The sequence below is a fragment of the Stenotrophomonas sp. 71799_Sma genome, assembly GCF_056482505.1.
In genome coordinates this window covers 385001-609630 of the sequence record NZ_CM151202.1, presented here as the reverse complement: position 1 = coordinate 609630, position 224630 = coordinate 385001, and the positions used below count along the sequence as shown (strand labels likewise).

At 65.8% G+C, this 224630-nt stretch carries 204 protein-coding genes, 3 rRNA genes, 2 pseudogenes and 1 riboswitch (2 of these 210 running past the window's edge); of the genes and pseudogenes, 87 read left to right on the top strand and 122 right to left on the bottom strand.

Annotated features, from left to right (window positions below):
* Both rfbA and rfbB read right to left on the bottom strand, forming a co-directional pair.
* Positions 1-368 carry the 5' portion of a glucose-1-phosphate thymidylyltransferase RfbA gene (rfbA, locus tag ACZK4Z_RS02765; protein WP_125892528.1) on the bottom strand. It extends 520 nt beyond the left edge of the window, so 368 of the gene's 888 nt are visible here — the first part of the coding sequence; the start codon lies at positions 366-368; the stop codon falls past the left edge of the window.
* 14 nt (positions 369-382) lie between these two features.
* The gene (gene rfbB, locus ACZK4Z_RS02760; RefSeq protein WP_125892527.1) at positions 383-1438 is read right to left on the bottom strand and encodes a dTDP-glucose 4,6-dehydratase; all 1056 of its coding nucleotides are present in this window, start codon (positions 1436-1438) and stop codon (positions 383-385) included.
* A 285-nt stretch (positions 1439-1723) separates the two neighbouring features.
* Between rfbB and ACZK4Z_RS02755 the strand changes: the two genes are divergently transcribed.
* Together ACZK4Z_RS02755 and ACZK4Z_RS02750 are read left to right on the top strand one after the other, a co-directional pair.
* The gene (locus ACZK4Z_RS02755) at positions 1724-2470 is read left to right on the top strand and encodes an electron transfer flavoprotein subunit beta/FixA family protein (protein ID WP_125892525.1); all 747 of its coding nucleotides are present in this window, start codon (positions 1724-1726) and stop codon (positions 2468-2470) included.
* Positions 2470-3408 carry an electron transfer flavoprotein subunit alpha/FixB family protein gene (locus tag ACZK4Z_RS02750; RefSeq protein ID WP_125892523.1) on the top strand — a complete coding sequence of 313 codons (939 nt, stop codon included), beginning with the start codon at positions 2470-2472 and terminating at the stop codon, positions 3406-3408. The genes ACZK4Z_RS02755 and ACZK4Z_RS02750 overlap by 1 nt, the downstream gene beginning before the upstream one ends.
* Positions 3409-3776: 368 nt before the next feature.
* Here the strand turns inward: ACZK4Z_RS02750 and ACZK4Z_RS02745 are convergent, their stop codons facing one another.
* Positions 3777-5300, bottom strand: coding sequence for a glucosyltransferase domain-containing protein (locus ACZK4Z_RS02745; protein ID WP_125892521.1), 1524 nt, complete (start codon positions 5298-5300; stop codon positions 3777-3779).
* 33 nt (positions 5301-5333) lie between these two features.
* Complete coding sequence (locus ACZK4Z_RS02740; RefSeq protein WP_478451173.1) at positions 5334-6749, bottom strand: hypothetical protein; 1416 nt, start codon at positions 6747-6749, stop codon at positions 5334-5336.
* Positions 6750-6877: 128 nt separating this feature from the next.
* On the opposite strand from ACZK4Z_RS02740, the gene ACZK4Z_RS02735 reads away from it, so the two are divergent.
* Together ACZK4Z_RS02735 and ACZK4Z_RS02730 are read left to right on the top strand one after the other, a co-directional pair.
* Positions 6878-7852 (top strand): glycosyltransferase family 2 protein, encoded by a 975-nt coding sequence (locus ACZK4Z_RS02735; RefSeq protein ID WP_260467261.1) that lies wholly within the window; start codon positions 6878-6880, stop codon positions 7850-7852.
* On the top strand, positions 7849-8253 hold the full coding sequence (locus tag ACZK4Z_RS02730; protein ID WP_107432738.1) for a GtrA family protein: 405 nt from the start codon (positions 7849-7851) through the stop codon (positions 8251-8253). The genes ACZK4Z_RS02735 and ACZK4Z_RS02730 overlap by 4 nt, the downstream gene beginning before the upstream one ends.
* A gap of 36 nt (positions 8254-8289) precedes the next feature.
* Here ACZK4Z_RS02730 and galE read toward each other — a convergent pair whose 3' ends face one another.
* The 15 genes from galE to ACZK4Z_RS02655 all read right to left on the bottom strand — a co-directional run bounded on the left by galE (position 8290) and on the right by ACZK4Z_RS02655 (position 25559).
* A complete protein-coding gene (gene galE / locus ACZK4Z_RS02725) occupies positions 8290-9312 on the bottom strand; it encodes a UDP-glucose 4-epimerase GalE (RefSeq protein WP_125892517.1) in 1023 nt (340 codons plus the stop codon).
* Entirely contained in the window at positions 9309-10745 is a 1437-nt protein-coding gene (locus ACZK4Z_RS02720; RefSeq protein WP_185749936.1) for a glycosyltransferase, read from the bottom strand. The genes galE and ACZK4Z_RS02720 overlap by 4 nt, the downstream gene beginning before the upstream one ends.
* A 4-nt stretch (positions 10746-10749) precedes the next feature.
* The gene (locus ACZK4Z_RS02715) at positions 10750-11505 is read right to left on the bottom strand and encodes a glycosyltransferase family A protein (RefSeq protein WP_125892513.1); all 756 of its coding nucleotides are present in this window, start codon (positions 11503-11505) and stop codon (positions 10750-10752) included.
* Between the two features lie 154 nt (positions 11506-11659).
* On the bottom strand, positions 11660-12361 hold the full coding sequence (locus tag ACZK4Z_RS02710; RefSeq protein ID WP_125892511.1) for an NAD-dependent epimerase/dehydratase family protein: 702 nt from the start codon (positions 12359-12361) through the stop codon (positions 11660-11662).
* Positions 12358-13797 carry a glycosyltransferase family 4 protein gene (locus ACZK4Z_RS02705; RefSeq protein WP_125892509.1) on the bottom strand — a complete coding sequence of 480 codons (1440 nt, stop codon included), beginning with the start codon at positions 13795-13797 and terminating at the stop codon, positions 12358-12360. Before ACZK4Z_RS02705 ends, ACZK4Z_RS02710 begins: the two co-directional genes overlap by 4 nt.
* The gene (locus ACZK4Z_RS02700; RefSeq protein WP_125892507.1) at positions 13794-14525 is read right to left on the bottom strand and encodes a glycosyltransferase; all 732 of its coding nucleotides are present in this window, start codon (positions 14523-14525) and stop codon (positions 13794-13796) included. Before ACZK4Z_RS02700 ends, ACZK4Z_RS02705 begins: the two co-directional genes overlap by 4 nt.
* Before the next feature lie 4 nt (positions 14526-14529).
* Complete coding sequence (locus tag ACZK4Z_RS02695) at positions 14530-16761, bottom strand: hypothetical protein (protein WP_125892505.1); 2232 nt, start codon at positions 16759-16761, stop codon at positions 14530-14532.
* A gap of 8 nt (positions 16762-16769) precedes the next feature.
* Positions 16770-18569 (bottom strand): class I SAM-dependent methyltransferase, encoded by a 1800-nt coding sequence (locus ACZK4Z_RS02690; protein ID WP_125892503.1) that lies wholly within the window; start codon positions 18567-18569, stop codon positions 16770-16772.
* 17 nt (positions 18570-18586) lie between these two features.
* Positions 18587-20005, bottom strand: a complete 1419-nt coding sequence (locus tag ACZK4Z_RS02685; RefSeq protein WP_125892501.1) for an ABC transporter ATP-binding protein — start codon at positions 20003-20005, stop codon at positions 18587-18589.
* Positions 19995-20777, bottom strand: coding sequence for an ABC transporter permease (locus tag ACZK4Z_RS02680; protein WP_125892499.1), 783 nt, complete (start codon positions 20775-20777; stop codon positions 19995-19997). Before ACZK4Z_RS02680 ends, ACZK4Z_RS02685 begins: the two co-directional genes overlap by 11 nt.
* Positions 20774-21958: a cystathionine gamma-synthase gene (locus ACZK4Z_RS02675; RefSeq protein WP_125892497.1), complete on the bottom strand. Its 1185-nt coding sequence runs from the start codon at positions 21956-21958 to the stop codon at positions 20774-20776. The genes ACZK4Z_RS02680 and ACZK4Z_RS02675 overlap by 4 nt, the downstream gene beginning before the upstream one ends.
* A 123-nt stretch (positions 21959-22081) precedes the next feature.
* The gene (locus ACZK4Z_RS02670; RefSeq protein WP_032127973.1) at positions 22082-23452 is read right to left on the bottom strand and encodes a pyridoxal-phosphate dependent enzyme; all 1371 of its coding nucleotides are present in this window, start codon (positions 23450-23452) and stop codon (positions 22082-22084) included.
* Between the two features lie 299 nt (positions 23453-23751).
* Positions 23752-23988 carry an HP1242/YdcH family protein gene (locus ACZK4Z_RS02665; protein WP_004154075.1) on the bottom strand — a complete coding sequence of 79 codons (237 nt, stop codon included), beginning with the start codon at positions 23986-23988 and terminating at the stop codon, positions 23752-23754.
* A gap of 324 nt (positions 23989-24312) precedes the next feature.
* Positions 24313-25197, bottom strand: a complete 885-nt coding sequence (locus ACZK4Z_RS02660) for an OmpA family protein (protein WP_125892495.1) — start codon at positions 25195-25197, stop codon at positions 24313-24315.
* Positions 25194-25559, bottom strand: coding sequence for a DUF4398 domain-containing protein (locus ACZK4Z_RS02655; RefSeq protein ID WP_125892558.1), 366 nt, complete (start codon positions 25557-25559; stop codon positions 25194-25196). Before ACZK4Z_RS02655 ends, ACZK4Z_RS02660 begins: the two co-directional genes overlap by 4 nt.
* Before the next feature lie 121 nt (positions 25560-25680).
* Here ACZK4Z_RS02655 and ACZK4Z_RS02650 point away from each other — a divergent pair, with 121 nt between their 5' ends.
* From ACZK4Z_RS02650 to ACZK4Z_RS02640, 3 genes are all read left to right on the top strand, one after another.
* Entirely contained in the window at positions 25681-26808 is a 1128-nt protein-coding gene (locus ACZK4Z_RS02650; RefSeq protein WP_032127971.1) for a PilT/PilU family type 4a pilus ATPase, read from the top strand.
* 130 nt (positions 26809-26938) lie between these two features.
* On the top strand, positions 26939-28216 hold the full coding sequence (locus ACZK4Z_RS02645) for a putative DNA modification/repair radical SAM protein (protein WP_125892493.1): 1278 nt from the start codon (positions 26939-26941) through the stop codon (positions 28214-28216).
* Positions 28197-29657: a UdgX family uracil-DNA binding protein gene (locus tag ACZK4Z_RS02640; RefSeq protein ID WP_125892491.1), complete on the top strand. Its 1461-nt coding sequence runs from the start codon at positions 28197-28199 to the stop codon at positions 29655-29657. The genes ACZK4Z_RS02645 and ACZK4Z_RS02640 overlap by 20 nt, the downstream gene beginning before the upstream one ends.
* Before the next feature lie 45 nt (positions 29658-29702).
* On the opposite strand, the gene maiA is transcribed toward ACZK4Z_RS02640, so the two are convergent.
* Complete coding sequence (maiA, locus tag ACZK4Z_RS02635; RefSeq protein WP_125892489.1) at positions 29703-30371, bottom strand: maleylacetoacetate isomerase; 669 nt, start codon at positions 30369-30371, stop codon at positions 29703-29705.
* 14 nt (positions 30372-30385) lie between these two features.
* Positions 30386-31375 carry a fumarylacetoacetate hydrolase family protein gene (locus ACZK4Z_RS02630; RefSeq protein WP_032127967.1) on the bottom strand — a complete coding sequence of 330 codons (990 nt, stop codon included), beginning with the start codon at positions 31373-31375 and terminating at the stop codon, positions 30386-30388.
* Between the two features lie 859 nt (positions 31376-32234).
* Here ACZK4Z_RS02630 and ACZK4Z_RS02625 point away from each other — a divergent pair.
* Positions 32235-33650, top strand: coding sequence for a DEAD/DEAH box helicase (locus ACZK4Z_RS02625; protein ID WP_049461652.1), 1416 nt, complete (start codon positions 32235-32237; stop codon positions 33648-33650).
* Positions 33651-34366: 716 nt separating this feature from the next.
* Here ACZK4Z_RS02625 and ACZK4Z_RS02620 read toward each other — a convergent pair.
* Together ACZK4Z_RS02620 and ACZK4Z_RS02615 are read right to left on the bottom strand one after the other, a co-directional pair.
* Positions 34367-36961 (bottom strand): M14 family zinc carboxypeptidase, encoded by a 2595-nt coding sequence (locus ACZK4Z_RS02620; RefSeq protein WP_478451170.1) that lies wholly within the window; start codon positions 36959-36961, stop codon positions 34367-34369.
* Positions 36962-37035: 74 nt separating this feature from the next.
* Positions 37036-39675 carry a TonB-dependent receptor plug domain-containing protein gene (locus ACZK4Z_RS02615; RefSeq protein ID WP_125892483.1) on the bottom strand — a complete coding sequence of 880 codons (2640 nt, stop codon included), beginning with the start codon at positions 39673-39675 and terminating at the stop codon, positions 37036-37038.
* Positions 39676-39867: 192 nt separating this feature from the next.
* Between ACZK4Z_RS02615 and queD the strand changes: the two genes are divergently transcribed.
* Together queD and ACZK4Z_RS02605 are read left to right on the top strand one after the other, a co-directional pair.
* Positions 39868-40230, top strand: coding sequence for a 6-carboxytetrahydropterin synthase QueD (gene queD, locus ACZK4Z_RS02610; protein WP_005407953.1), 363 nt, complete (start codon positions 39868-39870; stop codon positions 40228-40230).
* Positions 40231-40347: 117 nt separating this feature from the next.
* Positions 40348-40695 carry a phasin family protein gene (locus ACZK4Z_RS02605; protein ID WP_125892481.1) on the top strand — a complete coding sequence of 116 codons (348 nt, stop codon included), beginning with the start codon at positions 40348-40350 and terminating at the stop codon, positions 40693-40695.
* Positions 40696-41068: 373 nt separating this feature from the next.
* On the opposite strand, the gene asnB is transcribed toward ACZK4Z_RS02605, so the two are convergent.
* Positions 41069-42970 (bottom strand): asparagine synthase (glutamine-hydrolyzing), encoded by a 1902-nt coding sequence (gene asnB / locus ACZK4Z_RS02600; protein WP_121504809.1) that lies wholly within the window; start codon positions 42968-42970, stop codon positions 41069-41071.
* A 349-nt stretch (positions 42971-43319) separates the two neighbouring features.
* Between asnB and ACZK4Z_RS02595 the strand changes: the two genes are divergently transcribed.
* Positions 43320-44009 carry a winged helix-turn-helix domain-containing protein gene (locus ACZK4Z_RS02595; protein WP_010484092.1) on the top strand — a complete coding sequence of 230 codons (690 nt, stop codon included), beginning with the start codon at positions 43320-43322 and terminating at the stop codon, positions 44007-44009.
* Positions 44006-45352, top strand: coding sequence for an ATP-binding protein (locus ACZK4Z_RS02590; protein ID WP_125892479.1), 1347 nt, complete (start codon positions 44006-44008; stop codon positions 45350-45352). Before ACZK4Z_RS02595 ends, ACZK4Z_RS02590 begins: the two co-directional genes overlap by 4 nt.
* Here the strand turns inward: ACZK4Z_RS02590 and ACZK4Z_RS02585 are convergent.
* The gene (locus tag ACZK4Z_RS02585; RefSeq protein WP_125892477.1) at positions 45349-46818 is read right to left on the bottom strand and encodes a sensor histidine kinase; all 1470 of its coding nucleotides are present in this window, start codon (positions 46816-46818) and stop codon (positions 45349-45351) included. The two genes, ACZK4Z_RS02590 and ACZK4Z_RS02585, sit on opposite strands and share 4 nt — an antisense overlap.
* Positions 46815-47534, bottom strand: a complete 720-nt coding sequence (locus ACZK4Z_RS02580) for a response regulator transcription factor (RefSeq protein ID WP_014035866.1) — start codon at positions 47532-47534, stop codon at positions 46815-46817. Before ACZK4Z_RS02580 ends, ACZK4Z_RS02585 begins: the two co-directional genes overlap by 4 nt.
* A 144-nt stretch (positions 47535-47678) precedes the next feature.
* On the opposite strand from ACZK4Z_RS02580, the gene msrB (ACZK4Z_RS02575) reads away from it, so the two are divergent.
* The 4 genes from msrB (ACZK4Z_RS02575) (at position 47679) to ACZK4Z_RS02560 (ending at position 52427) form a co-directional block, all read left to right on the top strand.
* Positions 47679-48251 (top strand): peptide-methionine (R)-S-oxide reductase MsrB, encoded by a 573-nt coding sequence (gene msrB, locus ACZK4Z_RS02575; RefSeq protein WP_125892475.1) that lies wholly within the window; start codon positions 47679-47681, stop codon positions 48249-48251.
* A 2-nt stretch (positions 48252-48253) separates the two neighbouring features.
* Positions 48254-50023 carry a cytochrome c biogenesis protein DipZ gene (locus tag ACZK4Z_RS02570; RefSeq protein ID WP_125892473.1) on the top strand — a complete coding sequence of 590 codons (1770 nt, stop codon included), beginning with the start codon at positions 48254-48256 and terminating at the stop codon, positions 50021-50023.
* Between the two features lie 14 nt (positions 50024-50037).
* The gene (gene msrA, locus ACZK4Z_RS02565; protein WP_049424850.1) at positions 50038-50775 is read left to right on the top strand and encodes a peptide-methionine (S)-S-oxide reductase MsrA; all 738 of its coding nucleotides are present in this window, start codon (positions 50038-50040) and stop codon (positions 50773-50775) included.
* Between the two features lie 203 nt (positions 50776-50978).
* Complete coding sequence (locus tag ACZK4Z_RS02560; protein ID WP_125892471.1) at positions 50979-52427, top strand: aminotransferase-like domain-containing protein; 1449 nt, start codon at positions 50979-50981, stop codon at positions 52425-52427.
* Between the two features lie 527 nt (positions 52428-52954).
* Here the strand turns inward: ACZK4Z_RS02560 and bioD are convergent.
* Positions 52955-53638, bottom strand: coding sequence for a dethiobiotin synthase (bioD, locus tag ACZK4Z_RS02555; RefSeq protein ID WP_125892469.1), 684 nt, complete (start codon positions 53636-53638; stop codon positions 52955-52957).
* Positions 53639-53706: 68 nt separating this feature from the next.
* Here bioD and ACZK4Z_RS02550 point away from each other — a divergent pair, with 68 nt between their 5' ends.
* On the top strand, positions 53707-54189 hold the full coding sequence (locus ACZK4Z_RS02550; RefSeq protein WP_005407940.1) for a GAF domain-containing protein: 483 nt from the start codon (positions 53707-53709) through the stop codon (positions 54187-54189).
* Complete coding sequence (locus ACZK4Z_RS02545) at positions 54186-54548, top strand: TfoX/Sxy family protein (protein ID WP_125892467.1); 363 nt, start codon at positions 54186-54188, stop codon at positions 54546-54548. Before ACZK4Z_RS02550 ends, ACZK4Z_RS02545 begins: the two co-directional genes overlap by 4 nt.
* 84 nt (positions 54549-54632) lie before the next feature.
* Here ACZK4Z_RS02545 and ACZK4Z_RS02540 read toward each other — a convergent pair whose 3' ends face one another.
* Positions 54633-55211: a histidine phosphatase family protein gene (locus tag ACZK4Z_RS02540; RefSeq protein WP_032128728.1), complete on the bottom strand. Its 579-nt coding sequence runs from the start codon at positions 55209-55211 to the stop codon at positions 54633-54635.
* A 127-nt stretch (positions 55212-55338) separates the two neighbouring features.
* Positions 55339-56466, bottom strand: a complete 1128-nt coding sequence (locus ACZK4Z_RS02535; RefSeq protein ID WP_125892465.1) for an acyltransferase family protein — start codon at positions 56464-56466, stop codon at positions 55339-55341.
* Between the two features lie 61 nt (positions 56467-56527).
* A riboswitch (cobalamin riboswitch) is annotated at positions 56528-56750 on the top strand.
* A gap of 115 nt (positions 56751-56865) precedes the next feature.
* Between ACZK4Z_RS02535 and btuB the strand changes: the two genes are divergently transcribed.
* Positions 56866-58710 (top strand): TonB-dependent vitamin B12 receptor, encoded by a 1845-nt coding sequence (gene btuB / locus ACZK4Z_RS02530; protein ID WP_125892463.1) that lies wholly within the window; start codon positions 56866-56868, stop codon positions 58708-58710.
* Positions 58711-58894: 184 nt separating this feature from the next.
* Here btuB and gph read toward each other — a convergent pair whose 3' ends face one another.
* From gph to ACZK4Z_RS02515, 3 genes are all read right to left on the bottom strand, one after another.
* Positions 58895-59551 (bottom strand): phosphoglycolate phosphatase, encoded by a 657-nt coding sequence (gene gph, locus ACZK4Z_RS02525; protein WP_125892461.1) that lies wholly within the window; start codon positions 59549-59551, stop codon positions 58895-58897.
* Between the two features lie 64 nt (positions 59552-59615).
* Positions 59616-60407 carry a class I SAM-dependent methyltransferase gene (locus tag ACZK4Z_RS02520; RefSeq protein ID WP_032128731.1) on the bottom strand — a complete coding sequence of 264 codons (792 nt, stop codon included), beginning with the start codon at positions 60405-60407 and terminating at the stop codon, positions 59616-59618.
* The gene (locus ACZK4Z_RS02515; RefSeq protein WP_125892459.1) at positions 60404-61333 is read right to left on the bottom strand and encodes a LysR family transcriptional regulator; all 930 of its coding nucleotides are present in this window, start codon (positions 61331-61333) and stop codon (positions 60404-60406) included. Before ACZK4Z_RS02515 ends, ACZK4Z_RS02520 begins: the two co-directional genes overlap by 4 nt.
* 108 nt (positions 61334-61441) lie before the next feature.
* On the opposite strand from ACZK4Z_RS02515, the gene ACZK4Z_RS02510 reads away from it, so the two are divergent.
* Positions 61442-62080, top strand: coding sequence for an NAD(P)-dependent oxidoreductase (locus ACZK4Z_RS02510; protein WP_125892457.1), 639 nt, complete (start codon positions 61442-61444; stop codon positions 62078-62080).
* A gap of 85 nt (positions 62081-62165) precedes the next feature.
* A complete protein-coding gene (locus ACZK4Z_RS02505) occupies positions 62166-63077 on the top strand; it encodes an MBL fold metallo-hydrolase (protein WP_125892454.1) in 912 nt (303 codons plus the stop codon).
* Between the two features lie 297 nt (positions 63078-63374).
* On the opposite strand, the gene dinB is transcribed toward ACZK4Z_RS02505, so the two are convergent.
* Together dinB and ACZK4Z_RS02495 are read right to left on the bottom strand one after the other, a co-directional pair.
* Positions 63375-64469, bottom strand: a complete 1095-nt coding sequence (gene dinB, locus ACZK4Z_RS02500; RefSeq protein WP_049463455.1) for a DNA polymerase IV — start codon at positions 64467-64469, stop codon at positions 63375-63377.
* A 1-nt stretch (position 64470) separates the two neighbouring features.
* A complete protein-coding gene (locus tag ACZK4Z_RS02495) occupies positions 64471-64662 on the bottom strand; it encodes a hypothetical protein (RefSeq protein ID WP_152906650.1) in 192 nt (63 codons plus the stop codon).
* Between ACZK4Z_RS02495 and fabA the strand changes: the two genes are divergently transcribed.
* Together fabA and fabB are read left to right on the top strand one after the other, a co-directional pair.
* Positions 64661-65176: a 3-hydroxyacyl-[acyl-carrier-protein] dehydratase FabA gene (gene fabA / locus ACZK4Z_RS02490; RefSeq protein ID WP_005407930.1), complete on the top strand. Its 516-nt coding sequence runs from the start codon at positions 64661-64663 to the stop codon at positions 65174-65176. The two genes, ACZK4Z_RS02495 and fabA, sit on opposite strands and share 2 nt — an antisense overlap.
* Entirely contained in the window at positions 65176-66384 is a 1209-nt protein-coding gene (gene fabB / locus ACZK4Z_RS02485) for a beta-ketoacyl-ACP synthase I (protein ID WP_293796104.1), read from the top strand. The genes fabA and fabB overlap by 1 nt, the downstream gene beginning before the upstream one ends.
* 206 nt (positions 66385-66590) lie before the next feature.
* On the opposite strand, the gene ACZK4Z_RS02480 is transcribed toward fabB, so the two are convergent.
* The 3 genes and pseudogenes from ACZK4Z_RS02480 to ACZK4Z_RS02470 all read right to left on the bottom strand — a co-directional run bounded on the left by ACZK4Z_RS02480 (position 66591) and on the right by ACZK4Z_RS02470 (position 69032).
* Positions 66591-67274, bottom strand: a complete 684-nt coding sequence (locus ACZK4Z_RS02480; RefSeq protein WP_197616128.1) for an HAD family hydrolase — start codon at positions 67272-67274, stop codon at positions 66591-66593.
* Positions 67271-67971, bottom strand: a pseudogene (locus tag ACZK4Z_RS02475) (pseudouridine synthase). Before ACZK4Z_RS02475 ends, ACZK4Z_RS02480 begins: the two are co-directional and overlap by 4 nt.
* On the bottom strand, positions 67968-69032 hold the full coding sequence (locus ACZK4Z_RS02470) for a class I SAM-dependent methyltransferase (protein WP_293796110.1): 1065 nt from the start codon (positions 69030-69032) through the stop codon (positions 67968-67970). Before ACZK4Z_RS02470 ends, ACZK4Z_RS02475 begins: the two are co-directional and overlap by 4 nt.
* Positions 69033-69189: 157 nt before the next feature.
* Between ACZK4Z_RS02470 and ACZK4Z_RS02465 the strand changes: the two genes are divergently transcribed.
* Positions 69190-69453, top strand: coding sequence for a hypothetical protein (locus ACZK4Z_RS02465; protein WP_005407925.1), 264 nt, complete (start codon positions 69190-69192; stop codon positions 69451-69453).
* Between the two features lie 160 nt (positions 69454-69613).
* Here the strand turns inward: ACZK4Z_RS02465 and ACZK4Z_RS02460 are convergent, their stop codons facing one another.
* Both ACZK4Z_RS02460 and ACZK4Z_RS02455 read right to left on the bottom strand, forming a co-directional pair.
* On the bottom strand, positions 69614-69904 hold the full coding sequence (locus tag ACZK4Z_RS02460; protein ID WP_049463459.1) for a DUF3247 family protein: 291 nt from the start codon (positions 69902-69904) through the stop codon (positions 69614-69616).
* 43 nt (positions 69905-69947) lie between these two features.
* Positions 69948-71936, bottom strand: a complete 1989-nt coding sequence (locus tag ACZK4Z_RS02455) for a hybrid sensor histidine kinase/response regulator (RefSeq protein ID WP_049424820.1) — start codon at positions 71934-71936, stop codon at positions 69948-69950.
* Between the two features lie 244 nt (positions 71937-72180).
* Here ACZK4Z_RS02455 and ACZK4Z_RS02450 point away from each other — a divergent pair, with 244 nt between their 5' ends.
* Positions 72181-72744, top strand: coding sequence for a DUF3016 domain-containing protein (locus tag ACZK4Z_RS02450; RefSeq protein WP_032128740.1), 564 nt, complete (start codon positions 72181-72183; stop codon positions 72742-72744).
* A gap of 396 nt (positions 72745-73140) precedes the next feature.
* On the opposite strand, the gene alr is transcribed toward ACZK4Z_RS02450, so the two are convergent.
* Entirely contained in the window at positions 73141-74211 is a 1071-nt protein-coding gene (gene alr / locus ACZK4Z_RS02445) for an alanine racemase (RefSeq protein ID WP_293796121.1), read from the bottom strand.
* A complete protein-coding gene (locus tag ACZK4Z_RS02440; protein WP_032128742.1) occupies positions 74190-75494 on the bottom strand; it encodes a D-amino acid dehydrogenase in 1305 nt (434 codons plus the stop codon). Before ACZK4Z_RS02440 ends, alr begins: the two co-directional genes overlap by 22 nt.
* 149 nt (positions 75495-75643) lie before the next feature.
* On the opposite strand from ACZK4Z_RS02440, the gene ACZK4Z_RS02435 reads away from it, so the two are divergent.
* Positions 75644-76123: a winged helix-turn-helix transcriptional regulator gene (locus ACZK4Z_RS02435; RefSeq protein ID WP_005407919.1), complete on the top strand. Its 480-nt coding sequence runs from the start codon at positions 75644-75646 to the stop codon at positions 76121-76123.
* A 56-nt stretch (positions 76124-76179) separates the two neighbouring features.
* Here ACZK4Z_RS02435 and ACZK4Z_RS02430 read toward each other — a convergent pair whose 3' ends face one another.
* A complete protein-coding gene (locus ACZK4Z_RS02430; protein WP_049424811.1) occupies positions 76180-76365 on the bottom strand; it encodes a hypothetical protein in 186 nt (61 codons plus the stop codon).
* 144 nt (positions 76366-76509) lie between these two features.
* A pseudogene (locus tag ACZK4Z_RS02425) lies at positions 76510-76888 on the bottom strand (classical arabinogalactan protein 4).
* Positions 76889-77028: 140 nt separating this feature from the next.
* Between ACZK4Z_RS02425 and msrB (ACZK4Z_RS02420) the strand changes: the two are divergent.
* The 5 genes from msrB (ACZK4Z_RS02420) (at position 77029) to ACZK4Z_RS02400 (ending at position 80299) form a co-directional block, all read left to right on the top strand.
* Complete coding sequence (gene msrB, locus ACZK4Z_RS02420; protein ID WP_005415117.1) at positions 77029-77496, top strand: peptide-methionine (R)-S-oxide reductase MsrB; 468 nt, start codon at positions 77029-77031, stop codon at positions 77494-77496.
* A gap of 91 nt (positions 77497-77587) precedes the next feature.
* The gene (gene motA, locus ACZK4Z_RS02415) at positions 77588-78442 is read left to right on the top strand and encodes a flagellar motor stator protein MotA (RefSeq protein ID WP_005407915.1); all 855 of its coding nucleotides are present in this window, start codon (positions 77588-77590) and stop codon (positions 78440-78442) included.
* Between the two features lie 3 nt (positions 78443-78445).
* Positions 78446-79384, top strand: coding sequence for a flagellar motor protein MotB (gene motB / locus ACZK4Z_RS02410; RefSeq protein ID WP_049398339.1), 939 nt, complete (start codon positions 78446-78448; stop codon positions 79382-79384).
* A gap of 128 nt (positions 79385-79512) precedes the next feature.
* A complete protein-coding gene (locus ACZK4Z_RS02405; protein WP_032128748.1) occupies positions 79513-80010 on the top strand; it encodes a hypothetical protein in 498 nt (165 codons plus the stop codon).
* A 13-nt stretch (positions 80011-80023) separates the two neighbouring features.
* Positions 80024-80299, top strand: coding sequence for a DUF4031 domain-containing protein (locus ACZK4Z_RS02400; RefSeq protein WP_049398338.1), 276 nt, complete (start codon positions 80024-80026; stop codon positions 80297-80299).
* Between the two features lie 38 nt (positions 80300-80337).
* Here the strand turns inward: ACZK4Z_RS02400 and ACZK4Z_RS02395 are convergent, their stop codons facing one another.
* Positions 80338-80880 (bottom strand): DUF6630 family protein, encoded by a 543-nt coding sequence (locus ACZK4Z_RS02395; protein WP_478451166.1) that lies wholly within the window; start codon positions 80878-80880, stop codon positions 80338-80340.
* A 90-nt stretch (positions 80881-80970) separates the two neighbouring features.
* On the opposite strand from ACZK4Z_RS02395, the gene ACZK4Z_RS02390 reads away from it, so the two are divergent.
* Positions 80971-81219: a DUF3297 family protein gene (locus tag ACZK4Z_RS02390; RefSeq protein WP_012509930.1), complete on the top strand. Its 249-nt coding sequence runs from the start codon at positions 80971-80973 to the stop codon at positions 81217-81219.
* 101 nt (positions 81220-81320) lie between these two features.
* Here the strand turns inward: ACZK4Z_RS02390 and ACZK4Z_RS02385 are convergent, their stop codons facing one another.
* The 3 genes from ACZK4Z_RS02385 to ACZK4Z_RS02375 all read right to left on the bottom strand — a co-directional run bounded on the left by ACZK4Z_RS02385 (position 81321) and on the right by ACZK4Z_RS02375 (position 84318).
* Complete coding sequence (locus tag ACZK4Z_RS02385; protein ID WP_032128751.1) at positions 81321-82970, bottom strand: Na+/H+ antiporter; 1650 nt, start codon at positions 82968-82970, stop codon at positions 81321-81323.
* 117 nt (positions 82971-83087) lie between these two features.
* Entirely contained in the window at positions 83088-83876 is a 789-nt protein-coding gene (locus ACZK4Z_RS02380) for a dioxygenase family protein (RefSeq protein WP_201118080.1), read from the bottom strand.
* A gap of 31 nt (positions 83877-83907) precedes the next feature.
* The gene (locus ACZK4Z_RS02375) at positions 83908-84318 is read right to left on the bottom strand and encodes a DoxX family protein (RefSeq protein WP_293796137.1); all 411 of its coding nucleotides are present in this window, start codon (positions 84316-84318) and stop codon (positions 83908-83910) included.
* Between the two features lie 96 nt (positions 84319-84414).
* Between ACZK4Z_RS02375 and ACZK4Z_RS02370 the strand changes: the two genes are divergently transcribed.
* Positions 84415-85296, top strand: a complete 882-nt coding sequence (locus tag ACZK4Z_RS02370) for a LysR family transcriptional regulator (protein ID WP_125892436.1) — start codon at positions 84415-84417, stop codon at positions 85294-85296.
* Positions 85297-85391: 95 nt separating this feature from the next.
* On the opposite strand, the gene ACZK4Z_RS02365 is transcribed toward ACZK4Z_RS02370, so the two are convergent.
* A complete protein-coding gene (locus ACZK4Z_RS02365) occupies positions 85392-88343 on the bottom strand; it encodes a bifunctional diguanylate cyclase/phosphodiesterase (RefSeq protein ID WP_478451165.1) in 2952 nt (983 codons plus the stop codon).
* A gap of 285 nt (positions 88344-88628) precedes the next feature.
* Between ACZK4Z_RS02365 and ACZK4Z_RS02360 the strand changes: the two genes are divergently transcribed.
* Positions 88629-90740: a M13 family metallopeptidase gene (locus tag ACZK4Z_RS02360; RefSeq protein WP_125892430.1), complete on the top strand. Its 2112-nt coding sequence runs from the start codon at positions 88629-88631 to the stop codon at positions 90738-90740.
* Positions 90741-90910: 170 nt separating this feature from the next.
* Here the strand turns inward: ACZK4Z_RS02360 and ACZK4Z_RS02355 are convergent, their stop codons facing one another.
* Both ACZK4Z_RS02355 and ACZK4Z_RS02350 read right to left on the bottom strand, forming a co-directional pair.
* Entirely contained in the window at positions 90911-92083 is a 1173-nt protein-coding gene (locus tag ACZK4Z_RS02355; RefSeq protein WP_125892428.1) for an MFS transporter, read from the bottom strand.
* Positions 92080-93294 carry an MFS transporter gene (locus ACZK4Z_RS02350; RefSeq protein WP_125892426.1) on the bottom strand — a complete coding sequence of 405 codons (1215 nt, stop codon included), beginning with the start codon at positions 93292-93294 and terminating at the stop codon, positions 92080-92082. Before ACZK4Z_RS02350 ends, ACZK4Z_RS02355 begins: the two co-directional genes overlap by 4 nt.
* Positions 93295-93427: 133 nt before the next feature.
* Between ACZK4Z_RS02350 and ACZK4Z_RS02345 the strand changes: the two genes are divergently transcribed.
* Complete coding sequence (locus ACZK4Z_RS02345) at positions 93428-94015, top strand: TetR/AcrR family transcriptional regulator (protein ID WP_125892424.1); 588 nt, start codon at positions 93428-93430, stop codon at positions 94013-94015.
* A 228-nt stretch (positions 94016-94243) separates the two neighbouring features.
* Here ACZK4Z_RS02345 and ACZK4Z_RS02340 read toward each other — a convergent pair whose 3' ends face one another.
* Complete coding sequence (locus ACZK4Z_RS02340) at positions 94244-95173, bottom strand: oxygenase MpaB family protein (protein ID WP_125892421.1); 930 nt, start codon at positions 95171-95173, stop codon at positions 94244-94246.
* Positions 95174-95482: 309 nt separating this feature from the next.
* Here ACZK4Z_RS02340 and ACZK4Z_RS02335 point away from each other — a divergent pair, with 309 nt between their 5' ends.
* Positions 95483-96097 (top strand): hypothetical protein, encoded by a 615-nt coding sequence (locus tag ACZK4Z_RS02335; RefSeq protein WP_032128761.1) that lies wholly within the window; start codon positions 95483-95485, stop codon positions 96095-96097.
* Between the two features lie 39 nt (positions 96098-96136).
* Here the strand turns inward: ACZK4Z_RS02335 and ACZK4Z_RS02330 are convergent, their stop codons facing one another.
* The 13 genes from ACZK4Z_RS02330 to ACZK4Z_RS02270 form a co-directional block, all read right to left on the bottom strand.
* Entirely contained in the window at positions 96137-96481 is a 345-nt protein-coding gene (locus tag ACZK4Z_RS02330; RefSeq protein WP_032128762.1) for a hypothetical protein, read from the bottom strand.
* A gap of 18 nt (positions 96482-96499) precedes the next feature.
* Positions 96500-97270: a LytR/AlgR family response regulator transcription factor gene (locus ACZK4Z_RS02325; RefSeq protein WP_032128763.1), complete on the bottom strand. Its 771-nt coding sequence runs from the start codon at positions 97268-97270 to the stop codon at positions 96500-96502.
* Positions 97260-98519: a sensor histidine kinase gene (locus ACZK4Z_RS02320; RefSeq protein ID WP_478451162.1), complete on the bottom strand. Its 1260-nt coding sequence runs from the start codon at positions 98517-98519 to the stop codon at positions 97260-97262. The genes ACZK4Z_RS02325 and ACZK4Z_RS02320 overlap by 11 nt, the downstream gene beginning before the upstream one ends.
* 212 nt (positions 98520-98731) lie before the next feature.
* Entirely contained in the window at positions 98732-100381 is a 1650-nt protein-coding gene (locus tag ACZK4Z_RS02315) for a M28 family metallopeptidase (RefSeq protein ID WP_478451160.1), read from the bottom strand.
* A 446-nt stretch (positions 100382-100827) separates the two neighbouring features.
* Positions 100828-102474 carry a CsgG/HfaB family protein gene (locus ACZK4Z_RS02310; RefSeq protein ID WP_125892414.1) on the bottom strand — a complete coding sequence of 549 codons (1647 nt, stop codon included), beginning with the start codon at positions 102472-102474 and terminating at the stop codon, positions 100828-100830.
* Positions 102475-102490: 16 nt separating this feature from the next.
* The gene (locus tag ACZK4Z_RS02305; protein WP_154262149.1) at positions 102491-103168 is read right to left on the bottom strand and encodes a hypothetical protein; all 678 of its coding nucleotides are present in this window, start codon (positions 103166-103168) and stop codon (positions 102491-102493) included.
* A gap of 100 nt (positions 103169-103268) precedes the next feature.
* On the bottom strand, positions 103269-104369 hold the full coding sequence (locus ACZK4Z_RS02300) for a hypothetical protein (protein ID WP_478451158.1): 1101 nt from the start codon (positions 104367-104369) through the stop codon (positions 103269-103271).
* Complete coding sequence (locus tag ACZK4Z_RS02295) at positions 104360-105556, bottom strand: hypothetical protein (RefSeq protein WP_100433964.1); 1197 nt, start codon at positions 105554-105556, stop codon at positions 104360-104362. Before ACZK4Z_RS02295 ends, ACZK4Z_RS02300 begins: the two co-directional genes overlap by 10 nt.
* A gap of 107 nt (positions 105557-105663) precedes the next feature.
* Complete coding sequence (locus ACZK4Z_RS02290) at positions 105664-106926, bottom strand: RNA polymerase sigma factor (protein ID WP_012509914.1); 1263 nt, start codon at positions 106924-106926, stop codon at positions 105664-105666.
* Positions 106927-106971: 45 nt separating this feature from the next.
* A complete protein-coding gene (locus tag ACZK4Z_RS02285; RefSeq protein ID WP_293796168.1) occupies positions 106972-107328 on the bottom strand; it encodes a DUF1428 domain-containing protein in 357 nt (118 codons plus the stop codon).
* A 23-nt stretch (positions 107329-107351) separates the two neighbouring features.
* On the bottom strand, positions 107352-107762 hold the full coding sequence (locus ACZK4Z_RS02280) for a VOC family protein (RefSeq protein ID WP_032128772.1): 411 nt from the start codon (positions 107760-107762) through the stop codon (positions 107352-107354).
* 34 nt (positions 107763-107796) lie between these two features.
* Complete coding sequence (locus ACZK4Z_RS02275) at positions 107797-108219, bottom strand: VOC family protein (RefSeq protein ID WP_012509913.1); 423 nt, start codon at positions 108217-108219, stop codon at positions 107797-107799.
* Between the two features lie 68 nt (positions 108220-108287).
* A complete protein-coding gene (locus tag ACZK4Z_RS02270; protein WP_293796172.1) occupies positions 108288-108701 on the bottom strand; it encodes a YciI family protein in 414 nt (137 codons plus the stop codon).
* Between the two features lie 722 nt (positions 108702-109423).
* Between ACZK4Z_RS02270 and ACZK4Z_RS02265 the strand changes: the two genes are divergently transcribed.
* Positions 109424-109831: a YciI family protein gene (locus tag ACZK4Z_RS02265; protein ID WP_032968393.1), complete on the top strand. Its 408-nt coding sequence runs from the start codon at positions 109424-109426 to the stop codon at positions 109829-109831.
* Here ACZK4Z_RS02265 and ACZK4Z_RS02260 read toward each other — a convergent pair.
* Positions 109809-111890: a gluconolaconase gene (locus ACZK4Z_RS02260; protein ID WP_478451156.1), complete on the bottom strand. Its 2082-nt coding sequence runs from the start codon at positions 111888-111890 to the stop codon at positions 109809-109811. The genes ACZK4Z_RS02265 and ACZK4Z_RS02260 overlap by 23 nt on opposite strands.
* Before the next feature lie 165 nt (positions 111891-112055).
* Between ACZK4Z_RS02260 and ACZK4Z_RS02255 the strand changes: the two genes are divergently transcribed.
* Positions 112056-113576, top strand: a complete 1521-nt coding sequence (locus tag ACZK4Z_RS02255; RefSeq protein WP_121504780.1) for a tetratricopeptide repeat protein — start codon at positions 112056-112058, stop codon at positions 113574-113576.
* A 42-nt stretch (positions 113577-113618) separates the two neighbouring features.
* Here ACZK4Z_RS02255 and ACZK4Z_RS02250 read toward each other — a convergent pair whose 3' ends face one another.
* Together ACZK4Z_RS02250 and cycA are read right to left on the bottom strand one after the other, a co-directional pair.
* On the bottom strand, positions 113619-114395 hold the full coding sequence (locus tag ACZK4Z_RS02250; protein ID WP_125892404.1) for a lytic transglycosylase domain-containing protein: 777 nt from the start codon (positions 114393-114395) through the stop codon (positions 113619-113621).
* A gap of 219 nt (positions 114396-114614) precedes the next feature.
* Positions 114615-115988, bottom strand: coding sequence for a D-serine/D-alanine/glycine transporter (gene cycA, locus ACZK4Z_RS02245; protein WP_049399140.1), 1374 nt, complete (start codon positions 115986-115988; stop codon positions 114615-114617).
* 228 nt (positions 115989-116216) lie between these two features.
* On the opposite strand from cycA, the gene ACZK4Z_RS02240 reads away from it, so the two are divergent.
* A complete protein-coding gene (locus ACZK4Z_RS02240) occupies positions 116217-117833 on the top strand; it encodes an EAL domain-containing protein (protein WP_343237825.1) in 1617 nt (538 codons plus the stop codon).
* Positions 117834-118150: 317 nt separating this feature from the next.
* Here the strand turns inward: ACZK4Z_RS02240 and ACZK4Z_RS02235 are convergent, their stop codons facing one another.
* Together ACZK4Z_RS02235 and ACZK4Z_RS02230 are read right to left on the bottom strand one after the other, a co-directional pair.
* Positions 118151-119335, bottom strand: a complete 1185-nt coding sequence (locus ACZK4Z_RS02235; RefSeq protein WP_293799262.1) for an MFS transporter — start codon at positions 119333-119335, stop codon at positions 118151-118153.
* On the bottom strand, positions 119332-120510 hold the full coding sequence (locus ACZK4Z_RS02230) for a serine hydrolase domain-containing protein (RefSeq protein WP_293799261.1): 1179 nt from the start codon (positions 120508-120510) through the stop codon (positions 119332-119334). The genes ACZK4Z_RS02235 and ACZK4Z_RS02230 overlap by 4 nt, the downstream gene beginning before the upstream one ends.
* A gap of 228 nt (positions 120511-120738) precedes the next feature.
* Here ACZK4Z_RS02230 and ACZK4Z_RS02225 point away from each other — a divergent pair, with 228 nt between their 5' ends.
* Positions 120739-121638, top strand: coding sequence for a LysR family transcriptional regulator (locus ACZK4Z_RS02225; RefSeq protein ID WP_180838303.1), 900 nt, complete (start codon positions 120739-120741; stop codon positions 121636-121638).
* 225 nt (positions 121639-121863) lie between these two features.
* Positions 121864-123471, top strand: coding sequence for an ABC-F family ATP-binding cassette domain-containing protein (locus ACZK4Z_RS02220; RefSeq protein WP_293799258.1), 1608 nt, complete (start codon positions 121864-121866; stop codon positions 123469-123471).
* A 72-nt stretch (positions 123472-123543) separates the two neighbouring features.
* On the opposite strand, the gene ACZK4Z_RS02215 is transcribed toward ACZK4Z_RS02220, so the two are convergent.
* Positions 123544-124869 carry a GTP-binding protein gene (locus ACZK4Z_RS02215; protein WP_478451154.1) on the bottom strand — a complete coding sequence of 442 codons (1326 nt, stop codon included), beginning with the start codon at positions 124867-124869 and terminating at the stop codon, positions 123544-123546.
* A gap of 69 nt (positions 124870-124938) precedes the next feature.
* On the opposite strand from ACZK4Z_RS02215, the gene ACZK4Z_RS02210 reads away from it, so the two are divergent.
* Entirely contained in the window at positions 124939-125313 is a 375-nt protein-coding gene (locus ACZK4Z_RS02210; RefSeq protein ID WP_253145589.1) for a MerC domain-containing protein, read from the top strand.
* Between the two features lie 77 nt (positions 125314-125390).
* Here the strand turns inward: ACZK4Z_RS02210 and ACZK4Z_RS02205 are convergent, their stop codons facing one another.
* On the bottom strand, positions 125391-125675 hold the full coding sequence (locus tag ACZK4Z_RS02205) for a metal-sensing transcriptional repressor (protein ID WP_032130410.1): 285 nt from the start codon (positions 125673-125675) through the stop codon (positions 125391-125393).
* A gap of 48 nt (positions 125676-125723) precedes the next feature.
* Here ACZK4Z_RS02205 and dmeF point away from each other — a divergent pair, with 48 nt between their 5' ends.
* Positions 125724-126695 carry a CDF family Co(II)/Ni(II) efflux transporter DmeF gene (dmeF, locus tag ACZK4Z_RS02200; protein WP_253145587.1) on the top strand — a complete coding sequence of 324 codons (972 nt, stop codon included), beginning with the start codon at positions 125724-125726 and terminating at the stop codon, positions 126693-126695.
* Positions 126696-127027: 332 nt separating this feature from the next.
* Positions 127028-127990 (top strand): IS110 family transposase, encoded by a 963-nt coding sequence (locus ACZK4Z_RS02195; RefSeq protein ID WP_107314971.1) that lies wholly within the window; start codon positions 127028-127030, stop codon positions 127988-127990.
* A gap of 28 nt (positions 127991-128018) precedes the next feature.
* Here ACZK4Z_RS02195 and ACZK4Z_RS02190 read toward each other — a convergent pair whose 3' ends face one another.
* Complete coding sequence (locus ACZK4Z_RS02190; RefSeq protein WP_032130412.1) at positions 128019-128303, bottom strand: hypothetical protein; 285 nt, start codon at positions 128301-128303, stop codon at positions 128019-128021.
* A gap of 90 nt (positions 128304-128393) precedes the next feature.
* On the opposite strand from ACZK4Z_RS02190, the gene ACZK4Z_RS02185 reads away from it, so the two are divergent.
* The 4 genes from ACZK4Z_RS02185 to ACZK4Z_RS02170 all read left to right on the top strand — a co-directional run bounded on the left by ACZK4Z_RS02185 (position 128394) and on the right by ACZK4Z_RS02170 (position 131034).
* A complete protein-coding gene (locus ACZK4Z_RS02185) occupies positions 128394-128810 on the top strand; it encodes a hypothetical protein (RefSeq protein WP_253145568.1) in 417 nt (138 codons plus the stop codon).
* Positions 128811-128955: 145 nt separating this feature from the next.
* Positions 128956-129624 carry a hypothetical protein gene (locus ACZK4Z_RS02180; protein WP_125895019.1) on the top strand — a complete coding sequence of 223 codons (669 nt, stop codon included), beginning with the start codon at positions 128956-128958 and terminating at the stop codon, positions 129622-129624.
* Positions 129625-129739: 115 nt separating this feature from the next.
* On the top strand, positions 129740-130060 hold the full coding sequence (locus ACZK4Z_RS02175; protein ID WP_125895021.1) for a hypothetical protein: 321 nt from the start codon (positions 129740-129742) through the stop codon (positions 130058-130060).
* A 131-nt stretch (positions 130061-130191) separates the two neighbouring features.
* Complete coding sequence (locus tag ACZK4Z_RS02170) at positions 130192-131034, top strand: class I SAM-dependent methyltransferase (protein WP_478451153.1); 843 nt, start codon at positions 130192-130194, stop codon at positions 131032-131034.
* 3 nt (positions 131035-131037) lie between these two features.
* On the opposite strand, the gene ACZK4Z_RS02165 is transcribed toward ACZK4Z_RS02170, so the two are convergent.
* Positions 131038-132006: a polysaccharide deacetylase family protein gene (locus tag ACZK4Z_RS02165; protein WP_293799410.1), complete on the bottom strand. Its 969-nt coding sequence runs from the start codon at positions 132004-132006 to the stop codon at positions 131038-131040.
* Between the two features lie 70 nt (positions 132007-132076).
* Positions 132077-132736, bottom strand: a complete 660-nt coding sequence (locus ACZK4Z_RS02160; protein ID WP_182267155.1) for a hypothetical protein — start codon at positions 132734-132736, stop codon at positions 132077-132079.
* Between the two features lie 133 nt (positions 132737-132869).
* Between ACZK4Z_RS02160 and ACZK4Z_RS02155 the strand changes: the two genes are divergently transcribed.
* Positions 132870-133550, top strand: a complete 681-nt coding sequence (locus ACZK4Z_RS02155) for a hypothetical protein (RefSeq protein ID WP_125895027.1) — start codon at positions 132870-132872, stop codon at positions 133548-133550.
* Between the two features lie 91 nt (positions 133551-133641).
* Here the strand turns inward: ACZK4Z_RS02155 and ACZK4Z_RS02150 are convergent, their stop codons facing one another.
* Both ACZK4Z_RS02150 and ACZK4Z_RS02145 read right to left on the bottom strand, forming a co-directional pair.
* Entirely contained in the window at positions 133642-133815 is a 174-nt protein-coding gene (locus tag ACZK4Z_RS02150; RefSeq protein ID WP_097048477.1) for a hypothetical protein, read from the bottom strand.
* A gap of 9 nt (positions 133816-133824) precedes the next feature.
* A complete protein-coding gene (locus tag ACZK4Z_RS02145) occupies positions 133825-134637 on the bottom strand; it encodes an alpha/beta fold hydrolase (protein WP_293799405.1) in 813 nt (270 codons plus the stop codon).
* A gap of 222 nt (positions 134638-134859) precedes the next feature.
* Between ACZK4Z_RS02145 and ACZK4Z_RS02140 the strand changes: the two genes are divergently transcribed.
* Positions 134860-135339, top strand: coding sequence for a nuclear transport factor 2 family protein (locus ACZK4Z_RS02140; RefSeq protein WP_293799403.1), 480 nt, complete (start codon positions 134860-134862; stop codon positions 135337-135339).
* Positions 135340-135414: 75 nt separating this feature from the next.
* Positions 135415-135807, top strand: coding sequence for an XVIPCD domain-containing protein (locus tag ACZK4Z_RS02135; RefSeq protein WP_293799401.1), 393 nt, complete (start codon positions 135415-135417; stop codon positions 135805-135807).
* 28 nt (positions 135808-135835) lie between these two features.
* Here the strand turns inward: ACZK4Z_RS02135 and ACZK4Z_RS02130 are convergent, their stop codons facing one another.
* From ACZK4Z_RS02130 to ACZK4Z_RS02110, 5 genes are all read right to left on the bottom strand, one after another.
* The gene (locus tag ACZK4Z_RS02130; RefSeq protein WP_046987003.1) at positions 135836-136531 is read right to left on the bottom strand and encodes a hypothetical protein; all 696 of its coding nucleotides are present in this window, start codon (positions 136529-136531) and stop codon (positions 135836-135838) included.
* 176 nt (positions 136532-136707) lie between these two features.
* Positions 136708-137853 carry a YncE family protein gene (locus ACZK4Z_RS02125; protein ID WP_293799396.1) on the bottom strand — a complete coding sequence of 382 codons (1146 nt, stop codon included), beginning with the start codon at positions 137851-137853 and terminating at the stop codon, positions 136708-136710.
* 186 nt (positions 137854-138039) lie between these two features.
* Complete coding sequence (locus tag ACZK4Z_RS02120; protein WP_293796421.1) at positions 138040-139053, bottom strand: XVIPCD domain-containing protein; 1014 nt, start codon at positions 139051-139053, stop codon at positions 138040-138042.
* 2 nt (positions 139054-139055) lie between these two features.
* Entirely contained in the window at positions 139056-139691 is a 636-nt protein-coding gene (locus tag ACZK4Z_RS02115) for a hypothetical protein (RefSeq protein WP_293796418.1), read from the bottom strand.
* Positions 139688-140614 carry an XVIPCD domain-containing protein gene (locus ACZK4Z_RS02110; RefSeq protein WP_293796415.1) on the bottom strand — a complete coding sequence of 309 codons (927 nt, stop codon included), beginning with the start codon at positions 140612-140614 and terminating at the stop codon, positions 139688-139690. The genes ACZK4Z_RS02115 and ACZK4Z_RS02110 overlap by 4 nt, the downstream gene beginning before the upstream one ends.
* Before the next feature lie 427 nt (positions 140615-141041).
* On the opposite strand from ACZK4Z_RS02110, the gene ACZK4Z_RS02105 reads away from it, so the two are divergent.
* Both ACZK4Z_RS02105 and ACZK4Z_RS02100 read left to right on the top strand, forming a co-directional pair.
* Positions 141042-141539, top strand: coding sequence for a hypothetical protein (locus ACZK4Z_RS02105; RefSeq protein WP_293796413.1), 498 nt, complete (start codon positions 141042-141044; stop codon positions 141537-141539).
* A complete protein-coding gene (locus ACZK4Z_RS02100; protein ID WP_293796411.1) occupies positions 141536-142966 on the top strand; it encodes an XVIPCD domain-containing protein in 1431 nt (476 codons plus the stop codon). Before ACZK4Z_RS02105 ends, ACZK4Z_RS02100 begins: the two co-directional genes overlap by 4 nt.
* Positions 142967-142980: 14 nt before the next feature.
* On the opposite strand, the gene ACZK4Z_RS02095 is transcribed toward ACZK4Z_RS02100, so the two are convergent.
* Positions 142981-143643 carry a DUF6988 family protein gene (locus ACZK4Z_RS02095; RefSeq protein ID WP_293796409.1) on the bottom strand — a complete coding sequence of 221 codons (663 nt, stop codon included), beginning with the start codon at positions 143641-143643 and terminating at the stop codon, positions 142981-142983.
* 132 nt (positions 143644-143775) lie between these two features.
* Between ACZK4Z_RS02095 and ACZK4Z_RS02090 the strand changes: the two genes are divergently transcribed.
* The 5 genes from ACZK4Z_RS02090 to ACZK4Z_RS02070 all read left to right on the top strand — a co-directional run bounded on the left by ACZK4Z_RS02090 (position 143776) and on the right by ACZK4Z_RS02070 (position 148442).
* Entirely contained in the window at positions 143776-143985 is a 210-nt protein-coding gene (locus tag ACZK4Z_RS02090) for a hypothetical protein (protein ID WP_293796406.1), read from the top strand.
* Between the two features lie 91 nt (positions 143986-144076).
* Positions 144077-144502: an energy transducer TonB family protein gene (locus ACZK4Z_RS02085; RefSeq protein WP_293796404.1), complete on the top strand. Its 426-nt coding sequence runs from the start codon at positions 144077-144079 to the stop codon at positions 144500-144502.
* Between the two features lie 452 nt (positions 144503-144954).
* Positions 144955-145323 (top strand): hypothetical protein, encoded by a 369-nt coding sequence (locus ACZK4Z_RS02080; protein ID WP_293796402.1) that lies wholly within the window; start codon positions 144955-144957, stop codon positions 145321-145323.
* Between the two features lie 625 nt (positions 145324-145948).
* Positions 145949-146860 (top strand): HNH endonuclease, encoded by a 912-nt coding sequence (locus ACZK4Z_RS02075; RefSeq protein WP_293796399.1) that lies wholly within the window; start codon positions 145949-145951, stop codon positions 146858-146860.
* Positions 146861-147050: 190 nt separating this feature from the next.
* Complete coding sequence (locus ACZK4Z_RS02070; protein ID WP_293796396.1) at positions 147051-148442, top strand: KAP family P-loop NTPase fold protein; 1392 nt, start codon at positions 147051-147053, stop codon at positions 148440-148442.
* Positions 148443-148517: 75 nt separating this feature from the next.
* Here ACZK4Z_RS02070 and ACZK4Z_RS02065 read toward each other — a convergent pair whose 3' ends face one another.
* Both ACZK4Z_RS02065 and aceE read right to left on the bottom strand, forming a co-directional pair.
* Complete coding sequence (locus tag ACZK4Z_RS02065) at positions 148518-150617, bottom strand: P-loop ATPase, Sll1717 family (RefSeq protein WP_293796393.1); 2100 nt, start codon at positions 150615-150617, stop codon at positions 148518-148520.
* Positions 150618-150682: 65 nt separating this feature from the next.
* A complete protein-coding gene (gene aceE / locus ACZK4Z_RS02060) occupies positions 150683-153370 on the bottom strand; it encodes a pyruvate dehydrogenase (acetyl-transferring), homodimeric type (RefSeq protein WP_293796390.1) in 2688 nt (895 codons plus the stop codon).
* A gap of 571 nt (positions 153371-153941) precedes the next feature.
* Here aceE and ACZK4Z_RS02055 point away from each other — a divergent pair.
* Both ACZK4Z_RS02055 and ACZK4Z_RS02050 read left to right on the top strand, forming a co-directional pair.
* Entirely contained in the window at positions 153942-154502 is a 561-nt protein-coding gene (locus ACZK4Z_RS02055; RefSeq protein ID WP_032130019.1) for a PadR family transcriptional regulator, read from the top strand.
* A 59-nt stretch (positions 154503-154561) separates the two neighbouring features.
* Positions 154562-155359, top strand: a complete 798-nt coding sequence (locus tag ACZK4Z_RS02050; RefSeq protein ID WP_293796387.1) for a siderophore-interacting protein — start codon at positions 154562-154564, stop codon at positions 155357-155359.
* A 94-nt stretch (positions 155360-155453) separates the two neighbouring features.
* Here the strand turns inward: ACZK4Z_RS02050 and ACZK4Z_RS02045 are convergent, their stop codons facing one another.
* Complete coding sequence (locus tag ACZK4Z_RS02045) at positions 155454-156287, bottom strand: hypothetical protein (protein ID WP_180838268.1); 834 nt, start codon at positions 156285-156287, stop codon at positions 155454-155456.
* 210 nt (positions 156288-156497) lie between these two features.
* On the opposite strand from ACZK4Z_RS02045, the gene ACZK4Z_RS02040 reads away from it, so the two are divergent.
* Positions 156498-156899 (top strand): hypothetical protein, encoded by a 402-nt coding sequence (locus ACZK4Z_RS02040; protein WP_125895978.1) that lies wholly within the window; start codon positions 156498-156500, stop codon positions 156897-156899.
* A 220-nt stretch (positions 156900-157119) separates the two neighbouring features.
* On the opposite strand, the gene ACZK4Z_RS02035 is transcribed toward ACZK4Z_RS02040, so the two are convergent.
* Both ACZK4Z_RS02035 and ACZK4Z_RS02030 read right to left on the bottom strand, forming a co-directional pair.
* Positions 157120-157827: a YceI family protein gene (locus ACZK4Z_RS02035; RefSeq protein ID WP_080291836.1), complete on the bottom strand. Its 708-nt coding sequence runs from the start codon at positions 157825-157827 to the stop codon at positions 157120-157122.
* Positions 157828-157913: 86 nt separating this feature from the next.
* Positions 157914-158504 carry a malonic semialdehyde reductase gene (locus ACZK4Z_RS02030; protein ID WP_004139510.1) on the bottom strand — a complete coding sequence of 197 codons (591 nt, stop codon included), beginning with the start codon at positions 158502-158504 and terminating at the stop codon, positions 157914-157916.
* Positions 158505-158624: 120 nt separating this feature from the next.
* Here ACZK4Z_RS02030 and ACZK4Z_RS02025 point away from each other — a divergent pair, with 120 nt between their 5' ends.
* The 6 genes from ACZK4Z_RS02025 (at position 158625) to ACZK4Z_RS02000 (ending at position 162669) form a co-directional block, all read left to right on the top strand.
* Positions 158625-159590, top strand: a complete 966-nt coding sequence (locus tag ACZK4Z_RS02025) for a mitochondrial fission ELM1 family protein (RefSeq protein WP_125895979.1) — start codon at positions 158625-158627, stop codon at positions 159588-159590.
* A 244-nt stretch (positions 159591-159834) separates the two neighbouring features.
* Entirely contained in the window at positions 159835-160062 is a 228-nt protein-coding gene (locus ACZK4Z_RS02020; protein ID WP_125895960.1) for a hypothetical protein, read from the top strand.
* 48 nt (positions 160063-160110) lie between these two features.
* Positions 160111-160962, top strand: a complete 852-nt coding sequence (locus ACZK4Z_RS02015) for a DUF2145 domain-containing protein (RefSeq protein WP_125895959.1) — start codon at positions 160111-160113, stop codon at positions 160960-160962.
* Positions 160963-160981: 19 nt separating this feature from the next.
* Positions 160982-161485, top strand: coding sequence for a hypothetical protein (locus ACZK4Z_RS02010; RefSeq protein WP_004139502.1), 504 nt, complete (start codon positions 160982-160984; stop codon positions 161483-161485).
* A 32-nt stretch (positions 161486-161517) separates the two neighbouring features.
* Positions 161518-162033 (top strand): hypothetical protein, encoded by a 516-nt coding sequence (locus ACZK4Z_RS02005; protein ID WP_293796371.1) that lies wholly within the window; start codon positions 161518-161520, stop codon positions 162031-162033.
* A gap of 75 nt (positions 162034-162108) precedes the next feature.
* A complete protein-coding gene (locus ACZK4Z_RS02000; RefSeq protein ID WP_293796369.1) occupies positions 162109-162669 on the top strand; it encodes a queuosine precursor transporter in 561 nt (186 codons plus the stop codon).
* A 351-nt stretch (positions 162670-163020) separates the two neighbouring features.
* On the opposite strand, the gene glnE is transcribed toward ACZK4Z_RS02000, so the two are convergent.
* The gene (gene glnE / locus ACZK4Z_RS01995; RefSeq protein WP_253144917.1) at positions 163021-165816 is read right to left on the bottom strand and encodes a bifunctional [glutamate--ammonia ligase]-adenylyl-L-tyrosine phosphorylase/[glutamate--ammonia-ligase] adenylyltransferase; all 2796 of its coding nucleotides are present in this window, start codon (positions 165814-165816) and stop codon (positions 163021-163023) included.
* Positions 165817-166200: 384 nt separating this feature from the next.
* On the opposite strand from glnE, the gene ACZK4Z_RS01990 reads away from it, so the two are divergent.
* Positions 166201-167715 (top strand): acetyl-CoA hydrolase/transferase family protein, encoded by a 1515-nt coding sequence (locus ACZK4Z_RS01990; RefSeq protein WP_012509864.1) that lies wholly within the window; start codon positions 166201-166203, stop codon positions 167713-167715.
* Positions 167716-167877: 162 nt separating this feature from the next.
* On the opposite strand, the gene hglS is transcribed toward ACZK4Z_RS01990, so the two are convergent.
* The 9 genes from hglS to ACZK4Z_RS01945 all read right to left on the bottom strand — a co-directional run bounded on the left by hglS (position 167878) and on the right by ACZK4Z_RS01945 (position 178767).
* Entirely contained in the window at positions 167878-169242 is a 1365-nt protein-coding gene (gene hglS, locus ACZK4Z_RS01985) for a 2-oxoadipate dioxygenase/decarboxylase HglS (protein WP_293796367.1), read from the bottom strand.
* A 165-nt stretch (positions 169243-169407) separates the two neighbouring features.
* Complete coding sequence (locus ACZK4Z_RS01980; protein ID WP_049400073.1) at positions 169408-169896, bottom strand: hypothetical protein; 489 nt, start codon at positions 169894-169896, stop codon at positions 169408-169410.
* 31 nt (positions 169897-169927) lie between these two features.
* Positions 169928-170680 (bottom strand): HAD family hydrolase, encoded by a 753-nt coding sequence (locus tag ACZK4Z_RS01975; protein WP_478451147.1) that lies wholly within the window; start codon positions 170678-170680, stop codon positions 169928-169930.
* Positions 170681-170775: 95 nt separating this feature from the next.
* The gene (locus tag ACZK4Z_RS01970) at positions 170776-171186 is read right to left on the bottom strand and encodes an EF-hand domain-containing protein (protein WP_004139214.1); all 411 of its coding nucleotides are present in this window, start codon (positions 171184-171186) and stop codon (positions 170776-170778) included.
* A 232-nt stretch (positions 171187-171418) separates the two neighbouring features.
* Positions 171419-171790: a hypothetical protein gene (locus ACZK4Z_RS01965; protein WP_032968343.1), complete on the bottom strand. Its 372-nt coding sequence runs from the start codon at positions 171788-171790 to the stop codon at positions 171419-171421.
* A 211-nt stretch (positions 171791-172001) separates the two neighbouring features.
* Complete coding sequence (locus tag ACZK4Z_RS01960) at positions 172002-172715, bottom strand: M15 family metallopeptidase (protein ID WP_164079975.1); 714 nt, start codon at positions 172713-172715, stop codon at positions 172002-172004.
* Complete coding sequence (locus ACZK4Z_RS01955; RefSeq protein WP_478451145.1) at positions 172648-174198, bottom strand: serine hydrolase domain-containing protein; 1551 nt, start codon at positions 174196-174198, stop codon at positions 172648-172650. Before ACZK4Z_RS01955 ends, ACZK4Z_RS01960 begins: the two co-directional genes overlap by 68 nt.
* 27 nt (positions 174199-174225) lie before the next feature.
* On the bottom strand, positions 174226-177225 hold the full coding sequence (locus ACZK4Z_RS01950) for a TonB-dependent receptor (RefSeq protein WP_293796350.1): 3000 nt from the start codon (positions 177223-177225) through the stop codon (positions 174226-174228).
* Between the two features lie 51 nt (positions 177226-177276).
* The gene (locus tag ACZK4Z_RS01945) at positions 177277-178767 is read right to left on the bottom strand and encodes a transglutaminase-like domain-containing protein (RefSeq protein WP_293796348.1); all 1491 of its coding nucleotides are present in this window, start codon (positions 178765-178767) and stop codon (positions 177277-177279) included.
* 132 nt (positions 178768-178899) lie between these two features.
* Between ACZK4Z_RS01945 and ACZK4Z_RS01940 the strand changes: the two genes are divergently transcribed.
* The 6 genes from ACZK4Z_RS01940 (at position 178900) to ACZK4Z_RS01915 (ending at position 185229) form a co-directional block, all read left to right on the top strand.
* The gene (locus tag ACZK4Z_RS01940) at positions 178900-180336 is read left to right on the top strand and encodes a C40 family peptidase (RefSeq protein ID WP_293796346.1); all 1437 of its coding nucleotides are present in this window, start codon (positions 178900-178902) and stop codon (positions 180334-180336) included.
* Complete coding sequence (locus ACZK4Z_RS01935; RefSeq protein ID WP_293796344.1) at positions 180337-181431, top strand: dipeptide epimerase; 1095 nt, start codon at positions 180337-180339, stop codon at positions 181429-181431. It abuts the gene before it with no gap.
* A 409-nt stretch (positions 181432-181840) separates the two neighbouring features.
* A complete protein-coding gene (locus ACZK4Z_RS01930; protein WP_180838749.1) occupies positions 181841-182689 on the top strand; it encodes a MurR/RpiR family transcriptional regulator in 849 nt (282 codons plus the stop codon).
* Positions 182690-182704: 15 nt separating this feature from the next.
* Complete coding sequence (locus ACZK4Z_RS01925) at positions 182705-183466, top strand: L,D-transpeptidase family protein (protein ID WP_293796620.1); 762 nt, start codon at positions 182705-182707, stop codon at positions 183464-183466.
* A complete protein-coding gene (locus ACZK4Z_RS01920; RefSeq protein ID WP_293796617.1) occupies positions 183463-184758 on the top strand; it encodes an APC family permease in 1296 nt (431 codons plus the stop codon). Before ACZK4Z_RS01925 ends, ACZK4Z_RS01920 begins: the two co-directional genes overlap by 4 nt.
* 141 nt (positions 184759-184899) lie before the next feature.
* The gene (locus ACZK4Z_RS01915) at positions 184900-185229 is read left to right on the top strand and encodes a hypothetical protein (protein WP_293796614.1); all 330 of its coding nucleotides are present in this window, start codon (positions 184900-184902) and stop codon (positions 185227-185229) included.
* A 52-nt stretch (positions 185230-185281) separates the two neighbouring features.
* Here ACZK4Z_RS01915 and yiaA read toward each other — a convergent pair whose 3' ends face one another.
* A complete protein-coding gene (yiaA, locus tag ACZK4Z_RS01910) occupies positions 185282-185734 on the bottom strand; it encodes an inner membrane protein YiaA (protein WP_125895681.1) in 453 nt (150 codons plus the stop codon).
* Positions 185735-185904: 170 nt separating this feature from the next.
* On the opposite strand from yiaA, the gene ACZK4Z_RS01905 reads away from it, so the two are divergent.
* Complete coding sequence (locus tag ACZK4Z_RS01905) at positions 185905-187071, top strand: PQQ-dependent sugar dehydrogenase (protein ID WP_125895680.1); 1167 nt, start codon at positions 185905-185907, stop codon at positions 187069-187071.
* 70 nt (positions 187072-187141) lie between these two features.
* Here ACZK4Z_RS01905 and ACZK4Z_RS01900 read toward each other — a convergent pair whose 3' ends face one another.
* The 4 genes from ACZK4Z_RS01900 to folB all read right to left on the bottom strand — a co-directional run bounded on the left by ACZK4Z_RS01900 (position 187142) and on the right by folB (position 191807).
* Complete coding sequence (locus tag ACZK4Z_RS01900) at positions 187142-187687, bottom strand: hypothetical protein (protein WP_180838568.1); 546 nt, start codon at positions 187685-187687, stop codon at positions 187142-187144.
* A 129-nt stretch (positions 187688-187816) separates the two neighbouring features.
* A complete protein-coding gene (locus tag ACZK4Z_RS01895; protein ID WP_125895678.1) occupies positions 187817-189991 on the bottom strand; it encodes a glycoside hydrolase family 3 N-terminal domain-containing protein in 2175 nt (724 codons plus the stop codon).
* Between the two features lie 128 nt (positions 189992-190119).
* Positions 190120-191391: a mechanosensitive ion channel family protein gene (locus ACZK4Z_RS01890; RefSeq protein ID WP_065724843.1), complete on the bottom strand. Its 1272-nt coding sequence runs from the start codon at positions 191389-191391 to the stop codon at positions 190120-190122.
* A gap of 62 nt (positions 191392-191453) precedes the next feature.
* On the bottom strand, positions 191454-191807 hold the full coding sequence (gene folB / locus ACZK4Z_RS01885; protein ID WP_025878255.1) for a dihydroneopterin aldolase: 354 nt from the start codon (positions 191805-191807) through the stop codon (positions 191454-191456).
* A gap of 515 nt (positions 191808-192322) precedes the next feature.
* Here folB and ACZK4Z_RS01880 point away from each other — a divergent pair.
* Positions 192323-192976 carry a hypothetical protein gene (locus tag ACZK4Z_RS01880; RefSeq protein ID WP_032130383.1) on the top strand — a complete coding sequence of 218 codons (654 nt, stop codon included), beginning with the start codon at positions 192323-192325 and terminating at the stop codon, positions 192974-192976.
* Between the two features lie 41 nt (positions 192977-193017).
* Here ACZK4Z_RS01880 and tsaD read toward each other — a convergent pair whose 3' ends face one another.
* A complete protein-coding gene (gene tsaD, locus ACZK4Z_RS01875) occupies positions 193018-194043 on the bottom strand; it encodes a tRNA (adenosine(37)-N6)-threonylcarbamoyltransferase complex transferase subunit TsaD (RefSeq protein ID WP_032129730.1) in 1026 nt (341 codons plus the stop codon).
* Between the two features lie 166 nt (positions 194044-194209).
* Between tsaD and rpsU the strand changes: the two genes are divergently transcribed.
* The 6 genes from rpsU to ACZK4Z_RS01845 all read left to right on the top strand — a co-directional run bounded on the left by rpsU (position 194210) and on the right by ACZK4Z_RS01845 (position 199381).
* Complete coding sequence (rpsU, locus tag ACZK4Z_RS01870; RefSeq protein WP_002808376.1) at positions 194210-194425, top strand: 30S ribosomal protein S21; 216 nt, start codon at positions 194210-194212, stop codon at positions 194423-194425.
* A 133-nt stretch (positions 194426-194558) separates the two neighbouring features.
* On the top strand, positions 194559-195002 hold the full coding sequence (locus ACZK4Z_RS01865) for a GatB/YqeY domain-containing protein (protein WP_004153909.1): 444 nt from the start codon (positions 194559-194561) through the stop codon (positions 195000-195002).
* A 103-nt stretch (positions 195003-195105) separates the two neighbouring features.
* Positions 195106-196050, top strand: coding sequence for a YihY/virulence factor BrkB family protein (locus tag ACZK4Z_RS01860; protein ID WP_125895677.1), 945 nt, complete (start codon positions 195106-195108; stop codon positions 196048-196050).
* Positions 196051-196109: 59 nt separating this feature from the next.
* On the top strand, positions 196110-197849 hold the full coding sequence (gene dnaG / locus ACZK4Z_RS01855) for a DNA primase (RefSeq protein WP_125895676.1): 1740 nt from the start codon (positions 196110-196112) through the stop codon (positions 197847-197849).
* Between the two features lie 28 nt (positions 197850-197877).
* Entirely contained in the window at positions 197878-198378 is a 501-nt protein-coding gene (locus ACZK4Z_RS01850) for a protein tyrosine phosphatase family protein (protein ID WP_125895675.1), read from the top strand.
* Between the two features lie 31 nt (positions 198379-198409).
* Complete coding sequence (locus tag ACZK4Z_RS01845; RefSeq protein WP_125895674.1) at positions 198410-199381, top strand: bile acid:sodium symporter family protein; 972 nt, start codon at positions 198410-198412, stop codon at positions 199379-199381.
* A gap of 117 nt (positions 199382-199498) precedes the next feature.
* Here the strand turns inward: ACZK4Z_RS01845 and ACZK4Z_RS01840 are convergent, their stop codons facing one another.
* The 6 genes from ACZK4Z_RS01840 to ACZK4Z_RS01815 all read right to left on the bottom strand — a co-directional run bounded on the left by ACZK4Z_RS01840 (position 199499) and on the right by ACZK4Z_RS01815 (position 205346).
* Positions 199499-200131, bottom strand: a complete 633-nt coding sequence (locus tag ACZK4Z_RS01840) for a hypothetical protein (RefSeq protein WP_478451142.1) — start codon at positions 200129-200131, stop codon at positions 199499-199501.
* 788 nt (positions 200132-200919) lie between these two features.
* Positions 200920-201726 (bottom strand): calcium-binding protein, encoded by an 807-nt coding sequence (locus ACZK4Z_RS01835; RefSeq protein WP_125895672.1) that lies wholly within the window; start codon positions 201724-201726, stop codon positions 200920-200922.
* A gap of 152 nt (positions 201727-201878) precedes the next feature.
* Positions 201879-202772 (bottom strand): heme o synthase, encoded by an 894-nt coding sequence (gene cyoE / locus ACZK4Z_RS01830; protein WP_010484229.1) that lies wholly within the window; start codon positions 202770-202772, stop codon positions 201879-201881.
* Positions 202773-202776: 4 nt separating this feature from the next.
* The gene (locus ACZK4Z_RS01825; protein WP_049421194.1) at positions 202777-203940 is read right to left on the bottom strand and encodes a COX15/CtaA family protein; all 1164 of its coding nucleotides are present in this window, start codon (positions 203938-203940) and stop codon (positions 202777-202779) included.
* A 10-nt stretch (positions 203941-203950) separates the two neighbouring features.
* Positions 203951-204520, bottom strand: coding sequence for a hypothetical protein (locus tag ACZK4Z_RS01820; RefSeq protein ID WP_032129724.1), 570 nt, complete (start codon positions 204518-204520; stop codon positions 203951-203953).
* Between the two features lie 109 nt (positions 204521-204629).
* On the bottom strand, positions 204630-205346 hold the full coding sequence (locus ACZK4Z_RS01815) for an SURF1 family protein (protein WP_125895788.1): 717 nt from the start codon (positions 205344-205346) through the stop codon (positions 204630-204632).
* 57 nt (positions 205347-205403) lie between these two features.
* On the opposite strand from ACZK4Z_RS01815, the gene ACZK4Z_RS01810 reads away from it, so the two are divergent.
* On the top strand, positions 205404-205622 hold the full coding sequence (locus tag ACZK4Z_RS01810; protein ID WP_005412025.1) for a twin transmembrane helix small protein: 219 nt from the start codon (positions 205404-205406) through the stop codon (positions 205620-205622).
* A 20-nt stretch (positions 205623-205642) separates the two neighbouring features.
* On the opposite strand, the gene ACZK4Z_RS01805 is transcribed toward ACZK4Z_RS01810, so the two are convergent.
* From ACZK4Z_RS01805 to ACZK4Z_RS01780, 6 genes are read right to left on the bottom strand one after another with little or no spacing between them, the layout of a single operon-like run.
* Positions 205643-206518 (bottom strand): cytochrome c oxidase subunit 3, encoded by an 876-nt coding sequence (locus ACZK4Z_RS01805; RefSeq protein WP_005412024.1) that lies wholly within the window; start codon positions 206516-206518, stop codon positions 205643-205645.
* A gap of 14 nt (positions 206519-206532) precedes the next feature.
* Positions 206533-207123 (bottom strand): cytochrome c oxidase assembly protein, encoded by a 591-nt coding sequence (locus ACZK4Z_RS01800; protein ID WP_125895787.1) that lies wholly within the window; start codon positions 207121-207123, stop codon positions 206533-206535.
* Positions 207120-207374 carry a hypothetical protein gene (locus tag ACZK4Z_RS01795; RefSeq protein WP_125895786.1) on the bottom strand — a complete coding sequence of 85 codons (255 nt, stop codon included), beginning with the start codon at positions 207372-207374 and terminating at the stop codon, positions 207120-207122. The genes ACZK4Z_RS01800 and ACZK4Z_RS01795 overlap by 4 nt, the downstream gene beginning before the upstream one ends.
* 8 nt (positions 207375-207382) lie before the next feature.
* On the bottom strand, positions 207383-208990 hold the full coding sequence (gene ctaD, locus ACZK4Z_RS01790) for a cytochrome c oxidase subunit I (protein ID WP_004153896.1): 1608 nt from the start codon (positions 208988-208990) through the stop codon (positions 207383-207385).
* A gap of 59 nt (positions 208991-209049) precedes the next feature.
* Positions 209050-210012, bottom strand: a complete 963-nt coding sequence (coxB, locus tag ACZK4Z_RS01785; protein WP_125895785.1) for a cytochrome c oxidase subunit II — start codon at positions 210010-210012, stop codon at positions 209050-209052.
* Between the two features lie 11 nt (positions 210013-210023).
* Positions 210024-210500, bottom strand: coding sequence for a DUF2244 domain-containing protein (locus ACZK4Z_RS01780; RefSeq protein ID WP_004153894.1), 477 nt, complete (start codon positions 210498-210500; stop codon positions 210024-210026).
* Between the two features lie 274 nt (positions 210501-210774).
* Here ACZK4Z_RS01780 and putA point away from each other — a divergent pair, with 274 nt between their 5' ends.
* On the top strand, positions 210775-213993 hold the full coding sequence (putA, locus tag ACZK4Z_RS01775; RefSeq protein WP_125895784.1) for a bifunctional proline dehydrogenase/L-glutamate gamma-semialdehyde dehydrogenase PutA: 3219 nt from the start codon (positions 210775-210777) through the stop codon (positions 213991-213993).
* 118 nt (positions 213994-214111) lie between these two features.
* On the opposite strand, the gene pnuC is transcribed toward putA, so the two are convergent.
* Positions 214112-214684 carry a nicotinamide riboside transporter PnuC gene (gene pnuC, locus ACZK4Z_RS01770; RefSeq protein WP_032129718.1) on the bottom strand — a complete coding sequence of 191 codons (573 nt, stop codon included), beginning with the start codon at positions 214682-214684 and terminating at the stop codon, positions 214112-214114.
* A 142-nt stretch (positions 214685-214826) separates the two neighbouring features.
* Complete coding sequence (locus ACZK4Z_RS01765) at positions 214827-216176, bottom strand: outer membrane protein transport protein (RefSeq protein WP_032129717.1); 1350 nt, start codon at positions 216174-216176, stop codon at positions 214827-214829.
* Positions 216177-216402: 226 nt separating this feature from the next.
* On the opposite strand from ACZK4Z_RS01765, the gene ACZK4Z_RS01760 reads away from it, so the two are divergent.
* Positions 216403-217095, top strand: a complete 693-nt coding sequence (locus ACZK4Z_RS01760; RefSeq protein ID WP_019662230.1) for a rhomboid family intramembrane serine protease — start codon at positions 216403-216405, stop codon at positions 217093-217095.
* 83 nt (positions 217096-217178) lie between these two features.
* Here ACZK4Z_RS01760 and ACZK4Z_RS01755 read toward each other — a convergent pair whose 3' ends face one another.
* Entirely contained in the window at positions 217179-218651 is a 1473-nt protein-coding gene (locus ACZK4Z_RS01755; RefSeq protein WP_478451139.1) for a S41 family peptidase, read from the bottom strand.
* Between the two features lie 108 nt (positions 218652-218759).
* Positions 218760-220058: a murein hydrolase activator EnvC family protein gene (locus ACZK4Z_RS01750; RefSeq protein ID WP_010484243.1), complete on the bottom strand. Its 1299-nt coding sequence runs from the start codon at positions 220056-220058 to the stop codon at positions 218760-218762.
* A 95-nt stretch (positions 220059-220153) separates the two neighbouring features.
* On the opposite strand from ACZK4Z_RS01750, the gene ACZK4Z_RS01745 reads away from it, so the two are divergent.
* Together ACZK4Z_RS01745 and ACZK4Z_RS01740 are read left to right on the top strand one after the other, a co-directional pair.
* Entirely contained in the window at positions 220154-220816 is a 663-nt protein-coding gene (locus ACZK4Z_RS01745; protein ID WP_032129713.1) for a DUF4097 family beta strand repeat-containing protein, read from the top strand.
* 86 nt (positions 220817-220902) lie between these two features.
* Positions 220903-222618, top strand: a complete 1716-nt coding sequence (locus tag ACZK4Z_RS01740; protein ID WP_049421206.1) for a M28 family metallopeptidase — start codon at positions 220903-220905, stop codon at positions 222616-222618.
* A 382-nt stretch (positions 222619-223000) separates the two neighbouring features.
* On the opposite strand, the gene rrf (ACZK4Z_RS01735) is transcribed toward ACZK4Z_RS01740, so the two are convergent.
* The 3 genes from rrf (ACZK4Z_RS01735) to ACZK4Z_RS01725 all read right to left on the bottom strand — a co-directional run.
* Positions 223001-223115, bottom strand: a 5S ribosomal RNA gene (gene rrf, locus ACZK4Z_RS01735).
* Positions 223116-223249: 134 nt separating this feature from the next.
* Positions 223250-223364: ribosomal RNA gene (gene rrf, locus ACZK4Z_RS01730) — 5S ribosomal RNA — on the bottom strand.
* Between the two features lie 127 nt (positions 223365-223491).
* A 23S ribosomal RNA gene (locus ACZK4Z_RS01725) occupies positions 223492-224630 on the bottom strand; it runs 1741 nt beyond the window's last position.

Genomic DNA, 224630 nt, shown 5'->3' with positions numbered 1-224630 from the left:
AACACTTCACGCAAACCGTGGCCGTGGAAGATGTTGTCGCCCAGCACCAGGCAGCTCGGCTTGCCGGCGACGAAGTCGCGGCCGATCAGGTAGGCCTGGGCCAGCCCATCCGGGCTCGGCTGCACCGCGTACTGGATATCCATGCCCCACTGCGAACCATCGCCCAGCAACTGCTGGAACAACGCCTGCTCGTGCGGGGTGTTGATGATCAGCACTTCACGGATGCCCGCCAGCATCAGCACGCTGAGCGGGTAGTAGATCATCGGCTTGTCGTACACCGGCAGCAGCTGCTTGCTGACGCCCTTGGTGATCGGATAGAGGCGGGTGCCGGAACCACCGGCGAGGATGATGCCCTTGCGCTGGGTCATGGTGTCTCCTGGATTCAAGCCGTGGTGCCGATGCGCTGCAGACGGTAGCTGCCGTCGAGCACACCGTTGACCCAGTCCTGGTTGTCCAGGTACCAGTCGACGGTGAAGGCAATGCCCTGCTCGAAGGTATAGGCCGGTTCCCAGCCCAGATCGTTCTTCAGCTTCGACGCATCGATCGCGTAACGGCGGTCATGGCCCGGGCGGTCGGTGACGTAGGTGATCTGGCTGCTGCGCGGCTGGCCATCCGCACGCGGGCGGCGCGCATCGAGCAGCGCGCAGATGGCCTGCACCACTTCGATGTTCTGCTTTTCCGAGTTGCCGCCGACGTTGTAGGTCTCGCCGACCTGGCCCTTGGCCAGCACGGTACGGATCGCTTCGCAGTGGTCGGACACGAACAGCCAGTCACGCACCTGCTTGCCGTCGCCGTACACCGGCAGCGGCTCGCCGGCCAGCGCCTTGGCGATCACCAGCGGGATCAGCTTCTCGGGGAAGTGGTACGGGCCGTAGTTGTTGGAGCAGTTGGTGGTCAGCACTGGCAACCCGTAGGTGTGGTGGAACGCACGCACCAGATGGTCCGAAGCCGCCTTCGACGCCGAGTACGGCGAATTCGGGGCGTACGGAGTGGTTTCGCTGAATTTGCCGGTCTCACCCAGCGTGCCGTACACCTCGTCGGTGGACACGTGCAGGAAACGGAAGGCCGTGCCCTGTTCGACCGGCAGCGTCTTCCAGTAGTCGCGCACTGCTTCCAGCAGGCCCAGGGTGCCGACCACGTTGGTCTGGATGAACGCGCCCGGGCCGTCGATGGAACGGTCCACGTGGCTTTCGGCGGCGAAATTGAGCACAGCGTCCGGGCGGTGCTCGGCCAACAGACGCGCTACCAGCTCGCGGTCACCGATGTCGCCCTGCACGAACACGTGGTTGGCGTTGCCTTCGAGGCTGGACAGGGTCTTCAGGTTGCCGGCGTAGGTCAGCGCATCGAGGTTGATGACCTTGACGCCGCGGGCGACAGCTTCGAGAACAAAGTTACCGCCAATGAATCCGGCACCGCCGGTGACAAGCCATGTGGGCACTACCTGTTCTCCTGTTGATGATTCATATCGGTCGCATGCCGCAACCCGGTTCAGCGCAACAGGATACATCGGGGGCACCTTCACGACTGCCTTCGCACCGTGAACGAGGCATAGCATCCGGCATACCCTTGTCGCACCGCAACATAACCATACGCATTCGCATGCGTCCCCCCAAGCCAGCTAGAATCGGGGTCCCACCCCCGAACCGGTTGCTTTTCCAGGACCGGATGATCTCCAGCAAATGTGAGCCGGCCAGCGGCCGGCACTACAAGGACCCCGTACCAGATGAAAATCCTCGTCGCGTACAAGCGCGTGGTGGACTACAACGTCCGCATTCAGGTCAAGCCGGACGGTTCCGGCGTGGTCACCGACGGCGTCAAGCTGTCCCCCAACCCCTTCGATGAAATCGCCCTGGAAGAAGCCCTGCGCCTGCGCGACAAGGGCATCGCCAGCGAAGTCGTGGTTGCCACCATCGCCCCGGCCGACGCCCAGGCGCACCTGCGCAACGGCCTGGCCATGGGCGCCAACCGTGCCATCCACGTCGTCACCGACCAGGCGGTCCAGCCGCTGACCGCGTCGCGCACCCTGCTCAAGCTGATCGAAAAGGAACAGCCGGACCTGGTGATCCTTGGCAAGCAGGCCATTGATGACGACGCCAACCAGACCGGCCAGATGCTGGCCACGCTCTGGGGCCGCCCGCAGGCGACCTTCGCCAGCAAGCTCGAAATTGCCGACGGCAAGGCCACGGTCACCCGTGAAGTCGATGCCGGCCTGGAAACACTGGAAGTCGATCTGCCGGCCGTGGTCACCACCGACCTGCGCCTGAACGAGCCGCGCTTCATCAAACTGCCGGACATCATGAAGGCCAAGGCCAAGCCGCTGGAGACCCTGCAGCTGGCCGACCTCGGCGTTGAAGCCGCCGACACCTTCAAGACCACCCAGTACGCCGCGCCGTCCAAGCGCAGCAAGGGTGTGATGGTCAAGGACGCGGACGAACTGGTTGCCGCACTCAAGCAGAAGGGGTTGCTGTAATGAGCAGGATTCTCGTCATCGCCGAGCACCACGACGGCAAGCTCAACGCCGCCACCGCCAAGACCATCAGCGCCGCCGCCGCGATCAACGGTGCCAGCATCGATGTGCTGGTGCTGGCCGCCGATCCGGTTGCCGTGGCCGCCGAGGCCGCGAAGATCGCTGGGGTCGCCAAGGTCCTGACCGTGGCCAATGCCGCCAACGCACAGGCCATCGCCCAGGTGCTGGCGCCGCAGATCGCACAGCTGGCCAAGGGCTACACCCACGTATTCGGCCCGTCGACCACCTTCGGCAAGGACCTGATGCCGTGCGTGGCCGCCCTGCTCGGCGTCAACCAGGTCTCCGATCTGATGAGCGTTGAAGGCAGCCACAGCTTCAAGCGCCCGATCTACGCCGGCAACGCAATCATCACCGTGGAAGCGCCGGCTGACCAGATCGTGGTCGCCACCGTGCGTGCCGCCTCGTGGCCGGAAGCCGCCCAGGGTGGCAATGCCACCGTTGAAGCAGCCAGCGTCGACGCTGCCCTGCCGACCCACACCCGCTTCGTCGGCCTGGCCGCCGGTGCCAGCGACCGCCCGGACCTGCAGAGCGCCAAGCGCGTGGTCTCCGGTGGCCGTGGCGTCGGTTCGGAAGAGAACTTCAAGGTCATCTTCCAGCTGGCCGACAAGCTCGGTGCCGCCGTCGGTGCCTCGCGTGCCGCCGTTGACGCCGGTTACGTGCCCAGCGACCTGCAGGTCGGCCAGACCGGCAAGATCATCGCACCGGAACTGTATGTGGCGGTCGGCATCAGTGGTGCGATCCAGCACCTGACCGGCATCAAGGACGCTGGCACGATTGTCGCGATCAACAAGGACGGCGACGCGCCGATCTTCGAGATTGCCGATATCGGCCTGGTGGGGGATCTGTTTGCGATCCTGCCAGAACTAGAGAAGGCGCTCTGAACAGCGCAATGTGAAAAAGCCCGGCGAAGTTCGCCGGGCTTTCTTGTTTTACCTGACCCGTCCTGAATTGAGTTGGCACATTTCCCGTGGGAAAGGAATGTTCAATGAGGTCAACACCCTGACGGCGCCATCCTGATTTCACCGCGATGGCCTGTAAGACGGATCATCTCGCCCAGCGTTTACTCCCACGGGCATCATTCCGATCGCAGTATCCAAGAATTGCTCCTGGGAAGGTCCGCCGCATGGTGGCCGAGGCCGTGGAAGTAAATGACAGCGATCGGCCCCGCCTGGTCTTTGGAATGCACGCTCTTTACAGCAGGCAGGAGCGCCTTTGCCGCCTCACGGCGGTCGGCTCCTTCCACGCGCAGTCAAATACAGACCAGAATGCCGCCTTCAGGTCGCTTCAAAACAAAACCGGGATCAGGCCAAGCCGGATGCTTCGCACATTCTTCGATATCGCCCGGCTCGGCGGGCACGTGATTCAACGTGCGTCCATTGGAAAGCTCAAGCAGCCCTTTCAACGCGCGCTTGTCGGCGAACGCAGTCAGATTCAGGTCCATCCAAGCCGTTGCCAAGGGCATGGAATGTGCCCAGTTCAGGCGGCGATTGACCACGGCAACCGGCATCTGGTCCGTATAGCCAGGCGTACGGATCATTTCGTCATATATGCGCTGTGCAAGCAGGCGATCGAAGGCGTTCAACTGCAACTGATCGCTGTGCACGCGATGACCCACCGCTGTAAAGCTCAGCAGCAGTATCCCCCCGAGTACTAGAACCAGTGCCCGCCCCAACCGCCCCTGCGCGAACCATCCCACCCAGTAGATGCCCATAGCGCACGCAAGAACAACCCCTCCCAGCACGCGCGGCGCAGGCCACCAAACCTTACCGACCGCGATCACGCCCATAGCGGCTGCCGGAACAAGCCCCATTGCGATGATTGGCAAGACGGAACCCATGCGAGGGCGCACCAGAAGACGAAGCAACAACAGAAGCCAGCCCGACGCAACCATACCCCAGAAGAGCCCCTTGGCTGCAGATCCGTACGCTACCAGCAAGGTACGCTGCCACAGAAATCCGCCTAGCGAGACAATTTCCTGGGCACGCAGATAGAGCTTATCCAACGGAAGAAAGCCGGCTCGGCCGACTTCACTGATGCCAAGAGCGGTCACCAGCGACTTGTGAATACACAGGTACGCCACCAAGGCACCACCCAGTACCAGAATGGCGTAAAACAGAGGCCGGTACGCTGCACACTCACCACGCAACGAGCCCCCAGTCCGCAGATAGGTCTGGATGATACCCAGCAATATCATCAATGCTGCAATGTTGATCAGCAGCTGGTACATGGACAGCGCCGCCACCAGCATGATCCAGGCCAACCACCAGAACCGTGGCCGCGTAGCCACGATGAAGATCGCGGCAACGCCCATCGCACAGGCCAATTGCGCAGTGAATGATGCCTCGGAGAAGGTCAGGATTTCCGCCGAGTAGGGATGCAAGGTCACCATCAATGCGGCAAGACCTGTCGCACCGAGACGGCGCTGTCGCCGGTCGGCAAAAGCTGTAAACATCAAAGGAGTGCTGAAAGCGAAAACCGCCAGCCCTACGCCCTGCAACAGGGTCGCGAATGCCAAGGGATCAATCGCAAACGCGCCCAGCAGCTTGAAGACCAGGAACTGCCCGAACCGGCCTTGGCTGAAAAGCTGCTCGAGCGTCGGCCATCCCTGCAGATAGGCATAGGAATCCGTTGACAGCCCTGGGGAAAGCACAAAGGGCAGCCGGGCCAGAGTGGTCAGGCCTGCCACCACCAGGCAGGTCAGCAGCAGCTGCCCGATCGCAGACGCCGGCAGCAAGCCACGGAGCCGGGCATGCAGGGGACCATAGTCAATCATGTTCTCGGCTCCACGATCGGGCAACGCAATGCATCAATACGTACTCGTGTTCCGTGGGGACAGCACCCATACAAGATGGCGATCGACCATCAGCCACTGTGGGACTTCGGCACGCTGATCAATCTCGCCCTGAATACGGGCGCAGAGCACATCGTCGCAGGGCCGGGTGTAGATCGACATATCCTTGAACAGGTAATTGCGCAGGGCTCGATTGCTGTGCAGCCACCCCATGGTTTGATTGCCATGGACGTCACCGAACAGGATCACATCGTCGAATCGTCCCGCATTGGCCGCCTGGACCCGTGAGATCTCCATTCCGGTGCTCTGCATGGCGGGAAAAACATGCCTGGTGCCGGAATAGGCCGATTGCCAGCCGAGCAGGCCGGTAGAGGCCAGCGGCAGCGCAAGCAGCAGGCCAGGCAGCAGAGCCCTGCGCTCGTACACCAGAAAGATGATTGGCACAGCGCAAAGCAGCCAGAGCCACACTGTTGAGCGCAAGGGAATCGATAAGCCAGAGATCACCGAAAGCGAGGCATCGATGCTCAGCAGCATTGCTGCTGACAGCAGCAATGCAAGGCATTGGCGGGTACGAATGCGCTGATGGATACATAGGGCAAACGCAACAGCAGCGGCAAGAAGGGCGGGCCAAAGCGGCTTGACCGCCTGGAACCACGCCAGATAGCGCTCGATGTTTCCCTGCAGCGAACCGCCATGCATCAGAGGAGTAGCTTCACGCCACGCTGCCGGCTTGATCGAGAACGTCCCGTGAAACACGTAATTCAACGTAAAGACCAACAGCACAGCGCAGGCAAACGCCAGCACATATATCAACGCCCCGAGCACGATGCTCCGATAACTGCCGTTGCATCGCGCCGCGTACATGAGCAGGAAAAGAGGGCCGAAGGAAGGATAGAAAAGGAATCCCGCGACGACCGCAACAGCCATCACGAGGCGCCTTCGCCCATCACTTTGCGCTCGCTGCATGGCCAGGCAACCCAATACCGTCACGACGACGCCGGTGACCTGCGTCACCGGCCACTGCATGGTTTCTGCAGTCATTGGTGACAGAAATACCAGCAGTGCAGCCAACACACCTGACGACGGGGACACCACCCTTGCAATGGCAACGCACATCAGCGAAAACGCGACCAGATACAACCCAAACGCGGCCTGGATGCTGAGATAGGGGCTGAACTTGGACCACAGGAAGTTGCCCCACCGCCCTTCTGAACCGGCCTTGCTGAAAGGAGTTTCGAACCCCTGGTCGAAACCGGATAGCAGCCAGTCGAAATCATCGTGGGCGATGAACGGCGCGGTGAGCTGACCCAGGCTGTACATGCCCAGCAGTATCAGGGCGGCATACAGCAGATAGCTGCGATCCAGGCGATCAAACCCGCTCTCACAAGCGCGGGCCAGCTGATTCAAATTCATACGTGGCATGATGTCCATCAGCTGCCCCGAATCCAGCAGCCGGGACTGCTGGCACAGGGCCAGTACGGGGCAGCCCGCCGTGCACCGGGCCATGATCGGCCCTATACTAACTGACTAGGTGAATTTTCCTCCACTTCGGGGTGGGTATGGCGACCAACGCGGCTATGGGCGACCCGTCAAGCCAGATCGATCTTTCGATCGTTGTTCCGGCTTATCGCAGCGAGAAGACGCTGGCATCGCTCGTCGCGGCCATTGAAGCCGCCATCGGCGGGCGATACGCGCTGGAGTTGATCCTGGTCAACGACCGTAGCCCGGACCGTTCCTGGGCGGTCGCATCCGAGCTGGCCCGAACCCATTCATGGGTCCGGGCGGTGAATCTGCGCAAGAACGTCGGACAGCACATGGCGATCTTCGCTGGGCTCCGGGAGTGTCGTGGCCGGGTCATTGTTACCATGGACGACGACCTGCAGCATGCGCCGTCCGATATTCCGACCCTGGTGGACGCCCTGGATGCCGACCATGACGTCTGCTATGGCACGTTCACCGGGCGCAAGCATGCTGCCTGGAAAATCCTCGGCAGCCGCTTCAACGATCTTGTGGCGACATGGCTGCTGGAGAAGCCCAAAGGGCTTTATCTGTCTCCGTTCAAAGCGTTCAAGCGTGGCGTTCGCGATGAGGTAGTGCAGTTCCGCGGCCCTGCCATTTACCTGGATGGCCTGATCCTGTCGGCCACCTCACGCATCACCACGCGAAGCGTGGGCCACCATGCCCGCGAAGACGGCACTTCAGGCTACAGCCTGAAGAAGTCGATCTCGCTGTGGTTGAAGATGGCCACCAGCTTCTCGGTCGCACCGCTGCGGATGGCATCCCTGACCGGCATGGTCATTTCAGCCATTGGCTTCATCTTCGCTGCGTTCATCACCGTCCACAAGCTGCTCGATCCGAGCATTGCTGTGGGCTGGTCGTCGCTGATTGTGGCCATCCTGATCATGGGCGGCGTGCAACTGTTGGCACTGGGCGCCATCGGCGAATACGTCGGTCGAATCCTGCTCAATTTCACCACACCCACACAATACGCCATTGCCGAGCGCGTAAACCCGGCGCCGGACACGCAACAATGAAGTCGCACCAGGCCAAGCAACTGGCGGGGAAGCTTGTCCGCTTTGGCGCAGTGGGTGGTACCAGCACGTTGCTGTTCTCCGCGCTGACCTGGCTGCTGGTCAGCAAAGGCGGCATGCACCCGGTACTGGCTACCGTGGTGGCTTATCTGCTGCTGCTCCCGCCCAACTTCATCGCCCACAAGTATTTCACCTTCGCGTCCAAGGGACAGGTGTCCACGGAGTCGACACGATTCCTGCTGGTGCATGGCCTGAACATCGCGTTGTCGGCCGGGGGCATGGCAATCATCTCCCAGGCATCCCTGGACTATCGCTGGGGCATTCTGTTCTCGGCCATCGCGGTGCCGATCATCGTCTTTGTGGTGATGAACGCCTGGGTCTTCCGCGCTGCGCCCCGACACTGAAGCCGGAAGCACAGGGCTTTTTCCCACCGTGCTGCTCTAGCGGAGCGCGGGGCTTCCAGAGAGGGCCTGCTGCCAGCGCCAGGCATCAGCGCAGATGTCCTGGAGGTCCTTCTGCGCACGCCAACCCAGCACTCGATTGGCCAAAGAGGGGTCGGCCCAGCACTCGCCGATGTCACCAGCGCGACGATCCTGTAGGCGATATGGGATTGGACGGCCGACCACCGCCGAGAAGGCTTCAATCAGCTCCAGCACCGAGTAGCCACGACCGGTTCCCAGATTCAACGTCAGTTCGCGCTCACCGCCTGTAGCGAGGGCATCGAGTGCCGCAACATGCGCCTTGGCTAGATCCATCACGTGAATGTAGTCGCGCACCCCGGTTCCATCGGGCGTTGCGTAGTCGGCGCCGAACACACGGATGTAATCGCGTTGCCCCGCAGCAGTCTGGGTGATGTAGGGAGCAAGATTGTTCGGCACTCCCCGCGGCAGTTCGCCGATCAGCCCACTGGAATGCGCGCCGACAGGATTGAAGTAGCGAAGAATTGCCGCGTTCAGGGAAGCACCCGGCGCATGCACGCAATCACGTATCAGCCATTCCCCGATCAGTTTGGTGCGCCCGTAAGGGTTGCCGGGCCCAACGGGTGCTCCTTCGGCGACCGGGCATGTTTCCGGCTGACCATAGACCGTCGCCGAAGAGCTGAACACGATGTGGCGGCTCCCCACCGCCTGCATGGCCTCCAACAGGCAGGTGGTTCCCGCGACATTGACATCGTAGTACCTGGCCGGCTGTTCCGTGCTTTCCGAGACCGACTTCAAGGCAGCGAAGTGAATGACCGCGTCGGGCCGGAAACGCTGCATGCTCGCCACGAGAGCCTTGCTGTCCCTGATGTCCAGCTCATCCAATGCAAGTCGCTGCCCGGCGATACGCTCGATGCGATCAACGATCCACCGCTCGCTGTTGCAGAAATTGTCGATCACCTGCACCTGATGACCTGCAGCCAGTAGCTCCACAACTGTATGCGATCCGACAAAGCCGGCCCCGCCCGTAACCAGAACCTTCATTCTTGAGTGCCATCCATCTGTGACTTGTGCTGCGCCGCCGTATCCGGAGTCAGATATCCATCCAGTTCGCGCAATCGCTGGCGGAAATCAGACCAACCGCGATCGCGTCGCAAGGATTCAACCTGCCGCTTGACCCGCGCGTTGCGCAGTGCGGCCGATGCACGCAACCGGCCCAGCTCCTGCACGAAACCATCCACATCATCTGCAACGGCGACCATATCCTGGGTAGCCAGGAAGTCGACAATGCCGCCTACCGCAGCTGCACAGATCGGCAAGCGCGCCGCAGCCACATCGAACAGGATCGTCGGAGTGCCTTCCCATGCAGTGGTATGCAGGTAGGCAAAGTGCTCGCTGCTGGCTACAGCTTCCAGTCGATTGAACTCACCATGCAATGTGACGTTGGCCAGCGAGCGCAGCCGTTGAAGGTCCTGCCCAGCAGCACCAGACATCACTTGGGCACCGTACACGTCGAACTGTACATCGGGCATCTGTGCCGCGATGGCGGCCAGCAGGTCCGGCCGCTTCTGCCGGTCCAGGCGCCCCGCCCAAAGTACGCGCGCGGCGGAATCGGCAGACAGTGCCACGTCGACCGCTTCCGGAAGGGTACCGTCATAGGGGAAAGGGACCACCGTGAACAACGAAGCGGGGATACCCAGTTCGCGCGTCCAGATCCTTGGGTAGCAGGAATTGTCACAGATCACTGCGGACAGGTAGGGATAGCAATAGCGAAGATAATCTCGCGCATACCCGACCGGGTTCATCCGCTGGTCGTAGTCATCACAGAAGATGGACGCGTAGATCCGGCTGTGCTGGGTAAGCGCCAGCCCGTGGCGAAGGATCATTTCCCAGCCGACCCGGGAGTTCACCAGATGCACCAGCGGCGCACGCAGCTGCACAAGCACGCGCGTCATCACTGCCACTTGCTGGTTGAAGTCGAGCGACGCACACAACCCGCCAAAGTCTACGTGGGTAGCCTGAGGCGGGAGGCGTGACGCCCACGGTGACGCTGCGTTCTCCGTCGACAGCACCAGGATCCGCGCCTTGGCGTTGCTTTCCACGATGGCATTGCAGTGGTAGAGGATCCCCCGGTCCGCGCCCCCCTGCTTCAACCAGGGAATCAGCAGGACGTGACTGTAGGGCAGCGAGCCGATGGCCTGGGAGACGGCATCGAAGACGCGACCAGGAGCCACATCCATTGGCACTGCATAGAACGCGTAGCGATCCACGCCCGACCCTGGTGGTAGCAGTTCAGGCTCCAGTGCCGCGAGCGTAAGCATTTCTTCCTGCAGCCACGCAGGCATGGCCGGTGCAGACGCGCCATGGGTGCCGGCTTGTTCCAAGCCGTCCGGCCCGAACAGCAACGCGTAAAGGTGCCGCACCCAATGAGCGACACGGCGCGTGTAGCGGTTTCGCACCCAGCGGCTGTGGGTCATGCGCTCAAGCATGGTCGCGCCCTTGGCCGCGATCGCGCCCCAACGCGAACAGCGATGTCATCGGGACGACGGTCTTCATCGCATGGCTGGCTTCGTTGAGCGATCCATGCCACTTGCGCCGATAGAAGTACGCCGCGCCCCAAGCGAGCCGGTGCACGACGCCACGCGCGATGGTTTCCGAGTTCCAGTACCAGTCTTCATAGCCGAATCCGGTCTGCCGTGGATAACAGGCCACATATGGGATTTCCTCGTAAAGCGCGCGCGTGGAGAATGCCGCGCTGATCCACGGATTGACGCTGAGCAGGGCGTGCTCGTCGTAATAGGGGCCCGTCTGGTCGACCTGCCAGTTGAACGCGCTGTACATTCCAAAGCTCAGCACCATTTCCGGGTGCAGCACGAACCGTCCATCCAGCTGCGCGGCTTCCTTCAGGTGCATAAGGAAGTAACGGGTCGAAATCAGATCATCGCCGTCCAGTGTGCAGATGTAGTCAGCGCTGCTGGCAGCCACGCCCGCGTTCCGCGCCAATGCCAGATCACCAACCTGGGTTTCGACAACGGTCTCGCTGCCATCCAGGTCCGGATGATTGACCACGAACGCACGCGTCTGCGCATCTGCCCGATCCAGCACCAGCACCAGTTGCACCTCCACCCCCTGCTGGCGGGCGATATTGCGCGACAGCGCGTAGGAGCGCAACGTGGTATGCGCCAGTATCCCCTCTCCATGGAAGGTGACAATGGCACTCAGTGCCGGCACGTTCATTCGCCACTCCTGTGGCTCGGCCGCATCGCAGTGCACCGTTTACGACTGCAGTTCATTCTGCACCACCAGATTGTCATGGGTTACCACCGGGGCCGGAGCCAGCCGCTGGCGTTTCGTTGATCATACTTGCGGCCTGGAAGACTGAGTGAATACGTCAACCATTGACGGCATCGGCATAGTACTTCCCAATCAGCGCCCTCATGTATCCGGGGCCCAGGCGGACACCGCATGCCTGAGCCGCACGCTCGCAATCCGCTGTTTCAATCGGGAACGCTACGCCTTGGTCCAGAACCCGGCAATTGCCCTGCCGCCCCAGCACGTCCTCCATGCAACGCACGATCGCCAGCATGTTGGTGGAGCAGACATCGGCCAGCGACATCATCGGTGGATACTGGTCCCGATGGCGCAGCACATGGGTGCCAAGTGTCGCCACGTCCTGGATGTCGATCAGATTACGTTCCGCCCGAGCCCACACGTCGAAGGGCTCGCCCGAAAGTATCCTCGAACACAGAAAATTGGTCAGGGTGTGCGGATTGCCGCCCGCCCCCACCACCTGCGGGAGGCGGAACACCTGGCCACGCACGTCGGCGAGGATGCGAGCCTCCATTGCCGCCTTGTGCTGTAGATAGGGGGTCTGCCGTTCCGATGGGTTGCCGACCGCGCAGCTGCCGAAATAGACAATCCGCCGCAACTGCTTGCTTGCAAGCACCTCGTCGAGCATGCGCTCTTCGCGCGCAAATGCGGCGCGCTCTGTTTCGGCCGAGTTCGACACGCCGGCAGCGACGATCATCGTCGTCTCATCCTGCAGCCAGTCGTCCACGAAGGCCGTGGCAACCAGTCCACGTCCAATAATCACGATGAGCGTCCTTTTTTATGGGTCAACGTCGCCGGTGCCCCCGGAAGATAGTAGGGAATCTCACGCAGCACGCCGGCAAAGTCGCCCCAGCCACGCCCCACCGCCAATGCGGCGTACTGCTGCTCCCGGCGGTTTCGGCGAAGCGCCGGACTATCGATGAGTTGCTGCAACTGCTCCACATACGCCGCAACGTCATCCGATGTGTCCACCAGGATGGAACGATCGATCAGGTCCACGATACCGCCCACGGCAGGGGCAACAATGGGCAAACCGGCAGCACTGGCGTCCAACAGTATCGTCGGCACCCCTTCCCATGAGGAGGTGAACAGGTAGGCCGCATGGGCCTTCCCTGCAATATCTTCGAACCGCGAAAATGAACCATGCAGTTTCACATTCGGCAGCCTCTGCAGTTCACTGATCGCCGGATGCACGCGGCCCAACTCAGATACACCGTACACATCGAAAGGCACTGACGGCATCGTCCGCGCAATGGCCAGCAGGACATCCGGCCGCTTCTGTCGATCAAAACGCCCCGCCCACAGGATCCGGGGAGCGCCGTCGATCCCAAAATCATCATCCTTGCGGACAACCGTGCGGTCATAGGGAAAACGAAGGACCGTGAACAATTGACGCGGCACACCGAGTTCCTGCACCCACAGGTCCGGGAATACGTCGTTGTCGCAGAACACCCCCGCAAGGTGCGTACGGCACTCACGCAGATAGCTGCGTGCGTAGCCGACGGGCACGCCATCGTTGTTACGGTCATCGCAGAAAAGCGAGGCGAACAGCCGCGACGCTTGGCGCAATGCCAATCCATGCAGCCTGAAGGATTCCCATGCAACGCGGGAATTGATGACATGGATGACCTTCGGCTGCATCTGCACCAGCAGCCGGGTCAACAACTGCACCCTGCCCGGCATTCCCATCGGCCCCAGCATCCGCCCGAAATGCAACACCCTGATGCCGGCAGGAATGCGATCCAGCCAAGGCGAATTGATGTCTTCGGTCAGGATCACCAGAACATTGGCCGCCGGCATTGACTCGACCCACGCTTTCAGGTGATACAAAGCTCCGCGGTCAGCACCACCCCGCACAAGCCACGGCACGATCAGCACGTGCGTGGCGCGACGGGCGCCCACGGCTGCAGCCAGCTCGCGATACAACGCTCCTGCCCGGGTATCGACGGGGACGCCATAGTGCCTGTAGTGGACACCGCAACCTTTCGGTCCAAGCAGCTCTGGCTCGAAGTGCGCCAGCGCGTTGATCTCACCATCCAGCCACGCGGGCATCTCACGGCGCGCATGACTGATGCGTTTACCCGTGCTCTCCAGCCGCCTGCCCACTCCGCCCAGGATGCGTCCCAGTTCAGCGCGCGGATCACGCAGGAGCTGTCGAAGGCTCACGCGACGCAGCAAAGCCAGCAGCCGCCCGATCATGCATCCTCCCAACGACCGAAAAGGTCGCTTGGCGGCATGACGACCTGCAGCTCACTGCTGGTCGCGTTGACCGAGCCGCTCTGCTTCAACCGATAGAAGTAGGCTGTCTCCGGCACGGTCACATGCCGGAAGCCCGCGGCCACGGACTGGCAACTCCAATGCCAATCCTCATAGCCAAAACCGGTCTGTTTCGGGCGACACCCGACATAGGGAACCTCAGCAAACACATCGCGTCGTGCGAACACCGCACTGACCCATGGGTTCTCGGAGATCAGCATGTCGGCGGAAAAGTACGTGGAGTCCTGGTCCAGCTGCCAGCTGAAGAAGTTGTCCCTACCGAAGCTGACGACCACTTCCGGATGCAGGATCGTGCGCTCAGGCAGGCCGACCGCAAAGGCCATGTGACGCCGGAAGTACTCGCGGCTGATCAGGTCATCACCATCCAACGTGCAAGCATGAATACCGCGCGCGCGCGCCAGGCCGAGATTCCGGGCGAGTGCAGCATCCCCCACGGCAACCTCGATGATGAGCTCATCGCCCTCCAGATCGGGATGGTTTCGAATGATCGCCGTGGTCTCTGTATCTGCATTGTCCAGTACAAGCACGACTTCCACGTCGATCCCCGCCTGGCGGGCGTCCGCACGCGACTTCAGATAGCTGCACAGTGCCGCGTGGGCAAACAGACCCTCCTTGTGGAAGGTGACTACAACACTCAGGCCCGGTGCCATGGGCTCACCTCCGCCGGAGCAGCGAGGTCAGCGCACGCAGCATCGCTCGCACCATGCGCTTCATCGGCAAGCGTTCCAGTGCCTCGGCCAGCCGGGACATCTCCGCCGCCAGCGATTCGGCCGGTAGGCACGGCTGCGGCGCGTTCCCCATGACCACGCCGGTCGCTGCCGCCAGCGTGCGCGCGGACGCCTCCAAGCGTGCATGCACCGCCTGCTGCCGGGTGTAGAGATCCAACAGGTCCGCGTTCTCCGCCTGGGCCTGGCGAAGCTCACCCTGCAATGCCGATTGCCTGGCCTCCGCGTGCTGGTGCGCCAGGTGGAAGGCCGCACGAATACCTGCAATCTCCTTGTCCAGGAGATCCTTCTGCAACTGGGCTGCCTCGATCACCTGCCGTGATTGCTCCAGTGCTGCCGTCAACTGATGATACTGGCCATCCAGCCAATCCTTCGCATCCTGCAATTGCTCCAGCCACAGCTTGGAGTGTTGCTGCTGGCTGCGGAGTTCGTGCAACTGCGTCCGCCAGGAACGGTTGCTCCATTGCCAGGCAAGGCCGGGCCGCAGCGGGACTTCAGCTGTCAGGCGCAGTGCCGATGCGAGGCAGCCCGCCTCGTCCATAACTGCCGCAAGTTCCGGAAGCGCAAACGTTTCAGGCGCATCGGCATTGCCGACCACCTCTCTCCAAAGAGATTGAGCAGACAACCGACGCGCCTCATCCAGCCCGCGCGCCCATGCCTCGCGAGCAGCCGCCACATCGCCCTGGCCGAATCGTATCCAGCCCAGGCGCACAGCCGCAGCAGTGGTTTTGGTTCCCAGCAACGGGCTGAACTGCAGTACATCGAACGCGAGGACGCGCGTGTAGCAGTCTGCTGCCAATGACAGCTCGCCATCTGCTTGATGGAGGAGCGCAGCGGCGAAGGCCAGTGAGACCTGCCAGCGCAACACTGTCGGGTTGGCAACGGGCAGGTCCATGTAGCGCTTGGCAGCAGCAAGCAACGCATCTCGCTTGTCGCCACCCGATGCGGTGGTGTCATACAGAAGCACGCAGAGCGCAGCGCCATAGTCGGCAGACGTATCAGGGCACTCGCGGAGCACCCTGTCAGCCAACTGCCTGCGCAGGCCTGCAGATTCCAGGCGGAGCCCCATTGCGACGATCAGGCGGACCAGGCTCGCATCAAGGTAGTCACGCTGGAATGCGATGATGTTCGGCGCCTGCAAGGAGGCATCGCGAATGACGCCATGTCCATTGATCTTGACCGCCATCAACACCAGCACGTCCGCCATTGCGGTAACGGTTGGATCCAGGACCAGGTGATCGTCAGCATCGCGCGGAACTTCCACGAACTGGGATAGACCTGCCGGATGATTCAGACCTTGCCACCATGCACGATCGATGGCGAGGCCCTGTTGTTCCATCGCGTCCATCAGCGCACGAGCCTGGGCGCTACGTCCATCGTGAAGCGGGATCGCCACGACCAGGCGGCCACTACGTGCCAACACCTCCTGCACGTGCTGTAACCAAACACTCAGGTCCGAATGCTCGTGACCTACGCTTGTGATCACCACATCGACCGGCTGTGCGTTCTGTCGCCATGCCGAAGGCTCCAGCCATTCCACGCCTGGTTCCAGTTCCAGCTCCAGTGCAGGCTCCATGACCACGCCGAGCCAGCGACAGCGTGAATGCTGCTGCACGATGCGCCAGAGGCCGCGATCGCCGGCGTCCGTCGCGATCACCGCATCACCAGGCCGCACCAGTGCGGCGGCCAAGCCATGGTAGCTGGCCTTAAGGTCGACGCTCGGCTGCAAGGAATGCACGCCTTCCCGGCTGAGGGTCAGGACCGCTGCACCGGCAGGTGCACCTTCCAGTGCATAGGTGGCCGGATGCATCTGCCAACCCTGTGCGACCGCCTGCTTGACCCAGTCGGCCAGCTCCTGCGAGCACTCTGCCGGACCAATCAGCACCAGCGAATCCAGCGTGCAGTCAAGGGCGGACGAGCGTTCGACCGCATCACCTGCCCAAGCGATACCCAAGCTTCGACCAGGCAAACTAAAAACCCCTCGTGCATCTTCCACGACGTCGCAGCCCGCGGCACGCAGCGGGGCCGCCATCGCAGCCAGTTCCTGTCCTCGCAGGCAGACTCGGCTGGGGCCGACCGCTCGCAGGCAATATCCGGCCAGATCTTCTGCCAGTTGGGCATCCAACGTGGCAGCGGCAACGCATGGAGAGGAGTCACTCATCGTCGCGGTTATCCGTTGCCACCGGCGTGCGATGCGGCGTCGGTGGACAGTCGTCGAACCTCGGCCGACAACGCATGATATTGCGCATCCAGCCATTGCCGGGCGGCTTCAAGTTCCGCAGTGTACTGCTCAAGCTCGCTGATGCGTTGCATGTGCTCGTGGTACTTGCCGTCCAGCCACTGCTTGGCATCCATCAACTGGCGCACCTCACGGGACCCCAGATTGATCTGTTCGGCTCCATCGCCGGGACCCGAAGTAATCGCTCGGTCATCTTCGTCCGATGGCAGGACAGCCGATGCACCGAGCAATTCCGCCATGACCAGCGGATGCGACTCAAGCAACCTCTGCAATGCACCCGGGCTCGCCGGAGTGTCGTCGGTCATACGTTCGGAGGCGAGGTGCAATAGTCCCGCCGCTCTAGCGTCATCGGCACCAGAGGCCAGCGCTTCGCGAGCAGCTGTCCGCACGTGTTGCCAATGGACTCCAGCCTGCTCGTCATTCCCATCGACCACGTTCAGAATCGCAGACAGTGCGTGGGACGCCCCCCGCAACAACGCATCTTCGTCATCGTGCATTGCATCGAGCCGGTCCAGTGCATCGCCACGGCGACCCTCTGCAATCAGGACCTGAATTTCCTGCAAAGGACAGGAGACACCTTCGGAGAAAGCACCCGCCTTGCGCGCCAACACCAGCAACCATTCGCCATCGCACACGGGACCCTGGAGAGGGTCGATCTCCAGCATCGAGCGCGCAACAAGGTGGCGTTTCTGACCACCACCGGCATCCTGCAGCCACGCCTTCTCGATCTCGAAACCATTGCGTTCGAACTGCGCCACCAGCCGCGGCCAGTCATAAACATGGAAGTGGAACGGGTTGGGATCTTCGCCGGTCTCGTCCGACCAGTCATTGGGTACGCTCGCGTACACGCGCCCACGTGCAGACAACACTCGGTGCAGCTCGGACAACAACCGATCCGGCTCCGGCAGATGCTCCAGGGTTTCCACGGATACCGCGAAATCAGCAGACCCGTCGGCCATTCCGGTCAGATCCTGTGCATCGCCCACCACGAACGTAGTTGGCACAGGCGAAACCGGTGCGAAATTGGCGTTGGCATAGTCCACCGCATACTCGCTGGCATCAAGGCCGATGAACGAGGCGGCATGACTGTTGTGCGCCAACTGATAGGAGCCGTAGCCCAGTCCACAGGCCACGTCGACAACCCGGTCCCCGGGGCGGATGAACTGTGCTGCCTGCGCGTACCGCGTCATGTGCGCGTCGGAGCGACGGCCGGGTTCACGCGTCATGTCGGTGTGCAGATCCCGTTCTTCTTCGAGCGCCTTCAGCGGATAGACCGCCAAAGCAGCAGCAGGCACACGTTCGAAGGCGATCATCAGCAAGCCGGTGACTCGATCCAGCTCACCATAAGGCGCCACCCGCTCATTGAGTGGATGCTTCCGCCACTCCGTCTTGATGATTGCCGCTTCCCAGGCAGCACGGCTGGAAGTGGAGGCAGCATCACCCACAATCACCAGGCAAACCGGTCCTGCGATGTCCGACAGCAGTGCTGAAATTCTCTCGCTCGCGTGGCCCACATCCCCCTGCTCAAGCACGATGACGCCCGACGCGGCGCCGTGACCGCCATCCTGCAGCGTCATGCCAGTCTGGCGAAGCCCCTGCAACAACGCCGAAGGTACGTCGCCGCGTAGTGCTACCGCGCCTGCAGGCAACCAGGAACGCAGCCGCTCAACTGCGACCCGCGCCGCAGCGGGTGTCAGGGCAGTGTTCGAAAGGGATGGAGTCATATCCATTGCAGTGCCTTCTTCGTTCAAGGGGTGGTGGCGACAGTTGCGCGCATGCGGAGGTCGCAGACGCCACCAAACGTGTATTCCTTCTGCCGCATCCCGACTTGGAAGAACGCAGCCTCGTCCCGCCAGTGCAGCATGCGCTGGGCACCGCCAAAACGCTCGAGCTCCTCTGAAACCGAAACCTGCACCTCGTAGAAATTGACACCCAGAGCGCAGTCGAATTCGAATCTCACAACAAACGGCTCATCGGCGGGGAACGTGGTCCCCCATACACCCGGTTGTTCACTGCCCTGCTCGGTCCATTGGCTGACATCCTGATTCAGGGTTCCCCATGAATAGAGCTTCACGCCTTCCTTGTTGCGCAGGCGGACATTGACGTTCAGTTTATCCATGGCCCGCGTCGGTCGCGCGGTGACCTCGATGATCGCGCGTTCGCGCGGAAGGAAGTACGCACATTCGTTGCCGTCGGTGTCCAGCACCCGCACATGTTCCACCACGCAGTCGAAGTCACCGAAGGACAGCTTGTCACTGCGCACCCCTAGCACAGGCGAACCGCCGTGCTCGGCAGGCTCGGCCACCGGGTCGGCATCCGACTGTGCCTCGATGGTTTGCCTGGCGTGCTGCAGGTGCTGGGCACTGATGGATGCGTAGTAATCGCGCTCATCGTCGTGCAGCTGCTTGCGGTACTCCAACACGACCTCCGAAGACGGGCCGGCCACGCGCACGGTGCCGTCACGAAGCAGGATGGCATGGTCCGTGAGCGTACGGATCGACTCCTGATCGTGCGACACCAGCAGCAGCGTGCAGCCGTTTGCACGCAGCGCCTCCATCTGCTGGAAACAGCGCTTCTGGAACAGCGCATCACCCACCGCCAAGGCCTCATCGACAATCAGGATGTCGGGCTCCACCTGAGTCTGCACTGCAAACGCCAGTCGCAGCATCATGCCGCTGGAGTAGGTCCGCACCGGCTGGTCGATGAAGTTGCCGATGTCGGCGAAGGCGGCGATGGCATCGAAACGCTGCATCACCTCGCGCTCGGTCAGGCCCAGGATCATGCCATTGAGAACGACGTTCTCACGCCCGGTGAAGTCTGGATTGAAGCCGCTGCCCAGCTCCAGCAACGCGGCGATACGACCATTGACCTGCGCCAAGCCGGTGGTGGGGGCCAGCGTGCCGGCGATGATCTGCAGCAGGGTCGACTTGCCTGAACCATTGCGTCCGATGATGCCCACCGCGTCACCGCGCTTCACCTTCAGACTGACGTCGCGCAGCGCCCAGAATTCGCGCCCGCGCTGACGAGAGGACCATTCCCCTTTGCCAGGCAGCACACGGCCAAGCCGGGGCAGCAGCATCTGCAGCAGGCGATCCGACGGCTTGTCGAAAATATTGAAGACCTTGCTGACATTCTCGATGTCGATAACCAGATTGTCAGACGACATCGGCGAAGGCCCTCCGGGTCCGCTGGAACCACCAGTAACCAAAGACATAGATCCCTGCCGACCAGCCCACCGCCCAGGCGTAGTGCCCCAAGTCAGGCAAGGTGCCGGTTACGATCAGCGCGCGGGTCTGCTCGACATAGATGGCCAGCGGACTGAGGCGCATCCAGTTGCCGATGGCCTCGGGAAAGATGATCGACGGATACAGCACGGGAGTAAGGTACTGCAGCACCCGCGCCAGCAACCCGGCGATCTGATCCACGTCGCGGAAGAACACGCCCAGGGAGGCGAACAGGTAGGTCACGCCCATGGTCAGGGCCAGCAATGGCACGATCAGGAGCGGCAGCAGCACGACCTGCCAATGCAGCCCGAAGCTGCTGAACAGCAGGAACGCCACCAGCGCCACCGTCGCCACACCTGCGTTGTACAGGGAAGACAGCACCACCACCGGCGGCAGCACCTCCAGCGGGAACACCACCTTCTTCACCAGATTCGGATTACTGAGCACCGCAGTGGGCGCACGCGTAAGCGACTCAGCGAAGAAGTTGTAGACGATCAATCCGATGAACAGCAGGACAGCGTAGTCAACCTTCGTATGGGTTTCGATGCCTTTCCACTTCGCACTGAAGATTGTGGAGAAGATGATCGTATAGATGGCCAGCATGATCAGCGGCACAAGCACGCCCCATAGCGCACCCAGCAGCGAATCCTTGTACTTCTTCTTGATGTCACGGCCGGTCAGGCTCAGCATCAATTCGATGCGACGGCCCATCATGCGGTGGCAGCCTCCAGCGCCCTTTCCAGATCCACCTGCAGATCCCCCAGATCCTCCACACCCACGCTCAGCCTTACCAGCGCATCACTGATGCCCAGCTGCTCCCGGCGCGCAACCGGAATCGAGGCATGCGTCATTACCGCCGGATGGTTCACCAGGCTTTCCACGCCGCCCAGCGACTCGGCCAGAGTGAACAGTTCGGTCTTCTCGCAGAAGCGCTTGGCCGCCTCGAACCCGCCCTTGAGCACGATCGAAACGATGCCGCCGTAACCGGCCATCTGCTTGCCGGCCAGCTCATGCTGCGGGTGCGACGGCAGGCCCGGGTAGATCACCTTTTCCACGGCCGGGTGCTTCTCCAGCCACTGCGCCAGGGCGAGCGCATTGGCGCAGTGCGCCTTCATGCGCAGCGGCAGGGTCTTCAGGCCACGCAGGGCCAGGAAGCTGTCGAACGGGCCCTGCACGCCACCCACCGAGTTCTGCAGGAAGGCCATCTGCTCGGCCAGTTCAGCGTTGTCGCCGACCACCACCATGCCACCGACCATGTCCGAGTGGCCATTGAGGTATTTGGTGGCCGAATGCAGGACCAGGTCCGCGCCCAGTTCCAGCGGACGCTGCAGCATCGGCGAGGCGAAGGTGTTGTCGACCACCACGATCAGGCCATGGCGCTTGGCGATGGCGGTGACCGCAGCGATATCCACGATCTTCAGCATCGGGTTGGTCGGGGTCTCGATCCACACCATCTTCGTCTTCGGCGTGATGGCCGCTTCGAAGGCCGCCAGATCGGTCAGGTCGACGAAGCTGAAGTCCAGCCCGGCGGTGCGGCGACGCACGCGCTCGAACAGACGGAAGCTGCCGCCGTAGATATCGTCCATTGCCACCACATGGCTGCCAGCGTCCAGCAGCTCGATCACGGTCGAGCTGGCCGCCATGCCCGAAGCGAAGGCAAAGCCGCGGGTGCCGCCTTCCAGCGACGCCACGCAACGCTCATAGGCGAAGCGGGTCGGGTTGTGGGTACGCGAGTACTCGAAGCCCTGATGCTCGCCCGGGCTGGACTGGGCGTAGGTCGAGGTGGCGTAGATCGGCGGCATCACCGCGCCGGTGCTGGGGTCGGGCGACTGGCCACCGTGGATGGCCAGGGTAGCCAGGGCCAGGGCGCGATCCTGGGAAGTTGCGTTGGACATGTTCTTTCCTGAGGGGCGCCGACGCACGGCGCCATCGAAGGTGCGGAAGTCTACCAGCGCGGCCTTAACGACCTTTGACGCGGATAAACCAGGATTCAGCAGTGAACGTCGGCGATCAGCGGCTTACTGCACGCGACGGCGCAGATAGTTCAGCAGGTCGATACGGGTGATCAGGCCCAGGAAAGTGTCGCCGTCCATCACGATCGCCACCTGGCCGCGGTCGAACACCGGCAGCAGCGCCTCGATCGGCGACTTCACGTCCAGCCGGTCCAGCTTGCTGACCATCGCGGTGGCGACGGTGTCGCGGAAGCGTGCCTCATCGCCATACACGTGCAGCAGCACGTCGCTTTCGTCGACGATGCCGACCAGCTGCTCGCCGTCCATCACCGGCAGCTGCGACACGTCGTACAGCTTCATGCGCTGGTAGGCGGTGGTCAGCAGGTCGTTCGGACCGATCACCACGGTGTCGCGCTGGCCGTACGGGCGCAGGATCAGGTCGCGCAGGTCACCGTGCTGCGGGCGCTGCAGGAAACCGTTGTCCAGCATCCAGTAGTCGTTGTACATCTTCGACAGGTACTTGTTGCCGGTATCCGGCACCAGCACCAGCACCTTCTTCGGCGTGGTCTGCTCCTTGCAGTACTTCAGGCCGGCGGCCAGCAGGGTGCCGGTGGACGAACCACCCAGGATGCCTTCCTTGCCCAGCAGTTCGCGTGCGGTGTGGAAGCTCTCGGCATCGCTGATGGCATAAGCCTTCTTGACGCGGCTGAAATCGGAGATCGACGGCAGGAAGTCCTCGCCGATGCCTTCCACCAGCCAGCTGCCCGATTTGTCGTTCAGATTGCCGTCGTTGATGTACTCGGCCAGGATCGAACCGACCGGATCGGCCAGCACCAGTTCGGTCTTCGGCGACAGCTTGGCGAAGGCGCGCGACAGGCCGGTCATGGTGCCGGAGCTGCCGCAGCCGAACACGATGGCGTCGAGGTCGCCGCCCATCTGCTCGAGGATTTCCGGGCCGGTACCGAATTCATGCGCGGCCGGATTGTCCGGGTTGCCGAACTGGTTGATGAAGTAGGCGCCCGGGGTCTGCTCGGCGATGGTCTTGGCCAGGTCCTGGTAGTACTCCGGATGGCCCTTGGCCACGTCAGAGCGGGTCAGGCGCACTTCGGCGCCCATCGCCTTCAGATTGAAGATCTTTTCCCGGCTCATCTTGTCGGGAACGACCAGAATGAGCTTATAGCCCTTCTGCTGGGCCACCAGCGCCAGGCCCAGGCCGGTGTTGCCAGCCGTGCCCTCAACCAGGGTGGCACCGGGCTTCAGGTCGCCGCGCTTTTCCGCCGCCTCGATCATCGACAGGCCGATGCGATCCTTGATCGATCCGCCCGGGTTGGCGCTCTCCAGCTTCAGGTAGAGCTCGCAGACGCCGGTGTCCAGGCGCTGGGCCTTGACGATCGGGGTCTGGCCGATGAGTTCGAGGACGGAAGAATGGATGGGCATTCGGAGGACTTTCGGTTCGCGCCGCACAGGGCCGGACCGATGATTATCCGACGGATGGCGATGAAAGTCAGGTCGGCAGGGCCGCAGCCCGTCCACCGTAAAAAGAGATGCGGACGGCCCCGGATCGACGAGGAGACCGGTACCGCCCGCATCGGTGAGCTGTGCCTGCAGGCCAAGGCACCACGGCCTGTGGTGCCTTGGCGCGGCCGCCTCATCGGCGGTGCCGCGATGCCGGGGCAGGAGCGCCCGGCGGGGCCATCGATGGCCGGGTCACGCCGTTCCGGGCGTGACGGGGTGCGTCAAAGCGTGGGGGACGTCATTGGGAGCGGTGTTTCGTACATTCGCAGAAGTCGTTGCTTGGCCAGCAGCTTCTCGCGCTTCATGCGACCCAGGGTGACATCATCGATCGGGAGTACACCCAACTCCGCGTCCATGCACTTCTTGTTCAACTTACGGTGCTGGTCATGGAGTGCCCTGAACTCCGGATCACGCGCGCGACGGGCGTCGATCTCGCTCTGGGGCTGATCTTCAAACATGATGGACCTCCTTCGACAGATACACGAACGCCCCGGCCGCAAGGCACGGGGCGTTGTTCATGGAGGAGCGCCGGTCGATGGCCACCTGGACGCCTGCAACGACCTGCGGCACTGGCCTGCGCACGTCGATCTGCTGCGGTTCGCGCCCTGTTTGCATCGGCCCGGCCCTCCCATCGTCCGGTCCGCGGCATTGCGTCCCGGACGATTGACCCTACGCCTGCTCAAGGCGGGGTACAAGACCCCTGCGGCAAAAAGACCGAACCCCGCCGGGGCGGGGTTCAGGCTGAATGCTCATCGCAACGAAAAACAAACAATATCAAGCAATTACGGGGCGATGATGACCTCGGCCGAGCGTGCCCGGGTGGACGCGGCCTTCTTGCCACTGAGCTGGATCCGGTTGCTGGCGACACCGCCCGCGACCAGGGCGTCGCGCAGCGCTTCGGCGCGCTTCTGACCGACCCCGTTGGCGCTGTCATAGGCCTCGATGCGCAGGCGGCCCTTCTTGCCGATGTTCAGGTACTCGGCCAGCGCCTTGGCCTGGTTGCGGGCCCCACCGGACAGGCTGGAGGCGCCAGCGGCAAATGCGTCACCATTGAAGGTGAAGACTTCGCCACGGCCATCGAACTTCGAGCCCGGCAACTTCTGCCCGGATACCAGCTCGGCTTCCTCGCGGGCCAGCTTGGCGGCGTTCTGCTGGGCGGCGCTGAGGCGCTGCTGCTGCTTGCCGGCGACGCTGGTCAGGGCGTTCTCGGCGTCCTGGCGGGCCAGGGTTTCGGCCTCGGCGGCCTGGCGCAGGCGCTCCGCCTCCTCGGCCTGCATCTGCGCCTGCATTCTCAGCTGCTCGGCTTCCTGGCGGGCGCGGGCGGCATCGCGGCGGCTGGCCTCGATCAGCAGGTCGCTGCGGGTGCGCTCCAGGCGGTCGACCTCACGCGCGGCCAGTGCGGCACGCACGGCAGTCTCGGCAATCTCCACCCGGCGCTCGGCCAGGTAGGTGGCCAGCTCCTGGTCGCGGCGCTTGGCCTTGTCCAGGGTGGCGATGGCCTGCTGGGCCTGCATGCGCTCGAAGGCGCCCAGCTCAGCCGTGTCGGGATTGGCCTGGATGGCCATCAGACGCTGGCTCAGCTGCGCCACCATCGGGTTGTCGGCGGCCAGGGCCAGGGTCGGCAGCGCCAGCAGCGCAGCCAGGGTTGTGGCAGTCATCGGCTTCACCGGCGGTCCTCCCCGGTCGACAGCTGGCGCTGCAGCTGGTTGACCTCGTTGCGGCGCAACTGCAGCTGCGCGGTGACGGTGGCTTCCTCGCTGCGGGCGCGGGCCAGGTCGGCATCGGCAGCGGCGCGCAGGGCGATCGCCGGGGCGTTCTTGCGCTCGCGGCGGTCGCCGGCAGCACGCTGGGCCTGTTCCAGCCCCTGCCGGGCCAGCCCGATCAGGTCCGGGGCGTACTGGTCGGCGTCGGCCTGGGTGGCCTTGTCGACCGCCTGCCGGGCCTGGGCCAGTTCCAGTGCGCCGTCCTGCGCCCAGGCGGTGGCAGACAGTGCGAATGCAAACGCCATCACATACAGGCCATGGCGCATTCGTGCGAAGCTAAGTCGTTTCATTGGGGAGGCCGTACCGGTTGTCGGTTCACGGCCATTGTCGTCAAGCCGACACCGTGCTGGCAACGGGCGTCGGCCGTTTCGTTGGGGAAAATTCGCAATGGATATCGGCTACTTCCTGAAGCTGATGACCGAAAAGAACGCTTCGGACATGTTCCTGACCACCGGAGCACCGGTCTACATCAAGATCGAGGGGAAGCTTTATCCGCTGGGCAACACCGGCCTGCCGCCGGGCATGGTCAAGAAGATCGCCTACTCGCTGATGGACGAAGGCCAGGTGCCGCAGTTCGAGCGCGAGCTGGAGCTCAACATGGCCATCGCCCTGCCCGATGCCGGGCGCTTCCGCGTCAACGTGTTCAAGCAGCGCGGCGAAGTGGGCATGGTCATCCGCGCCATCCGCAGCCGCATCCCGAGCATCGAAGAGCTGAACCTGCCACAGGTGCTGAAGGACGTCATCATGACCCCGCGCGGGCTGGTGCTGGTGGTGGGGTCCACCGGTTCCGGCAAGTCCACCTCGCTGGCGTCGATGATCGACCACCGCAACAGCACCACCACTGGTCACATCCTCACCATCGAGGACCCGATCGAGTACCTGCACAAGCACAAGATGTCGATCGTCAACCAGCGCGAGGTCGGGCTGGACACCCATGCCTTCCACAACGCGCTGAAGAACGCGATGCGTGAAGCGCCGGACGTGATCCTGATCGGCGAGATCCTGGATGCGGAAACGATGGAGGCGGCGATCGCCTTCGCCGAAACCGGCCACCTGTGCCTGGCCACCCTGCACTCCAACAACGCCGACCAGACCATCGAGCGCATCCTCAACTTCTTCCCGGAAAGCGCGCACAAGAACGTGCTGATGAACCTGGCGCTGAACCTGCGTGCGGTGATCAGCCAGCGCCTGGTGAAGAACAAGGAGGGCCGTCGCCTGCCGGCCACCGAGGTGCTGATCAACACGCCGATGATCCGTGACCTGCTGCGTCGCGGCCAGGTGCACGAGATCAAGGCGGCGATGGAAGGCTCGCTGGAGGAAGGCATGGAGAGTTTCGACCAGTGCCTGTTCCGTCTGGCCAAGGCCGGCATCATCGAGCAGGAGGAAGCGCTGCGCGCGGCCGACTCGCGCGATGGCCTGGCCCTGAAGTTCCGCCTGTCCGAAGGCAGCAGCGGCGAGCACGACCCGTATGCGGATTTCTCGGCCGGGCAGCCAAGCATCACTCACGGGTTCTGACCGCACGAAAAGGGGGACGGAGGGGATTAAGTCGTAAGTGCATTTACGACTTAATCCCCTCCGTCCCCTTTTCCTGAAGAATTCAGGGGCGGTCTCATCCAATGAGACCCCTCATCCGTAGGTTTCCTCAATGGAAACCATCCGCAAGCTGGCCATTCTGGCCGATGCCGCCAAGTACGATGCCTCCTGCGCCTCCAGCGGCTCGGGCAAGCGCGATTCGCGCGTCAGTGGCGGTATCGGCAGCACCGAGGGCATGGGCATCTGTCACAGCTACACGCCCGATGGCCGCTGCGTTTCGTTGCTGAAGATCCTGCTGACCAACTTCTGCATCTACGACTGCGCCTATTGCGTGAACCGCGTCTCCAGCAACGTGCCCCGCGCACGTTTCAGCGTGGACGAGGTGGTCACACTCACCCTGGACTTCTACAAGCGCAACTACATCGAGGGCCTGTTCCTGTCCAGCGGCATCATCCGCAATGCGGACTACACCATGGAACAGATGGTGGAAGTGGCCCGGCAGCTGCGCGAAGAACACCGCTACGCCGGCTACATCCACCTCAAGACCATTCCCGAGGCCTCGCCGGAGCTGCTGGCCAGTGCCGGGCGCTATGCCGACCGCCTGTCGATCAACGTGGAACTGCCGACCGAAGCCGGCCTGAGCGCCTTGGCGCCGGAGAAGACGGTGCATTCGATACGCGGCGCGATGGGCGAACTACGCTGGCGCATCGAGGAAGCCAAGGAGGCGCGCAACGCCCCCGCAGCGGTGGCGCCGAGGGCCAGCCGCAGTCCACGCCCTCCCCGTTTCGCACCCGCCGGGCAGAGCACGCAGATGATCGTCGGCGCGGACGGGGCCAACGACCAACAGATCCTGGCCAGCGCCGATGCGCTGTACGGCAACTACCGCATGCGCCGGGTGTACTACTCCGCGTTCAGCCCGATTCCGGACGCCAGCCGGCAGCTGCCACTGCAACCGCCTCCGCTGCAGCGCGAACATCGCCTCTACCAGGCCGACTGGTTGCTGCGCTTCTACGGTTACGGCGTGGATGAGATTACCGATACCACCCAGGACGGCATGCTCGACCTGGATATCGACCCGAAAATGGCTTGGGCGATCCGTCACCCCGAGCGCTTTCCTGTGGATCTCAACCGTGCGCCGAAGGAAATGCTGCTTCGCGTACCCGGGCTGGGCGTGCGCAACGTGAAACGGGTGCTGATGGCACGCCGCCACGGTCGCCTGCGGGTTGCCGATGTAGCACGCCTGAAGGCACCGATGAGCAAACTGCTTCCGTTTGTGCAGCTGGCTGACCACCATCCACGCAAATCGCTGGACGATCCGGCGGCGCTGCGCGCGCAGTTGGCCCCACCGCCTCGTCAGGGATCGCTGTTTGATGCACCGCCCGCCGCCTGACGCGCAGCGCTGGTCGCTGCGGGTGGACCCGCAGTGGTCGCTGCAGGCCTGGCGCGATGCTGCGCGCGAAGCGTTGCTGCGAGGCGTGGCCCCTCCTCAGCTGGACTGGCTGGAAGGGAGCGAAACGTCCTTGCTGGATGCGCCGGCCGTGCAGCGGGCGCCGATGCTGGCCGATGCCAGTGCACCCAACGTGCCCCGCGATTTCCTGGAACTGGCGGCCACCTGCCTGTGCCATCACGACCCCCAGCGACTGGCCTTGCTGTATCGCCTGCTGTGGCGCATCGTCCATGGCGAGCGTTCGGTGCTGAGCAATCCCGCCGACGCCGATGTCCTGCGCGCAACGGCGCTCGCCCAGGCCGTCCGCCGTGACACGCACAAGATGAAGGCATTCGTGCGCTTCCGCGAGGTGCCTGGCCAGCCTGATGCGTTCATCGCCTGGTTTGAGCCACAGCACCACATTGTCGACCGGGTCGCGCCCTTCTTCGCGCGCCGCTTCACCGGCATGCGCTGGGCGATCCTCACGCCTTCGCGCAGCGTCGCATGGGATGGGCAGGCGCTTGCCTTCGGCCCCGGCGCACGGCGCGAGGATGCCCCGGCCGAGGATGCGCGCGAATCACTGTGGCAGACCTACTACGCCAATATCTTCAATCCGGCGCGACTCAATACATGCATGATGATGCAGGAGATGCCGGCAAAGTACTGGCGCCACCTGCCGGAGGCCCAGCTGCTGCCACGCCTGGTGCGCGATGCGGCCGACCGCGTACAGGAAATGCATGACCGTCCCGCGCAGGCACCGCAGCGCAGGATCCCCCTGCGTGCAGGTGTTGCGATGCCAGCAGCGGATGCCAGCAGTCTGGAGAATCTACGCGGACAGGCCAGCACCTGCCGCCAGTGCCCGCTGTGGGAGCAGTCCACGCAGACCGTGTTCGGGCAGGGGCCTGCAGACGCCCGCATGATGCTGATCGGGGAACAACCTGGCGACACCGAGGATCTGCGCGGACAGCCGTTCATGGGTCCTGCCGGTCAGCTGCTGGACCGTGCGCTGACCGAATTGGGAATCGATCGCGCGGCGCTGTACCTCACCAACGCCGTGAAGCACTTCCATCATGAACGGCGTGGCAAGGTGCGACTGCACAAGCGACCGGAAAGCCGGCACATCCAGGCCTGCCGCCCTTGGCTGATGGGTGAGATCGCGCGCGTGCGGCCCCAGGTGATCGTGTGCCTCGGCGCGACAGCGGCAGCCTCGGTGTTTGGTCGTGGGTTCGACCTCTCACGCGACCGCGGACGCTGGCACACCCTCGAGGACGGCACCCGCGGCTATGCCACGGTGCACCCGGCATGGGTATTGTGGCAGACCGACGATGCGCGCCGCGAGGATGCCTACCGGCTGTTCCGCGATGACCTGGCCCGATTGCAACAAAAAGGGGACGGAGGGGATTAAGTCGTAAGTGCACAAACGACTTAATCCCCTCCGTCCCCTCTACTTTCAGCCGGCGTCGGGCTGGTTTTCCGGGCGTGCGCGGTCGAAGGCGTCCAGTGCCTGGCAGGCAGCTTCGATACGGCGCAGGGTCGGGTACGGCGCCAGGTCCAGGCCGAAGCGATGCGCGTTGTACAGCTGCGGCAGCAGACAGATATCGGCCAGGCCGGGACGGTCACCGTGGCAGAAGGTGCCCGTCGCGCTGCTGTTGGCCAACATTGCCTCCATGGCAGCGAAGCCTTCGGCGATCCAGTGCAGGGTCCACTGCGTGCGGACATCGGCCGGCACCTGCAGGCTGCGCTCCAGGTACTGCATCACCCGCAGGTTGTTGATCGGGTGGATGTCGCAGGCCACCAGCTGGGCCAGCGCGCGCACCCGCGCACGGCCGGCGGCATCGGCCGGTAGCAGCGGTACCTGCGGGAAGCGTTCTTCCAGATACTCCAGGATCGCCAGCGACTGGATCAGCGCATGCCCTTCATGCAACAGGGTTGGCACCAGTTGCTGCGGATTGAGCGCGCGATAGGCGTCAAGGTGCTGCTCGCCACCGTCGCGCACCAGGTGCACCGGCCGGGCCTCCCAGGCCAGGCCCTTCAGCTCCAGGCCGATGCGCACGCGGTAGGCGGCGCTGGATCGCCAGTAGGTGTACAGCACGATGCCGTCGTCGACCGGGATCTCCATCGCCGCTTCCATGCTCAGGGCCTGGTCGCCTGTTCGATGCGCTGCTCGATCGCACCGAAGATGCTGTTGCCGGCGGCATCGAGCATCTCGATGCGGACCACGTCGCCGAACGACATGAACGGCGTACTCGGCTTGCCGTCGCGCAGGGTTTCGACCACCCGCTGTTCGGCAAAGCAGGAGGCACCCTTGCTGGTGTCTTCGTTGGCGATGGTGCCCGAGCCAACGATGGTACCGGCGCTGAGCGGACGGGTCTTGGCCGCATGCGCAACCAACTGGGCGAAGTTGAACTGCATGTCCACGCCCGCTTCCGGCGCACCGAACCACTGGCCGTTGATGTGGGTCAGCAGCGGCAGGTGCACCTTGCTGTCCTGCCACGCGGCGCCCAGCTCGTCGGGGGTGACAAACACCGGCGACAGTGCCGAACGCGGCTTGGACTGCAGGAAGCCGAAGCCCTTGGCCAGCTCACCCGGAATCAGGTTGCGCAGCGAGACATCGTTGACCAGGCCGACCAGCTGGATATGGCCTGCGGCCTGTTCCGGGGTGGCGGCCATCGGCACGTCGTCGGTGATCACCACGATCTCTGCTTCCAGGTCGATGCCATAGTCCTCGCTGACCACCTTGACCGCGTCGCGCGGACCGTAGAAACCGGCGCTGGTCGCCTGGTACATCAGCGGGTCGGTGTAGAAGCTCTCCGGCACCTCGGCGCCACGGGCGCGGCGCACGCGCTCGACATGTGGCAGGTAGGCGCTGCCATCGACGAACTCATAGGCACGCGGCATCGGCGCGGCCAGCGCCTGCGGGTCCAGGTCGAACACGCCATCGGCGTCGCCCGCGTTGAGCGATTCGTACAGGGCGTTCAGGCGCGGCGCGATGTGGCTCCAGTCCTCCAGGGCCTGCTGCAGGGTGGCGGCAATGCCGGTGGCGCGCACGCCGTGGCGCAGGTCACGCGAGACGACGATCAGGGTGCCGTCGCGGCCGCCTTCCTTCAAAGAACCAAGCTTCATGGGTGGGTGTCCGGAGTCGTGGGCAAACAAGTTTCAAGTGTAATCAAATCTGCGGCGGCGCCAAGCTGCAGCGCGGCATCGGCCCACCCTACCGTAGTGGGGGGTTTCGGCAGGGTTGCACCCTGCACCTGCTTCAAGCCAGGGCAACGTCAACAGCAACAGCCGGCTCTGGGTTGTCTGTGAGCTGGGCGGGACGGTGTGGGTGGGCAGGACACGCCGTAAACCCGTCCCTGGGGGCTCGATGGCGCCATCCATGGCGCCAACGGTCCTGCCCACCCACACCGTCCCACCCCTGACAATTTCCCGATGACGGATCGAACATCCACATCATTCATCGTCGAAATCCGTCAGATATCGAAATTGATCGAATGAGATTCGACAGATCGCGGAAAACTCTCGAAGGCGGGGTGGGTCCGGTGGCAGGGGCGTGAGCCGCATGGATGCGGCGACCGAGCTTACATGGACGTACTTGCAGCGTCCCCTGCCACCGGACCCATCCCGCCTACCCACAGGAACCCGGCCTTTGACGTTGCTTCAGCCTCTGCGGGTGCAGGGCGCAGCCCTGCAGAGAGCCCCCTACCTGAACAGGCCTTTTTGCGTGAAGTCTCAAACATCGTTTAGACTTGCAGGGTCTGCAGCGGCCGTCCGTTTCCCTCCGGGATCGCCGGCGACCTGGGTCCGCCCTCTTCGCCCGCCCCCACTCCGACGCCGTTCGTCACGCATTCCAGCCTGCGCTTCGTGCCGGCTGCACCCAATTCTCGCAGCGCGGTTCACGGGAACGCTCCGAGTCAGCCGATCAGTTTGATCTGCCCCCGTCTGTCCAGTCGGACAGGCGTTTCTTGTACTTGGAGCAAACTCAATGTCTTTTGAATCGCTGGGCCTGGCGCCCTTCCTGCTGCGTGCGCTTGCCGAGCAGGGCTACGAAAACCCGACCCCGATCCAGCAGCAGGCGATCCCGCTGGCGCTGGCCGGTCGCGACCTGCTGGCCGGCGCACAGACCGGTACCGGCAAGACCGCCGCCTTCGGCCTGCCGCTGCTGCAGCACCTGGGCACCGCCTCGCAGGAAGTCCGCAGTGGCCCGCGCAAGCCGCGCGCGCTGATCCTGGCCCCGACCCGCGAGCTGGCCACCCAGGTGCATGACAGCCTGCGCGGCTACAGCAAGTACCTGCGCATTCCCAGCGCCTGCATCTACGGTGGCGTCGGCATGGGCAACCAGCTGGACATCCTGCGCCGTGGCGTGGACCTGCTGGTGGCCTGCCCGGGCCGCCTGATCGACCACCTGGAGCGTCGCAGCATCGACCTGTCCGGCATTGAACTGCTGGTGCTGGACGAAGCCGACCGCATGCTCGACATGGGCTTCCTGCCGTCGATCAAGCGCATCCTGGCCAAGCTGCCGAAGCAGAACCGCCAGACCCTGCTGTTCTCGGCCACTTTCGAGGACAACATCCGCCAGCTGGCGCTGGAGTTCATGCGCAACCCGGAACAGATCCAGGTGACGCCGAAGAACACCGTGGCCGAAACCATCACCCACCGCGTGCACCCGGTCGATGCCGGTCGCAAGCGTGACCTGCTGCTGCACCTGCTGGCGCAGGACAGCCGCGAGCAGACCCTGGTGTTCGCCCGCACCAAGCACGGCAGCGACAAGCTGGCCACGTTCCTGGAAAAGTCCGGCATCAAGACCGCGGCGATCCACGGCAACAAGAGCCAGGGCCAGCGCCTGCGTGCGCTGGGCGACTTCAAGGCCGGCCGCGTGACCGTGCTGGTGGCCACCGATATCGCCGCGCGCGGCATCGACATCAACGAGCTGCCGAAGGTGATCAACTTCGACCTGCCGATGGTGGCCGAAGATTATGTGCACCGCATCGGCCGCACCGGCCGCAACGGCGCGACCGGCCAGGCGATCTCGCTGGTGGCGCAGGATGAAGTGAAGCTGCTGCGCGCGATCGTGCGCCTGCTGGGCCGCGACATGGACATCCGCGATGTGCCGGGCTTCGAGCTGCAGACGCCGATCCGCTGGGGCAACAGTGCGCCGGGCAAAGCCGAGCACGATACCGGCGAGCGCGCACCGCGCAAGAGCCACGCGCGCCGTCCGCACGGCGATGCGCCGCGCCATGCGCATGCGGGCCCGAAGAAGGCCGGTGGTGGCCGTCGCGAGGGCGGTGGCAATGGCCAGCAGCGTGCAGGTGCCGGTCAGGGCCAGCGTCGTGGCGGTGGCGGCAATGGTGGCGGCCGTGGCCGCGGCCAGGGTGGCAACGGCGGCGGTCGCGCCGGCTGATCCCAGCTGACATGGAGGGTGCTTCCCGCTGCGCGGGGGGCTATCGAGGGACGGCGCTGACGCGCCGTCCTTTTTTTTGTTGCGGGCTACCGGGTGATAAAGCACGCGGTGGCAGTACCGAGGGCGAATGGGCATGGGGGCAGCGCAGAACACGCTGTAAATACGTCCATGTAAGCTCGATGGCGCCATCCATGGCGCCAACGGTTCTGCGCTGCCCCCATGCCCATCCGCTTCAAGCATTGCCTGCGCCTCCTTCTCCCGCCGGGTAGCCGGGAGAAGAAAGATCAAATTCAAATTCAAATTCAAATTCAAATTCAAATTCAAAGGCAAAAGCCGAAGTCGCAATTCCTGGTTCTGCTTTTGCTTTCGCCCTTACTCCCGCCTTGGGGTTCGATGCGTCCGCGCCCGTAGGAAACTGTCGAGGGGAGGCCGGGCGGGCTGTGCAGGACCGTTGGCGCCATGGGCCCGAGGCATGCCTCGGGCGGGTTGGGCAGGACGCCCAACCCCGGCCTTGCCGTGTGCGCAGGACAGCGCACACGAGCAAGGCGCCATCGAGCCCCCAGGGGTGAGGGTGCTTTGCTTGCGAAGCACTGCTTCGCGAGCGCCCGAACGCCCAGCCGCCAGCGGCTGGGCCGGACCGCGGAGCGGGGTTTACGGCGTGTCCTGGCTGAGGCCCCCTGCCTCCCAAACCCAGCAACAACTCGGCGCCAAACGCCTCAACCCCGCGCTTTACTCGGATTCACCAGATTCCCGAAGAAGACCGCGTTGATCAGCAGTCGATCCGTCCCGTGCCAGTACTTGCGATGCGCCGGATCATCGGCAAACAGCACCACGTTGCCCTGCCCTTGCGCCGACACCAGCAGCCACGCGCTGCCTGCCACCCGCGCGCGGTTGCGCTCGGACAGATAACCATTCACCCGCGGCGGCGTGTCGATGCGCACCACCGTCGAGAACGGGTTCGCGCTCGGCTGCAACGTTACCGTGTTCTCCTTGTTGATCGCCAGCTGCCGGCGCGGCACACCGAACGCCAGCGGATGACTGGTATCAACATCGGCACTGAGGATGTTGCCGCTGACCCGCTCGATCGCGGCGATGTCGCGCTGATCGCCGAACGCGCGACGGCTTTCGTCAGCTGCATCTTCTTCCTTGCCGAGCTTCTCGCCGTCGGCGAGCTTCTGTTCGATCGCCCACTTCGAGGCACTGCCGTACGTCACCAGCGAGCCACCGGCCTGTACCCAGCGCTTCAGTGCAGCCACCGCCGTGGCATCGACGCCGGCATAGGTTCCGCCGGACAACACGATGGTGGTGTAACGGTCCAGCGGTACTTTGCCCAGCTGCTGCGGATCCAGCTTGCTGGCCGGCAACCGCAGCTGCTGGTCCAACAGGAACCACGCCGATCCGATTTCGGTGGCGGCCACGCCCTCGCCCATCACCAGTGCCACCGCAGGCTTGCGCAGCGCCTTGACGCCGTCACTGCCGAGGTCGATGCCTTCGCGGCTGCGGCCACTGGACAGCGCGTGCACCTGCACACCTGCCTCGCGTGCGGCGGACGTCACTGCCTCAAGCAACGCCGTGCCCTGCAGTGGTTGCCCGGCCACCGGAATCACCAAGCTGCCGGCGGCGAAGCTGACCTCGCCCTGCGCCGTCGCGGTGGTGAACGGCTGGAATGCCGCGCGTGCATTCACGCCCTTGCCCTGTAGCGCAGCCAACGCGCGCCCGGCGTTGTAGTCGCGCCAGTCGATCGCGTAGGCGAATCCTGCCTGGCCGCCCAGCACGGCGCCCTGCTCCGCCGGCAGCGCCGCGACGCGTGCGCCGCCGTCGATGCGGCTGCGGCTACCGGCGAAGGCCACGCCGTAGGCCGGTGCAATCGCGTAGCTGGTGCTGCCGTAGAACACATCGCCCTTGATCGGCGGCGTCTCGGCAAAGATCGAATGCACCAGGCGGAACTGCGCCTGCTGCACCGGCACCACGTAGGCGCTGCCGGCATCGAAGCGCTGACCATCGACACTGACGTCACGATCCAGCGTGCGCACTTCGATGCGATGCAGCAGCAACAGTTCCAGCAGGCGCCGGGTCAGTGCCGGATCATGCGCGTCGCCGAACACGAAGCTCTTCACCGGCTGCTGTGCGGCCTGCTTCAGTGCGCTCTGGAAGAACTGCTTCTGCAGGTCGAACAGGCCGCTGCGCTCGGCCACCGCACCGCGCACCGTGCCCAGCCCGGTAGCCACCTGGTTGCGGATGGTGAACGGGAACGTCAGCAGACCATTCATCGACTCCTGCACGCGGCCCCGCGAGCTGGCCTGCTCGACGGTAACGCCGACGGCACCGTGGAAATCAGGATAGGTCGAGCCGTACACCGGCGAGAAGTTGTCGAAGTTCTCGCCGGTGTAGTACAGCGAGCCCAGCGCATCCAACGCCTGCGCGTGGTACTTGGCCAGGGTCTTGTTGAATTCATACGACGCCGCTGGAATCAGCGGGCTGTGCATGCTCTTCGGCGACGGTTCGAAGTAGTAGGTGCTGTCCTTGCCCATCTCGTGGAAATCGATCTGCACGTTCGGGTACCACTGGTGGAACACCTCCACCTTCGGCCGCGAGTCCTGCTGGGTCAGGGCCAGCCAGTCGCGGTTGAGATCGGTGAAGTAGTGGTTGGTGCGGCCCTGCGGGAACGGCTCGACGTGTTCCTTGTCGGCCGGGTCGGCCGAAGCCGGATCGGAGGCACACGCGTTGTGCCAGTTGGCGGCACGATCACGGCCGTCCGGGTTCTGCGCTGGGTCGAACAGCACCACCGCCTGCTGCAGCCACTGCTGGGTTTCGGCACTGTGGTTGGCCACCAGGTAGTACGCCGTCAGCATCGCCGCTTCGGCACTGGAGGTCTCGTTGCCATGCACGCTGTAGCCCAGCCACACCACCACCGGGCTGTCACCGGCGGCGCTGCGCGGCTGCGCCGGATCGGCCAGGGTCGCGTGCTGCTGGCGGATCTGTTCCAGCCGCGCGTGGTTGCCTGCAGCAGTGACGGTGGCGATCAGCAGCGGGCGACCTTCATAGCTGCGGCCGATCTCGCGCACGCTGATCTTGTCCGAGCGTTTCGCAAGTTCCTGGAAGTACGCCACCAGCTGGTCGTGCCGGGTGTAACGGCTGCCGATCGGGTAGCCGAGGAACTGCTCCGGTGTGGGCACCGCTGCATCGAACGCCGCTGCGTCGGTCACCTGCGGGAAGAAGTACGCGCTCTGTGCCTGCGCCGGCTGCGGCGAGGACAGTGCGGTGGCGGCGGCAAGCAGCAACGGAAGAACGGCACGGCGATGCAAGGACACGATGACTCCCCTGGAACACAACGGCAGACAGTCGCGCGGCCGGTCCCTTCAGGTGACCGGCCGCGGCGGATGGATCAGAAGCGGTAATCGAAGCCCAGCGTGAAGTAGCGGCCACGCAGGTCGTACTGGCTGAAGTCGTACGGCGCGCGGATGCCCGGGAACGAGGCGTCGTACGGCGGCGTCTTGTCGGCCAGGTTCTGCACCTTGGCGTACACGGTCAGCTTGTCGATGCCGGTGTAGGCCAGGTACAGGTCGTACTGGCTGTAGCTGCCGACACGCTGCTGCACGGCCTTGGCGGCGGTGCTGGCTTCCTGCCGGTAGCCGCTGGTGTAGTACCAGGTCACCGCTGCGTTGAAGTCGCCGTACTTCCAGTCCAGCGTGGTGGTGGCCTTGTCCTTGGGCAGGGTTGCGCCCAGGTTGCTGCCGGCGTAGTCGACCAGCGGGCCGCCGACCACGGTCGGGCGACGGTAGTCGCGCACGTGGGTGTAGGCCGAGGACACGGTGAAGTCACCCAGCGCAGCGGTCGGGATGCGCTGGCGCAGCTCGACGTCGATGCCCGAGGTCTTCAGCTCGCTCAGGTTCTGGTAGCGGTTGTAGACCGCCTGCAGCTTGCCGCGCTCATCGCGCTGCACGGCGCCGGCCACGTTGTCGTTGACCAGGGTCTGGGTGTTGTTGGTGCCGACCAGGTTGTCCAGCTGGATGCGGTAGTAGTCCACGCTCAGGTTGGTGTTGGCCCACGGCGACAGCACCACGCCGAAGTTCACGCTCTTGGTGCGCTCGGGCTTCAGTTCGTTGTTGCCGACGGTGAAGAAGGTCGGGTTCTGGCGCGAGCCCGGCACGTCCGGGTCACGCGGATCGACCACGCTGCCGTAGGCGATGCTGGTGCTGTTGGAGTTTTCCGACAGCGACGGCGCACGGAAGCCCTTCGAGGCGGAGGCACGCACCAGCAGGAAGTCGAGCGGCTGCCAGCGCAGGCCGATCTTCGGCGAGAACGCATCGCCGAAATCATCGTAGTGATCGGCGCGCGCGGCAGCGGACAGCTCCAGCGTCGATGCCAGCGGCACGTTCACTTCGGCGTAGGCCGCACTGACCTGGCGCTTGCCGTGCACTTCGGCGATGGCCGGGCGCACCTGCAGGCCGGCGTCGATCTGCCACGGGTTGTTGGAATCGAGCTTCTCGCGGCGCCACTCGGCACCGGCGGCGAATCCGATCTCGCCGGCCCAGGTATGGCCCAGGCTGCCGGAAATCTTCGCATCGATGCCCTGCAGCTTGGACTCGGCCGGACGCAGCGTGGCGATGTTGATCGAGTCGCGCACCGACTGCGGCGTGGCGGCCGGGTTAAGCAGGTTGTAGCTGCCGGTGGCCAGCGCATCGGCCAGCGCCCAGCGGTTGGCGAAACCGCCAGAGACACTCTCACGCTCGCTGCTGCGCGCGCCGAACGCGGCCACTTCCCAGTCCCACTTCGCGGTGGTGCCACGCAGGCCGAATACGCCGCGGTAGGCGGTGGAGCGGTTGGTCTTGAGCGTGCCGCCCAGGTCGAAGAAGGTGTATTCGATCGGAATTGCACGGCCGTACGGGTTGTACGGATTGTTGGCCGGCAGCAGCGACGACACCGGCTCGGCCAGGCCACTGTCCGCGTTCAAGGCGAAGCGGCCACTTTCCAGAGTGAAGAACGGGCTGCTGCCAAACCACGCGGTGCTCTTGATCTGGCTGTACAGCACTTCGCCGAAGGCTTCGACATTGTCGTTCAGGCGGAAGATGCCGTTGGCATAGGCCTGGTAGCGCTTGGTCGAGGGAATCAGCGTGGTGAACGGCGCCTGGTTGAAGCCGCAGGTATCACCGGCCAGGCCGTCGATCGGCGCGCTGGCAACGCGGGTGGTACCGGTCGGGCAGTTACCGTTGGCATCGAGCATCGGCACCGACACGCCGTTGACCAGATAGCGCGCACCCTTGGCCGACCAGCCGTTCCAGCGGCCGCCGGGCTTGTCGGTGTAGATGCCGCTCTTTGTCAGGTTGCGTTCGTCCTGATCCAGGCGTTCGCGGTTGTAGCCCTGCAGGCTGAAGAGGATGTTGTAGCCGTCGGTATCGAGATCACCGAGGCCGCCGACGAACTTCAGGTTCTGCTCGTGCAGGCCGCCCTGGTCGGCGCCGCCGAAGCTGCCGCCGATCTCGGCGCCTTCGAAGTTCTGCCGGGTGATGATGTTGACCACACCGGCCACGGCGTCGGAGCCGTAGACCGCCGAGGCGCCATCCTTGAGCACTTCGATGCGTTCGACCGCGACCAGCGGCAACGCGTTGAGATCGACAAAGGTGTCGGACAGGCCACCGGCCGGGAAGCCGTAGTTGGCCAGGCGACGGCCGTTGAGCAGCACCAGCGTGTTCTTCTGCGACAGGCCACGCAGGCCGATGCCGGCCGAGCCGGAGGCCCAGCCGTTGTTGGTGGTTTCGTTGCTGGCGTTGCCGGTGTTGGCCGAGATCGAACGCAGCACATCGGCCACGGTGGCCTTGCCGGTCTGTTCCAGCTGCTGGCGGCCGATCACCTGCACCGGGTTGGAGGCCTCGGTATCGGTGCGCTTGATGTTGGAACCGGTGACGCGCACGGCAGCCAGGGTGCTGGCTTCGCCACTGGCGTCGGCGAAGGTTTCGGCGGCGGCGGACAAAGGCGCGGCCAGAGCGACGGCCAGGGCCGCCACGAGCAGGGTGTGCTTGGGCATGACGATGTGGGGGAGGTGGAAAGGGCGACGTAGTTCCGCAGTAGTCCATGCCTGGCCGAGGTCCGGCCAATAACATCTCTTCATACGGATATAAGTGAAACTATCATCTCTTCATCCGGATGAAAAGACTGGCTTCACGAAAGTCCAACATCCGCTCAGGCTGGCCGGCCACCTGCGGCGTACAATCGCGTCATGGAAATCTTCAAAGTCTTCATGCTCGAGGCGGCGCACCGCCTCCCCAACGTGCCGCCGGGGCACAAGTGCGCGCGCCTGCACGGCCACTCGTTCCGGGTGGAACTGAAGGTCGAGGGCGAGCCGGGTGCGCAGACCGGCTGGATCATGGATTTCGGCGACGTGAAGGCGGCCTTCCAGCCGATCTACGACCGCCTGGACCATCACTACCTCAATGACATCCCCGGCCTGGAGAACCCGACCAGCGAGAACCTGGCGGTGTGGATCTGGAACGAGCTGAAGCCGAGCCTGCCGGCGCTGAGCGAGATCACCGTGCACGAAACCTGCACCTCGGGTTGCCGTTACCGCGGCCCAACAGCCTGATCAACCCATTGATCTGAAAGGTCCTTCAAAGGCGCCCTGGGCGCCTTTGTTATTTTTGTTGCATTGCCGCATCAACGGCGTATGCTGCACTGCATCAAGTCACTCCCTGATGCCCCCATGGCCACCGCCTTCAGCGATCGCTTCAGTGATGCCACCCGCCAGCTCGCCGCCGCGGCAACGCGCGCGAACCGGTTGGCGTTGGAGAACGCGGAAAGCATGTTCGGGGTGCAGCTGAAGGCGATAGAGCGCAACCTGACCGCGACCGGCGGCTGGCTCGGCGAGCTGGCCCGCAGTGACGACGCGGCCGGGGTGCTCAACAAGGGCGCACAGCTGTGGCAGGACAACCTGCAGCGGCTCGGCCAGGCCCAGCAGGACGTGGTCGGGCTCGGCCTGCAGGCCGGCAAGGCCTGGTCCGAACTGATGCAGGGCTACAACGAATCAACGGCGGACGCGAACAACCACTGACGCGACGCAACGCTCATTGCGTGGGTCCCTCCCCCCACGCAATCCGGACCCGGCAGATCCCTCCCTCTGCCGGGTCTTTTTTTGCCTGGCGTTCGGATTCCAAAGCGCTTCCTCGTCTGGACTCTCTGCGAGCTGAGGGGCCCCGCCGGGGCGGGCAGGGGCCTGGGCAAATGTCCCCCGGCGCCGGCCGTTGGCCGTCACCTCCTCCTTTACTTTGCCCAGACCCCTGCCCGCCCCGACGAGGCTCGGCTTACGGCAGGTAAAGCGCAGCGCTCGTGGCGCCTTTCAACTAGGCGCCGGAGGACATTCGTACGCAAGGGCATCCGCCCCGCGCCACGCTGATTCAATCCGCTGCACGCAATGCAGAAACCGCTCAGCGCCCGCGACCACCGTGCCAATGCTGGTGCCACGCCTGGAACATCAGCACGTTCCACAGGTGCGTGTGCCACTTGCGCTCGCCACGCAGGAACGCCTCCCAGATACCGCGCACGCGCGCAACATCGAAACACCCCTGGTTGCGCAACAGCTGCGGGTCCAGCAGCGCCTCCGCCCAATCGCGCAGCGGGCCCGCCAACCAACGCGCCATCGGCGGGCCAAAACCGCGCTTGGGGCGGTACACCAGCGGTTCCGGCAGGTAGCGCGCCAGCAGGTGCTTGAGGATCCGCTTGTGCTCACCATCGTGGTACTTCAGGTGCTGCGGCAGGCGCCAGGCCAGACGCACCACCTCCATGTCCAGCAGCGGCGCACGCGTCTCCACGCCCGCCGCCATGCCCGCACGATCGACCTTGGCGAGGATGCCCTCGGCCAGATCCATGCGGAAATCCAACAGCTGGATGCGCGCCTCGGCCGGCAGCGCGGTGTCCTGCTGCTGGAAGATCGTCATCGGCTCACGTGCGCCCAGCACCACCTGCGCCGGCTGCCGCCAGCGGGTGACACGCTGCAGGTAATGCCCTTCCACATCGTTGGCGGCAACCTCGGCCACCAGCGCACGCCAGCCGCCCAGGCGGCCACGCTCGACGTTCATGCGGTTGCCACTGCGCCGCGCCAAGTCACGCACCCAGTCCGGCAAGCCACCACAGAGGCGTGCATTGCGCAGCGCCCGGCCATAGCTGGGATGACCGAAGAACAGTTCATCGCCACCGTCGCCGGTGAGGGCCACCGGCTTGCGCGCGCCCAGCAGTTCACTGGCCAGCAGGGTCGGCAGCTGCGAGGCATCGGCGAACGGTTCGCACCAGACCTGTGGCAGCCGCTGCAGCAGATCCAGGCCTTGTCGCGCGTCCATCCGGTGCAGATGATGCTGCACGCCCAGATGCCGCGCGACCTGCGAGGCCCAATCGCTTTCGTCGTGGCCGGGATCGTCGAAGCCGACCGTCCAGGCCTCGATCGGCAGCGTCGACTGCGCCTGCATCATCGCGGTCACCAGCGACGAGTCGGTGCCGCCAGACAGGAACGCACCGCAGGCCAGCGGCGAATGCATGCGTGCCGCGATCGCCTTCTGCAACACCACTTCCAGCTGGTCGGTGGCCTGTTCCAGGCTCGGCGCCGGCTGCAGGGGTTCCTGCAGCGCACTCTGCATCGCATCGCGTGCGCACCAGTAGCGCGCGCCCCCTTCCGCCGCCTGGCTGGAACCGCCGGCGGCGTGGTCATCCAGATCGACGCGCAGCACCGCGCCGGCCACCAGCTTGTGGATGCCGCGGTAGATGGTGTGCGGCGCCGGCACATAGTCGTGGCGCAGCAGCAGGCTCAGCGCATCCTGGTCGATGCTCGGCGCGAAGCCGGCGAAGGCCTGCAGCGCCTTCATTTCCGAGGCGAACAGGAACTGGCCCTGGAACCAGCCGTAATACAGCGGCCGCTCGCCCACCGGATCACGCGCCAGCCACAACGCTCGCGACTCACGGTCCCAGACGCTGAAACCGAACGCGCCTTCGATACGCGACAGCGCCCGCTCTACGCCCCATTCAACGATCGCCTGCAGCAGCAGCCGGGCGTCGCTGCAGCTGCGTGGCAGCTCGCGCAGCTGCGCCTGCAGGTCGGCGCGGTTGTACAGGCGGCCGTCCAAGCACAACACGTAGCGGCCGCAATCCGAGCTCAGCGGCTGCAGCGGGGTATCGGTCGGCGCCCGGCAATGGCCCAGCGCGAGGCCGGCCTCGGCGTCGGTCCAGTAACCGATGCGGCCCCGGCCACGCTGCTGCAGGGCGCGCAGCATCGGTGCCAGCTGCTGCAGCAGATGCTCGTCCTCGGCGGGCGGCAACCACGCCCCGACCACGCCGCTCATCGGGCACCTCCGCAGCGGCAGCGGCGGGACGGGTTCAGCAGGCAGGGGGCGGCGAGCGACATGGGAACGGCACGCGGAGCGGAGGAGACTCCATGCTCGGCGCCCCACCTGCCCCGCGTCAGTCGCTTTGCTGTCAGCGATGGTCACCAGACGTATCACGAAGGTAACGTTTTGTAACGGCAACAAGCTATGCTGGACGCCAAGTTGTTGCCAGGCCTGAGGCCCGGCCCGAGCGCCAGCAACCCCGGCTGAATGGCGCCCGCCCCCGGGACCCGGGCGGCCCGCAGGCTGGGATAGCATCGCCGCGCTCGTGCCGTGGCGGTACGTACGCCCCACGGAGGCCTTGAAAATGCTGGATATCGTACTGGTTGAAGACGATGCCCGCCTGGGTACGATGGTCAGCGACTATCTGCAGCGGCATGGCTATCAGGTGGCCCATGAGCGCAGTGGCGAGCGCGCGGTGGCCCGGATCCTGGCCGAGAAGCCGGCCCTGGTCCTGCTCGATGTCGGCCTGCCCGACCAGGATGGTTTCGAAGTGTGTCGGCAGATCCGGCCCCACTATGACGGCATCATCTGTGTGCTGACCGCCCGCACCGACAACATCGACCAGGTGCTGGGACTGGAGCTGGGGGCCGACGATTACATCGGTAAACCCATCGAACCGCGGGTGCTGCTCGCCCGCCTGCGTGCCCACCTGCGCCGCCATCGCCGGGTCGAACCGCGCGACGGCAGCCTGCGCTTCGGCGAGCTGAACATCGACCCGTCCACCCGCAACGTGCACCTGCAGGGCGGCCTGCTGGAGCTGACCACGGCCGAGTTCGACCTGCTGTTCCTGCTGGCCAGCAACGCCGGCCAGATCCTGGACCGCGATGCGCTGCTGCGCGGCCTGCGTGGCATCGCCTTTGACGGCCTGGACCGTTCGATCGATGCGCGCATCTCGCGCCTGCGCCGCAAGCTGGGCGACAACCCTGAACAACCGGAGCGGATCAAGACCGTCCGTGGACGCGGCTACCTGTTCAGCCGCTCGGCATGGGGATGAAGCGCACGCACTCGGCGATGCGCGGCCACGCCTTCCACTTCCTGCGCTACGGCATCGGCTTCCTGGTCGCCCACCTGCTGCTGATCGTGCTGGGCCTGTGGGCCTGGGATGCGCTGCTGGAAGACCGCACCGAAGCCAGCCTGCTGGCCGAGATGCGTGGCACCCATGCGCTGCTGCAGCAACGCTTCGCGGAAACACCACGTGACCAGTGGCCGGCGCTGGCACGAGGGCTCGACGCCGACTTCGCCTATGCCCTGCGGATGGTGCCGCTGGCCGAGGCGGAGAAGGCGCTGTCGACCAGCCAGCGACCGCCGTTCAACAACGGCCGTGTGCAGATCGACCTGGAACACATGCGCAGCCTGCAGCGGATCGGCGACAGCGACTATGCCGTGATGCTGGGGCCACTGGATGAAGCGTTGCCTGAGGAAGGCTGGCAGGACAGCGAAGTGTCCGGCGTGGCGATCCTGCTGCTGATCCTGATGGTGGCCGTGGCGCTGCCGATGTATGTAATGGTCTACCGCCTGTGGCGCGATGTGTCGCAGCTGGCACAGGCGGCGCGGCAGATGCGCGACGGCCAGCTGGATACGCGTGCGCCGCGTGCCGGCACCGCGCTGGTGCGGCCGCTGGCCAATGCCTTCAACCACATGGCCGAGCAGCTGCAGCAGCTGCTGGAGAGCCAGCGCGTGCTGGCGCAGGCGGTCGCGCATGAAGTGCGCACGCCGTTGGCGCGGATGCGTTTCGGCCTGGCCGACCTGGAGGACACCGCGCTGGACGAGATACAGCGCGATGCGCTGGGCGGGCTGCGCACCGATGTCGATCGGCTGCAGCACCTCACCGATGCCGGCGTCGAGTACGCCGCGCTGGGCCGCTGCCATCAGCTGACCCGCCAGCGCCTGCAGCTGGCGGCACTGGTCCGTGGCGTGGTGGCCCAGTTCGCACCGCTGCCGCTGCCGGTACAGCAGGTGCTGTCGCCGGCAGGCCTGGTCAACGTCAACCGGCATATGCTGGAACTGGCGCTGCGCAACCTGCTCGGCAATGCCCTGCGTTACGCACGGCGGCAGATCCGTATCGCCAGCACGGTCAACGACGGCTGGCTGTGCCTGCAGGTGGAGGACGACGGCCCCGGTATCGCGCCCGAACTGCGCGGCCAGGTACTGCAACCCTATGTGCGGCTGGATCCGGGCAGCCCCGGTTTCGGCCTCGGCCTGGCGCTGGTGCAGGTGGTGGCCGACAAGCATGGCGGCCACGTTGAAGTGACCGATTCGGAGCTGGGCGGTGCCTGCATCCGCCTGCACCTGCCGCTGGAAAGCGGCGGTGCCGTGGAGAGCGAGGCGGCCTGCTAGGCCGCCGGCTCCGCGCGCGGCAACGCGAACACGAACAGCGCGCCACGCTCACTGTCACGCAGTTCGATGCGGCGGCCATGCAGCTGCACGATCCGCTGCACGATCAGCAGGCCAAGCCCACCGTTCTCGCCACGCCGTGCGCCCAGCGCGGCCGGCGCCTGGAACAACTGCGCACGCAGCGTCGCTGCCACGCCGGGACCATCATCGGCCACGCTCACCTCGATGCTGTCCGCGGTCGCACGCAGGCACACTTCGATCCGGCCACCTTCCGGTGCGTGCCGCAATGCATTGTCGAGCAGGTTGGTCAGCACGCGCTCGACCAGGCCCAGGTCGGCACGCACCAGCGGCAGGCCGGGCGGGAACGCGGCGTGCAGGCGCTGGTTGCGTGCCTGCGCCGCCAGCTCGAATTTCTGCACTACGTCCTGCAGCAGTTCCGGCAGCGCGAACACTTCCCACTCCAGGCGCACTTCGCCATGCTCCAGCCGCGCCAGCTCGAACAGCGCGCGCGCCAGCCGACCAACCTTGGCGCTCTGCGCCAGCGCGATACCGAGGTAACGGCGGCGCTCGTCCGGGGACAGCGTGGCGTCCTTCAGCGCCAGCGTTTCCAGGTAGCCGTGCAGCGACGACAACGGCGTGCGCAGGTCATGCGAGATGTTGGCCACCAGTTCGCGCCGCTGCAGGTCCTGCTGGCGCAGCTGCTGCCATTGCTCCCCCAGGCGCTGCGCCATCTGCGCATGTGCGTGTTCCAGGATCACCAGTTCATCGCGCTCACCGGGCCGCAGTGGCTCCGGCGGCGGCAGTGGGGTCGGCGCGTCGATGTCGAACGCCTGGATGCGTCGGGTCAGGCGCCGCAGCGGACGCGTCACCCAGTAGAACGCCACCAGCCCGGCAAACAGGCCGAGGCCCCCCACCAGCACGACTGACCACAGCGTGGTGTTCCATTGGCTGCCCGCGGCAAGATCGTCGGCGAGCATCTGCCGGTGCTCGCCGACCAGCACCACGTATACATAGCCGGCCGGCCGGCCCTGCACGATCAATGGTGCGGCGCTGAACACCTTGCGGCCATCGGCGCTGCGCGGGTCATCACCGAGGATCGGCAGCGGCGCACCGGCCAGCAGGCGACGCAACGGTGCCACGTCCACCTTGTTGCGCACCAGATGCCCACTGGGTGCATCGTGGCCGAGGATGCGACCCTGGTCGTCCAGCAGGTAGACCTCGACGCTGGGATTGACCGCCATCAGCTGGCCGAACAGCGCACGCACCGCCGCATCGCGCATGCCGCTGGTGTCCATCAGTTCGCTGCGCTGGGCGATGTGTTCGGCCAGGCCCAGCGACAGCCGCTGCACCACTTCCTGCTCATGGCGGGTGTTGGCGCGCATCTGCAGTGCCAGCAACGCCATGCAGCACATCAGCATCAGCGCGGCGATCACCGCCGCCAGCTTCTGCCATAGATTGGGCTTGATCATGCCGCCGCCCCGGCCGGATCGACCAGCTTGTAGCCGCGGCCCCACACCGTCAGCAGCCGCCGCGGGTTGGCCGGGTCCGGCTCGATCTTGCTGCGCAGGCGGTTGATATGGGTATTGACCGTATGCTCGTAACCATCGTGCTGGTAACCCCAGACCTGGTTGAGCAGTTCCATGCGTGCGAACACCTGGTCCGGGTGGCGGGCGAAGAACAGCAGCAGATCAAATTCGCGCGGCGTCAGCTCCAGCGCATTGCCATCCACCGACGCGGTGCGCGCGACCGGATCCAGCTGCAGCCCGCCCAGCTCGATCGCGCCGGCATCGATTCGCGCACTCTGCGCCATCGCCTCGGCGCGGCGCAGCAGCGCGCGTACCCGTGCCACCAGTTCCGGCATCGAAAAGGGTTTTGCCAGGTAATCGTCCGCGCCCAGTTCAAGGCCAACGATGCGCTGGGTTTCGCTGCCGCGCGCGCTGATGATGATGATCGGCACATAGCGCGCCATCGCGCGTGCACGCTGGCAGACCTGCAGGCCGTCGACACCGGGCAGCATCACGTCCAGCACCAGCGCATCCCATGGGCCGTCCTGCTCGAGCAGGCGCAGGCCGGCGTCGCCACTGGCGGCATGGGCGACGTCGTAGCCCTCATCGCCCAGATGCATGCGCAGCAGGTCGGCGATGTGGGCATCGTCTTCAACGATCAGCACGCGTTTGGTGGACATTGGCAGCTCGGGGCCAGTGGGGAAGCTGGCTGCATTGTGGCGCGGGACGGCCGCCGATACCTCACGAAAAATTGAATCCTGCGTGAGGATTCGTTGACCCGGGCGGGCGCAGCATGGCCCCGTCGCCCCTTCCCGGAGTCCGCCATGTCCCTAACCCGCCGCCATCTGTTGGGCCTGGGCGGTGTTGCCACCGCCGCCGGCCTGCTCGGCCTGGGGGCCTGCAGCCGCGCAGCCCCGGCCGCCGCCGAAGCGCGTCCGTCGCGACAGTTCGAGGTCATGCACAGCGATGCGCAGTGGCGCCAGCAACTGACCCCGGCGCAGTACGCGGTGCTGCGCCAGCAGGCCACCGAGCGCCCGTACAGCAGCCCGCTCAACAAGGAACATCGGCAGGGCACTTTCGCCTGCGCCGGCTGTGCGCTGCCGCTGTTCTCCTCCTCCACCAAGTTCGAGAGCGGCACCGGCTGGCCCAGCTTCTGGGCACCGCTGCACAACGCCATCGGCGAAGACCGCGACGTCACCTTCGGGATGCTGCGGGTGGAGGTGCACTGCCGCCGCTGCGGCGGCCATCTCGGCCATGTGTTCAACGATGGGCCACGCCCGACCGGGCTGCGCTACTGCATGAACGGTGCGGCGATGGTGTTCGTTCCCGGTGCCCCTGCTGGCACTGCCGACGGCTGGCGGGTGCCGGTCGGTTCTTCCCCTGCTTCCGGAGCCTGACGATGCTGCTGTTGCTGCTTGCCTACCTCGGGGGCGCGCTGACCCTGCTCAGCCCCTGCATCCTGCCGGTGCTGCCGTTCGTGTTCGCGCGTGCCGATCGCCCGTTCCTGCGCAGCACGCTGCCGTTGCTGCTGGGCATGGCGCTCACCTTCACCGTGGTCGCCAGCCTTGCCGCGGTGGGCAGCCAATGGGTGGCACAGGCCAACCAGGTCGGACGCTGGATCGCCCTGCTGCTGATGGCGCTGTTCGCGATCGCGCTGCTCTGGCCGCGGCTGGCCGACCACCTGCTGGCACCGTTCCAGCGCGTGGGTGCCCGCCTGAGCGCACGCGCCGATGCGGCGGATGCCGCGGGGCACGGCGGCGCGTGGACCTCGCTGCTGATCGGCATCGCCACTGGCCTGCTGTGGGCACCGTGCGCCGGGCCGATCCTCGGCCTGGTGCTGACCGGCGCCGCCCTGCATGGCGCCAGCGTCGGCACCACTGCGCTGCTGCTGGCCTATGCACTGGGTGCGATCACCGCACTGGCGCTGGCGGTGTGGATCGGCGGCCGGGTGTTCCGCGCGATGCAGGCGCGGCTCGGCCTCGGCGATGTCCTGCGCAAGGTACTGGGCGTGGCCGCGCTGCTGGCCGTCGTGGCGATCGGCCTCGGCTGGGATACCGGCCTGCTGACCCGCCTGTCCACGGTCAGCACCGCGCGCATCGAGCAAAGCCTGCTGGACGCAGTGCCGGGCGCGCAGCCGGCTGCACCGCCGATGATGATGATGGCCGGTGCCAATGCCGGTGCCGATGCACCGCTGCCGGTGGAGGGCACCCTGCCCGCGCTGGATGGCGCCACCGGCTGGCTCAACAGCCCGCCGCTGAGTGCACAGCAGCTGCGCGGCAAGGTGGTGCTGGTCGATTTCTGGACGTACTCCTGCATCAACTGCCTGCGCGCGATGCCGTTCGTGCACGAATGGGAACGCCGCTACCGCGACCACGGCCTGGTGGTGGTCGGCGTGCACACGCCGGAATTCGCCTTCGAACGTGACCCCCGCAACGTGATGAAGGCGGTGCAGCAGCTGAAGGTCGAGTACCCGGTGGCGCTCGACAACCAGTACACGATCTGGCGCGCGTTCAACAACCGCTACTGGCCGGCGCAGTACTTCGTCGATGCGCAGGGCAACATCCGCGGCCACCAGTTCGGCGAAGGCAACTACGCGCGCTCGGAACAGATGATCCGTCGCCTGCTGACCGAAGCGGGCCAGTCGAATCTGCCGCCGCCGGCCGATCCGGCCGCCGCCGATCTGAAGGGCGTGGCCGCGCAGGCCGACATGGGCAACCTGCGTTCACCGGAAACCTATCTGGGCCACGCCCGCGCCGAGCAGTTCGCCTCGCCCGGCGGGCAGCGCAGCGACACCGCGTTCGACTACACGCTGCCCACCACTCTGGCGTTGAACCAATGGGGACTGTCCGGGCGCTGGACCGTCACCGACGAGGCCGCACAGCTGCAGCAGGCCGGTGGCCGCATCGCCTTCCAGTTCCACGCACGTGACCTGCACCTGGTGCTGGCACCGAACGAGGACGGCAAGCCAGTGCGCTTCCGCGTCTGGCTGGATGGCAAGCCGCTGCCCGCCGCCGATGCCGGCAGCGATGTCGGCGCCGATGGCAGCGGCGTGGTCAACGAACACCGCTTGTACCAGCTGGTGCGCCAGCGCGGCGCGGTCGGCCCGCATCGCTTCGAGATCGAATTTCTCGATGCGGGCGTGCAGGCCTATGCCTTCACCTTCGGTTGAAACGGGAGCACACGATGAAACTCTCTTTTGAACAAGGTATCGCCGCCGGTGTCGCCGGCTTGGTAGCTACTGCATTGATCGCTGGCGTGCTGCTGGTCGACCACGGCGCAGTCGCGGCACCGCTGGAAGCCAGCGCGCAGGCCAAGGCACTACCGGCGCCCAGCGGCGACGCCGCGTTCCGCGATGACGCCACCCATGCCAGCGTGGTGTTCGCCGGCGGTTGCTTCTGGGGCGTGCAGGGCGTGTTCCAGCACGTCAAAGGCGTGAGCAATGCGGTGTCCGGCTACATCGGTGGCAGCGCGGCCAATGCGCGCTATGAGCGCGTCAGCGGTGGCCAGACCGGTCATGCCGAGGCGGTGAAGATCGACTACGACCCGCGCCAGGTCAGCTATGGCCAGCTGATGCAGGTGTTCTTCTCGGTGGTGCACGATCCGACCCAGCTCAATCGACAGGGGCCGGACCACGGCAGCCAGTACCGCTCGGCGATCTTCAGTGATGACGCACGCCAGCAGGCGGCCAGCCGCGCCTACATCGCCCAGCTCGGCCAGGCCGGCAGCTACCGCGCACCGATCGTCACCCAGCTGGTCAGCGGCCAGCACTTCTACCCGGCCGAGAGCTACCACCAGAACTACATGACCAACTACCCGCAGGCGGCCTACATCCGCTACTACGACGCACCGAAGCTGGCGGCACTGGGCAAGCAGTTCCCGGCGCTGTACCGGCGCGACGCGGCACTGGTGCCGATGCGGTAACGACCCGGGTAGTGCCGGCCGCTGGCCGGCTCCTGCGGATCTGGGGATCGCCGGCCAGCGGCCGGTACCACCTCCAAAAAAGACGCACGGCCATCCAGCCGTGCGCTTGGGAAGTATCGGCCGTGCCCCGATCAGGCCCGTCCGACAACGACATGCTAGGCTCGCCATCATCATGGGTACAGAACCAGATGGCGGGAAGTTCGATGGATACAGATGACCAGAGCGCGATGATCCCACCCCGCTACCAACGGCTGTCCGACGAACTGGCCGAGGCCATCCACGGCGGACGTCTCCCGGTCGGCAGCCGCCTGCCTTCACTGCGGCAGATGGCCCTGCAGCGAAGGCTCAGCCTGAACACGGTGATCGCGGCCTATCGCCAGCTGGAGGACGCCGGCCTGGTCATTCCGCGGCCCAAGGCCGGCTTCGAGGTGGCGCCGCGATTGTCGGTGCCGGAACGTTCGTTGCGCGACACGCCGTCTGCGCCCACCGCGCCGCTGCAGCAGGTGTTGATGGCGCGCGTGCTGGAGGCACAACGTCGCTCCGGAGTGATCGACCTGGCCTTCGCCGGTCCGCGCGGTCGCCAGTTCTATCCGGGCGCGCAGCTGGCCCGGCATACCGCGCAGGTGCTGCGCCACGGCCAGCAGACAGTGGAAACCTATGCGCGCCCAAACGGCTCCCCCAGGCTGCTGGCGCAGATCGTGCGTCGCGGTCCACGCATGGGCCTGCACACCCATAGCGAGCGGCTGCTGCTGACCCACGGCGCGATGGAGGCCCTGCAGCTGGCGTTGCGTGCGGTTACCCAACCCGGTGATGCGGTGGGCATCGAGGCGCCGTCCTACTTCAACCTGTACCCGTTGCTGGCCAACCTCGGCCTGCAGGCCATCGAGCTGCCCACCCACCCGCAGCACGGGCTGGATGTCGACGCATTGGATGCGCTGCTGGAGCACACGCCGCTGGCCGCACTGGTGGTGATGCCCACCGTGCACAATCCGCTGGGCTGCACCATGCCGACACCCGCCAAGCAACGCCTGGCCGAACTGGTCAACGCACGGCAACTGCCGCTGATCGAGGATGCGGTGTACGCCGAGCTGCAGTTCTGCGAACCGCCGGCGCCCTTGCTGAAGGCCTTCGATCGCGATGGCTGGGTGATGGTGGTCGGTGGTTTCTCCAAGACGCTGGCGCCGGATTACCGCATCGGTTGGCTGGACGGGGGGCGCTTCGCCGAGCGCATCGCACTGCTCAAGTTCCAGTCCACCGGTGGCGAACCGCAGCTGCTGGGCGATGCGGTGGCGGCGTATCTGGAAGCAGGCAGCTACGAACACCACCTGCATCGCATGCGCCGGCTGTACCGCGAACAGGTGGGACGGCTGCGCCAGCTGGTGGCCGAACACTTCCCGGCCGGCACCCGTGCCACCGAGCCGCAAGGCGGCTTCCTGCTGTGGCTCGAACTGCCGGGCGTGGATACGCGTGAGCTGTTCGAACGTGCGCTGGTAGAGGACATCGTGTTCATGCCCGGCCAGGTGTATTCGCGTGGTGCGCGTTACCGCCACTGCCTGCGGCTGTCGTGCTGCCAGACCTTGGATGCGCGCTTCATCGGTGCGGTGGAGCGGCTGGGTGCGATCGCGCGGGAGCTGGCGGCTGCAGCACGGTAACGCGGGCCGCTGGCCGGCAACCTCGGGATCGCCGAGTGGATGCAGTTGCCGGCCAGCGGCCGGCACTACCCAGGATCATTCGAGCAGGTGCACGCTCAGCGCTTCGCCATCCGCTCCCGGCAGATACGGCAGCCGCCCCCAGCACGGCATCGGCAGGCGCTGCTGCAACGTCGCGATGGAACGACTGGGTGCGATTGCGCGGGAGCTGACAGCTGCAACACGGTAGTGCCGGCCGCTGGCCGGCAACCTCGGGATCGCCGGGTGGATGCAGTTGCCGGCCAGCGGCCGGCACTACCCAGGATCACTCGAGCAGGTACGCCGACAGCGCTTCGCCATCCACTCCCGGCAGATGCGGCAGCCGCCCCCAGCACGGCATCGGCAGGCGCTGCTGCAACCTCGCAATGGAACGACTGGGTGCGATCGCGCGGGAGCTGGCGGCTGCAGCACGGTAGTGCCGGCCGCTGGCCGGCAACCTCGGGATCGCCGGGTGGATACAGTTGCCGGCCAGCGGCCGGCACTACCCAGGATCATTCGAGCAGGTGCGCGCTCAGCGCTTCGCCATCCGCTCCCGGCAGATACGGCAGCCGCCCCCAGCACGGCATCGGCAGGCGCTGCTGCAACGTCGCGATGTTCTCATCCTGGCGCTGCATCACCGGGTCGATGTGGTTGCCGATCCAGCCCAGGCACTCCACGCCGCTGGCCTGCAGCGACTGCGCGGTCAGCCGCGCATGGTTGACGCAGCCCAGCCGCATGCCGACCACAAGTACTACCGGCAGATGCAATGCACACACTAGGTCAAGCTGGTCCAGCGTGGCCGAGACCGGCGCCAGCCAACCGCCAACGCCCTCCACCACCACGATGTCTGCCTGCGCGCGCAGGCGCTCGAATGCAGCCACGATCGGCGCCAGCTCCACCTGCACGCCGTCCTCGGCAGCAGCCAGCTCCGGCGCCAGCGGCTGCCGCAGCGCGTACGGGTTCATGTCGGCATAGTCCGGCACCGGCCAGCTGGCCGCCTGCAATGCCAGCGCGTCCTCGTTGCGCAGGCCCTGCCCCAGATCCTCACTGCCACTGGCCACCGGCTTCATTCCGACCGCGCGCAGGCCGCGCCGGCGCAGTGCATGCAGCAGCGCGGTGCTGGCCGCAGTCTTGCCGATCTCGGTATCGGTGCCGGTGACGAACAGGGCAGGCGGCAGCGTGGCGGGCAACGGCATCGATAAGCTCCAGCGGGGCAACAGAGCCTGCATTATCGCCGGCCCGGCGCGCTTGCTAGACTGCGGGCATGTTCGCCAATGCCTCGCTTACCGGCAGCAAGCCGGAACAATACGCCCAGCTGCTGGAACAGGCCCGCGGCCTGGTCTACGCCGAGTCCGACCGCATCGCCAACGCGGCCAACCTCTCCGCACTGGTCTATCACGCTCTGCCCGACCTGAACTGGGTGGGCTTCTACCTGTACGACGGCAAGGAACTGGTGGTCGGGCCATTCCAGGGCCTGCCGGCCTGCGTGCGCATCCCGCTGGACAAGGGCGTGTGCGGTGCCGCCGCCAGCCAGCGCGTGACCCAGCGCGTGGAGGACGTCGATGCCTTTCCCGGCCACATCGCCTGCGATTCGGCCTCGCGTTCGGAACTGGTGGTGCCACTGCTGCGCGGCGATGAACTGATCGGCGTGTTCGACATCGACAGCCCGAAAGTCGGCCGCTTCGATGCCGACGACCAAGCCGGCCTGGAAGCGATCGCCCGCGTGTTCGTCGAGGCGCTGGGATGAGCGCACCGAAGCTGCGCAACATCGGCCCGAAGAGTGCGGCGTGGCTGCGTCAGGTCGGCCTGCGCAGCCGCGAGGATCTGGTTGCGATCGGCGCGGTCGGTGCCTTCGTCAAGGTCAAGCGCGCCGGCTTCAAGCCCAGCCTGAACCTGCTCTATTCACTGGAAGGCGCGTTGCTGGACTGCCATTGGCAGGAACTGAGCGAGCCGCAGCGTGAGGCGCTGGTGCAGGATTATGAGGCGCGCATCGCCGCGCATCCGTTGAAAGCGGCCGGCCCGGCCTCGGGACCGGTGCATGAGCAGCGCTTCGACACCGATGATGACGCGGAAGACAGCGTGGCCGAGAGCGCCGACGAGGATTGACCGGTAGCGCCGGGCCATGCCCGGCGAGCGCGTAGCGCGGGTGATGTGGAATTCGCCGGGCATGGCCCGGCGCTACCGGATTCGTCAGGGCTGCTGCAGCTCCAGCAGTTCGCCCACCAGCCCGACCTCGCCGCGCTCAAGCCACACCCGCAGGCGCGTGCCGTGGTCGATGCGCAGGGCCCAGCACAGCGACATCGGCAGGCCGCAGACCTGCGACAGCACCATGCGCAGTGGGCCGCCGTGGCTGACCACCAGCGTCGGCACCGGATCGTCATCATCAAGCAGGCGATCCAGCGCGCGCGCGATACGCCGCTCGAAGTGGCCCCAGCTTTCGCCGTTCGGCGGCGGGAATGCATGCGGGTCGGCATGGAAGGCCGCCAATGCATCCTCCGGCAGGTCGAACAGCGACTGTCCGTCCCAATCGCCGAAATCCAGCTCTTCCCATTCCTCGTCCGCTTCCACGTCCAGCCCGCGCGGGGTGGCCAGGGCCATCGCGGTGTGCAGCGAGCGCAGCCGCGGCGAACTGATCACCCGCTCCCAGGGCTGCGCAGCGTAGGCGTCGACCAGTTCCTGCGGCAGGCGGGCCAGCTGCGGTGGATCGCTGCGGCCATCGAGGAACTCATCGCGACCGTTGCCGGCATGGCGGACCAGGTCGAGGATCACAGCAGTGCAACCATGCACGAGGCGCTAGCCCGCGACTGCATCGCGCACAGCGCAGAAAAAATGGACGATTGAAGCAACATCATGAACACCACTTCCGGACAGCGTCCCCGTAGCGGGGCACGCCATTCTAGCGTGGGCCGCCCTCTGCCTGCCTGGGAGAGGACCCTGCACGTGATGCGGACAGCGATGCCATCACGCGTTTGCCCAGCCGGATCATCGGTGCTTCGATGCAGCGCTGCCCCAGTGCGGCCAGCGGCAGTGCGACTGCCATTACCAGCACCGCGCACAGCAGATAGCCGGTTGTCCCGTCACCAACGACCGCCAGCAGCCGGCGAAGCACCGGCCCCAGCACGGCAATTACAATGGGATGCCCCAGGTAGAGCGAGTAGCTCACCGTACCCAGCCACGCCGTCGCCCGGTTGACGAGCAGACGCGGCGGGCATTGCGAGCAGCCCAACAGGACTGCCAGATAGCCCAGGCCAGCCACCTGCCATGGTCCTGCCCCGTTCCAGCCGGCTGCGATCCCCGCCACGACCAGCAACAGCAACAGGGCACCGGCCATGTTCAGTGCCTTCCCCCACCAACGCGCCCGCGCCGGAGACAATTGCGAGAGCGCGTTGTACGCGTGGAACGCCACCAACCCCATCGCGAACACGGGCGCGTGCGTCAGCCAACCATAGCCGCCCAGCGAGGCCTCCGCGCGTGCACCCAGCGCGCCGGTTACGGCCAGCGCCGCCAGCCCCAGCAGCACCAAGAGGAGCGTCCAGGCCCGACGCCCGTTATCCACCAACAGGTACAGCAAAGGGAAGATCGCATAGAACAACATCTCCACTCCGACCGCCCAGCTGGCCCATACAATGCCCTGCTCCCAGCCGGGGAACAGGTTGAACGTGAAAGTGGCATTCGCAACGATTTCAGCCCACGGATGGCCGGCATGGCTACCCCGGCCATCGCGGAAGATCGAGAACGCCAGCAGCAGATAGAACAGCGGTGCGATGCGCAGGAAGCGGTGCAGGTAGAAACTCAGCAACGGCCGACCGCTGGCTCTGTGACGAGGCTGGGTATAACACAGCGAGAACGCGCTGATCACGAAAAACAGTGCGACACCCGTGGCCCCCAGCTGCAGAACGGGCATCAACCAACCAGCGACAGTCAGCGTCGGCGCCGGCATCGACTGGACGTGAAACAACACAACGTAGACGGCAGCCAAACCCCGAAGAGAATCGAGGAACTGCAGGCGATCCTTTGCAATCATGTTCCAGGTTCCAACCAGATGCGCGTGCGACGCTCCTCACTCTACCAGCTAGCGATGCCGTAGACTGCGCGCACTTCCAGGTGACCTGCGGCCACGGCCGGCAGGTTGAAACGGGAAGCCGGTGACGCGTGATTCCACGCCAGGCCGGCGCTGCCCCCGCAACGGTAAGCACGTCAGTTCCAGGCAACAACGCCACTGTGCCGCAGGCATGGGAAGGCGCCTGGACGGTGGCCTCGCGCCACCCGGCGGCAAGCCCGGAGACCGGCCAGGAAGCCTCAGGTCGCGATGCGGTGGGCATGGCGCTGGATGACCGCAGCCTGCGCTGCGGCGTCGGCGCATGCCTGCCTTCGCGGCTCCTCCCCTTCGCCACGCGGGCGTGCGTGGCACCTGGAGTCCCCCATGAAGCTGCAGTCCCGAATGCTGTCCCTGGCCGTGCTGGCCGCCCTGCCCGCGCTGGCCCAGGCGGCCGATGACACCACCGCGCTCGACCAGATCCTGGTTACCGCCACCCGCACCCCGATCGCCCTGCAGGACAGCATCGCGCCGGCCCAGGTGATCGACCGCGCGCAGATCGAATCCAGCCCGGCCACCTCGCTGCAGGAACTGCTGCGCGGCCGCGCCGGCATCAACCTGACCAACTCCGGCGGCCTCGGCAAGCAGAGCTCGCTGTTCCTGCGCGGCACCAACTCGGGCCACACCGTGGTGCTGGTGGATGGCGTGCGCATCAACAGTGCCGACCTCGGCCTGGCCATGTACCAGGACCTGCCACTGGCGCAGATCGAACGCGTGGAAATCGTGCGCGGCCCGCAGTCCAGCCTGTACGGTGCCGACGCCATTGGTGGCGTGATCCAGATCTTCACCCGCCGCAACCAGGGCGATTTCGCTCCGCACTTCCAGCTCGGCGGTGGCAGCAACGGCCTGCGCGAAGCCAGCGGCGGCATCGGCGGTGGCACCGAACGCGGCTGGTTCGGCGCCGACATCGCCTACCAGCATTCCGACGGCATCGATGCCTGCCGCGGCTCCGCCTCGGTGTTCACCGCGGGCTGCTTTGCCGACGAGCACGACCGCGACGGCTACCGCAACCTGTCCAAGAGCCTGCGCGGCGGCTACAGCTTCAACGACCAGTGGACCGTGGAAGGCAGCGCACTGCGCGCCGACGGCAAGAACCACTACGACGGTTACTACAACTATTCGGAAACCCGCCAGCAGGTGCTCGCTGGCAAAGTGCGCTACACCCCGTCTGAACGCCTGGCTTTCACAGCCAACGTCGGCCGCAGTGACAACGAGTCGGACAACTTCGGCGCACCGGGGGTGTTCGGCAGCGCCCAGACCCATCGTGACAGCGCCTCGCTGCAGGGCGACTTCGGCGTGGCCGAGGGCCAGCTGCTGAGTGCAGGCGTGGATTGGAGCGAAGACAACCTGGACGGCAGCAGCGCCGGATATCTCGTCGACAGCCGCCGCAACACCGGTGTGTTCGTGCAGTACCAGGGTCGCTTCGGCCGCCATCAGCTGCTGGCCAGCGCGCGCAATGACGACAACCAGCAGTTCGGCAACCATGCCACCGGCAGCGTGGGCTGGGCGATGGAACTGGAGCACGGCCTGCGCGTCAATGCCAGCTACGGCACGGCGTTCAAGGCGCCGACCTTCAGCGACCTGTACGACCCGTGGAGCGGCGTGCCGACGTTGAACCCGGAGAAGTCCAAGAGCGCCAACCTCGGTGTTTCGCAGCAGGGCCAGGGCTGGCACTGGGGCCTGGACGTCTATGAGACCCGCATCGATGACCTGATCACCTACGATGCGTCCACGATGAAAATGCAGCAGGTGGAGAAGGCGCGCATCCGCGGTGCCGAGCTGACCGGTGGCGTGCTGTTGGCCGGTTTCGACATCAACGCGCAGCTGAGCTACACCGACCCGCGCAACCGCACCCATGGCAGCACCCAGTTCGACAACTGGCTGCCGCGCCGTGCGCAGCAGACCGCGCGCCTGGACGTCGACCGCCGCTTCGGTGACGTCCGCGCCGGCCTGACCGTGCAGGGTGCGGGCAAGCGCTATGACAACGCCAGCAACTCGGTGAAGGTTGGCGGCTACGGCACGCTGGACCTGCGCGCCGAGTACGCGCTGACGCCGTCGTGGTCGCTGCTGGCGCGCGCCGCCAACGTATTCGACCGCACGTATGAAACCGTGGCGTGGTTCAACCAGCCGGGCCGCGAGTACCAGCTGAGCGTGCGTTACCAGCCGAAGTGACCGCGACGGTCATGGCAGTGCCGGCCGCTGGCCGGCACTACCATGACCTTCGGCAACGCATCCCGGGTTGCCGGCCAGCGGCCGGCACTACCCAATGCGCCGATCCGGGATTGCCGGCCAGCGGCCGGCACTACCCATTTCGTCAGCCCGGGTTACCGGCCGGCGACCAGGGATGTCCGTTGCATCAGCCCTGCAACCCCGGCAACTCACGCAGGTCGTCGATCACCGCCACCACATGCGCGGTGGCCAGGTCCAGGCCACGCGGATAGCCGTAACGCACCAGTGCGATCGGCATGCCCGCATCTTCGGCGGCGCGGTAGTCGGTCAACGAATCACCCACCATCAGGCATGCGTCCACCGGCAGCCCGAAGTGCGCGGCGACGTGCCGCAGCGGTTCACCACTGGGCTTGCGCTGCGGCAGGGAGTCGCCACCCAACACCAGCGCGAACGCATCACCGATGCCCAGGTGCTGCAGCAGCGGTGGCACCAGCGCTTCGGGCTTGTTGGTGCAGATCGCCAGCGGCACGTTGCGCGCACGCAGCTGCGTCAGCGCTTCGGCCACGCCATCGAACAGGCGCGGGCTGCGCAGCAGGCACTCACGGTAGTGCACCATGAACACCGGCATCACTTCGGCCAGGTCGACTTCGCGACCGGCGGCATGCACGGCCTGCTCGACCAGGCGGCGCACACCATCTCCGATCCAGCCCAGCACCGTGGCTTCCGGCACGCGTGCCACACCGATGTCCTCCAGCGTGCGGTTCAGTGCTTCGGCGATATCGGCGGCGCTGTCGACCAGCGTGCCATCAAGGTCGAACACGACCAGCGGATAGGGATACGACAAGGGACGGCACCTGCATGACGTGGGGCCGTCCATTGTACGCCGCTGGTTTTTGCGCCGATCCGCCTCAGCCGATCCGGCGCGCGCGGGTCGCCAGGAAGGTGGGCAGATAGCGATCGATCAGGAAGCGCGGCTGCGGCTGCCAGTCTTCCATGAAGCGATCGATGATGAAGCCGGCATCGAGCTGACCACCGATCAGTTCGGTCAGGCTGTGGCCGAAGGTCAGCGCGTCACCCCGTGCCAGCTTCGCCTCGCGCTCGGCCGGCGCCAGGTCTTCCAGGTCCGAATAGGGAATGGCGTACTGTGGCCGGATCAGGCCTTGTGCATCCAGCTGCGGATCGCGCGCGCCAACGAACAGCACCGGGTTGTAGAAGCTGGCCATCAGCATGCCATCGCGTGCCAGCACGCGGCGGCACTCGGTCCACACCGGGCGCACATCAGGCACGTACAGGTTCGAGATCGGGTGGAACACCACATCGAAACTGTCGTTGGCAAACACGTGCAGATCGCGCATGTCGCCCTGCACGGTGCGCAGCTGCAGGCCATCGCGCGCGGCGACCCTGCGGTCCTGTTCCAGCTGCCCGTCGGAGAGATCGAACACGGTGACGTCAGCGCCCGCAGCGGCCAGCACCGGTGCCTGCTGGCCACCGCCCGAGGCCAGGCACAGGATGCGACGGCCGCGCACATCACCCATCCAGTCCAGTGGCAACGCGCGGGGCGTCAGGTGCACCTGCCAGCGGCCTTCGCGCGCGGCGGCAATCGTTGAACTTTCCACCGGGCGCGACCATTCGCGCACTTCGCTGGCCTGGCGGTCCCAGGCAGCACGGTTGTGGTCGATCAAGGCCTGTCCATGGTTCATGTGTTCTCCTTGCCCGGTGGGCGCCAATCCAGATCCTGGAAGGCCGGGCTGGCGAAGCACTCGGCCAGGAAGTCCAGGAATCGCCGCATGATAGCGGGCTGCTGGCGCCGTGACGCGTACACGGCATGAATGCCGAGTTCGTCCAGGCTGAATTCGGGCAGCAGTTCGATCAGTTCGCCACTGCGCAGCAGCGGCGCCACCTGGTAGGTCGGCAGCATGGCGATGCCGGCACCGGCGCGCACCGCCTCCAGCAGCAGCGAGGCCTCGTTGGCACTGATGTTGCCACCCACCGCCACCGACAGCGAACGCCCATCGCGGTGCAGCTGCCACAGGCTCTTGCCGACGTAGTGGTGGGTCAGGCAGTTGTGCGCGGCCAGGTGCTCGGGGGCGGTCGGTGTGCCACGTGCCTGCAGGTAGGATGGCGTCGCGCACAGCACCGAGCGGCAGGTGGCCAGCCGCCGTGCGATCAGGCTGGGATCGATCTGGCGCGCGATGCGCACGGCCAGGTCCACCCGCTCCTCCACCAGGTTCACCGTGCGGTCGACCAGCAGCAGCTCGATGCGCGCCGCCGGATGGCGCGCGACGAAGCCGGCCACCGCCCGCGCCAGGTGGCTCTGCCCGAATGAGACGCTGGCGGTCACCCGCAGCGTACCGTGCGGCTCGGGATCATCACTGGCCAGCTCGCCCTGCAGTTCTTCGCCGATCGCCAGCATCTGCCGGAAGCGCGCCAGCGCTGCCTCGCCGGGGCCGGTCAGGCTGACCCGGCGCGTGGTCCGGTGCAGCAGGCGTGCGCCCAGCCAGCTCTCGACCTCGGCCAGGTAGCGGCTGACCATCGCCCGCGACATGTCCAGCACCTCGGCGGCGGCGGTGAGGCTGCCGCGCTCGGCCACCTCGACGAACACGGTCATGGCGGACAATCGGTCCATATGCTCGATCCATGCAACAAACAAGCGCGTTATACGCTGTTTTTCGAGCAACTGCAGCAGCCTAGAGTGGCCCCATTCCCACCCCACACCGCCCCACGGAGTCATGCCATGAAAATCGCCCTCGTTGGTTCCACCGGCAACATCGGCCGCCAGATCGCCCGCCACGCGCTGGCCCGCGGCCACGAACTCACTGTCATCGTGCGCAGCGCGCAGGACCTCCCGGCCGAGCTGGCCGGTGCCCATCCCGTGATCGCCTCGCTGGATGACCAGGACGCGCTGGTTGCCGCCATCACCGGCCACGACGTGCTGGCCAGCGCCTACGGCCCGCGCCCGGGCGATGACATCGGCCGCGTCGGCGAGGTCGCCGCGCAGCTGGCCGCCGCCGCACGCAAGGCCGGTGTACCGCGCCTGGTGGTGGTCGGTGGCGCCGGCAGCCTCGAAGTCGCACCCGGCGTGCAGCTGGTCGATACCCCCACCTTCCCGGACGCCTACAAGCCGTACGCACTGGCACACCGTGAGGCGTTCAACCGCCTGCAGGCGGTGGATGACCTGGACTGGACCTTCTTCTCGCCGGCCGCCGAAATCGGCCCGGGTGAACAGCGCGGCCAGTACCGCGTGCAGGCCAAGGCCTTCCTCGCTGATGCCAGCGGCCACAGCCGCATCAGCTACGCCGACTACGGCGCGGCGTTCGTCGCCGAGCTGGAAGCGCACCAGTACCCGAAGCAGATCATCACTGCGGCGTACTGATGCCAGGCCGCCGGGCATGGCCCGGCGCTACCCACCTGTGAGCCAGGCCCACGCCCGGCTCGCCGTCCGCCACAAGGAATGCCCCATGCGTACCGCTGCCCTGCTGCTCCCCCTCGCCCTGGCCGCCAGCTTCACCAGTGCGCCACTGCTCGCCGCGCCGGCCGCCGCAGCGCCGGCCACGGCCACGAAATCCCAGCTGCACCTGCAGACCTTCCATCCCGGCCCGCAGGCGATGTTCTCGGTGTCCTCGGTGCTGATCGAAGGCCGCCACGACGCGATCCTGGTCAATGCGCAGTTTGCTGCCAGCGACGCGCGCAAGCTGGTCGAGCTGATCCGCGCCAGCGGCAAGCAGCTGACCACCATCTACATCAGCCACGGTGATCCGGACTACTACTTCGGCCTGGCCACGCTGCAGGACGCGTTCCCGCAGGCGCGCATCGTCGCCACCGCGCAGACCGTCGCCCACATCCAGCAGACCCAGGCCGGCAAGCTGGCCTACTGGGGGCCGAAGATGGGTGCCGACGTGCCGGCGCGCATCGTGGTGCCGCAGGTGCTGGACGGCGATGCCCTGCAACTGGAAGGCCAGCGCCTGCCGCTGATCGGCCTCGATGGCCCGACCCCGGACCGCACGGTGCTATGGGTGCCGTCGCTGCGCGCGATCGTCGGTGGTATTCCGGTGGTAGCCGGTGAGCACGTGTGGATGGCCGATACGCAGACGCCGAAGTCACATGCCGACTGGCTGCAGACCCTGCAGCGGCTGCAGGCACTGAAGCCGAAGGTGGTGGTGCCGGGGCACTACGCGCCGGGCGCGGCGCTGGATGCCAGTGCGCTGCGCTTCACCGCGGACTACATCCGTGCGTTCGATGTTGAGGCGGCAAAGGCGAAGGACAGTGCGGCACTGGTGAAGGCGATGCAGGCGCGCTACCCGAAGCTGGCGGGCGTGGCGTCGCTGGAGTTGAGTGCGAAGGTGGCCAAGGGCGAGATGCAGTGGCCATGAGGTAGGGAGTTTTCTTTTGCAGGGCTGCGCCCTGCACCTGCTCAATGCAACGGCAACAGCCGAAGCAACAGCAACAGCTGGCTATCCGTGGGATGGCGAGGTGGGTCCGGTTGCGGGGGACGCTGCAAGTACGTCCATGTAAGCTCGGTCGCGCCATCCATGGCGCTCACGCCCGCGCAACCGGACCCACCCCGCCTTCGACAGTTCTCTGCGATCTGCCTGGATGGCATGTCTCCGCAACCTGTCTGGATGGCATGACCTGCTCTTGGTAGGTGTCGACCTTGGTCGACACGAAGATCAGCTACGTGGGGACTCGTTCGGCCCGTGCTCGAACAGTTCCCCCTGCACCACCGGCTCCTTTTCGCGGAAGCCACCGAGTCCGACACCCACCAGCCGGTAGCGGGTCTCCGCCGGCAGGTCGACGCGGGCGCGCAGGGCCAGGGCGATGTCGCGCAGTTCTTCCATCGATTCCGGCGGGCGCTCCGGGGTGAAGCTGCGGGTGAGGATGCGGAACTGCGCGGTCTTCAGTTTCAGCACCACGGTGTGGCCGACGCGTTCGGTCTTGCGCGTGGCATTCCAGGTCTTCTCTGCCAACTGCACGATTGCCTCCCCCAGGTCTTCCAGCGGCAGATCCTCGGCGAAGGTGTCTTCGGAGGAAATCGACTGCACCTGCTGGTCCGGCTCCACCGGCCGCTCGTCGATGCCGCGTGCGCGGTTGTACAGGCTGCGGCCGAAACTGCCGAACGCCTCTTCCAGGTCGATCAGTGCCCACTGCCGCAGGTCGCCGCAGGTGACGATGCCGCGCGCGGCCAGCTTGCCTTCCATCACCTTGCCGACGCCGGGCACGCGGTTCACCGGCAGCGGCAGCAGGAACGCGTCCACCCGCTGCGGCGGAATCACGAACTGGCCATCGGGCTTGCGCCAGTCCGAAGCGATCTTGGCCAGGAACTTGTTCGGCGCGATCCCGGCTGAAGCGGTCAGGTTCGTCTCCTCGCGGATCTGCGCACGGATGGTGCGCGCGATGTCGGTGGCCAGTTCGATGCCACTCTTCGGCTCGGTCACGTCCAGGTAGGCCTCGTCCAGCGACAGCGGCTCGACCAGGTCGGTATGGCGCAGGAAGATCGCGCGTACCTGCTGTGACACCGCCTTGTAACGTGCGAAGTCCGGCGGCACGAAGATCGCGTCCGGGCATAGGCGCTCGGCACGCACGGCAGGCATCGCCGAACGCACGCCGAACACGCGCGCCTCGTACGAGGCCGCGCACACCACCGAGCGCGCGCCGCGCCATGCCACAACCACCGGCTTGCCGCGCAGTGACGGATCGTCGCGCTGCTCCACCGACGCGTAGAACGCGTCCATGTCGACGTGGATGATCTTGCGCAGTCGGGTCATGTCAGGCGGAAAGGGCGGGGGCGTGCCGAACGGGCCACACGCCGAAGTATGGTCGTTGCACATCAACAGGATGCGCGTATTCCATTGAAAACACTACGGTTGCGTACGGTTGAAATGTTTGATCGGCGCAGTTTCCACGGGCATCCTCGAGCGCTTGTTTCCCTGTTTCCCCGCTTCCAGGATTGTGCTTCATGACCCGTCTCCACGCGTTCAACCGCGAACAGCTGCTGGCCAGCGCACGCGGTGAACTGTTCGGCACCGCCGCCGGCCGTTTGCCCAACGATCCGATGCTGATGTTCGACCGCATCACCGACATCCGCGAGGACGGCGGACCGCATGGCAAGGGCATGGTACGCGCCGAACTGGATATCCGCCCGGACCTGTGGTTCTTCGGCTGCCACTTCATCGGCGACCCGGTGATGCCCGGCTGCCTCGGCCTGGATGCCATGTGGCAGCTGACCGGCTTCTTCCTGACCTGGCTGGGCGCCCCCGGCAAGGGCCGCGCACTGGGCTGCGGCGAGGTGAAGTTCACCGGCCAGGTACTGCCGGAGGCCAAACTGGTGCGCTACGAGATCGACATCAGCCGTGTCATCAACCGCAAGCTGGTGATGGCCCAGTCGGACGCCCGCATGTACGTGGATGACCGCGAAATCTACAGCGCGCGCGACCTGCGCGTCGGCCTGTTCACTGAAACCGGGAGCTTCTGATGCGTCGCGTCGTCATCACCGGCATGGGCATCACGTCCTGCCTCGGCAATGATCTGGATACCGTTTCGGCTGCGCTGCGCGAAGGGCGCTCGGGCATCACCGCCCTGGCCGACCACGCAGAAGCGGGCCTGCGCAGCCAGGTAGGCGGTCGCGTCGACCTCGACCTGGAGGCGCTGATCGACCGCAAGCAGAAGCGCTTCATGAGCGATGCGGCGGCCTTCGCCTACCTGTCCATGCGCGATGCGATCGCCGATGCCGGGCTCAGCCCCGAGCAGGTCAGCAACCTGCGCACCGGCCTGATCGCCGGTTCCGGCGGCGGCTCCAGCGAATGGCAGATCGGCGCAGTCGACCTGCTGCGCGAACGTGGTGTACGCAAGGTCGGCCCGTACATGGTGCCGCGCACGATGTGCTCGACGGTCTCGGCCTGCCTGGCCACCGCCTACCAGATCAAGGGTGTCAGCTACTCGCTGTCGGCCGCCTGCGCGACCTCGGCGCACTGCATCGGCGCCGCCGCGGACATGATCCGCCATGGCGCGCAGGACATCATGTTCGCCGGTGGCGGTGAAGACCTGCACTGGTCGATGAGCGTGATGTTCGATGCGATGGGTGCGCTGTCGACCAGCTTCAACGAGACCCCGGCCAGCGCCTCGCGTCCGTACGACAAGGACCGCGACGGCTTCGTCATCGCCGGTGGCGGCGGCATGCTGGTGCTGGAGGACTACGACCACGCCGTTGCGCGCGGTGCGCACATCCATGCCGAGCTGATCGGCTATGGCGTGACCTCCGATGGCGCCGACATGGTCGCGCCGTCCGGTGAAGGCGCGGTGCGCTGCATGAAGATGGCGCTGCAGGGCGTCGATCGTCCGCTTGACTACCTCAACACCCACGGCACTTCCACGCCGCTGGGCGACGTCACCGAGCTCAACGCGATCCGCGAAGTGTTCGGCGATGCGGTGCCACCGCTGTCCTCGACCAAGGCGTTGTCCGGCCACTCGCTGGGTGCGGCCAGCGTGCATGAGGCGATCTACTGCCTGCTGATGATGCGCGATGGCTTCGTTGCCGGTTCGGCCAACATCGGCGAACTGGACCCGAAGGTGGAAAGCTTCCCGATCCTGCGCGAGAGCCGCGAGCAGACGCTGGATACGGTGATGTCCAACAGCTTTGGCTTCGGTGGCACCAACGCTGCGCTGGTGTTCGGCCGGGTGTGATGGGAAGGCGTGCCGACCAACGGTCGGCACCCGTAGAGTCGAGCTTGCTCGACTGCATTGAAAAGCGTGCCAACCAAGGTTGGCACCTACCGGGGCGTTTGGGCGTGCCAACCAAGGTTGGCACCTACCGGGGCATTGGGTGTGCCAACCAAGGTTGGCACCTACCGGGGCATTGGGTGTGCCGACCCACGGTCGGGCGCCCACCGTTACCTCGGCAGCAGCGGCAGCAGCAGCGCGTGCGCGTCCAGCAGCGAGCCGACGATGCGGTGGCCCAGCGCGCGCAGCTCTTCATCCGGATGCACCAGGTCCGGCACCTGGATCACGGTCATGCCTGCCGCCAGCGCTGCACGCGTGCCGGCCGGTGAGTCTTCCAGCGCCAGGCAGCGCTCGGGCACCTGGCCCAGCCGCTGCGCGGCCAGCAGGTAGATATCCGGCGCCGGCTTCGGCCGCGCCACATCACCACTGGTGATCACGGCATCGAAATACGGCAGCAGGCCGGCAGCGGCCAGCTTGCGGTTGGCCCGCGGCTGCCGCGTGGTGGTTGCCACCGCGCGCGGTACCGCGTGCGCTTTCAGCAGCTCCAGTAGCTCCAGAATGCCCGGACGCAGCGGCAGGCCGGTCTGTGTGCGTGCTTCGTACAGCTCATGGCAGCGTGCGGCCACCGCTTCGATCACGCTGTCCTCGATACCCTGCGCACGCAGCAGCGCGTGCGTGTCACGGTCACCGAGGCCGACCATGCGCAGGAACACGGTCTCGTCCAGGCCCAGCCCGAATTCGTCGGCCGCCTCGCTCCAGCAGGCCAGCGAGACCCGCTCGCTGTCGATCATCAGGCCGTCCATGTCAAAGATGACGGCGTCGGGCAGGAACGGCAGCGCAGCGATGGTGGTCATGGAGCGAACAGCGTATCCAGATCGGTGGAGGTGAGCTGCCGCCATTGCCCCTCGTCCAGTCCCTGCAGGTCCAGCCCGCCGACACGGCTGCGGTGCAGGGCCTGCACGTGGTTGCCGGTGGCGGCGAACATGCGGCGTACCTGATGGTAGCGGCCTTCATGCAGCACCAGGCGTGCGCGACGCGCATCCAGCACTTCCAGTTCAGCCGGCAGCAGGGGGTCTTCTCGGACTCCAGCATCAGCGTACCGCTGGCGAACAACGCCACTTCGTCGCCGCGCAGGTCGTCGCTCAGTTCCACTTCGTAGACCTTGGGCAGCTTCGACTTCGGCGAGATGATCCGGTGCAGCAGGCCGCCATCGTCGGTCAGCAGCAGCAGGCCGCTGGTCTCGCGGTCGAGGCGGCCCACGGTGGACAGCACCGGATCGCGGTCGCGGAAGCGCGGCGGCAGCAGGTCGTAGATCAGGCGGCCGGTGTCCTTGGTCGAACAGGTGTAGCCGGCCGGCTTGTGCAGCGCGATCGACAGCCCCACCGGCGGGTCCAGCGGCTCGCCGTCGACCCGGATCGCCTCGTGCGGCACCTGGTCGTCGGCATACAGCACCTCGCCGTCGGCGTCGGTGACGCGGCCTTCGCGGAACATCCACTGCACCTGCTTGCGGCTGCCATAGCCCAGGTTGGCGATAAGCTTGACCAGCTTCACTTGCCCTTCCCCTTCACCGCTTCCACCAGCTTGAAGCCATCACGCTCGGCGATCACGCGCACCGCGCCAAAGCTCTCGTTGAGCGTGTACTCGTACGGCAGGTGGCGGTTGGCCACCACGTACAGGCGTCCGCCCGGGCGCAGCGCCTGCGCGGCCACGGCGATGAAGCGCTGGCCGATATCCGGGCGATCGGCGCGCGAGGGCGTGTGGAACGGCGGGTTGCTGATGATGACCTCGTAGCCCGGCTCGATGCCGCCGGTGACGTCCTGCCACAGGAAGCGCAGCGGCAGCGCGCGCGGCGGCGGCGCCAGGTTCAGTTCGGCAAGGGCCAGCGCACGCTGCTCGGCTTCGTACAGATCCAGCGCGGTGATCTTCGGGCAGCGCTCCAGCAGCTCGCGCGACAGATAGCCATAGCCCGCGCCGAGGTCGGCGGCACGCCCGGCCAGGTCGGCCGGCAGGTGCTCGGCCAACAGCGCCGACGCCGGGTCGATGCGATCCCAGGCGAACACGCCCGGGCGGCTGAGGAAACGGCCGCCGACGATCGGCCGCACCGCATCCAGTGCCGACCAGCGCTTGGCCAGGTCTGCGTCGTGCTGGCCCTGCATCGGGGCGGTCCAGTACACGCGACAGTGGTTCTTGGTCAGGCTGCCGCCGAGGCCGGTCAGTTGCTTGAGGTCGCCCTCGCCCGAACGTGCGCCTTCGTTGTTGGACTGGCAGGCGACGATGCGGCCGCCGTCGGCGACCAGCGCCAGCGCGCGCGCGAACAGGGCACGGGCCTCCTCGCGCTGGCGCGGCGGCAGCACCAGCACCAGCGGGTAGCGGCCCTTGCCGGCCACATCATCCAGCTGGCCGCTGACGGTCCAGCCGGCGGCCTGCTGCAGCGGCTGCGCGAACGGGGCAAAGCTCTGCTCGCAATGCACTTCGCGGTTGCCGGCCACTTCGCGCAGCGGCCAGCCGTCGCGGGCACGCAGGAAGGCCACCGGGCCCTCCGGCCAGCGCAGGGCGCCTTGGGAGAACGGCAGGAACAGGGTCTGCAGGGGGGCGTCGTCGCTGGAGGCCATCGGCGCGGGTACTTCAAGCGTGAGGGCCGTCCATTGTACCGGCTTGGCCGGGCCGGCCCCGGCGGCCGCTTTGCGAAACCCGAACGGGGCCTTGATCTGCCAGCAACATTGAAACGTTCAGGGTAGAGGCTCCCCCCGGAAACCCAGGAGAACCTGCATGCGAGCCTTGTTCGTCGGTGGCGTGGTCGACAACAGTGAAATGGACCTGGAAGGCAGCCATCCGCCCGTGCATTACCCCGAGGACACCGGCGGTGGCCACTCGCGCTACCGGCTGCACCAGGTCGGCCATGGTGCCGACGGAAGCGTGGCCTATGCGGTGTACGGCGCACCGGACCTGGCCGACGACGAGGTGGCGAGGGTGGCGGAAGAACGCGCCTACGCGCGCCGGTTCGAGGCGACGCCTACGTTGTTCGAGCATTGATCCCAACAGCCACGCATGGCGTGGCTCTACTGCAACCTCTGGAAAATCCACGCTGTGCGTGGACGGCATGAGGCCTGGCCGATGACGAGGTCACGCACATCCATGCGTGGCCCTTTCCAGTAGATCCACGCCATGCGTGGATGGGGTTGGCAGGTTGCCGTCAGACCCTGGGCGGCAACCTGCGGATGCTGGCGATCTCGTCCAGCCACACGTGGTGCTGCTGCACCGGCGTATCGTAGTCATCCAGCCGCAGCTGGCCGTTGCTGCCTTCGTCGCCGGCCTCGTTGCGGTACTGCTGCACTGTCGGTTTCACGGCGACGGTGCCGAGCAGGCGGCGACCATCGTGCAGGGTCAGTTCCACCTGCGTTTCGCCTTCCAGCTGCGGCAGCAGGGCTTCCAGGCGCGCAATCTGCGCCGGATCGGTGTGGATGCGGGGAGCTGTACGGGACATCGGCGACCTCCTGCGTACAGGGTCGCCGATCGGCCGTGAATGCTCAGTGCAGCGCGCTGTCCGCGCGTGGCACCTGCACTTTGCGTACCGCAGCCACCAGCTGCGCCACCGAGTACGGCTTGGCCACGTGTTCCTGGAAGCCCGACGCCAGCGCCCGGCGCCGGTCATCGGCACGTGCCAGCGCGGTCACGGCAACCGCCGGCAGGGTCATCGCATCCACGCCCATGTCCTCGCGCAGCGTGCGCACCAGGCCATAGCCATCCATGCCCGGCATGCCGATGTCGGTCAGCATCACGTGGTACTGCAGGTGCCCGGTATCGGCCAGCAGCGCCAGCGCTTCACCGGCCGAGCTGGCTGCCGACACGCTTGCGCCCTGCTCTTCCAGCATGCGCCGCAGGTACTCCAGCACTTCCGGCTGGTCTTCCACCGCCAGCACGTGCATGCCACGCAGCGGATACGGCTCGACGATCACCGGCTCCAGGATCGGTCCGCTGATCACTTCGCGCAGCGGCCGCCGTTCGGCATCGGGAATGTGCTGCGGCAGGCGCACGGTGAAGGTGGCGCCGTGGCCATGGCCCTCGCTGGCAGCGGTGACGGTACCGCCATGCAGTTCAACCAGCTGCTGCACGATGGCCAGGCCCAGGCCGAGGCCGCCATGGCGTCGGGTGGTGGTGCCATCGGCCTGGCGGAAGCGGCTGAACAGATGATTGAGGAATTCGGGCGCGATGCCGTCGCCGGTGTCGCGCACGGTGATCACCCAGTGGTTGCCGTCGGCCTGCAGCTGCAGATCGATGCGGCCTTCGGCCGGGGTGAACTTGATCGCATTCGACAGCAGGTTCCACAACACCTGCTGCAGGCGGGTGGCATCGCCCAGCACCAGGCTGGGCTGCTCCGGCAGCTGCAGGCTCACGTCCAGCGCCTTGCCTTCGGCGACCAGCTCCTGCGCGCCGATGGCTTCGCCCAGCAGGTCGCGCAGATCCAGTATCTCCACCTCCAGCTGCACCTTGCCCAGCAGCATGCTGCTGAGGTCGAGCATGTCCGAGATCAGCCGCTTCTGCGCACCGGCGCTGTTGGCGATCACGTTCAGGCCCTTGTACAGCGGGCTGGTGTTGTCCACGCGCTGCAGCAGCAGTTCGCTCCAACCGAGGATGGTGGTCAGTGGCGTACGCAGTTCATGCGACAGCGTGGCCAGGAACTCGTCCTTCAGCCGCGCCATGTTCTCCGCGGCGCTGCGCGCGGCACGCTCGGACTGCAGCAGCTCCTCGCGGGCCAGTTCGATCTCGCGGCGTTCGGTCACGTCCGGGCTGCTGCCGGCCAGGCCGATGAAGCGGCCCATCCGCGAGAAGCGCGGACGCGCGTTCATCTCCAACCAACGCCAGTCGCCATCGGCGCGTCGGGCCCGCACCAGCGCATGCATCGACCGCTGTGCCTTCAGCGCTTCCTGCAGTTCGTACTCGAACACCGACGCATCGTCCGGGTGCACCAGGCCACGCCAGACGTCTTCCGGCACGCGCGTCTCGTCGCCGCCGAAGAACTCACTGAAAGCGCTGTTGACGAAACGGGCATGGCCGCGCTCGTCGAGCACCCACACCGGCATCGGCAGACCGTCGGCCAGCGCACTGAAGCGGGCTTCGCTTTCGCCCAGCTCCACTTCCATCTGCTTGCGCGCGGTGATGTCGAAGAACAGGATGCCGACCTTGTCCTCACCCGGGCGGCCCACGCGCACCGCATCCACCGCGAACGAGCGGCCCAGCGCACGCGCTTCCATCTCGAACTGTGCCGGCCGGCCACTGCGGGCAACTTCGCCGTAGATGCGGAACCAGTCTTCCTCGTGGCCCGGTTCCAGCGCCGTCATGCGCTGGCCACGCGCATCCTTCAGGCCGGTGTGGCGCTCGAAGGCGTCGTTGACCTCGATGAAACGATAGTCGACCGCACGATCGCCCTCGAACAGCACCTGGATCACGCAGAAACCGGCGTTGATGCGCTCAAGCACGCCATGATGCAGGTCGGGTTCGGGCGCCGGCACCATCATCGGTGGGCGCTCCACGAGGGGCGGCAGTGTGGACAAGGGCGTCAGTGCAGGCCAGGTTGGAGGCACAGCATCTTCCAAAGGGCGTATTCACAGCGTCAAGCGCCGTCAGTCATGGTTGACGACGATGAATTGGCGGCAACCACTCTTGCGCATGACGCAATCTGCCATTGCGGCGCCCCGGCCGCAGGATCACACTCGATCTGTGATCAACATCGTCCCCATCGCGGGGACGCAGGAGACCGTCATGAAACGCTCACTCGCGATTGCCCTGCTGGCAGGCGCCCTGGTGGCGGGCGGCGCCGCCGCTGCACCGCGCACCGTGACCGATGCGGACGCGCCACGTGCGTTGCAGGCCGATGGCCCGGTCAGCGTGAAATGGGAGGACCCGGCCAAATTCACCGAGATCCGCCAGAGCACCAACCGCTTCGAGGCCGAGCGTGGCGACTGGGTACAGCAGCTGGCACGCTACCTGCAGACCACCGCCGCCAAGCCGCTGCAGCCTGGGCAGACCCTCGATGTGACCCTGGTCGACATCAAGCGCGCCGGTGACTACGAGCCGTGGCATGGCCCGCGTGGCCGCGACATCCGGATCATGCGTGACATCTACCCGCCGCGGATCAGCCTGCAGTACACGTTGAAGGACGCCAGCGGCCGTATCGTCAGCGAGGGCGATGCGCGCCTCAGCGATACCGGCTACCTGCACAACCTGGGGCTGAAGAGCGACAGTGATCCGCTGCGCTACGAGAAGCGCCTGATCGATGACTGGGTGAAGCGGCAGCTGGCCAGCCAAGCCACCGCCGCGCGATGATCCGGGGCGGCGCGACTCACCGGTAGGTGTCGACCTTGGTCGACACGCATTCAAAGCGCCGACCAAGGTCGGCCGCTACCAGTGCCGCGCCCGGCGACCACTGCGCGTTAGACCCATCGGTAGGCGTCGACCTTGGTCGACACGCATTCACAGCGCCGACCAAGGTCGGCCGCTACCAGAGCCGCGTGCGGCGGCCACTGCGTGTTAGACCTACCGGTAGGTGTCGACCTTGGTCGACACGCATTCAAAGCGCCGACCAAGGTCGGCCGCTACCAGAACCGCGCCCGGCGGCCACTGCGTGTTAGGCCCGTCGGTAGGTGTCGACCTTGGTCGACACGCATTCACAGCGCCGACCAAGGTCGGCCGCTACCAGAGCCGTGCACGGCCAGCGTTCGGTCAGTCCTGATAGACCTTCGCCACGCGCTTGACCGCGCAGGGCAGCTGGTACGCACTCACGCCGCAGCGCGGCGCCAGTTCGGACAGCGTCGGTGCACTGCCCCACAGTTCCACCACGCTGCCGATGCCGGCCTGCGCGTGCGCGGTCAAGTCCACGGTCAGCATGTCCATCGACACGCGCCCGATCAGGGCACCGGGCTGACCATCGATCAGCACCGGGGTGCCATTCGGGGCGAACTGCGGATAACCGTCGGCATAGCCGAGCGCGACCACGCCCACGCGGGTGCGTGCCTTGGCCACGAAGCGCGCGCCATAGCCCACCGGCTCACCGGCCTCGATCCAGCGTTCGGCGATCACCTTCGACTGCATCGTCATCACCGGGCGCAGGCGCTCGGTCAGCGCGGTGTTGTCCGGCAGCGGGTTGGCACCGTACAGCATCAGGCCCGGGCGCACCCAGTCGCTGCGTACATCCGGCCAGCCCAGCAGCGCCGGCGAGTTGCACACACTGGTCTCGCCATCGAGGCCGTCGATGGCCCGCGCGAACGTCGCCGCCTGCTCGTGGGTGCGTTCGCTATCCAGCTCGTCGGCACGCGCCAGGTGGGTCATCAGCACGATCCGTTCGACCTGCGGCAGCGCCGACAGGCGTGCATGCGCGGCGCGGAAGCTGTCCACGTCCAGGCCGAGGCGATGCATGCCGCTGTCCAGCTTCAGCCACACCGTCAACGGACGCGGACTGTCGAAGGCAGCGACGGCTTCCAGTTGCCACGGCGAACCGACGGCGAACCAGAAATCATGCTCGGCCACCAGCGCCATGTCGCTGGGCTCGAAGATACCTTCCAGCAGCAGGATCGGCGCACGGATGCCGGCCTGGCGCAGTTCCAGCGCCTCTTCGATGGTGGCCACGCCGAAACCATCGGCCTCGCCTTCCAGTGCCTGCGCACAGCGCACTGCGCCGTGGCCATAGGCATCGGCCTTGATGATCGCCAGGGCCTTGCCACCGCCCAGTTCACGGGCGAGCCGGTAGTTGCTGCGCAGGGCGCCCAGATCGATCAGCGCGCGGGCAGGACGCATGTGCGGTTCTCTTGTTGCGGCGCGTGACCGTACTGGCCGTAGCGGAAAATATCCAGGCCTTCGGTGCTGATCTGCGGCTGGCGCGCGCTCATCAGGTCGGCCAGGTAGCGGCCCGAGCCGCAGGCCATGGTCCAGCCCAGCGTGCCGTGGCCGGTGTTGAGGTACAGGTTGCGGAATGGCGTGGCGCCGATCACCGGCGTACCGTCCGGCGTGGCCGGGCGCAGGCCGGTCCAGAACTGCGCGCGCGACAGGTCGCCGCCCTTCGGGTAGAGATCGCTGACCACCAGCTCCAGGGTCTCGCGACGGCGCTGCGACAGCGACAGGTCGAAGCCGGCCACTTCGGCCATGCCACCGACGCGGATGCGGTCGTCGAAGCGGGTCACCGCCACCTTGTAGCTCTCATCGAGGATGGTCGAGGTCGGCGCCATCGCCGGGTCGGTGATCGGCAGCGTCAGCGAGTAGCCCTTCAGCGGATACACCGGCAGGCGCATGCCCAGCGATGCGACCAGCGCCGGCGAATAGCTGCCGAGCGCGACCACGAAGCGGTCGGCGGTTTCCAGCTTGCCATCGATGCGTACGCCGGTGATGCGGTCGCCATCGAACTCCAGGCCGGTGATGTCCTGGTCGAAACGGAACTCGACACCGGCATCCACGCACATCTGCGCCAGGCGGCGGGTGAACAGCTGGCAGTCGCCGGTCTGGTCACGCGGCAGGCGCAGCGCGCCGACCAGGCCGTCGACATGGGCCAGGGCCGGTTCGGCCTGGATGATGCCGGCGCGGTCCAGTACCTCGTACGGCACGCCGTACTGGGCCAGGATCTCGATGTCCTGCGCCGAGGCATCCAGCTGCTGCTGGGTGCGGAACAGCTGGGTGGTGCCCAGATCGCGGCCTTCGAACTCGATGCCGATCTGCGCGCGCAGCTCGTTCAGGCAGTCGCGGCTGTACTCGGACATGCGCACCATGCGCGCCTTGTTGATCGCGTAGCGCTCGTGGGTGCAGTTGCGCAGCATCTGCCACAGCCAGCGGTACTGGGCCAGGTCCATACCCGGCTTGATCGCCAGCGGCGCATGCTTCTCGAACAGCCAACCGATGGCCTTCTTCGGCACGCCCGGGGCGGCCCATGGCGAGGTGTAGCCGAACGACAGCTGGCCGGCATTGGCGAAGCTGGTTTCCAGCGCCGGGCCGGGTTGGCGGTCGATGACCGTGACTTCAAACCCGGCCTGTCGCAGGTACCAGGCACTGGTGGTGCCGATCACGCCGCTGCCGAGAACTAGGACTCGCATGGGACTTCTCCAACCCGATCATTCCCTGCACTGGAGCGTGCCGGGACCATAATTGGGGAAGTATAGACAGCCATTCCCAGTTGATTTGCCTGATTTGCAATCAACCGGCAGGATGTTCCCCTGCAATTCATTCCCCAAGGTTGACGGCCATGGCCACCCGTACCCGCGAACTGGACAAGATCGATCGCAAGATCCTGCGCATCCTGCAGGCCGAGGGCCGTATCTCCTTCACCGAACTGGGCGAGCGGGTCGGCCTGTCCACCACCCCATGCACCGAGCGCGTGCGCCGGCTCGAGCGCGAAGGGGTGATCACCGGCTACCACGCCCACCTCGACCCGGCGGCGGTGAAAGCCAGCCTGCTGGTGTTCGTGGAGATCAGCCTGGCCTACAAGTCCGGCGACATCTTCGAGGAGTTCCGGCGCGCGGCCCTGAAGCTGCCCAACGTGCTGGAGTGCCACCTGGTCTCGGGCGACTTCGATTACCTGCTGAAGGCACGGATCAGCGAAATGGCCTCCTACCGCAAGCTGCTCGGCAGCACCTTGCTGACACTGCCGCATGTACGAGAGTCGAAGAGCTACATCGTGATGGAAGAAGTGAAGGAAACGCTGAGCCTGCCAATTCCGGATTGAGTCCGGAACGGTAGTGGGGCCAGATCCCGTGCAGCGGGCTCTGACCCCCGGGTCCGTCAGCGCTGCTGCGGATGCTTCTGCGAGCGCTGTTCCTGCTGCTTGCCGCCCTTGTGCGGCTGCTGCGGGTCCATCTGTTGCTGTTGCTGCTGTTGCTGTTGCTGCGGGTTGCGGCCCTGCGGTTCCTTGCCGGGATGACGGTTCTGCTGGTTTTTCATGATCGCGATCCAGTGGACGAAGGACATGCGGCGGCGGAATGCCGGCGCACGGTCACGTTGGTCCCGGAACGGTTAATCGCAGGCGAAAAAGCAGTGATCTGCAGCAGGTTGTTTTTGTGCGTTCAGGCCGGACAGCGTGCGGTAGCTGCCAACCTTGGCTGGCACCCGAGATCAGCGCTTGATCTGCTGGCCGTCACCGGCCGGCACGCTGTCGTAATAGCGGCCGGTGCGCGAATCGAATACGCGGTTCGGACCGGCCGGCCGCACCCCGGGGACGATGCGGCCATTGCGGTCGTACACCTTGTCGGCCGGCTTCGGCGCCGGGGGGGGGCGCGATCTGGGCGGGGCCGGTGGACCTGATCGGCTGCGCCGGCTGCGGCGACGGCAGGACCTGCGGCTGCGGGCGAGCGGCCTGCGGCGGCGGCATCACCGGCTGCGGTGCCACGGTGGTGGCACTGCGGGTGGCGGTCGGGCTCGACGACGTCGGTACCTGGGCCTGCGCGACCAGGGGCAACAGGGCCATCAACAGCAGGGAAAGGGTCGGTTTCATGTCACGCTCCGGCGTGGATCACATTTACCTTGCGCCTGCACCTGTGTGCCGGCCATGAACGGCCATCACACTTGCAAGCGCGCGCCGGCACCCCCACGTTTTCCGCCATCCCCAGGCCATCAACCCCACGGAGCGCCGCCATGACTGCCTTCGACCTGACGCCCCCCACCGCCACCCAGACCGAGGCGCTGATCGCTGGCCTCAGCAGTGAAGAGCGCCGCGTGCTGCTGCAGCACGGTACCGAGGCGCCGTTCTGCGGCGTGTTCCTCGACAACAAGCGCGAGGGCGTTTACTGCTGCCGGCTGTGCGCGCTGCCGCTGTTCCGCTCCAGCACCAAGTTCGATTCCGGCACCGGTTGGCCGAGCTTCTTCGCCCCGTTCGACCCGGCGCACGTGCGCGAGATCCGCGATACCAGCCACGGCATGGTCCGCACCGAGATCACCTGCGCGCGCTGCGGCAGCCACCTGGGTCACGTTTTCCCGGACGGCCCGCCGCCCACCTACGAGCGCCACTGCCTGAACTCCGTCTCACTTTCGTTCACCGGTAATGGCGAGCCCTGGCCCGACCCGTTGCAGCGTGGCGGCGCCGAAAGCGGCGTGGCGGGCTGAAACACCCCGCTGACCGATTTCACAGAATTCCCTCTTCAGAAAATCGGGCGACGGGCCGACAAGGAGATATCCCCTCTCCTTGCGTCGCCCCATGCTCATCATCGTTGGATTCCTGGTCGTCATCATCAGCGTGATCGGGGGCTATCTCGGTGCCCACGGCCGCCTGGGTGCCCTCTGGCAGCCCTACGAGCTGGTCATCATCGGCGGCGCCGCGCTCGGCGCCTTCCTGGTCGGTACCCCGGCCAAGACGGTCAAGCAGACCCTGCAGGCCATGGTCGGCGTGTTCAAGGGCCCACGCTACAAGCAGCAGGACTACATCGACGTCCTCAGCCTGCTCTATGAACTGCTCAACAAGGCCCGCCGCGAAGGCTTCATGGCGCTGGAAGACCACGTCGAGCGCCCGGCCGAGAGCGCGCTGTTCGGCAACTACCCCAAGGTGCAGGCCGACCACCACCTGATCGACTTCATCACCGACTGCCTGCGCCTGATGATCGGCAGCAACATCGAGCCACACGAGCTGGAGCCGCTGCTGGAACTGGAGCTGGAAAAGCACCACGCCGAGGCCATGGCGCCGTCGCAGGTGCTGACCAAGGTCGCCGACGGACTGCCCGGTTTCGGCATCGTCGCGGCGGTGCTCGGCATCGTCATCACCATGGGTTCGATCGGCGGGGATATCGTCGAGGTCGGCGGCCATGTGGCCGGCGCGCTGGTCGGTACCTTCCTGGGCATCCTGCTGGGCTATGGCTTCGTCGGCCCGATGGCAGCCGCCATGGAAGCGCGCGCCGAGCAGGACAGCCGCATCTACGAATCGGTGAAGACCGCGCTGCTGGCCTGCCTGCGTGGCTACAACCCGAAGATCGCGCTGGAATTCGCCCGCAAGACGCTGCCGTCGAACGTGCGCCCGGCCTTCTCCGATTTCGAGCAGCACCTGAAGACGGTCAAGTAAGCCATGGCCGAGACCAAGCCCACCGTCATCGTCCGCCGGGTCAAGAAGGCCGGCCACGCCGCCCATCATGGCGGTTCGTGGAAGGTGGCCTATGCCGACTTCGTGACCGCGATGATGGCGTTCTTCCTGGTGTTGTGGCTGATGGCCACCACCAACAAGAACGACCGTGCGGCCATTTCCGAGTACTTCCGCAACCCCAGCCCGCTGAGCGGGCAGAACGCCACGCCGGCGCCCGGCATGGCCGGCCCGGGTGGCGCCAGCACCTCGATGATCAAGCTCGGTGGTGCCACCGACATCTCGCGGGGCAGCAGCAACGATCCCTTCCAGAACCAGAAGGAAGCCGTGCCGCAGCCGGTGGACCAGCAGCAGCGCGACAAGCAGCAGCTGGAAGCGCTGATGAAGGAACTGCAGGAAGCGATCAGCAAGAGCCAGGCACTGGAGCCGTTCAAGGACCAGCTGCTGCTGGATCTGACCCCGGAAGGCCTGCGCATCCAGATCGTGGACAAGCAGAACCGGCCGATGTTCGACCTCGGCAGCGCCACGCTGAAGCCGTACACGCAGCAGATCCTGCACGAGCTGGCCAATTACCTGAACCACGTGCCGAACCGGATAAGCCTGACCGGCCACACCGACATCACCGCCTATTCGGCCGCGCGCGGCTACGGCAACTGGGAACTAAGCGCCGATCGTGCCAACGCCGCACGGCGCGCACTGGTGGACGGCGGCCTGGAGGACAGCAAGATCACCCGCGTGGTCGGCCTGTCTTCGTCGGTGCTGTTCGACAAGGCCGACCCGCAGAACCCGATCAACCGCCGCATCAGCATCGTGGTGATGACCCAGGCCGCCGAAGCAGCCGCCCTGGCCGGTGCCGGCCCGCAGGTGGGGCTGTCGGCCCCCGCCGCCGACCCGGACGTGCAGGCCGCGCAGGGGCCGGCAAAGTAAACGGTAGGTGCGGACCTTGGTCCGCACATCCGGGAAAAGCGTGCGGACCAAGGTCCGCACCCACCAGGGGCATGACCCGGCGCACCCGCTACAATGGCGGTCTTTCCGTTTCCAGGTGACTCCACCCCATGTCCCAGAACTCCAAGGCCAAGCGCGACAAGCGCAAGAAGCAGCAGGCCAAGCGCCCGTTCCTCCGCCTGAACGCGCAGCAGCAGGTGCAGAACCATGCCGTGCTGACCAACGAAGACGGCCAGGTGGTCGCGGCCATCGGCCTGCAGGGCCGTGAGTGGCTGCTGGCCATCGGCGGCCAGACCATGGGCAATGCCGAGAACCCGGTACCGATGCTGGCCATGCTCAAGCACCTGGCCAACGTGCAGGAGAAGGAAGGCCGCAAGGTCAACCTGGAGTACTCCGAACTGCTGCAGAAGCTGCTGGACACCCTGGCCGCCGAATCCGAGCAGACCGCTGACGAGTACCTGGACAAGCTGGTCGCCGAGTTCGAAGGCGTCGACGCTGCTGAGGGCGAGGAAGGCGAAGCCGCCGAGGGCGACGTGGCCGAAGAAGCCGCTGCCGAGGCCGCTCCGGCCGCTCCGGCCGCTGACAGCGACAGCAAGCCGCAGGCCTGAACCGGCCGCGGCGGTGACGGTCTACGTCGATGACGCGGTGCATCCCTGGCGCGGACAGCGCTGGGCGCACCTGATGGCCGACACCCTGGCCGAGCTGCACGCGATGGCGGCGCAGCTCGGCATTCCCCCGCGGGCCTTCCAGAACAAGGCCAGCGGCGCCCACTACGACGTCACCGCCGAGCTGCGTACGCAGGCGATCGCGCTCGGCGCGCAGGCGATCTCAAGGCACACCGACCGCGCGCTGGTCAAAGCGGTGATCGCCAACGCCAGGGCGCAGTACCGGCCGTAGATGGGAGCGCCGGACATGGCCCGGCGCTACCATCAATCTCAGAACGGGTCGCTGCCCAGCCGGATTTCCACGTTCAGCAGCGAGCACAGCGCCAGCATCGCGTCGTCGTCGCGGGTCAGCGCCATCACGCCGGTGAAGCCGTCGCTGCCGGCATCCACGCTCCACAGCGTGTAATTGTGCTCGCGCAGGCGGTCGAAGGCGGTGGACATCAGCTGCACGCCGTCCAGGTCTTCAGCGAAGTCCTCGTCATCCAGGTCGCCGCCCCAGTCCAGCTGCAGGTTGAAGCGCGCCGACAGCTCGTTCACCGCCGACTGCAGCGATTCCAGGTCATCTCGTTCCACCTCGAAACCGGACTGCCAGGCAATGGCCGTGAACAGCGCCGGCAGCCAGTCGCTGTCCGCTTCCAGCGGCTGCCCGTCCTCGGACAGGTGCTCGCGCCAGCGGTTGAACTGCTGCAGGGCCAGCTCTTCGTCGCCCGGGTTGATCAGCACCAGCAGGTTCCAGACCCGCGCCTCGAAGCCGTCTTCGTCGAAGTCGTGGATGTCTTCCTCGTAGTCGAAATAGTCGCTGTTGTCGGGCATGGCGGAACTTCCTCTGGGGCAGGCCGGCATTCTACGGTTTATCCTGTGCCGCTGAAGCCGGCCTTGGTGGCCGTCACTGTGAATGAAGCGATGAGCGATACCCCTCCCGACCACCTGGCGATCAACCCGGCCAGCCCCTTCCATGATGCGCAGGCGCTGGAGCGCGGCGTTGGCGTGCGTTTCAACGACGTCGAGCGCGACAACGTCGAGGAATACTCGGTCAGCGAAGGCTGGATCCGCGTGCAGGCCGGCAAGGCCCGCGACCGCCGCGGCAACCCGATGACGATCAAGGTCAAGGGCAAGGTCGAGGCGTATTTCCTGGAAACGAAGCCGGAATAACCGGCTTGTGTAGAGTCGAGCCATGCTCGACTGCTTTCCGTTCCGGGTTCATGACGCCTGGGGCAAGAGCAGTCGAGCATGGCTCGACTCTACATTCGGCGTCATTCGCGCTTGCGCGATTCCAGCAGGTCCAGGTTGCGGATCAGGCGCCGTGAGATCTCGTCGGAGATCACCCCGCGCCGGGTCAGCCGGAACAGTTCCTCGCGCTCGGCATTGAGGCCGGCGCTGCGCAGCTGGCGGTAGCCCAGTTCCATGCGCCGCACCTTCTCCGGGTCCACGTCGGGCCCGTCGCTGTCCTTCTCCAGGTGGCGCTGGTACAGCAGGCTGACCCGCGAGGCGGCATCGTTGTACAGCTGCACGTTCTCGGTGTTCTGGTTCATCACCATCTGCTGGCGCATGCGCTCGACCCCGGCCAGTGCGGCCTTCGACGACAGCCGGCGCGCCAGATCCTCTTCCTTGCGCTCACCCGAATCGGACGGCAGCTGCAGGCCTTTCAACAGCCGCGGCAGCGCGATGCTGGCGCCCAGCAGCGAGAACAGGATCACCGACGCGGCCAGGAAGATCACCAGGTCACGCGCCGGGAATGCACTGCCGTCGGGAAGGAACAGCGGCAGGGTCAACACGCCGGCCAGGGTAATCGCACCGCGCACGCCGGCCACCGAGGTCGCCACCACGATGCGCCAGTTCGGCGCCTCGCCCCGCTCCAGGCCGCGACGACGCGCGCGCAGCAGGTTCCAGCGCAGCGACAGCCACACCCACAGCAGGCGCAGCACGACCAGTGCCAGATTGATCACCACCACATACACCAGCAGCCACCACGCACTCTGGTGGCCGGTCTCGTTCATGGTGGTGGTGGCGCGTTCGACGATGCCCGGCAGCTGCTCGCCCAGCAGCACGAACATGATGCCGTTGAAGCTGAACTGCAGCATGTTCCAGACCCCGGCGCGCTGCACGCGCATGCTGCCGGAGACGCGTCCGGTCAGCTCGACATAGCTCATCGCGATACCGGCGGCGACCGCGGCGAGGATGCCCGAGGCATGGATCTCTTCGGCCAGCAGGTAGGCCGCGAACGGAATGAGCAGGTTGACCAGCATCGCCGCGCCCGGCTCTTCGCCGAAGCGGCGCCACAGCCAGCGCTGGAAGGTGGACACACCCAGCGTCACTGCCACGCCCACAGCAAGGCCGGCCACCGCCACCCATACGAAGGTCAGCGAGGCCGTGGCCAGCGAGAAGGTGCCGGTCATCACTGCCGCCACCGCGAAGCGGAAGCAGACCAGGCCCGAGGCATCGTTCAGCAGCGACTCGCCCTCAAGGATGTGCATCAGGCGCTTGGGAATCGGCGCCTTGGAAGCGATGGCCCCGACCGCCACCGGGTCGGTCGGCGACACGATGGCCGCCAGCGCGAAGCACACCGCCAGCGGCATCACCGGAATCAGCCAGTGGATGAGGAAGCCAGCGCCGATGACGGTGAACACCACCAGGCCGAACGCCAGCTCGAGGATCGCGCCCTTGTCGCGGAACAGGCCCTGCTTGGGAATACGCCAGCCATCCAGGAACAGCAGCGGCGGCAGGAACAGCAGGAAGAACACCTCCGGCTCCAGCGCGTGGCCGCGGTTGAACACGCCGGCGATGACCGCACCCAGGCCGATCTGCACCAGCGGCAGCGGCAACGAGAACGGCAGGACACGAACCAGGTAGCCGCTGGCGACAACGGCCACCAGCATCGCCAGGACGACTTCAATGGTATGCATGCTTCTTCCAGGAAGCGGCGCGCGGGGAGGCTCGCAAGCCAGCGCCGGAAACCCGGAAAAAACTACCACATGCGGCCATGACCGCGACGGCCGGGGCCGCCGCGCGTCAGCCCCGGCTCATGCCCCGTCGAAGCGGTACAGATCCATGGCGAGGAAGCCAGCATCGATACCGGCGTCGATGCGGCGTGCACCGAAGCCGCCCTCGCCGGCCGCGCCCATCGCGAAGAACAGCGGCAGCAGGTGCTCGTCGGTCGGGTGCGCACGTTCGGCGAATGGCGCCTGCCTGCGGTAATCCAACAGGGCCTGGCGGTCATTGGCGGCCAGACGCTGCTCCACCCACTCGATGAAGGGCCGCACGTACGGCGCTTCCTTGCCGTCCTGGTAGTCCCCCCAGTCGTGCAGGTTGTGGGTGATGCTGCCCGAGCCGACCAGCAGCACGCCCTGCTCGCGCAGCGGCGCCAGCGCACGGCCCAGCGCGAACTGGTGCTCGGGCCCGAGCAGTGGCTGGATCGACAGCGGCACCACCGGGATGTCGGCCTGCGGGCGCAACAGCCGCAGCGGCACCCAGGCACCGTGGTCGAGGCCACGCTGCGGGTCGAGTGCCACCGGCAGGCCAGCGGCCGCGATGCGGCCGGCCACCTCTTCGGCCAGCGCCGGATCGCCCGGCGCCGGGTACTGCAGTTCAAACAGCGCGCGCGGGAAGCCGCCGAAGTCATGGATGGTCGGTGGCTGCGGATGCGCGCCGACCAGCGGCTGCCGGCCCAGCCAGTGCGCCGAGGCCATCACGATGGCGCGCGGCGTCGGCAGGTCGCGCGCCAGCTCGGCCAGGCGCACGCCAACCTGGCCCGGATGCAGGGCGGTCATCGGCGAACCATGCGAGATGTACAGCGAAGGCAGGCGGGACATGGAATTCTCCAGTTGCAGGGTCAGGCGGCGATCAGCGCGAACGCAGGGTCCACTTGCCATCGCCGACCAGGAACAGCACTACCAGCGCCAGTGCCCAGAACGCCGGGTATTCCCAGCCGCCGCCGGCATTGGCGAAACCGAAGCCGTTGGCGCCGTGCACGGTGACGATGGTGCCCAGCAGCAGCGGCACACCGACAAGGCTCACCCAGCGTGCGTAGATGCCCAGCAGGAGCGCGACGGTGATCACCAGCTCGACGCCGATGGTGAGGTAGCCGAGCACGCCGGGCAGGCCCAGCGACTCGAAGAACGCCGCCGTGCCGGCCGGGGTGAATACCAGCAGCTTGATCAGCGCATGGACCAGGAACAGCACGCCCAGGGCCAGGCGCAGCAGGGTGGCGCCGTACGGGGCCAGCGGCGAAACAGGAGCGGTCGTGGTGTGCATGGGGAAACACCTTGAAGGGAGTGGGCACAGGTTATTGCGCCTTCGTTGACCAATAAATACGATGGATTGACCGTATTTATTTCAAAAGGCGCAACAATGGACACCCTCGAGGCGATGCGCGTGTTCGTGGCGGTGGTCGAGCGCAACGGCTTCAGTGCCGCCGCCCAGGCCCTGGATATGTCCACTGCCGGCGTCACCCGCCAGGTCGCCGCGCTGGAAAAGCGCCTGTCCACCCGCCTGCTCCACCGCACCACGCGCCGGGTCAGCCCGACCAGTACCGGTGCCGCCTACTACGCCCAGTGCGTGCGCCTGCTGGCCGAGTTCGACGCGCTGGAGGCCAGCATCGGCGCGCAGGCGCTGGAGCCCTCCGGCACGCTGCGCATCAACGCACCGGTCAGTTGGGGCATCGCCCGCCTCGGCCCGCTGCTGGCCAGCTACCGCGAACGCTTCCCGCAGGTGGAACTGGACCTGGCCCTGTCCGACCGGCTGGTGGACATGGTCGAGGAAGGCTACGACGTCGCCATCCGCATCACCCGCGAGCCGGGGCCGACGTTGATCGCGCGACGTCTGGGCGAATCGCGGGTGAGCCTGTGCGCCGCGCCGTCCTACCTGGCCGCACGCGGCACCCCACAGACGCCGCAGGACCTGCAGGCACACGCGTGCCTGAGCTACAGCTACTGGGCCGCCGGCAACAACTGGCCGCTGCAGGGGCCCGGCGGCGAAGTGAAGGTGGCGGTGAGCAGCCTGCTGCACGCCAACAACGGCGACGTGCTGCGCGAAGCAGCAATCGCCGGCATGGGCGTGATCCTGCAACCGGATTTCCTGCTGGAAGACGCGCTGGCCGATGGCCGCCTGGTGCGCATCCTGCCCGAATGGGAGGCCTCGCCGATCGGCATCTTCGCGGTCTATACCAGCCGCAGCCATCTGGCACCGAAGGTGCGCAGTTTCATCGACCACCTGGTGGAGGCCGGGGTGTAGCCGAGTCTGGCGCTTGCCGGTAGTGCCGGCCGCTGGCCGGCAATCAGACACATCCCGGTCCTGGGCGAATGCCGGCCAGCGGCCGGCACTACCGCTTAGGCGGCAACCTCATCCAGCGCCTCGATGATCCGTTCCAGCGGCGCCGGCCGCCCCAGCAGGTAACCCTGCACCTGGTCGCAGCCGTGCGCAGCCAGCCAGTCCAGCTGCCCCGGCGTTTCCACGCCCTCGGCGATGATGGTCAGGCCCATGCTGTGGCCCAGCGACAGCAGCGCGCGGCAGATCGAGGCATTGCGCGGATTGGTTTCCACGTCGGCGACGAAGCTGCGGTCGATCTTCAGGATGTCCAATGGCAGGTGCTGCAGGTAGGACATGCTGGAATAGCCGGTACCGAAGTCATCCAGCGACACGCTGATGCCCTGCTCGTGCAGGCGTTGCATGGTCTGCATCGCCTGCGCCGGCTTGCGCATCAGGCTGCTCTCGGTCAGCTCCACGTGCAGCGCGCCGCGGGCCAGGCCGAACTCCTGCTGCGCGCGGGTGAACTCGGCCACCAGATCGCTGTTGAAGAACTGCACCGCCGATACATTGACCGCGATCGGCAGCTCGCCCCAACCGGCCTCGACCAGCCGGCGCTGCGCCTTCGCCGCCGCACGGATCACCCAGCGCCCCAGTGCCAGGATCAGCCCGGTGTCCTCACACAGCTGGATGAACTCGTTGGGCGGGATGAAGCTGCCATCGGCCTGCGGCCAGCGCAGCAGGGCCTCCAGCGCGGCCGGACTGCCATCGCTGGCGTGCCGGATCGGCTGGAAATACAGCTGGAACTCGTTGTCGATGGCGGCGTGGATGCGTCCGGCCAGGCGCAGGCGATCGGCCAACCGCGTGGTCACCGCCGCGTCGAACCAGACCACCACATTGCCTTCGGCGCGCGCGGCATGCGCGGCCTGTGCGGCCATGCCGATCACCTGCTCGGCGCTGTGGCCGTCGCCGGCAATGTGCACGGCCACGCCGATGCGCGGCTCGAACTGGTGCAGCGAATCCTTGCCGCGCATCGGCGCCGACACGATCTGCAGCAGGTCGTCCAGCACGCGCTGGGTATCGTGCTCGGCACCGATGGCGAACACGAAGTCCTCCGCCGGCTGGAACGCCAGCGTGCCGCAGCGCGCGCCCAGGCCACCAAGCCGGGTCGCCATCGACTGCAGCACCGCATCGCCGATCTCGCGGCCCAGCGTGTCGGCCACCAGCTGCAGGCCGCGCAACTGCACGAACGCAATGGTGTAGCCCGCATCGTGCTCGTCCAGCTGTTCGGTCAGCGCGCGCACGTTGAGCAGGCCGGTGGCCGGGTTGTGCCGCGCCTGGTAGGCCAGGTCGCGCTCGTAGGCCAGCCGTTCGCTCACATCCTCGGCCAGCACCAGGCAGGCGGGCTGGCCATCGAAATCGAGCCTGGACAGGTGTGCGCGCACTTCGAACACACTGCCGTCCTTGCGCCGGTGCAGGCGCACGGTGGCATCCTGCAGCTCGCCGACACGGGCCTTGGCGATCGCACCCTTCACCTCGTCCCAGCCTTCACGCGGGCGGATGTCGAGGATGCTCATCGCGAGGAATTCCTCGCGGCTGTAGCCGTACTGGCGCACGGCGGCATCGTTGACCTCGATGAAGCGCAGCGTATCCGGATCGAACACCCAGAACGGTGCTGGATTGCGGTCGAACAACAGGCGGAAGCGGCGTTCCACTTCGCTCATCTGCTCGCGGGCCTGGTAGCGTTCGCTCAGGTCGGTCAGGGCACCGATCATGCGGCGCTCGCTGTCGGCCACCTCCACCCGCTGCCCGCGTGCGCCCACCCAGCGCACTGCGCCTCCGGGCAGTACCAGGCGGAACACCTGGTCGAGCACCGCGCCACCGGCGAAGGCCTGGTCGAAGGCCTGCTGCAGGCGCGCCGCATCATCACGATGCACGCGCGCGAAGAAATCGGCCACCGGCAGCGCATCGGTCTGCACGCCGAAGATTTCACGCGCCAGCGGTGACCAGCGCAACAGTGCGGCATCCTCGTCCACGTACCAGGTGCAGACGCGCCCGACCTGGTGGGCCAGGCGCAGTTCGGCATGCCCGGTCTTCAGTTCCTCCGCCATCGACTGCTGGCGGCGGGTGCTGCGGCGCACCGCGTACAGCAGGACCAGCAGCACCCCGACGTAGGCCAGCACGATCGCTACTGACGCCTGCAGGTAGGGCCACCAGGGTGCCAGCACGTCCTCATCGGCCAACCCGACCTGCACCGCCAGCGGGCTGCGCTCCAGCGTGCTGATGGTGATGATGCGGGGCACGCCATCCACCGCGCCCGGCAGGCTGCCCAGCTCGACCACCGCCTGCTTGCCGAGCAGATCGCGGCGCGGCAGGTCGTAGCGACGGCCGACCGTACCATGCGGGTCCGGCACGCGGGCCAGCATGTAACCTTCGGCATCGCTGATCGAGACCAGTCCGTTCGGACCGACATCGAGGCCACCGATGATGCGCTGCAGCTCACCGCAGCGCAGCCGTGCCAGCAGCCAGCGGTCGCCGGCCATCGGCAGCGCCAGCGGCACCACCCAGCCGTCGTCGCTGGCACGCTGCGGCGGGCCGATGTACAGCGCGCTGCCCTGGCCACGGCGTTGCGGATCGGTCCACAGCGGCAGGTTCAGATCGCCCCTGCCGGCGGTGATCGAGCGACCATGGCGATCGAGCACGACGATGCTGTGCAGCTCGGCATGGCGGCGCAGCACGCCATCGATCGAAGCATCCAGCAGCGCCGGGGCCTGTGCGGGCACGCTGCGGAACAGTTCTGCGGCGTCGGCGGCGATGCCGGACATCGCCCGCTCCAGGTTGCGCAGTTCCAGTGCCAGCAGGCGCTCGCTGCCCACCGCCAGCGCGCGGCTCTGCCGCTGCGCGGCCTCCAGCCGGCGCTGGTGGTCGTTGATCAGCATGGTGGTCAGGCCGGCCACCAGCAACACGCCCAGCAGCACCCCGCCCCAGGTAATGGCGCGCAGCGGCCGGGCCAACGCCCGTTTCAGCGCGGGCATCGGTTGGTCTTCCTTGTGCAGTCGGCTGGCTTCATGCGCGAACGAATCCTCCACATCCCCGACCTCAACGGCCGGCGGACGCCATTCTTGACGCCTGACCCCCCCGCATGGCCACCTCCCCGTGTCCGCGCAGGGCTCCTGAGGCCAGCATGCACCACACCGGTGACGGCGTGAAGATCGCTTCCGCGCGTTCAGCCAGATCCCGCACAGGGCGGGCGGCACTACGGGAGGGCCAGCCGGGGCGGAGCGGATTAGACTTGGGGTTTTCCGCTGCAAGAGAAGTCCATGTCCAAGCTGCGCCGTCCCACCCTGGCACTGGCCATCGTTGCCAGCCTGTCCCTGGCCGCCTGCGACCGCCCGGCCGATCCGGCTGCCGGCACCGCCGCGCCTGCCGATGCCGCACCTGCGGCCGCCAAGCCGATGCTGGGCAGCTTCGGCTTCGATGCCAGCGGCATGGACCGCAGCATTGCCGCCGGCGATGATTTCTTTGGTTTCGCCAACGGCACCTGGGTCAAGAACACCGAGATCCCGGCCGATCGTTCGCGTTTCGGCAGCTTCAACGTCATCGCCGAGAAGACCCTGGCCGACACCCGCGCGATCCTCGAAGGCGCCGCCGGCAACACCCAGGCCAGCGGTGACGACAAGCTGATCGGCGACTACTACGCCGCCTACATGGACGAAGCCGGCATCGAGCAGCACGGCATCGCGCCGGTGCAGCCGCAGCTGAAGGCGATCGAGACCATCGCCGACAAGGCCGGGTTGGCCCGAGCCCTGGGCGGCGAGATGCGCGCCGACGTCGACCTGCTCAATGCGACCAACTTCTACACCGACCGCCTGTTCGGCCTGTGGGTGTCGGTGGACCTGCTGCAGCCGGACCGCAACGCGCCCTACCTGGTGCAGGGCGGCCTGGGCATGCCCGACCGTGACTTCTACCTCGGCGCCGGCCGCATGGCCGAGCTGCGCAAGCAGTACCAGGCCTACATCGCACAGATGCTGCAGCTGGCCGGTGTCGCCGATCCGGCGGGCAAGGCGCAGCGCATCCTCGCGCTGGAGACGAAGATCGCGCAGGCGCACGCCACCCAGGAAGAAACCAATGATGTGACCAAGGGTGCCAATCCCTGGACCCAGGCCGACTTCAATGCCAAGGCGCCGGGCATGGACTGGAACGCCTTCCTCGACGCGGCTGCGCTGGGCAAGCAGCAGGACTTCATCGTCTGGCAACCCAAGGCCGTGGCCGGCCTGTCCAAGCTGGTCGCCACCGAGCCGCTGGATGTCTGGAAGGATTACCTGGCCTTCCACGCGCTGGACCGCGCCGCTGCCTACCTGCCGAAGAAATTCGCCGATGCCCGCTTCGCCTTCCACGGCACCACGCTGAGCGGCACGCCGCAGCAGAGCGACCGCTGGAAGCGTGCAGTGGACGACGCCAGCCATGCCATCGGCGAAGCGATCGGCAAGCGTTACGTCGAGAAGCACTTCGACGCCAAGACCAAGGAACGCGCGGACGAGATGGCGAAGAACATCATCGCCGCCTTCGCCAAGCGCATCGACGCGCTCGCGTGGATGTCGCCGCAGACCAAGGCCAGCGCCAAGGCCAAGGTGGCCGGCCTGACCGTGGGCATGGGTTACCCGGAAAAGTGGCGTGATTACACCGGCCTGGAGATCCGCCGTGATGACGCGCTGGGCAATGCGCAGCGCGCCGAACTGTTCGAGTACCAGCGCAACATCGCCAAGCTGGGCAAGGCGGTCGACCACAGCGAGTGGGCGATGCTGCCGCAGACCATCAACGCGATGAACGTGCCGCTGGAGAACCGCCTGGTGTTCCCGGCCGCGATCCTGCAGCCGCCGTTCTTCGACGGTGCTGCCGACGACGCGGTGAACTACGGCGCCATCGGCGCAGTGATCGGCCACGAGATCAGCCACGGCTTCGACAACGCCGGTGCGCTGTTCGACGAGACCGGCAAGCTGCACAACTGGTGGACCGCTGAAGACCTGAAGCAGTTCAACGCCGCTGGTGATGCGCTGGCCGCACAGTTCAGCAGCTACGAGCCGTTCCCGGGCGTGCATGTGAACGGCAAGCTGACCCTGGGCGAGAACATCGCCGACGTGGCTGGCCTGGGTACCGCCTACGATGCCTACCAGCTGTCGCTGCAGGGCAAGCCGGGCCAGACCCTGGAAGGCTTCACCCCCGACCAGCGCTTCTTCCTCGGCTTCGCCCAGGCGTGGCGCAGCAAGAGCCGCGAGCAGGCGCTGCGCAACTCGCTGCTGACCGATGTGCATGCACCGGGCCAGTTCCGCGCACTCACCGTGCGCAACATCGACGCCTGGTACCCGGCGTTCGAAGTGAAGGAAGGCCAGAAGCTGTACCTGGCCCCGGACAAGCGGGTCAAGGTGTGGTGATGTAACCGGAACGGGCGCCGAAAGGCGCCCGTTTCATTTCCCGGTAGCTGCCAACCCTGGTCGGCACATGCCCCGCTCTGGTGGGTGCAAACCCTGGTCGGCACATGCCCCGCTCTGGTGGGTGCCGACCTTGGTCGGCACGGGCGTGGGAATCCACGCATGGCGTGGATCTACCTGCGGGTGGTGGCAACCATCAGCAGAGCGCTCGCAGCCAACACCGCAGCAGCCCAAAGCGTGGCGTATGGCCCGACACCATCCAGCAGCCGTCCCCCGCCCCACGCCCCGAGCGCGATACCGATGTTAAACACGCCTACATACAGGGCGGTGGCGATCTCCACGGCCTGCGGCACCGCTTTCATCATCCAGCTCATCAGGCCCACCGATACGCCGCCATAGGCCAGGCCCCATAGCAGCAGCACCGCAATGCCACCGCTCGGCGTGCCCCCCAGCCACAGCAACAGCAGCGGCGTCAGCAGCAGGCCCGATGCGATCGCCAGCAACGTACCGCGCGGATGGCGTGCTGCCAGCGGCCCGGCGATGAAGTTGCCGGCGATGCCGGCCAGGCCGTAGGCAAACAGCAGTGCACCGATCCAGGACGCCTCCACGCCCGAGACGGACGTCAGCAGCGGCCGCACGTAGGTGAAGGCGATGAAGTGCCCGGACACCAGCAGCACGGTCAGCCACAGGCCACGCCGCAGGTCGCGCTGGCCAAGCTGCTGCACGAACTGCCGCGGCTGCACCGATGTACTTACAGGTAACGCGGGAACCACCCGCAGATGCAGCAGCATCACCGCCGCACTGAACAACGCCATCGCTGCAAAGGCGCTGCGCCAACCCAATGCATCCCCGATCAGCGCGCCCAACGGAACACCCAGCACCGACGCTGCGGCCACGCCGCCGAAGATGATCGAGGTAGCCAGGCCGATGCGGTCAGCCGGCACCAGGCGCGCGGCCAGACCGCCGGCGATGGCCCAGATGCCGCCCATGCAGAACCCCACCAGCACCCGTGCGGCCAACAGCCAGCCGATGCCCGGTGCCAGCGCCGACGCGAGGTTGGCGACCAGCAGAAGCGCAAGCAGCGCGCACAGGATGCGACGGCGATCGATGCCACCGGCTGCGATCACCACCAGCGGTGCGAACACTGCCGCCAGCAGGGCCGGCAGCGAGATCATCAGGCCGGCGGTGCCGGTGGACGCGCCGAGATCTTCGGCGATCGGGGTCAGCAGGCCGACCGGCAGCATTTCGGTGGTGACCACCGAGAACGTGGCGAGGCCGACGGCGGAAACCGACCACCACGGATGACGAGGCACAGTCGCGGCGTGCGTAGGCGATGAAGCGCTCACGGGACGATTCCTTCAGGGGATGTGGTCGAGGCGGACGGGCGCAGTGCATGGTGTGCGAGCACGGCGAACAGCAGCACGCCACCGCCTGCCACCAGCGCAACAACAAAGCCGCTGCGCACGCCCCCCGCATCGACACCCTGCCCGGACAGCGCCGCGCCCAGCGCCACGCCGATGTTCAATCCGGCCAGCAACCAGGTCATGCCTTCGGTCAGGCGCGATTCGGGCACGTACTGTTCGACCAGCGACATCGCCACGATCATCGTCGGCGCGAATAACACCCCGGCCAGCAGCACGGCAACGGCCAGGGCAGGCAGGCTGCCGACCCACAGCAGCGGTAGCGTGGCCAATGCAGTGGCCGCTGCTCCGGTCAGCAACAGGCGCGGCAACGGGATCTGCAGCTTCAGCGCACCAAACAGCAGGCCCGCCGCGCAGCTGCCCAGCGCATAGGCCGACAGCACCCAACTGGCAGCCAGTGGCTGCCCGCGCTGTTCGGCGAAGGCCACGCTGGTGATGTCGACGGTACCGACAATCACACCCATCGCCAGCATCAGCAACGCCAGCAGGCGGATCTCCGCTTGCCGCAGCAGCGAGCGCGAGGGTGTTGCGCCTTCGCAGCGCTGCAGCGGTGGTTCGGTACCGCGTTGCAGAACCAGTGCGGTCACCCCGAGCACCAGCAGCAGGGCGGCGGCCAGCACGCCGGCCTGCGGCCATACCGCCACCGACAACCCGACGGACAACGGTGGCCCGGCGATGAAGGTCACCTCGTCGAACACGGTCTCCAGCGAATACGCAGTCTGCAGCTGGGGGCATCCGCGATGGATCGCGGTCCAACGCGCGCGCACCATCGCCGACATGCTGGGCATGCAACCGGCCAGCATCGCCGCAATGAACAGCGTCCAGTCCGGCGCGGCCAGCAGCGTGCACGCAAGCAGCAACAGCAACCCGGCCGCACTGGCCGCGGTGGCCCACGGCAGCACCCTGCCCTGCCCGCGCCGGTCGACCCAGCGCGATACCTGCGGCGACAGCAACGCGTAGGTCAGCACGAAGGTGGCCGACACCGCACCGGCCAGTGCATAGCTGCCGCGCAGCTGGGACAGCAGGGTGATGATGCCGATACCGGTCATCGGTAGAGGAAGGCGTGCCAGCAGCCCGGCCAGGGCGAGGCCGGCGGTGCCGGGGGCCGCGAACAGGTCGCGATAGGGGGTGGCCATCAGGTTCTCCAGGGCAGTGACTTGCCTGGCGCACCGGGCGCCACGACAATACATACAGAGCGTATGAATAAGAGGCTACATTCATACGTACCGTATGTAAATAATCATGCACTGTGTATGTAAGGAGCTCCGGATGGTTCGTCGCACCCGCGCCGAGATGGAAGAAACCCGCGCCACCCTGCTGGCCACCGCCCGCCGGGTGTTCAGCGCGCATGGCTATGCCGCCACCTCGATGGACGACCTGACCGCCCAGGCCGGGCTGACCCGCGGCGCGCTGTACCACCACTTCGGCGACAAGAAGGGTCTGCTGGCGGCTGTCGTCGCCCAGCTCGATGCCGAGACCGACCTGCGCCTGCAGGCGATCAGCGATGGCGCGGATGATGCCTGGGACGGCTTCGTGCAGCGTTGCCGCGCCTATCTGGAGATGGCACTGGAGCCGGAGATCCAGCGCATCGTGCTGCGCGATGCGCGCGCGGTACTCGGTGGCGCCTCACCGGAATCGCAGCGGCACTGCGTGAACTCGATGCAACGCCTGATCGAGCAGCTGATTGCCGAGGGTGCGGTGGCGCCGGTGGATGCGCAGGCGATGGCGTCGCTGATCTACGGCAGCCTGGCCGAGGCCGCGTTCTGGATCGCCGAGGGCGAGGATGGCGACGCGCGCCTGCAGCAGGCGACGGCGGCGCTGGAGATGCTGTTGCGTGGGTTGAAGTCGACCGGGTAACTCCCATCCACGCATGGCGTGGACTTACTGCGGAATCCGCTCTGGTAGAGGCCAACCTTGGTTGGCGCTTCTGCGGCACTGCGCGAAATGCGTGCCGACCAAGGTCGGCAGCTACCAGAACCAAGGTGTCAGTAGATCCACCTACTGCGGAATCCGCTCTGGTAGAGGCCAACCTTGGTTGGCGCTTCTGCGGCACCGCGCGAAATGCGTGCCGACCAAGGTCGGCAGCTACCGGAGCAGTTCGGGCCACTCGCGCAACACCGCCACCGGCACGCCCATGCGCGTGCAGGCGCGGCTGGCCAGGCCATCGGGCAGCGCGCGGCGGAACAGCGGCGCCATGCCCTGCATCAGCTTCGCCGACGCTGCAGCTTGTGCGCGCTGGCGCGCATTGCGTTCCAGCATGCCCTCGGCCCAATCCGGCAGCAGCGCCGCACCGGCGCCGAGGAACACTTCGCGCGACAGGCCCGGCACCGGTACCGGCAGGCGCACGCCGGACAACACCTCCAGCACTTCGCGCGAGCGCTCGTCGACGCGCAGCTCCGGCTGCCGCGCACAGAAGTACGCCGCCACTTCCGCTTCGCTGCGCGGCACATCCACCGCACCCAGCGCTTCGGCCACGCGGCAGTACTCGTCGTAATAGCGATCGGCGATGTGCGCCGGCACCTCGCGCCCGTAACGACGGAAGCCCTGCAGGAAACCGAAGGCTTCGGTCACGTGCACCCAGGTCAGCAGCTGCGGATCATCGGCAGCATAGGTCTCGCCCTGTGCGGTCTGGCCGCGGATCTGCGCATGGATGCGGCGTACCTTGGCCACCAGCGCCTCCACCTCGCCGCGGGGCGCATAGCTGGTGCCGGCAACGAAGGCGGTGGTGCGGCGCAGGCGTCCCACCAGGTCCTGGCGGAAATTGGAGTGGTCGTAGACACCGGCCAGCGCGCGCGGGTGCAGGGTCTGCAGCATCAGCGCACACAGGCCACCGGCCAGCATCGAGGGGAACTCGGCGTGCAGGCGCCAGGTGACGCTGTCCGGGCCGAACCAGCCCGGGTCTCCCAGCGGGTGGTCGTAATCGATGCCGCTCTGGCCACGCGGGAAGGCCTCCAGCACCCAGCGCCGGATAGGCGCGGTGACGGGGCGGGAAAGTCGCTGCAGCAGAGCCGGCATCACAGGTCCAGGAAAGGCGGAAGAGCGGCCGCAGGTTGCGCGGTCGGCCCCGATTCTGGGCGATCACGACGCCGACGGCGAGCCTCCGCGCTCAGCCACGGTTTCATGTGCAGCCGCAGCACGTTTCACCCTGCGACATCCTGTCGCAGGCTGCGACCATGATGTTGCGATGCAGCAACATTCACCCATTCAGACAAAACCCTTACGCCGCTAGGCATTGCGCCCATTGCACGGCTCGCTGGAAGTGCTAGAACTGAACCCGCCACACCGTCCAACGCTGATCGACGCACGTTCCACAAGGAGCCAGCCATGATTGCTTTGTTCAAGGGTTTGGGACTACTGCTTCGCGACAACGAGCTCTACAGCAGCCCGTTCGAAAAACAGGTCGCGCACTGGCGCAGCCTCAGCGAGCAGCAGATCCGCGATGAAGTGGCTGTGCTGGCCCAGGCCAAGTGCCAATGGCTGATCGCCTCGATCGTCGGCTGGCAGGCGGCCTCGCTGCTGATCCTCGGGCTGATCACCAACTACCTGTGGCGCGACGATTACCACATCACCTTCACCCGCGTGGTCGTGGTGTTCGGCTCATGGATCTCGATCCTGTTCGTGATCTGGTTCATGGCCAACATGTTCGACCGCACCGCCGGTTTCGAGCGTTGGATGAAGGCCTTCAACAGCCGCGCCCGCATCAGCTCCAAGGCCGACAGCGTCGAGAACGTGGCCGAGGCACTGGACCTGGCCGAGCACTACCCGGAAGTGCTGGACTACAAGCAGGCCGTCACCGCCAAGCGCGAGCTGCGCCATGAGGACATCCGCATCATGACCGAGATCGGGCGCATGAAGCAGCACTCAGAACTGGTCGGCCGCCTGAACCATGTGGGTGAGAACGAGCACCACCACGACCTGACACTGCAACCTGCCTACTGACCCTTCAGGGAAGCGGGGGGACCCACAATGCCACCGTGATCACTCACGGTGGCATTGTTCTATCGGGTCCTGGCTGACGCATTGGTGGAAGCCCCTGGGCAGGTCACGCATCGCCTCGGTCTTTCCCACCGCCACCGCGAACCGACGCAACGGCGGCGTGGCACACGCGGCCCCGCTGCTGCATGCAGGGTCCAGCACCACGTAGTGGCAGTGGCCACTGCTGCTGGCGATGCACTGGAACCGCGCCTCGCCATCGACCACGGTGCGTTTGCTGTACAGCGTGTCCACGCCGTTGGCATTGGTACGGGTGATCGAGGTTTCGCTGGACTTCTCGCAGCCCGCCAACGACAGCGCAGCAACGCAGGCAAACAGGAACAGGCGCATGGTGCCTCCAGGGTGCGGCTACATGCCGCGGAACAGGCTCATGAACGGTTGGCTGACCACCAGCGTCTCCGTACGCCCACGCAGGCGCAGCACCCCGCGCCCGGTATCGTCGCGGCTGACCGCTGCCACCGCCTTCATGTTGACGATGGTCGAGCGATGGATCTGGCGGAAGTGCTGCGGATCGAGCACTTCCAGCAGCTCGCGCAACGGTGTGCGCAGCAGGCTCTCACCGGCCGCGGTCATCACGGTGGTGTACTTGTTGTCAGCACGGAAATAGGCCACGTCTTCCAGCATGATCAGCTGCGTCTCGCGGCCGTTGCTGGCGGTGATCCAGGCCAAGGGCGGGCGCTCTGCCGCCCTCTGCGACGGCCCCAGGCGCTGAAGCAGGCGTTCGAGTACGGCATCGTCCTGGCGCGTTGATGGCAGCCGCGACAGGATGCGTTCGCGCGTGGCCAGCAGGCGCTCATCGCTGACCGGCTTCAGCAGGTAGTCCATCGCACCCTGCTCGAACGCATCGATGGCGTACTGGTCATAGGCGGTGACGAACACCACCTGGGTACGCGGGCTCAGTTCGGACAGCGAACGTGCCACCTCGATGCCGCTGATGCCAGGCATGCGGATGTCGAGGAAGGCGATATCCGGCTGCTTCTCGGCCAGCTGCTCCAGCGCACTGGCGCCGTCCTCGCACTCGGCCACCAGCTTCAGGTCCGGCCACAGCCGGCCCAGCTGCTCCACCAGTGACTGCCGCAGCAGTTCTTCGTCTTCGGCGATCAGCGCCTCAAGCGGCATGGCTGCGTTCCTTGGCCGACTGCGGCAGGGTCATGGTCGCGGCCACGCCGCTGGGGAAGTTGGCAACGATCGCCACACCGGCCTGCTCGCCGCAGGTCAGGCGCAGGCGCTCGCGCAGGTTCTTCAGGCCGATGCCGGTGCCACTGGTGCCCTGGCCGAAGCCGAGGCCGTCGTCGGCCACCGTCACCGTTACATGGTCATCGAAGCCACGCGCCAAGATCCAGATCGTGCCACCGCCGGGCTTCGGTTCCAGGCCATGCTTGATCGCGTTCTCCACCAGCGTCTGCAGCGCCATCGCCGGCAGCTGCACGCCGTGCAGTTCGTTCGGCACCTGCACCTCCACCCCCAGCCGTGCGCCCATGCGGATACGCAGGATCTCCAGGTAGGCACGGGTACGCTCCAGCTCCACGCCCAGCGTGGACAGCGATTCGTCCACCTGTGGCAACGAGCTGCGCAGGTACTGGATCAGGTGGCCCAGCATCTGGTCGGCACGTGCCGGGTCGGTGCGGGTCAGCACCTGCGCGTTGGCCAGCGTGTTGTAGAGGAAGTGCGGTTCCACCTGCGCGTGCAGCAGGTTCAACCGGGCCACCGACAGCTCCTTTTCCACCTGGGTCTGCTCAGCCGCGGCCTGCTCGTCGCGACGCTGGTCGGCAACACGGCGGCTGATCGCGCGGGTGACCGCTTCGGCGTTCTCGAAGTTGCTGCCCTCATCCAGTGCCAGCAGGTCGGCCCACCAGCCGGCATCCGGCTCAAACAACAGGGTGACGGTACTGGTGCCCTGCCCCGGCGTGACCGTCGCCAGCACGCTGTTGCGCTTGATCGCCAGCCGTGCCGGCAGGTTCCAGCGCGATGGCTGGCGGCCGTTCCAGGCATCCACGCGGCGCACGTAGGCCCGCACCTGCAGGCTGCCGGCCGAACTTTCCACGTCTTCAACGCGCGGCAGTTCAGCGATGGCCGCTTCCACCACCGAGAATGCCTGGCCGGCATCCATCGGCAGTTCCACCTGGCGGCGCTGGCGGCCGGAGAGCGTGGTCGAATCCAGCCGGCCGGCGACCAGCCAGACGCGGCGTACATGGGTAATCGCGCTGCCCAGCGCGGAAATCATCAGGAACATCGCCAGCAGGCCGAAGATCCAGCCGGGGCCATCGTTCATGCCGCTGAAGATGCCGCTCCAGACCATGCCGGCGACGAACAGCGCCGCAGCCCAGGCCAGCAGGTGACGAAGCAGGAGAGAGAGGCTGGCGAACACGGCGGCGCCTTGGAGGAAGGGGGTGAGCCGAGCATAGGGCGGCCCGCCGGGCAAACAAGCGGGTTGCGACGAAGGGCCGGAAAGCGGGGATGGAAGCCATTCTGGTAGAGCCGGCCGCTGGCCGGCCCACCATTATCTCCGCATGCATCACAGGGTTGCCGGCCAGCGGCCGGCACTACCCGGGAGGCGCCGGGCAAGCCCGGCGCGTTGCCTTATTTGCGCTGGTCGGCGCTGGCGTCACGCACGGCGCGGAACGATTCGTCCTTGCTCCAGTTCGGCCAGCTGCGCGAGTTGGCCAGCTGGTTGCCCAGCGTGTACAGCACTTCCAGGTCGCGGGCGGCACCGGCGAACACCCAGTCCGGCTGCCACTCGTCGCCCTGCTGGTGGTAGCGCTTGGCGGTGTAGTCCTCAGAGGCCTTCTTGCCTGCGGCCACGCCACCGTCCACCCAGTCCTGGCCGGCCGACCAGGACAGCGCCGGCACGCCACGCTTGGCGAACGGGAAGTGATCGGAGCGGAAGAACAGGCCCGCTTCCGGCTTCGGGTCCGGCGTGTAGCGGATATCCCAGCCCTTGGCCACGTCCTTCAGCTGGTCCAGCAGCTCGAAGCGCGCGGCACCGTAGATGCCGAAATCACGCGACGGCCCGAACGGCGCCATGCCATCCATGTTGATCACCGCCACGGTCTTTTCCAGTGGATACAGCGGATGGGTGGCGTAGTACTCCGAACCCAGCAGGCCCTTTTCCTCGGCGGTGACCGCCAGGAACAGCAGCGAACGCTGCGGGCGCTTGGCCTTGGCGAAGCCACGGGCCAGTTCGATCAGCGATGCGGTGCCACTGGCGTTGTCCAGAGCGCCATTGAAGATCCGGTCGCCACGTGCGTCGGGCTCGCCCACGCCGATGTGGTCCCAGTGCGCGCTGTAGACGATGGTCTCGTCCGGGTGGCTGCTGCCTTCCAGGCGCGCGGCCACGTTGTGCGAGGTGATCACTTCGGTCTTCACCGCGTACTTCGCGTCCAGGCTGGCGCCGGTCAGCGGCACCGGGGTGAAGTCACGCTGCTGCGCCTTCTTCTTCAGCGCCTCGAAGTCCTGCCCGGCCGAGCGGAACAGCTCCACGGCCAGGTCGCGCTGGATCCAGCCTTCCAGCAGCGGGTGGCTGTCGGCCGGGTTGTCGCGCACCACATCGAACATGGTGTTGGTGTTGGAACCGGCCACGGTGGCCCAGCCGTACGACGCCGGTGCGGTCTCGTGCACGATCAGCACGCCCAGCGCGCCCTGGCGGGCGCCTTCTTCGTACTTGTAGGTCCAACGGCCGTAGTAGGTCATGCCCTTGCCCTCGAAATCACCCTGGCCGGTCTCGAAGTCCGGGTCATTGATCAGCACGACGGCGATCTTGCCCTTCAGGTCCACGCCCTTGAAGTCATCCCAGTTGCGCTCCGGGGCCTTCACGCCGTAGCCGAGGAACACCAGCGGGGCCTTGCTGATGTCGACGTTGCTGGCGCCGTTCATGGCCGCGCGCACGGCGATCTGCTTGCCCTGTTCCAGCGCAACGGTCTTGCCGCCCTGGTGCAGCGCCAGCTGCGGTGCGCCGACGATGTCGCCCTTGCGCAGCGGCACCGCCTGGGTCCACAGGCGCTTGCCGTCCTTGAGGTCACCGCCCGGCTGCAGGCCGGCGTCGGCGAACTGCTTGCTGAGGAAGGCGATGGTCTTCTCTTCGCCGGCGGTGGCCGGGGAGCGGCCTTCGTAGGCGTCGGAGGCCAGTTCCTTGACGTCGGCGGAGATCCGCGCGCCATCGAATTTCGGGGTGGCCGCCATCAGTGCGCTCGACACTGACAGGGCCAGCACGCCCAGTACTACTCGTTTCATTGCTCTCTCCAGCAGGGAAATCCTTCTGGAGTGTAAGGGGTTCGGCAGGGCTGCGCCCTGCACCTGCCGAAGCCAGGGCAACAGCAACAGCTGAAGCAACAGCGGCATTCCGTGGGATGGCGGGGTGGGACCGGTTGCGGGGGACGCCGTGAATCCGTCCCTGGAGGCTTGGGCGCGCCATCCATGGCGCTTACACCCCCGCAACCGGACCCACCCCGCCTTCGACAGGTTCCCGCTGCTGTTGGTGGGTGTCGACCTTGGTCGGCACGCCGCTGTTGGTAGGTGTCGACCTTGGTCGACACGCCGCTGTGGTAGGTGTCGACCTTGGTCGACACGCCGCTGTGGTAGGTGTCGACCTTGGTCGACACGGACGGAAACAAGAAGGGGTCAGTTCCCTTTCCCGGTGGGAGAGGGCTCTGACCCCATCTGTGTGCTGCCTTGGCGTGTTACCAGTTCGGGTCTTCGGCCGGGGCGGCAGCGGGCTTGGGCTTCGGCTTGGCCGCCGGGCGCGCGGCGGCGGCCGGTGCAGCCGAGGCCGTTGCGCCAGCAGCGGCGGCAGCCGGCTTGCTGCCCAGCTTCTGGCGCAGTTCAATCTGGCCCGGACGGAAGCCGCCGCGCATGGCGTCGACACCGTCTTCGATGGTGCCGTACGAGGTCTGTGCGGCCACGCGGTCGATGCGGATGGTGCAGCACGGGTGTTCGCTGCGGCCCAGCGAGCGACCGGTCTGCGGGTCCTTCAGTTCTTCGCCCAGGCGCACGGCCTGCCAGCGCTGGCCGGCCTGCACGGTGTCACCGCCCTGGCTCAGCACCACCTGGTCACCGTCCACCGACACCACTGACACCGGGAACAGGGTGGTGACGATTGTGGTACCGATCTGGCCGGACAGCGATTCCATCATCGCCGCGGCCATGTTGCGGCCATTGACCACGCGCGGCAGGGTGCTCGGGCCAGTCGAGGCCAGCTGGTGGTCGAAGCTGTCGGACATCACCACCTGGCCGGTGGTGGCGTTGATCAGGCGCAGGGTGATGCGGCCGCCACCGGAGTACGAGGTCACCTGGCGGTCGGACATGCGCAGGTTGCGCACGCTGCGCGGGTACTCGAAGCGTTCGATGGTCGGGATCAGGATCAGGTCGGTAGCCAGCTGCTGGCCCACGCGTGCGGTGTCCTGCAGGCGCACGTTGCCGCTGTTGATGTGGTCGATCTCGGCCTGCAGTTCGTCGCCGAATTCGCGGTCCAGCACGATGAAGCGCTGGGTCTGGGTCAGCGTGTCGGACAGCCGTGCGCGGATCGCATCGGCCACTTCGTCCGCGTCCACGCGGCCGTCGCCCACGGCATAGCTACCGGCCTTGGTGCGCGGCAGTGCAACCACGATCTTCGGCTTGCCCTGCTCGTCCGGCGCGCGGTACTGGGCAATCTGTGCGCGCACGCGCACCTTCCAGTAGCTGCGCATGCGGCGATGGGTCACGTCGGAATCGAACGAACTGGCGCCACGCTTGGCATCGACGCTGACCTTCTCGTCGTAGCTTTCCCTGACGCTGGCCGAGGCCGAACCGCTCTTGGCCGAGGCTTCGCCGGAGGCACTGGCCGACGCCGAGCCCTTGAAGCTCCAGCCTTCGTCGCTGGCGCGCACGCGGGCGATGGTTTCCTCGTCCAGCTGCCGCACTTCATCCTGCGACAAGATTTCATAGCCCAGCACCGCGCCCTGCGAGCCGGCGATCATCTGCTGGGTGAACGCGTCGGCGCGGATATCGCCGACGTGTTCGTCATCCACATCCACATGCAGGCCTGCACGCAGGCTCTGCATCTGGCTGGCCACGCGTACGCCGTTGACCTGCGCCACCGCCGACTGCAATGCCGCCAGCACCGCCAGTTCCGGGGTGCTGCCGATGCCGTCGGCTTCGCGCGCGACCTGGGTGGTGCCGCCGAAATCCGGCGTGCCACGCAGGGGCGCTGCTTCCACTGGCGCATTGCTGGCCAGTGCACTGGTTGCCTTGTCCTTGGCGGGCGCGGCGGCCGGGGTGTCCTGCTTGCCACAGGCTGCAAGCAGCGTGGCAGCCAGGCCCAGGCCGATCAAACGGTAGGTCATACGCATGGAGATTCGCCTCGGATCAGAGCGTGTCGAGCATCGAATCAGCGTTGGACGGCACCTTCACCTTGCTCTTCCTGGCGAAGGTCACGGCCGACTTGGTCGAACCGTACAGGCCCTGGATGAAGCCCGGCGATTCCTTGGCCACCCATGCACCTGCTGCCAGCTTGCGGCCGACGGTGGCCAGCTGGGTCGCGCCCAGGTTCTTCATGCCGGCGGTGAAGTTGCTGGCTTCGCCGCCCAGCTTCTGTGCTTCGGCCGCCGAGGACAGCAGCGAGACCAGGCCTTCGGCGTAGTGCTGCTTGGATTCAGCGTTCAGTTCCGGCTGTGCGGCCTGGCGCTCGTTGATCGCCGCCTGCGCAGCTTCACTGACCGACACCGACTTCTTCATCGCATCGACGCTGACCGAACCCGACGACAGCGCCTGGCGCTCGGCTTCCAGCAGCTGCACCTGCTCGGCCAGGCCGAAGGCGCGGGCAAACGAGGTCTGGGCCTGCAGCGAGTGCGACTGCGAGCTGACGAAACGACGCACCAGCGCTTCCTGCGCGGCTTCGTCCGGAGCGGCGGCGCTGGAGGCGCTGCTGCTGGAGGTGCCGGTAGCGGCGCCAGCCAGGTCCTTCAGCTTGCCCAGGCCAGCGTGGGCCGGCATCGACAGGGTGGCGGCAGCGATGGCCACGACAAGAGCGGTATTGCGGATCATGTGAGTGTCCTTTTGGGAGAGACGGCCGCGAAGCGGCACGTGGGAAATCGGTAACCCCAGGGCGATGCCGAGCGAGCTCGGCACCCACCGGGGTGGCGGATCAACGAACTGCCTTGACGTTCAGTTCGTTGATCATCTGCTGGGCAGCCTTTTCAGCCGCCAGCTGCAGCGCGTTGGTACGGGCGACGGTTTCGTTCGGGCCGGTACCGGAGAACTGCACCGGGCCCACCGACGACACGGTGCGCGGGAAGCGACCGGTCACGTCCAGCACCTTGCCGGTGACCGTGACGAACACGCGGGTGTTGCCGCTGGCCGGGTCACGGTCGCGCATGCCGACGTCGAGGGTGCCGACGGCGATGTACGGGATGTTGGCCGCACGGATGCCGTTGGCGGTATCACGCCGGGTGGCCGGGGCCAGGTCGTTGCCGGTGCTGAAGTCCTTGCGGATACGCTCGATGCTGAGCAGGCCGCGCGATTCGCCTTCCACGTATTCGGCTTCAACCACTTCGTAGCCGGCGGCGCTGAAGGCGCCGGTCATCGCGGTGTTCACTTCGGCGGCGTTGGCCACCTTCCAGCTGATGTTGTCGCTGCGCTGGGTGGTGCTGCCACCGCTGGTGACCGACATCGAACCGTTCTGGTTGATGCTGCCGTTGGTGCTGACCGAGTTGCCGCGGAAGCTGTCGCCTTCACGGGTATTCTCGCTGTAGCTGCTGCTGGCGTCGACGCGGCGGTATTCCTTGTCCTGGAACGACTGCACGGTGTCCTGCGAGCGCGCCATGAACAGGAAGGTCAGCAGCGAACGCTGGGCGGCGGTGGCACCGGCCACGGCCGAGCCGGCATCCAGCTTGGTCTGCAGCAGCGTGGTGTTGATCTCGGCGCGGACGGTGACGGTGTAGGTCTTGGCCTTCTTGTCTTCGGTGTCCGACAGCTGCACGGCGCTGAGCACGTAGCGGTCGATCTCGCCGATGAACTCGGCGCGACGTGCTTCGAACAGGCGCAGCTTGGCCGCACCGGTTTCGGCGATGTACGCCTCCAGTGCATTGACCTTGGCCTTGTTCAGGGCCTGGGCGCGGGTGTCGGCACTCAGGCGCAGGCCGTAGCTGGCCGAACCGGTACCGCGCGAACTGGCGGTCTGTGCAGCGACCGGGGAGGCCACCACCAGGGCGATGAGGATGAGCAGGATGGTACGCATCAACGACATGACTTGATCAACTCCTGGAGGGCTTGGGTCTGCTGCTGCAACGGGCGGCCGCCCGGCTTCTGTTCGTCCAGCCAGCCGCGCGAATCGGCGCGCTTGGCGGCGGCGCCGGCGAAGGCGTCGAAGCCGGCCAGCAGGGTTTCGTAGCTGGCCGACCACTGGTCGACCTGCCACTGCGTGACCGGCACCACCTTGGTGGCACCCTTGCGCAGCGGCTGTTCGAAATAGACCTTGCCGGAGAACGGCTCGGTCACCTTGGCGGTGAAGAACGCGCCGAACAGCATCGTCTTCATCGCCGGCGTTTCTTCGATCACGCCGTTCTTCAGCGCATCCACCTGCAGGTTGATGACGTAGTCCGGCTCGGGAATCTTCAGCTGGTAGACCTTGCCGTCGGCAAAGCGCGCCGCCATCGCACCACCGATCGCCTGGCCCGAGGCCGGCGGCAGCAGGCCGACGCCGGTATTGGACGACAGCGTCTTGGACAGCTCATGGGCCAGCGTGGCGCGCAGCGGGGCTTCCCACTTCGGGTCGGGCAGCTTGGCGCGGACCGCGTCGGACAGAGTTACGCCACCGACCTGCAGGCGACGCACGGCGGCATCGGGCAGCCTGGCCTGGGCGAGGCTGGCAGCCAGCACCTGCGACAGGCTGGTATCGGCGCTGCCATACAGGAGATCGGCGACGATCGCGTCGATATCGTCGTTGTCCGGCCGGTAATCCTGCACGTCGATGCGCTGCAGGGTAAGCGGATAGGACGCGATCACCTGGCGCTCGCGGAAATCGAAGAACAGCGCCTGCAGCGCCACTTCCACCAGCACCTTGTACTGGTCACCGATCGGCTCGACCGAGACCAGTTCGCGGTCCAGTGCCGCGGCCAGCACTGTCGCACTGGTGGTGCCGTCGAGCATCGCCACCGGCTGGTCGATCAGCTGCAGGTGGGCCGGGGCGCGGCGCTTGAGCGACTGTGCCAGGGCCTGGTTCAACGGGATCAGGCCGCGCTGTTCCAGCACCGCATGCGCATGCGGTGTGGTCGCCTGCACGGCAGCGGCATCAGCGGTATAGGCAAAACCGGCCCAATAGGCCTGCTGTGATTTGTCTGCCGCCTGTACAGCCATCGGCCATACGGCCAGGCACAGGGCACAGGCAAGCAGGCGCGCAAAAGCGCGCGATGCGCTCTTCGTCCTTGAATACATCCAACCGCTCCTCGGTCAATACGCATGGAAAGTGGACGCTGACGCGTCCGCTGGGCGCGAAACATAACGGCTCGCGGGCCCGCCGACAAGTGCTGCCTTCGTCGAGGTCACTCCGTGGGAGGCAGGCCGGCCCGTTGCCGCAGCAGGCCCCGCTCTGCCTGGTTCTGGCTGAGTCTGGCGGCTTCCGCAAAAGCGTGACGTGCGTCCAGGTCGCGCCCCAGCGCCTGTAGTAACTCCCCGCGCACCACCTGCAGCGGCGCGTACTCGCGCAGTCGCGCGTCCACCAGCAACGGCTGCAGCTGCGCCCACGCCGCGAAGGCACCGTCACTGCGCAGCACCGCCACGACCCGGTTCAATGCAACAACCGGCGAGGGCTGCACCTGCAGCAGCTGCGTATAGAGCGCTGCGATGCGCGGCCAGTCGGTATCCTCGGGGCGGCGCGCCGCTGCATGGCACGCTGCGATACGCGCCTGCAGTACATAGGGATCATCAGCGCCACCGGCGGCCAGCGCGCGCGCCAGCACCTGCTGCCCGCGTTCAATCTGCAGCCAGTCCCAGCGCGCGCGGTTCTGCTGGTCCAGCAGTACCGGCACGCCCTGCGCATCGGTCCGTGCCGCGGCACGCGAGGCCTGCAGCTCCATCAGCGCCAGCAGGCCCAGCACCGGCGGCACCGGCAGCCGGTGCGCCAGGATGCGCGCGAGCCGCAATGCCTCCTCGCACAGCGCCGGACGCATCCAGTCATCACCGGCACTGGCCGCATAGCCTTCGTTGAACACCAGGTAGATCGCTTCCAGCACCGAACCAAGCCGCTCGGGCATCGCGTCAGCACGCGGGACCTCGTAGGGCACCTGCTTCTGCGCCAAGGTGCGCTTGGCGCGCACGATGCGCTGGGCGATGGTCGGCTCGGGCTGCAGGAAGGCGCGCGCGATCTCGACAGTGGTCAGGCCACCCAGCAGGCGCAGGGTCAATGCCACCCGTGCATCGGCCGGCAGCACCGGATGGCAGGCCACGAACATCAGCCGCAGCAGGTCGTCACCCAGATCATCTTCCAGCGCTTGACTGTCATCGGGCGCCGGCAGCGGCGCCGGATGCAGTTCCTCGCCCCACTGCGCATGCTGCTGCGCCACCCGCTGGTGCTGGCGCAGCACATCAATGGCACGGTTGCGCGCAGTGGTCATCAGCCAGGCTCCGGGGTTGTCCGGGATGCCCTGCTCCGGCCAGCGCTCCAGCGCGGCCAGCCAGGTGTCCTGGGCCAGCTCCTCGGCGCGGCCGACATCGCCCCCGAGCAGCCGCGCCAGGCGCGCGATCAACACCGGCGACTCCATCCGCCAGAGGGTTTCCAGACGCTGCGTCAGTGCGGGCTCGAGCATGCGCCGATCACAGCACGCACGCCCGGCCCGCACAAGCGCCGCAGCTCACGCTTCAACTATCGGCTTGAAGCCGCCCCAGAACATGCGTTTGGTGTCGAACGGCATGTCCTTCGGGCCCAGCGACGCCAGCCGTGGGTCCGCCATCACTTTCGCGTTGATACGGTCGCGCGCCGCGCGCGAACGGAACACCACGAAGGCGACGATCACCGTTTCGCCCGGTTTTGCCTTGACCGCACGCGGAAACGACGTGCTCTTTCCCGGTTCCACATCGTCAGCCACGCATTCCATGTACTGCAGCGCGCCCTGGTCCTTCCACACCGCACCGGCCTTGCGGGCAAGGCCGCGGTAGGCCGCCACCTTGTCCTGGGGGCACGGCAGCACGTAAGCATCCACGTAAGCCATGAGGATTCTCCCTGCGGCGGCCGTCAGCCCGGCTCGCCGTCCATGTGTGCGATTTCCCAGAGATGGCCATCCAGATCCTGGAAGCCGCGCTGGTACATGAAGCCCAGGTCGCGCGCCGGCTGCGGTTCGCTGCCGCCGGCGGCCAGTGCCTTGTCCACCAACTCGTCAACTGCCTTGCGACTGGGTGCCGAGAGTGCGTTGATCACTTCCGTGTGGGTGTGCGCATCGGCAATCGGCTTGTTGGTGAACTGCTGGAAAAAAGGCTGGGTCAGCAGCATCACGTAGATGCTCTCGCTGATGACCATGCCTGCCGCGTCATCGTTGGTGTAAGTTGGATTGAAGCTGTAGCCCAGCGCGGTGAAGAAGGCCTTGGATTTCTCCAGGTCCTTCACCGGAAGATTGACGAAGATCATCTGCGGTTGCGGTGCATTCATCGGTGAAGCTCCTTGTGGATGAAAAGAAGAGGGATCAGGGCTGCTTCATGCAGTTGACCATCCACGGCTTGCCGTAGCGGTCGATCAACATGCCCCAGCGGTGCGCCCAGAACGTTTCGGCGATCGGCATCTGCACCTGGCCACCGTCGGCCAGCGCGGCGAACACGCGTTCGGCTTCTTCGATGCTGTCGACGTCGACATTGATGGTGGTCGAGCCACCCTCGCCACCGCCGGGACCGTCGGCCGCCATCACGATGGCGCTACCGATTTCCAGCTGGCTGTGCGCGACGTGGTCCAGGGTTTCCGGCGGCATCTCGTTGCAGCCTGGCGAACCATCGGAGGGCGGCATGTCGCGGTATTTCATTTCCGAAGTGACCTGACCACCGAGTGCCTTGGCATAGAACGCCATCGCCTCATGGGCCTGGCCGCTGAAGCCGAGGAAGGGAATCAATTTCATGGCAATGCTCCGTCGTGGATTTCAGGGTGGTAGCGCCGGGCCATGCCCGGCGGGGGAAATGAATCGGGTCAACCTTCCAACTGTGCACGCAGACGCTGTTCCTGCTGCTGTAATTCCGGGGTGAAGGCTTCACCGAAGTCTTCGGCGGAGATCAGCGGGCGCAGCTCCAGCGTGCCGCCTGTGTTGAACGGCGCGCGGCTGGCCCATTCAACGGCCTCGTCCAGCGAACGCACGTCCCACAGCCAGAAGCCGGCGATCTGTTCGCTGGCAGGACCGAACGGACCGGCCTCGACCTTGGGTGCCGCGCCGCCGAAGTGAATGCGTCGGCCGCGCTGGGTGGCGTGCAGGCCTTCACCGGCCAGCATGATGCCGGCGGCCACGAGCTGTTCGTTGAAGGCGCCCATTTCGGACAGTTCCTGTTCGCTGGGCATGCAGCCGGCTTCGGAGTCGGCGTTGGCCTTCACGATCACCATCACTTTCATTGCGGTCTCCCGTGGGGACGCGTGGTGCGTGCCCTTCACTGGGTACAACGAACCAGGGGGCTGGGAATCGACACGTCTTTTGAAAATTATTTCTTCCGTGGAAAGCGCGCCTTCGGCGGGAGTCGGCGAACGGCGGAGCCCCTCCGTGGTGGGTGGGTTGGTCGCTGAAAGCTGGTTTCCTGTGGGTGGGCCGGGCGGGTGGGATTGGCGGGGACGCCGTAAACCCGTCCATGGGGGCTTAGCCGCGGCATCCATGCCGCGGATACCCCGCCAACCCCACCCGCCCGGCCCCAGACAGATTCCGGTGGCCGAACCACCACGGGAAGATCAAGAAAAAAGGCAGAAGCAACAGCAACAGCAACAGCGGGTGGCTGGCGACCTCGGCTTTGCGAGCGGAGCGACCCGCTTTTGCTCTTGTTGTTGATCTCCCGTGGTGGGTCAGCCGCAGAGATCTGTCCAAGGCCGGGTGGGGAGGCAGGGCAGGGGCGTGAGCCGCATGAATGCGGCGACCGAGCTTACATGGACGTACTTGCAGCGCCCCCTGCCCTGCCTCCCCACCCGGCCAAATCCAAGAACCCGAGCTTTCAGCGACCAACCCACCCCACCACGGAGGGGCTCCGCCGTTCGCCGATCGCCCGCCGCAGGCGGCCTTTCGCGCTGCAGCATGCCGGCAGGCAAACCTGCGCCATCATGGACACCCCGCCCCCCGCCAGGATCGTGCCATGCAGCAGTACCTGCTTCTGATCTACATCGAGCCTGCCCTGCTGCAGGCCCTGCCCACCGAAGAATTCAACGCGCTGATGCGCGACTGCCTCGCCCACGCCGACAAACTGCAGGCGGAAGGCACGCTGCTGGCCGCGCAGAAGCTGCAGCCGGTCGACACCGCGCAGACCCTGCGCGTGCGCGATGGCCACAGCCGCGTACTGGATGGCCCGTTCGCCGAAACCCGCGAACTGCTGGCCGGCTTCAACCTGATCGTCGCCCGCGACCGCGACGAAGCCATGCGCATCGCCCGCGATTTCCCGTGGGCACGCTTCGGCAGCATCGAGGTGCGGCCGCTGGAAGACATGGACGCCGAGCGCGAACGCTGCGGCGCCCCGGCTGCGGCTATGGCAGCAACCGTACTCTGATCTCGCGCGGGCCCACGCCTTCGTTGCCGCTGTAGTCGCGCACGCTGGCGCGCACGGTGTACTCGCCCAGTGGCAATGCCGCCGGCTGCCAGCGCCCGGTTTCCATCAGGCCGTCACGCACGGTGTTGGTGGCCAGGTAGCGGAAACGGGTCACCGCGCTGCCATGCACAGTGATGCCGCTGTCCGGCGCGTAGGCCACGCGCACCGCTTCGTTCTGCGGCGGCATGCGGTTGAACACGATGTTCCAGCGCGGTTGCTCGTAGCCCTGCAGCGGCTGCCCGGCAGCATCAAGGATCTGGTAGCCCACCTGGTACATGCCCAGGCGGCGGCGCGGCAGGTTGTTGTCGACCTGGTCCCAGGCCTCGACCACGACCTGCACGCCGCGGCCCTGCCGCGCCAGCATCACCACGCCGTCGCTGCCGGCCGCCAGCGGTTGGTCGTTGTCGTCCAGCAGCGCCACATCGGTGATGCGCGGTGCGAAGTGGTCGGCGTAGTTGTGGAAGCCCAGCGCCACGGCGTTGGTTTCGAAGCCGCCGGTGCCCACCGCCAGGTGCACGTGCGCCTGGTTGTTGATGCTGCCCAGGCGATCGCCGACGTGGATGCGCGTGCCGCGACGCACCCGCATCCGCTCCAGCTTGCCCTGTTCGTCGTACAGCGCCTGCCAGCGCGCATCGAACGGCTGGTCGCGCGGTGTGCGGCCGACCCGCATGTGGATGTACTTGAGGCGGTCCACGGCCAGGCCCTCGGCCTGCCCACCCAGGCTCCACGCCGCTACCGGGCTGCTGATCTTGCCATCGGCGATCGCCAGCACGGTCTGGCCGACATCGCCGCGCACATCGAAACCGCCGTGCAGGTGGTGGCGGCTCTCGCCCTTGAAGTTGCCGCGCACCTCGCCCAGCGTGCCGACCACTTCATGCCAGCCATCCTGGGGTGCCAATGGCCAGCGCCCACCGGTGTCCGGCAATGCTGCATCGGCAGCGGGCCCGACCAGCGCCGGTGCCGGCAGGTCACCCACCGGCAGCGGGCGCAGGCGGTGCAGGCGATAGCTGGCGGAATCGGCGACCAGCACGCTGCCATCGGCATCCATCGCCAACCCACTGGGGCGGGCCAGGCGTGGCAGGCGGCCGTTGCCCACCAGCGCGATCTGGTGGCCCTGCGGTGTTACCTGCACGATGCGGCCATCAAGGTCACCCACGTACAGCACGCCGTCGTGCGTGGTGGCCAGCGACAGCGGCCCATTGATCACGCCGCCATCGCCCAGCAGCGTGCTGACCATGCCGTCGGCACCGACCCGACGCACCGCGTTGTTGAACAGGTCGGCCACCAGCAGCGCGCCGTGCGCATCGAAGGCCAGCGCCACTGGTGTATCGAAGCGTGCATCGCCCGCCAGGCCATCGGCCAGCCCCGGGCGCTCGCCGCCGGCCAGGGTACGCACGTTGCCGTCGGTACCGATCACCCGGATGCGGTCGTTGAAGGTATCGGCCACATAGACCTGGCCCTGCGCGTCCACCGCGATGCCCATCGGTGCATCGAAGCGCGCCTGCGCGGCAGGGCCATCGGCGTAGCCCTGTTCGCCACCGGCCAGCGTGTTCACCTGGCCATCGGTGCCGATACGGCGGATCGCGTGGTTGCCGGTGTCGGCCACATACAGGTTGCCCTGCGCGTCGGCGGCGATGCCCGAGGGCGTATTGAAACTGGCCTGCAGTGCCGGGCCATCGATACGCCCCTCGCCCTGCCCGGCCACCGTTTCAACGCGGCCATCGGGAAGTCGACGACGGATCCGGTTGTTGTCACCGGCATCGGTGAAATAGACGCTGCCATCGGCACTGCGCAGCAACGCGTACGGATCGGCGAAACGCGCCTGCGCGGACGCGCCATCGCGGTCACCCGGGTGGCCATCGCCGGCCAGCGGCTCGATCTGCGCGGTCCACGCCAGCGGCGTTGGAACCGGACCTGCCGGTTCAGCCGGCGTATGCAGCGGCGTCTCCCACCAGGTCGCGGCCAGTGCCACTACGGTCGCCAACGCTACGCCTGCCGCCATCCATTGCCACCGTGCCATCGTGCTGCGCTGCCTGCCTGCTGTCTGAAGAGGCACCGACAATAGACGCTGAACGCAGGATCCGCCAAGGCCAAACGTACTGCCGGATACCAGAGTTCCATGCGTCGCGCTTGTTCTCCCTGGCTACAGCGGGTTCAATGCTCTTCCCACGGATGGAGATCCTCCATGCCCCGCATCTTCCCCCTCGCCGCCCTGCTGGTGGCCGCACTGGCCAGCACGCCGGCCTCCGCCTCGATCTCGGTGGCACCACAGAAGCCGTCAGTCACCGCCGATGCGATGCACCAGGCCTATGCCACGCGATGGGATGAGGCGATCCAGCAGTCACGCAGTGGCAACACGCTGGGCGCACTCATCGCGATGGAACGGCTGATGGAAGATCCGATGCTGGATGACTTCGATGCTGAACATCGCGGCCGCGCCGCGCAGGTGGCCGGCTGGACCGCGATGGTGCAGAAGAAGCCGGACCAGGCTCGCCGCTATCTGCAGCGCGCGCAGGAGGCACTGCCGGACGATGCGCAGATCCTGCTGACCCTGGTCTCGGTGGAACTGTCCGAGAACCAACCGGCGCCTGCCACCAAGCACCTGGTGCAGGCGCTGAAGCATGCCGATGCGCCGTTGCCGGTGGACCACCACGCGATCAACTACCTGCAGTTCCGCCTGCGGGACCAGCCGCAGCAGCGCATGGAACTGCTGCAGGCACTGTTCGACAACGGCTGGAAGAGCGGCGGCCTGGAACCCACCGGACTGTGGCTGGCACTGGCCACGCTGCAGGCCGACAACGGCCGTGGCGAGGCCATCCCCGCGACCCTGGCCCGCATCTCCGCGCCCGCCGAAATCATCCGGCTGCGCAGTGACAAGCGCTTCGATCCCTATGTCGACCGCGCCAACCCGCGCTTTGATCCCGTGCAGGCTGCACAGAAGCACCTCGACGAACTGCGGGTTTCCGGCCTGCTCGACCGGGCGCTGGACGCGCGCATGGCCGAGTTCAGCAGCACGCTGCTGATGCTGGACCGCAACGAGGAAGTGCTGGCGCTGACCGATGGCATGGCCGCTGCGGCCGCCGAAGGCGAGGCGCCTTCGGCGGCGGAAGCCGAATGGGTGGCATGGCTACTCAACAGCCGGCTTACGGCGCTGCGCCGGCTGGGTCGCAACGAGGATGCGCTGGCGGCAGCCAAGCTGGCCGCACGCATCGGTGCACTGGGCCCCGATGGTGCCGAGCACCAGTTCAACGTCGGCTTCGTGTTCAGTTCGCTGGGCCGCATGCAGGATGCCGCCACGGCAGTGAATGACATGCCGGGCCTGGCCGGTTACGGCAAGGCGGCCCAGGCACTGCTGCAGTTCGTTGCCGCCCGTGAACGTGGCGATGCCAAGGCCGAACAGGCCGCGCGTGCAGCGATCCTGGCCCAGGGCGATGACGCGCGCCTGTTCCAGCGCGAGATGCTGCTGGACGAGGGCAATCTCGACGGCGCAGCTGCCGTGCTGATCGAACAGTTGCGCTCACCCGTTGAACGCGGTGAAACGCTGGCCAGCCTGCAGGACATGCGCACCTATCCGTCGCTGCCCGGCGACGTGAAGATCGATGCGGCGTGGCGTGCGCTGAAGCAGCGCGCCGACGTGCAGGCCGAGGTTGCCCGCCTGGGCCGCATCGAACGCTACGAACTGGTCAGCACCTCCACCTCGCGCTGAGCAAGCTCCCATGTAGAACCACGTGCGTGCAGCACCACCCGCCTAGCGCGCCGGCACCTCGGTACGGATGCCCATCGCCTCGCGGTAGCGTGCGTACAGGGCCATCACCTTGTCCACGTAGGCCAGGGTTTCGGCATAGGGCGGCACGCCCTTGTAGCGGGTGACCGCGCCGATGCCGGCGTTGTAAGCGGCCGCTGCCAGCGGCCGATCACCGTTGTAGCGACGCAGCAACGCGCGCATGTAGCGGGCGCCGCCATCGATCGACTGCTGCGGCGAGAACGGATCATTCACCCCGTACTCCTGCGCGGTGTCCGGCATCAACTGCATCACGCCCTGTGCGCCTTTGCTGGACACCGCCAGCGCATCGAAGTTGCTTTCGGCATGGGCGATCGCGCGCAGCCACGCATCATCCACGCCGGTGGCCTTGGCGGCGGCCTTGAACTGTTTGGCATGCTGCGCCAGCTGCGGCTTGCCCACCTTGCCCAGGCCTTCGTGGGCAGGCTCACCCGGCGGCGTGGCCATGGTGAACTTTAGGAACACCCGCGAGCCGGGCAGGTTGCGGGTGGAGTAGACCAGCGCGCCATCCTGCTCGCGCTCGTACAGCACGCCGCTGAACACGCCCATGTTGCCCCACAGATTCGGGGTCTGGATGGCGTTGTCGTCGATTTCCTTCGGGGTGCAGCGTGAACCGGGTTCCGGCGCGGTGGCCAGGCTGACGGTGTTGCCCTGCACGCAGCGGTAGACGGTGCGCGCGGCGGCCAGCCCGGGCCACAGGCTGGGCAGCAGCAACAGCGCAAGCAGGAGAGGGCGACGGAACATGGCGGCCGGATCATCCGGCCGCGCCCGCTAATGCTGGGTGAATGGGGGCCAGCAGGGCTGCGCCCTGCACCCGTGGTAGTGCCGGCCGCTGGCCGGCAACCTCAACAGCAACGGCAACGGCCGATTTCCTGCGGGGGGTCGGATCCCGTTGCTGCGCAACGGTCTCTGACCCCACTCCAGAGAGATCTCTGGATCAATCGATGGAACGCAAATGCTGGATTACTTCGCGGTCCTCCGACGCACCCAGTACCCCACGCCCAACAGCACGAACCACACCGGGCTGGCGACCAGCGCCTGGCGGGTGTCGGCCTGCAGGCTCAGCAGCACCAGCACGGCGGCGAAGAACACCAGGCAGGCCCAGCACATGGCGACGCCGCCGGGCATCTTGAAGATCGAGGCGGCGTGGCGTTCCGGGTAGCGGCGGCGGTAGGCCATGTAGGCCACCAGGATCAGCGACCAGACGAAGATGAAGAGCACGGTGGCCAGCGTCGTCACCAGGGTGAAGGCGGTCACCAGGTTCGGGATCAGGTAGATCAGCAACGTGCCGCCGAGCAGGCACAGGCACGAGAACAGCAGGCCACGGGCGGGCACTGCGGCGCGTGACAATTTCGACAACCCGCGCGGTGCGTGGCCTTCCTCGGCCAGGCCGTACAGCATGCGGCTGGTGGAGAAGATGCCGCTATTGGCCGAAGACGTGGCCGAGGTCAGCACCACGAAGTTGATCAGGCTGGCCGCGGCGGGGATGCCGGCCAGCACGAACAGCTGCACGAACGGGCTCTTGTCCGGCACCACCTGGCGCCACGGGGTGACCGCCATGATCGCGATCAGCGCCAGCACGTAGAAGATGATGATGCGCACCGGGATCGAGTTGATCGCCTTGGGCAGGTTGCGCTCGGGGTCTGCGGTTTCAGCGGCGGTGGTCCCCACCAGCTCGATGCCGACGAAAGCGAACACCGCGATCTGGAAACCGGCGAAGAAGCCGACAAGGCCCATCGGGAACATGCCGCCGTCATTCCACAGGTTCGACAACGACGCGGTGTGGCCACTGGGCGAGGTGAAGCCCCACGCCACCAGCCCGGCGCCGGTGATGATCAGCGCACAGATCGCCACGATCTTGATCAGCGCGAACCAGAATTCCATCTCGCCGAACAGCTTCACCGTCACCAGGTTCAGTGCCAGCAACAGCAGCACGCAGGCCAGTGCCGGTATCCACGCATCCAGCCCGGGGAACCAGAACTGCGCGTAGGCGGCAATCGCGATCACGTCGGCGATGGCGGTGACGATCCAGCAGAACCAGTACGTCCATCCACAGAAGAAGCCGGCCCAGGGACCGAGCAGATCGGTGGAGAAATCGATGAAGGATTTGTACTGCAGGTTGGACAGCAGCAGCTCGCCCATCGCGCGCATCACGAAGAACAGCATCGCGCCGATGATCAGGTAGACGAAGACGATGGACGGGCCGGCCAGGCTGATGGTCTTGCCCGAGCCCATGAACAGGCCGGTGCCGATGGCACCGCCGATGGCGATCAGCTGCAGGTGGCGGTTGGACAGGCTGCGGCGCAGGTGCTCGGGGGGCGTTGCGGGCTCGGTCATGGGCGTGCACTGGGGCGGGCGAAGCGTTCGACGTTAGTCCTCCCCGGCCCGGAGCGCCAGCGCTGGACGACCCGATTGCGTCAATCATGGTCGCTTTCATCACATTGTGACCGAATACCGGATTCGTCCCATTCCGCCCGGCCCGGCGTCATGCTCAGATAGCCGCACCTGCCCAAGGATCGGCCCGACCATGTGCCCTGCCCTGCCCGCCCCGCTGGAGCTCCGGCCTTGAGTCGGCTGCGCGTGATCATTGGTGGCACCGCGCTGGCGCTGCTGGCCGCGGCCGTGCCGATCGCGGTGATGGCCTATGCCACCTGGGACCGTGCAGTCAACGTCGAGCAGCAGCGGCTGCGCGACATCGCCGGTCGCGCGCTGCGCCGCGCCGACCAGTCCTACCAGGAAGCGCTGGCGGCACTGCAGTCGGCCGAGGTCGGTGCCCACGACGCCTGCGGGCCCGACCATATCCGGCGCATGCAGACGCTGGTGATGACCTCGCCGTCGGTCGACCAGATGGGCTACTTCGAGGGTGGCAAGCTGCGCTGTACGTCGTGGGGGCCGTTCCTGTCCGACGTCAACCAGCCCAAGGCCGACCACGTCACCAGTGATGGCGCCGGCATCGCCGTGGATGTGCGCCCCGAGGCCAGCGGACGGCGCCAGGTCCTGTCGTTCCTGTACGGCAAGTACGACGTGCTGGTCGATCCGCGCCGCTTCGTCGATGTCATCGCCGACCCGAACGTGCGCCTTGCCCTGGCCAGCCCCGATGGGCGTCTCCTGGCCAGGCAGGACGGCATGGATCCGGCATTGCTGGAGACCCTGCTGCGCGCCCCCGATGAAGGCCTGGACCACCACACCCTGTATGCCACCGCCCGCAACGAAGAGTGGTTGGCGATCGCGACCATGCCGCGTACCGCGCTTGCCGCGACCTTCCGCCAGCAGGCGTGGCTGTTCGTGCCGATCGGCGTTCTGCTGGCCGCTGCCGGTGCCGGCCTGGTGATCTGGCTGTCGCGTCGCCGCCTGTCCCTGCGCGGCGAGCTGGCCACAGCGATCCGCCGCCGCGAGCTGTACCTGCACTACCAGCCAATCATCGAGCTGGATACCGGCATCTGCGTCGGCGCCGAAGCGCTGGTGCGCTGGCAGCGCCCGGATGGCACCCAGGTGCGGCCGGACCTGTTCATTCCGCTGGCCGAAGAGGCCGGCATGATCGGCGCGGTCACCGATCTGGTGATCGAGAACGTAGTGCGCGACATGCGTGAACTGCTGGTGGCCGACCGCAGCGCGCACATCGCGATCAACCTGGCCGCCGAAGATATCAGCAGCGGCCGTGCGCTCAAGATGATCTCCAAGCACATGGCCGGCAGCGGCATCCTGCCGCAGCAGATCTGGATGGAGGCCACCGAGCGCGGCTTCCTGGATCTGGACCGCGCCCGCACGATGCTGGCGCAGGCGCGTCGGGCCGGGCACAGCGTGGCCATTGACGATTTCGGCGTCGGCTTCTCCAGCCTGCAGTACCTGGAACAGCTGCCGCTGGACGCGTTGAAGATCGACAAATCATTCATCGATGCGATCGACACCGAGAGCGCCACCAGCCCGGTAACCCCGCACATCATCGACATGGCCAAGGAGCTGGGCCTATGGGTGGTGGCCGAGGGCGTGGAGACCGAGGCACAGCTGGCGTATCTGCATACCCGGAAGGTCGAGTTCGCGCAGGGTTGGCTGTTCTCGCGGCCGCTGCCGCGGGATGAGTTCGTGGTGTTCCATCACAAGCGGCAGCAGCGCTATGGCGCGGCGCGGGAGCACATGCAGAATCCGCGCAGCGTGCCGATCGAGCGTGAGGGGATCGAGTAGGACGGCCAACGGCGGAGCCCCTCGTGGTGGGTCGCGTTCGGCGGAACCGTCGGGGTGGGCCGGGTGGGTGGGCTGCGCAGGGGGCGCTGCAAGTACGTCCATGTAAGCTCGGTCGCCGCATCCATGCGGCTCACGCCCCTGCGCAGCCCACCCACCCGGCCACGGACACATTGCGGCGGCGTCCCACCACGGAATCAACAGAAGAATCAAAGGCCAACGCGGGTCGCTGCGCTCGGTGGATCCACGCCATGCGTGGATGGCGTGGACCACGGTAGTGCCGGCCGCTGGCCGGCACCTCGGTAACGTCTGGTCTGCGCCTACGCCCAGGCCTTCGGCCGTGCCAACAGCCACGCCGCGCTCACCGCCAGCAACAGCAACGGCAACCAGCCCAGCTGGCTCGGGCCGCTGACCTGCAGCAGCACACCGCCTGCTACGCCACCGGCGGCAATCGCCAGGTTCCAACCGGTCACCAGCATCGACTGCGCCAGGTCGGCGGCAGCACCGGCACGGCGTGCGAGCGCGGTCTGGAACAGGGTCGCAACCGACCCGAACGCCACACCCCACAGGATCGTTGCCAGCAGCAGCGGTGTGGCCTGTCCTGGCCACAACAGCAGGGCCAACACCGGAAGAATGAAACCGATCACGGCCGCCCACACCAGCGTGCGCAGATGACGGTCCACGCCCCAACCGGCAATGCCGATACCAACGATGGCAGCCACGCCGAAGGCCAGCAGCAGGCGGTCCAGCCACGGGCCGGCGCCGGCCTCCACCGCCAGCGGTTCGATGTAGGTGTACAGCACGTTGTGCGCCAGCACGTACAGCACCATCACCGCCAGCGCGCTGCGCACGCCGGGCATGCGCCACACCGTACCCAACGACGTGCGCTGACCGGCCGCGGCCGCCGGTAGCGCCGGCAGTGCCCAGCGCGCGTACGCCAGCAGGCCGACCCCCAGCACGCTCATCAACGCGAACGCCCAGCGCCAGCCGATCTGCTGGCCCAGCAACGTGCCCGCCGGTACGCCCAGCGACAGCGCCAACGGCGATCCAACCATCGCCACCGCGATTGCCCGGCCCTGCAGCGACGGCACCACCATGCGCGCCGCGTAGCCGGCCACCAGCGACCACAGCAGGCCACCACTCACACCGGCCAGGAAACGTGCGGCCAGGATCAGCGGATAGCTGCTGCTCACGGCGGTCAGCGTGTTGACCACCACGAAGCCGGCAATGGCGGCCAGCAACAAGGGGCGTCGCGGCAGGCGCTGGGTCAACGCGGTCATCGGCAGTGCGGCCATCACCGATCCCAGCGCGTACACGCTGACCAGCTGGCCCACCGCCGCATCACTCACGCCAAGGCTCTCGCCCATCGGCCGCAGTACACCGGCGGGCAGGGTCTCGGTCAGCAGGGTGATGAAGCCGCCACCTGCAAGCGCCAGCAGGCCGGCCCACGGCAGGTGTGTAGCTTCGCCGGCAGGACTCGCCGCATCAATGGCATGGCCGCTCATCGTGCAGCCTCCAGATCGGCGTAGACCGCGTCACGCAGTTCATCGACGAAGGCGCCATCCATGCCTTCGTACAGGGTGTTGGTCAGCGCCACCACGCTGAGCCCACGCGCAGGATCGACAAACCAGCTATGGCCGTAGGCACCGCCCCAGCGCCAGGTGCCTTCGCTCTGTGGCGTGCCACTGGCGGCGGCATCGCGCAGCACCGCAAAGCCCAGCCCGAAGCCCCAGCCGGCCGGTTCCGGCGGCCCCTGCTCGCCCACCTGCGGGGTGGCCATCGCCGCCACCAGCGCGGACGGCAACAGATTCGAAGCTTGCACATCGCGCAAGGCCTCCAACACCGCCATCACCTCGTCGGCGCTGCCAATCAATCCAGCACCGGCCGAAGGAAAACGGCTGGCATCGGTGGCGCGCGCGAGGCTGTACTCGATGCCGACCGTACCCTCGAATGGAGCGACCACCTCGCCTTCCTGCAGGCGATGCGGCTGCGGCGCGTCGGTGACATAGGGCGTGGCCAGCCGTGCGGCATCGTCGATGGCAAACGCGCTATCGCGCAGGCCCAGCGGCGTGGCCAACAGGCGTGCGAACAATGCCTGCAGCGTTTCACCAGTCGCGGCTTCAGCCACGGCGCCCGCGACGTCCACGCCCAACGAGTACAGCCATTGGCTGCCCGGCGCGAACAGCAGCGGCGCCTGCGCGATGCGATGCACGTTGTCGGTCAGCGTCAGCGGATTGGCATCCATGCCATCGCTGACGCCGACCTGCGCGTACGGGCCATCCACATCGGCTTCGAGGAAGCGGTAGCCCAGCCCGCTGCTGTGGCTGAGCAGTTGGCGCAGGCTGATCGGCGGCGTGCTGCCATCGGCCAGCGCCGGGCGGAAGTCCGGCAACCAGCGCTGTACCGGCGCATCCAGGTCCAGCACGCCTTCGGCTACCAGGCGCAGGATCACCGTGGTCAACAGCGGCTTGCTGACCGATGCCAGCCGGAACAACTGATCGCGCTGCATCGGCGTGGCCGACTCGCGATCGGCCAGCCCGGTCGCGCTGGCGTGGCGCAGCACACCGTGCTCGCGCACCAGCACCACCGTACCGACCAAGCGCTGTGGGTGGACTTGCTGCAGCAGCCGCTGCACCGACGGCAGCGTCGGCGCAGGTGCAAGGGAAGGAACAGCGTTCATCGCGGTGATCCGTGGGGAGTGGCCCGCCACGTTAGGCAGCACGGCGCAGCGCAAAAAGCCGGTTGCCGCTCCGGGCATCATGGACCGTGCAGTCCGCAATCGGCATGATGGCCGGAGCTGCAAGGCCGCAACGGTCCCAGCGCCACCCCGCACCACAGTGTTGCGATGGCGGAGCCGTCCACTACGGCCGCGCCGACCTACCCTGCCGCTTTCATTGCCCACACGCCCATGTCAGTCCTGGACAACCTCGCCAACCTGCAGACCTTCGTGCACGCAGCCGATACCCGCAGCTTCGTCGAGACCGGGCGCCTGCAGGGCATCTCGGCCTCGGCCGCGGGCAAATGCGTTGCCCGGCTGGAACAGGCACTGGGCGTGCGCCTGTTCCACCGCAGCACGCGCAGCATCACCCTCACCGCCGAGGGCCAGCTGTTCCTGGCACGCTGCCGGCGCATCCTCGACGAGCGCGATGCCGCGCGCACCGAGTTGGCGCAACCGCATGCCGCACCAAGTGGCACGCTGCGCATCGGTCTGCCGCTGGTGGGTGATCTCACTCTGCCGCTGATGGCCGAGTTCATGTCCGCGTATCCGGACATCCGCCTCGATCTGGATTTCAGCGACCGCCTGGTCGATGTCATCGAGGAGGGTTTCGATGCCGTGCTGCGCGTCGGCGAGCCCAGCGACTCACGCATGAACGCACGACGCCTGGGCGTGTTCCCACGCCGCATCGTCGCCTCGCCGGCGTACCTGCAGCGGCGCGGCACGCCGCGCACGCCGGCCGATCTGATGCAGCACACGCTGCTGCACTATCGCTTCCCCAGCACCGGCAAGCTGGAACTGTGGCCGATCCACTGGCCCGACCATGAAACACCGCAGGAACTGCCAGTACACATGGTGGCCAACACCATCGAAGCGCGGGTGGCGCTTGCATTGCGCGATATCGGCCTGGCATTCGTGCCGGTACACTCGGTGCGCGATGCACTGGCCGACGGCCGGCTGGTGACCGTGCTCAACGAGCATGTGCACTCCTGCGGCATCTTCCACCTGCTGTGGCCGTCGGGCCGCCACGTGCTTCCGAAGCTGCGGGTATTCATCGACTTCGTCAGCGCGCGCCTGGAAACCGTGCCCTAGGCGATCGATCCACCCCATGCCCGGCTCACAGTAGATCCACGCCATGCGTGGATGCCTTTGTAGAGTCGCGCCATCAAACCATTCAGCCAACCCCGCTATACTGGCCGCTCATTCCTCCCAGAGGCTCGCGACCAATGCGCCATTGATGCCGCCGTCTTCACAACAGACGGCCTGACTCTTCCCGCCCCTGCGCGCAGGGGAGAACCCGGCATCCATGGAGGTCGCATGACCCCGCATTCCCTCACGCTCGATCGCGTGTCGTATCGATTGGCCGACGGCCGCCCGCTGTTTTCCGATCTGACGTTTTCCTTCGAACCGGTTGCTACCGGCCTGGTCGGTGCCAATGGCGCTGGCAAAAGCGTGCTCGCACGCCTGCTGGCCGGCCGGCTGTCGCCCGACAACGGCCAGGTACGTGGCAGCGGCCGCGTGTTCCTGTTGCCGACACCCGGTTATCCACCCGCCGGCACGGTCGGTGAACTGGCCGGTGTGGGTGAAGCGCTGTCCGCGCTCGCACGCATCGAAGCCGGCAGCGTCGATGAGGCCGACTTCACCTGCATCGGCGACCGCTGGGATCTGCGTGAACGCCTGCAGCAGCAATGGCGTGCGCTGCAGCTTCCCGACGACCTCGATCCCGCCCAGCCGGCCGCGCGCCTCAGTGGCGGCCAGGCCATGCAGGTGGCGCTGTCCGGCGCCTGGGCCAGCGGTGCCGACTGGCTGATCCTGGACGAACCCAGTAACCACCTCGACGCACGCCATCGCCAACAGCTGTACGAACAGTTGCAGCAGTGGCGCGGTGGCCTGCTGGTGATCAGTCATGATCGCGAACTGCTGGGCCGCATGCAGCAGATTGTCGAACTCGATGGGCGTGGCCTGCATCGCTATGGCGGCGCGTGGCAGCACTATGCCGAAGTGCGCGCCGCCGAACGTGAAGCCGCCGCCGCCCAGCTTGACCATGCACGTGCGCAGCACCGGCAGCAGCAACGCAGTGCACGCGAACAGCACGAGCGCCAGCAGCAACGCCAGGCACGTGGCAACCGTGATGCAAAGCAGGCCAACCAGGCACCGATCCTGCTTGGCCGCCAGAAGCAGCGTGCCGAAGCCAGTCATGGGCGCGCGCAGCAGGTGCAGTCCGAACGCCTGCAGGCCAGTGCAGAGCAGCTGCGTGCAGCGGCGACAGCCGTGCACGTCGCACCGGAGCTCGCACTGTTTTCCGGTGATGGGGAACGTGGCAGCGCACGCCTGCTGCAGGCGCAGGATCTGGTCCTCCCACATGGCTGCAGCGCCCCGTTGCAGCTGGAGATCCGCCGCGGCCAGCGCATTGCTGTGGTCGGTGACAACGGCAGCGGCAAATCGACCCTGCTGCGTGTGTTGGCGGGCCAGCTGCCAACGCGCGGAGGCACGGTGCAACGCCACGCACCGCTGGCGCTGCTCGACCAGCAGCTGCTGGGATTGTCCGGCGAGCGCAGCATCCTCGATAGCGTGCAGGTGGCCAATCCGGGTGCGGACCCGGGCGATCTGCGCACCCGGCTCGCGCTGCTGGGACTGGATGCACAGCGCATTCAGCGCGCCGCCAGCAGCCTCAGCGATGGCGAACGGGTGAAAGGCGCACTGGCCAGCGTGTTGTACGCCGATCCCGCGCCGCAGCTGTTGCTGCTGGACGAGCCCGGCAATGCGCTGGATCTGAGCGCATTGCAGGCGTTGGAGGAACTGCTTGCGGCGTGGCCGGGCGCGCTGGTGATGGTCAGCCACGACCGGCACCTGCTGCAGGCGTTGCGGCCGACCCAGGTGCTGCACGTGAGCACCGAGGGCTGGCAGTGGCATGACGCCTTGTAGATCCACGCATGGCGTATCGACCCGGGGTAGTGCCGTCCGCTGGCCGGCAACCCATGGAGCCTCAATGCACCGTCAGCGCTTCCACACCGGGAACGCCAGTGGCATCTGCTGCCACAGCAGCGGCCCCGCCCGCAGCTCCTGGTCATTGAGCAGGCACGCATCCAGCTCCGCGCGCACCGCACGCTCATCCATGTGCACACCAATCACCACCAGCTCCTGGCGGCGATCACCCCACAACGGGTGCCACAGCCGCTGCATCGCCGTGTGCGCGGCTGCATCCGGAAACTCTTCCAGCCCCGGCAACGGTGCGCTCCAGCAATCGGCCTGCTGCCGCGCCCAGCCGAGGTCGCTGTAGGGCAGCGGTGTCGGCGGCAACAACGGTGCGGTGTCTTCCAGGCCGGCACGCACGCGGTCGCGCGCGGCGTACCAGAAGCCCGCCGCCTGCGTCCGCGTCGCGGCGCCCACGGTGTTCAACTCGCCTACCCAATCCATGCGGTTGGCCAGCCAGAACCAGCCCTTGCTGCGGATCACGCCGGGCATGCCCGACTGCAACGCGCGGGCGAATCGCGCGGGGTGGAACGGACGCCGCGAACGGTAGACGAAGCTGCCGATGCCGTACTCCTCGGTTTCCGGTGTGTGCTCGCCCCGCAGTTCCTTCACCCAGCCCGGCGCACGTTGCGCACGCTCCATGTCGAAGCGGCCGGTATCCAGCAGCTCGGCCAGCGGCACATCGCCGAAGCTGGACAGCAGCAGCTTCGCGTCGCGGTTCAGGCCACGCAACACGGCCAGCGTGTCCTGCAGCACCTCGTCGCCCACCTGGTCGACCTTGCTGACCACGATCACGTCGGCGAACTCCACCTGCTCGCACAGCAGATCGACCACACCGCGATCATCGTCCGGCCCGGCCTGCTGGCCGCGTTCGGCCAGGCGCAGGGTCGAGCCGAAGTCGGCAAGGAACGCGCTGCCGTCGACCACCGTCACCATCGTGTCCAGCCGCGCGATATCACTCAGGCTGAAGCCGTGCTCGTCGCGCACCGCGAACGTGGCCGCCACCGGCATCGGCTCACCGATGCCCGTCGATTCGATCAGCAGATAGTCATACCGACCGGCATCGGCCAGACGGCGCACTTCCTGCAGCAGGTCATCGCGCAGCGTGCAGCAGATGCAGCCGTTGCTGAATTCCACCAGCGTCTCTTCAGTGCGGCGCAGCTCGGCGCCACCTTCGCGCACCAGCTGCGCATCGATGTTGACCTCGCTCATGTCGTTGACGATGACCGCCACGCGCAGGCCTTCGCGGTTGCGCAGGATCTGGTTGAGCAGGGTGGTCTTGCCGGCCCCCAGGAAGCCGGACAGCACGGTGACCGGAAGGCGACGGTCGGCGCGGGAAACAGTGTTCATGTCGGAGCGGGTTGGCTGCGGAACGGAAATGTTACTGTATAACACTTGTTGCGCAAGGAACCTCCCCCGATGAAGTCGCCTTCTGCCGCCCTGCTTGATGCCGGCGCGGTCGCCCTGTCCAGCCTGTGCGTGCTGCACTGCCTGGCGCTGCCCCTGCTGGCCGCCGCGCTCCCCCTGTTCGGCACCTGGGCCGAAGCGGACTGGGTGCACCTGCTGTTCGTGGCCATCGCCCTGCCACTGACCGGCTGCGCGCTGTGGCGGGCCGAGCGCCGTCACCCCCTGCCCGTACTGGCCTGGGCCACCGCCGGCGTCGGTCTGGGCCTGTTGCTGGCCGGCGCGCTGGCGCTGCCCTCACATGACTGGGAAACGCCGATGACGGTCACCGGCAGCCTGCTGCTGGCCGCCACGCATATCTGGAACGCGCGACACCGGCACGCGGGGTAGTGCCGGCCGCCGGCCGGCAACCGCATGAGCTTCGGACGCAACCTGCAGTTGCCGGCCAGCGGCCGGCACTACCCCTGCTATTTGCCGTAGCGGCGCAGCAGCTCCACCAGCACCGCAGCCTCGTCCGCCCGCTGCTGCGGGTCATCGGCACCCACCACATGTTCCTGCAGATGCTCGTGCAGCAACTCCATCAGCAGGCTGTGGGCGGCACCGCGCACCGCGGCGACCTGCACCAGCACGCCCGCGCAGTCCCCCGCTTCCCCCTCGGGCTTGTCCAGCGCCTGCTCCAACGCCGCCACCTGACCCGCGATACGGCGTACCCGGGTCAGCAGCTGCTTTCGATTCTTGTGTACATGGGCCATGGCGGGATCATATACCCTATGGGGGTATCCACTCCGGCTCCCGCCGCCATGCACTTGGACGCCCTCGCCGCCGCCCGTCGCCACGAACACCGCTTCGACGACGGCAATCCGCTGGCCGAACGCAATACCCGCCGCGCCCTGTGGCTCACCGTCGGCATGATGCTGGTGGAGATCATCGGCGGCTGGTGGTTCAACTCCATGGCCGTGCTCGCCGACGGCTGGCACATGAGTTCGCACGCGCTGGCGCTGGGCCTCTCGGTGTTCGCCTACCGCTGCGCGCGGCGCTACGCGCACGATCCGCGCTTCGCCTTCGGTACGTGGAAGATCGAGATCCTGGCCGGCTATACCAGCGCCATCGCCCTGCTCGGCGTCGCCGCGCTGATGGCCGTGCAATCGCTGGAACGGCTGTGGGTGCCGGCACCGATCCATTACGACGAAGCCATCGCCATCGCTGCGGTGGGCCTGGGCGTGAATCTGCTCTGCGCCTGGTGGCTGCACGACAGCCCGGGCCACGCGCATCACCATCATGGGCATGGGCATGGGCATGACCATCATCACGGGCACGACCACGATCACGGCCATGCGCACGGTCACGACCTCAACCTGCGCTCGGCCTACGTGCACGTGCTGGCCGACGCCGCCACCTCGGTGCTGGCCATCGTCGCCCTGCTTGGCGGCAAGCTGCTGGGCCTGACCTGGCTGGACCCGGTGATGGGCCTGGTCGGCGCCGTGCTGGTGACGGTCTGGGCGATCGGCCTGCTGCGCGACAGTGGCCGCATCCTGCTCGACGCGCAGATGGATGCACCTGTGGTGGCCGAAGTACGCGAAGTGATCGAACAGGGCCCGTGGCCGGCACGCCTGGCCGACCTGCACGTCTGGCAGGTGGGTCGCGGCAAGTACGCGGTCAGCGCCAGCGTGGTCACCAGCGACGTCCGTCTGGATGCCGATACAGTGCGCAACGCGCTGGCGATTCATGAGGAGCTGGTGCACGTGACGGTGGAGATTCACCGCAGCGCATGATCCACGCCGGGTAGTGCCGGCCGCTGGCCGGCATGGCATGCTCCGGCCGCCGCTGACCAGTAGAGCCAGGCCATGCCTGGCTGCGTTGCCCACAAGTCGAGCATGGCTTGTATGTTCCTCCCGGCTCCTACGAGGTATGTAGGAGCCAGGGTGGAGGGACCGTCAAGCATGCATCTGCGGATACTAGCCGACAGACGAGTCGAGCGATCCCCATCCCGCACACGAACGTCGATAAAGGATCGTACGGCCCCCAAAGGGGATCGTCGATGTAGGCAAGCTAACGTCGGTGCGGTACCACCCCAGCCCCTTAAAGATAGCTGGGAGCCGTACAAATGTCTGATTCTCTCGATATTGGCGTGGACGTGGACTCCAAGGAGTTCGTACCGGCAGTGGCCGACCGCAAGGCCGGCGACAGGATCGCCAACACCCGGGCCGGCATAGCCCAGTGGCTCAACACCTTGCCCCAGCGATGCCGGATTGGCATGGAGGCGACGGGGCGGTACTACGAGTTGTTGGCTCGGATGGCTGGCCAAGCAGGCCACGTTGTCTATGTGATCAATCCACGTCTGATCAAGCACTACGGCCGGGCGACGGGCTCGCGTGGCAAGACGGACGCCATGGACGCCGAAGCGATCGCCCGGTACGTGAAGAAGGAGAACGATCGCCTGCGTGAATACGTACCGCGTACCGACGAGCAGCAGCAGATGCACGATTTGCTGCGCAAGCGGCAGACGCTGGTAAAGACACGCGCGCGCCTGGAGCAATCCTTCGGGGTAAGCAAAAGTGCCCCCGGGGAGCTGTCAGATCTGTTCTGCGCTCTGGCTGGGACGCTGTCCGAGCTGGAAAGCGAACTGCAGCGCTTGGGTCGCGATGGAGAGCATGGCGCGCTCTACAAGCGCCTGTTGACCATCCCTGGTATCGGCCCTGCCGTCGCCGCTCACCTGATTTACTACATGACGCGCTGGCCGTTGGCCAACGCCAACGCGTGGATCGCCTGCACCGGCCTGGATCCCCGGCCCAACGAGTCTGGCGGCAGAACGGGACGGCGTCGGCTGTCCAAACAGGGCGCGCCAGTGCTGCGCCAGATGCTCTACATGGCCGCAATGGGGCTCAAGCGGTGTCGCCGGGGGCAACCGCTCTACGACGAGCTGTCAAAACGCGGTCACCCCAGCACCGCCGTCTTCAACATCCTGGCCAGAAAGCTGGCCAGGATCGCCTGGGGTGTCTTCAAAAGCGGCCGGGACTTCGATCCGGCCATGCTGAAGGTGGGTCAAGCCTGCTTCCAGCAGGCTTGACCGCGAACATAGGATCTCGACTCTACAACTACAGCTTCAACATCATCCGCAGCAGGTACATCAGCAGCGGCAGCGCGCTCAGCACTGCACCACCGATGCCGATCCACGGCCAGCGCTCGCCGCGCACGCGCGAAGCCACCGCCAGACCGCAGCCGACCAGCGCCGCGCCCAGCACCCCCACGCCCAATCCCGCAGCCATGCCATTGCCGCCTGCGGCCACCGCCGCCTGCGCAGCGAGGCTGCCCGCGCCCCAGCCCACCACGATCCCCAGCCAACTGGCCACGCCGCACCACGGTGCCTTGTCCTTCGCCATCCGAAAACCCCTGTGTCCTTGCCGAATTTCTGTACGGACCACGCCCGTGCGCTGCCTACACTAGCCGCACCTGCCCCGTCGGGACATCCCATGCGCACGCTCCACCTGCTGCTGCCAGGTGCCCTCCTGCTGCTCACCGCCTGCAGTGGTGATGCCGGGCTTCCTTTCAGCGCCGACCCGTTGCAGGGCTGCTTCGCCACCGGCGCGCGCAAACCGGCCGACTTCCGCATCGACAAGGAAGGCGGCCAGTACTTCGTCTCCTTCAGCCGCGGCGAGCAGTGGCAGCGCGAGCCGAATGCCCTGCACAAGGCCTCCCGCAGCGAAATCAGCCGCTACTTCCGCGATGACGCCGAGCAGATCGACAGCGCATTGATCCGCATGGCCGGTGGCTTCGGCATCTTCCACTTCAACAAGGGCGCGACGCTGAAGGGAAAGGCCAGTGATAGTGACTACATGGCGCTGATGCTGATCGGGGCTGGGCCGGTGTATGCGGTGAAGTGTATTTGAGCAGTTGTTTGCGACAGCTTCTTTCGTAGTTAACAGCCCGAAGCATAGGAAAAATTTCAAAACAACGATAACTGGATAGGTGTCTCGTCGGGCGACCAGAACTCAGTTCAGCATCAGCTCTCCATCCCAAAAGAGGAGCTGAGACATGAAATTGAAGCAGTTCGCCTTTTTGATAACAGCCTTTCTGCCCGCGACCGCCATTTGCGCTAGCGAGCGTCTAAGCATAGATGTCGTAGTAGCGAATCCAGACGGAAGTGTCAGCGTAGATAGGACAAGCAGCTGGCCAGACTTCAATGGCGGCATCGTGGACGTAACGCAGCGCCTGAAACAAGATGATTTTGGGAGACTCAGCTATCGCTATGAAGATCAGAGTAGAGCCACGCAGCTCTATCACCAAGCCTATTGCGAGTCGGTGGAAATGGCACCCTCAAGCGGTACCATGACGTTGTCGGGCCCCTCCACCGGCTGGTCATGCTACAGCGATGATCCCGCGCCCCCTGCCGACCCTTTGAACAGTATTGATTGGGCAACGGCGACTGCACCGAGTGGGCAGGTACCCGTTGGTCAGAATATCTTTCCCATTGGGAGCGGGAGCTGGGAGAGCTCTATTGGCGGCATGAGGCGCTCAACCCTCAGCGTAGACAATGGACGCTGTATTGCACAGGAAACCGACCACTACGCAGGGCCATTCAGAGGCAGAACCCAATTTGGCGTCAATTGCTATTTTTCGCAGTCCAAGTTTGCAAACACCATGATGGAGACCTGCATCCCCAAACAATGTGCCACCAATAGAGGGACGATCTTCGCTCAATAGCTCCTAGAGGGAGATGCCCATGCCCAAAGGCAGGGCATCTCTCATCCATGCATAAACGCCATATACTCGTTGCCAAAGGACTGACGAAATGACATTCAGTCTTGGACATTGGAACATGCTGCCCCTCCTGCTGATGGCCGGTGCAATACAGTCTCAGGGTGCCTATGACGAAGTCCGGGAACTGCCCGACGGCCAGACACTGATATTGCGCACCCTGGACTGGGATCTCGGCGATGGTCGCCACGAGCGCGTTACCGTGCATTGGCTGCTGCAGGAAGACGGCAGCCTGCGCTACGACTTTGATCGGCAGCCACCGGAAACCCAGGACGCTCATCGTCGCTCATGCGCGCGGCAGGGCATGCGGCCCTCGCGTGGCGTCGGCATGATTTCAGGGGAAGGAACCACACACGGCTACAGCTGCACCAGCCAGCTGTAGAGCCGAGCCCACGCCCGGTGCCGCCATGCCGGCACCCACGCGTGGCGTGGATCTACCGCAACAGCAGCCACGCGTGGCCCCGGCAACACCTGCGGTACCATGCCCTCCCCCGAACCGCCCCGGTACCCGCCGTGCCCCATTACACCGGCCCCCTGCTGACCCGCGACAGCGCTGACACCCTGCGCCGTGCCTATGACAAGGGCGCTGCCGACTGGCAGGGCTCGCTCGACCTTGGCCGCAGCGAGGACAGCGTGGTGCTGGATGCCGACGGCTTCCACTTCCGTGGCCAGCGCTACCCGTGGCCGGGCAAGCTGAAGGACCGCACGCTGTACTACTGGGATGGCGAGGACTTCGCACCTATCTCGCGCTACAGCAGCTCGCTGATCAAGCTGGTGCCGACCGGATGGGGCGCACCGACCTTCGAGATCGACGGCATCAAGATGCTGCCGACCTCCAAGCTGTCGCCATTCGAGGACGCGCGCCGCAAGGTCGAGCTGGTCGCCCCGGCCGGCAAGGTCATCCTCGATACCTGCGGTGGCCTGGGCTACTTCGCCGCCTGCGCGCTGGAGGCCGGCGTCGGCCAGATCCGCTCGTTCGAAAAGAACGCCGATGTGATGTGGCTGCGCACGCTCAACCCGTGGTCGCCGGATCCGGACTCGGCCGCCGCCGGGGGCCGCCTGCAGTTCAGCCACGGCGATGTCTCGCAGCAGATCGAACAGGTGGCCAGCAACAGTGTCGACGCGATCCTGCACGACCCGCCGCGCTTCGGCATCGCCGGCGAACTGTACTCGCAGGTGTTCTACGACCACCTCGCCCGCGTCATCCGCAAGTGCGGGCGCCTGTTCCACTACACCGGCGCGCCGAACAAGCTGACCAGCGGCCGCGACGTGCCGCGCGAAGTGGCCAAACGCCTGGAAAAGGCCGGTTTCAGGGCCGAGCTGGCGCTGGACGGCGTGCTGGCCGTCAAGCGCTGAGCTTCATTCCGAGTCAACCTTCGCAAGCTTCATCACCCACTTCGGCACTTCCGGTTCACCGGCGTAGAAGTCTTTCGGCTTCTTCTCGGCCATCGCCCAGCGGTGCAGCCAACTCGGGCCATAGCGACCGCTGTAGCCCTCGGCGCCGCGCGCGTAAGCAGGATCGCGCATCGCCTCATCCAGTGAAACGAAGCGATAGCCGCGCCGCTTGGTCGCCGCCACCAGTTCGGCGAAGGTGGCTGCATTGAGCTCATTGGCGTGCATCAGCCACACCTGCGGCAGCGCGTAGCCCAGCAGCGCCTGCGACTGCTTCTCGTAGTAGTCCAGCTTGTTCAGCATGTACGGCACATAGCCCTTGCGCAGCTGTACCAGCGTCGCCTCGCGCGCCGGGGAATCGGGCTGCTCGTTCATCACGTTGGCATAGGCAAACGCCCATACCCACTCCCCGTTGTCGACCGTCACCGGTGCCACGCGGTAGCCGTGCTGCTTGAAGAACACGTCCATCTCCGCGCGTTCTTCCGGTGTGCGTCCGGCACGCAGATAGGGATGGCGCATCCACTGCGGTTTCAGTCCGCGCTCGGCCAGCAGCGGCCGCAGCACCGTTTCACCACGCAGAAAATCCTGCTGGAACGCAGGCACACCCCTGGCGTTCAGATCCATGTGCGAATACGTGTGGTTGCCCAGCACATACCCGGCGTCCAGCCAGTCGCGCAGCATCTGCACCCGCGCGGGCTGCACGTGCCCGTTGATCTCAAGCTTGTTCTCGTTGACGAAGCCGACCACCGGCACACCCGCCTGGCGAAGCTGGGCCATCAGCGCTTCGTGCCGCGACTGCAGGTCCGGCGGAACGATCTCGTCCACCCGCGCCCACGGCAGGTCGTCGATGGTCATCGCGATCCGGCGATCCACCTCGGCGGCGTGCACCGCCAACGAACACAGCAGCAATGGCACAGCACGCAGCAACCAACGCATCAGCACATCCTTGCAGGGGCGAAGTGCTGACTCTAGCGCGATTGCGGGCGCGCGGCCGGTCCCACACCCGCTATGGGCCGGGCGACTGCACCTGACGTTCGCGCACGATCGCCCGCCACAGCATGAATCCTGCAGCCATCGCCATCAGCATCAACGCGACCAGCACCAGGGCAAGATCATCGGGATTGCGCAGCAGCGGTGCATGCTCATGGGTGAGGATCTCGAACACCACCTGCTGCGCCTGTGCCAGCGGCAACCGGCCCTGCTCGCCCAGCTCCACCAGGCACGCCGCTGGGGACAGCTTGGCCACGCCAGTCCATGCCAGGTCGTACAGGTGCAATGCCCTGAGGGCCAGCGCCAGGATCGCGGCGTGCAGCGCCATCAGCCCCCAGTTGGCACGTCGCAGGCGTTCCGACAGGCGTCCCAGCCGGTAGACGCTGATCGACATCGCGCCCAGCAGCGCCAGTACCACGCCCGCCATCGGAATCCACTGCAAGGGTTGCCACGGTGCAAGCGCAGTGGACCGCGCCAGCAGTTGTTCGGCCACCTGCATGCGCGCCACAGGGTCGGGCCCACCGCATGCATCATCCACCGGCTCCAGCAGCAGTCCCACACGGTAGTGGAAGAAGCCGACTGCAAGGGCTACCGCCAGCAGCGCCACCACCTGCAGTGCCAGCAGGATCGGGCCAGGACCACAGATACGACAGAAGCGGGTAGCAGCAGAGACCATCGGTTCATCCATGACAACAAAGGACCATCCTAACCAAGCGCCCTGTGCTTGTCGGCTGGCGGATACGACAACCGGCGCGCGGTCCCGGTAAGATGTGGATGAGCATGGATGGTCGTATGTAGAGGTGTTGTGGATGGTCACGCTGTATCTGTGGGTGCGAACGTTGCTTCCGCTGTTGGCGTTCGTGATCGCGTGGATGCTGCTTTCGCGCCTGATCAAGGCCCGCGTGGCGCGCCTTCCACGGGTTCCCTTGAACCTGCCCGAGCACAGCAGCAGCCCGCGCAGGAAGGACCGGCGCATCTACGCGCGCAAGCTGCGGCGCAAGCCAGGTCTGCGTACCGCAACGCGCCCGGCCTCCGAGCCGCGCAGCTGGAACCTCGCAGCGGTGTTCGTTTCGCTCTTCACGTTGATCGCCACCGTGCTGGTCGTGCCGGATGGCGCGCGCTTCCAGGTCATGGTCGAGAGCATCACCGGCTACCCGGCTACGATTGCGGAAGTACATGTTCCCGCTGCCGGGCAACCCCTTGTGCTGCAGGCCTGGCAGCCAGCACTGGCGCAACTGTCGCGGCCGGTAACGATGCGCTACCCGATCGGACGCACCGGCGGCGAGCATGATGCGCACGCCACGCTACCGGTACAGGTGAGGCATCAGGGGGATCGCCTGCAGGTGGCTACGGCCGTGCCGGTGGACGCCGAACGGTTGCGTGCGGAGCTTGCGCGCCTGGCTGGGATGCCGACGGAGTCAGTCAACGTCCGCCAGCGCGAGATCTCACCCTGGCTGGAACCCGGCTGGAAGCCGCTGGCCGACCTGTAGAGTCGAGCCCATGCTCGGCTGCTGTTGCAGTAGATCCACGCCATGCATGGATGGATGCAGAGCGGAGTCGAGCATGGCACGACTCTACAGATCACGATCCGCGTGGCAGCTTCGCAGCCCACATGTTGTCCACCAGATTGGGATAACGCCGCCCGTTCTCTTCCGCACGCTGCCGGGCCGCCTCCTTCTGCGCAGGCGACAACGGCTGCGACGTCTGGCCCTTGGGATTGGGCTTCTTCCACGGGGGCGTCTTCGGTTCACGCATGGCTGCAGCTTACTGCTTCAGGAAGTTCAACAGCGCCAGATTGAAGTGATCAGCATGACTGGTGTTGCAGCCATGCGGCGCGCCCTCAAGGATCACCACTTCGCTGCCCGGGATGGCTCGGTGCGTGCGCTGGCCAGAACCTTCAAACGGCACGATGGCATCGCTGTCACCGTGCAGGATCAAGGTCGGCACCGTGATCTTCTTCAGGTCTTCGCGGAAGTCGGTGGTAGCAAACGCCTTCATGCACCCCAGCGCTGCGTTCTGGTCGGATTGATGGCACAACGCGATCGCCGCCTGACGCGTCTCTTCGGTCACCATCAACTGGCCATGGGCGCTGAAGAAATCGCGGGTGAAGCCATCAAAGAACGCCTCACGATCCTTCTCCAGACCGCTGCGCATTTCATCGGCCTTTTCCTGGGTGAGCGGGCCATCCGGGTTGTCATCACTGCGCAGCAGATACGGCGGCACGGCAGCAGCAAACACCACGCTGTGCAGGCGCTCCTGACCGTGGTTGGCCACATAGCGCGCCACCTCACCGCCGCCCATCGAGAAGCCGACCAGGGTGACGTCGTGCAGGTCACGCTCCTCGATCACCCCGGCCAGGTCCGCTGCCAGCGTGTCGTAGTCATAGCCCTCGGCTGGCTTATCGGAACGGCCGAAGCCGCGCCGGTCGTAACTGATCACCCGATGCTGCGCATCGCGCAGGATCGACACCTGTTGTTTCCAGGCATCGGCGGACAGCGGCCAGCCGTGGATCAGAATGACCGGGCGGCCGTCACCACCGGTGTCTTCAACGTGCAGGCGGATGCGGGAAGCAGGCATGGGAGCTCCTGTGGAAGGGGAGGCTTTCAGGCTATTGGCCGGCCCCTATCGCGACCGTGACGGAATCGCCGATCGCCATGACATCGCCTGCACAGGCGACGCCGCCGGAGCCGGGCCGTCAATGCGGGCATTCACTCCGTAGAAGGGCCGTTTCATCGGAAGCCGGCTGCAGCGGCCCAAACGCCATGCGAGCCTGCGTGAACCATCCCCGGGAGTTTCGCCATGCTGCTGCTCACCCTGCCCCTGCTCGCCGCCGGTCTCGCTGCCGCACCGTCGCCCGCCGATGACCTGCGCCAACAGATCCGCCAGGCCGACACCCAGCTCTTTGCTGTGGCCTTCGAGGCCTGCGACGCCGACAAGGCCGCCGCGATGACCACCGAAGACATGGAGTTCTTCCATGACAAGGATGGCAAGTCAGCCAGCAACCGCGAGGACTTCCGCCGCAGCGTGGCCAACATGTGCAGCAATGCGCGCAAGGGCGGCTGGAGCCTGCGCCGTGAGCTGGTGGAACCTTCACTGCAGGTGTTCCCCTTGCGCGACGAGCGGGCGCTGGAAATCGGCGACCACCGCTTCCATGAACGCGGCAAGGACGGTGTGGATCGCTGGGTGGGCCAGGCCCGTTTCATCCAGGTCTGGCGCCGCGTGGACGGGCGCTGGTTGGCCGAGCGGGTGATCAGCTACGACCATCGGCCGGCAGACTGACCCCTCGGGCGCGCTTCACGGGCCGGATCTATACTGACCGGGCCCACCACGACCCACCGCTACCGTTCGATCGCCATGCCAGAGATCACCCCCAACCACCCCGACTACGGCCTCAACCAGCAGATCCGTCAGGGCGTGGCCGCACTGGACGCCCAGCATGGCCGTCCGTTCGACCAGACCAGTGAGCGCCTGACCGCCAGCCTGACCGTGCTCGCCCGCGAGCAGGGCCTGCGGCAGGTCGACCATGTGCTGGTCAGCAACGCCACGGCCAACCAGCCGGCGGGACACAACATCTTTGTGGTGCAGGGCGACCCGGCCAATCCGGCGCACCTGCGCGCGATGATGCCGACCGCTGTGGCGGCACAGACGCCGGTGGAGCAATCGATGCAGAAGCTGGGGCTGGGTGTACAGCAGCCGGCCGAGGCGCAGGTGCAGGAAATGCAGCATCCTGCGCCGCGGATGGGGTAAGCAGGCGCGGAGGCGGTTGCTCTCTCTGCTACTTGAACTCCGGAACGAACAGGCCTTCCCGCTTCAGGATGTCTCTGGCCTGGGTGACATAGCTGCTCACCGTCAGTCGATCCAACGGAAACATCTCGCCCTTCTTCCTCGCCGGCAACAACCTGCCTGCCTCGGCAAGACGGCGTGCTTCGTGGTCCTTTCTGGCCTTGTCCCCGCTCACATCGCCGTGGACCTTCAGCAACTGCAGTGAACAGGCATAGAACATCTGTACCTTGCAGTCGGCAATGAACGCATCCAGTGACATTGCCTTATCCTGTCCCACAAAGAACGGCCGGAACTTGTTGTAAAGCGCCTTTGCATCGCGCGGCTCCTGCGCCCGGATGTAGTCCGCCAACGTCCTGTCAACATTGGATACGTTGTGGATGTACTGATTCCTGATCTCGGCAACGGCCAGAAACAGCGTCTTCTGTTTCGTGTCGACGTATCCAAGATCGCGCAGCAGCTCGATCCTTGATGCCTGCGTCATGTTGCTGACCACTCGTCGGGCCTTCGGCTCTCCCAGCGCTTCAACGATGGCGTGGGTGAAGGTGCCTTCAACCAGCTGCGCCAGCTTCGAGGTGAAGCTCCACGAGTTCTCTTCAGCGTAGAGGTCTACGACGAACTTCTTCGAGATCCCAAGCTCTTTGCTCAGCCTCTCAAATGCCAGTTCAATGAACTTCCTGTTGTCGCTCATAACGCCCCCGTTTCAGAAGCAGTGAAGCTACAGCCGCAAGACGATTACAACAAGCGGCCACCCCCTGCTTTTGCAACACTTCCTAATCCAACGCTCTACGAGCTACAACACTGGAAATGGACCCGCTCCACGACCGACGGCCGAGGATGCGGGCCCCATCAATCCAGCGCGAACGCTTACAGCTGAATCCGCGCCACGCTCTCGTCAGCGCCCTTGTCATCCTTCTCGCCGTTCTTGATGCTCACGAACAGCACGTTGTTCCTCGCATCCAGCGCCAGGCTGTTCGGGTGGGTCGGCACCGTGTAGGTCGCCACCTTCTGGTAGCTGTCACTGTTGTACGCCGTCACCGTACCGGCTTCGCGGTTGGTCACGTACAGGCGCTTGCGCGGCGCATCCAGCAGGATGCCCAGCGGGCCGGCGTCGGTCGGGATGCTGGCCAGTTCCTTGCCGGTGCTGCGGTCGAGCACCAGCACGCGCTGGCCCGGGTGCTTGCTGACCAGGCCGCTGCTCTTGGCCTGGTAGCCACGCAGGAATTCCGAGCCCTGGTCGGTCACGAACAGGCGCTTGCCGGCCGGGTCCAGCGCGATGTTCATCGGCTGCTCGGCGGCGATCCTGTGCTGCGCCACCACCTTGTTCGAATCGGTACCCACCACCACCAGGTCGGCCAGCAGGTTGCTGGTGTAGACGCGCTTGTTGGCCGCATCCAGTGCGAGGCCCGGCGCCTTGGCATTGCCCAGGCCATCAATGGTGTTGATGACCTCCAGCGTGGTGGTATCGATCACGAACAGCACGCTGCTCACGTCCGGCTGGCTGCTGTGGCCGGTCACGTACAGGCGGTTGGCGGCGCTGTCGACTACCAGCTCGCGCAGGTCGTGGGTGTAAGCGGCCTTGCCGTCCTTGCCGGTCTTCTTTTCCATCAGCTGGATGGTGCCGACCGCCTTGTTCTGCGCGGTGTCGACCACCGTCACCGACAGGTCCACGGTGTTGCCCACGTACAGGCGGTTGTGGGCGTCATCCAGCACCACGCCGAACGCCTTGCGCTCCAGCGGGATGCGGGTTTCCACGGCCAACGTGGTCGGGTTCAAGCGCAGCACCTGGGCCGGGCCGGCGTCATCGCCGAAGCCGCCGGAGGAGGCCACGAACACGGCGTTCTGCTTCGGGCTGTAGGCCAGCTCGTACAGGCCCTTGGCGACGGCTTGGCGCTGCACAGCGGCGGTGGCACTGGCGGCGGGTGCGTTGTCGGCGAACGCGGAGGGCGCGCCGAGGCTGAGCGAAACGGCAACGGCCAGCGCGGCCGAGCGGAAAAGAGGATTACGGAACATGCGAGCGTCCTTGAATGGGCACGGGAAGGTGTCCTGGCTCGCTGGGCCGTACTGCGACGGCCCGCCCCGCATCTGTCTGCGCAGGGTGGGCTGGCTGGGGTTGCGGGGGAATGGTAGCAGGTGGGGGGCGTGGCGTGCGTCTGCCTGAGCTTGGCAGACGTTCGACCTTGAAACCGCGTCCGCCGGCTATGCCATCCGTGGGCCGTGGCCCTGTTGCAGTTGCTGCTCTTCCTGCAGGCGCTGCACATCGCGCTGCGGCGGGTTCTGCTGCAACTGCGCGACCCGTTCGAACGAGGCCTCCACCGGTGCCTGCGCTGCAACCTCCGCGGGCATGCTGGCGCGCTGATGTGCCGGGTCACTGCGGTCCCCCTGCACGATGAACAGCTTCGGTGCGGTATCACCGCGCTGCTCGCCCAGCACCACTTCGTCCACACGCGAGAACTGCTGCTCCTTCGACAGCGCGAGCAGGCTGGCACTGACATTGCCGTTGCGTGCACCGAAAGCGCCGAGGTCGGCCACCTGCTGGTGGATCTGGTTGAGGCGGGCATGATCGTCGTGCGCCGGGTCTGCGGGCGTGCCGCTTGCCGCGAGTGCACTGTTGCCGCGCCACTGCTCGCCGTTCTCGGTGAACATCCACTCGCGGAACGTCTGCTTCGGCATCGGGTTCCACTGCACCCTGTCCAGCTCGCTGCCCTTCACCTGCTGCGGAATGGCATTGACCGCGCGGATGTTGTCCAGGACCTTGGTGGCGCCCTCGTAGTTGGTGATCTCCCCGGCCAGCCCGACCGGTCGCAGGCCTGCGTGGTTCAGGGCACCCCATGCGAAATCGGTGCAGGCGTTGGCGAAGAAGTCGTAGTTCATGTCGAAGCCGTGCTTCTTCGGGTCCGCCGAGAACTCGAGGATGCGGTCGTACTGCTCCTTGCTGATCTCGATCGTGCGCTCGAAGCGGGGCTTGTCGTAGACCGACACGTCCATGTCATCGACTTTGCCCCTGTTCGGCTCGTCCTTGGTGCCTGCGTGGGTGAAACCAATGCTCTCCGGCAAGGGTTCACCCGAACGGCGCAGCGACAGGAACATGTGCCCCGCGAACGAAGGCTCCAGCAGGAACCTGTTTCCCTCGGCATCACGGCCGTAGCGCGGCGTGCCGGGGGCCGCCAGATGGATGGTTACGCTGTAGCGTTCGGCATCGTCCTTGTGCATGTCTACTTTCCTAATGATTGGTAGCCAACGATCAATTCTGCTTTCAGGCCATCCAGCTGGGGTCGATCCTCCACAAGGTCGACCAGCAGAACGTAGCGCCCGGGTGCAATGCCTCCGACCTGCGCCAACTGCAGCGTGCGATAGAGCACGTCTTCAGAGTACAACCCGGCCTCGGCCAAGCTGTTGATGTCCACACTCCCCGTCGTCAGGTCTGTGACCACGCCATCATCGGCGATCTTCTGCGAGTCGCGTCCATCGCGGGTACGCTGCCAGAGCTGCACATGACGAGCCGAGCTGCCATCAATCCGCTCCAGGCGCAGCCGCGCTGGCAAACGTCCGAGAGTGATCTTCTCCGAAGCATCCAGCAGCCGTCGCGCGTCGGCATCCTGCAGCCGCAACCCGATGTTCAGAATCGGAATGGCCGGCTCCTGGGGTGCTGGCAAATCAAACGTGACCTCGGCAATCCGACCGGCCTTCTGCAATTGCACGGCCCGCGTGAACGGCACAACCGTGCGGGACTCGGCCTGTGCGCGCGTCAGCAGGGGCGGCGCAACCTCAGGCGCTGGTGACGCACGGCATGCCGCCAGCGCGCCCAGCACCGCCAGTACCACCGCCCCCCGCCGCAGTGGCCGCGTCATTGCTCCTTCAACCGCAGTGAATCGGCCACATCGGTCTTGGCCGCCACTTCAGTGGCGATGCTGGCGCGGCGGTGCCCGGGGTCGTTGCGGTCGCCCTGCACGATGAAGATGCTCTCTGCCGCATGGCTGCTCTTGGTCGGCTGGCTGAGCAGCACGTGGTCCACGCGCGAGAGATTGTTCTGCTTGGCCAGCACCAGCAGGCTGGCGCTGATGCGCTGGCTGGCGGCATCGAACGGGCGGCCATGCGCGGCATCCAGCTCGGCCACCTTCTGGATCAGCTGCGAGAACAAGCGATGGTCTGGATGCGAGGGGTCCAGCAGCGTGCCGGCCACTTCAATGGGCGTTGGCGGCGGCTCATCGCTGGCACGATCGCCCTGGCGATGATGTTCGGCCTCGCGCTCGGGCATCGCGTGGTGGGTTTCGGCATTCAGATCGCTGCCCGGGAACGGCGCGGCAATGCACTGGATTTCCGGCAGATTGAACAGCACCGCGAACTCGCCCAGGTTGCTGCCCCCATCCAGCGGCGCCGGCAGCGGATGCAGGCCGGCGTAGTGCAGCGCGGCCCAGACGAAATCGCTGCAACGGTTGATGGAGGCCGGGCGGTCCACATCGAACTCGAACTCGGCCGGCTCCTCGGCGAAATCACGCAGGCAGCCGTAATGCTCCTCGGTGATTTCCAGGGTGCGGCTGTAGTACGGGTCCAGATGCTCGTCGGCGTCGTCGTGGCGCACCTGCGCGTACTGCACGCCGGTGCGGGTTTCGCCCGGCGCGTGGCGCGGCGGTGCGAAGCCGTAGCTGTGGGCCTCGTCGCCCGCTGCTACCTGCAGGTACATGTGGCCGCGCGGCGAGATGCCCCCGCTCTTCAGTGGGGTGCCGGGGGCGGCCAGGTACAGCGTTGCGGTGTAGCGTGTTGCCTGCTCCATGCCTGTTCAGCCTTGATGGGTGCTGCGGTCCTGGCCGGATGATGGCATAGGTGGGATGGGGGACAGATGGAGGACAAAGCCAGGGCCACGGCTGACATGCTGAATATGTGAACCAGCCAGCAAACGTGGGCGATCAATACCCCGCCGGTAGAGTCACTCGGGGTCTGCCCCGTATAGTGACCTCTCCACTGCAAGGGACTTGCCGATGGGCACCGCAATCCAAGGGGCGCCAGCCTCGCTTCCCGCGATCTCGGCTTGGCGGCCTCTACTGCTTCCGCGTCATGTGATGTCGCATCTAGCTCGCGCTGGCGCAATTTCCGGACTATCGGCCATGCTTACTCTGACGTCTGCATGTGCGCGATCGCCGGATACGTCTGCCCTCAATGAACGTGCCGCTGCCGCAGATACGCACCCTGCCCGCATCTCCATGACCGAGCTGCAGAAGCGGATTCTCGCCTATGCGGATTCGCTCAGGTCACGGGCGGATATCAGTCCGGACAAGTTCGGCACGGCGATAGGTGTCTCGCTCGTGCCGGACGAAAAGGTCAGCATCAGGCACATCGCAAAGGACCTGGCAACGACGGACGGCTACAACTATGGGGCGTCTTATCTGTCGGTTGAGTCGGCACGTGAGTTCCCCAGCCAAGAGGTGATCTTCTATCAGCTGGGCAAGCAGCCAGTGACGGATGCTCCGAATGGCGTGTGCTACTGGGAAGCCGAAAGTGCCGGACGAGCCCTCGAAGCCCTCGGATACAGGACCGGAGGAGAAGTGCCATTTCAGAGAGGGGGCATCAGGCAGTATCGGCGCCCAATCACCGGTGGTAGCCAGGGTATGGATACCAGCCTGTTGACTTATCATCCCAATGAAGGTGATACCGCGAGAACCTGCGTCTACGCGGTCCAGTTTGGAGGAGGAGACAAATGAAGGGAATCGAATCCAGCGTCGAGCCACTGTTGGCCGATCTGCGCGCAGACAAACAGCTTCCCAGTGGTGCCGAGGATGCGATCCGACGCAGCATTGCTGGCTCCCCCTACCTCAATCACCTTCTGGCAAACGCAGCCACCAGCGGGCAGATCGGCCGGATTGCCGTGTCCTACGGACATCACAATGGCGGCCACTTCCAGGATGGGTCGGATGGAAACCCGCCAACGATCTTCATCAGCGCCTCGAATTTCCAGAGCGTAACCGGCACCCGGCTTGAGGAACGACTTACCGAAGTGCTGGGCCACGAGACCATGCACGGCATCCTGGCCAAGGAGCGCGCCGCAGCGCTCAGGGACTTCAAGCAGACCTACAGCGAGGAACTGATCGCTTCACACGATTCCCGGTCAGGTTCGGTGAACCTGACCGAGCCGGTGCGCACGCTTCTGGACAAGGGACGACAGGACGAGGCACTGGCGGAGGTCTCGGGCCTGCGGGCATTGGATAGCCGATTCAGAGCGTTGAATCCAACGTTGGATGACAACGGACTGGAGGCAATGCTTGCGTCCCGCTCGCTCTCCCGGTGCGTTCGGGCTGAGGGCGCAACCAGAAGCCTGGCGGAGGGCATTTCATATGATGCGCTTGCCAAGCGCCCCAACAATGACGGTGTCCAGCTTACCAAGGCCGTCGAGCAGTGCTTCTACGACGGCACTGGCACGCTGGGCCGGCACGGCGATTCCGACTACCGCAACTACTACGGCACCTATCCGTTATCAGTGATCGGGACGAGCCATGCCTTCCTGGCCGAAGGCCGCCAGCCCCCGGCAATCCGCATCGATCTGCATGAGCTTGGACTCGACCCGAAGCAGCTTGAGCGCAATGGCCTCGACTTTGGCAGCACAAAGATCCTGCCCGTTGGCGACTTCGGAAAGGACGGACTGGGCTGGGTGGAGCTGAAGAACACCGGCAGCGCCCACACCATTTCGCCACCGACGCAGAGCGTTGAAGATATGCAGTCCTCGCCCATCCGCTCGCTCAGTCCTGCAGATCAGGCGCTGCTGGACCAGATTCGGGGCAAGGTAGAAGCACTGGACAAGGCCAACGGCCGAACCTTCGATGACGCCAGTGAACGCATGTCTACCAGCCTGCTGGCTGCAGCCAAGGATGCCGGAATCACCCGCGCGGACCATGTGGTTCTGAGCAGACAGACAGTTGCCTCCCCGGCCGCACACAACATCTTTGTGGTGCAGGGTGCGATGTCCGACCCTGCCTCCCTTCGCACTCACATGGCGACTGCAGAGGCCGCCCAACAGCCAGTGCAGGAGAGCCTGAACCAAGTGGAAGCAATCGGCCACCGCCAGGCGCGCGAGCAGGCAGACATGCAGCGCACGCAGGAGCAACAGCAGCGGGTTTCGGCGCCGTCGATGTAGGCTACTGGCTTCAGCTAGCTCGACTGTTCCACCGACGCCCTCGCCTCGATGGCCCGGCGCTTTTCTTCATCGAAGAGAAGACACTCGGCAAAGGTTTCATCGAGCCGCAGCACCTCCTTCTGCAGACCCGGGACGCCGGTAAGAACGGCGAGGTGCTGCCCCGCCATCATCGAAAGGTTATTGCTCATCCGGATGACGTTGACCGCCAATGGCATGGGGAAGCCATCGCGACTCCGGCCCATTGCGTGTACCCCTGCGTGTACGAATGAGTTCAGCGGAGACCATGCATGCACCTTCAGCTCAACAAGGTGCGGGAGCAGATTGCCAAGCTCCGATACTTCCGCAAATGCCTCCAGCATCTTCGACAGCATCGGCAGCCCCTTTTCGCTCATTCCAGCTTCCGGTGGCAGGGACAGCAGTTCAACCTGCTCGTCGGCCGCGCAGTGCAGGATCCAGACGGACCGCGTGAAGGCCTCGTACTGGCAGCGCATCAATGCCATTGCTGAGGACGCCATGCCGGCCTGCAGCAGCGTGCGAAGGGAGTCTGCGTGTTCAAGGCTCAGCAATGCTGCGTCCAGTGACGCCAACAATCTGGGCGAGTCATCCGCCAGGGGATAATCCACCGTGGAGAGGATCGCCTGGCGAAGCAGCGCGGATCGATTGAGCAGGTCTTCCATGACGATGACTCCGGATATCGGCGGGGGGAGCATATCCAGCGGAGGGAGCTGTCCGCCAGGGTGCATGTGGGACTGGTCCCGCGCTGTGAGACAGCTCCGGGCGATTCTCCCCTCCCCCACTGGAGGATGACCATGACCAAGATCGACCCCGCATGGCTGAATGCCTTCGACAAGGAGCTCCTCCATCTATTCGCCATCGACCATAGCGATGCCGGCATGGATGAGTACCTGCTGGGCTGCTACGCGGACCTCCCGCCACGCGAGGCTGCACTGGCCTTCGGCAGCGACTACGACCTGGAACGCGACGATGCACTATGGCCACGGCCGGGCGCGCCTATGTGATCCGCCCAGTAGTCCGGCATGCCGGCATTCAAGGCAAGCGATGCCAGGGGATGGCCGCTATGCTGGTAGCGCACCGGAATGGAAACCACGTATGCCCCGTTTGAACACCGCCCTGGCACTGAACCTCGTTCTGATGCTGCTGGTCGCCACACCTGCCATGGCCATGGCGGCAGACCCGCAGGTTTCCACCGAAGTGTTCGCAGAGGCCGGTGACAACCCCACCTTCAAGCTCCAGCAGGCACCCGCCCTTGTGTATTCAACGGCCCTCGCCACACCGCCCGATACTTTCCTGCAGGCTCCCATGCAGGTGGTGCTGTTTGCTCAGTTGGATGAGCTGGGCCACGTTTCCAACGTGATGGTGGCGCGGTCCAGCGGACTGCGGGAGATGGATCGTGCGGCCCTTGCCGCAGTGCGCCAGTGGCGCTTTGATCCGGTCGTGGTTGAGGGCGTCGCGCTGCATGCGCGGGTGCGGGTCCGTCTGACCTTCGCGCCCACGGCCGAGGCACCGCCGGGCTGAACCGCTGCTCCAATCTGTCGCGATTGGCCCTACGCCATGGCCTAGGCTGCGGGCATTCCTGCGCTTGGAGCCAATAGCGCCAAGCCCTTCAAGACCCTTGCGGCGCAATCGCTTGCCGGCTTAACACCGTGTGCGACAATGCCGAAAGCGTCAGGACTGGCAATCTTCAGTCCTGTGGTTTCTTGGCATTTGGTTGCTGCACGGGTATCTCTTGGCGTGCCACCGGAAAAGGGTGGCGCGGGACTCGAAAACCCGTCTATGTACCAGATGTATGCGCTTGCCGGCCGGCGTCACCTTTTGTGTGGCGCCGGCTGGCAATCCGTTCGCGTTCCATGGCGGGCGGTGCGTGGGGATCTTCGGATCCGCCGGTCTGGTACATACCGGTTTTCGAGCCCGCACCGTCCGCCACCTTTATTGGTGGCGCTGCTATCTGTCCTGTACGGAGCATTGCCATGAACACATCGGACTTCCGTTCCCTGCACGCGCAGTACGATCCGGACAACGCCGAAGCCGAGCGCGAACCGTCCGTCGATCCCAACTCCTTCGTCGCCACGTTGCACCGCATCGGAACCGGTGCGGCTGCGGACGGCCAGCCTTGGCCGGAGCGTCATCAGTTACCTGGGCGTTGCCTTCAGCTGGCGGATGCGGATTGCGCGCTAGCCGGGCTGCGGGTGGTGGCGGAGCTGATGCTGGCTGCGGAGCGGACTAGGCAGAACGGCGCGCCCGAGGAGTACCTTGGGGATCGGGTGATGGAAGGGTTGAAGATGGCTTGTGTGGCGTTGACTGCGCAGGTGGCTGAGCGGTTGCAGGTGCGGGAGTAGAGCGCACCTCGCTGCGCACATCGAATGCAATGCGCTGATCGTACGCACGGTCCCAAGCATTCGCCGCTGTCTGAGCCCTTTGGGCTCCAACACTGACCTCACTATGCCGAGCCGGACTTTGCTTGCCCTGACGACGGCAGCGCTATTGGGATTGATCATTGGAGGGACGTACGCGCCGGCCACCGCAATGAGTTTTGAGAACTACCCAAGACTCACCGACTCGGAGTTTGCCCTGTTTCGGGCCGACGCCGAGAGCTTCGCCGAAGCGTTGGCCTGCTAAGGCATCACCATCGGAAAGCATGATTCCAGTAGACGCTTCTTCGATATGAGCGTACGTGGCGATGCCATTCTATTCGTAGACAACTCTGGGCCAAGTCTTCTGATAGTCACCATGTCTACGGTCGCAAGCGATGCAACGGAGCTACAACGCTGGAAAGATGGATGGGGCTCACCAGAGAGACGCAGGAGGAATTTGAGCGCACCTGAGAACAGCTGCGCTAGATCTGCGTCCCAGTAGCCCCCCATCTGCGCCCTGCCCAGGCAGCCAAACGCGTCAACCAATGACACAAGGAACCTGGTTCTGGCTAGAATCCTGGGCACTTAGCTTCTGGGACAGGGATCTAGGATGGAACTCCCATTCGAGGTGGGCGCGCTCTACAACCGTCAAAAGCAGATCCATGGTGTATTTGGCGGGCAACAGCAAGGCGGCATTTCGACACCCAAGGAGCATCCGCTAGTCATCGCGTTCACTGGCGAGGCCGGCGTGTCTCATGGCTACCATGACTTCTGGGACGACGACGAAGTCTTTCATTACTTCGGCGAGGGTCAAGTCGGAGACATGAAGTATGTGGCGGGCAACCGAGCGATTGGCGAGCACGTCAAGGATAGCAAGACGCTGGTGGTGTTTCAGATGATGGGTAAGGGGCGGCCCTACCGGTACCTTGGTAGGTTCATGTGCCTGTCCTCCTACGTTCAACCTGGCATGCCAGATCGAGAAGGACAGCCAAGGTCTGCCATTGTGTTTCGCTTGAGATCACTGGAAGCCTCGCTGGGCCTCCCGGCATGCGAGAAGGACCAGGCTGAGATCGATGCCTCAATCGATACCGCCGGCTCGACCAGCACAAGGCGCGAAACCGAAGTAAGAACAAAACAACGCTTATTCCGCGAGCGCCTTATCGGCGTTGAGAAGGGTTGCCGGCTCACCGGCATTGAGGACCTGAGATTCCTTCGTGCAAGCCATATCAAGCCGTGGGCAGATAGCACTGATGACGAGCGGGTTGATGGTGAGAACGGGCTTCTCCTGGCTCCGCATGCGGACCTGCTGTTTGATCAGGGGTGGATTAGCTTTTCGTCAAGCGGTCACCTACTCGTTTCGAACGATTTACCATCAGACGTGCAAGGTCCGCTCGGCTTGAACTTAGATCGATCTCTTCGACGCGGAATCTTCTCCCAGCAGCAACTCAGATTTTTAGAATTTCACCGAGATGTCGTCTTCGCTAAACAACACTCCCACATTCCGGGGCGCCAAGCCGTATGATATTTCGTTTAAACGCACCACGGATGTACCACTGAGGATCATTCTGAAATTAATCCAGGTACAGCGCAGCCAGTTTTACTAGTGTACTTTTACAGTCGCTCATCAGAGTGATGAACGATTTCAAAAGGTGGCGCCCACAGTACGACTGAGTAAGTCCAGACAAATGCGCAGCAGAACACAGGATTTTTGAATGCCAAAGAAATTACTGAGAGCACCTCAAGTTGACATAAAGAGGGGGAGTCCCTGGGAGAACGATACATTCGAACGAAAACGCGCAGGAGAGATGCTATGCAATTTAATTCTCTCACTGGACCAGCCATTCGTTATTGCCGTCAACGGAGGCTGGGGATCGGGAAAGACTGTTTTCCTAAGACGTCTGAGCGAGCACCTAAAGACTCAGACGCCCAGATCGCACTCCGTCTACTTGGATGCATGGAGCACCGACTGGCACGATGACCCGCTACTAGCGCTGGTGCTCGCGGTGAATGAAACCTTGGCCGCTGCAGGCTATGTTAAGTCTGGCGAGCTGGGCCGGAAACTAGTTGGCAATGCGACCCAACTTGCAGCACCCACCGCGATGGTAGCTGCACATCTGCTAGCCCCAGGAACAGGACCAATTGCTAGCGCAGTTGCAAAAGCGGGTGCGGAGGCAATCAAACTCGCATCAGATAAGGCGAGAGCGAAGCGAGGCTTGGAGGATTCGCTGAGAGGGGCTAGAGACCTCCTTTTACAGCGGCATAGTGGCCGACCAATTTCTGGCCAGGTAGTGGTAATAATTGATGAGTTAGATCGATGCCGTCCCGACTACGCCATCAAGATGCTGGAACGGATAAAACACCTGTTCCACATCCCAGGCTACGTATTTGTGATCGCAACAGATAATGTAAACTTGCGTGGAGCGGTGAAAACCGTGTACGGCCATGAAACCGATGGAGAGCAGTATCTCAGGAAGTTCTTTGACTTTGAGATGCACCTGCGACGCCCCAACCCCATCCAGTTCACGAAGTCCCTGATCGAGCAGTTCGACATACTTCCGAGCAATTGGATTGAAGGTCCAAAATGGAAGTCACTAGAGTTAAGAAACTTCCATCTTAGCGACCCGCTCAATAGTGAAGAACAATGGCTCGAGGCGATCTCTGAGTACTGTCGGTGTAGTGAACTATTTTCCCTATCGCTACGGGACCAGGCACAGGCCTTCTCTCTCCTCAACGCCATGATGCTTACACATAAAGATCGCCAGGCATTCCTCCCGCCTGTCGCAGCCTTCTTATCCTGCTTAAGATTCGGGCATGAACGCGCCTTTGATTTAATTAAAAACGGAGGCATAAATTCACTCAGAAAGGTGGCCGCCGATCACGAGAGGTATGGAACGCCCAGCGAGTACCTATCCACATTATGCAGTCTACTGGAACGCCCCGAGAATAGATGGGCAGAAGCGCTTAATGCTTTGCAAGTTGACAGGTCGACATCCAACTTCGCCGAAAGAATTTCAGAAAGACTGGGCCCGCCAAACGAATGGCCACAATTACAAATAATGCTGAATGACATAATTTTCATGGTGAATGACACTATCCAGAACTAGAAATCGCGCACATAATTTAAATTCCTCTCCCGAAGAATCGATATCCAGTTAATCCTAATAGCCCGAGCTTCAGCGTCACCGGCGCTTTTTCTTCGCCACCGCCCCGTCCCCGGAAAGACCCATCTGGTCACTCGCATACATTCGAACATGTGCATCTAAGACCCTGTCTATCATCAAGTCCCCTGCATCTACCTTTTCTGGATTTCTAAGCTTAGAGAGAACAGTAACCAGCTGTTGAGCTTGAACCTTCACGATCACGATACCTTTCGCATAGAGGTCGCGATACGTTTCTAACTCAGTTCCTCTCCTAAGGCCATGTTCCGGATCACGGCAGACGATGAACGCTAACGCTCCAAATTCTCCACTCAACAATGAGCTGGCCTGCCTGTAATCTTCAGAAACAATCTTCAGGTCGTTTTTAACAACAAATAAGACTTTTCTGGACTTATATACAGCAAGTACTTTTGACCACCCCCCTCCTCCCTGATTGGTCGCTACAACGTTGCGTCGCGAGGCTTGCCGACAGTCAACCTCTAGCTGCACGTTGGTTAAGCTTTTTGAGAAGGATATTTCGATTGCTCGTTTACACCAGGCCTCAAACTGGGATTGTCCGCTAGCGCCGACGGGAATCGGATTGAGCTCGTTCATGAGCTGCCCGAGTATCCGCTTACGCTGCTCGCCACTCTGCGATTCGATGGCTATTTCGTACTCATCGTAGATCTCTTCCGCCTCACCCTGAGTCAGCTCGTACCCGCTGATATTTAATGCAGGCCAATAGCAAGGATGAACAAGAAAAGTATCACTATCGGTTAACACCTTGTCGAAACGCTTTCCGTCATGGGAGTACACGAAACTCGCCAATTTTCGATCATAGACACCTACAAAACCGATTCCGTAAAGCGCCTTCAGAACCTCTTCCGCCGTACCGAGAATATTAAAATGCTGAAGCTCGGATACAGAGAGATCCGGCAAATTCATCACGCTCTCAATTCTTGAGATAACTTCGGATAGTTTTAGCTTCGCCTCACCATTAGCAAATTCAGCGGTCAAAGAGCTAACACCTGGAAAGACTGCCTCGTACTCCTTACCAAGATCATTAAATCTTGTCATTGAAATCGATTTCGCCGACTCATCAAAGTCAGCCTCTATAAGCACCTGACGATTCTGCCGCTGCGCCTGATAGAAAGCTGTGTTTAGCAAAGCAATGACATCGCGTGGGCGATAGAGGGTAAATCTAAGGCAGCGACGAAACCCTTCTCGACCATGAAGCTCGTTGGCCGTTATTGAGTTCCATACTTTTACATCACTTTCTTTTGAAGTTCCAAATGCATATCTAATCCTGTTAGCGACCAGATAGAAAAGCTCTTGATGATCCCAATGAAGCCGAAGAACCTGAGACTCTAAATTTCTAGTAAAGTCTCTATCCTCGGACTCGATAGCCCTCAACATATTATCCCGAATAAATACTATTGCCCTAAAATTTCCAGGAAGCGCAGATCTCAGATCATCAGTTCCATAGAGAATTCCGTCGATGATACTTGTGCCAATCACGTCGGGCTCGTAGCCCTCATCCAAACGATCCACGAGTAACACATATTCTCGGCGAGCCTCCATCAGGAATCTGGCGACTTCAACCGATAGCCGCTCGACGGACAAAAAGCCAGAGATCTCTGCCACTCGCTCTTCTTCATCTGGAAATTCAGATCGGAACTGTTTCAGAATTGAGCGCATTCTTTCGATGGGTGTGGAACCACGCTTCCGCCAGTTCTGAATAGTGGCAACAAGCGCCGCATCGCGCTCTAGCACTGACTTTGCCTTGTAATCATCTAGAAGCTGGGTGCATATCTCCAGCAGAATAGTGTATTTCCAGGCAATCTTAATTCCCGCTCTGATCCTGGGAAGGCTCTCCCCGAACATGCTCGCCAGAGGCCGAAGCCCCATCATCTGTTCTTCAAGCGGAGCAATAGTAATAACTGGAGTGCGTCTATCACCCCAAACCTTACTTAGGCGGTAGGTGATCGCGCTTTTTCCGGTTCCACGCCTACCGACAACGATGAATCGATCCACGCTTTCGAAGAGCGCGCGATAGTCCTGCCATTCGTAGAATGATTCATCTAAAGCTTTGTGATCATTCTCACCGCGAACATCACCGAACGCATTGGGTTTTGCGATCATTGCTCCTCCTTGAACTTCCTGCAAAAAAAAGGGCAGCGAATGGCTGCCCTCTTCTAATATTTCAATCAAACCCCAACAGGATTAGCCTTCTCCGGATCAATCTTGTACTGCTTGATCGCCCGGGCCACATCCTTCGCGGTCATCTTCCCTTCCTTCGCCAGCGCCGCAATCGCGGCATGCGCGATGTAGTACCGGTCAACCTCAAAGAACCGGCGCAGGTTCGCACGCGTATCCGAGCGGCCGAAACCATCGGTACCCAGCACGGTGTACGACATCGGCACGAACGCACGGATCTGGTCCGCATACGCACGCACGTAGTCGGTGGCGGCAATCGCTGGGCCCTGGCGGCCTTCCAGCAGCTCGGTCACGTAGGCCTTGCGCTGCTCACCTTCCGGATGCAGGCGGTTGGCACGTTCCACGTCGAAACCATCGCGACGCAGTTCGTTGAAGCTCGGGCAGCTCCAGATATCGGCGGTCACGCCGAAGTCCTTGTCCAGCAGCTCGGCCGCGGCAATGGCTTCGCGCAGGATGGTGCCCGAACCCAGCAGCTGCACGCGCAGCTCGCCCTTCTTCGGCTTGCCGGCGTCGGTCAGCAGGTACATGCCCTTGACGATGCCTTCGGCCGCGCCTTCCGGCATTTCCGGGTGGGTGTAGTTCTCGTTCATCAGGGTGACGTAGTAATACTCGTCAATCTGATCTTCCATCATCGCCTTGGTGCCGTGCTGCAGGATCACGGTCACTTCGAAGCCGAAGGTCGGGTCGTAGCTGCGCACGTTCGGGATGCCACCGGCCACCAGATGGCTGAAGCCATCTTCGTGCTGCAGGCCTTCACCGTTCAGCGTGGTGCGGCCGGCGGTGCCACCCAGCAGGAAGCCGCGGGTACGCATGTCGGCGGCCTGCCAGGCGATGTCGCCCACGCGCTGGAAGCCGAACATCGAATAGTAGATGTAGAACGGAAGCATCGGCACGTTGCTGACCGAGTAGCTGGTACCGGCGGCCATCCACGAGCTGATCGCACCCGGCTCGCTGATGCCCTGCTGCAGCACCTGGCCGCTCTGGTCTTCGCGGTAGAACATCAGCTGGTCGGCATCGACCGGCTTGTACTTCTGGCCGAACGGCGCGTAGATGCCGATCTGGCGGAACAGGCCTTCCATACCGAAGGTACGGGCTTCGTCGGCCACGATCGGCACGATGTGCGGGCCCAGTTCCTTGTCGCGCAGGGTGATGTTCAGGCTCTGCACGAAGGCCATGGTGGTGGAGTAGCTGCGCTCGCCGCTGCTCTTCAGCAGTCGCTCGTACGCTTCCAGCTTCGGCGCCACGAAGGTCTTGTCGGCCTTGCGGCGGCGCTGCGGCAGGTAACCGCCCAGCGCGGCACGGCGTTCCTGCAGGTACTGCACTTCCGGCGAATCCGGGCCCGGGTGGTAGAACGGCACCTGGCCGTCGGCCAGCTGCGCGTCGGTCACCGGAATGTTGAAGCGGTCGCGGAAGTGGCGCACCGCTTCGTCGTCCAGCTTCTTGGTCTGGTGGGTCGGGTTCAGCGCTTCACCGGCGCTGCCCATGCCGTAACCCTTCACGGTCTTGGCCAGGATGACGGTCGGCATGCCCTTGGTGTTCACGGCCTGGTGGTAGGCGGCGTACACCTTGTGCGGGTCGTGGCCACCACGGTTCAGGCGCCAGATGTCGTCGTCGCTCAGGCCGGCGACCATCGCAGCGGTTTCCGGGTACTTGCCGAAGAAATGCTCGCGGGTATACGCGCCGCCGAAGGCCTTGCAGTTCTGGTATTCGCCGTCGACGGTTTCCATCATCAGCTTCTTCAGGACGCCGTCGCTGTCCTTGGCCAGCAGGGCATCCCAGTAACCGCCCCACAGCAGCTTGATCACGTTCCAGCCGCCGCCACGGAACACGCCTTCCAGTTCCTGGATGATCTTGCCGTTGCCGCGCACCGGGCCGTCCAGGCGCTGCAGGTTGCAGTTCACCACGAAGATCAGGTTGTCCAGGCCTTCACGGCCGGCCAGGGCGATGGCACCCAGGGTTTCCGGTTCGTCGCTCTCGCCGTCGCCGATGAAGCACCACACCTTGCGGTCGGACTTCTCGATCAGGCCACGGTTTTCCAGGTAGCGCATGAACTGCGCCTGGTAGATGGCGGCCAGCGGGCCCAGGCCCATCGACACGGTCGGGGTCTGCCAGTAGTCCGGCATCAGCCACGGGTGCGGGTACGAGGACAGGCCACCGCCGTCCACTTCCATGCGGAACTTGTCCAGCTGCTCTTCGCTGATGCGGCCTTCCAGGAAGGAACGCGCGTAGATGCCGGGGGCGCTGTGGCCCTGGATGAACAGCAGGTCGCCCGGGTGGTTTTCGCTCGGGGCGCGCCAGAAGTGGTTGAAGCCCACGTCGTACAGGGTGGCGCCGGAGGCGAACGAGGCGATGTGGCCGCCCAGGTCACCCGGCTTGCGGTTGGCGCGCACCACGGTGGCCATCGCATTCCAGCGGATGATCGAACGGATGCGCCATTCCAGCTCGGCATTGCCCGGGCTCTTGGCCTCGAGCTGCGGCTCGATGGTATTGACGTACTCGGTGGTGGGAGAGAACGGCAGGTAGGCGCCCGAACGACGGGTCAGTTCCACCATGCCTTCCAGCAGCTGATGCGCGCGCTCGGAGCCCTCGACATCAATAACGGCCTTCAACGACTCGATCCACTCCTGGGTTTCCACAGGATTCGGGTCGTTGTTCAGCACCTCGTTCAACCAGTTCATTAGCGCTCCCATAACCGCACGCACGCGCGCGACTGTTGTATAGATTTCTAGACCGCAAAGTGTAGCGCACCAAGGGCTTTCGTCACTTGGCTACGCAGGCGTATGGATGCAACCGGCCAGTGTCCGCAAGGGGCTTGCCGGGCCCGCTGAAGGCCCTGCGGCGGGCCTTGTTGGCTGCGCGGGCTGTCGCTTGCGGGCCGCTGCGCCCATGTGCAGGACGCAGTGTTACCGCTGCCGATGACGGTTGTAGGGCAGCGCCATGCCCACCTGTATCGGCTCCGCGTGCCGGCGCTGAACCGGCGACAACGTGTCGCACCTGCCTCTGGATCGCCCCCCGCCCTGCCCTCAGGGTAGGCCTCGAGTGTTGGCCTCGCCCGCTCCGGTCCGCCGTCTGGCCCTGCCTCACTCCCTTCCACAGTGTTGCCCGGGGCGCCTCGCAAGGGGCGCCCCTTTGTGTGCTGTGGGCGGGGCCGGCCGTGGCCCAAAACTGACCTGCTTGTGGCCGGATCGATGATTGTCGGCTTCGATATATCGATATATCGTTTGCACACTCGTTTACCGATATATCGAAATGAGCCGTACCGCTTCTCCCAGAGCCCGTTCCACCAATCCGGAAGTGCCACGCCGCAACGGCCAGCCGCGGGTGCTCAGCCGCGGCGACCTGCGCCTGCTGGTGCTGGCCCTGATCGGCGAGCAGCCGCGCCACGGCTACGAGCTGATGCAGCTGATCAGCAACCAGTTCATGCAGGCCTACACGCCCAGCGCCGGCACCATGTACCCGCTGCTGGCCAGCTTCGAGCAGGCCGGCTGGATCGAGGCCGAGGAAGTGGACGGCAAGCGGATCTTCCGCATCACCGCCGCCGGCGAGTTCGAGCTGAAGGTGCAGCGCACCCAGGTGCGCCTGGCGCAGCGACGCGCCTTCGACCGCGCCCGCGAGATCACCAAGGCCTCGCTGCCGCCGCCGCTGGCCGGTGCCCTGCGCGAGTTCAAGCGGGCGCTGGTGCATCACCACGGCCGCTGGGCCGAGGGTGAGGCGGAAGAAGTAGCGGCGCTGCTGACGCGGGCATCCGCGCTGCTCAACGGTACGGCCGGTAGCGAGAGCCAATCCTTTTCAACGACCCAGCCAGACTGACTCCAGCCAGGTCGCCCCTACGCCGCGCGCCCCCGCGCGACACCTTTACAGGTAACCCCATGACCGAACACAACAACACGCGCCTGCGCCTGGATGTGCGCTTCCGTGAACTGACCGTGCTGCGCACCGAAGAGGTCACCCCGCACATGCGCCGCATCGTGCTGGGTGGCGCCGAGCTGGCCGGTTTCGATTCGCCCGGCGCCGACGACCACATCAAGCTGTTCTTCCCCAATGTCAGCGGCGAGATGGTGCTGCCGGTGGTCACTGCCGAAGGCCGCAGCTATCCGGCCGGCAAGGAGCCCTCACCGGCCCGCGACTACACGCCGCGCTGGTGGGACCACGAAACCGGCGAGCTGGCCATCGACTTCGTGCTGCACGACCAGGGCATTGCCGGGCCGTGGGCCGAGCAGGCCCAGGCTGGCGACACGCTGGTGATCGGCGGCCCGCGCGGCTCGTTCGTGGTGGCCGACAGCTACGACGCCTATGTGCTGATTGGCGATGAAACCGCGCTGCCGGCCATCGCCCGCTGGCTGGACGTGCTGCCGGAGGATGCCGAGGTGCAGGCCTTCATCGAAGTGAGCGATGAAGCCGAACGCCAGGACCTGCCGCAGTACGAGAACGTGCGTATCCACTGGCTGGAGCGCAATGGCTTTCCGGCGGCCAGCAGCACGCTGCTGGAAGACATGCTGACCGACTTCGAGGCACCGGACGGCGATGTCTTCTACTGGATCGCCACCGAATCGCGCCGCGCCCGGATGATGCGCAAGTTCATCGAAGGCCACCTGGGCGTGCCGCGCGACTGGATCCGCTCGACCGGCTACTGGAAGGCCCACCCGGACGAAACCGACGGCGATTGACCGGGCAGCCGGTGGGTGCGGACCCTGCTTGGTGGGTGCGGACCGTTGGTCCGCACGCCCTCCGATGGGTAGTGCCGGCCGCTGGCCGGCAACCTCATGAACCTTCGGCAGGAACCTGCAGTTGCCGGCCAGCGGCCGGCACTACCGCGTTGGATGCCACCTGCCGCGTCCACCCGAACCGCTGCGCGGCCCAGATCTCCAGCGCCACCAGCAGCGCGATGATCAGCAACGGCAACAGCAGCCCGAAGTACACGCCGGGCATCATGCCGTTGATCTGCGCCTTCACCAGCCGCAGCACGCCACGGGTGTGCAGCAGCTCATCGACGTGCATGGTCAGCGCCTCGCGCACGACCTTGGGCTCCAGACCGAGCGTGCCGGCCTTGTCCACCAGCGTGTCTTCCACCATGCCGCGCAGCAGGCCTTCGCGCACTTTGCCGATCACCCAACCGGTGCCGCGCGCCAACGGGCCGTTGCCAAGACGATCAAGACCGGGCAACGGATGTTCGCTGAGGTAGGCCGAGGCGATGGTGTCGGCCACATCGCCCACCGTGCCCTGGCTGCGCAATGCCTCGCGCATGCGCGGGTCGTCCAGTGAATCGGTGAAGCCTTCGCTCCAGCCTTCCACCAGGGTCTGCAGGTGCGGCTGGAAATGATCGAGCTGCTTGAACAGCGCGCGGTGCGCACCGGCAGTGAAGCCCAGCTGCAGGCCGAAGAAGGCGGTGGCCAGCGGCAGCAGCACCACGTAGCTGGCCAGCAGCCAGTGATGCCAGCGCTTGCGCCGCTGCAACCAACCCCGGCGGTGCAGCCAGCGCCAGGCAAAGATGCCCAGCACCAGGCCAAGCAGCGTACCGAGCACGCTGCCGCCCAGCAGATCGAGCACGCTCAGGCCCGTCCAGAATTCGTTCAACCAGTACTGCGTGTCCTGCATGGGTCTTCCTTCCGTGGATGCGGCTGCGCCTGAAATGCCAGCCAGGTAGAGTCGACTGTTAGTCGACTATCGCGCGCAGCGCGGGGGTTTCCGGCATCGCGCCAAGAGCAGTTGACTGACAGTCGACTCTACCAAAGCGAAAGCCTCCCGGCCCGGAGCACGCCAAGCAATGCGACAATCGCGCTCCTTTCCTGCAGCAACGAGGGCCACATGGCCAAACTGACCCTGGCCAGCGTGGATGCGCTGCGTACCCGCTTTGCCGATGACGCCGCCTGCGATGCGGCCCTGGCCGCCTTCGCCGACACCGCTGCCCTGCGCGCACCGCTGCGTGAGCTGGTGGAAGCACAACACCGCTACCTGCAGGCCGAATTCGAAGTGGCGCAGGTGGCCGATGTGCTGCGCCGCGACCAGAAGTACGCGCCGGTGGGCCGGCCGTCGGTGCACATCGTGCAGCTGCGCAAGCAGCAGGCCGCGACCAAGCAGGCGGCGCTGATCGCACGCCAGGTGGTGGCGCAGGCCGCGCAGACCTTCGTGCGCGTGAGTGGGCTGGCGGTGAAAGCCAAGCAGAGCCCGAGCGAAGCGTGCGTGGCATGGTTGGGCGCGCTGCGCTGAGGGATCGTGCGGACCAACGGTCCGCACCCACCAGATGCAGGTCCGCACCTACCAGATGCAGGTTGGCACCTACCGGGTAGTGCCGGCCGCTGGCCGGCAACCCCATCAGCATCGGGCACCTAGCATGCAGCCGGCCAGCGGCCGGCTCTACCAGAACCCAAAAAGAAGGCCCGCTTTTCAGCGGGCCTTCTGCCTTCTCACGACGAGTGAGCGGGGTGCATCAAGCGGCCGGCTTTTCGCCGGTGGCTTCGGTGGTGATGCGGATCTTCACTTCATCGCTGACGTTCGGGGCATACGCGCCGACGCCGAAATCGCTGCGCTTCAGGGTGGTGGTGGCATCGAAGCCGGCGGCCGGAACCTTGGCCATCGGGTGCTCGCCGCCGCCGTTGACGGTCACGTCCAGGGTGACCGGCTTGGTGATGCCCTTGATGGTCAGGTCGCCGGTGACGGTCAGCTTGTTGGTGCCAGCGGCTTCCACCTTGGTGCTCTTGAAGGTGGCATCGGCGAACTTGGAGGCGTCGAAGAAGTCGGCGCTCTTCAGGTGCTCGTCGAACTTGGCGGTGAAGCTGTTCAGGCCGCTCAGCGGCAGCTTCACTTCCACGGTGGACTTGGTCACGTCTTCGGCGTTGTACACCAGGGTGCCTTCAACGTTGCCGAAGTGCGCGCTGGGGTTGGAGAAGCCGAAGTGGCTCCACTGGGCCAGCACGTCGGTGTGGGTCGGGTCCAGCTTGTAGGTGCCCGAGGCGATCTGGATCGCTTCGGCGGCCGGCGCGGCGGCAGCGGCATCGGCAGCCGGGGTGGCGGCCTGTTCGGTGGTGGCCGGGGCGGCGGCGTCAGCAGCCGGGGCAGCGGTATCGGCCGGCTTGGAGCAGGCGGCGATGGCCAGGGTCAGGGCCAGCGGCAGCAGCAGTTTACGGGTGGCGCTCATCTGAGGAACTCTCCGGATCGTAGGGTGGGTACACGGTGCAGCAAGAGCCTGCCACGGGACGGCAGGCCCGAAACCGATACAGCGACTTACGCGATGCGCGCCGCTTCGTCGAACGACAGGCGCGGCAGACGCGGGAACAGGCCCGCCGAGTCACCGTAACCCAGGTTGACCAGGAAATTCGACTTGATGGAAGTGCCGGCGAAGAAGGCTTCATCCACCTTGGCCGCATCGAAGCCCGACATCGGGCCGGCATCCAGGCCCAGCGCGCGTGCGGCCAGGATCAGGTAGGCGCCCTGCAGGCTGCCGTTGCGGATGGCGGCTTCGTGGCGGCCTTCCTGCGGGCCGTCGAACCAGGCCTTGGCATCGGTGTGCGGGAACAGGTACGGCAGCTTCTCGTGGAAGTCCAGGTCGAAGCCGATGATGACGGTGACCGGGGCGGCCATGGTCTTGTCGTGGTTGCCTTCGGACAGGGCCGGGGCCAGCTTGGCCTTGGCTTCCTTCGAGGTGACGAAGACGAAACGGGCCGGCGTGGTGTTGGCGGCGGTCGGGCCCCACTTCACCAGGTCATACAGTTCCTGCAGCAGGCTGGCCGGGACCGGCTTGTCGAGGAAAGCGTTCTGGGTGCGGGCAGTACGGAACAGCTGGTCGAGGGCAGCAGCGTCGAGCGCGTGGGACATCGGTGGATCTCCAGGGCGGCTAAGGGAAGTCAGTGCCCGCGGGCGGCGCGGGGCGAAACGACGAGCCGCAGTGTAGAGTGTCGCGACTGTTGCAACACCCAGCAGAGCTGAAACGAATTAATGCCACAGGTGAAACGATCGAGTGCGCCCTGGACGGTCACGGACGGCCGTGCCGGCAATGTCCGCCAGGCGGTCGCGCTGGCCTCTGCGCTGCGCCAGGGCACCCATCGCCCGCTGGTCCTGCAGCCCCGCGCACCCTGGCGCTGGCTGTCGCCGCGGCGGCTGCCTGGTGATGTGAACGGCTACGGCGAGGCATTCGCGACGCTGGCCGCGGATGCACCGCCGCTGGCGATCGGCTGTGGCCGCCAGGCCGCCGGCGCACTGCGCGTGCTGCGCGCACGTGGCAGCCAGGTGGTGCAGATCCTCGACCCGCGCATCAATGCCCGCCACTGGGACATGGTGGTGGTGCCCGAACACGATGCCCTGCGTGGCAGCAACGTACTGACCCTGCTCGGCAGCCTCAACCCGGTGGACGATGACTGGCTGGCCTGGGGCCGCGCCGCGTTCGCCGGCTTCAGTACCCTGCCCGGCCCGCGCACCGCGCTGCTGGTGGGCGGGCCGACGCCGCTGGCGCCCTGGGACGAGACCGCGATGGTGGGCGTGTTCCAGGCGTTGGCCGAGCAGATCCGCAGCGAGGGCGGCAGCCTACTGGCCACCACCTCGCGGCGCACGCCACCGGCCTTGGCCGAGATCCTGCGCGCGACGTTCGCCGACCTGCCGCACGTGATCTGGGGCGATGGTGGCGACGGAACCAATCCCTATGGCGGCCTGCTCGGCTGGGCCAACCGCGTGGTGGTCTCGCCCGATTCGGTGAACCTGCTGTCTGAAGCCTGCGCCACGCGCATGCCGGTGATGGTGGCGCTGGCCGATACCGCGCAGGGCCGCTTGGCGCGCTTCCAGCAGCAGCTGCGCGAGCGCGGCCGGCTGCAGGCGCACTGGCTGGACTGGCAGTACGACCGTATCGAGCCGCTGCGCGAGACCGCGCGGGTGGCGGCAGAGGTGAAGCAGCGCCTGGCATTGGGGTAGTGCCGGCCGCTGGCCGGCAACCCTCGGCGCCTGGCATCACGGTAGTGCCGGCCGCTGGCCGGCAATCCTCGGCGCCTGGCATCACGGTAGTGCCGGCCGCTGGCCGGCAACGCTGTACCCATTACCGAACACCCTGTCGTTGCCGGCCAGCGGCCGGCACTACCCGACCGCGCAGCGATTTCTGAACATTTCGATCCGGCTACGCGGTTAGAGTCCAGCGTCCCCCATCACTCTGAACGTCTTCATGCGCACCCTGCTCCTGCTGCCCCTGGCCCTGCTCGCGGCCTGCTCCACCACGCCCACCGAGCTGGATCCGATTTCGTATCAATGCCAGCAGCAGTTGGACGCGTACCGCGAACAACCGGCGCTGCGCGATCCGAAGGGCCAGCGCCCGCCGCTGCCGGTGGCCCCGATCAGCGACGCCTGCGACAAGGAACTCCAGCGCAAGGGCCTGGACCGCCCGCTGCGCTGACCGGCGTATGATCGGCGCGCGGGCCTGCCCGCCGTTGAAGGTATCGACATGGATCGTTTTTCCCGCCTGCCCCGCGCCGCGCTGCTGATCGCCAGCCTGCTGGCGACTGCACCGGCCTGGGCCAACAGCACCGAATGCCGCGAGCGCTACCCGAGCGTGGCCGCGCAGGCGGCGATGCTGGACGTGGCCTGGACCACCGCCGAGCGTCTCGATGCGCTGCCCGATGTGGACGTGGTGATCGCCGCGCGCGGTGGCCAGGACCTGAGCCGATACGGCCTGCGCCACAGCCACCTGGCCTTCCTGCTGCGCGAGGACGACGGCCGCTGGCGCGCGATGCACCTGCTCAACCGCTGCAAGACCGACAGCTCGCAGCTGTACCACGAAGGCCTCGGCAACTTCGTCGGCGAGAGCGGCGGCCATACCGACCTGCGCATCGGCGTGCCGTCGGCGCCGCTGCGTGCTGCATTGAAGGCGATGCTGGTGTCGCCGTCGATCCAGCCCAAGGCGCTGCACGAGACCAGGTACAACGTGGTCGCCTACCCGTTCGCCACCGACTACCAGAACTCCAACCAGTGGGTACTGGAGGTGCTGGCGGCAGCGATGGCACAGGCCGACGGCGCGCCGGCCATCGTCAAGCGCGAACAGGCCCAGCAATGGCTGCGCCAGCAGAAGTACCAGCCCAGCGTGCTGCATATCGGCTTGGGCAAGCGCGTGGGTGCGCGCCTGTTCATTGCAAACGCCACCACCACCGACCATCCGGCCGGCGAGCGCATCTCCGGCAACTATTCGGTGGTGACGGTGGAATCGGTGTTCGATTTCCTGCACCAGCGCAGCCAGCTGCAGCAGGAACTGGTGATCCCTCACGTGCCGGTAGCTGGTGCTGCCGCCGCCACGCCCTGAATCCAGCAAGGAGAACGACATGCGTACCCTGCCCGCCGTCCTGATGCCGATGCTGATCGTCGCAAGCCTGGCCTGGTCCACGGCCGCTCATGCAGAGCGCCGCATCGTAATCATCCACGACCCGGGCCCGCAGGGACCGAGCCTGGAGATGTCCACACAGATGGTGACGTCGGCCCGCGCGGCGGCGGCGAAGGAAGCCCAGGATGCCGCCGACGCTGGCCAGCCGCTGGCCCGCCCGCAGCAGATCAAGCTGCCGCAGATGCAGGTGAGTGCGATCGCCACCACCGTGGATGGCCGCCGCGAAGTGCTGCTGCGCGATGCCAACGACCCGCAGAACACCGCATCGATGCAGTACCCGCGCGGCATCGGCGATCCCGCCGTGCAGTTCACCGTGGGCCAGACCGTGAACTTCGAACCGACCGGCGCCGACCAGGGATGGCAGCTGAAGGACAACCAGGGCCGCCCGCTGGAATACCTGCCCGAGGCCACCGGCCCGCGCGACATCTTCGACACCCGGCGCTGAGCCGCCGTCCCCACCCTGACCAGGAGGTCTCCATGTTCCGTTGCCTGCGCGTTCCCGCCACTGCCCTGCTGCTTTCGGCGCTGGTGGTGCCCACCGTCCATGCCGGCGCCGCGCCGCAGTTGAACAGCGGCCAGACCAGCGTGCTGGTCACGTCGCTGATCGTGCTGTCGATTCCGTTGGCCACGTCGATGGGACTGGCCGAACTGTCCAAGGCCCCGTTCAAGGCCAGCGAGCGCAACGGCAAGGTCGCCGCACGCACGCCGGCGGTGCCGCTGCCACCGATGGAAGTGAAGCAGGTCGCCACCACGCCAGCCGGTGATCGCCAGGTGCACCTGCAGGTGCCCGGCAAGGCCGACAAGACCGCAACGCTGCAATGGCCGGCGGCTGCAGGCGATGATCCGATTGCCGGTTTCGTCGTCGGCCAGCAGGTGCGCTTCGACCCGACAGACGCGGGTGCCGGCTGGACCGTGAAGAGCGCGCAGGGCCAGGCGCTGGCCTATGTGCCGACCGCCTATGCCGCCGGCGATGTGATGAGCGAAACGCTGTAAAGCTGAACGGCCGGTTTTGGCATTGCCGCGAGCCGGGCGGATAATGGGGGATTACCTTTGTCCCCCTGGCTCGCCATGTCCGTGCGTCCTGCCCCTGTGTTTGCCCCGTTGACCGCTCGCGCCCTGGTGCTGGCGGTGCTGGCCATGGGCGCGGTGGTGCTGCTGTCCAACGTACTGGTGCAGTACCCGATCAACGATTGGCTGACGTGGGGTGCTTTCAGTTACCCGGTCTCGTTCCTGGTCAGCAACCTGATCAACCGCCGCTTCGGCCCGGGCCCCGCCCGCCGCGTGGCGTGGATCGGTTTCGCGGTGGCGGTGCTGCTTTCGATCTGGGTGGCCACCCCGCGCATCGCCATTGCCTCGTGCTCGGCCTTCATCGTGGCCCAGCTGCTGGACATCACCGTGTTCGACCGCCTGCGCCGTGGCAGCTGGTGGCGCGCACCGATGGTGGCCACCACCTGCAGCGCCACGGTGGATACCACCATTTTCTGGTCGATCGCGTTTGCCGGTTCGACCCTGCCGTGGGTGAGCTGGGCTGCCGGCGACCTGGCGGTGAAGCTGGCGATCGGCGTCTGCCTGCTGGCCCCGTTCCGCGCGCTGTTGTGGAAGATGGCGCCGCTGCGCACCACCAGCTGACCGCCGTTGCTCTGGTAGGTGCCAACCTTGGTTGGCACGCTGTTGCCGGGGTCATGAACGCTGACGGATTGCGCCAACCAAGGTTGGCACCTACCAACAGCAGGCCAATGCTCAGATCATTGATCCGGCGGGCCATCGCAGGGCCATTGATCCGGTAGTCGCCAACCTTGGTTGGCGCTTTGCATTCATGCCAACCAAGGTTGGCATCTACCAACAGCGGGTCATCGCCGGCCATTGATCCGGTGGGTGCCGACCGTTGGTCGGCACGCCCTGCAGAACTCATCGCTGCCGACAGATGGTGCCGACCAACGGTCGGCAGCCACCCAAAGTTGTTGCAGCATTTGCACCCACTCAGGCGAACGGCAGCTCCGCGGCGATGCACGCGGCGGTAATCGCGGCACATGCCTCTTCAATCGCGGGCGTGGTCGGTGCCAGTCGTGGACGTCGATCCAGCGTGCAGGCCAGCCCAACATCCAGCAGCGTGGCATGTGCTCCGTGCAGCGCCTGCGCGGTGTCTTCCGGCAGGAATTCCGCAACCGCCAACGCATCGATCAATGACGGCGTATCGCGCGGCTGCAGCAGCGCCGCATGCTGCGCACTGCGCGCCAGCACACCGGTCTGCAGCAGGAACTCCAGGTCCACCACGCCGCCAGCACCCTGCTTCAGGTCCAGCCGCGCGGCATCGCTGCGGTCCAGTTCGGTGCGCATGCGGCCGCGCATCTTCAGCACGTCCGCGTACAGCACACCCGTGTCGCGCTCACGCCCAAGCGTCTGCGCACGCACCTGCTCGAAGTCGGCCAGCAGGCTGGCATCGCCGGCCACGCCACGCGCGCGCACCAGTGCCTGGTGTTCCCAGGTCCACGCGCGTTCGCGCTGGTATTCGGTGTAGCTGGCCAGCGAAGACACCAGTGAACCCTTGCCGCCATCCGGGCGCAGGCGCACGTCGATGTCGTACAGGCGCCCGGCGGCGGTCACCGCACCGAGCAGCGCCATCACCTTCTGCGCGAGGCGCGCATACCAGCGTCCCGGCTCCAGCGGACGCGCGCCATTGCTGGCATCCACGCCGGCCGGGTTGTCGTGCAGGAACACCAGGTCCAGATCGGAACCGAAGCCCAGCTCAAGCCCACCAAGGCTGCCGTAGCCGATGATCGCGAAGCGCCCGCCGGGAATCTCGCCGTGTGCGGCATGCATGTCCGCTTCGGCCATCGCCAACACGGTGACCACCACGGCCTGCGCCAGCTCGGCCAGTTGCCGGGTGCTGTCCACCGCACCCTGGCGGCCATCCAGCGTGGCCATCGCCATGCGGAAGCTGAGTGCCAGCCGCGTTTCATTGAGCCAGCGCAGTGCGGATTCGGGATCCTCCACTGCCAGTACCTGTTGGCACTCCGCCAGCATGCCGGCGGCATCGGGCATCGGCCCGGACACGCGCACGTCCAGCAGTTCGTCCAGCAGCAGCGGATACGCCGCCAACCGTTCGGCCAGCAGCGCGCTGCGCGCCAGCACGTCCACCAACCGCGCCAGTGCGCTGGGCTGTTCGTCCAGCAAGGCGAGATAGCTGGTCCGGCGCAGCACCGCCTGCAACAGGCCGAGCACGCGCTTGAGCGCGGCATCCGGCTGCGGCGAACGCGTGGCCGCATGCAGCAGCGCGGGCAGTACGCGATCCAGCCGCGCACGCGCGGCATCGGACAACGACTTCACGCCGGTGCCCTGGGCGAAGTCGCGCAGCGACTGGTCAGCGCCGTTGGCATCGAGGAAACCGGCTTCGGCCAGCAGCGGTGCGTTGCTGCCTTCGGGCAGGCTGCGCCAGTAGTTGGCCAGCGCATCGGGCGCGGCCTGGCCCTTGCGCGGTGCCAGCAACGCGGCGAATTCGGTACTGACCCGCTGCTGCTGCACGGCCAGTGCCGCGCGCAGCACCTCCCAGTCCGGGTAGCCGAGCCCAACAGCGATGCGTTCGCGGTCAAGTGCGTCGCTGGGCAGCACGTGAGTCTGCGCGTCACGCAGCATCTGCAGGCGGTTTTCCAGGCGCCGCAGGAACAGGTAGGCCTCGCGCAGCGCGCTGCCATCCTCGGGCGCGATCTGCCCGGCGGCCACCAGTGCGTCCAGCGCCACCAGCAGCCGACGCTCGCGCAATGCCGGTTCGCGACCACCGCGGATCAGCTGCAGCGCCTGGCACAGGAATTCGATCTCGCGGATGCCACCGGCACCGCGCTTGATGTCGTCGTGCAGTTCGCGGCGTGCGACTTCAGCGGTGATGGCCGCCTTCATTTCGCGCAGGCCGTCTAGCGCGGTGAAATCCAGGTAGCGGCGGTACACGAACGGGCGCAGGGTCTGCAGCCACGCCTCACCGGCCTCGATATCGCCGGCCACCGCGCGCGCCTTCAGCCAGGCATAGCGCTCCCAATCACGGCCCTCGCGCTGGAAATACTGGTCCATCGCCGCGAACGAGAGTGCAACGCGGCCGGCGCTGCCGAACGGACGCAGGCGCAGGTCGACGCGGTGGCTGAAGCCATCGACGGTGGTTTCATCCAGCAGCTTGGCCAGGCGCTGGCCGAGACGGGCGAAATATTCTTCCGCCGCCAACGGACGCGGTCCATCGGATTCACCGCCCTGCGGATAGGCGTAGACCAGATCCACATCGGAACTGAAGTTGAGCTCGCCACCGCCCAGCTTGCCAAGGCCGAACACCACCAGCTGCTGCGGGATGCCGTGTTCATCGGCGATGACGCCGTGACGCTGGGCGAATTCCTGCTGCAGGGCGTCCAGTGCCAGCCGCAGGCAGTCCTCGGCCAAGGTGGTGGCACCGGCGAGGGTCTGCGGCACGTCGTCGAGGCCGGCCAGGTCACGCCAGATCAGCCGTGTGGACATTGCCGTGCGCCAGCGCCGGATCTGCGCCGGCCAGTCGCTGGGCTGCAGAGGATCGAGCACCGGCGCCGGGATCGGCGGGCAGCCGGGCGCGGCCAGCTGTGCCAGCAAGGCCGGTTGCCGCACCAGGGTGTCCAGCGCGAAGTCGCTGCTCACCGCCAGCCGGGTCAGCAACGGCAGCAGGTTGGCCGGGATGGGCTCGGGCAGGACCTGGGCCAGGCGCGCCAAGGCGCGGTCGACAAGAGGCTGCAGGGTGGCGGGCAGGTCAGCGGTGGCGAGGCTCATGGGCTGATTGTATCGACCCGGCCGGGACGCAACGGACCCGGTAGTGCCGGCCGCTGGCCGGCAGATCCGACGATCCTGCCGAAGATTACTGGGGTTGCCGGCCAGCGGCCGGCACTACCGATAATGGAGACCGCGTATTCATACTGGACGACAGGCAATAAAAAAGCCCGCTTGCAGCGAACTGCCAGCGGGCTCTGCTCCCTCCCCCACGTCGGGATGCAGGTCCATCGTGCGGGCTGCGAAAGCACTTTGCACGCTGCACTGCAAAACAAAACCGGCGGGTTTGGGTGACCCCTGCGGGAAAAGCCATTCCACGAAGGTAGAACCCCCCGTACGGATGAGGATGGCCGATAATCGGAATTCCCCCCAGCAACACGTGTCGTCATGTCTGTTGATCGCATCGCCAACGCGCGTCTTCGTGACCGCGTGGTCTCCGCAGAGGCCGCAGCCGCGCTGATCCAGCCCGGTGAAACCGTGGCCATGAGCGGCTTTACCGGCTCCGGGTATCCCAAGGCCGTTCCCGTCGAACTGGCCCGCCGCATCGAAGCGGTGCATGCCCAGGGCCAGCCCTTCCAGATCAGCCTGATGACTGGCGCCTCCACCGCGCCGGAACTCGATGGCGCGCTGGCCAAGGCCGATGGCATCGCCATGCGCATGCCGTTCCAGAGCGACCCGGATGCGCGCAACCGCATCAACGAGGGCAAGCTGGATTACATCGACATCCACCTCAGCCACGTGGCCCAGCACGTGTGGTTCGGTTTCTATGGCGAGATCGATACCGCCGTGATCGAAGTCTCGGCCATCCGCGAAGACGGTTCGCTGGTGCCCTCCACCTCGGTCGGCAACAACAAGACCTGGCTGGACCTGGCCAAGAAGGTGATCGTCGAGGTCAACGAATGGCAGCCGGCCGGCGTCGACGGCATGCATGACATCTACTACGGCACCGCGCTGCCGCCGCACCGCAAGCCGATTCCGCTGGTGAACGCCAACGACCGCATCGGCGACACCGCGCTGCGCTGCGACCCGGACAAGATCGTGGCCGTGGTGCGCACCAACGGCCCGGACCGCAACAGCCCGTTCAGCCCGATCGATGCGACCAGCGAGCAGATCGCTTCGCACCTGATCGAGTTCCTCAAGCATGAAGTGAAGAAGGGCCGTCTGCCGCCGAACCTGCTGCCGCTGCAGTCGGGCGTGGGCAATATTCCGAACGCGGTGCTGGCCGGCCTGGCCAAGAGCGGCTTCCGCGACCTGGCCGCGTTCACCGAAGTGATCCAGGACGGCATGCTCGACCTGCTGCGCGACGGCGTGCTGAGCTATGCCTCGTGCACCGGCTTCGCGCTGAGCCCGCAGGCCAACGAGACGTTCAAGGAGAACATCGATTTCTACCGCGAGCGCATCATCATGCGCACGCAGGAGATCTCCAACCATCCGGAACTGGTGCGCCGCCTCGGCTGCATCGGCATGAACGGCATGATCGAGGTGGACATCTACGGCAACGTCAATTCGACGCACGTGATGGGCACGCGGATCATGAACGGCATCGGCGGTTCCGGTGACTTTGCCCGCAACGGTTTCCTGTCGGCGTTCCTGAGCCCGTCCACCGCGAAGAACGGCACCATCTCGGCGATCGTGCCGATGGCCAGCCACGTGGACCACACCGAACACGACGTGTCGGTGATCGTCACCGAACAGGGCCTGGCCGACCTGCGTGGCCTGACCCCGCGCAAGCGTGCGCAGGTGCTGATCGACAACTGCGCGCACCCGGATTTCCGCCCGCAGCTGCAGGACTACTTCGACCGTGCCAGCCGCGAGAGCTACGGCAAGCACACCCCGCACCTGCTGCCGGAAGCGCTGTCGTGGCACCAGCGTTGGCTGGATACCGGCACGATGAAGGGCTGAGACCCGCTTTTGTAGAGTCGAGCCATGCTCGACTGCTTTCCTGGGCAGCCGAGCATGGCTCGGCTCTACAGAGGGCAGCGCCATGACCCCAGGCACGGACATCGGGTAGAGCCGGCCGCTGGCCGGCTCCCCAGAACAGCCGGCCAGCGGCCGGCTCTACCTTCACGCGGTGCGCAGCGCCGCCAGCGATTCGGCCTGCAGCCGCTCGTAGATCTCGAACTCGTCATTCACCGCCACGCCCAGCGCCTGCTCGAAGGCTTCGCGGTTGGCATGTGCGGCATAGGCACGCTGTTCTTCACCGCCCAGGTTCGACTGGAAGATGCCCGCGGCACTGACCGGCAGGAAATCCTCGTAGACGATCGGGTCGGCGGTGGCCAGGCCGGCGGCCACCAGCACTTCGGCGGGCAGATCGGCCACGCGCTCCGGCGCGGCGCGGCCGGCATCGGTCAGCTGGTAGCGGTAATAGCCCAGGCCTTCCTGGCGCAGCGTGTCATGGTCATCCGGGAAGCTGGCGAACACCGCCTGCAGGCGCTGGCCGTAGTCGCCGCCGGTGCTGCCTTCGCCACCGGCATCGCGTGCCTGCGACAGCAGCTGGTCGTACAGCGCGCGGCCCTTCGGGGTCAGCGCAAGGCCACGCTGTTCGATCTCGCCGAAGCGCGCGGTGTGGGTGCCGGCATCGCCCCCTTCGCTGTCCGGGAAATGCACGGCTTCTTCCAGTGCCTTGAAGCTGGTCTGGCGCAGCAGGATCGGGCAGGCACGGCGCGGCGGGCCTTCGATCACCGCCTTGGCGGCCATGCCGTGTTCGATCATCGCGGCCTGCGCAGCATCGATATCCAGCGTACGCGGCGTCAGATGGTTGATGTGCGGGCCACGGAAACTGACCACGTCGGCCACCAGGCGATGCGCGTTGTGCAGCGCATGGTAGGTCGGCAGATCGACGGTGGCATCGCCATGCCAGCGGAAGGTTTCCAAGGCTTCGTCGACAAAGCGCCCGGCATCGGCCTGCGACAGCCCGCCGTCACGCTCAGCCTGGTCGATCAGCGCCAGCGCGCCGTCGGTAAAGATGCGGCGGCGCGCAAGGATCTTTGCCGATTCGGCACGCAGCGCTTCGTCTTCGATCAGCTCCAGGCGCAGCAGCGAGGTGAACACGCGGAACGGGTTCTGCGCCAGTGCGGCACCAGTCAGCGGGCGGAACGCGGTGGAATGCACCGGCACACCGGCCACGGACAGGTCGTAGTAGCCCACCGGGTACATGCCCATCACCGCGAACAGGCGGCGCAGCGTGGCCAGTTCCTGCACGGTGCCGACCCGGATCGCGCCGTGGCGCTCTTCATCCAGGCGCGCGCGCTCGTCGTTGCGCTGCAGCTGCGCGGCCAGCGCAGGGTCCTGGTCAAGCACCTGCGCGTTGATCCGCTCCACCAGTTCCACCAGCGTGCCGTACAGCGGCACTTCGGTGCGGTACATGCGGGACATGGCCTGCGCGAACAGGCGGCGGATCACATCAGGCGAAACGAAAGAGGCGCTCATCAGTCACTCGATTACGGGAACGGGGAACAGCTCGAACCCGTATTGTCGCCGGAGCGCGGGGCCGCGGCGATATGCAGAGCAACATGAAGGAAATCGGTAGTGCCGGCCGCTGGCCGGCAACCTCGGGATGCATGGAATGATGCAGTTGCCGGCCAGCGGCCGGCACTACCGCTTGAGCTGGCGCCTCAGGGTGGCATCCAGGGTGATCGGCCGGTCCCAGTGCTGGTAGCTGGCCACGATGGCATGGCGCACGGCGCGGTAATGCAGATTGTCCGGCTTGGCCGGCATGCGCTTCACCACCGCCTCCCAGCCGCCCTCCGGGTCCTGGCTGAAGGCGCGCACGCTGTCGCGGCAGGTCTGGCCGCTGGCCTTGGCCCAGAAGCAGGCGAAGTAGATATCCCCGGCCTGCCAGCCATGGGTGGTGAACAGCGCGCTGATGTAACCGCGCGGCACCTCGGCATAGCGCGACACTTCGTCGAGGAAGGCGTCGGGGTAGCGTTCGGCGTAGTGGTTGATGTCCTGCAGCTGGGCATCGACCCAACGGTCACCGGTTTCCACCGTGTAGGCCGCCGAACGCTCGGCGGTCTGCTGGGCCAGCACGGTGGCCGGCACCAGCAGCAGGGACAACAACAGCGCGCGCAGTCGGACGTTCATGCCCCGATTCTGCCGCAGCCGCCGGGTCCTGTCAGGCCGCCGCCGAGGCCTTGGCCTCGATCGCCGCCAGTGCGGCCGGCCAATCGTGGGCAGTGTCGGCGGTGACCATGCGCGGTTCGTCGTCGGCCACGCCGTGCTGGGTCTCGTGGGCCCAGGTCACTGCATACGGGGTATGCACGCCCCAGCCGCCCAGGGTCACCACCGGCTCGATGTCCGAGCGCAGCGAGTTGCCGACCATCACGAAGCGCTGCATCGGCAGGTCGAATTCGGCCAGCACGCGGGCGTAGGTTTCCGGGTCCTTCTCGGAGACGATCTCGATGCGCGGGAACAGCTCGGCCAGGTTGGCGACCTTGATCTTCGCTTCCTGGTGGAACAGGTCGCCCTTGGTGATCAGCACCACCGGGTAGTGCTCGGCGATGGCCGCCACCGCTTCACGCACGCCGTCGATCAGCTCGACCGGGTGGCGCAGGGTGTCGTGGCCGATCTCCAGGATGCGCTGGATTTCCTTGGCCTCGATGCGCTGGCCGGTGATGTCGATGGCCGCTTCGATCATCGACAGCGTCATGCTCTTCACGCCGTAGCCGAAGGTACCCAGATGGCGCTGCTGCACTTCCAGCAGGTGGCGCGCGGTCTGCGTGTCATGCACATCGACGTAGCGCGACAGCAGGTCAAGATAATCCTGCTCGGCCTTGCGGTAGTAGTCCTCGCTCTTCCACAGCGTATCGTCACCGTCAAAACCGACCAGGCCGATGGCGCGCGACGGCGCAGGCGTGGGGGTGTTCATCGCACAAGGATACAGGGGTGCTGGTGACGATAAAAACCCGGGCGGCCGCAGCCGCCCGGGTCCCCATGCACCGGTCTTCCCGAATCAGGCGTGGATCAGCGGCCCTGCGCCGCGCCGGCACCTGCACCGGCCTGCTGGGCGGCCACGTAGGCCTTGTACTCGTCGGCGCTCAGCTCGCCGTCCTTGTTGGTATCGGCCTGGTCGAACACCTGGGCCAGGCCTGCGTTCACCTGCGCCTCGGTCTTGCTGATGGTGCCGTTGCCATCGGTATCGATGCTGGCCCAGGTCTGGCCACCGCCATTGGCCTGTGCCGAAGCCGCTGCGGCCGCGTTGGTCGCCTGGTCAGCCGCCTGCCCTGCCTGTGCCGCCGACTGCTGCGCCTGCGCGGCCTCATTCTGTGCCTGCGCGGCCTGCTGCTTGGCCGACTGGGCCATCGCCGGAATGGCCAGCACGCTGCCGGCGGCGACGATCAGGGCGATCAGGGGCTTGCGGTTGCGAATAGTCATCAGGGGTGTCTCCTACCAATTGGGTGGTGTTGCGCGGCGTGTTGTCTCCGCACGGCACCTACCCTGCCACCGCGTTTCTGAATCGATTTTGCCTCGCGACCGGCGTCAACACGCACGATTAACCACTCGCCTACGCGCATGCTTTAGCGCGGTGGTTAGCATGAAGTGAGTGGCTCATAAGCTGCGCATTCAGCGCTGCCTGATTTAACCGGCAGCGAACGAAAAACCTGCGTCAGTCGACGTTCTGAGCCGATGACCGCGAACTGAACACCACCCAGCCGAGGGCAACACCAGCGAGCGCGCCGGCGATTTCCAGCACCACGCGGCTGCCGAGTTCGTTCGGATCGTGGATGGTGGCGAGGAAAAGACGCGCATACAGCGGCGACTCCAGACGCACGATGCCCATGTAGAACAGCTTCCAGGCATCGATGCCGGCGGAGATGATCACGGCGATGACGCAGGACCAGCCGATCGCGTGGCCGACCGTCCAGTGCAGGAGCCGGCACAGCTGCGACCACAGGAAGTACACCAGCAACCCGACCAGCAGGGCGATGGCGCCCGCTTCGAGGGTACCGAGCAGGCCGAAGTGCAGGGGAAGGTTCATCGGGTGGGCAACGGTGGGATGGCGGCCAGTGTAAGGGATCTGCCTCGGACCCAATCCGGTAGCCCCGATAGATCCACGCCATGCGTGGATGAAATCTCCATCGAAATCGAATACTCCGATGATTGAACGAAAGGCGTCCACGCATGGCGTGGATCCGCCGTGTCGACCAGGGTCGACACCTACCAACAGCAGCGACCCTCTGCCGATATCCCTACCGCACGGGAACGTCGTATGCGGTGCCCGGGTCCGGTTCGGGCTGCAGGGTGTAGTGCCACCACTCCTGCGGATAGTTGACGAAACCACGGCGTGCCATCGCCTGCACCAGCTGCTTGCGGTTCGCCTGCTGCGCAGCGCTCAGCCCGCTCGTCTGCGTATGCGCGCGTGGCCCGAAGAAATCGAAGTCGGTACCCATGTCCATCGGCCTACATGCACCACTGCCGCAATCCAGCAGCCCCAGATCCACCGTGGCACCGCGACTGTGGCCGGAGCGCTCGGCGATGTAGCCGTCGGCCAGCAGCCGTGGCTTGTCCAGATCCGGGTACTGCAAAGCCTTGCGCGAGCGCTCGCGCGGATCGTTCACCCAGGCCATGAAGGCCTGCACCGAGCGTACCGGGCGATAGCAGTCGTAGAGGCGCAGGCCAAAGCCATCCGCGCGCAGGTCCTGTTCCACCTGTGCCAGTGCCTTCGCCACCGGCGCCAGCAGGTAACAGGACGGCGCCTCGTAACCCGGCACGCGCGCGCCGGTGAAGTTGTTGGCGCCGGCGTAGCGGATGTCCATCTCGATGCCTGGCGACAACGTGCGGATCTCCACGAATCCGGCGCTGGCGGCATCAGTGGCCGGCGAAACACGCGGCGGCTCAGCGGCGCTGGCGCTCGCTGCCAGGGCAGTCGCCAGTACGAGTGAAATGCAGGTCCTGGAAGTCATAGCTGAAGTCGATGTCCGGGTCGATGGCACGCAGGTCCAGTGTGGGCGGCGCACCGTCACCGGGCTGCAGCCAAGCCTGTGCGTCTTCGCCCAGCGTATCCCAGCGCAGCAGCCAACGCCCCTGCAACTGCAGCACCGTGGCCTGCAGCCGGGGCGACTTGTCCACGCTGAAGCGCAGGCCGTCCGCGCCCGGGCACAGTGAGGCCGGGCCCAGCCACGGATCGCGGTAACGGCCCTGCCAGTGCGGCAGATCCGTGCGGCTCGTCTCCTGCGCCGCAACAGTGGACGGCCGCGAATGACCGGTCGCCGCCCGCGTTGCCTTGTCTGCCTTCAATTCGGCCAGGTACTCCATCGCAGGCCGCGCATCGTCCGCTGCGGTGAAGCGCTTCAGCGCGGCCTGCATCAACGCGGTACGCGCATCCTCGCCTTCGCCATTGATCAGCATCACCACACCCACCTTGCGGTCGGGCAGCAGCGCCAGCGACGAGTACATCCCTGACAGCGTGCCGGTGTGTGCCACCTTCCACTGCCCATCCATGTCAGAAACGCGCCAGCCATAGCCGTAGCCGTAAAAATGCGCGTTGTCCCAGCGCCGCTGGCGCTCACCCAGCGGCATCGGCATGTGTAATGTCCACAACGTGCGGCGCTGTTCACTGTCCAACCAATCCGGCACCACGGCAGGATCAAGCAGTACCTGCATCCAGCGCGTCATGTCGCGCAGCGAACAGCGGATGCCTCCTGCCGCCATGGACGGCAGGTCCGGGCTGATGGCACCGTCAGCGTTCACCACCTCATTGCGATCACGACGCCAGGCATGTGGCTGCGCGACGTTGCCTACGCGCTTCACCGACCAGGCCCCCACCTGGCAGCGCGTCATGCCGAGTGGTTCAAACACCTGCTCGCGCATCAACTGGTCGTACGATTTGCCACCCGCCGCAGCGGCCACTTCGCCGGCCACCACGTACATCAGGTTGTCGTAGGCATAGTGGCTGCGGAAGCTGCTGACCGGCTTCAAGTGCGCCAGTCCGGCAATGATGTCGGCGCGGGTGAACGTGTTCGGTTCCGGCCACAGCATCAGGTCGCCAGCGCCCAGGCCGAGACCGCTGTTGTGGATCAGCAGATCGCGCACCTGCATCTGCCGGCCCACCCATGCGTCATGCATGCGGAAACCGGGCAGGTGCCGCTGCACTGGATCGTCCCAGCGCAGCTTGCCCTGTTGCACCAGCCTCGCCAGCAGCGCCGCGGTCATCGCCTTGCTGTTGGAGGCGATCTTGAACAGCGTGTCCTCGTCGATGCGGACGCCATCACCGCGCGCCCCTTCCGCATGGCGATAGACCACGCGCCCGTTCTCGACTACTGCCATGGCCAGCCCGGGCAGATGCTCGACGCGGACCACGGCGGCGATATCCGCATCGATGGATGCGGTATCGACCGCCGAAGCGGAAGGAACCGCCAAGGCCGCCAGAATCAGCAGGCTGTACATGGACGCCTTGATCTCCGGGACCTCAGCTCAGTAGGCCCAGGTCACGGTCAGCTGCGCATAGCGCGGCGACTGGAAGCCGGTACCGTAGCCATACATCGGATTGGGCGTGCCGATGCTGTCCTGCGGCTCGTAATCCTGGTCCACCGTGACCACGCGCTGCTGGTTCAGCACGTTGTACACCGCCAGTTTCAGACGAAGATCGGTGGGAATCGGCACCTTGTAGGAAACGCTCACATCGAGGTCGTAGGTCCACGGCGTGCGGCCGTCGCCACCACGCGGCGAATGCACGAACACGCGCTCGGACGGCACCGTCGACTGGCAGTTGGACACGCACACGTAGTAGCTGTGGAAGTCGGTGTCGTCGAACGGGTTGCCAGCGCCGAAGCGGGTGATCGGGCTGCCCGACTGCACGCCCAGGGTCGCGGCCACGCTCAGGTTCTCGGTCAACGCGTAGCTGCCACGGAACTTGAACTGGTGGCGGCGGTCGTTGGCCAGGTAGCCATAGCCCCGGTAGTTGACCCACGGGTTGTCGAAGTTCTCGGTGCGGCCGGCATCGGCGAAGTCGGTATCGGAATTCACCGGGCCTTCGGCGTTGCCGCGGCCATAGGCCAGGGTGTACGACGCATTGAAGCCCCACTTGCCGTCCCAGGCCCGGTCGACCTGCAGCTCCAGCGCCTTGTAGTCACGCTTGGGCTTCACCCAGCCGCGCTGGCCCACGTAGTTGCCATCATCGTCGTACAGCGCCCAGCCTTCCTTGGAGGTGTCGATGTCGATCCAGCCATCGTTGCTGCCATCGCAGTTGGTATCGCCCCATACCCTGTTGGTGCGCCCCGGATTGCCCATGATCCACACGCTGTCGATCGCGCCGCATTGGCCGGTAGCGGTGATGTTCATGTCATCGATGGCGTTGTGCAGGCGCCGGTAGGTGACGCTGGCGGCAACCGACCACGACGCGCTCAGCATGTGCTGGAAACCCAGGATGGCTTCATCCTGATAGACCGGGTCCATGTCGCGGTTCACTTCCGCGCGCAGGTCCGGCACGCTGCCATCGCCCTGCGAGTTGTCTACCGGGCCGATCTGCGCGCCCAGGTTGGGAACGTTGTTGCTGGCACCGGTGTAGCCCAGGAACTCATACCAGGTGCGCTCATCGAGGAAGCCACCGGCCTGCTTGATGTTGATGACGTTCGCCACTGGCAGGAAGTAGCGCCCCAGGTTGCCGAACACCTTGGTGGTGCCATCGCCGCGCACGTCCCACGAGAAGCCCAGGCGTGGCGCGACCATGTTGTCGATCTTGATGTAGCTGTCGCCGTCGCCACCCTTGTTGTCGAAGCTCTCCACCCGTGCGCCGATGTTGAGCAGGAAGTTCGGGGTGACCTGCCAGTTGTCTTCCAGGTAATACGCCGAGTTGATGGTCTCGAACGAGCCGGCCACTTCATAGCGGCGCGTGCGTGCCACCAGGCCGCTGGCCGGTACCGTACCGCCATTGAGCGGGCTGCCTGGCGTGCGGTAGTAGATGTCATAACGCAGGCCACCGGGGCCAGGATAGGCGCGCTCGTAATCGGAGGTATTCTCCTCGCGATCCAGGCCGAAGCGCAGCAGGTGATTGCCGATGGACCATTCAAAGTCGGCGCGGGCCGCCTTGCGCGTATCCAGCGCCGATTCCAGCTGCGAGCTGCTGGTGCAGCTGCGGTCACCCTGCAGCAATGGTGGCACGCCTTGGCTGGCCGTTCGGTTGTCTAACACACGGTTGCAGTTCTCGTCCATCAACGAGCTCTGCATGCGGTTGCGCTTGTTCTCGCCATACATCAGCTTCATGGTCAGGTCGTTGTTGACCTGCCAGCTATAGGTACCGGACCAGTTCTTGCCGCCCACCGTGTTGTAGATCTGGTTGCTGCGCTCACCTGCAGCCTGTCCCGTAGCGTAGTCGTAATCGTAGACATCGGTGAGCGTCTTGCTCTTGTCCGAGAAGCCGAACAGCGACAGCATCTGGTTGTCGGTGATCTGCCAGTCGATCTTTCCGCCCCAGAACGGATCATCGGCCTTGCCCTGGCTCAGGCGGGTGCCAGCGTCGTTGGTCGATGTCGGCCGGTAGTCGCGAGCTTCGTACATGCCGAAGAAGAACAAGCGGTCCTGCACCAACGCACCGGACGCGAATACGTTCAGCGCACTGCGACTGTAGTCGTCGCGGCCCGCGGTGATGTAGCGGCTGCCGCTGCCGTCGTAGCGGTCGCGTGCCTGCGATTGCCACGCGCGCGGTTCGAACACCAGCTCGGCGCCCGCCTTGAACTCGTTGCTGCCCGAGCGGGTGACTGCGTTGATGACACCGCCGGTGCTGCGCCCGAACTCCACCGAGTAACCGCCGGTCTTTACCTGGAATTCCTGGTAGAACGAGAACGGTACCGACGAGAAGCCGACCCGGTTGTAGAAGTCGGTAACGTTCAGGCCGTTGATGTAGACGGTGTTCTCGGCCACGGACGAACCACCGAAGGAAATGCCCTGGCCGCCCAACGAGCCCTTGCCCTTCACCGCGCCGGGCGCGAGCAGTGCCACGGCGGTGATGTCACGGTCCACCGGCAGGCGCGAAAGCTCTTCGCGGGTGATGTTCGTGGCCGATTCGGTGGACTTGACATCCACCATCGACACCACCTGCGGTGCACGTACCTCGACCGTTCCCAGCGTGCTGACCGCACCCAGCGGCACATTCACCGTGGTCGCACTGCCAAGGCTGACGGTGACCTGACCAACACGGCTGGCCGCTCCGCCCGGCAGGCTTACGTCCATCTCGTAGGTACCGACCGGCAGCAACGGGATGCGGTAGCTGCCATTGGCGTCGGCCTGCACCGATCGGACGAACCCCGTGGCGGGGTTGCGTACGGAGACCGTGGCACCGGCCGGTACTTGGCCTGCATCGCTCACCAGCCGGCCAACCACCGAACCATCCTGTGCGAATGCGCTGGGCGCGATCATGCCCAGACACGCCCCAAGGGCGACGCACAACGCCGCCCGCTTGATGCTGTAAGCCTTCATCCCCTGCTCTCTCCTGCAAGAATTGAATGGTGTGGAATGCGATGTGTCGCGCTAGCGTTGCCCGGCTGGCAGTACCCGCCACTGGAAGTCGTAGCTCCATTGGTCGAAATACAGGTTGCCGCCTGCCCACTCGGCCTCGCCGCGCTGCGAGTCGACCGTTTCCGAGCGGAAGTGCTGCTTGGCCGGCACCAGGGCCTGGCCGAAATCGTCGTTGAAGGCGATGCGGTAGCCGTCGAGGCCACCCAGGTAGAAATCGCGCAGGGCAGGCACGTCGCTGGCCAGCGCGCCGGTGGTCACATCCATCGGCAGCCAGCCATACGGCGCCAGGTAGACCTGCCCCCAGTCATGCAGGTTGTTGTAGCCGCTGCCATCGTCGGAGAACACCATGCCCGACTGCCAGCGCGCGGGAATGCCGTTCATGCGCAGCAGCGCGATCAGCAACAGCGTCTGCTGGCCGCAGTCGGCATGTCCGGCACGCAGCGCGTAATCGCTGATGTTGCTGATCGTGGAGTATTCGCGCGCACCGGCCCATGGAATGCGATCCACGGCAGCAAACAGCTTGCGCACCACTTCATACGGGCGGGTTTCCCCCTGCAGCACCTGGTCGGAGAACAGCTTCAGTGCCGGCGTGAATCGCACGTGCGGCGGCTGCTCGGCCAGGTAGGGTTTCAGCGCGGGATCGGCCGGTGTCGGCTGCACCTTGGCCGGATCGATCGCGGTATGCCGGGCCAGGATCGTGACCGCGTAGCGGACCTCGAAGCGCGTCGGCTGCCCCGCCACCGCCTTGGCTTCCAGATAGGCCGTGCGCTGCAGGGTGCTGGCTGGCGCCACGCGCGCCTTGCCCGGGGTGCTGCCCAGCCACTGCACCTGCTCCTGCTGGCCGGGTATCTCGCGCGGGTACGGAATCCAGGCGCGTACGGTCTCGCCGGCCGGCACCGCATCGGCTTTCACCGTGAGCGACTGGGTGAATTCAATGCGCTGCGGCAGTACCGACGCCTGGCCACTTTGTTCCGCTGCGGCAAGCACGCGTGCGTGGTGCGCGTTGAGCACCTCGTTCGGGCCCGGCGCCGGCACCGGTGCATCCGCGCGGCGGCGCGCACGTGCCTCGTCGCTGAGCAGGAACAGGTTCGACGGTGCGCGCTTGAAGTACCAGCGCGTGCCATCGATGTCGAGGTGTTCGATCAGTCCAAGCTGGTCCCAGCGTGCGAATTCCTCGTCGGTCAGGTCGGGAATCCAGCGGCGCACGGCAGACTTGGTGGCGGCTTCGTCGAGGGAAAAATCCAGGCGGATGCGGCGCATGCGCTCTTCCTGGAACGCGATGTCGTCGAAACTGACGCCAGGCTCCGCCGCGTCCGCAGCCGACCAGGTGTTCAGTTCGCTGCCGGCTTCGGAGAACCGTCCCGCGTCGATCATCTGCACGACCCGCGCAAACTGGATGGCCGAGGGCGGCGGCTCCGCTCCCGCCGACCACGCGCACAGCAGCAGCGCGGCACTCAGGCAGGCAGCAGCAGGCAGACGCAGTTTGCGAACGGCAGGATCCACAGCGACACTTCCCCAGCGCGGGTGGTAACGGCTGTGTAACACGGGCCGGGAGACCGGTCAATAATTTATTCTTGCTTTCGACGCCGAAAGGAATAAATATTCCAACAGGCATTCGAGGAGGGTGTGCAGCGCATGATCCTGGCTTCCCGCGAACCGCGCCGGCGCTGGCCGCGCCGGTTGACCTTGGCCCTGTGCCTGCTGGCCGCCCCAGCCTTCGCACTCGCTTCCCCGACGCCTGATCCCGGCGCGCCGCTGCCCTATGTGATCGGCCTGCACGAGGCCTACCTCACCCCCCAGTACTGGGCCGCGCGCCTGGACAACGCCGATGTGCCGATCCTGGACCGCAGCCAGATCGAGGCACAGAACGCACGGATGCGCTCACAGGACAGCCACATCCAGGACATCGCCGCACTGCCCGAGCAGCTTGATGCGGCGGCGGTGCGTGCCAGCATCACCTCGCTGTCGAGCTGGCCCACCCGCACTCTGTACAACGACAAGGGCCAGGCCATTGCGCCGGCACTGCGCAGCGCGACTGAAGCCAATCTGGGCCTCCAGTCCATTCCCGCGCAGACGACACCGCAATACGGGCTGGTGGTGAAGCGCGCCGCACTGCGTACCTTCCCCACCCGCGAGCGCGTCTTCAGCAGCATCGGCGACACCGACATCGATCGCTTCCAGGAATCGGCGCTGTTCCCCGGCGACAAGGTTGCCGTGGTCCATCGTAGCGCCGACGGCCGCTGGCTGTTCGTGCACAGCGAGCGCTACAGCGCATGGATCGAGGCCGATGCCATCGCCAGCGGCGACAAAGCCACCGTGCTCGGCTACGGCGCGAAGGGACCGTACCGGATCGTCACCGGCGCCACCGCACAGACCGCCTACACCCCGGAAGAACCGCGCGTCTCGCGCCTGCAGCTGGACATGGGCGTGCGCCTGCCGGTGCTGGCCGACTGGCCGGCGTCAGAGCCGGTGAACGGCCAGCAGGCGCACGCCGCGTGGGTGGTTCAGCTGCCGGTACGCGAGGCCGATGGCCGGTTGAAACTGGTACCGGCGCTGCTGCCGCGCTCGCAGGACACCGCCGCCGCCTACCTGCCGCTGACCCCACGCCTGCTGCTGCAGCAGGCCTTCAAGTTCCTCGGCGAGCGCTACGGCTGGGGCCACGACTACGACACCCGCGACTGCAGCGGTTTCGTTTCCGAGATCTACCGCAGCTTCGGCGTGCTGCTGCCACGCAACACCAGCGCGCAGGCGGTCAGTCCGGCGCTGGATCGCCTGCCGTTCACCGGCAAGGACGGCAAGGCCGTGCGCGACCGCGCCGTCACCGACCTGCAGGTGGGCGACCTGGTCTACATCCCCGGCCACGTGATGATGGCCATCGGCCACGTCGACGGCCGCACCTGGGTGATCCACGATACGGCGGGCGGCAGCTGGTTTGGTGCTGACGGCACGCGCGTGCAGGCCCACCTCAATGGTGTTTCGGTCACCCCGCTGGAGCCGATGATGGCCAGCGACAGCGTCCGCTACATCGACCGCATCACCAACATCCAACGCCTGCGTGCCAAGACCCCCTGAATGAAGATCACTGCCATCGAACTGGGCATGCTGCGCGTGCCGCTGAAAACACCGTTCAAGACTGCCCTGCGCACGGTGGAAACCGTGGAAGACGTGGTGGTGCTGATCCGCACCGACACGGGCAACACCGGCTACGGTGAAGCCCCGGCCACGGCGGTGATCACCGGCGATACGCACGGCTCGATCATCGAAGCGATCCGTCACTTCATCGCGCCGCGCCTGATCGGCCAGGACGTGGCCAACCTCAATCGCCTGTGCGGTCTGGTGCAGACCGCGATGGAGCGCAACACCAGCGCCAAGGCGGCGGTGGAGATCGCGCTGTACGACTTGTGGGCACAGCTGCATGGCGCGCCGCTGTACCAGATGCTGGGCGGCGGCGACCCGGTGATCACCACCGACATCACCATCAGCGTGGACTACATCGACAAGATGGTGGCCGATTCGCTATCGGCGATCGAGCGCGGCTTCGAGTCGCTGAAGATCAAGGTCGGCAAGGACATCGGTCTGGACATCGAACGGGTCAAGGCGATCCACGCCGCCGTGGAAGGCCGCGCCCTGCTTCGCCTGGACGCCAACCAGGGCTGGACTGCCAAGCAGGCGGTGCATGCGATGCGCACGCTGGAAGAGGCCGGTGTGGTGCTGGAACTGCTGGAGCAGCCGGTAAAGGCGGCCGACATCAGTGGCCTGAAGTACGTGACCGACCGCGTCAACACGCCGGTGATGGCCGACGAAAGCGTGTTCAGCCCGAGCCAGGTGATGGACCTGATCCAGCAGCGCGCGGCCGACATCATCAACATCAAGCTGATGAAGACCGGCGGCCTGTTCAACGCGATCCGCATTGCCGACATCGCCGGCATCTACGGCGTGCCCTGCATGATCGGCTGCATGATCGAATCGAGCATCAGCGTGGCCGCGGCGGTGCACCTGGCGGTGGCCAAGAGCGATGTGATCACCAAGGTCGACCTCGACGGCCCCTCGCTGGGCCAGTTCGACCCGGTCAGTGGCGGCGTGCATTTCAATGAATCGGAGATCAGCATCAGCGACGTACCGGGGCTGGGCATCACCGAAGTGCGTGGGCTGGAGATGCTGGGTTGAACCGCGCAGTCGAGCATGGCTCGACTCTACAAGGGCCGTGCTTATCTGATGCCTGGTCGGGCGTTACTTTTCTTTCTGCGGAAAGAAAAGTAACCAAAAGAAACGCTCCGCCGGCCGCGAGCCGACGTGCTGCGCACGTCGGTGCCCTGTGCTCCTCGGTCCGGCGAGGGACGGCGCGGAACTCGCTGCGCTCAGACACCCGCGCCTCTTCGCCCTCGCCGGACCTGCGGTGCTCGGCTCACTTGAAGGCGGACTCAACAGCAGCTCCGGGTAGATCCACGCCATGCGTGGATGCTCCTGCTTCTGCTCTACCCCGTACCCCCCTCGCGTCTGGCACCCGCCCGGCCCATTCCATGACACTCTCTACGCTGCCAACCGCAACGCGCCTATCCTTGCCCGGACTCCCCGCATGCCGCCCCTGCTGAAGATCCGCTCCGAGCGCGGGCAGATGTCGGCCATCGAGCGTCGCATCGCCGACTTCATTCTCGACAACGCCCACCTGCTGCGCGACTACTCGTCCCAGCAGCTGGCCAGCGCTCTGGGCATCAGCCAGTCCAGCGTGGTGAAGTTCAGCCAGAAGCTCGGCTTCAAGGGCTACCCGGACCTGAAGTACTCGATCGGCCAGGATGTGGCTCGCGCCGGTGCCGACCCGCAGCAGGCGCCCAGCGAACCCGACAGCGGCGATGACTACCTGCGCCTGGGCGAGGCCCTGCGCCGCAGCAAGGCACAAGCCGAAGAGGAAACCCGCCAGGCCAACCCGCGCGGGGAAATCGAGCGCATCGTGCAGCTGCTCGACGGCGCGCCGAAGCTGTTCGTGTACGGCCTGGGTGACGACGGCCTGTACGCGCGTGAGTTCGCCATGCGATTGTCGCTGCTCGGCCTGCTGGTGGTGCCGCATACCGACCCGATCCTGATGCTGGCCAACCTGTCGGCCGCGCGCCCCGGTGACGCGCTGTTGATGTTCTCCGAGTTCGGCAACCTGCCCCAGCTCTCGCAGCTGTCGCGGCAGTTCCAGGACATGGGTGGCAAGGTGATTTCCATCACCCGCCACACCGCCAACCCGCTGCGCGCGCATGCCGATGCAACGCTGGTGGTGTGTGCGCACGACCGCACGCCGCAGGTCGCGCAGCTGCTGTACCGTAGCGCCATGCACGCGCTGCTCGATTTCCTGTTCGTGCTGCTCTGCCACGCCAATCCGGACCGCAAGCAGCAACTGGCGGTGAACCTGGAGCGGATCGACCACCTGCTGGATTCCTGACCGGAGCGCACGTTGATGAAATCGCTGGTCCGCCTTGCCACCACTGCCGTGCTGCTTGCTGCAGCGATGTCCACCCACGCCGCGCCGCTGGATGGCGCGCGCCAGCTGATCGTGGTCACCAGCGAAAGCTGGGACAGCACCGAGGGGCAACTGCAGGCCTATGTGCGCGATGGCAACGGCTGGCATGCGCATGGGCAGGCGTTCCCGGTGGCGCTCGGCCGTACCGGCAGCGCCTGGGGGCTGGGCCTGCATCCGGCGCAGGCCGACGGCCCGCAGAAACAGGAAGGCGATGGCCGCAGCCCGGCCGGCGTGTTCGCGCTGGGCAGCGCGTTCGGCTATGCCGTTACACGCCCCGGCACCGCCATGCCCTACCAGCCGATGCTGGACAGCAGCTACTGCATGGATGTGCCCGGCTCTCCGTTCTACAACCGCATCGTGGATGAAAAGAAGGTCGGCAGTGCAGCGGTCAAGGGCTCCACCGAGCCGATGCGGCTGGACCTGCACAACAAGGGCGACGTGCGCTACCGGGAAGGCTTCGTCATCGCCCACAACCCGGACAACCAGCCCGGCAAGGGCAGCTGCATCTTCGCCCACCTGTGGCGCCAGCCCGGCGAGGCCACGGCCGGCTGCACCGCCATGCCGCAGGCGCGCATGCAGGCCCTGCTGGACTGGTTGCGCCCGCAGGATACGCCGCGCTTCGTGCTGCTGCCGCGCGCCGAGTACAAGCGCCTGCAGGCCCAGTGGCAGCTGCCCGCACTGAGCGGAGACGCCCGTTGAGCGCGCAGGACGAACCGCAGCTGCAGCGCGCGGTCAGCCGCTGGCAGATCGTCGGCCTGTCGATCAACGATGTGATCGGCAGCGGCATCTACCTGCTGCCGGCCGCCACCGTCGCCCTGCTCGGCCCCTTCAGCCTGTGGGGCGTGGTCGCCGCCGGCATCGTCGTTGCCCTGCTGGTGCTGTGCTACGCGCAGGCCGCCAGCTACTTCGATGAACCCGGTGGCAGCTACCTGTATGCCCGTGAGGCGTTCGGGCGATTTGCCGGGTTCGAGATCGGCTGGATGATCTGGTTGACCCGCATCAGCTCGGCGGCCGCATTGAGCAATGCACTGGCCGATGCGGTCGCGCGCTTCTGGCCGTGGGCCGGCGCCGGCATGGGCCGCATCGCAGTGATCGTGGTGTCGCTGGGCTTCCTCACCGGCGTCAACATCATCGGCGTGCGCTCGGCTGCGCGTACCGGCGTGGTGCTGGTGATCGGCAAGATGCTGCCGCTGCTGCTGTTCGTGGCCATCGGCGCGTTCTACATCGATCCGCAGCTGGTGTTCTCCGGCCAGCGCCCGGACCCGCACGACCTGCAGCGCATGGGTGAAGCCGCCTTGCTGCTGCTGTACGCCTACGCGGGCTTCGAGAACATCCCGGCTGCGGCCGGCGAGTACCGCAACCCACGCCGCGATATTCCGTTCGCACTGATCACCATGATCATCACCGTCACCGTCATCTATGGAGCGGTGCAGGTGGTGGCGCAGGGCACGCTGGCCGGGCTGTCCAACTCGGCCACGCCGCTGGCCGACGCCGCCGCAGGCTTCGGTGGTGAGGCACTCGCGCTGATCCTCACCGTGGGCGCGACCATTTCCATCCTCGGCACCAACAGCAACACGATGATGATGGGCCCGCGCTTCCTGTTCGCGCTGGCGCGCGATGGCTACGGGCCGAAGATCCTGGCGCAGGTGCATCCGCGCTTCCATACGCCGGCCGCATCGATTCTGTGCCAGGGCCTGATCGCACTCGGCCTGGCGCTGTCGGGTTCGTTCGTGCAGCTGGCGCTGCTGTCGATGACCACGCGCCTGTTCGCCTACATCGGTACTGCCGCTGCAGTACTGGTGCTGGCCAAGCGCTATGCCGATCGCCCTGGTGCGTTGAAGCTGCCGGGCGGCCCACTGATTCCGGTATTGGCGCTGCTGCTATGTGTTGCCCTGTTCGCCAGTGCGAGCTGGCAGAACATTGCCGCTGCACTGGTCGCGTTTGCCATCGGCGCGGTGATCTACAAGTTGCCGCGAAAGCCCGAACTGTAGAGTCGAGCCATGCTCGACTGGGATTTGGGGTGCATGAGTCGAGCATGGCTCGACTCTACAGACTCGCCCTTCACGCTGCCGGACCGGGCCATTAACCACCGCACAGGCACGATCAGGCTTCGTCAACAACGGAGCCCTTCCATGACCGAGTACCAGATTCCCGGCCGCGTACCGGACGACAGCACACCGCGCGATGCGGTCAGCAACTACTGGCGCGAGCGCTACACCGCCGAGCCGTACTACGACGACGAGCTGTTCTTCGAGGACTATGAGCCGGCCTACCGCATCGGCCACGCCGCACGTGCGCAGGACATGATCCGCGCCTACGAGGAAGTGGAACGCGAGCTGGAATCACGCTGGGCCAGTGAACGAGGCCGCAGCCGCCTGGACTGGGCGCAGGCACGCAGTGCCGTGCGCCGTGGCTGGGAGGAAGCGCAGCAGGTGGAACCGCGCCTGGCACGCGGCCCCTGACGGACCCGTTATGCGGCAACGCCGGGCCATGCCCGGCGCCACCATTGCTGCATCATTCCTGTTCCGGCAGCGGCGGCACGGCCGTGCTGCGCTTGCCTTCACCGCCACCGGCGGCGATCAGGTCGCGGGTGTTCTTCTGCACCGCCACCGCACCGAACAGCGACAGCGCGTAGGCCATGCCGTAGAAGCCCTTCTCGCTCAGCACCAGGGTGGCGTTCCACAGGCCAACCAGCAGCAACAACAGCGCAGACAGCAATGCGAACCAGCACAGCGCGTAGTACAGGCCACTCACCGGAATGCCCTCGACACGGTCGCGCACGCTCTTCTGCAGCGACACCGCTGCGAACAGGCCAAACAGGAGCAGGGTGAGGTAGTAGCCCTTCTCGTTCAGCGGCATCTCCGCATTGAACAGGCCTATCAGGTAGGCCACCGCGCCGAGCAGCAGGGCCACCCAGGAGGCGGCAATGAAGGCCGGCGAGGGTCGATGGATGATCGGTGCGTTCATTGCGGTTCCTTGCAGTCAGGCGGGCATGCTTTGCCCGGGCGAACCCACCCTAGACGATCCCGCCGCCGCCGCACAGGGGGAAACAGGACCTTCGGGCCAGGACCGTCACCGCCCCGGTGGTATACAAGGGAGAGCTTGGCCATCCGCATCCCCTTCCGCTGGAGATACCCATGACCCGCACGCCCCTGCTGCTCGTCCTCGGCCTGTTGCCGATCCTCGCCACCACGGCCTGCAGTGCCGCCGGCCCCGATGCCAGTGGGCAGAAAGCTGCCGCTGCCAGCACAGACGCTGCCGACCAGCGACCGTTCACCGCATCCGAAATCAGTCGTTTCGACCAGCCGTGGGCAATGACCTTCCTGCCCGATGGCAGCCTGCTGGTCACCGAAAAGCGCGGCAAGCTGCAGCATCTGGACCTGGCCGGCGGCCAGAAACACGAGATCACCGGCGTTCCGAAGGTCGCCTACGGTGGCCAGGGTGGTTTCGGTGACGTGATCCTGCATCCGCAGTTCGCAAGCAACCACGTGATCTATCTCAGCTATGCCGAGGAAGGCACGCTGGATACCCGCGGTGCTGCCGTGGCCCGTGCCACGTTGGCGCTGGACGCCAACGGTGGCGGTGAGCTGAAGGACCTGAAGGTGATCTGGCGGCAGAGCCCCAAGGTCAGTGGTGAGGGCCACTACGGCCACCGCCTCGTCTTCGGCCCGGACGGCAAGCTGTGGATCAGCTCCAGCGAGCGGCAGAAGTTTGATCCGGCCCAGGACATGGGCGGCAATCTCGGCAAGATCATCCGCCTCAACGACGACGGCAGCCTGCCCGCCGACAACCCGTTCGCCTCGCAGGGCGGTGTTGCCGCGCAGGTGTGGTCGCTGGGCCACCGCAACATCCTCGGCATGGCCTTCGATGCCAACGGCAAGCTGTGGGCGCACGAGATGGGCCCGGCCGGCGGCGACGAGCTGAACCTGATCGTGCGCGGCGCCAACTACGGCTACCCGATCGTCTCCAACGGCAACCACTACGACGGCCGCCCGATTCCCGACCACGATACCCGCCCGGAGTTCGCCGCCCCGAAGGTGACCTGGACGCCAGTCATCTCGCCGGCCGGCTTCGTGATCTACAGCGGGAACCTGTTCCCGCAGTGGAAGGGCAGCGGCTTCATCGGTGGCCTGTCCTCCACCTCGCTGGTGCGCGTGGCATTCGATGGTGACAGCGCGCGCGAAGCCGAACGCTTCAACATGGGCGAACGCATCCGCGAAGTGGAACAGGGGCCGGATGGCGCACTGTGGCTGCTGGAAGACGGCAACAAGGCGCGCCTGCTGAAGCTCACCCCGAAAACCTGACAGGATGGTAGTGCCGGCCGCTGGCCGGCACGTTTTCCCGCAACGGCCCCGCACGCGGGGCCGTCTGCGTTCATTGAATGGTGATGACCTTCACCTCGGTCTTCGTGCAAGCCTGGTCCAGGCACTGCCCGTTCAACCACACCTGGCCATCACCGATCATCACGCCCTGGTGGTTGACGAAGACCTTGCCGAAGTCCTGTTCGGACACCGCCTTGACCACCGCCGGGGTGATGATCTTCTCGTAGTTGCGCTGGAACTCACCGGGGCCGGTGATCTTCCTTCCGTTAGCGATATTCAGCGGGAAGCGCACTTCCTCCACCACCGCAGCGCGATCACCGCCGACCACCGCGGTCTTGAACGCATTGAACACCTTCTCGTACTGCGCGGCGTCGCCGAGCAGCGTCTCAATGCGTGCACGCGCGTCTTCCGCGGGCGCATCCGTCGGTGCGGCGCCGGCCGGCTCGGCAGCAGCCTTCGCCGGTTCAGCCGCAGGCGTCGCCGCAACACTGGCCTCCATCGGCGGCGGTGCATCCGCCGCAGGCTCGGCCGGCGGTGCCGCCGGCTGCGAGCAGGCGGCCAGCACCAGGGCGGGAATCAGACAAGCCATCCGGCGCATGCGCGCACTCCATCGAAACAGGGAGCCCGATGGTAGCGCCGCCGCGGTGAGGACAACAAAAAGGGGACGGAGGGGATTAAGTCGTTAGTGGCACAAACGACTTAATCCCCTCCGTCCCCTTTTTCTCGATCAGGCCTTCAGCAGCTCGAACTGCACCGCCTCACCAGCGGCCGAGGACGCGCACACCCACACATCGAACTGGCCCGGCTCCGCACGCAGTACGCCGTCGCGGCCAGTGAACGCCAGCTGCTCGCGGGTCAGGGTGAACACCACTTCGGTCGACTCGCCCGGCTGCAGCGCCACCTTGCGGAAGTCCTTCAGTTCGCGCACCGGACGTACGCGGCTGGCCACGCGGTCGTGGATGTACAGCTGCACCACTTCCTCGCCGGCCACGTCGCCGCTGTTGGTGAGCGTGGTGGTGATGGTCAGGGTGTCGTCCCAGCCGAGCTGGCCCGCACTCAACTGCGGCACGCCATAGGCGAAGGTGGTGTAGCCGATGCCATGCCCGAACGGGTACAGCGGCTCGTTCGGAATCTCGCGCCAGCGGGCCTTGAACTCCGACATGGTCGGCAGTTCCGGGCGGCCGGTGCGCGGGTGATTGTAGAAGTACGGCTGCTGGCCGGACACCTGCGGGAAGCTGACCGGCAGTCGGCCGGACGGGCTGTAGTCGCCGAACAGCACATCGGCCACGGCATGGCCGGTCTGGGTGCCCAGGTACCAGGTCACCGCCACGGCCTGTGCATTGCGCACCGCGCCCTGCAGCGCCAGCGCGCGGCCATTGCGCAGCAGCACCACCAGCGGCTTGCCGGTCATCGCCACTGCCTCGGCCAGCGCCTGCTGTGCCGGCGGCAGGGTGATCTCCACGCGCGACTGCGCTTCACCGCTGTAACGCTGCGGTTCGCCCAGCGCCAGCACCACCACGTCGGCGCGCAGCGCGGCGGCCACGGCCGCTTCGGTACCGCCCGGAATCGCGGCTTCCAGATCGCAACCCGGCACGATTTCCAGCAGCGCTTCATCGCCGATGGCGGCGCGCACGCCGGTTTCCAGATCCACGTAGCGCTGCTTGTCGCCGAACAGCGTCCAGCAGCCTTCGATGTTTTCGCGGTCCTGCACGAACGGGCCGATCAGGGCGATCTTCTGCCCGGTCTTCTGCAACGGCAGCACGTTGTCGCGGTTGTTCAGCAGCACGATCGAGCGACGCGCGGCATCGCGCGACAGTTCGTCATGCGCAGCGATGTGCGAGGTGTCGGCTTCGCGCGCCGGGTCCAGCGAGCGGTACGGGTCGTCGAACAGGCCGATGGTTTCCTTCAGCCACAGGATGCGGCGCACGCCTTCATCCAGCACCGCCATCGGCACCTCGCCGCTCTCGACCAGGCCCGGCAGGTGCTCGGCGTAGAAGCCGCTCTGCATGCTCAGGTCGAGGCCGGCGGTGAACGCCTTGGCGGTGGCATCGCGGTCGTCGGCGGCATAACCGTGCGCGACCAGTTCCATGTCGGCGGTGTAATCGGAGATCACCACGCCCGGGAACTTCCACTCACCGCGCAGGATGTCGGTCAGCAGTTCGGCGTTGGCGCTGGCCGGCACGCCGTTGATGTCGTTGAACGAGGACATCACGGTGATCGCGCCGGCGTCGAACGCAGCCTTGAACGGCGGCAGGTGCACGTCGCGCAGGGTCTGCGGCGAGATGTCCACCATGTTGTATTCCATGCCGGCCATCACCGCGCCATAGGCGGCGAAGTGCTTGGGCGTGGCCAGCAGCGAATCGGCAGCGCGCAGGTCGCTGCCCTGGAAGCCGCGTACGCGGGCGGCGGCGAACGCACACCCCAGCACCACGTCTTCGCCAGCACCTTCGGCGCCACGGCCCCAGCGCTGGTCGCGGGCGATGTCCACGGCCGGCGCATAGGTCCAGTGCAGGCCAGCAGCAGTGGCTTCGACAGCGGTGGCGCGCGCGGTGCGCTCGGCCAGCTCCGGCTCGAAGCTGGCGGCCTCGCCCAGCGGAATCGGGAACACGGTGCGCATGCCGTGGATGACGTCGGCGGCCAGGATCACCGGGATGCCCAGGCGGCTCTCTTCGGTGGCGACCTGCTGGATGCGGCGGCCCAGCTCGGCGCCCACGCCGTTGAACAGGGAACCGACCTTGCCCTCGCGCACCTGCTGCAGCACCTGGTCGGCATTGCGCACGTTGGCTTCCGGGTTCACGTCCGGGGCGAACGGGCGGACCATGTCCGCGAAGACACCCAGCTGGCCGACCTTTTCCTCGACGGTCATCTGGGCAATGAGGGATTCGATGCGATCGGAGGCCACCGGCAGTCCTTGATGAAAACGTTTACAAGCCCGGCATTCTAGCGATCCCGGGCGATTTGGCGAGAGGTTTTTTCATTCAGTTTCAGCCACCAGCGGGGTCCGTATGGCCCCGCCGGAGGCATCGCAGCTTACTCCGACCCAGCCAACTGGCGCTGCCCGGCCATCAACATGGCGTCACTGGAGGCCTGGAACACGCGCAGGCCGAAGGCCGGCAGGATCGCCAGCAGGTGGTCGAAGATGTCCGACTGCACCGCCTCGTACTCGCCCCAGGCGGTGCTGCGGGTGAAGCAGTACAGCTCCAGCGGCAGGCCCTCGGTGGTCGGCTGCAGCTGCCGTACCAGCAGGGTCATGTCGGTATGGATGCCCGGGTGGTTGCGCAGGTAGCGCTCCACATAGGCCCGGAAGGTACCCAGGTTGGTCACCCGGCGGCTGTTGACCTCGGCCACGCCCTGTTCGCGCAGGCGCCCGTTCCACTGGCCAAGCTCCTGCTCCTTCTCCTGCAGGTAATCACGCAGCAGCGCGAACTGGCCAAGGAAGGCCAGGTCGCCCTCGTCCAGGAAGCCGACACTGTGCTGGTCCAGATACAGCGCACGCTTGATGCGGCGGCCGCCGGCCTCCTGCATGCCGCGCCAGTTCTTGAACGACTCGGTCACCAGTTTCTTGGTCGGGATGGTGGTGATGGTCTTGTCGAAGTTCTGCACGGTGACGGTGTGCAGCGCGATATCGATGACGTCACCGTCGGCATTCTGGCTGGGCATTTCGATCCAGTCGCCGATGCGCACACGGCCATCGCCACTGATCTGCACACTGGCCACCAGCGACAGGATGGTGTCCTGGAAAATCAGCATCAGCACTGCGGTGGCCGCGCCCAGGCCGGTCACCAGCGGGCCCAGCTTCACCCCCAGCAGGGTCGCAATGATGGACAAGCCGGCGGCCACGAACACCACGATCTTGACCACCTGCAGGTAGCCCTTGATCGGCTTGTTGCGCGCATCGGGCTTGCGCTCGTACAGGCTGTTGGCCGCGTCCAGCGCATGCGAGAACGCCATCGACACCGTCAGCACGGCCCATACGATGCACAGCTTGATGATGACGTTGACCAGGCCGGGTGGCAGGTCGGGAATGAGGGTGATGCCCGAGGCGATCACCTGGCTGGGCACCACGTTGGACAGGCGCGAGATGACCCGCATCAGATGGCTGCCGCGCCCGGACTCGGCACCGGGCAGGCGCTGCAGCAGGCGCCGCAGGCCACGCACCAGGATGCGCTTGGTCACCCAGTTGGCCAGGCCGGCTGCGACCAGCAGCGCCGTGATCATCAACGCCAGGTAGGCGCCAGGATAGGGTTCCAGTGTGTTCTGCAGCCGTTCCAGCCACTGTACCGCCACCACCGCGTCCACCATCAGTTGTCTCCTTGCGTTGTCGTTGTTGTTGGGGGTGCCGGCCAGCGGCCGGCACTACCGGATCAGTCCCGCGAGCGCTCGATGATCACGCCCACCGCGCGCGCGCCACGCACCGCGCCCGGCTTGCTCAGTTTCAGACGCAGCCACTTCACGTCGAATTCGTCCAGCACGATCTGTGCGCAGCGCTCGGCCAGGGTTTCCACCAGGCCGAATTCCGACTCGCGCACGAACTGCTCCAGGCGCTTGCTCACCGCCTTGTAGTTCAGGGTATGGGCGATGTCGTCGGAGGCCGCGGGACGACGGTTGTCAAAGCCCATTTCCAGGTCGAACACCAGGTCCTGGCGGATCCGTCGTTCCCAATCGTAGATACCGATCAGGGCGTCGATCGTCAGCCCCTCGATGAAAACCTTGTCCATTGCGCTTAACCAGCCCGAATACAGGGGGCCATGGTAACGGCACCACGGTGAGCCTGCCCGGAACGGGCGGTGGGTGGCCGGCAGGAATGCGGCACTGGGAAAAACAAAGAGCCCCGCTAGCAGGGCCCTCTGGTACTACCGCTTGTCCCCGGGGGGAGCTGTTGAACAGCCGCGAGTCCCGGTGGCGCAGGCGTCGAAATTGAAGCGGGTGAGGTCTGCGGATCAAGAGGCGATTCCGACTATACCCGCATTTCCAAAAAACAAAGGGCCCTGCTAGCGGGGCCCTTTGGTACCTCTCAACGTCCTCGGGGGGAGCTGGAATCCAGCCGCGAGTCCCGAAGCACACGATGCAGATCATGACGTTCATTCCCTCGACGGTCCAGAGTCAATCGCGACATGCTGGAGGAAGCCAAGGGCAATACAGGAATTCTGCTGCCTGACGCGGCGGCATTGCCCGATATCACGCCAGCGGCAACCAGCGCAGGCTGATGATCCGCCATGTGGTCCCGCATTTGATGAGAGAGCAACGAATCCTGCAGGCAGCGCTGTCACGCCCACGGTGGGCGACGTACAAACGTATCGCGGACCGGCACTCTTTGGATGCCGCCTCGCTTTACGTATGGAACATGCAGATGTGCGGCGCGCTGCTATCCCCCCTGCACGTCTGTGAAATCGTAATCCGCAACGCGGTGGCCGCGGCGCTGGCGCATGCCTTTGGGCCGCGCTGGCCCTGGCATCCTGCACTGCTGCAGCGGATGCCAGCAGATGGCGCGTTGTCGGCCTTGCAGGATCTCCATAGACAGGCTGGTCGTCGGATGGACACTCAGGAGATCATCGCCAGCCTTCGCTTCGCGTTCTGGCAGCAGCTTTTCACGCGGCGCTTCGAGGGAGCCATCTGGACGCGGGGCTTGAAGATTGCGTTGCCGAACGCGCCACAGAATGCTCTCAGCGTCGTCCGCACGAGCATCCACGCAGACATCGGACGCATCCGCCTCCTGCGCAATCGGATCGCCCACCACGAACCCATCCTGGAACGCGACATCGGTGCCGACCTGGCTGCGATCGGGCGGCTGATCCATGCGCGCTGCCCGCATACGCTGGGCTGGTTGCAACGCCATGAGCGGGCAACGACGGTATTAGCGGCGTCGCCGTTGGCAGGGCGTCCGTAATGTGTCCGCCGGGTATGGCCCGGCGCTACCGGTTCCGGGGCTTACACCGCAGGCAGGGTCGCCATGTCCCAGCGGGGGGTGACGTCCACCTTCGGCGGGCTGTGCTGGCCGGCCTGCAGCCGCAGCGCGCCGGCGAAGGCGATCATCGCGCCGTTGTCGGTGCACAGTGCCGGCCGCGGGAAACAGGCCCGTCCGCCGAGGCGCTCGGCCATCTGCTGCAGGCGTGCGCGCAGGCGCTTGTTGGCGCCGACGCCGCCAGCCACCACGATCACGTTGGTGCCGGCCGCTTCCAGCGCGCGCTCGCATTTGATCGACAGAGTCTCGACCACGGCGTCTTCGAAGCCCCGAGCGATGTCGGCGCGGGTCTGTTCGCTCTGGTCACTGTCGCGCCAGGCCATCAGGACCTGGGTCTTCAGGCCGGAGAAGCTGAAATCCAACCCCGGGCGGTCGGTCATCGGCCGCGCGAAGCGGTAGACACCCGGCGTGCCCTGCTCGGCCAGCCTGGCCAGCTGCGGGCCGCCCGGATAGGGCAGGCCCATCATCTTGGCGGTCTTGTCGAAGGCCTCGCCGGCGGCATCGTCCAGGGTTTCGCCCAACAGGCGGTACTGGCCGATCGCGTCCACCGCCACCAGCTGGGTATGGCCACCGGACACCAGCAGCGCCACGAACGGCGCTTCCGGCGGGTCGTCCTCCATCAGCGGGGCCAGCAGGTGGCCTTCCATATGGTGTACGCCCACCGCCGGCACCTCCAGCGCCCAGGCCAGCGACCGCGCCACGCCGGCGCCGACCAGCAGTGCGCCGACCAGGCCGGGACCGGCCGTATAGGCCACGCCGTCGATATCACCTACACCCAGGCCGGCGTCGGCCAGGGTCTGGCGCACCAGCGGCAGCAGCTTGCGGACGTGGTCGCGGCTGGCCAGTTCGGGCACCACACCACCGTATTCGGCGTGCAGGGCGATCTGGCTGTAGACCGCATGGGCGCGCAGGGCCGCGCTGCCGGCCAGGTCGGTGTCATACACCGCCACGCCGGTCTCATCACAGGAAGATTCGATGCCAAGGACTCGCATGCCTGCTATTATGACGCCCCTGCCGCCCCCTCGGGGGACGTGCAGGTCTCACTGCTTTCGAACCTCTGGCCCGTATTCAGGGTTGGCCGCTTGCAGTTTGTCTATTCGCCGCTATAATGTGCGGCTCGCCGGGCGTGACCCGGTTCTACTGTGTCCCGGAGATTCCATGCCCAGCGTCAAAGTCCGCGAGAACGAGCCCTTCGAGTTTGCTCTTCGCCGCTTCAAGCGCACTTGCGAAAAGGCCGGTGTGCTGGCCGAAACCCGCAAGCGCGAGTTCTACGAAAAGCCGACCCAGGAGCGCAAGCGCAAGGCCGCCGCTGCTGTGAAGCGTCAGCTGCGCCGCTCGTCGCGCGACGTTACCAAGCGTCAGCGCCTGTACTGATCGGACGCATCTTCATTGCGATGGGCTTGCCTGTCGCGATGGAGCCGAAGCCGGCACGCGCGAGCGTCGCCGGCTTTTTGCGTTTCCGGGTTCGGGCATCCGCCCCGCCCCACCTACCACCACGAGGTTCCTCATGAGCATGAAGCAGCAGCTCACCGAAGACATGAAGGCCGCCATGAAGGCGGGCGAGAAGCACAAGCTGGGCGTGATCCGCCTGATCAACGCCGCCATCAAGCAGCGCGAAGTGGACGAGCGCATCGAGCTGGATGACACCGCCGTGATCGCCGTGCTCGACAAGATGGTCAAGCAGCGCAAGGACTCGGTCAGCCAGTTCGAAGCCGCCAACCGCGAGGACCTGGCGGAGATCGAGCGCGCCGAGATCGTGGTCATCGAAGCCTACCTGCCGGCCAAGATGGGCGAAGCCGAGATCGTCGCCGCGATCCAGGCCGCCATCGCCGAGACCGGCGCTTCCGGTCCGGCCGACATGGGCAAGCTGATGGGCGCATTGAAGCCCAAGCTCGCTGGCCAGGCCGACATGGGTCTGGTCTCCAAGCTGGTCAAGCAGCAGCTGGCGTAAGCCATTGCCGGGGTCGGATCCCTTTCGCATCGCGGAAGGGCTCTGACCCCATTGATGCACCCGCTTCACCGCACCTTCGACCCCCGGCTGCTACAACATCCCCATGGTCGAGCAATCGCACTCCCCCGCCGACACGCGTCCCCACGGCATTCCCGCACGGCTTCGCCACTACGCTGACCGCCTGCAGGACAGCTTCCCGATGGCCGTCACCAAGCGCTTCGTCGAAATCGACGTGCTGACCCAGGCCGCCTCGGTCTCCTTCTACGCCCTGCTGTCGATGGCACCGCTGCTGGTGCTGCTGCTGTGGCTGACCGCCTCGCTGTACCCACCGGCACAACAGACGTTGATCAGCCAGATCGGTTCGGTGGCCGGCAGCAGCGTGGCCAGCGTCGCCGACACCGTGCTGCACAACGCCAACAGCCAGCCCAGCGTCGGTTCATTGGCCGGGCTGTGGAGCACGCTGCTGCTGTTCATCGGCGCCACGGCGGTGTTCGCCCAGCTGCAGAACGCGCTGAACCGGATCTTCCACACCAGCGGCCAGCGTCTGGAAGGCATCAAGGCCTGGCTGCGCAAGCGCGTGTTCTCATTCGGCGTGGTGTTGGCACTGGGCTTCCTGCTGATCCTGTCGATGACCGCCACCACCGCACTGCAGGTGGTGTTCGCGCAACTGCCCTCGGTACTGCCGGCAATCGGCTACCTGACCTCGCTGCTGCTGTACACGCTGGCCTTCGCCTTCCTCTACCACTACCTGCCGGACCGCCGCGTGGCCTGGCGCCAGGCCTTCATCGGCGGTGCCATCACCTCGGTGCTGTTCACCCTCGGCCGCTATGGCATCGGCGTCTACATCGCCACGGTGGCCCCGGGCAGCGCCTACGGTTCGATGGGCGCGCTGGTGATCTCGCTGGTCTGGATCTACTACGCCACCGCCGTGTTCTTCGTCGGTGCGTTGATGACCGCGGTGATCGACGAACGGCAGCATGCACGGGCGCAACTGGCCAGGGCCGGGGCCGATGCGGAACAGGCCAGCCCCGGCACCGCCAGCGAGTAAACTAGGGGAACCTGCCGCCCCTGCTGCGCGCCCTGCGGCCGCGCCCCGTTCTGTTGCCCATGGCCCGTATCCCCGACGCTTTCATCGACGATCTGCTCGCCCGCTCCGACATCGTCGAGGTGGTGGGCAGCCGCGTGCCGTTGAAGCGACAGGGCAAGGAGTACGCAGCGCGTTGCCCGTTCCATGACGAGCGCTCGGCGTCGTTCACGGTCTCGCCCACCAAGCAGTTCTATCACTGCTTCGGCTGTGGCGCGCACGGCACCGCGATCAGCTTCCTGATGAACTACGACCGCCTCGAATTCCTCGACGCGGTGGATGAACTGGCCAAGCGCGCAGGCATGGAAGTGCCGCGCAGCGAGAATCCGCGCAGCCCGCAGCAGCAGGAAGACAGCCGCGAGCTGTACTCGGCGCTTGAGGCGGCCACGAAGTTTTTCCAGAGCAACCTGCAGGGCAGCGACAAGGCCCGCAGCTACCTGGATGGCCGCGGTGTGGATGAAGAGAACCGCGCGCGCTTCCAGATCGGCTACGCGCCGGATGGTTACAGCGGCCTGCGCGATGCGCTGGGCAAGGACGAGCGGCGGATGAAGCTGCTCGACCGCGCCGGCCTGTTCTCCAAGAACGATCGCGGCCACGTCTACGACAAGTTCCGCGACCGGGTGATGTTCCCGATCTTCGACCGCCGCGGCCGGGTCATCGCCTTCGGTGGCCGCGTGTTCGAGAAGGACGACGGCCCCAAGTACCTCAACTCGCCCGAGACCGCGCTGTTCCACAAGGGCCGCGAACTGTACGGCCTGTGGCAGGTGCGCCAGGCCAACCAGAAGATCGAGCGGCTGATCGTGGTCGAGGGCTACATGGACGTGGTCTCGCTGTTCCAGTTCGGGGTCACCCAGGCGGTGGCAACGCTGGGTACCGCAACCACGCCGGACCATGCCGAGCTGCTGTTCCGCAACGCACCGGATGTGTTCTTCTGCTTCGATGGCGACGCCGCCGGCCGCCGCGCCGGCTGGAAGGCGCTGGAGTCGGTGCTGCCGCGCATGAAGGATGGCCGCCAGGCCTTCTTCCTGTTCCTGCCCGATGGCGAAGACCCGGACACCATCGTGCGCAAGGAAGGCGCCGAAGCCTTCAACGAACGCCTGAAACAGGCCACGCCGCTGTCGCAGTTCTTCTTCGACGAGCTCACCCGCGAAATCAACCTGGGCACGCTCGATGGCAAGGCGCGCCTGGCCGAGCGCGCAAAGCCGATGCTGGCGCAGATTCCCGACGGCGCCTTCGGCGACCTGATGAAGCAGCAGCTGGCGCAGCTGACCGGGCTCGGCGGCAACGCCCAGGCTGCACGCACGTCGATGCCGCAACGCCAGCCTTCGCGCACGATCCAGCCAGTGGCCAGGCGCAGCCTGGTGCGCGGCGCGATCGCCGTGCTGCTGCAGCAGCCGTCGCTGGCGCTGACCCTGGGCGGCAAGCATCACTTCCAGGGCCTTCGCCTGCCTGGTGTGGAACTGCTGCTGGAGCTGCTGGGGCTGGTCGAACAGCGCCCGGACATCAGCACCGGCGCCCTGCTGGAACACTTCGACGGCCGCGAGGAACAGGCCTCGCTGCATACATTGGCCGCACAGACGCTGCCCGGCACCGAAGCCAGCTGGACCCAGGAACTGCACGACGCAGTGGCCCAGCTGGAGAAACAGCTGCTGGTGCAACGTCTGGAGGAGTTGTTGGCAAAGCAGCGCCAGCAGGGCCTGGACGATACTGACAAATACGAACTGCGCGAGCTGCTGAAGGCGCGCGCCGGACTGCGCCTGTAGCGGGCAGAACGTTTTCACGGAGAGGACCATGCTGCTGCGCCTGACCTGCCTGCTGTTGTTGTCGCTCTGCCTGCCGCTGACGGCCCTGGCCGAAGACGCGCCCCTGAACGAAGTCCGCCCCGGCCTGTATGTCGGCGGCCAGCCCAGTGCCGCGCAGCTGCAGGCCTTGGCCGCGCAGGGCGTGCGCACCGTGATCGACCTGCGCCAGTCCGACGAAGACCGCGGCTTCGATGAAATCCACGCGGCCGAATCGCTGGGCCTGCGCTATGTGCGCATTCCGGTGGCCGGCGCCGAGGGCCTGGATGCGGCCAATGTGCGCGCCGTGCACCAGGCCCTGCAGCAGAGCCAGGGGCCGGTGCTGCTGCACTGCGCCTCCGGCAACCGCGCCGGTGCCGTGCTCGGCCTGGTCAATGCCCGCTATGAACATGCCAGCCCGGAGCAGGCGCTTCAGCTCGGCCAGCGCGCCGGCCTGAAGTCGCTGGAAGCCGCCACCCGCCAGCGCCTGGCCACACCGGTCACCTCGCCCTGAACCACCCTCCGCACCAAGGACTCTGCCCACCATGACCCGCTGGTGGTCGCGCCTGCGACCGGACAACTTCACCCTCGCCCTGCTGTGCACCGTCGGCCTGGCCTCGCTGCTGCCGATGAAGGGCGCCGCCGCCATCGTGCTCGACGATGTCACCACCGTCGCCATCGCCGCGCTGTTCTTCCTGCATGGCGCGCGCCTGCCGCGCGAGTCGATCATCGGCGGCATGCTGCACTGGCGGCTGCACCTGACCATCCTGGCCTGCACCTTCATCCTGTTCCCGCTGCTGGGGCTGATGTTCAAGCCACTGTCGGGTTGGCTGCTGACTCCGGAGCTGTACCTGGGCGTGCTGTTCCTGTGCACCCTGCCGTCCACCGTGCAGTCGTCCATCGCGTTCACCTCCATGGCCCGCGGCAACGTGCCGGCAGCGGTGTGCAGCGCCTCGCTGTCGAGCATCCTCGGCGTGTTCCTGACCCCACTGCTGCTGACCGCGCTGGCCGGCACCTCCGGCGGCGTGCATGACCCACTGCACGCGATCGGCGGCATCATGCTGCAGCTGCTGGTGCCGTTCGTGGCCGGCCACCTGCTGCGGCCGTGGATTGCCGGCTGGGTGGAGAAGCAGCGCGCGCTGCTGCGCTACACCGACCAGGGCACGATCCTGCTGGTGGTGTATTCGGCGTTCGGCGAAGCGGTAGCCGAAGGGTTGTGGAGCAAGACACCGCTGCTGTCGCTGCTGGCCGTGGCGGTGGTCGCCGCCGTGCTGCTGGGCATCGCCATGCCGCTGATCACCTTCATCGCGCGTCGCCTGCGCTTCAACCGCGAGGACGAGATCGCCATCGTCTTCTGCGGCTCGAAGAAGAGCCTGGCCACCGGCGTGCCGATCGCCAAGGTGCTGTTCGCCGGTGGAAGCCTCGGCGCGATCGTGCTGCCGGTGATGATCTACCACCAGATCCAGCTGATCGTCTGCGGTGTGATCGCGCAGCGGTATGCGAAGCGCGCGCCCTGATTGGGCGCGCGGGTTTTTGTAGAGAGCCCATCCACGCGCGGCGTGGATCTACCAAACCGCGGATAGCGTGAACCCGCAGTAGATCCACGCCATGCGTGGATGACGCATACGCCGCCGCTAATCCACGATGGCCGCGGCGATGTCGTGCAGCACTCGGGCGTTGCGCTCCACGTCGCTGCCCGGCTCGCCCGTGACGGTCAGACTGTAGGTCTTGCTGTCTCCCGTCCAGGCAAGCTCAACCCGAGTACGGCCGACACTATCCACAACCTTCCCGAGGTGAGCGGGCTTGCCGTCCACCACGGTGTTCTGCGCCTCCGCGATGACCTCGATCTGCATGCCCGCAGCGAGGAAGTTGTTCTCGCTGAACTCCACGATGCCGACACCCTCCAGCCGGTAGAAACGGCTCAAGCCCGAGGACTTTCCACCCTCCAACGCACCACTGGGCTCCATGCCAATCATCTCGGCTGCGCCCAGCAGGCTGCTTTCCAGCCTGCTGGGTGGCTGCGGCAGGCGCTGGCGCAGTTCTGGAGTTGAGCGGTGAGTCCGCGGCACGGCAGCCAGCATTTCGGCCTGCGTTGGGATGCTCCCTGCTGCAACCCGCACGACACCGTTGGATCGTTCGATGTCATCGCGAAGCTGCCGCTTCACTTCTCGGGGGGCATCAAGGTCTGCCAGTTTCACCATCTGGTAGCTGCCCACGCTGGCGGACGATCTTCCCATTGCCGAGGCCTCCTGCATTGCAGCCTGCATGGCGCGTTGGTGTAGCCAGCTCCCTACCGCATCGGGAGCAGGTTCATTCTGGGATGCTTGAGCTGACATCGACGTGGCCAGCGAGAATGCGATAAAGCAAAGACTCTTCATGATGCTCACCACTCCGAAAGTTGGCAATCGACCGCACTCGTGGATTGCGTAAATACGCGTCCGCCCAGCACCCATGTGTGATATCCGTGAACAACCATTCGTTCTGGATCACTGCCATCGCCTGCGTAAAATCGCCAGGAGTACAGTCCATTGTTAGGCGCACCGAAAGCATGCTTCGGCTCAATGTTCCCGAGGGGAACGTGCCTGGTTACGGCCGACCCCTGAAAATTGCGAAACTAGGGCCGTTCATAGGTCACGGATTCGTTGATGAATCCAATGCAGTTGGCCCGACTCAGTGCTTTTACTTCTGCTGCCGCATTGCCAGCCAGGCAGGTAAGCGCGGCACACAGAACGATGGGCAGAGAAACATGACATCTCATTGATTGCTCCACAGAATTGCGAGTCATCCCGCAATACCTGTGTATCTACTGTTGATGATCCGGTCTGGTGGAACAGTCGGTATCTGTGACGCCTTGCGTGCAGGAAGCTGACAGCGCGGCAAAACCCTACAGCGCGACGGCTTGGTCGATGGGCGCAGTTGCAGCCATCCCGGGCGAAACCCGACACTGGCTGCGCCGGGTTCCGTGAGAGCCCATCCACGCATGGCGTGGCTCTACTCCCACCGATGGCGTGAACCACCAGTAGATCCACGCCATGCGTGGATGGGTTGCCTGCCGTTACGGGCCCACCAGCGTGCCGACGCTCAACTCCGGCATCCACACCCACAGGTCGTACGGCCGTTTCGCATCGGCATCGACCCGCGGCGCCGTGGCCACCTGCTCTGGAAGTGACCGCGCCACGCAGCGGCCCGCGCATCTCCACGCCTGACCACGCTGCGCGCCCAACCGTACGCTGTAGATATCCAGGTCCCGCAGCTGCGACGCCATCGGGTGCATCTGCATTTCCGGCGGCATACCTTGCGGGCGCTGCAGCATGGCGTGCACGTTGCCGGTCAGCATCAGCATGCGTGCGCCAGCCGGCAGTCGCCGGTACAGCCGCCGCAGCTCGGCCGCCATGCGGTCATCGCGTGCCTGGTTGCCGCCATCGCTGTTGTCGACGTCATAGCCGACCACATCGATGGCACGACCCTGTGCCTTCAGCGCACGCAGGTCTTCGATCATCGCCAGCATGTCGCGGCTGCGGCGGCCGTCATGCTGGTCATCGCGCACGGTCCAGAACGCGCGGCCATGCAGGTGCTGGCGCGCCGCGGCCCCGCCATCGGATTCCAGATAGTCGTGCAGCGCAGGGTTCTCTGCACGCGGCAGTTCCAGGGCCAGCACGACAGGGCCGTTACGGCTGTAGTCGTCCACCAGCTGGCGTACCAGCAGCGGTGTCTCGCGGGTACCGTGAAATTCACCCAGCACCAGCAGGCGATGCTCACCGGCGTGCTGGCGGATCTGCACGGCGGTGTCGTCGGCATGCGCATTGAGGGCCATGCCGAGCGCCAGCAGCAGCGCGCTGGTCCAGCGGAAGATCGAATGCATCCCTGCGCCTTCCTTTCCTTGAGGTCAGGAACAGCAATGGCGACACAGCAACCGCGGTTCAAGTAGATCCACGCCATGCGTGGATGCGCCCACCATCAGACCGGGTCAGAGCCCCGACGGGGATCCGCCCCCGAGTCGAGCATGGCTCGACTCTACAACCAGGGCAGGATCCAGTGGTCCACCAGCAGGAAGGCGAACAGCGCCATCAGGTAGACGATGGAGTAATAGAACATCTTCATCGAGAACAGTTCGTCCGGCGGATTGAGCATGCGCCAGGCGTACCAGAGGAACACCGCATTGAGCACGATCGCGCCGCCCAGGTAGAACGCACCGCTCATGCCCACCAGGTACGGCAGCAGGCAGACCAGCGCCAGCACCACCGAATACACCATGATCTGCTTGCGGGTGTGCACCACGCCGTGGGTCACCGGCAGCATGGGGATCTCCGCCTTTGCGTAGTCCTCGCGGCGGAAGATCGCCAGCGCCCAGAAGTGCGGCGGCGTCCAGATGAAGATGATCAGCACCAGCAGCGACGAGTACGCCCAGTCCGACGAACCCTGCATGCCGGTCACCGCGGCCCAGCCCAGCATCGGCGGCATCGCGCCGGCCAGGCCACCGATGACGATGTTCTGCGAGGTCGCACGCTTCAGGTACACGGTGTAGATGACCGCGTAACCGATCAGCGAGGCGAAGGTCAGCACTGCGGTGATCAGGTTCACCCACAGCACCAGGATGACCATCGACAGCACGATCAGCACGCCGGCGAACACCAGCACCTGCCACGGCTTGACCTTGCCCACCACCAGCGGACGCCACGAGGTGCGGGCCATCTGCGCATCGATGTGCGCATCCAGCAGCTGGTTGATCGCCGCGGCCGCCGAAGCGGCCAGCCAGATGCCCAGGAAGCCGAGCACGCCTGCGCGCACCTGCTCCCAGCTGGGCACGCCGGGGATGGCCAGGACCATGCCGACCAGGGCGGTGAAGACAATGAGGGCAACGACCTTGGGCTTGGTCAGGTCCCAGTACTGGCGGTAATTGGAAAACATGGAATCAGTCCGGGGCACGCAGGCGGGCCAGCAGGCTGACCAGCACGAACAACAGGGCAACGGCCACGCCGTTGTGGGCCACCGCCACTTCCAGCGGCAGCGCCAGCTTCACATTGAGGATGCCGAGGGTGACCTGCAGCACCAGCAGCGCGATCAACGCGCTGGCCCAGCCACGCATGCTCGGCAACCGGAACAGGCGCACGCCCAGCCACAGCAGGTAGAGGGCCACCACCACCGCGAACAGGCGGTGTGCCATCTGGATGGCGATGCGCGAGGCGCCATCCAGCACGCCGCCTTCGTAATCCACGCCGATGCCACGCCACAGGGTGAAGCCTTCGACGAAGTTATGCTGCGGCCACCACTGGTTGGCGCAGCGCGGGAAGTTGTCCAGCGAGGCGCTGCCACCGCCGCAGGCCAGCGCCGCGTAATTGGCGCTGACCCAGCCCCCCAGCGCGATCTGGGTGACCAGCACCGCTACGCCGATGCGCAGCAGCCACTTCAGCTTCGGCGCCTCGGCCAGGGTGATCGGCATGTGCGTCGCGCGCCAGGCCATCCACACCAGCAGGCCGAACATCAGCATGCCACCGAGCAGATGGCCCATCACTACGATGGGTTTGAGCAGCAGGGTCACCGTCCACATGCCCAGCAAGGCCTGGAAGATCACCACCGCCAGGGTCAGCAATGCAGCGCGCGCCAGGTCGATGTTGCTCCAGCGCAGCGCGGCGATCAGCAGGATCGCCTCACCGATCAACGCCAGCACGCTGGCCGTGCCATGCCAGCCCATCATGTACAGCGGTATGCCGGCGGCCACCAGCACGCAGGCGGTCACCACCGCCGTGCTTCCGAATCGCCGCTTGCGCGTGGCCAACAGGGCCAGGGTCAGGATCTCGATGCCCAGCGCGCCAGCCAGGAAGCGGTGCACCTGCTCACGCCAGGCCTTGTGGGTCTCCAGCGGGCGGATCTCCGCCGCCGGGTGGCCGATGGTCTCTTCCACGTGCTGCGGCCAGGTGGCCTGGCCATAGCAGGTCGGCCAGTCCGGGCAGCTCAGGCCGGCATCGGACAGGCGCACGAACGCGCCGAACATGATCGTGCTCGCGGTCATGATCATGGCGAACCACGCCAGGCGGTGGAAATTGCGGTGCAGCGCCGGACGCGCGGAAAGGCTCATCAAACGGGACTCACTTCAGTTTCAGCAACGTGGCCATGTCCTTGCGCAGGCCACCCAGGTCGGTGCCCGGGGCATGACGCATGATCACGAAGCCGTTCGGATCGATCACGTAGACCGGCAGGCCAGCCGGATCGTCGACGCCGGGCAGGGCCGCGCGCAGTGCTGGCGACGGAGCCAGCGGCCGCAGCGCGGGCAGCGAGGCGATCGACGCCGGTGGCGTTCCCAGCCACAGGATTTCGACATTATCGGCGTTATGGCCGAACAGCTGCCACACCTTGCCCAGTCCCTGCGACAAAGTGACGCACTGCGCGTCGCAGGCACCGGCCGGCGCCACCAGCAGACGCCAGGTACGGGCCTCGGGGTTCCAGGCGTAGGGCTGGCCGCTGGCCAGGGTCGGCGCCTGCTGGCGCAGGTCCACCGGCGGCTTCAGCAGCTGGCCGGCATTGCGGTGCCCGGTCGGTTGCCAGCCGGAGAAGCGCAGCACGGCGGCCAGTGCCATCGCACCGAAGAACACGGCAAACAGCAGCACCAGGGTCCGGCGGCCGGAGCCGCGCGCCTGCGGGGACGTAGCAGTGTTCATGCGGGGCATTTTCTCATGGTTGGGTAAGGGATGCGGGTGTGGTGCCCCGGTAGTGCCGGCCGCTGGCCGGCATCCAGGAATCCGAGGGGATGCCGGCCAGCGGCCGGCACTACCGGGCCACGGCACGTCTCCTGCGCCACTCCAGCACCAGCGCGACCACCAGCACGGTCAGGGCCAGGCCGAACCACTGCACGGCGTAGCCCAGGTGACGCTGCGGCGGCAGCGTGTTCGGCAGCAGGTCCAGATCGCGTTCGTCGCCGAATGGCAGTGCCGGGTCCAGGCGCAGGACGCGGTCGGGCAATACCGGTAGGCCAAGCGCCGCCGCCAGGCCTTCGGCGGGCAAACGGCTGGCCAGCCAACGCCCGGCCTCATCGGTAGCGGAGAACGCCGGGCCCAGTGCCAGTCCCGCCGACGGCGGCGGCGCCAATAACCCACGCACCGCCACCGGCGAAGGCGGCGCCGGCACATCCGGCAGCGTGCGATCCGGCGGCAGCGCGCGCCAGCCGAGGTCGACCAGCAGCACGCTGCCTCCGTCACTGCGGAACGGACGATAGATCTTCACCCCGGCGCGACCATGCCGGGTCTGGTTGTCCAGCAGCACCACGCCGGGCAGGAAGCGGCCGTGGTCGGCCACGCCATGCAACGCGCCGGGCGCCGCCAGAGCCTGCGCCAGTGGCAGCGCCTGTGCCACGGCTGGACCCTGCGCATCCAACATTGCCTGTTTGGCATGCATGCGCTGCAGCTGCCACAGCCCCAACGCGGTGAAAGCAGCCATCGCCAGCAGCGCCAACAGCCAGCCGATCAGGCGCGTGTGCTGGCGCATCATGACAAGTCCGCGCAAACGCGGTCAGATAGGCGCATCCACCCTGCCCTCGAGCCGCGCATGAGTGATTCGCTGAAGACCCTGCTGGTAATCGCGTTTCTGATCGTCATCGTCTGGAATCTGGGCGCCGGCCTGTATTACCTGCTGGTCGACCGCGGCCAGACCAAGCGCACGGTCAACGCACTGACCCGCCGCATCGCGGTGTCGGTGGCGTTGATCCTGCTGGTGATCGTGAGCATCTACATGGGCTGGATCAAACCGCACGGCATCGGCGGCTGAGGCCACCGATACGTGCGCGGTCAAAGCACGTAGACGAACATGAAGAGCATCAGCCACACCACGTCGACGAAGTGCCAGTACCACGCGGCGGCTTCGAAACCGAAATGGTTGTCGCGGGTGAAGTGCCCCTTGGCCGATCGCAGCCACATCACGATCAGCATGATCGTGCCCAGCAGCACGTGCGCGCCGTGGAAGCCGGTCAGCATGAAGAACGTTGAACCGTAGATGCCCGAACCGAGCGTCAGGTTCAGTTCCTTGTAGGCGTGGATGTACTCCTCCGCCTGCAGGGTCAGGAAGCCGAGGCCGAGCACCACGGTCAGGCCCAGCCAGATCAGCAGCTGGCGACGGTTGCCCGCCTTCAGCGCGTGATGGGCAATGGTCAGGGTCACGCCGGAGGTCAGCAGGATCAGCGTGTTGATCAGCGGCAGGCCCCAGGCCGGAATGGTCTGGAACGCGCCACCGATCGCCGCCGGGCCATTGGTCGGCCATCCGGCGGAATAGCCCTGCCAGAGCAGCTCGTTGGTCATCACCCCGCGGCCTTCGCCGCTGAGCCACGACAGGCCCAGGTTGCGGGTGTAGAACAGCGCGCCGAAGAACGCACCGAAGAACATCACTTCGGAGAAGATGAACCAGATCATCCCCATCCGGAACGAGCCATCGACCTGATGGTTGTAGTTGCCGGCCTGCGATTCGCGCACCACGTCGCTGAACCACCAGAACAGGGTCAGCACCAGCATCGCGATGCCGATGTAGAACGTCCAGCGTCCCCAGCTGGCATCGTTGAGCCAGCTGGCCACACCGACCATGGTCACCATCATCGCGATGGAACCCACGAACGGCCATTTGCTCTGGGCCGGGACGAAGTACACGTTGGCGTCGGTCGGTGTCTGGGCCATGTCGGTATCCGAGGTCAGGGTGCGGCGTGCGCGCCTTCCGAGGTGGCGGCCGGAGCCAGCCGATCGGACAGCGCGTCGTTGCGGTAGAAGGTGTAGGACAAGGTGATCGTCTTGATCTCCGGTGGCAGGTCCGGATCGACGATGAAGCGCACCGGCATGTCGCGCTTCTCGCCGGCCTGCAGCGTCTGCGCGGTGAAGCAGAAGCACTCGGTCTTGCTGAAGAAGCCCGACGCACGCGCCGGCGCCACCGAAGGCACCGCACTGCCGACCACTGCCTGCTGGCTGTCATTGCGGGCGAAGTACAGCGCTTCGTTGAGTTCGCCGGGCACCACGTCCATGGTCAGCTGCTCGGGATGGAACGACCATGGCAGCCGTGAGTTGACCCCGCCATCGAATTCCACGCGCACGGTGCGCTTGCCGGCCGCCGCGCCGGTACTGGCCTCGCCGCCGGGACCGCGTTCCAGGCGCACGCCGAACACCTTTTCGCAGGCGATGCGGTACAGCGGTACCAGCGAGAACGTGAGCAGGAACACCGCCACCGCCACGCCGATCAGGCGCGGCAGCCCCGCACTGCGTGACGGTGTGCTGGCCGGTGCGTCGCTCATCGGCCGATCACCCCACTGAGGATGAAGCCGACGTAGACCAGCACGGCGATGGCGCCGACCCACATCGCCGTGCGCCTGGCGCGCTGGCGTTGCTGCTCGATGCCGTTTTCCGGGGCGTCGCCCGCGCTGTTGTAGAGCCGAGCCATGCTCGGCTGCTTTTCGCTGTTGTAGAGCCGACCGTTGGTCGGCTGCTTTTCGTCAGTCGAGCATGGCTCGACTCTACCGATCGGGAGCGGGCTTTCGTTATGCATGCCCCACCTCAATGCGTGATGTCGTCATGCGCCAGATCCCCCGGGCGGATGGTCGGCGGCGTGGTGAACGTATGCGCCGGTGCCGGCGACGGCAGCGTCCACTCCAGGCCACGCGCACCTTCCCAGGAACGGGCCTCGGCCTTCTCGCCATTGCGCAGCGAGGACAGCAGGATCGCGGCCATCATGAACGGGGTGACAAACATGCCGAACGCGCCGATCGAGCTGATCAGGTTCCAGTCGGCGAAGGCCACGCTGTAATCGGGAATGCGGCGCGGCATGCCGGCCAGGCCGAGGAAGTGCTGCGGGAAGAACAGCAGGTTGACGAATACGATCGACCACCAGAAGTGCACCTTGGCCCACTTCTCGCTGTACATCCGCCCGGTCCACTTCGGCCACCAGTAGTACACCGCCGCGATCAGCGCGAACACCGCGCCGGTCACCAGCACGTAGTGGAAGTGCGCGACCACGAAGTAGGTGTCGTGGTACTGGAAGTCAGCCGCCACGATCGCCAGCATCAGGCCGGAGAAGCCACCGATGGTGAACAGGATGACGAACGCCACCGACCACAGCATCGGTGCCTCGAACGTCAGCGAGCCACGCCACATGGTGCTGACCCAGTTGAACACCTTCACCCCGGTCGGGATCGAGATCAGCATGGTGGCGAACATGAAGTAGATCTCGCCACCCAGCGGCATGCCCACGGTGAACATGTGGTGGGCCCAGACGATGAACGACAGGAACGCGATGGCGGCGGTGGCGTACACCATCGCCTGGTAGCCGAACAGCGGCTTGCGGCTGAAGGTCGGGATGATCTCGCTGACCACGCCGAAGGCGGGCAGGATCATGATGTAGACCTCGGGGTGCCCGAAGAACCAGAAGATGTGCTGGTACATCACCGGGTCACCGCCACCGGCGGCGTTGAAGAAGCTGGTACCGAAGAACTTGTCGGTCAGCAGCATGGTCACCGCACCGGCCAACACCGGCATCACCGCGATCAGCAGGAACGCAGTGATCAGCCAGGCCCAGCAGAAGATCGGCATCTTCAGCAGGTCGATGCCCGGCGCACGCATGTTCAGCACGGTGGCGATGATGTTGATCGCGCCCATGATCGAGCTGATGCCGGCCACGTGGATGGCGAACACGCTGAAGGCGACGTTGTAGCCGCCCTGCAGCGACAGCGGCGGGTACAGCGTCCAGCCGCCGGCCGGCGCACCACCGGGCAGGAACAGGGTCAGCAGCAGCAGGCTGAAGGCCACCGGCAACAGCCAGAACGACCAGTTGTTCATGCGCGGCAGCGCCATGTCCGGCGCGCCGATCTGCAGCGGGATCATCCAGTTGGCGAGGCCGACGAAGGCCGGCATCACGCCGCCGAAGATCATCACCAGCGCATGCACGGTGGTCATCTGGTTGAAGAACTCGGGCTTGACGAACTGCAGGCCCGGCTGCGCCAGCTCAGCGCGGATCACCACGCTCATCGCCGCACCGATGATGAACATGATGAAGCTGAAACCCAGGTACAGCGTGCCGATGTCCTTGTGGTTGGTCGAGAAGAACCAACGCTCGAAGAAACTCTGCTGGTGATGGTGATCGTCGTGCCCAACTGCCGAGTGCGCCATTGCAAAACACCTCTCAGAATCGGTTGTCACCACGGCCGCGAACGGCCGCGGGCTTTACATCACGCTCCGTTGGCCGCGGTGGCAGGCGCGCTGCCCGCTTCTGCAGCAGCAGGCGCAGCCGGTGCCTCGCTCGCCGGTGCAGTCGGTGCAGCCGGTTCGGCAGGTGCCGCCGGCGTTGCCGGCTCGGCGGGCGGCGCCGGCTTGCGCTGCGCCAGCCACTGCTTGAACTCTTCCTTGGACACCGCCTCGACCACGATCGGCATGAAGCCATGGTCCTTGCCGCACAGCTCGGCGCACTGGCCGCGGTAGACGCCGGGCTGCTCGATGCTGGTCCAGGCCTCATTGATGAAACCGGGGATGGCGTCCTGCTTCCAGCCCAGCGCCGGCACCCACCAGGCGTGGATCACGTCGTCGGAGGTGATGACGAAGCGCACCTTGGTATCGACCGGCAGCACCAGGCGGTTGTCGACATCCAGCAGGTAATGCGGGTGAGTCTCGCGGGTCGGCACGATGCCACTTTGCCGCACGCGGTCGGACTCGCGGTCCAGGCGGCTGGTGAAGGTGACGTTCTCGCCGAGATATTCGTACTTCCACATCCACTGGTAGCCGGTGACCTTCACCGTCATCTCGGCATCGCGGGTGTCGTACATCTTGATCAGGTTGGCCGTGGCCGGCCATGCCATCACGATCAGGATGATCACCGGGATCACCGTCCAGATGATCTCGGCCTTGGTGTTGTGGCTGAAGGTGGCGGCGACCGCACCCTTGGATTTGCGGAACTTGAAGATGGCGTAGGCCATCGCCCCGAACACGATGACGCCGATCACCGTGCAGATGATCAACGAGAGATTGTTCGATTCCCAGGCCAGGCGCGAGGTCTGGGTCACCCCCTTGCCCATGTTCAGCTGCCACGGCTTGGGATCGGCCGCCTGGGCCCAGGCCAACGCCGGCATCAGTCCCCCGGCCACCATGGCGGCGACCGCTGCAACGCACTTCGTGCCCCACCTGCTGCTTTGCTTCATTGCCTAGACCCTTAGCGTCGTCGGTTGCCGCCATCGCTGGCGGCGAGCAAGCTTTCAAGTGTCTCTGCGAGCGTCTGACGTTCGGCCGGCGCGAGGAAACTCCCCACCTCCACCTGCCGGCCGCTGGATGCCAGCCGGACCCTCTCGTCGTCGGTGAGCAGGCGCACCCAGTGGGGGTGGGCCCGGAACACCGGCGATCCACCGGGTACGGGGATGACCTCCACGTACGCCGGCACTACCCGGATCTCCTCCTGCCGTTCACCACTGCGCCACAAGGCACGCAGTGCCGCCGCCAGCACCAGGCTGTACAGCAGCGCGAACAGGGGGGCGAATGCATTGCCGGCCAACCACCCGAGGGCGGACACCAGCCACATCGCACCCGACAACACGGTGAACAACAGGACGAACTGCCGGGCATCGAGCGCCCGTGGGGGACGCAGCCGCAGCTGCGTACCTGACCCATCCGGAGCTGGAAGCACCTCGATCATGTCGCAACCGCGTTCCTGCCGCGGGAAACGTCTCGATGGTAGCCCCGCCCTCTCGCCGGTAGCAAGGGTGCATTCACACTTTTTACCATGCTGCAACACAGCATGAGGTCGGCGGTACGAATGACGAATTCAGCACAAATTCTGCCGAGCTTGCTGAACACGCTGAATCCACCGCAGCTAGGGGCTATCAGCGCTTCACGAAGGTGGCTGATGGGCACTTCCGCAACCCGCAAAAATGATTAAAATCGCCAAGTTTTCCACTGGCCGGACCGGCATGAACGCACCTTCCTCCTCCCCTGCCGCCCACGACGCTCCGCGTCCCGGCGCGCTGCTGTCGCCGGAACTGCCGGCGCCCCCCAACCCGTTCCGCCAGGCCATCACCGATGGCTGGTTGAAGGACGAGGCCAGCCACGTGCGCGAGCTGCTGGCGCAGGCCCGCCTGCCCGCCGAAGAGCAGGCCAAGGTGCAGGCGCTGGCCGCCGACCTGGTCGGCCGCGTGCGCGTGCGTGCCAAGGACCAGGGCGCGATCGAAGCCTTCATGCGCCAGTACGACCTGGGCAGCGAGGAAGGCGTGCTGCTGATGTGCGTGGCCGAGGCGCTGCTGCGCATTCCGGACCAGGACACCGCCGACAAGCTGATCCGCGACAAGCTGGCCGATGCCGACTGGGAAAAGCACCTGGGCGGCAGCGACTCGGTGCTGGTCAACGCCTCCACCTGGGGCCTGATGCTGACCGGCAAGCTGGTGCAGATGAACGACGCCACCCGTGCCGATGCGCCCAGCGCGTTCAAGCGCCTGGTCGGCCGCGTCGGTGAGCCGGTGGTGCGCCTGGCCGTGCGCCAGGCGATGAAGATCATGGGCCACCAGTTCGTCATGGGCCGCACCATCAGCGAAGCGCTGTCGCGCTCGCACAAGGGCGACAACGCGAACTACCGCTACTCCTTCGACATGCTGGGCGAAGGCGCGCTGACCATGAAGGACGCGCTGCGCTACCTGGAAGACTACCGTCGTGCGATCCACGCCATCGGCGGCGACCACAAGGCACGCGGCGGCCGTCCGGACGGCGACGTCAACAACGCGCCGGGCATCTCGATCAAGCTGTCGGCGCTGTACCCGCGCTACGAGCACGCCAAGCGCGAGCGCGTGCTGAAGGACCTGGTGCCGGGCGTGCTGGAACTGGCACAACTGGCCAAGAGCTACGGCATCGGCTGCACCGTCGACGCCGAAGAGTCCGACCGCCTGGAACTGTCGCTGGACATCATCGAGCAGGTGTTCTCCGACGCCTCGCTGGCCGGCTGGGATGGCTTTGGTGTGGTCGTGCAGGCCTACCAGAAGCGCACGCCGTACACGATCGACCACCTGGCCGACATGGCGCGCCGCGCCGGTCGCCGCCTGCAGGTGCGCCTGGTCAAGGGCGCCTACTGGGACGCCGAGATCAAGCGCGCGCAGATCGAAGGCTACCCGGGCTACCCGGTGTTCACCCGCAAGCAGAACACCGATGTCTCCTACCTGGCCTGCGCCAAGCGCCTGTTCACGCATGCCGACGCGATCTACCCGATGTTCGCCACGCACAACGCGCACACCATCGCGGCCGTGCGCAGCATCGCCAATGGCGGCGTGTACGAGCACCAGAAGCTGCACGGCATGGGCGACGACCTGTACGCCGAAGTAGTGCCGGCCGATCGCTTGAACCTGCCCTGCCGCGTGTATGCGCCGGTCGGTTCGCATGAAGACCTGCTGCCGTACCTGGTGCGTCGCCTGCTGGAAAACGGCGCCAACTCCAGCTTCGTCAACCGCATCACCGACGAGCGCGTGCCGATCGCCGACCTGATCCGCGATCCGGTCGAGATGGTTGCTTCGTTCGAATCGATTCCGCATCCCAAGATCCCGCTGCCGGTTGACCTGCTGCGCAGCCAGAACCACGACAGGAAGAACTCCATGGGCGCCAACCTCGCCAACGACAACGAACTGCGCGCCCTCGCCGAGCAGATCAACGCTGCAGTGAAGCCGTGGCAGGCCGCCCCGCTGGTGCCGGGTGCGAACCCGGCCGGCGCCGCGCTGCCGGTGACCAATCCGGCCGACACCCGCGAAGTGGTCGGCCAGTGGCTGGCCGCCGATGCCGCCACCGTGCAGAAGGCCCTGGCCAACGCCGTGGCCGCGCAGCCGGCCTGGAACCGCACCCCGGCCGCCAGCCGCGCCGCCATCCTCGAGCACGCCGCCGACCAGCTGGAAGCGCGCATGCCGGAGTTCATGGCGCTGTGCGTGAAGGAAGCTGGCAAGAGCCTGCCCGACAGCATCGCCGAAGTGCGCGAAGCGGTGGACTTCCTGCGCTACTACGCCAAGCAGGCGCGCGAGCAGTTCAGCCACGCCGAGAAGCTGCCAAGCCCGACCGGTGAGTCCAACGAGCTGCAACTGCACGGCCGTGGCGTGTTCGTCTGCATCAGCCCGTGGAACTTCCCGCTGGCGATCTTCCTGGGCCAGGTCGCTGCCGCCCTGGCCGCCGGCAACAGCGTCATCGCCAAGCCGGCCGAGCAGACCAACCTGATCGGCTACTACGCGGTGAAGCTGCTGCACGACGCCGGCGTGCCGGCCGAGGTGGTGCAGTTCCTGCCGGGCGACGGTGCCACCGTCGGTGCCGCGCTGACCGCCGACCCGCGCGTGGCCGGCGTGGCCTTCACCGGCTCCACCGACACCGCCCGTGCGATCAACCGCGCGATGGCCGCACGTGACGCCGCCATCGGTGTGCTGATTGCCGAGACCGGTGGCCAGAATGCCTTCATTGCCGACTCCTCGGCACTGCCGGAACAGCTGGTCAAGGACGCGATCGGTTCGGCCTTCACCTCTGCCGGCCAGCGTTGCTCGGCCGCGCGCGTGCTGTTCGTGCAGGACGACATCGCCGACAAGGTGATGACCATGCTGGCCGGTGCGATGAAGGAACTGAAGGTCGGCAACCCCGGCCTGCTGTCCACCGACGTCGGCCCGGTGATCGACGCCGACGCGCTGAAGATCCTGCAGGACCACGCCGAACGCATGGACCGCGAAGCACGCCTGATCGCCGCTGCCGAACTGTCCACCGAAGCCGTCAATGGCACCTTCTTCGCACCGCGTGCGTACGAACTGAAGGACCTGGGCCAGTTGCAGAAGGAAGTGTTCGGTCCGGTCCTGCACGTGATCCGCTGGAAGGGCGACCAGCTCGACGCGGTGATCGACCAGATCAACGCCACCGGCTACGGCCTGACCCTGGGCGTGCATTCGCGCATTGACGAGACCGTCGACCGCATCAGCAACGGCGTCCACGTCGGCAACGTCTACGTCAACCGCAACCAGATCGGTGCGGTGGTCGGCGTGCAGCCGTTCGGCGGCCAGGGCCTGTCCGGCACCGGCCCGAAGGCCGGCGGCCCGCACTACCTGCTGCGCTTCGCCACTGAAAAGACGGTAACGGTGAACACCACCGCTGCCGGCGGCAACGCCTCGCTGCTGACCCTGGGCGACTGATCGCCCGGTTGATGCGGTGAACGAAAAACCCCGCGAAAGCGGGGTTTTTTGTGCCTTTTTTCCTGTAGTGCCGAGCCCATGCTCGGCTTGCACGGTGCAGCCGAGCGTGGGCTCGGCGCTACACCCGCATCAGGCCGCGCCAATGACGCAACGCCACCAGCGCGTTGATCCAGAAGCCCACATACAGGATCGAGGTCAGGTGCAGGCCACGGCTGTAGTACAGCGGCACTGCCACGGTGTTCACCAACAGCCACACCCACCACGATTCCAGCTTGCGCCGCATCATCAGGATCTGCGCGATCACGCTCAGCACCAGCACCGCCGAATCGATGTAGGGCGCGTAGGCGTTGGTCAGGCGGGTCAGCATCCAGCCGTAGCCGAACGTGGCCACCACCGCCAGCGGCGCCAGCCAGGCCCATGCACGCGGTCGCAATGAGGTGATCGGCAGCGGCGCACCGTGATCGCCACGCAGCCACTGCCACCAGCCCAGCACGCTGATGGCAATGAAGAAGAACTGCAGCACCATGTCCGCGTACAGATGTGAGCGCTCGAACACCGCGGCAAACAGCGCACAGCCGACGATGCCCAGCCACCAGGTGTGCACGTTGTTGCGGCCGGCCAGCAGGATCGAGCCGGCGACGGCGATGTTGGCAGCCAGCTCCAGCTGGAAGTTCGGATCGGACAGGTTCATGGCGCTATTGTCGTGGATCCACGCCGTGGATGGCTGCGCTCTTCAGTAGATCCACGCCACGCGTGGATGGCCCGTGGTCACAGAAAAAGAAAGCCCCGCTTGCGCGGGGCCTTCCGTGTGCTGCGTCAGGCCGAGGCCCGAATCAGAACTTGTACTGGAACGAAGCCGCCAACACGTCGCCACGGACCTTGTACTTGCCCGACAGCGAGTTGCCCTGGTTGGCAGTGGTCGCACGCACGTTCACGTTCGGATCGCTGGTGAACAGGTGGGTGTAGCCAAAGTTGTACTCGGTGTTTGCCGACGGGGTCCAGCCCACGCCCAGCGACAGCCACTTGCGGCTGGTATCCGGCACGCGCACGTCGCGGTGGGCGTCGGTGGTCGGGGTCTGGTCCAGTGCAACACCACCGCGCAGGGTGACGGTGTCGCTCAGCTTGTAGTCGGCGCCCAGCGACACGAAGGTGGTGTCACGGTAGCCGAACTCCAGGACCGAGTCCGCCTGCGGCGACGCGTAGTCGACGGTGACGCTGTCAAAGGCGGTCGACCAGGCGGTACGGGTCACGTCGCCCATCACGGTCCAGCGGTCGTTGACCTTGTGGGTCACGCTCAGGGTGGCCGAGGCCGGCATGGTCACCGTGGCCTTGCCGCTGGTGTCCATGAACCAACCGCGGGTACGCGGCGAGTTGGTCAGCAGCGAACGTGCGCGGTCGGCGCCGCTGAAGGTCGCATCACCACCGGTGATCTTGTGCTCGACCTTCGAACGGTAGCTCAGGCCGATGTGGGTGTTCTCGTCGATCGAGAACAGGCCACCGACGGTCCAGCCCACGGCATTGTTGTCACCCTCGATCTTCAGGGTGCCATCCGCGCTGCCCGGGGCGAAGCCCGGAGCGCCGGCGCCGGCCAGGATGCTGCCGTAGTCGACGGCGTTGCTCAGCTCGATGGTCAGGTGCTCGACGAACACCGACGCGCCGAACGACACGTACGGGTTGACGTCATACGACGCGGCGAAGCCAAGGTCGATGGCCTTCAGATCGGTCTTCAGGCCGCTGTAACGACCCACCCAACCGTTGTCGTATTCGGTCTTGAAGCCGAACGGTGCGGTCAGCGACACACCGAAGTGGGCCTTCTCGCCGATCGGCATGTGGAAGTACGCAGCCGGGACCGGAGCGATCATGCCGGCGTCGCCGCCGTCACCACCGGTCTGCGGGCGGCCTGCCGCATTGCGGCCCTGGCCCTTGAACTCGGCCTTGAAGCTGATGGCGCTCAGGTCGCCCTGGACCATCGTGCCTTCCAGCTGGCGCATGCCGGCCGGGTTGACGGCGATGATGGAGGCGTCGCCTTCGGCGCTGCCGGAACCGGCGAACGCGCGGCCGAGGCCCTTGGCGCTGTTTTCCTTCAGCTGGAAGGCGGCAGCGTTGGCATCGGCGGCGGCCAGCGCACCGGCAACGCCGACGGCCAGCAGGGTCAGACGGGCAATGGTGGAAGCGGTTTGCATCGTAGTTCTCTCTCCGGTAAGCGGTGATGGTGCTCTGAGTGCGCCTGCGCCCGGCAGGCCTTGGGGCCCTTCGGAGCGCGCCGGATTCCCCTCCCGACATACGACGCCGTATGCGAGTATTACCCAGAGCTGTTAATGAAACAATAACAGCGCAGGCGCTTTTTTCGTCCCAGAAGCTGAACAGGACAATCCCCGCCGTAAGCGCCCGCACGCTAGGCTATTGCCCATGTTCGTCTCCCTCCCGTCGCGCAAGAAGGCGGCCCTGCGCTGGGCCACGCCCGTGCTGTTTGCGGCACTGTGGCTGGCGTTCCTGTGGTCGATCTCGCGTCCGGACGACGCCCGGGGCAGCCTCTGGCTGGACTGGGGCGCCCTGTCCACCGGCCTGACCCACCCGCTGGACTGGTGGGCGACCCTGCAGGACGGCAGCGTGCTGCGGCTGTTCACGGCCCTGTTCCTGCACGCGGACTGGTCACACCTGCTGGGCAACCTGGTATTCCTGCTGATCTTCGGCCTGCCTGCTGAGCGGGTGCTGGGCCCGTGGCGGCTGCTGCTGCTGTTCCTGGTCGGAGGCGCGGTGTCCAACCTGGTGGCGATCTACACCATGGGCAGCCCGGACCAGATCATCATCGGTGCCAGCGGCGCGGTGTCCGCACTGATCGGCGCCTATCTGGCCCTGTTCCCGGGCGCCCGGCTGGGCGTGGTCATTCCGCTCGGCCTGTTCCTGGAGTTCGTGCGCGCCCCGGCCTACCTGCTGATCGGCGTCTGGGCCGCCCTGCAGGTGGTGTTCGCCCATATCGGCCCAAGCTTCGGCATGGTGGCCTGGTGGGCGCACATCGGCGGCTTCGTGTTCGGCGTGGTGTACGGGGTCTACGTGCGGGCGGCCATCGCCCGCCGCCTGCGCAAGCGCCACGGCTTCTGACCCCTGGTAGTGCCGGCCGCTGGCCGGCTCCACGCGCACCCGCTCGTTCTTGGATCAGTCGAGCACGGCTCGACTCTACAGAATCAGGGCTTGGCCGGGACGGGTGCGGGCTTCGCTTCCGGCTTCGCTTCCGGCTTCGCTTCCGGCTTCGCTTCCGGCTTCGCTTCTCCCTTCGCCTCCGGCTTCGCGGCAGCGGCCTTCGCAGCCTTGGCCGCATCCACTTTCGCCGCTTCGGCCTTCAAGCGTGCAGCCACCGAACCCGGGTTCTTCAGCTCGGCCAGCGCGTCGTTGATCGGGCCATCGCCCGGCAGTACCGCACCGGCGTGATAGCCCTCGGTGCCCTCGTCGTCACCGCGCAGATGGCCCGGCAGGGTCGCTTCGCTGTAATCGCTCAGGCTGGCCGGCAGTGCATCCTCGGCCGGCGTAGCGGCCGGCTTCAGTTCGACCTCCGGCACGATGCCCGTGGCCTGGATCGACTTGCCGCTGGGCGTGTAATAACGCGCGGTGGTCAGCTTCACCGAGTCACCGTTGTCCAGCGGCAGCACGGTCTGCACCGAGCCCTTGCCGAAGGTGCGGCTGCCAACCACGCGGGCGCGCTTGTTGTCGCGCAGTGCGCCGGCCAGCACTTCCGAGGCACTGGCCGAACCGGCGTCGACCAGCACCACCACCGGTGCGCCCTTCAGCAGGTCGCCCGGCGTTGCATCGAAACGTGCATCGCTGATGCTGATGCGGCCGCGGGTACTGACGATGTTGCCCTTGTCGAGCAGGTCGTCGGCCACCTGCACGGCAGCGGTCAGCAGGCCACCCGGGTTGCTGCGCAGGTCCAGCACCAGGCCCTTGAGCTGGCCACCGGACTGCTTCTGCAGCTGCTGCACGTGCTTCTGGAAGTCCGAACCGGTGTCGGCCTGGAAGGTGCTCAGGCGGATGTAGCCATAGCCCGGTTCCAGCAGGCGGCTGCGCACGCTGGTCACGCGGATGGTCTGGCGGGTGAGGCTGACATCGAACGGCTTGGGCTTGCCTTCGCGCACGATGGTCAGCACCACCTTGCTGCCGGCCGGGCCGCGCAGCGGTTCGCTGGCATCGATCGCGCTGATCGGCTTGCCGTCGATGGCGATGATCAGGTCACCGGCGAGGATGCCGGCCTTGGCCGCCGGCGTGTCGTCGATCGGCGAGATCACCTTCATGCTGGCGTTGTCTGGCTGCTGCTGCAGCTCAACGCCGATGCCTTCGTAGGCGCCGCTGGCCTGTTCGTCGAAGGCCTGCGCGTCTTCCTTGTTGAAGTAGGTGCTGTGCGGGTCGAGGTCGAGCAGCAGGCCACGCACCGCTGCCTGCATCAGCTTCTTGTCATCGACCGGATCGACGTAGGCGGCCCGCACTGCGTTGTAGACGGCCACGAAGCGGCGGATGTCCTCCAGCGGCACCTTCGAGGTCACCGCCTCCTCGCTGCTCGCTGCCTGCCCGCCGGTTTCCTGGCTCGGGGCGGGCGCGGTCTGCTGCGCCCAGGACAGCGCTGGCAACAGGGCCAGCAAGAGGGTGGCGGTACGGGCTGCGCGCATGGATCACTCCTGTCGACGGTGGCATGGTGCCCAAGGCACATGCACCGATTATGCGCGAAGCACAGCTAAATTCCCGTTGAATCCAGCCCGCACCTGGCGAGCGGGGATTCAGCGCCGCTGCAGCCAGCTGTCCGGATTCACCGGTTGCCCGCCACGACGCAGCTCGAAGTACAGCGCGGTGACCCCTTGGCCCCCCGAGTTGCCGACCTTGGCCACCGCATCGCCACGGCTGACCCGTGCACCGGCGTCCTTGAGCAGGGTGTCGTTGTGGGCGTACAGGCTCATGTAGCCATTGCCGTGGTCGACGATCAGGATCATGCCGTAGCCGGTCATCCAGTCGGAGAACACCACGGTACCGTCGGCCACAGCGGTGACGGTGCTGCCGGCCGGTGCGCCGATCAGCACGCCGCTGCTGGTACGCCCGTCAGGCAGCTTGCCGCCGTAGCGGGCCAGCAGGTTGCCGGACAACGGCCAACCCAGGCCCCCCACCTTCGGGGCCGGTGCGGAAGCCACCGCCGGCGGAACCTTGGTGGGCGGTGGCGGCCGTCCCTGTGCCGCGGCCTGGCGTGCGGCACGTTCGGCAGCGGCCTTCTCCGCTGCCGCACGGCGCGCAGCCGCGCGACGCTCGGCCTCGGCACGGGCGGCGGCCGCACGCAGATTGGCCAGCAGTGTTTCCAGCGCCTTGGCGTCCTGGCCCAGCGCCTGTTCCTTCTCGCGCTGGTCCTTGAAGCGCTCGTCCAGCGAGGCCACGGTCTTTGCACGATCGCGGCGGTCGGCTTCCAGCGCCGCTGCCTGCTGCTTCTGGTCCTGCTGCGCCCCCTGCAGCTTCTGCTTGCGCTCGGCAATCTGCGCCTGCAGCGCTTCCAGTTCCTTCAGGTCGGCGGTCAGCGTGGTGATGCGCTGGGCCCGCTCACGCTGCAGGTAGCGGTGGTAGGCCAGGGCACGGTTGGCATCGGCCACCGTGTCCTGCGACAACAGCAGTTTCAACGGTGCATGGTTGCCCAGCTGGTAGGCCGCGCGCAGCAGGCCGGCCAGCTCGCGGTGCTGCTGGGCGAGGTTGGCCTGCAACGTGCTGCGGCGCTGTTCGGCCTCGGCCAGGGCCCTTCCCTGCTCGCGCAGCGCGGTTTCGGTCTGCGCAAGCGCACGGCCGGTGCGGGCCACCTTTTCATCTGCCTCACGCAGCTGCTGTGAGGCCTGGCCGCGCTGGCCCTCGATCTGCCGACGCTCCTGCGCCACGCCCTTCAGCTCACTGCGCAGCTTCTGCAGCTTGCGCTCGGTCTCGCGCGTGGTCTGCGCGGCGCCCGGCAGCGGCAACGCCAGTGCCAAAGCCAGCCCCAACAGCAGGCAGCGCCCGCCGCGAGCAGCGGCGATGTGATGTCGGCGTGATGGGAAGGCGTTGTTGCGCAAGGGCTTTCCAGTGACTTCAGGCAGTTGCAGGGGGTACCGGGGAATGGTGACATCTCCGCACGCGGCCTGCCAGCCGCACATCCATCGAGGTCCCCATGAAAGCTCTCTCCATTCCGCTGCTGTTGGGCGTACTGCTGGTCACCGGGCCAGTGGCAGCGCAGGAAAACATCAGCAAGGTCAACGGCAGCATCAGCGCCGAACCCGGCCAGCGCTACGGCAAGCTGGACACCGTCAACGGCGGCATCCGCGTCGGCGAAGGCGTCGAGACCGGCAGCATCGACACAGTCAACGGCGGGGTCAAGGTCGCCGATCGCGCGCGCACCGGCAAGATCGAAACGGTCAACGGCGGCGTACGCCTGGGCCGCGAAGTGATCGCACACGGCAGCGTCAGCACCGTCAACGGCAGCATCTTCAGCGATCGCGGCAGCCAGATCGAAGGCGGCGTTGAAACCGTGAACGGTGGCATCGGGCTGGTCGAAAGCCGCGTCGGCAACGACGTGGAAACCGTCAACGGTGACATCACCGTGGGCATCGGTTCGCAGGTCAAGGGCGGTGTGCACGTGCGCAAGCCAAACTTCAGCGTCTCGCTGACCGCCAGCCGCAAGCCACGCGTGATCATCGGTCCGAATGCCGTGGTGGACGGCCCGTTGCAGTTCGAACGCGAGGTGGTGCTGTACGTGCACCGCACGGCCCGCATCGGCCCGGTCACCGGCGCCGAGCCGATCCCGTTCGACACCGAAACCGCTCCGGCGGACTGAGCACACCGCGCCCATCGGTTCGGTGATACTCGCTGTTACCGGTCGTACACGTGGTGCGGCCGCCCTTTGTTTTCCAGGAATCGACGATGCCCCGCAAACTCCTCCTGTGCCTGGCCGCTGCGGCCGCGCTCAGTGCCTGCAAAGGCGAAGACACGCCGGCGCCCGCGCCGGCCACCGACACCGCCGCTGCCAAGCCGGCGGCCCATGCGTTCTCGCCGGAGATCAACGCCGGCGACTTCGCCGAGATGGTCAAGACGCTGGCTTCGGATGAATTCGAAGGCCGCGCCCCGGGCAGCAAGGGCGAGGAACTGACGGTCAACTACATCCGCGACCAGATGCAGCGCATCGGCCTGCAGCCCGGCAACGGCGACAGCTGGTTCCAGGATGTGCCGATGACCGAGACCACGGCCGACGAATCGACCGTGCTGAAGATCACCCAGGGCGGCAAGACCACCGAGCTGAAGTTCGGCACCGACATGGTGGTGGGTACCCGTACCGGCCAGGCCGAGGTGAAGGTCGATGCCAGCGACCTGGTGTTCGTCGGCTACGGCGTCGACGCGCCGGAGCAGAAGTGGAACGACTACGCCGGCCAGGACTGGAAGGGCAAAACGGTCGTCATGTTCGTCAACGACCCGGGCTTCCATGTCGATGACGCGAAGCTGTTCGACGGCAAGCGCATGACCTATTACGGGCGCTGGACCTACAAGTTCGAGGAGGCTGCGCGAAAGGGCGCCGCTGCCGCGCTGATCGTGCACGACACCGCCGGCGCTTCCTACGGCTGGGATGTGGTGAAGAACTCCTGGGCAGGCCCGCAGTACGACCTGCCGGCCAAGGATGACCCGGAAGCCCGCATTCCGGTGCAGGGCTGGCTGAGTGCCGACGCTGCCAAGGCGCTGTTCGCCGGTGCCGGCCTGGACCTGGCGCAGGCCTACAAGGACGCCAGCAAGCGCGGCTTCAAGCCGGTGCCGCTGAAGGCCACCGCTGCGGTCGATCTGAAGAGCCAGATCGCGCAGAAGCAATCGCGCAACGTGGTGGGCGTACTGCCGGGCAGCAAGCGTGCCGACGAGGCCGTGCTGTACATGGCGCACTGGGATCACCTGGGCAAGCACGAGGGCGAGACCGGCGACAACATCTACAACGGCGCGGTCGACAACGCGACCGGCGTGGCCGGCATCCTCGAGGTGGCTGAAGCCATGGCCCACCAGGAGCCGAAGCCGGAGCGCTCGGTGGTGTTCCTGGCGGTGACCCTGGAAGAATCCGGCCTGCTGGGTTCGAAGTACTACGTTGCCCATCCGACCTTCCCGCTGGACAAGATCGCCGGCGTGATCAACATCGATGCGATGTCGGTGGCTGGCCGTGCCAAGGACGTGACCGTCACCGGCTTCGGCAGCTCGGAGCTGGAAGACATCCTCAAGCCGCTGGCCGCGGCCCAGGACCGTACCCTGCACGGCGAGACCTCGGTACAGAGTGGCTTCTACTTCCGTTCCGATCACTTCAACTTCGCCAAGGCCGGTGTGCCGGCCCTGTACGCCGATGGCGGCGAAGACCTGCGCGAGGGTGGCGTGGACGCGGGCCGCAAGGCTGCAGCCGACTACGGCGCCAACCGCTACCACGGCCCGAAGGACGAGTTCGATGCGGCCACCTGGAAGCTGGACGGCACCGTCGAAGACCTGCAGCTGATGTACGGCGTCGGCAAGGAACTGGCCGGTGGCGATCGTTGGCCGAACTGGTACGAAGGCAACCCGTTCAAGGCAGCCCGCGACGCGATGATGAAGGACAAGGCCCCGGCTGCGGCGAAGTAGCGTCGAGCTTGCTCGACTGAGTACTGAAGCAAGCCAAGGCGGCGCCCGCAAGGGCGCCGCTTTTTTGTGTGTGATCGCGCCCTGCAGTTTTAGATGCCAACCTTGGTTGGCGCCGTGGTTCCGTGCAGAGAGCATCCACGCATGGCGTGGATCTACTTGTAGTGCCGGCCGCTGGCCGGCAAACGATCGCTGTGTGGGCCAGCTGTTGGTGGCTGCCAACCTTGGTTGGCGCCGTGGTTCCTCACGGAGGGCATCCACGCATGGCGTGGATCTACCGGGCGATGTAACGCCGTCGGGTTGCCGGCCAGCGGCCGGCACTACCCGCATTTCGCGCGCACAAAGAAAAACCCCGCTGCGTGAGCAGCGGGGTTTTGGGTGTAAACCCTGGCGATGACCTACTCTCGCATGGCTTGAGCCACACTACCATCGGCGCAGCTGCGTTTCACTTCCGAGTTCGGGATGGGATCGGGTGGTTCCACAGCGCTAATTTCACCAGGGAGACGGTTGCAGCAGCGCTTGCAGCGCCAGCTTCGCGATCTTGCCCTTGGGGCGGAAGGCACCCGGAAAATGCAGTGCCTTCACTTAATAAGAAAAACCCCGCTGCGCATGCAGCGGGGTTCTCGGGTGTAAACCCTGGCGATGACCTACTCTCGCATGGCTTGAGCCACACTACCATCGGCGCAGCTGCGTTTCACTTCCGAGTTCGGGATGGGATCGGGTGGTTCCACAGCGCTAATTTCACCAGGGAGGCGGTTGGAGCGTCGCCATCCGATACAGCTGGATAAGGCGCCTGCCTCTCGTAGTTCTTGTGACGTAGCGTGCACTTGGATGCTCTTACGACGTTGTCGTAAAGCCAAGGCAACTTGAGGTTATATGGTCAAGCCTCTCGGATCATTAGTATCAGTTAGCTCAATACATTGCTGTACTTACACACCTGACCTATCAACCACGTAGTCTACATGGTTCCTTCAGGGGGCTTGTGCCCCGGGAGATCTCATCTTGAGGCGCGCTTCCCGCTTAGATGCTTTCAGCGGTTATCGCTTCCGAACATAGCTACCCGGCAATGCCACTGGCGTGACAACCGGAACACCAGAGGTTCGTCCACTCCGGTCCTCTCGTACTAGGAGCAGCCCCTCTCAAATCTCCAACGCCCATGGCAGATAGGGACCGAACTGTCTCACGACGTTCTGAACCCAGCTCGCGTACCACTTTAAATGGCGAACAGCCATACCCTTGGGACCGACTACAGCCCCAGGATGTGATGAGCCGACATCGAGGTGCCAAACACCGCCGTCGATATGAACTCTTGGGCGGTATCAGCCTGTTATCCCCGGAGTACCTTTTATCCGTTGAGCGATGGCCCTTCCATACAGAACCACCGGATCACTAAGTCCTAGTTTCCTACCTGCTTGATCCGTCGATCTTGCAGTCAAGCACGCTTATGCCTTTGCACACAGTGCGCGATGTCCGACCGCGCTGAGCGTACCTTCGAGCTCCTCCGTTACTCTTTAGGAGGAGACCGCCCCAGTCAAACTACCCACCATACACGGTCCCCGACCCAGATAATGGGCCCAGGTTAGAACGTCAAGCACGACAGGGTGGTATTTCAAGGATGGCTCCGCTGCAGCTAGCGCCACAGTTTCATAGCCTCCCACCTATCCTACACAGACGAACTCAACGTTCAGTGTAAAGCTATAGTAAAGGTTCACGGGGTCTTTCCGTCTTGCCACGGGAACGCTGCATCTTCACAGCGATTTCAATTTCACTGAGTCTCGGGTGGAGACAGCGCCGCTGTCGTTACGCCATTCGTGCAGGTCGGAACTTACCCGACAAGGAATTTCGCTACCTTAGGACCGTTATAGTTACGGCCGCCGTTTACTGGGGCTTCGATCAAGAGCTTCGCCTTGCGGCTGACCCCATCAATTAACCTTCCAGCACCGGGCAGGCGTCACACCCTATACGTCCACTTTCGTGTTTGCAGAGTGCTGTGTTTTTGATAAACAGTCGCAGCG

Bases quoted from the DNA above. Each gene is read 5' to 3' on its own strand.
- ACZK4Z_RS02190 (WP_032130412.1), bottom strand. From the start codon at position 128,303: ATGGCGAAGGACAAGGCACCGTGGTGCGGCGTGGCCAGTTGGCTGGGG.
- ACZK4Z_RS02160 (WP_182267155.1), bottom strand. From the start codon at position 132,736: ATGGTCTCTGCTGCTACCCGCTTCTGTCGTATCTGTGGTCCTGGCCCG.
- ACZK4Z_RS02150 (WP_097048477.1), bottom strand. From the start codon at position 133,815: ATGCGTGAACCGAAGACGCCCCCGTGGAAGAAGCCCAATCCCAAGGGC.
- ACZK4Z_RS02350 (WP_125892426.1), bottom strand. From the start codon at position 93,294: ATGGCCACCCCCTATCGCGACCTGTTCGCGGCCCCCGGCACCGCCGGC.
- ACZK4Z_RS01780 (WP_004153894.1), bottom strand. From the start codon at position 210,500: ATGATCGAGGTGCTTCCAGCTCCGGATGGGTCAGGTACGCAGCTGCGG.
- ACZK4Z_RS02225 (WP_180838303.1), top strand. From the start codon at position 120,739: ATGTCAGTCCTGGACAACCTCGCCAACCTGCAGACCTTCGTGCACGCA.
- ACZK4Z_RS02115 (WP_293796418.1), bottom strand. From the start codon at position 139,691: ATGACGCGGCCACTGCGGCGGGGGGCGGTGGTACTGGCGGTGCTGGGC.
- ACZK4Z_RS01990 (WP_012509864.1), top strand. From the start codon at position 166,201: ATGTCTGTTGATCGCATCGCCAACGCGCGTCTTCGTGACCGCGTGGTC.
- ACZK4Z_RS02260 (WP_478451156.1), bottom strand. From the start codon at position 111,890: ATGGCACGGTGGCAATGGATGGCGGCAGGCGTAGCGTTGGCGACCGTA.
- ACZK4Z_RS02495 (WP_152906650.1), bottom strand. From the start codon at position 64,662: ATGAAGCACAATCCTGGAAGCGGGGAAACAGGGAAACAAGCGCTCGAG.
- ACZK4Z_RS02740 (WP_478451173.1), bottom strand. From the start codon at position 6,749: ATGGACATCATGCCACGTATGAATTTGAATCAGCTGGCCCGCGCTTGT.
- ACZK4Z_RS02290 (WP_012509914.1), bottom strand. From the start codon at position 106,926: ATGCTCGAGCCCGCACTGACGCAGCGTCTGGAAACCCTCTGGCGGATG.
- ACZK4Z_RS02745 (WP_125892521.1), bottom strand. From the start codon at position 5,300: ATGATTGACTATGGTCCCCTGCATGCCCGGCTCCGTGGCTTGCTGCCG.
- alr (WP_293796121.1), bottom strand. From the start codon at position 74,211: ATGCGTCCTGCCCGCGCGCTGATCGATCTGGGCGCCCTGCGCAGCAAC.
- ACZK4Z_RS02595 (WP_010484092.1), top strand. From the start codon at position 43,320: ATGCTGGATATCGTACTGGTTGAAGACGATGCCCGCCTGGGTACGATG.
- ACZK4Z_RS02375 (WP_293796137.1), bottom strand. From the start codon at position 84,318: ATGCACACCACGACCGCTCCTGTTTCGCCGCTGGCCCCGTACGGCGCC.
- ACZK4Z_RS02065 (WP_293796393.1), bottom strand. From the start codon at position 150,617: ATGATCGCAAAACCCAATGCGTTCGGTGATGTTCGCGGTGAGAATGAT.
- ACZK4Z_RS01835 (WP_125895672.1), bottom strand. From the start codon at position 201,726: ATGCATTCGATCTTCCGCTGGACCAGCGCGCTGCTGCTGGCGCTCGGC.
- ACZK4Z_RS01980 (WP_049400073.1), bottom strand. From the start codon at position 169,896: ATGAACGTCCGACTGCGCGCGCTGTTGTTGTCCCTGCTGCTGGTGCCG.
- ACZK4Z_RS02460 (WP_049463459.1), bottom strand. From the start codon at position 69,904: ATGTCCCGTACAGCTCCCCGCATCCACACCGATCCGGCGCAGATTGCG.
- dinB (WP_049463455.1), bottom strand. From the start codon at position 64,469: ATGACCCGACTGCGCAAGATCATCCACGTCGACATGGACGCGTTCTAC.
- ACZK4Z_RS02195 (WP_107314971.1), top strand. From the start codon at position 127,028: ATGTCTGATTCTCTCGATATTGGCGTGGACGTGGACTCCAAGGAGTTC.
- ACZK4Z_RS02365 (WP_478451165.1), bottom strand. From the start codon at position 88,343: ATGCCCGCGCTGAAACGGGCGTTGGCCCGGCCGCTGCGCGCCATTACC.
- ACZK4Z_RS02390 (WP_012509930.1), top strand. From the start codon at position 80,971: ATGAGCGATACCCCTCCCGACCACCTGGCGATCAACCCGGCCAGCCCC.
- msrB (WP_125892475.1), top strand. From the start codon at position 47,679: ATGTCCCTAACCCGCCGCCATCTGTTGGGCCTGGGCGGTGTTGCCACC.
- pnuC (WP_032129718.1), bottom strand. From the start codon at position 214,684: ATGAACCTGTCCGATCCGAACTTCCAGCTGGAGCTGGCTGCCAACATC.
- ACZK4Z_RS02250 (WP_125892404.1), bottom strand. From the start codon at position 114,395: ATGTTCCGTCGCCCTCTCCTGCTTGCGCTGTTGCTGCTGCCCAGCCTG.
- ACZK4Z_RS01975 (WP_478451147.1), bottom strand. From the start codon at position 170,680: ATGAACACCCCCACGCCTGCGCCGTCGCGCGCCATCGGCCTGGTCGGT.
- ACZK4Z_RS02730 (WP_107432738.1), top strand. From the start codon at position 7,849: ATGAAGTCGCACCAGGCCAAGCAACTGGCGGGGAAGCTTGTCCGCTTT.
- ACZK4Z_RS02650 (WP_032127971.1), top strand. From the start codon at position 25,681: ATGGATATCGGCTACTTCCTGAAGCTGATGACCGAAAAGAACGCTTCG.
- ACZK4Z_RS02055 (WP_032130019.1), top strand. From the start codon at position 153,942: ATGAGCCGTACCGCTTCTCCCAGAGCCCGTTCCACCAATCCGGAAGTG.
- ACZK4Z_RS02135 (WP_293799401.1), top strand. From the start codon at position 135,415: ATGCCAGAGATCACCCCCAACCACCCCGACTACGGCCTCAACCAGCAG.
- ACZK4Z_RS01845 (WP_125895674.1), top strand. From the start codon at position 198,410: ATGACCCGCTGGTGGTCGCGCCTGCGACCGGACAACTTCACCCTCGCC.
- glnE (WP_253144917.1), bottom strand. From the start codon at position 165,816: ATGAGCCTCGCCACCGCTGACCTGCCCGCCACCCTGCAGCCTCTTGTC.
- ACZK4Z_RS02640 (WP_125892491.1), top strand. From the start codon at position 28,197: ATGCACCGCCCGCCGCCTGACGCGCAGCGCTGGTCGCTGCGGGTGGAC.
- ACZK4Z_RS02000 (WP_293796369.1), top strand. From the start codon at position 162,109: ATGTCCGTGCGTCCTGCCCCTGTGTTTGCCCCGTTGACCGCTCGCGCC.
- ACZK4Z_RS01795 (WP_125895786.1), bottom strand. From the start codon at position 207,374: ATGCATAACGAAAGCCCGCTCCCGATCGGTAGAGTCGAGCCATGCTCG.
- ACZK4Z_RS02040 (WP_125895978.1), top strand. From the start codon at position 156,498: ATGGCCAAACTGACCCTGGCCAGCGTGGATGCGCTGCGTACCCGCTTT.
- ACZK4Z_RS02325 (WP_032128763.1), bottom strand. From the start codon at position 97,270: ATGCCGCTTGAGGCGCTGATCGCCGAAGACGAAGAACTGCTGCGGCAG.
- ACZK4Z_RS02270 (WP_293796172.1), bottom strand. From the start codon at position 108,701: ATGAAAGTGATGGTGATCGTGAAGGCCAACGCCGACTCCGAAGCCGGC.
- yiaA (WP_125895681.1), bottom strand. From the start codon at position 185,734: ATGAACGCACCGATCATCCATCGACCCTCGCCGGCCTTCATTGCCGCC.
- asnB (WP_121504809.1), bottom strand. From the start codon at position 42,970: ATGAGCGGCGTGGTCGGGGCGTGGTTGCCGCCCGCCGAGGACGAGCAT.
- dmeF (WP_253145587.1), top strand. From the start codon at position 125,724: ATGCACTTGGACGCCCTCGCCGCCGCCCGTCGCCACGAACACCGCTTC.
- ACZK4Z_RS02450 (WP_032128740.1), top strand. From the start codon at position 72,181: ATGAAACGCTCACTCGCGATTGCCCTGCTGGCAGGCGCCCTGGTGGCG.
- ACZK4Z_RS02030 (WP_004139510.1), bottom strand. From the start codon at position 158,504: ATGTCCCACGCGCTCGACGCTGCTGCCCTCGACCAGCTGTTCCGTACT.
- ACZK4Z_RS02130 (WP_046987003.1), bottom strand. From the start codon at position 136,531: ATGAGCGACAACAGGAAGTTCATTGAACTGGCATTTGAGAGGCTGAGC.
- ACZK4Z_RS02505 (WP_125892454.1), top strand. From the start codon at position 62,166: ATGCGTACCGCTGCCCTGCTGCTCCCCCTCGCCCTGGCCGCCAGCTTC.
- ACZK4Z_RS02675 (WP_125892497.1), bottom strand. From the start codon at position 21,958: ATGTCCAACGCAACTTCCCAGGATCGCGCCCTGGCCCTGGCTACCCTG.
- ACZK4Z_RS02700 (WP_125892507.1), bottom strand. From the start codon at position 14,525: ATGGCACCGGGCCTGAGTGTTGTAGTCACCTTCCACAAGGAGGGTCTG.
- ACZK4Z_RS02395 (WP_478451166.1), bottom strand. From the start codon at position 80,880: ATGCCCGACAACAGCGACTATTTCGACTACGAGGAAGACATCCACGAC.
- ACZK4Z_RS02095 (WP_293796409.1), bottom strand. From the start codon at position 143,643: ATGGAAGACCTGCTCAATCGATCCGCGCTGCTTCGCCAGGCGATCCTC.
- ACZK4Z_RS02220 (WP_293799258.1), top strand. From the start codon at position 121,864: ATGACCCCGCATTCCCTCACGCTCGATCGCGTGTCGTATCGATTGGCC.
- ACZK4Z_RS01765 (WP_032129717.1), bottom strand. From the start codon at position 216,176: ATGCAAACCGCTTCCACCATTGCCCGTCTGACCCTGCTGGCCGTCGGC.
- ACZK4Z_RS02010 (WP_004139502.1), top strand. From the start codon at position 160,982: ATGCGTACCCTGCCCGCCGTCCTGATGCCGATGCTGATCGTCGCAAGC.
- ACZK4Z_RS02755 (WP_125892525.1), top strand. From the start codon at position 1,724: ATGAAAATCCTCGTCGCGTACAAGCGCGTGGTGGACTACAACGTCCGC.
- ACZK4Z_RS02455 (WP_049424820.1), bottom strand. From the start codon at position 71,936: ATGATGGTGCCGGCGCCCGAACCCGACCTGCATCATGGCGTGCTTGAG.
- motB (WP_049398339.1), top strand. From the start codon at position 78,446: ATGGCCGAGACCAAGCCCACCGTCATCGTCCGCCGGGTCAAGAAGGCC.
- ctaD (WP_004153896.1), bottom strand. From the start codon at position 208,990: ATGGCGCACTCGGCAGTTGGGCACGACGATCACCATCACCAGCAGAGT.
- ACZK4Z_RS01810 (WP_005412025.1), top strand. From the start codon at position 205,404: ATGAGTGATTCGCTGAAGACCCTGCTGGTAATCGCGTTTCTGATCGTC.
- ACZK4Z_RS02165 (WP_293799410.1), bottom strand. From the start codon at position 132,006: ATGCGTTGGTTGCTGCGTGCTGTGCCATTGCTGCTGTGTTCGTTGGCG.
- ACZK4Z_RS02075 (WP_293796399.1), top strand. From the start codon at position 145,949: ATGGAACTCCCATTCGAGGTGGGCGCGCTCTACAACCGTCAAAAGCAG.
- cycA (WP_049399140.1), bottom strand. From the start codon at position 115,988: ATGACCGAGCCCGCAACGCCCCCCGAGCACCTGCGCCGCAGCCTGTCC.
- ACZK4Z_RS02690 (WP_125892503.1), bottom strand. From the start codon at position 18,569: ATGGATATGACTCCATCCCTTTCGAACACTGCCCTGACACCCGCTGCG.
- ACZK4Z_RS02580 (WP_014035866.1), bottom strand. From the start codon at position 47,534: ATGTCCACCAAACGCGTGCTGATCGTTGAAGACGATGCCCACATCGCC.
- ACZK4Z_RS02645 (WP_125892493.1), top strand. From the start codon at position 26,939: ATGGAAACCATCCGCAAGCTGGCCATTCTGGCCGATGCCGCCAAGTAC.
- putA (WP_125895784.1), top strand. From the start codon at position 210,775: ATGAACGCACCTTCCTCCTCCCCTGCCGCCCACGACGCTCCGCGTCCC.
- ACZK4Z_RS02510 (WP_125892457.1), top strand. From the start codon at position 61,442: ATGAAAATCGCCCTCGTTGGTTCCACCGGCAACATCGGCCGCCAGATC.
- msrB (WP_005415117.1), top strand. From the start codon at position 77,029: ATGACTGCCTTCGACCTGACGCCCCCCACCGCCACCCAGACCGAGGCG.
- aceE (WP_293796390.1), bottom strand. From the start codon at position 153,370: ATGAACTGGTTGAACGAGGTGCTGAACAACGACCCGAATCCTGTGGAA.
- queD (WP_005407953.1), top strand. From the start codon at position 39,868: ATGGAAATCTTCAAAGTCTTCATGCTCGAGGCGGCGCACCGCCTCCCC.
- tsaD (WP_032129730.1), bottom strand. From the start codon at position 194,043: ATGCGAGTCCTTGGCATCGAATCTTCCTGTGATGAGACCGGCGTGGCG.
- ACZK4Z_RS01935 (WP_293796344.1), top strand. From the start codon at position 180,337: ATGAAGATCACTGCCATCGAACTGGGCATGCTGCGCGTGCCGCTGAAA.
- rpsU (WP_002808376.1), top strand. From the start codon at position 194,210: ATGCCCAGCGTCAAAGTCCGCGAGAACGAGCCCTTCGAGTTTGCTCTT.
- ACZK4Z_RS02185 (WP_253145568.1), top strand. From the start codon at position 128,394: ATGCGCACGCTCCACCTGCTGCTGCCAGGTGCCCTCCTGCTGCTCACC.
- ACZK4Z_RS02090 (WP_293796406.1), top strand. From the start codon at position 143,776: ATGACCAAGATCGACCCCGCATGGCTGAATGCCTTCGACAAGGAGCTC.
- ACZK4Z_RS02255 (WP_121504780.1), top strand. From the start codon at position 112,056: ATGCCCCGCATCTTCCCCCTCGCCGCCCTGCTGGTGGCCGCACTGGCC.
- ACZK4Z_RS02380 (WP_201118080.1), bottom strand. From the start codon at position 83,876: ATGTCCCGCCTGCCTTCGCTGTACATCTCGCATGGTTCGCCGATGACC.
- ACZK4Z_RS02335 (WP_032128761.1), top strand. From the start codon at position 95,483: ATGATTGCTTTGTTCAAGGGTTTGGGACTACTGCTTCGCGACAACGAG.
- ACZK4Z_RS02370 (WP_125892436.1), top strand. From the start codon at position 84,415: ATGGACACCCTCGAGGCGATGCGCGTGTTCGTGGCGGTGGTCGAGCGC.
- ACZK4Z_RS01955 (WP_478451145.1), bottom strand. From the start codon at position 174,198: ATGTACAGCCTGCTGATTCTGGCGGCCTTGGCGGTTCCTTCCGCTTCG.
- ACZK4Z_RS02085 (WP_293796404.1), top strand. From the start codon at position 144,077: ATGCCCCGTTTGAACACCGCCCTGGCACTGAACCTCGTTCTGATGCTG.
- btuB (WP_125892463.1), top strand. From the start codon at position 56,866: ATGAAGCTGCAGTCCCGAATGCTGTCCCTGGCCGTGCTGGCCGCCCTG.
- ACZK4Z_RS01840 (WP_478451142.1), bottom strand. From the start codon at position 200,131: ATGCAGGCTGCAATGCAGGAGGCCTCGGCAATGGGAAGATCGTCCGCC.
- ACZK4Z_RS02590 (WP_125892479.1), top strand. From the start codon at position 44,006: ATGAAGCGCACGCACTCGGCGATGCGCGGCCACGCCTTCCACTTCCTG.
- ACZK4Z_RS02035 (WP_080291836.1), bottom strand. From the start codon at position 157,827: ATGAGCGCCACCCGTAAACTGCTGCTGCCGCTGGCCCTGACCCTGGCC.
- ACZK4Z_RS02275 (WP_012509913.1), bottom strand. From the start codon at position 108,219: ATGAAATTGATTCCCTTCCTCGGCTTCAGCGGCCAGGCCCATGAGGCG.
- ACZK4Z_RS02680 (WP_125892499.1), bottom strand. From the start codon at position 20,777: ATGATGGGCCGTCGCATCGAATTGATGCTGAGCCTGACCGGCCGTGAC.
- ACZK4Z_RS02385 (WP_032128751.1), bottom strand. From the start codon at position 82,970: ATGCATACCATTGAAGTCGTCCTGGCGATGCTGGTGGCCGTTGTCGCC.
- ACZK4Z_RS01745 (WP_032129713.1), top strand. From the start codon at position 220,154: ATGAAAGCTCTCTCCATTCCGCTGCTGTTGGGCGTACTGCTGGTCACC.
- ACZK4Z_RS01930 (WP_180838749.1), top strand. From the start codon at position 181,841: ATGCCGCCCCTGCTGAAGATCCGCTCCGAGCGCGGGCAGATGTCGGCC.
- ACZK4Z_RS02070 (WP_293796396.1), top strand. From the start codon at position 147,051: ATGCCAAAGAAATTACTGAGAGCACCTCAAGTTGACATAAAGAGGGGG.
- ACZK4Z_RS02480 (WP_197616128.1), bottom strand. From the start codon at position 67,274: ATGACCACCATCGCTGCGCTGCCGTTCCTGCCCGACGCCGTCATCTTT.
- ACZK4Z_RS02685 (WP_125892501.1), bottom strand. From the start codon at position 20,005: ATGTCGTCTGACAATCTGGTTATCGACATCGAGAATGTCAGCAAGGTC.
- ACZK4Z_RS02025 (WP_125895979.1), top strand. From the start codon at position 158,625: ATGCCACAGGTGAAACGATCGAGTGCGCCCTGGACGGTCACGGACGGC.
- ACZK4Z_RS02345 (WP_125892424.1), top strand. From the start codon at position 93,428: ATGGTTCGTCGCACCCGCGCCGAGATGGAAGAAACCCGCGCCACCCTG.
- ACZK4Z_RS02215 (WP_478451154.1), bottom strand. From the start codon at position 124,869: ATGAACACTGTTTCCCGCGCCGACCGTCGCCTTCCGGTCACCGTGCTG.
- ACZK4Z_RS02655 (WP_125892558.1), bottom strand. From the start codon at position 25,559: ATGCGCCATGGCCTGTATGTGATGGCGTTTGCATTCGCACTGTCTGCC.
- ACZK4Z_RS01860 (WP_125895677.1), top strand. From the start codon at position 195,106: ATGGTCGAGCAATCGCACTCCCCCGCCGACACGCGTCCCCACGGCATT.
- ACZK4Z_RS02340 (WP_125892421.1), bottom strand. From the start codon at position 95,173: ATGCCGGCTCTGCTGCAGCGACTTTCCCGCCCCGTCACCGCGCCTATC.
- ACZK4Z_RS02520 (WP_032128731.1), bottom strand. From the start codon at position 60,407: ATGAACCATGGACAGGCCTTGATCGACCACAACCGTGCTGCCTGGGAC.
- ACZK4Z_RS02550 (WP_005407940.1), top strand. From the start codon at position 53,707: ATGTTCGCCAATGCCTCGCTTACCGGCAGCAAGCCGGAACAATACGCC.
- coxB (WP_125895785.1), bottom strand. From the start codon at position 210,012: ATGAAGCAAAGCAGCAGGTGGGGCACGAAGTGCGTTGCAGCGGTCGCC.
- ACZK4Z_RS01760 (WP_019662230.1), top strand. From the start codon at position 216,403: ATGTTCGTCTCCCTCCCGTCGCGCAAGAAGGCGGCCCTGCGCTGGGCC.
- ACZK4Z_RS02545 (WP_125892467.1), top strand. From the start codon at position 54,186: ATGAGCGCACCGAAGCTGCGCAACATCGGCCCGAAGAGTGCGGCGTGG.
- ACZK4Z_RS01865 (WP_004153909.1), top strand. From the start codon at position 194,559: ATGAGCATGAAGCAGCAGCTCACCGAAGACATGAAGGCCGCCATGAAG.
- ACZK4Z_RS02125 (WP_293799396.1), bottom strand. From the start codon at position 137,853: ATGTTCCGTAATCCTCTTTTCCGCTCGGCCGCGCTGGCCGTTGCCGTT.
- ACZK4Z_RS02210 (WP_253145589.1), top strand. From the start codon at position 124,939: ATGAAGTCGCCTTCTGCCGCCCTGCTTGATGCCGGCGCGGTCGCCCTG.
- ACZK4Z_RS02205 (WP_032130410.1), bottom strand. From the start codon at position 125,675: ATGGCCCATGTACACAAGAATCGAAAGCAGCTGCTGACCCGGGTACGC.
- ACZK4Z_RS02305 (WP_154262149.1), bottom strand. From the start codon at position 103,168: ATGATCCGCAATACCGCTCTTGTCGTGGCCATCGCTGCCGCCACCCTG.
- galE (WP_125892517.1), bottom strand. From the start codon at position 9,312: ATGAAGGTTCTGGTTACGGGCGGGGCCGGCTTTGTCGGATCGCATACA.
- motA (WP_005407915.1), top strand. From the start codon at position 77,588: ATGCTCATCATCGTTGGATTCCTGGTCGTCATCATCAGCGTGATCGGG.
- ACZK4Z_RS02280 (WP_032128772.1), bottom strand. From the start codon at position 107,762: ATGAATGCACCGCAACCGCAGATGATCTTCGTCAATCTTCCGGTGAAG.
- ACZK4Z_RS01950 (WP_293796350.1), bottom strand. From the start codon at position 177,225: ATGAAGGCTTACAGCATCAAGCGGGCGGCGTTGTGCGTCGCCCTTGGG.
- ACZK4Z_RS02120 (WP_293796421.1), bottom strand. From the start codon at position 139,053: ATGCACAAGGACGATGCCGAACGCTACAGCGTAACCATCCATCTGGCG.
- ACZK4Z_RS02230 (WP_293799261.1), bottom strand. From the start codon at position 120,510: ATGAACGCTGTTCCTTCCCTTGCACCTGCGCCGACGCTGCCGTCGGTG.
- ACZK4Z_RS02175 (WP_125895021.1), top strand. From the start codon at position 129,740: ATGCTGCCCCTCCTGCTGATGGCCGGTGCAATACAGTCTCAGGGTGCC.
- ACZK4Z_RS02435 (WP_005407919.1), top strand. From the start codon at position 75,644: ATGGCCACCCGTACCCGCGAACTGGACAAGATCGATCGCAAGATCCTG.
- ACZK4Z_RS02360 (WP_125892430.1), top strand. From the start codon at position 88,629: ATGTCCAAGCTGCGCCGTCCCACCCTGGCACTGGCCATCGTTGCCAGC.
- ACZK4Z_RS02005 (WP_293796371.1), top strand. From the start codon at position 161,518: ATGTTCCGTTGCCTGCGCGTTCCCGCCACTGCCCTGCTGCTTTCGGCG.
- ACZK4Z_RS02720 (WP_185749936.1), bottom strand. From the start codon at position 10,745: ATGACCCACAGCCGCTGGGTGCGAAACCGCTACACGCGCCGTGTCGCT.
- ACZK4Z_RS02560 (WP_125892471.1), top strand. From the start codon at position 50,979: ATGGATACAGATGACCAGAGCGCGATGATCCCACCCCGCTACCAACGG.
- ACZK4Z_RS02080 (WP_293796402.1), top strand. From the start codon at position 144,955: ATGAACACATCGGACTTCCGTTCCCTGCACGCGCAGTACGATCCGGAC.
- ACZK4Z_RS01940 (WP_293796346.1), top strand. From the start codon at position 178,900: ATGATCCTGGCTTCCCGCGAACCGCGCCGGCGCTGGCCGCGCCGGTTG.
- ACZK4Z_RS01880 (WP_032130383.1), top strand. From the start codon at position 192,323: ATGAGAGAGCAACGAATCCTGCAGGCAGCGCTGTCACGCCCACGGTGG.
- ACZK4Z_RS02750 (WP_125892523.1), top strand. From the start codon at position 2,470: ATGAGCAGGATTCTCGTCATCGCCGAGCACCACGACGGCAAGCTCAAC.
- ACZK4Z_RS01970 (WP_004139214.1), bottom strand. From the start codon at position 171,186: ATGACTATTCGCAACCGCAAGCCCCTGATCGCCCTGATCGTCGCCGCC.
- ACZK4Z_RS01905 (WP_125895680.1), top strand. From the start codon at position 185,905: ATGACCCGCACGCCCCTGCTGCTCGTCCTCGGCCTGTTGCCGATCCTC.
- ACZK4Z_RS02300 (WP_478451158.1), bottom strand. From the start codon at position 104,369: ATGTCGTTGATGCGTACCATCCTGCTCATCCTCATCGCCCTGGTGGTG.
- folB (WP_025878255.1), bottom strand. From the start codon at position 191,807: ATGGACAAGGTTTTCATCGAGGGGCTGACGATCGACGCCCTGATCGGT.
- ACZK4Z_RS01805 (WP_005412024.1), bottom strand. From the start codon at position 206,518: ATGGCCCAGACACCGACCGACGCCAACGTGTACTTCGTCCCGGCCCAG.
- fabA (WP_005407930.1), top strand. From the start codon at position 64,661: ATGACCCGTCTCCACGCGTTCAACCGCGAACAGCTGCTGGCCAGCGCA.
- ACZK4Z_RS02155 (WP_125895027.1), top strand. From the start codon at position 132,870: ATGGTCACGCTGTATCTGTGGGTGCGAACGTTGCTTCCGCTGTTGGCG.
- ACZK4Z_RS01740 (WP_049421206.1), top strand. From the start codon at position 220,903: ATGCCCCGCAAACTCCTCCTGTGCCTGGCCGCTGCGGCCGCGCTCAGT.
- ACZK4Z_RS02430 (WP_049424811.1), bottom strand. From the start codon at position 76,365: ATGTCCTTCGTCCACTGGATCGCGATCATGAAAAACCAGCAGAACCGT.
- ACZK4Z_RS01850 (WP_125895675.1), top strand. From the start codon at position 197,878: ATGCTGCTGCGCCTGACCTGCCTGCTGTTGTTGTCGCTCTGCCTGCCG.
- ACZK4Z_RS02625 (WP_049461652.1), top strand. From the start codon at position 32,235: ATGTCTTTTGAATCGCTGGGCCTGGCGCCCTTCCTGCTGCGTGCGCTT.
- ACZK4Z_RS02405 (WP_032128748.1), top strand. From the start codon at position 79,513: ATGTCCCAGAACTCCAAGGCCAAGCGCGACAAGCGCAAGAAGCAGCAG.
- ACZK4Z_RS02615 (WP_125892483.1), bottom strand. From the start codon at position 39,675: ATGCCCAAGCACACCCTGCTCGTGGCGGCCCTGGCCGTCGCTCTGGCC.
- ACZK4Z_RS01800 (WP_125895787.1), bottom strand. From the start codon at position 207,123: ATGAGCGACGCACCGGCCAGCACACCGTCACGCAGTGCGGGGCTGCCG.
- ACZK4Z_RS01890 (WP_065724843.1), bottom strand. From the start codon at position 191,391: ATGGTGGACGCGGTGGTGGCGGTACAGTGGCTGGAACGGCTGCAGAAC.
- ACZK4Z_RS02315 (WP_478451160.1), bottom strand. From the start codon at position 100,381: ATGAAACGAGTAGTACTGGGCGTGCTGGCCCTGTCAGTGTCGAGCGCA.
- fabB (WP_293796104.1), top strand. From the start codon at position 65,176: ATGCGTCGCGTCGTCATCACCGGCATGGGCATCACGTCCTGCCTCGGC.
- msrA (WP_049424850.1), top strand. From the start codon at position 50,038: ATGAAACTCTCTTTTGAACAAGGTATCGCCGCCGGTGTCGCCGGCTTG.
- ACZK4Z_RS02605 (WP_125892481.1), top strand. From the start codon at position 40,348: ATGGCCACCGCCTTCAGCGATCGCTTCAGTGATGCCACCCGCCAGCTC.
- ACZK4Z_RS02020 (WP_125895960.1), top strand. From the start codon at position 159,835: ATGCGCACCCTGCTCCTGCTGCCCCTGGCCCTGCTCGCGGCCTGCTCC.
- ACZK4Z_RS01815 (WP_125895788.1), bottom strand. From the start codon at position 205,346: ATGATGCGCCAGCACACGCGCCTGATCGGCTGGCTGTTGGCGCTGCTG.
- ACZK4Z_RS02235 (WP_293799262.1), bottom strand. From the start codon at position 119,335: ATGAGCGGCCATGCCATTGATGCGGCGAGTCCTGCCGGCGAAGCTACA.
- ACZK4Z_RS02465 (WP_005407925.1), top strand. From the start codon at position 69,190: ATGCGAGCCTTGTTCGTCGGTGGCGTGGTCGACAACAGTGAAATGGAC.
- ACZK4Z_RS02695 (WP_125892505.1), bottom strand. From the start codon at position 16,761: ATGAGTGACTCCTCTCCATGCGTTGCCGCTGCCACGTTGGATGCCCAA.
- ACZK4Z_RS01825 (WP_049421194.1), bottom strand. From the start codon at position 203,940: ATGAGCCTTTCCGCGCGTCCGGCGCTGCACCGCAATTTCCACCGCCTG.
- ACZK4Z_RS02285 (WP_293796168.1), bottom strand. From the start codon at position 107,328: ATGGCTTACGTGGATGCTTACGTGCTGCCGTGCCCCCAGGACAAGGTG.
- ACZK4Z_RS02440 (WP_032128742.1), bottom strand. From the start codon at position 75,494: ATGCGAGTCCTAGTTCTCGGCAGCGGCGTGATCGGCACCACCAGTGCC.
- ACZK4Z_RS01915 (WP_293796614.1), top strand. From the start codon at position 184,900: ATGACCGAGTACCAGATTCCCGGCCGCGTACCGGACGACAGCACACCG.
- ACZK4Z_RS02535 (WP_125892465.1), bottom strand. From the start codon at position 56,466: ATGATTGCAAAGGATCGCCTGCAGTTCCTCGATTCTCTTCGGGGTTTG.
- hglS (WP_293796367.1), bottom strand. From the start codon at position 169,242: ATGAGCGCCTCTTTCGTTTCGCCTGATGTGATCCGCCGCCTGTTCGCG.
- bioD (WP_125892469.1), bottom strand. From the start codon at position 53,638: ATGCCGTTGCCCGCCACGCTGCCGCCTGCCCTGTTCGTCACCGGCACC.
- ACZK4Z_RS02310 (WP_125892414.1), bottom strand. From the start codon at position 102,474: ATGCGTATGACCTACCGTTTGATCGGCCTGGGCCTGGCTGCCACGCTG.
- ACZK4Z_RS02630 (WP_032127967.1), bottom strand. From the start codon at position 31,375: ATGAAGCTTGGTTCTTTGAAGGAAGGCGGCCGCGACGGCACCCTGATC.
- ACZK4Z_RS02295 (WP_100433964.1), bottom strand. From the start codon at position 105,556: ATGTATTCAAGGACGAAGAGCGCATCGCGCGCTTTTGCGCGCCTGCTT.
- ACZK4Z_RS01925 (WP_293796620.1), top strand. From the start codon at position 182,705: ATGAAATCGCTGGTCCGCCTTGCCACCACTGCCGTGCTGCTTGCTGCA.
- cyoE (WP_010484229.1), bottom strand. From the start codon at position 202,772: ATGTTTTCCAATTACCGCCAGTACTGGGACCTGACCAAGCCCAAGGTC.
- ACZK4Z_RS02100 (WP_293796411.1), top strand. From the start codon at position 141,536: ATGAAGGGAATCGAATCCAGCGTCGAGCCACTGTTGGCCGATCTGCGC.
- maiA (WP_125892489.1), bottom strand. From the start codon at position 30,371: ATGGAGATCCCGGTCGACGACGGCATCGTGCTGTACACCTACTGGCGA.
- ACZK4Z_RS02110 (WP_293796415.1), bottom strand. From the start codon at position 140,614: ATGGAGCAGGCAACACGCTACACCGCAACGCTGTACCTGGCCGCCCCC.
- ACZK4Z_RS02015 (WP_125895959.1), top strand. From the start codon at position 160,111: ATGGATCGTTTTTCCCGCCTGCCCCGCGCCGCGCTGCTGATCGCCAGC.
- ACZK4Z_RS02715 (WP_125892513.1), bottom strand. From the start codon at position 11,505: ATGAACGTGCCGGCACTGAGTGCCATTGTCACCTTCCATGGAGAGGGG.
- ACZK4Z_RS02265 (WP_032968393.1), top strand. From the start codon at position 109,424: ATGCAGCAGTACCTGCTTCTGATCTACATCGAGCCTGCCCTGCTGCAG.
- ACZK4Z_RS02705 (WP_125892509.1), bottom strand. From the start codon at position 13,797: ATGATCGGGCGGCTGCTGGCTTTGCTGCGTCGCGTGAGCCTTCGACAG.
- ACZK4Z_RS02670 (WP_032127973.1), bottom strand. From the start codon at position 23,452: ATGCCCATCCATTCTTCCGTCCTCGAACTCATCGGCCAGACCCCGATC.
- ACZK4Z_RS02470 (WP_293796110.1), bottom strand. From the start codon at position 69,032: ATGGCCTCCAGCGACGACGCCCCCCTGCAGACCCTGTTCCTGCCGTTC.
- ACZK4Z_RS02570 (WP_125892473.1), top strand. From the start codon at position 48,254: ATGCTGCTGTTGCTGCTTGCCTACCTCGGGGGCGCGCTGACCCTGCTC.
- ACZK4Z_RS02105 (WP_293796413.1), top strand. From the start codon at position 141,042: ATGACCGAGCTGCAGAAGCGGATTCTCGCCTATGCGGATTCGCTCAGG.
- ACZK4Z_RS02050 (WP_293796387.1), top strand. From the start codon at position 154,562: ATGACCGAACACAACAACACGCGCCTGCGCCTGGATGTGCGCTTCCGT.
- ACZK4Z_RS01900 (WP_180838568.1), bottom strand. From the start codon at position 187,687: ATGCGCCGGATGGCTTGTCTGATTCCCGCCCTGGTGCTGGCCGCCTGC.
- ACZK4Z_RS02145 (WP_293799405.1), bottom strand. From the start codon at position 134,637: ATGCCTGCTTCCCGCATCCGCCTGCACGTTGAAGACACCGGTGGTGAC.
- ACZK4Z_RS01965 (WP_032968343.1), bottom strand. From the start codon at position 171,790: ATGAACCTTCCCCTGCACTTCGGCCTGCTCGGTACCCTCGAAGCGGGC.
- ACZK4Z_RS02515 (WP_125892459.1), bottom strand. From the start codon at position 61,333: ATGGACCGATTGTCCGCCATGACCGTGTTCGTCGAGGTGGCCGAGCGC.
- dnaG (WP_125895676.1), top strand. From the start codon at position 196,110: ATGGCCCGTATCCCCGACGCTTTCATCGACGATCTGCTCGCCCGCTCC.
- ACZK4Z_RS02735 (WP_260467261.1), top strand. From the start codon at position 6,878: ATGGCGACCAACGCGGCTATGGGCGACCCGTCAAGCCAGATCGATCTT.
- ACZK4Z_RS02585 (WP_125892477.1), bottom strand. From the start codon at position 46,818: ATGATCAAGCCCAATCTATGGCAGAAGCTGGCGGCGGTGATCGCCGCG.
- ACZK4Z_RS02665 (WP_004154075.1), bottom strand. From the start codon at position 23,988: ATGTTTGAAGATCAGCCCCAGAGCGAGATCGACGCCCGTCGCGCGCGT.
- ACZK4Z_RS01820 (WP_032129724.1), bottom strand. From the start codon at position 204,520: ATGAACACTGCTACGTCCCCGCAGGCGCGCGGCTCCGGCCGCCGGACC.
- ACZK4Z_RS02180 (WP_125895019.1), top strand. From the start codon at position 128,956: ATGAAATTGAAGCAGTTCGCCTTTTTGATAACAGCCTTTCTGCCCGCG.
- ACZK4Z_RS02140 (WP_293799403.1), top strand. From the start codon at position 134,860: ATGCTGCTGCTCACCCTGCCCCTGCTCGCCGCCGGTCTCGCTGCCGCA.
- ACZK4Z_RS01960 (WP_164079975.1), bottom strand. From the start codon at position 172,715: ATGACTTCCAGGACCTGCATTTCACTCGTACTGGCGACTGCCCTGGCA.
- ACZK4Z_RS02330 (WP_032128762.1), bottom strand. From the start codon at position 96,481: ATGCGCCTGTTCCTGTTTGCCTGCGTTGCTGCGCTGTCGTTGGCGGGC.
- ACZK4Z_RS01755 (WP_478451139.1), bottom strand. From the start codon at position 218,651: ATGCGCGCAGCCCGTACCGCCACCCTCTTGCTGGCCCTGTTGCCAGCG.
- ACZK4Z_RS02045 (WP_180838268.1), bottom strand. From the start codon at position 156,287: ATGCAGGACACGCAGTACTGGTTGAACGAATTCTGGACGGGCCTGAGC.